209 protein-coding genes, 1 tRNA gene and 1 pseudogene (2 of these 211 running past the window's edge) are annotated in these 230,686 nt (G+C 37.6%); 115 read left to right on the top strand and 96 right to left on the bottom strand.

Annotated features, from left to right (window positions below):
* A protein-coding gene (locus CRO54_RS10190; protein WP_097131597.1) for a mechanosensitive ion channel family protein crosses the window boundary here: on the bottom strand, positions 1 to 667 show its beginning. Its footprint begins 1,133 nt before the window's first position; only the first 667 of its 1,800 coding nucleotides appear in the window; its start codon is at positions 665 to 667; its stop codon lies beyond the left edge, outside the window.
* A 276-nt stretch (positions 668 to 943) separates the two neighbouring features.
* On the opposite strand from CRO54_RS10190, the gene CRO54_RS10185 reads away from it, so the two are divergent.
* The 9 genes from CRO54_RS10185 (at position 944) to CRO54_RS10145 (ending at position 6,828) form a co-directional block, all read left to right on the top strand.
* The gene (locus tag CRO54_RS10185; protein WP_097131595.1) at positions 944 to 1,453 is read left to right on the top strand and encodes a hypothetical protein; all 510 of its coding nucleotides are present in this window, start codon (positions 944 to 946) and stop codon (positions 1,451 to 1,453) included.
* Positions 1,454 to 1,634: 181 nt separating this feature from the next.
* Complete coding sequence (locus CRO54_RS10180) at positions 1,635 to 2,279, top strand: DNA alkylation repair protein (RefSeq protein WP_097132333.1); 645 nt, start codon at positions 1,635 to 1,637, stop codon at positions 2,277 to 2,279.
* Between the two features lie 56 nt (positions 2,280 to 2,335).
* Positions 2,336 to 3,343 carry a hypothetical protein gene (locus CRO54_RS10175; protein ID WP_097131593.1) on the top strand — a complete coding sequence of 336 codons (1,008 nt, stop codon included), beginning with the start codon at positions 2,336 to 2,338 and terminating at the stop codon, positions 3,341 to 3,343.
* A 38-nt stretch (positions 3,344 to 3,381) separates the two neighbouring features.
* On the top strand, positions 3,382 to 4,077 hold the full coding sequence (locus tag CRO54_RS10170; protein ID WP_097131591.1) for a hypothetical protein: 696 nt from the start codon (positions 3,382 to 3,384) through the stop codon (positions 4,075 to 4,077).
* A 55-nt stretch (positions 4,078 to 4,132) separates the two neighbouring features.
* The gene (locus tag CRO54_RS10165) at positions 4,133 to 4,405 is read left to right on the top strand and encodes a hypothetical protein (RefSeq protein ID WP_138765800.1); all 273 of its coding nucleotides are present in this window, start codon (positions 4,133 to 4,135) and stop codon (positions 4,403 to 4,405) included.
* Positions 4,406 to 4,459: 54 nt separating this feature from the next.
* The gene (locus CRO54_RS10160; protein ID WP_097131588.1) at positions 4,460 to 5,002 is read left to right on the top strand and encodes a GrpB family protein; all 543 of its coding nucleotides are present in this window, start codon (positions 4,460 to 4,462) and stop codon (positions 5,000 to 5,002) included.
* A 183-nt stretch (positions 5,003 to 5,185) separates the two neighbouring features.
* Positions 5,186 to 5,725 carry a hypothetical protein gene (locus CRO54_RS10155; RefSeq protein WP_097131587.1) on the top strand — a complete coding sequence of 180 codons (540 nt, stop codon included), beginning with the start codon at positions 5,186 to 5,188 and terminating at the stop codon, positions 5,723 to 5,725.
* 23 nt (positions 5,726 to 5,748) lie between these two features.
* Entirely contained in the window at positions 5,749 to 6,192 is a 444-nt protein-coding gene (locus CRO54_RS10150; RefSeq protein ID WP_097131585.1) for a DinB family protein, read from the top strand.
* Positions 6,193 to 6,438: 246 nt separating this feature from the next.
* Positions 6,439 to 6,828 (top strand): response regulator, encoded by a 390-nt coding sequence (locus CRO54_RS10145; RefSeq protein ID WP_097131583.1) that lies wholly within the window; start codon positions 6,439 to 6,441, stop codon positions 6,826 to 6,828.
* A 19-nt stretch (positions 6,829 to 6,847) separates the two neighbouring features.
* Here CRO54_RS10145 and CRO54_RS10140 read toward each other — a convergent pair whose 3' ends face one another.
* Entirely contained in the window at positions 6,848 to 7,294 is a 447-nt protein-coding gene (locus CRO54_RS10140) for a GNAT family N-acetyltransferase (RefSeq protein WP_097131581.1), read from the bottom strand.
* Positions 7,295 to 7,484: 190 nt separating this feature from the next.
* Here CRO54_RS10140 and CRO54_RS10135 point away from each other — a divergent pair, with 190 nt between their 5' ends.
* The 3 genes from CRO54_RS10135 (at position 7,485) to CRO54_RS10125 (ending at position 8,885) form a co-directional block, all read left to right on the top strand.
* A complete protein-coding gene (locus tag CRO54_RS10135; protein WP_138765797.1) occupies positions 7,485 to 7,664 on the top strand; it encodes a hypothetical protein in 180 nt (59 codons plus the stop codon).
* Between the two features lie 62 nt (positions 7,665 to 7,726).
* On the top strand, positions 7,727 to 8,602 hold the full coding sequence (locus CRO54_RS10130; protein ID WP_097131577.1) for a tetratricopeptide repeat protein: 876 nt from the start codon (positions 7,727 to 7,729) through the stop codon (positions 8,600 to 8,602).
* A 1-nt stretch (position 8,603) separates the two neighbouring features.
* Positions 8,604 to 8,885, top strand: a complete 282-nt coding sequence (locus CRO54_RS10125) for a hypothetical protein (protein WP_097131575.1) — start codon at positions 8,604 to 8,606, stop codon at positions 8,883 to 8,885.
* Positions 8,886 to 9,960: 1,075 nt separating this feature from the next.
* Here CRO54_RS10125 and gap read toward each other — a convergent pair.
* From gap to pfkA, 3 genes are all read right to left on the bottom strand, one after another.
* Positions 9,961 to 10,959 carry a type I glyceraldehyde-3-phosphate dehydrogenase gene (gene gap, locus CRO54_RS10120; RefSeq protein ID WP_097131573.1) on the bottom strand — a complete coding sequence of 333 codons (999 nt, stop codon included), beginning with the start codon at positions 10,957 to 10,959 and terminating at the stop codon, positions 9,961 to 9,963.
* A 129-nt stretch (positions 10,960 to 11,088) separates the two neighbouring features.
* Positions 11,089 to 11,931, bottom strand: coding sequence for a hypothetical protein (locus tag CRO54_RS10115; RefSeq protein ID WP_097131571.1), 843 nt, complete (start codon positions 11,929 to 11,931; stop codon positions 11,089 to 11,091).
* A 13-nt stretch (positions 11,932 to 11,944) separates the two neighbouring features.
* Entirely contained in the window at positions 11,945 to 12,934 is a 990-nt protein-coding gene (gene pfkA, locus CRO54_RS10110; protein WP_097131569.1) for a 6-phosphofructokinase, read from the bottom strand.
* Positions 12,935 to 13,056: 122 nt separating this feature from the next.
* Here pfkA and CRO54_RS10105 point away from each other — a divergent pair, with 122 nt between their 5' ends.
* Entirely contained in the window at positions 13,057 to 13,746 is a 690-nt protein-coding gene (locus tag CRO54_RS10105; protein ID WP_097131567.1) for an NUDIX hydrolase, read from the top strand.
* A gap of 427 nt (positions 13,747 to 14,173) precedes the next feature.
* Here the strand turns inward: CRO54_RS10105 and CRO54_RS10100 are convergent, their stop codons facing one another.
* Positions 14,174 to 17,110, bottom strand: coding sequence for a M16 family metallopeptidase (locus tag CRO54_RS10100; RefSeq protein WP_097132332.1), 2,937 nt, complete (start codon positions 17,108 to 17,110; stop codon positions 14,174 to 14,176).
* 200 nt (positions 17,111 to 17,310) lie between these two features.
* Between CRO54_RS10100 and surE the strand changes: the two genes are divergently transcribed.
* From surE to CRO54_RS10080, 4 genes are all read left to right on the top strand, one after another.
* Positions 17,311 to 18,129, top strand: a complete 819-nt coding sequence (surE, locus tag CRO54_RS10095; RefSeq protein WP_097132331.1) for a 5'/3'-nucleotidase SurE — start codon at positions 17,311 to 17,313, stop codon at positions 18,127 to 18,129.
* Entirely contained in the window at positions 18,130 to 18,411 is a 282-nt protein-coding gene (locus tag CRO54_RS10090; protein WP_097131565.1) for a stationary phase survival protein SurE, read from the top strand. It begins immediately after the preceding gene.
* A 94-nt stretch (positions 18,412 to 18,505) separates the two neighbouring features.
* Positions 18,506 to 19,609 (top strand): lipid-A-disaccharide synthase, encoded by a 1,104-nt coding sequence (lpxB, locus tag CRO54_RS10085; protein ID WP_097131563.1) that lies wholly within the window; start codon positions 18,506 to 18,508, stop codon positions 19,607 to 19,609.
* Between the two features lie 202 nt (positions 19,610 to 19,811).
* Positions 19,812 to 19,885 (top strand) — tRNA-Ala (locus CRO54_RS10080).
* Between the two features lie 220 nt (positions 19,886 to 20,105).
* Here the strand turns inward: CRO54_RS10080 and CRO54_RS10075 are convergent.
* Positions 20,106 to 20,855 carry a DeoR/GlpR family DNA-binding transcription regulator gene (locus CRO54_RS10075; protein WP_097131561.1) on the bottom strand — a complete coding sequence of 250 codons (750 nt, stop codon included), beginning with the start codon at positions 20,853 to 20,855 and terminating at the stop codon, positions 20,106 to 20,108.
* Positions 20,856 to 21,264: 409 nt separating this feature from the next.
* On the opposite strand from CRO54_RS10075, the gene CRO54_RS10070 reads away from it, so the two are divergent.
* The 12 genes from CRO54_RS10070 to CRO54_RS10015 all read left to right on the top strand — a co-directional run bounded on the left by CRO54_RS10070 (position 21,265) and on the right by CRO54_RS10015 (position 40,003).
* Positions 21,265 to 24,375 (top strand): SusC/RagA family TonB-linked outer membrane protein, encoded by a 3,111-nt coding sequence (locus CRO54_RS10070; protein ID WP_240775077.1) that lies wholly within the window; start codon positions 21,265 to 21,267, stop codon positions 24,373 to 24,375.
* Between the two features lie 8 nt (positions 24,376 to 24,383).
* Positions 24,384 to 26,189, top strand: coding sequence for a RagB/SusD family nutrient uptake outer membrane protein (locus tag CRO54_RS10065; protein WP_097131560.1), 1,806 nt, complete (start codon positions 24,384 to 24,386; stop codon positions 26,187 to 26,189).
* A gap of 26 nt (positions 26,190 to 26,215) precedes the next feature.
* On the top strand, positions 26,216 to 27,415 hold the full coding sequence (locus CRO54_RS10060) for a BT_3987 domain-containing protein (RefSeq protein WP_171047872.1): 1,200 nt from the start codon (positions 26,216 to 26,218) through the stop codon (positions 27,413 to 27,415).
* 1 nt (position 27,416) lies between these two features.
* Complete coding sequence (locus CRO54_RS10055) at positions 27,417 to 28,511, top strand: family 43 glycosylhydrolase (protein WP_240775075.1); 1,095 nt, start codon at positions 27,417 to 27,419, stop codon at positions 28,509 to 28,511.
* Between the two features lie 37 nt (positions 28,512 to 28,548).
* Positions 28,549 to 29,367 (top strand): N-acetylmuramic acid 6-phosphate etherase, encoded by an 819-nt coding sequence (locus CRO54_RS10050; RefSeq protein ID WP_097131555.1) that lies wholly within the window; start codon positions 28,549 to 28,551, stop codon positions 29,365 to 29,367.
* Positions 29,360 to 31,225 carry a beta-N-acetylhexosaminidase gene (locus tag CRO54_RS10045; RefSeq protein WP_171047871.1) on the top strand — a complete coding sequence of 622 codons (1,866 nt, stop codon included), beginning with the start codon at positions 29,360 to 29,362 and terminating at the stop codon, positions 31,223 to 31,225. Before CRO54_RS10050 ends, CRO54_RS10045 begins: the two co-directional genes overlap by 8 nt.
* 15 nt (positions 31,226 to 31,240) lie before the next feature.
* On the top strand, positions 31,241 to 32,995 hold the full coding sequence (locus tag CRO54_RS10040) for a hypothetical protein (RefSeq protein ID WP_097131553.1): 1,755 nt from the start codon (positions 31,241 to 31,243) through the stop codon (positions 32,993 to 32,995).
* A 4-nt stretch (positions 32,996 to 32,999) separates the two neighbouring features.
* Positions 33,000 to 34,262, top strand: coding sequence for a sugar MFS transporter (locus CRO54_RS10035; protein ID WP_097131551.1), 1,263 nt, complete (start codon positions 33,000 to 33,002; stop codon positions 34,260 to 34,262).
* Positions 34,263 to 34,368: 106 nt separating this feature from the next.
* Complete coding sequence (locus tag CRO54_RS10030; RefSeq protein WP_240775073.1) at positions 34,369 to 36,606, top strand: alpha-N-acetylglucosaminidase; 2,238 nt, start codon at positions 34,369 to 34,371, stop codon at positions 36,604 to 36,606.
* Positions 36,607 to 36,622: 16 nt separating this feature from the next.
* Positions 36,623 to 37,738, top strand: a complete 1,116-nt coding sequence (locus CRO54_RS10025) for a glycoside hydrolase family 43 protein (RefSeq protein ID WP_097132327.1) — start codon at positions 36,623 to 36,625, stop codon at positions 37,736 to 37,738.
* Between the two features lie 10 nt (positions 37,739 to 37,748).
* Positions 37,749 to 38,831 (top strand): cellulase family glycosylhydrolase, encoded by a 1,083-nt coding sequence (locus CRO54_RS10020; RefSeq protein ID WP_171047870.1) that lies wholly within the window; start codon positions 37,749 to 37,751, stop codon positions 38,829 to 38,831.
* Positions 38,832 to 38,875: 44 nt separating this feature from the next.
* On the top strand, positions 38,876 to 40,003 hold the full coding sequence (locus CRO54_RS10015) for an aldose epimerase family protein (RefSeq protein ID WP_097131547.1): 1,128 nt from the start codon (positions 38,876 to 38,878) through the stop codon (positions 40,001 to 40,003).
* A 207-nt stretch (positions 40,004 to 40,210) separates the two neighbouring features.
* Here CRO54_RS10015 and CRO54_RS21590 read toward each other — a convergent pair whose 3' ends face one another.
* The 4 genes from CRO54_RS21590 to CRO54_RS10000 form a co-directional block, all read right to left on the bottom strand.
* On the bottom strand, positions 40,211 to 40,606 hold the full coding sequence (locus CRO54_RS21590) for an SDR family NAD(P)-dependent oxidoreductase (RefSeq protein WP_262710527.1): 396 nt from the start codon (positions 40,604 to 40,606) through the stop codon (positions 40,211 to 40,213).
* Positions 40,600 to 40,935, bottom strand: coding sequence for an SDR family NAD(P)-dependent oxidoreductase (locus CRO54_RS21585; protein ID WP_262710526.1), 336 nt, complete (start codon positions 40,933 to 40,935; stop codon positions 40,600 to 40,602). The genes CRO54_RS21590 and CRO54_RS21585 overlap by 7 nt, the downstream gene beginning before the upstream one ends.
* A 137-nt stretch (positions 40,936 to 41,072) precedes the next feature.
* Positions 41,073 to 41,513, bottom strand: coding sequence for a nuclear transport factor 2 family protein (locus CRO54_RS10005; protein WP_097131545.1), 441 nt, complete (start codon positions 41,511 to 41,513; stop codon positions 41,073 to 41,075).
* 36 nt (positions 41,514 to 41,549) lie between these two features.
* Positions 41,550 to 41,927 carry a DoxX family protein gene (locus CRO54_RS10000; RefSeq protein WP_097131543.1) on the bottom strand — a complete coding sequence of 126 codons (378 nt, stop codon included), beginning with the start codon at positions 41,925 to 41,927 and terminating at the stop codon, positions 41,550 to 41,552.
* Positions 41,928 to 42,035: 108 nt separating this feature from the next.
* Here CRO54_RS10000 and CRO54_RS09995 point away from each other — a divergent pair, with 108 nt between their 5' ends.
* The 9 genes and pseudogenes from CRO54_RS09995 (at position 42,036) to CRO54_RS09955 (ending at position 55,519) form a co-directional block, all read left to right on the top strand.
* Positions 42,036 to 42,440, top strand: coding sequence for a winged helix-turn-helix transcriptional regulator (locus tag CRO54_RS09995; RefSeq protein WP_097131541.1), 405 nt, complete (start codon positions 42,036 to 42,038; stop codon positions 42,438 to 42,440).
* 409 nt (positions 42,441 to 42,849) lie between these two features.
* Positions 42,850 to 43,563: pseudogene (locus CRO54_RS09990) on the top strand (cytochrome-c peroxidase); the annotation flags it as partial.
* Positions 43,564 to 43,824: 261 nt separating this feature from the next.
* The gene (locus CRO54_RS09985; protein WP_097131537.1) at positions 43,825 to 44,409 is read left to right on the top strand and encodes an RNA polymerase sigma factor; all 585 of its coding nucleotides are present in this window, start codon (positions 43,825 to 43,827) and stop codon (positions 44,407 to 44,409) included.
* A 68-nt stretch (positions 44,410 to 44,477) separates the two neighbouring features.
* Complete coding sequence (locus CRO54_RS09980) at positions 44,478 to 45,464, top strand: FecR family protein (RefSeq protein WP_097131535.1); 987 nt, start codon at positions 44,478 to 44,480, stop codon at positions 45,462 to 45,464.
* A 195-nt stretch (positions 45,465 to 45,659) separates the two neighbouring features.
* Positions 45,660 to 49,001, top strand: a complete 3,342-nt coding sequence (locus tag CRO54_RS09975) for a SusC/RagA family TonB-linked outer membrane protein (protein ID WP_171047869.1) — start codon at positions 45,660 to 45,662, stop codon at positions 48,999 to 49,001.
* Between the two features lie 11 nt (positions 49,002 to 49,012).
* Entirely contained in the window at positions 49,013 to 50,425 is a 1,413-nt protein-coding gene (locus CRO54_RS09970; RefSeq protein ID WP_097131530.1) for a RagB/SusD family nutrient uptake outer membrane protein, read from the top strand.
* Positions 50,426 to 50,511: 86 nt separating this feature from the next.
* The gene (locus tag CRO54_RS09965) at positions 50,512 to 53,085 is read left to right on the top strand and encodes a zinc-dependent metalloprotease (RefSeq protein WP_097131528.1); all 2,574 of its coding nucleotides are present in this window, start codon (positions 50,512 to 50,514) and stop codon (positions 53,083 to 53,085) included.
* A 10-nt stretch (positions 53,086 to 53,095) separates the two neighbouring features.
* Positions 53,096 to 54,205: a TlpA disulfide reductase family protein gene (locus tag CRO54_RS09960; protein ID WP_097131526.1), complete on the top strand. Its 1,110-nt coding sequence runs from the start codon at positions 53,096 to 53,098 to the stop codon at positions 54,203 to 54,205.
* A gap of 72 nt (positions 54,206 to 54,277) precedes the next feature.
* Complete coding sequence (locus CRO54_RS09955; protein WP_097131524.1) at positions 54,278 to 55,519, top strand: amidohydrolase family protein; 1,242 nt, start codon at positions 54,278 to 54,280, stop codon at positions 55,517 to 55,519.
* Between the two features lie 12 nt (positions 55,520 to 55,531).
* Here CRO54_RS09955 and CRO54_RS09950 read toward each other — a convergent pair whose 3' ends face one another.
* A complete protein-coding gene (locus CRO54_RS09950; RefSeq protein ID WP_097131522.1) occupies positions 55,532 to 55,885 on the bottom strand; it encodes a winged helix-turn-helix transcriptional regulator in 354 nt (117 codons plus the stop codon).
* A gap of 97 nt (positions 55,886 to 55,982) precedes the next feature.
* Between CRO54_RS09950 and CRO54_RS09945 the strand changes: the two genes are divergently transcribed.
* Positions 55,983 to 56,513 carry an NAD(P)H-dependent oxidoreductase gene (locus tag CRO54_RS09945; protein WP_097131520.1) on the top strand — a complete coding sequence of 177 codons (531 nt, stop codon included), beginning with the start codon at positions 55,983 to 55,985 and terminating at the stop codon, positions 56,511 to 56,513.
* Positions 56,514 to 56,604: 91 nt separating this feature from the next.
* Here CRO54_RS09945 and CRO54_RS09940 read toward each other — a convergent pair whose 3' ends face one another.
* The 5 genes from CRO54_RS09940 to CRO54_RS09920 all read right to left on the bottom strand — a co-directional run bounded on the left by CRO54_RS09940 (position 56,605) and on the right by CRO54_RS09920 (position 62,798).
* Positions 56,605 to 57,660 carry a fatty acid desaturase gene (locus CRO54_RS09940; RefSeq protein WP_097131518.1) on the bottom strand — a complete coding sequence of 352 codons (1,056 nt, stop codon included), beginning with the start codon at positions 57,658 to 57,660 and terminating at the stop codon, positions 56,605 to 56,607.
* Between the two features lie 246 nt (positions 57,661 to 57,906).
* Positions 57,907 to 59,223 carry an adenosylhomocysteinase gene (ahcY, locus tag CRO54_RS09935; RefSeq protein WP_097131516.1) on the bottom strand — a complete coding sequence of 439 codons (1,317 nt, stop codon included), beginning with the start codon at positions 59,221 to 59,223 and terminating at the stop codon, positions 57,907 to 57,909.
* A gap of 197 nt (positions 59,224 to 59,420) precedes the next feature.
* On the bottom strand, positions 59,421 to 61,052 hold the full coding sequence (locus CRO54_RS09930; RefSeq protein WP_097131514.1) for an ABC-F family ATP-binding cassette domain-containing protein: 1,632 nt from the start codon (positions 61,050 to 61,052) through the stop codon (positions 59,421 to 59,423).
* A gap of 126 nt (positions 61,053 to 61,178) precedes the next feature.
* A complete protein-coding gene (locus CRO54_RS09925; protein ID WP_097131512.1) occupies positions 61,179 to 61,994 on the bottom strand; it encodes a hypothetical protein in 816 nt (271 codons plus the stop codon).
* Positions 61,995 to 62,024: 30 nt separating this feature from the next.
* Entirely contained in the window at positions 62,025 to 62,798 is a 774-nt protein-coding gene (locus CRO54_RS09920) for a 3-keto-disaccharide hydrolase (protein ID WP_097131510.1), read from the bottom strand.
* Positions 62,799 to 62,972: 174 nt separating this feature from the next.
* Between CRO54_RS09920 and CRO54_RS09915 the strand changes: the two genes are divergently transcribed.
* The 5 genes from CRO54_RS09915 to CRO54_RS09895 all read left to right on the top strand — a co-directional run bounded on the left by CRO54_RS09915 (position 62,973) and on the right by CRO54_RS09895 (position 68,306).
* On the top strand, positions 62,973 to 64,607 hold the full coding sequence (locus CRO54_RS09915) for a glycoside hydrolase family 32 protein (RefSeq protein WP_097131508.1): 1,635 nt from the start codon (positions 62,973 to 62,975) through the stop codon (positions 64,605 to 64,607).
* Positions 64,608 to 64,747: 140 nt separating this feature from the next.
* A complete protein-coding gene (locus CRO54_RS09910; RefSeq protein ID WP_097131506.1) occupies positions 64,748 to 66,670 on the top strand; it encodes a tetratricopeptide repeat-containing sensor histidine kinase in 1,923 nt (640 codons plus the stop codon).
* Positions 66,671 to 66,681: 11 nt separating this feature from the next.
* Complete coding sequence (locus tag CRO54_RS09905) at positions 66,682 to 67,428, top strand: LytR/AlgR family response regulator transcription factor (protein ID WP_097131504.1); 747 nt, start codon at positions 66,682 to 66,684, stop codon at positions 67,426 to 67,428.
* Between the two features lie 57 nt (positions 67,429 to 67,485).
* The gene (locus tag CRO54_RS09900) at positions 67,486 to 67,836 is read left to right on the top strand and encodes a DUF2752 domain-containing protein (RefSeq protein ID WP_097131502.1); all 351 of its coding nucleotides are present in this window, start codon (positions 67,486 to 67,488) and stop codon (positions 67,834 to 67,836) included.
* A 5-nt stretch (positions 67,837 to 67,841) separates the two neighbouring features.
* The gene (locus CRO54_RS09895; protein WP_205943967.1) at positions 67,842 to 68,306 is read left to right on the top strand and encodes a CCC motif membrane protein; all 465 of its coding nucleotides are present in this window, start codon (positions 67,842 to 67,844) and stop codon (positions 68,304 to 68,306) included.
* A gap of 49 nt (positions 68,307 to 68,355) precedes the next feature.
* On the opposite strand, the gene CRO54_RS09890 is transcribed toward CRO54_RS09895, so the two are convergent.
* Together CRO54_RS09890 and CRO54_RS21580 are read right to left on the bottom strand one after the other, a co-directional pair.
* Positions 68,356 to 68,751, bottom strand: a complete 396-nt coding sequence (locus CRO54_RS09890) for a bactofilin family protein (RefSeq protein ID WP_097131501.1) — start codon at positions 68,749 to 68,751, stop codon at positions 68,356 to 68,358.
* Between the two features lies 1 nt (position 68,752).
* On the bottom strand, positions 68,753 to 69,637 hold the full coding sequence (locus CRO54_RS21580) for a M23 family metallopeptidase (protein WP_276329156.1): 885 nt from the start codon (positions 69,635 to 69,637) through the stop codon (positions 68,753 to 68,755).
* Positions 69,638 to 69,755: 118 nt separating this feature from the next.
* Between CRO54_RS21580 and CRO54_RS09880 the strand changes: the two genes are divergently transcribed.
* On the top strand, positions 69,756 to 70,166 hold the full coding sequence (locus CRO54_RS09880) for a BrxA/BrxB family bacilliredoxin (RefSeq protein ID WP_097131496.1): 411 nt from the start codon (positions 69,756 to 69,758) through the stop codon (positions 70,164 to 70,166).
* Between the two features lie 407 nt (positions 70,167 to 70,573).
* On the opposite strand, the gene CRO54_RS09875 is transcribed toward CRO54_RS09880, so the two are convergent.
* The 9 genes from CRO54_RS09875 to folP all read right to left on the bottom strand — a co-directional run bounded on the left by CRO54_RS09875 (position 70,574) and on the right by folP (position 81,718).
* Complete coding sequence (locus tag CRO54_RS09875) at positions 70,574 to 71,746, bottom strand: aminotransferase class V-fold PLP-dependent enzyme (RefSeq protein WP_097131494.1); 1,173 nt, start codon at positions 71,744 to 71,746, stop codon at positions 70,574 to 70,576.
* Between the two features lie 628 nt (positions 71,747 to 72,374).
* The gene (locus CRO54_RS09870) at positions 72,375 to 73,790 is read right to left on the bottom strand and encodes a TolC family protein (RefSeq protein ID WP_097131492.1); all 1,416 of its coding nucleotides are present in this window, start codon (positions 73,788 to 73,790) and stop codon (positions 72,375 to 72,377) included.
* A gap of 5 nt (positions 73,791 to 73,795) precedes the next feature.
* The gene (locus tag CRO54_RS09865) at positions 73,796 to 75,157 is read right to left on the bottom strand and encodes an HlyD family secretion protein (protein WP_097131490.1); all 1,362 of its coding nucleotides are present in this window, start codon (positions 75,155 to 75,157) and stop codon (positions 73,796 to 73,798) included.
* Positions 75,150 to 76,154, bottom strand: coding sequence for an ABC transporter transmembrane domain-containing protein (locus CRO54_RS09860; RefSeq protein WP_097131488.1), 1,005 nt, complete (start codon positions 76,152 to 76,154; stop codon positions 75,150 to 75,152). The genes CRO54_RS09865 and CRO54_RS09860 overlap by 8 nt, the downstream gene beginning before the upstream one ends.
* A 63-nt stretch (positions 76,155 to 76,217) precedes the next feature.
* The gene (locus tag CRO54_RS09855) at positions 76,218 to 76,553 is read right to left on the bottom strand and encodes a hypothetical protein (RefSeq protein WP_097131486.1); all 336 of its coding nucleotides are present in this window, start codon (positions 76,551 to 76,553) and stop codon (positions 76,218 to 76,220) included.
* A gap of 240 nt (positions 76,554 to 76,793) precedes the next feature.
* Positions 76,794 to 79,292, bottom strand: coding sequence for a YfhO family protein (locus CRO54_RS09850; RefSeq protein ID WP_097131484.1), 2,499 nt, complete (start codon positions 79,290 to 79,292; stop codon positions 76,794 to 76,796).
* Positions 79,293 to 79,519: 227 nt separating this feature from the next.
* Complete coding sequence (gene cdaA / locus CRO54_RS09845; protein ID WP_097131482.1) at positions 79,520 to 80,311, bottom strand: diadenylate cyclase CdaA; 792 nt, start codon at positions 80,309 to 80,311, stop codon at positions 79,520 to 79,522.
* A gap of 73 nt (positions 80,312 to 80,384) precedes the next feature.
* The gene (locus CRO54_RS21715; protein ID WP_420812683.1) at positions 80,385 to 80,630 is read right to left on the bottom strand and encodes a four helix bundle protein; all 246 of its coding nucleotides are present in this window, start codon (positions 80,628 to 80,630) and stop codon (positions 80,385 to 80,387) included.
* A 233-nt stretch (positions 80,631 to 80,863) separates the two neighbouring features.
* Complete coding sequence (folP, locus tag CRO54_RS09835; protein WP_097131480.1) at positions 80,864 to 81,718, bottom strand: dihydropteroate synthase; 855 nt, start codon at positions 81,716 to 81,718, stop codon at positions 80,864 to 80,866.
* Between the two features lie 60 nt (positions 81,719 to 81,778).
* Between folP and CRO54_RS09830 the strand changes: the two genes are divergently transcribed.
* The 6 genes from CRO54_RS09830 to CRO54_RS09805 all read left to right on the top strand — a co-directional run bounded on the left by CRO54_RS09830 (position 81,779) and on the right by CRO54_RS09805 (position 86,391).
* Complete coding sequence (locus CRO54_RS09830) at positions 81,779 to 82,321, top strand: DUF1599 domain-containing protein (protein WP_097131478.1); 543 nt, start codon at positions 81,779 to 81,781, stop codon at positions 82,319 to 82,321.
* Positions 82,322 to 82,346: 25 nt separating this feature from the next.
* The gene (locus CRO54_RS09825) at positions 82,347 to 83,093 is read left to right on the top strand and encodes a phytanoyl-CoA dioxygenase family protein (RefSeq protein ID WP_097131475.1); all 747 of its coding nucleotides are present in this window, start codon (positions 82,347 to 82,349) and stop codon (positions 83,091 to 83,093) included.
* Positions 83,094 to 83,103: 10 nt separating this feature from the next.
* The gene (locus CRO54_RS09820; protein ID WP_097131473.1) at positions 83,104 to 84,255 is read left to right on the top strand and encodes a BT_3928 family protein; all 1,152 of its coding nucleotides are present in this window, start codon (positions 83,104 to 83,106) and stop codon (positions 84,253 to 84,255) included.
* Positions 84,256 to 85,311 carry an ABC transporter permease gene (locus CRO54_RS09815; protein ID WP_097131470.1) on the top strand — a complete coding sequence of 352 codons (1,056 nt, stop codon included), beginning with the start codon at positions 84,256 to 84,258 and terminating at the stop codon, positions 85,309 to 85,311.
* Between the two features lie 135 nt (positions 85,312 to 85,446).
* A complete protein-coding gene (locus tag CRO54_RS09810; protein WP_097131468.1) occupies positions 85,447 to 85,809 on the top strand; it encodes a four helix bundle protein in 363 nt (120 codons plus the stop codon).
* A gap of 78 nt (positions 85,810 to 85,887) precedes the next feature.
* Entirely contained in the window at positions 85,888 to 86,391 is a 504-nt protein-coding gene (locus tag CRO54_RS09805; RefSeq protein WP_097131466.1) for a shikimate kinase, read from the top strand.
* 132 nt (positions 86,392 to 86,523) lie between these two features.
* Here CRO54_RS09805 and CRO54_RS09800 read toward each other — a convergent pair whose 3' ends face one another.
* On the bottom strand, positions 86,524 to 86,919 hold the full coding sequence (locus CRO54_RS09800) for an acyl-CoA thioesterase (RefSeq protein ID WP_097131463.1): 396 nt from the start codon (positions 86,917 to 86,919) through the stop codon (positions 86,524 to 86,526).
* Positions 86,920 to 87,046: 127 nt separating this feature from the next.
* Positions 87,047 to 87,898 carry a BadF/BadG/BcrA/BcrD ATPase family protein gene (locus CRO54_RS09795; RefSeq protein WP_097131461.1) on the bottom strand — a complete coding sequence of 284 codons (852 nt, stop codon included), beginning with the start codon at positions 87,896 to 87,898 and terminating at the stop codon, positions 87,047 to 87,049.
* 420 nt (positions 87,899 to 88,318) lie between these two features.
* On the opposite strand from CRO54_RS09795, the gene CRO54_RS09790 reads away from it, so the two are divergent.
* On the top strand, positions 88,319 to 89,347 hold the full coding sequence (locus CRO54_RS09790; protein ID WP_097131459.1) for a threonine aldolase family protein: 1,029 nt from the start codon (positions 88,319 to 88,321) through the stop codon (positions 89,345 to 89,347).
* A 215-nt stretch (positions 89,348 to 89,562) separates the two neighbouring features.
* Here CRO54_RS09790 and CRO54_RS09785 read toward each other — a convergent pair whose 3' ends face one another.
* Positions 89,563 to 90,003, bottom strand: coding sequence for a DUF2721 domain-containing protein (locus tag CRO54_RS09785; RefSeq protein WP_097131457.1), 441 nt, complete (start codon positions 90,001 to 90,003; stop codon positions 89,563 to 89,565).
* Between the two features lie 329 nt (positions 90,004 to 90,332).
* Between CRO54_RS09785 and accC the strand changes: the two genes are divergently transcribed.
* From accC to CRO54_RS09770, 3 genes are all read left to right on the top strand, one after another.
* The gene (gene accC / locus CRO54_RS09780; protein WP_097131455.1) at positions 90,333 to 91,820 is read left to right on the top strand and encodes an acetyl-CoA carboxylase biotin carboxylase subunit; all 1,488 of its coding nucleotides are present in this window, start codon (positions 90,333 to 90,335) and stop codon (positions 91,818 to 91,820) included.
* 173 nt (positions 91,821 to 91,993) lie between these two features.
* Complete coding sequence (locus CRO54_RS09775; protein ID WP_097131453.1) at positions 91,994 to 92,581, top strand: riboflavin synthase; 588 nt, start codon at positions 91,994 to 91,996, stop codon at positions 92,579 to 92,581.
* 190 nt (positions 92,582 to 92,771) lie between these two features.
* Entirely contained in the window at positions 92,772 to 93,233 is a 462-nt protein-coding gene (locus CRO54_RS09770; RefSeq protein WP_097131452.1) for a DUF4268 domain-containing protein, read from the top strand.
* 122 nt (positions 93,234 to 93,355) lie between these two features.
* Here the strand turns inward: CRO54_RS09770 and CRO54_RS09765 are convergent, their stop codons facing one another.
* Positions 93,356 to 94,489: a tetratricopeptide repeat protein gene (locus tag CRO54_RS09765; RefSeq protein ID WP_097131450.1), complete on the bottom strand. Its 1,134-nt coding sequence runs from the start codon at positions 94,487 to 94,489 to the stop codon at positions 93,356 to 93,358.
* 115 nt (positions 94,490 to 94,604) lie between these two features.
* On the opposite strand from CRO54_RS09765, the gene CRO54_RS09760 reads away from it, so the two are divergent.
* A complete protein-coding gene (locus CRO54_RS09760) occupies positions 94,605 to 94,904 on the top strand; it encodes a hypothetical protein (RefSeq protein ID WP_097131447.1) in 300 nt (99 codons plus the stop codon).
* A 116-nt stretch (positions 94,905 to 95,020) separates the two neighbouring features.
* Here the strand turns inward: CRO54_RS09760 and CRO54_RS09755 are convergent, their stop codons facing one another.
* Positions 95,021 to 96,784, bottom strand: a complete 1,764-nt coding sequence (locus tag CRO54_RS09755; protein WP_097131445.1) for a sensor histidine kinase — start codon at positions 96,782 to 96,784, stop codon at positions 95,021 to 95,023.
* A gap of 182 nt (positions 96,785 to 96,966) precedes the next feature.
* On the opposite strand from CRO54_RS09755, the gene dnaE reads away from it, so the two are divergent.
* The 3 genes from dnaE (at position 96,967) to CRO54_RS09740 (ending at position 103,202) form a co-directional block, all read left to right on the top strand.
* On the top strand, positions 96,967 to 101,397 hold the full coding sequence (gene dnaE / locus CRO54_RS09750; RefSeq protein WP_097131443.1) for a DNA polymerase III subunit alpha: 4,431 nt from the start codon (positions 96,967 to 96,969) through the stop codon (positions 101,395 to 101,397).
* A gap of 157 nt (positions 101,398 to 101,554) precedes the next feature.
* Positions 101,555 to 101,872, top strand: a complete 318-nt coding sequence (gene trxA / locus CRO54_RS09745) for a thioredoxin (protein ID WP_097131441.1) — start codon at positions 101,555 to 101,557, stop codon at positions 101,870 to 101,872.
* 409 nt (positions 101,873 to 102,281) lie between these two features.
* The gene (locus CRO54_RS09740; RefSeq protein WP_097131439.1) at positions 102,282 to 103,202 is read left to right on the top strand and encodes a DUF58 domain-containing protein; all 921 of its coding nucleotides are present in this window, start codon (positions 102,282 to 102,284) and stop codon (positions 103,200 to 103,202) included.
* A 170-nt stretch (positions 103,203 to 103,372) separates the two neighbouring features.
* On the opposite strand, the gene CRO54_RS09735 is transcribed toward CRO54_RS09740, so the two are convergent.
* The 7 genes from CRO54_RS09735 to CRO54_RS09705 all read right to left on the bottom strand — a co-directional run bounded on the left by CRO54_RS09735 (position 103,373) and on the right by CRO54_RS09705 (position 108,812).
* Positions 103,373 to 103,654 (bottom strand): GNAT family N-acetyltransferase, encoded by a 282-nt coding sequence (locus CRO54_RS09735; protein WP_097131438.1) that lies wholly within the window; start codon positions 103,652 to 103,654, stop codon positions 103,373 to 103,375.
* Positions 103,655 to 103,758: 104 nt separating this feature from the next.
* Complete coding sequence (locus CRO54_RS09730) at positions 103,759 to 104,976, bottom strand: aspartate aminotransferase family protein (protein ID WP_476704027.1); 1,218 nt, start codon at positions 104,974 to 104,976, stop codon at positions 103,759 to 103,761.
* A gap of 84 nt (positions 104,977 to 105,060) precedes the next feature.
* Positions 105,061 to 105,519 carry a periplasmic heavy metal sensor gene (locus CRO54_RS09725; RefSeq protein ID WP_097131433.1) on the bottom strand — a complete coding sequence of 153 codons (459 nt, stop codon included), beginning with the start codon at positions 105,517 to 105,519 and terminating at the stop codon, positions 105,061 to 105,063.
* A gap of 36 nt (positions 105,520 to 105,555) precedes the next feature.
* A complete protein-coding gene (locus CRO54_RS09720; RefSeq protein ID WP_097131430.1) occupies positions 105,556 to 106,170 on the bottom strand; it encodes a hypothetical protein in 615 nt (204 codons plus the stop codon).
* Positions 106,171 to 106,209: 39 nt separating this feature from the next.
* Positions 106,210 to 106,761, bottom strand: coding sequence for an RNA polymerase sigma factor (locus CRO54_RS09715; RefSeq protein WP_097131428.1), 552 nt, complete (start codon positions 106,759 to 106,761; stop codon positions 106,210 to 106,212).
* 98 nt (positions 106,762 to 106,859) lie between these two features.
* Positions 106,860 to 107,816 (bottom strand): transketolase family protein, encoded by a 957-nt coding sequence (locus tag CRO54_RS09710; protein ID WP_097131426.1) that lies wholly within the window; start codon positions 107,814 to 107,816, stop codon positions 106,860 to 106,862.
* A 150-nt stretch (positions 107,817 to 107,966) separates the two neighbouring features.
* Positions 107,967 to 108,812, bottom strand: a complete 846-nt coding sequence (locus CRO54_RS09705; RefSeq protein ID WP_097131424.1) for a transketolase — start codon at positions 108,810 to 108,812, stop codon at positions 107,967 to 107,969.
* A gap of 226 nt (positions 108,813 to 109,038) precedes the next feature.
* Here CRO54_RS09705 and CRO54_RS09700 point away from each other — a divergent pair, with 226 nt between their 5' ends.
* The 4 genes from CRO54_RS09700 to CRO54_RS09685 are packed head-to-tail and all read left to right on the top strand — an operon-like array spanning position 109,039 to position 114,507.
* On the top strand, positions 109,039 to 110,349 hold the full coding sequence (locus CRO54_RS09700) for a collagen-like domain-containing protein (RefSeq protein WP_097131422.1): 1,311 nt from the start codon (positions 109,039 to 109,041) through the stop codon (positions 110,347 to 110,349).
* Positions 110,349 to 111,539, top strand: a complete 1,191-nt coding sequence (locus CRO54_RS09695; RefSeq protein WP_097131420.1) for a T9SS type B sorting domain-containing protein — start codon at positions 110,349 to 110,351, stop codon at positions 111,537 to 111,539. Before CRO54_RS09700 ends, CRO54_RS09695 begins: the two co-directional genes overlap by 1 nt.
* A gap of 4 nt (positions 111,540 to 111,543) precedes the next feature.
* Positions 111,544 to 112,521: a PorP/SprF family type IX secretion system membrane protein gene (locus tag CRO54_RS09690; RefSeq protein WP_097132324.1), complete on the top strand. Its 978-nt coding sequence runs from the start codon at positions 111,544 to 111,546 to the stop codon at positions 112,519 to 112,521.
* Between the two features lie 12 nt (positions 112,522 to 112,533).
* On the top strand, positions 112,534 to 114,507 hold the full coding sequence (locus CRO54_RS09685) for an OmpA family protein (protein WP_097131418.1): 1,974 nt from the start codon (positions 112,534 to 112,536) through the stop codon (positions 114,505 to 114,507).
* A gap of 124 nt (positions 114,508 to 114,631) precedes the next feature.
* On the opposite strand, the gene bcp is transcribed toward CRO54_RS09685, so the two are convergent.
* The 4 genes from bcp to CRO54_RS09665 form a co-directional block, all read right to left on the bottom strand.
* Positions 114,632 to 115,093 carry a thioredoxin-dependent thiol peroxidase gene (bcp, locus tag CRO54_RS09680; protein ID WP_097131416.1) on the bottom strand — a complete coding sequence of 154 codons (462 nt, stop codon included), beginning with the start codon at positions 115,091 to 115,093 and terminating at the stop codon, positions 114,632 to 114,634.
* A 79-nt stretch (positions 115,094 to 115,172) separates the two neighbouring features.
* Positions 115,173 to 116,900: a M23 family metallopeptidase gene (locus CRO54_RS09675; RefSeq protein WP_097131413.1), complete on the bottom strand. Its 1,728-nt coding sequence runs from the start codon at positions 116,898 to 116,900 to the stop codon at positions 115,173 to 115,175.
* Between the two features lie 6 nt (positions 116,901 to 116,906).
* On the bottom strand, positions 116,907 to 117,518 hold the full coding sequence (locus tag CRO54_RS09670; protein ID WP_097131411.1) for a fumarylacetoacetate hydrolase family protein: 612 nt from the start codon (positions 117,516 to 117,518) through the stop codon (positions 116,907 to 116,909).
* Between the two features lie 96 nt (positions 117,519 to 117,614).
* The gene (locus tag CRO54_RS09665; RefSeq protein ID WP_240775072.1) at positions 117,615 to 118,070 is read right to left on the bottom strand and encodes a T9SS type A sorting domain-containing protein; all 456 of its coding nucleotides are present in this window, start codon (positions 118,068 to 118,070) and stop codon (positions 117,615 to 117,617) included.
* 251 nt (positions 118,071 to 118,321) lie between these two features.
* Between CRO54_RS09665 and CRO54_RS09660 the strand changes: the two genes are divergently transcribed.
* Positions 118,322 to 120,292 (top strand): KUP/HAK/KT family potassium transporter, encoded by a 1,971-nt coding sequence (locus CRO54_RS09660; protein WP_097131409.1) that lies wholly within the window; start codon positions 118,322 to 118,324, stop codon positions 120,290 to 120,292.
* A 233-nt stretch (positions 120,293 to 120,525) separates the two neighbouring features.
* On the opposite strand, the gene CRO54_RS09655 is transcribed toward CRO54_RS09660, so the two are convergent.
* Together CRO54_RS09655 and yihA are read right to left on the bottom strand one after the other, a co-directional pair.
* Complete coding sequence (locus CRO54_RS09655; protein ID WP_097131407.1) at positions 120,526 to 121,383, bottom strand: UbiA-like polyprenyltransferase; 858 nt, start codon at positions 121,381 to 121,383, stop codon at positions 120,526 to 120,528.
* Positions 121,384 to 121,416: 33 nt separating this feature from the next.
* Positions 121,417 to 122,064, bottom strand: a complete 648-nt coding sequence (yihA, locus tag CRO54_RS09650; RefSeq protein WP_097131405.1) for a ribosome biogenesis GTP-binding protein YihA/YsxC — start codon at positions 122,062 to 122,064, stop codon at positions 121,417 to 121,419.
* Between the two features lie 119 nt (positions 122,065 to 122,183).
* Between yihA and ubiE the strand changes: the two genes are divergently transcribed.
* The 15 genes from ubiE (at position 122,184) to CRO54_RS09575 (ending at position 136,381) form a co-directional block, all read left to right on the top strand.
* On the top strand, positions 122,184 to 122,912 hold the full coding sequence (gene ubiE / locus CRO54_RS09645; protein WP_097131403.1) for a bifunctional demethylmenaquinone methyltransferase/2-methoxy-6-polyprenyl-1,4-benzoquinol methylase UbiE: 729 nt from the start codon (positions 122,184 to 122,186) through the stop codon (positions 122,910 to 122,912).
* Positions 122,909 to 123,670, top strand: a complete 762-nt coding sequence (gene porT, locus CRO54_RS09640; protein WP_097131401.1) for a type IX secretion/gliding motility protein PorT/SprT — start codon at positions 122,909 to 122,911, stop codon at positions 123,668 to 123,670. Before ubiE ends, porT begins: the two co-directional genes overlap by 4 nt.
* A gap of 49 nt (positions 123,671 to 123,719) precedes the next feature.
* Positions 123,720 to 124,478, top strand: coding sequence for an SDR family NAD(P)-dependent oxidoreductase (locus tag CRO54_RS09635; protein WP_097131399.1), 759 nt, complete (start codon positions 123,720 to 123,722; stop codon positions 124,476 to 124,478).
* An 83-nt stretch (positions 124,479 to 124,561) separates the two neighbouring features.
* Positions 124,562 to 125,008 (top strand): GatB/YqeY domain-containing protein, encoded by a 447-nt coding sequence (locus CRO54_RS09630; RefSeq protein ID WP_097131396.1) that lies wholly within the window; start codon positions 124,562 to 124,564, stop codon positions 125,006 to 125,008.
* Between the two features lie 198 nt (positions 125,009 to 125,206).
* A complete protein-coding gene (locus CRO54_RS09625; RefSeq protein ID WP_097131394.1) occupies positions 125,207 to 125,971 on the top strand; it encodes an alpha/beta fold hydrolase in 765 nt (254 codons plus the stop codon).
* A gap of 4 nt (positions 125,972 to 125,975) precedes the next feature.
* Positions 125,976 to 126,638 (top strand): CBS domain-containing protein, encoded by a 663-nt coding sequence (locus CRO54_RS09620; RefSeq protein WP_097131392.1) that lies wholly within the window; start codon positions 125,976 to 125,978, stop codon positions 126,636 to 126,638.
* 7 nt (positions 126,639 to 126,645) lie between these two features.
* Positions 126,646 to 127,527 (top strand): NAD kinase, encoded by an 882-nt coding sequence (locus tag CRO54_RS09615; RefSeq protein ID WP_097131390.1) that lies wholly within the window; start codon positions 126,646 to 126,648, stop codon positions 127,525 to 127,527.
* 1 nt (position 127,528) lies between these two features.
* Positions 127,529 to 128,329 carry a type IX secretion system protein PorG gene (gene porG, locus CRO54_RS09610; RefSeq protein ID WP_097131387.1) on the top strand — a complete coding sequence of 267 codons (801 nt, stop codon included), beginning with the start codon at positions 127,529 to 127,531 and terminating at the stop codon, positions 128,327 to 128,329.
* 25 nt (positions 128,330 to 128,354) lie between these two features.
* Complete coding sequence (locus CRO54_RS09605) at positions 128,355 to 129,095, top strand: isoprenyl transferase (RefSeq protein WP_097131385.1); 741 nt, start codon at positions 128,355 to 128,357, stop codon at positions 129,093 to 129,095.
* Between the two features lie 63 nt (positions 129,096 to 129,158).
* On the top strand, positions 129,159 to 131,702 hold the full coding sequence (bamA, locus tag CRO54_RS09600; RefSeq protein WP_097131383.1) for an outer membrane protein assembly factor BamA: 2,544 nt from the start codon (positions 129,159 to 129,161) through the stop codon (positions 131,700 to 131,702).
* 47 nt (positions 131,703 to 131,749) lie between these two features.
* The gene (locus tag CRO54_RS09595) at positions 131,750 to 132,280 is read left to right on the top strand and encodes an OmpH/Skp family outer membrane protein (RefSeq protein WP_097131381.1); all 531 of its coding nucleotides are present in this window, start codon (positions 131,750 to 131,752) and stop codon (positions 132,278 to 132,280) included.
* A 100-nt stretch (positions 132,281 to 132,380) separates the two neighbouring features.
* Positions 132,381 to 132,968 carry an OmpH/Skp family outer membrane protein gene (locus CRO54_RS09590; RefSeq protein WP_097131380.1) on the top strand — a complete coding sequence of 196 codons (588 nt, stop codon included), beginning with the start codon at positions 132,381 to 132,383 and terminating at the stop codon, positions 132,966 to 132,968.
* 54 nt (positions 132,969 to 133,022) lie between these two features.
* Entirely contained in the window at positions 133,023 to 133,853 is an 831-nt protein-coding gene (gene murI, locus CRO54_RS09585; protein ID WP_097131378.1) for a glutamate racemase, read from the top strand.
* 2 nt (positions 133,854 to 133,855) lie between these two features.
* The gene (locus CRO54_RS09580; RefSeq protein WP_097131376.1) at positions 133,856 to 134,311 is read left to right on the top strand and encodes a hypothetical protein; all 456 of its coding nucleotides are present in this window, start codon (positions 133,856 to 133,858) and stop codon (positions 134,309 to 134,311) included.
* 168 nt (positions 134,312 to 134,479) lie between these two features.
* Positions 134,480 to 136,381, top strand: coding sequence for an amidophosphoribosyltransferase (locus tag CRO54_RS09575; protein ID WP_097131374.1), 1,902 nt, complete (start codon positions 134,480 to 134,482; stop codon positions 136,379 to 136,381).
* Positions 136,382 to 136,504: 123 nt separating this feature from the next.
* On the opposite strand, the gene CRO54_RS09570 is transcribed toward CRO54_RS09575, so the two are convergent.
* On the bottom strand, positions 136,505 to 136,966 hold the full coding sequence (locus CRO54_RS09570) for a type I restriction enzyme HsdR N-terminal domain-containing protein (RefSeq protein WP_097131372.1): 462 nt from the start codon (positions 136,964 to 136,966) through the stop codon (positions 136,505 to 136,507).
* A gap of 95 nt (positions 136,967 to 137,061) precedes the next feature.
* On the opposite strand from CRO54_RS09570, the gene holA reads away from it, so the two are divergent.
* Both holA and CRO54_RS09560 read left to right on the top strand, forming a co-directional pair.
* Positions 137,062 to 138,081 carry a DNA polymerase III subunit delta gene (gene holA / locus CRO54_RS09565; protein WP_097131370.1) on the top strand — a complete coding sequence of 340 codons (1,020 nt, stop codon included), beginning with the start codon at positions 137,062 to 137,064 and terminating at the stop codon, positions 138,079 to 138,081.
* Positions 138,082 to 138,203: 122 nt separating this feature from the next.
* Positions 138,204 to 140,759, top strand: a complete 2,556-nt coding sequence (locus CRO54_RS09560; RefSeq protein WP_097131368.1) for a zinc-dependent metalloprotease — start codon at positions 138,204 to 138,206, stop codon at positions 140,757 to 140,759.
* 61 nt (positions 140,760 to 140,820) lie between these two features.
* Here the strand turns inward: CRO54_RS09560 and CRO54_RS09555 are convergent, their stop codons facing one another.
* From CRO54_RS09555 to CRO54_RS09525, 7 genes are all read right to left on the bottom strand, one after another.
* On the bottom strand, positions 140,821 to 141,837 hold the full coding sequence (locus CRO54_RS09555) for an acyltransferase (protein ID WP_097131366.1): 1,017 nt from the start codon (positions 141,835 to 141,837) through the stop codon (positions 140,821 to 140,823).
* Between the two features lie 107 nt (positions 141,838 to 141,944).
* Complete coding sequence (locus tag CRO54_RS09550) at positions 141,945 to 143,219, bottom strand: hypothetical protein (RefSeq protein WP_097131364.1); 1,275 nt, start codon at positions 143,217 to 143,219, stop codon at positions 141,945 to 141,947.
* Between the two features lie 4 nt (positions 143,220 to 143,223).
* Positions 143,224 to 144,225 (bottom strand): STELLO glycosyltransferase family protein, encoded by a 1,002-nt coding sequence (locus CRO54_RS09545; protein ID WP_097131362.1) that lies wholly within the window; start codon positions 144,223 to 144,225, stop codon positions 143,224 to 143,226.
* Positions 144,226 to 144,249: 24 nt separating this feature from the next.
* Positions 144,250 to 144,978: a glycosyltransferase family 2 protein gene (locus tag CRO54_RS09540; RefSeq protein ID WP_205943966.1), complete on the bottom strand. Its 729-nt coding sequence runs from the start codon at positions 144,976 to 144,978 to the stop codon at positions 144,250 to 144,252.
* 290 nt (positions 144,979 to 145,268) lie between these two features.
* Complete coding sequence (gene murA / locus CRO54_RS09535) at positions 145,269 to 146,594, bottom strand: UDP-N-acetylglucosamine 1-carboxyvinyltransferase (protein WP_097131360.1); 1,326 nt, start codon at positions 146,592 to 146,594, stop codon at positions 145,269 to 145,271.
* Positions 146,595 to 146,622: 28 nt separating this feature from the next.
* Positions 146,623 to 147,306 (bottom strand): DUF4290 domain-containing protein, encoded by a 684-nt coding sequence (locus tag CRO54_RS09530; RefSeq protein WP_097131357.1) that lies wholly within the window; start codon positions 147,304 to 147,306, stop codon positions 146,623 to 146,625.
* 729 nt (positions 147,307 to 148,035) lie between these two features.
* Positions 148,036 to 150,324, bottom strand: a complete 2,289-nt coding sequence (locus CRO54_RS09525; RefSeq protein ID WP_097131355.1) for an ATP-dependent helicase — start codon at positions 150,322 to 150,324, stop codon at positions 148,036 to 148,038.
* Positions 150,325 to 150,517: 193 nt separating this feature from the next.
* Between CRO54_RS09525 and CRO54_RS09520 the strand changes: the two genes are divergently transcribed.
* On the top strand, positions 150,518 to 150,841 hold the full coding sequence (locus CRO54_RS09520; RefSeq protein ID WP_097131353.1) for a DUF493 domain-containing protein: 324 nt from the start codon (positions 150,518 to 150,520) through the stop codon (positions 150,839 to 150,841).
* Positions 150,842 to 150,930: 89 nt separating this feature from the next.
* Here CRO54_RS09520 and CRO54_RS09515 read toward each other — a convergent pair whose 3' ends face one another.
* From CRO54_RS09515 to CRO54_RS09480, 8 genes are all read right to left on the bottom strand, one after another.
* Positions 150,931 to 151,569 carry an alpha/beta fold hydrolase gene (locus CRO54_RS09515; protein ID WP_097131351.1) on the bottom strand — a complete coding sequence of 213 codons (639 nt, stop codon included), beginning with the start codon at positions 151,567 to 151,569 and terminating at the stop codon, positions 150,931 to 150,933.
* Between the two features lie 258 nt (positions 151,570 to 151,827).
* Positions 151,828 to 152,241 carry an SRPBCC family protein gene (locus CRO54_RS09510; RefSeq protein ID WP_097131349.1) on the bottom strand — a complete coding sequence of 138 codons (414 nt, stop codon included), beginning with the start codon at positions 152,239 to 152,241 and terminating at the stop codon, positions 151,828 to 151,830.
* 50 nt (positions 152,242 to 152,291) lie between these two features.
* The gene (locus CRO54_RS09505) at positions 152,292 to 153,806 is read right to left on the bottom strand and encodes a PH domain-containing protein (protein WP_097131348.1); all 1,515 of its coding nucleotides are present in this window, start codon (positions 153,804 to 153,806) and stop codon (positions 152,292 to 152,294) included.
* Entirely contained in the window at positions 153,806 to 154,333 is a 528-nt protein-coding gene (locus CRO54_RS09500; protein ID WP_097131347.1) for a PH domain-containing protein, read from the bottom strand. Before CRO54_RS09500 ends, CRO54_RS09505 begins: the two co-directional genes overlap by 1 nt.
* A 4-nt stretch (positions 154,334 to 154,337) precedes the next feature.
* Positions 154,338 to 155,633, bottom strand: coding sequence for a DUF2268 domain-containing putative Zn-dependent protease (locus CRO54_RS09495; RefSeq protein ID WP_097131345.1), 1,296 nt, complete (start codon positions 155,631 to 155,633; stop codon positions 154,338 to 154,340).
* A 502-nt stretch (positions 155,634 to 156,135) separates the two neighbouring features.
* Complete coding sequence (gene hscA, locus CRO54_RS09490; protein WP_097131344.1) at positions 156,136 to 157,995, bottom strand: Fe-S protein assembly chaperone HscA; 1,860 nt, start codon at positions 157,993 to 157,995, stop codon at positions 156,136 to 156,138.
* 74 nt (positions 157,996 to 158,069) lie between these two features.
* Entirely contained in the window at positions 158,070 to 158,417 is a 348-nt protein-coding gene (locus CRO54_RS09485) for a hypothetical protein (protein ID WP_097131341.1), read from the bottom strand.
* A 36-nt stretch (positions 158,418 to 158,453) separates the two neighbouring features.
* Positions 158,454 to 159,677 carry a glycosyltransferase gene (locus tag CRO54_RS09480; protein ID WP_097131339.1) on the bottom strand — a complete coding sequence of 408 codons (1,224 nt, stop codon included), beginning with the start codon at positions 159,675 to 159,677 and terminating at the stop codon, positions 158,454 to 158,456.
* Between the two features lie 176 nt (positions 159,678 to 159,853).
* Here CRO54_RS09480 and CRO54_RS09475 point away from each other — a divergent pair, with 176 nt between their 5' ends.
* Positions 159,854 to 160,435 (top strand): MiaE family protein, encoded by a 582-nt coding sequence (locus CRO54_RS09475; protein ID WP_097131337.1) that lies wholly within the window; start codon positions 159,854 to 159,856, stop codon positions 160,433 to 160,435.
* A 57-nt stretch (positions 160,436 to 160,492) separates the two neighbouring features.
* Here CRO54_RS09475 and CRO54_RS09470 read toward each other — a convergent pair whose 3' ends face one another.
* Both CRO54_RS09470 and CRO54_RS09465 read right to left on the bottom strand, forming a co-directional pair.
* Positions 160,493 to 161,569, bottom strand: coding sequence for a DUF3810 domain-containing protein (locus CRO54_RS09470; RefSeq protein ID WP_097131335.1), 1,077 nt, complete (start codon positions 161,567 to 161,569; stop codon positions 160,493 to 160,495).
* Complete coding sequence (locus CRO54_RS09465; protein ID WP_097131333.1) at positions 161,569 to 162,903, bottom strand: dihydroorotase; 1,335 nt, start codon at positions 162,901 to 162,903, stop codon at positions 161,569 to 161,571. Before CRO54_RS09465 ends, CRO54_RS09470 begins: the two co-directional genes overlap by 1 nt.
* A 311-nt stretch (positions 162,904 to 163,214) precedes the next feature.
* Between CRO54_RS09465 and CRO54_RS09460 the strand changes: the two genes are divergently transcribed.
* Genes CRO54_RS09460 through CRO54_RS09435 form a run of 6 tightly spaced genes read left to right on the top strand, consistent with a single transcriptional unit; the run spans position 163,215 to position 168,643 of the window.
* Positions 163,215 to 164,528 carry a DEAD/DEAH box helicase gene (locus CRO54_RS09460; RefSeq protein ID WP_097131331.1) on the top strand — a complete coding sequence of 438 codons (1,314 nt, stop codon included), beginning with the start codon at positions 163,215 to 163,217 and terminating at the stop codon, positions 164,526 to 164,528.
* Position 164,529: 1 nt separating this feature from the next.
* Entirely contained in the window at positions 164,530 to 164,811 is a 282-nt protein-coding gene (locus tag CRO54_RS09455) for a hypothetical protein (RefSeq protein ID WP_138765794.1), read from the top strand.
* Between the two features lie 32 nt (positions 164,812 to 164,843).
* Positions 164,844 to 165,179, top strand: coding sequence for a gliding motility protein GldC (gldC, locus tag CRO54_RS09450; protein WP_097131327.1), 336 nt, complete (start codon positions 164,844 to 164,846; stop codon positions 165,177 to 165,179).
* A 17-nt stretch (positions 165,180 to 165,196) separates the two neighbouring features.
* Complete coding sequence (locus tag CRO54_RS09445; RefSeq protein WP_097131325.1) at positions 165,197 to 167,047, top strand: response regulator; 1,851 nt, start codon at positions 165,197 to 165,199, stop codon at positions 167,045 to 167,047.
* Between the two features lie 19 nt (positions 167,048 to 167,066).
* Positions 167,067 to 167,471 carry a hypothetical protein gene (locus tag CRO54_RS09440; RefSeq protein WP_097131323.1) on the top strand — a complete coding sequence of 135 codons (405 nt, stop codon included), beginning with the start codon at positions 167,067 to 167,069 and terminating at the stop codon, positions 167,469 to 167,471.
* Complete coding sequence (locus CRO54_RS09435; protein WP_097131321.1) at positions 167,471 to 168,643, top strand: sialidase family protein; 1,173 nt, start codon at positions 167,471 to 167,473, stop codon at positions 168,641 to 168,643. Before CRO54_RS09440 ends, CRO54_RS09435 begins: the two co-directional genes overlap by 1 nt.
* Here CRO54_RS09435 and CRO54_RS09430 read toward each other — a convergent pair.
* The 15 genes from CRO54_RS09430 to CRO54_RS09360 form a co-directional block, all read right to left on the bottom strand.
* Positions 168,640 to 169,206, bottom strand: coding sequence for a Maf family nucleotide pyrophosphatase (locus tag CRO54_RS09430; RefSeq protein ID WP_097131319.1), 567 nt, complete (start codon positions 169,204 to 169,206; stop codon positions 168,640 to 168,642). The two genes, CRO54_RS09435 and CRO54_RS09430, sit on opposite strands and share 4 nt — an antisense overlap.
* Before the next feature lie 151 nt (positions 169,207 to 169,357).
* Positions 169,358 to 169,762, bottom strand: coding sequence for a hypothetical protein (locus CRO54_RS09425; RefSeq protein ID WP_097131316.1), 405 nt, complete (start codon positions 169,760 to 169,762; stop codon positions 169,358 to 169,360).
* A gap of 241 nt (positions 169,763 to 170,003) precedes the next feature.
* Positions 170,004 to 170,528, bottom strand: coding sequence for a KdsC family phosphatase (locus tag CRO54_RS09420; RefSeq protein WP_097131314.1), 525 nt, complete (start codon positions 170,526 to 170,528; stop codon positions 170,004 to 170,006).
* Between the two features lie 71 nt (positions 170,529 to 170,599).
* Positions 170,600 to 170,842, bottom strand: coding sequence for a Fe-S cluster assembly protein IscX (gene iscX / locus CRO54_RS09415; RefSeq protein ID WP_097131312.1), 243 nt, complete (start codon positions 170,840 to 170,842; stop codon positions 170,600 to 170,602).
* A gap of 88 nt (positions 170,843 to 170,930) precedes the next feature.
* On the bottom strand, positions 170,931 to 171,263 hold the full coding sequence (locus CRO54_RS09410; RefSeq protein WP_097131310.1) for a 2Fe-2S iron-sulfur cluster-binding protein: 333 nt from the start codon (positions 171,261 to 171,263) through the stop codon (positions 170,931 to 170,933).
* Positions 171,264 to 171,308: 45 nt separating this feature from the next.
* Entirely contained in the window at positions 171,309 to 172,067 is a 759-nt protein-coding gene (locus CRO54_RS09405; RefSeq protein WP_097131308.1) for a Rossmann-like and DUF2520 domain-containing protein, read from the bottom strand.
* The gene (locus CRO54_RS09400) at positions 172,067 to 174,535 is read right to left on the bottom strand and encodes a heme lyase CcmF/NrfE family subunit (protein WP_097131306.1); all 2,469 of its coding nucleotides are present in this window, start codon (positions 174,533 to 174,535) and stop codon (positions 172,067 to 172,069) included. The genes CRO54_RS09405 and CRO54_RS09400 overlap by 1 nt, the downstream gene beginning before the upstream one ends.
* Positions 174,535 to 174,990 carry a cytochrome c maturation protein CcmE domain-containing protein gene (locus tag CRO54_RS09395; protein ID WP_097131304.1) on the bottom strand — a complete coding sequence of 152 codons (456 nt, stop codon included), beginning with the start codon at positions 174,988 to 174,990 and terminating at the stop codon, positions 174,535 to 174,537. Before CRO54_RS09395 ends, CRO54_RS09400 begins: the two co-directional genes overlap by 1 nt.
* Before the next feature lie 155 nt (positions 174,991 to 175,145).
* Positions 175,146 to 176,567 (bottom strand): Glu/Leu/Phe/Val family dehydrogenase, encoded by a 1,422-nt coding sequence (locus CRO54_RS09390; RefSeq protein WP_097131302.1) that lies wholly within the window; start codon positions 176,565 to 176,567, stop codon positions 175,146 to 175,148.
* A 139-nt stretch (positions 176,568 to 176,706) separates the two neighbouring features.
* The gene (locus tag CRO54_RS09385) at positions 176,707 to 176,925 is read right to left on the bottom strand and encodes a CcmD family protein (RefSeq protein WP_097131300.1); all 219 of its coding nucleotides are present in this window, start codon (positions 176,923 to 176,925) and stop codon (positions 176,707 to 176,709) included.
* Positions 176,926 to 176,930: 5 nt separating this feature from the next.
* A complete protein-coding gene (gene ccsA, locus CRO54_RS09380; RefSeq protein WP_097131298.1) occupies positions 176,931 to 177,587 on the bottom strand; it encodes a cytochrome c biogenesis protein CcsA in 657 nt (218 codons plus the stop codon).
* A gap of 102 nt (positions 177,588 to 177,689) precedes the next feature.
* Entirely contained in the window at positions 177,690 to 178,352 is a 663-nt protein-coding gene (locus tag CRO54_RS09375; protein ID WP_097131296.1) for a heme exporter protein CcmB, read from the bottom strand.
* Positions 178,353 to 178,479: 127 nt separating this feature from the next.
* A complete protein-coding gene (locus tag CRO54_RS09370; RefSeq protein ID WP_097131294.1) occupies positions 178,480 to 179,202 on the bottom strand; it encodes a ZIP family metal transporter in 723 nt (240 codons plus the stop codon).
* Between the two features lie 57 nt (positions 179,203 to 179,259).
* Positions 179,260 to 179,847: a phosphatase PAP2 family protein gene (locus tag CRO54_RS09365; protein WP_338065626.1), complete on the bottom strand. Its 588-nt coding sequence runs from the start codon at positions 179,845 to 179,847 to the stop codon at positions 179,260 to 179,262.
* Positions 179,847 to 180,578, bottom strand: a complete 732-nt coding sequence (locus CRO54_RS09360) for a class I SAM-dependent methyltransferase (protein ID WP_097131290.1) — start codon at positions 180,576 to 180,578, stop codon at positions 179,847 to 179,849. Before CRO54_RS09360 ends, CRO54_RS09365 begins: the two co-directional genes overlap by 1 nt.
* Before the next feature lie 390 nt (positions 180,579 to 180,968).
* Between CRO54_RS09360 and glmM the strand changes: the two genes are divergently transcribed.
* From glmM to CRO54_RS09340, 4 genes are all read left to right on the top strand, one after another.
* A complete protein-coding gene (gene glmM, locus CRO54_RS09355) occupies positions 180,969 to 182,357 on the top strand; it encodes a phosphoglucosamine mutase (RefSeq protein WP_097132321.1) in 1,389 nt (462 codons plus the stop codon).
* Between the two features lie 89 nt (positions 182,358 to 182,446).
* On the top strand, positions 182,447 to 183,595 hold the full coding sequence (locus tag CRO54_RS09350) for a cysteine desulfurase family protein (RefSeq protein WP_097131288.1): 1,149 nt from the start codon (positions 182,447 to 182,449) through the stop codon (positions 183,593 to 183,595).
* 633 nt (positions 183,596 to 184,228) lie between these two features.
* Positions 184,229 to 184,531 (top strand): DUF485 domain-containing protein, encoded by a 303-nt coding sequence (locus CRO54_RS09345; RefSeq protein ID WP_097131286.1) that lies wholly within the window; start codon positions 184,229 to 184,231, stop codon positions 184,529 to 184,531.
* Entirely contained in the window at positions 184,521 to 186,434 is a 1,914-nt protein-coding gene (locus CRO54_RS09340; RefSeq protein WP_097131284.1) for a solute symporter family protein, read from the top strand. Before CRO54_RS09345 ends, CRO54_RS09340 begins: the two co-directional genes overlap by 11 nt.
* Before the next feature lie 112 nt (positions 186,435 to 186,546).
* Here CRO54_RS09340 and CRO54_RS09335 read toward each other — a convergent pair whose 3' ends face one another.
* The gene (locus CRO54_RS09335; protein WP_097131282.1) at positions 186,547 to 187,098 is read right to left on the bottom strand and encodes a DNA-3-methyladenine glycosylase I; all 552 of its coding nucleotides are present in this window, start codon (positions 187,096 to 187,098) and stop codon (positions 186,547 to 186,549) included.
* A 204-nt stretch (positions 187,099 to 187,302) separates the two neighbouring features.
* Entirely contained in the window at positions 187,303 to 187,959 is a 657-nt protein-coding gene (locus CRO54_RS09330; protein WP_097131280.1) for an oxidoreductase, read from the bottom strand.
* Between the two features lie 137 nt (positions 187,960 to 188,096).
* Between CRO54_RS09330 and CRO54_RS09325 the strand changes: the two genes are divergently transcribed.
* The 3 genes from CRO54_RS09325 to CRO54_RS09315 all read left to right on the top strand — a co-directional run bounded on the left by CRO54_RS09325 (position 188,097) and on the right by CRO54_RS09315 (position 190,903).
* Positions 188,097 to 188,306: a hypothetical protein gene (locus CRO54_RS09325; protein WP_097131278.1), complete on the top strand. Its 210-nt coding sequence runs from the start codon at positions 188,097 to 188,099 to the stop codon at positions 188,304 to 188,306.
* A gap of 270 nt (positions 188,307 to 188,576) precedes the next feature.
* Positions 188,577 to 189,899, top strand: a complete 1,323-nt coding sequence (locus CRO54_RS09320) for a cytochrome ubiquinol oxidase subunit I (RefSeq protein WP_097131276.1) — start codon at positions 188,577 to 188,579, stop codon at positions 189,897 to 189,899.
* A complete protein-coding gene (locus tag CRO54_RS09315) occupies positions 189,899 to 190,903 on the top strand; it encodes a cytochrome d ubiquinol oxidase subunit II (RefSeq protein WP_097131274.1) in 1,005 nt (334 codons plus the stop codon). Before CRO54_RS09320 ends, CRO54_RS09315 begins: the two co-directional genes overlap by 1 nt.
* Positions 190,904 to 191,170: 267 nt before the next feature.
* On the opposite strand, the gene CRO54_RS09310 is transcribed toward CRO54_RS09315, so the two are convergent.
* The 9 genes from CRO54_RS09310 to tgt form a co-directional block, all read right to left on the bottom strand.
* Positions 191,171 to 192,718 (bottom strand): M20/M25/M40 family metallo-hydrolase, encoded by a 1,548-nt coding sequence (locus CRO54_RS09310; protein WP_097131273.1) that lies wholly within the window; start codon positions 192,716 to 192,718, stop codon positions 191,171 to 191,173.
* Positions 192,719 to 192,799: 81 nt separating this feature from the next.
* On the bottom strand, positions 192,800 to 193,255 hold the full coding sequence (locus CRO54_RS09305) for a YciI family protein (protein ID WP_097131271.1): 456 nt from the start codon (positions 193,253 to 193,255) through the stop codon (positions 192,800 to 192,802).
* A gap of 12 nt (positions 193,256 to 193,267) precedes the next feature.
* Positions 193,268 to 193,717, bottom strand: coding sequence for a nuclear transport factor 2 family protein (locus CRO54_RS09300; RefSeq protein WP_097131269.1), 450 nt, complete (start codon positions 193,715 to 193,717; stop codon positions 193,268 to 193,270).
* Between the two features lie 63 nt (positions 193,718 to 193,780).
* Complete coding sequence (locus CRO54_RS09295; RefSeq protein ID WP_097131267.1) at positions 193,781 to 194,548, bottom strand: NADase-type glycan-binding domain-containing protein; 768 nt, start codon at positions 194,546 to 194,548, stop codon at positions 193,781 to 193,783.
* A gap of 127 nt (positions 194,549 to 194,675) precedes the next feature.
* Positions 194,676 to 194,960, bottom strand: a complete 285-nt coding sequence (locus tag CRO54_RS09290) for a LapA family protein (protein WP_097131265.1) — start codon at positions 194,958 to 194,960, stop codon at positions 194,676 to 194,678.
* Positions 194,961 to 194,980: 20 nt separating this feature from the next.
* Positions 194,981 to 197,755, bottom strand: coding sequence for a hypothetical protein (locus CRO54_RS09285; protein ID WP_240775070.1), 2,775 nt, complete (start codon positions 197,753 to 197,755; stop codon positions 194,981 to 194,983).
* A 1,129-nt stretch (positions 197,756 to 198,884) separates the two neighbouring features.
* The gene (locus CRO54_RS09275; RefSeq protein WP_097131258.1) at positions 198,885 to 199,373 is read right to left on the bottom strand and encodes an SRPBCC family protein; all 489 of its coding nucleotides are present in this window, start codon (positions 199,371 to 199,373) and stop codon (positions 198,885 to 198,887) included.
* A 314-nt stretch (positions 199,374 to 199,687) separates the two neighbouring features.
* Positions 199,688 to 200,791, bottom strand: coding sequence for an LptF/LptG family permease (locus CRO54_RS09270; protein WP_097131256.1), 1,104 nt, complete (start codon positions 200,789 to 200,791; stop codon positions 199,688 to 199,690).
* A complete protein-coding gene (tgt, locus tag CRO54_RS09265; protein WP_097131254.1) occupies positions 200,792 to 201,922 on the bottom strand; it encodes a tRNA guanosine(34) transglycosylase Tgt in 1,131 nt (376 codons plus the stop codon).
* A gap of 400 nt (positions 201,923 to 202,322) precedes the next feature.
* Between tgt and CRO54_RS09260 the strand changes: the two genes are divergently transcribed.
* Both CRO54_RS09260 and rsmG read left to right on the top strand, forming a co-directional pair.
* On the top strand, positions 202,323 to 203,444 hold the full coding sequence (locus CRO54_RS09260; protein ID WP_240775069.1) for a glycosyltransferase: 1,122 nt from the start codon (positions 202,323 to 202,325) through the stop codon (positions 203,442 to 203,444).
* A gap of 107 nt (positions 203,445 to 203,551) precedes the next feature.
* Positions 203,552 to 204,181, top strand: a complete 630-nt coding sequence (gene rsmG, locus CRO54_RS09255; protein ID WP_097131251.1) for a 16S rRNA (guanine(527)-N(7))-methyltransferase RsmG — start codon at positions 203,552 to 203,554, stop codon at positions 204,179 to 204,181.
* Positions 204,182 to 204,188: 7 nt separating this feature from the next.
* On the opposite strand, the gene CRO54_RS09250 is transcribed toward rsmG, so the two are convergent.
* Together CRO54_RS09250 and CRO54_RS09245 are read right to left on the bottom strand one after the other, a co-directional pair.
* Complete coding sequence (locus CRO54_RS09250) at positions 204,189 to 205,961, bottom strand: M56 family metallopeptidase (RefSeq protein WP_097131249.1); 1,773 nt, start codon at positions 205,959 to 205,961, stop codon at positions 204,189 to 204,191.
* Complete coding sequence (locus tag CRO54_RS09245) at positions 205,961 to 206,329, bottom strand: BlaI/MecI/CopY family transcriptional regulator (protein ID WP_097131247.1); 369 nt, start codon at positions 206,327 to 206,329, stop codon at positions 205,961 to 205,963. The genes CRO54_RS09250 and CRO54_RS09245 overlap by 1 nt, the downstream gene beginning before the upstream one ends.
* Before the next feature lie 108 nt (positions 206,330 to 206,437).
* Between CRO54_RS09245 and dprA the strand changes: the two genes are divergently transcribed.
* Positions 206,438 to 207,532, top strand: coding sequence for a DNA-processing protein DprA (dprA, locus tag CRO54_RS09240; RefSeq protein ID WP_097131245.1), 1,095 nt, complete (start codon positions 206,438 to 206,440; stop codon positions 207,530 to 207,532).
* Positions 207,533 to 207,835: 303 nt separating this feature from the next.
* Positions 207,836 to 209,197 carry a pyridoxal-phosphate dependent enzyme gene (locus tag CRO54_RS09235; RefSeq protein WP_097131243.1) on the top strand — a complete coding sequence of 454 codons (1,362 nt, stop codon included), beginning with the start codon at positions 207,836 to 207,838 and terminating at the stop codon, positions 209,195 to 209,197.
* A 345-nt stretch (positions 209,198 to 209,542) separates the two neighbouring features.
* Here CRO54_RS09235 and CRO54_RS09230 read toward each other — a convergent pair whose 3' ends face one another.
* Complete coding sequence (locus tag CRO54_RS09230) at positions 209,543 to 210,232, bottom strand: hypothetical protein (RefSeq protein ID WP_244904287.1); 690 nt, start codon at positions 210,230 to 210,232, stop codon at positions 209,543 to 209,545.
* A 197-nt stretch (positions 210,233 to 210,429) separates the two neighbouring features.
* On the opposite strand from CRO54_RS09230, the gene CRO54_RS09225 reads away from it, so the two are divergent.
* From CRO54_RS09225 to CRO54_RS09200, 6 genes are all read left to right on the top strand, one after another.
* Positions 210,430 to 212,058 (top strand): acyl-CoA carboxylase subunit beta, encoded by a 1,629-nt coding sequence (locus CRO54_RS09225; RefSeq protein ID WP_097131239.1) that lies wholly within the window; start codon positions 210,430 to 210,432, stop codon positions 212,056 to 212,058.
* Between the two features lie 4 nt (positions 212,059 to 212,062).
* Positions 212,063 to 212,674 (top strand): toxin-antitoxin system YwqK family antitoxin, encoded by a 612-nt coding sequence (locus CRO54_RS09220; protein ID WP_097131237.1) that lies wholly within the window; start codon positions 212,063 to 212,065, stop codon positions 212,672 to 212,674.
* Between the two features lie 52 nt (positions 212,675 to 212,726).
* The gene (locus CRO54_RS09215; RefSeq protein ID WP_097131235.1) at positions 212,727 to 213,884 is read left to right on the top strand and encodes a dipeptidase; all 1,158 of its coding nucleotides are present in this window, start codon (positions 212,727 to 212,729) and stop codon (positions 213,882 to 213,884) included.
* Positions 213,885 to 214,197: 313 nt separating this feature from the next.
* Positions 214,198 to 215,154, top strand: a complete 957-nt coding sequence (gene trxB / locus CRO54_RS09210; protein WP_097131232.1) for a thioredoxin-disulfide reductase — start codon at positions 214,198 to 214,200, stop codon at positions 215,152 to 215,154.
* Positions 215,155 to 215,333: 179 nt separating this feature from the next.
* Positions 215,334 to 217,253 carry a family 20 glycosylhydrolase gene (locus CRO54_RS09205; RefSeq protein ID WP_097131230.1) on the top strand — a complete coding sequence of 640 codons (1,920 nt, stop codon included), beginning with the start codon at positions 215,334 to 215,336 and terminating at the stop codon, positions 217,251 to 217,253.
* Between the two features lie 54 nt (positions 217,254 to 217,307).
* Entirely contained in the window at positions 217,308 to 217,913 is a 606-nt protein-coding gene (locus CRO54_RS09200; RefSeq protein WP_097131228.1) for a hypothetical protein, read from the top strand.
* A 409-nt stretch (positions 217,914 to 218,322) separates the two neighbouring features.
* On the opposite strand, the gene CRO54_RS09195 is transcribed toward CRO54_RS09200, so the two are convergent.
* Genes CRO54_RS09195 through CRO54_RS09185 form a run of 3 tightly spaced genes read right to left on the bottom strand, consistent with a single transcriptional unit; the run spans position 218,323 to position 219,974 of the window.
* Positions 218,323 to 218,862: a DUF922 domain-containing protein gene (locus CRO54_RS09195; RefSeq protein WP_097131226.1), complete on the bottom strand. Its 540-nt coding sequence runs from the start codon at positions 218,860 to 218,862 to the stop codon at positions 218,323 to 218,325.
* Between the two features lie 31 nt (positions 218,863 to 218,893).
* Positions 218,894 to 219,490, bottom strand: coding sequence for a hypothetical protein (locus tag CRO54_RS09190; protein ID WP_097131224.1), 597 nt, complete (start codon positions 219,488 to 219,490; stop codon positions 218,894 to 218,896).
* Positions 219,477 to 219,974, bottom strand: a complete 498-nt coding sequence (locus CRO54_RS09185; RefSeq protein WP_097131222.1) for an RNA polymerase sigma factor — start codon at positions 219,972 to 219,974, stop codon at positions 219,477 to 219,479. The genes CRO54_RS09190 and CRO54_RS09185 overlap by 14 nt, the downstream gene beginning before the upstream one ends.
* Positions 219,975 to 220,276: 302 nt before the next feature.
* Between CRO54_RS09185 and CRO54_RS09180 the strand changes: the two genes are divergently transcribed.
* The 9 genes from CRO54_RS09180 to CRO54_RS09140 form a co-directional block, all read left to right on the top strand.
* A complete protein-coding gene (locus tag CRO54_RS09180; RefSeq protein ID WP_097131220.1) occupies positions 220,277 to 221,698 on the top strand; it encodes a dicarboxylate/amino acid:cation symporter in 1,422 nt (473 codons plus the stop codon).
* Between the two features lie 5 nt (positions 221,699 to 221,703).
* Positions 221,704 to 222,210, top strand: a complete 507-nt coding sequence (locus CRO54_RS09175; protein ID WP_097131219.1) for a hypothetical protein — start codon at positions 221,704 to 221,706, stop codon at positions 222,208 to 222,210.
* Positions 222,211 to 222,714, top strand: a complete 504-nt coding sequence (locus CRO54_RS09170) for a hypothetical protein (RefSeq protein WP_097131216.1) — start codon at positions 222,211 to 222,213, stop codon at positions 222,712 to 222,714.
* A 471-nt stretch (positions 222,715 to 223,185) separates the two neighbouring features.
* Positions 223,186 to 224,064 carry a heparin lyase I family protein gene (locus tag CRO54_RS09165; protein ID WP_097131214.1) on the top strand — a complete coding sequence of 293 codons (879 nt, stop codon included), beginning with the start codon at positions 223,186 to 223,188 and terminating at the stop codon, positions 224,062 to 224,064.
* A gap of 18 nt (positions 224,065 to 224,082) precedes the next feature.
* The gene (locus CRO54_RS09160; RefSeq protein ID WP_097131212.1) at positions 224,083 to 224,937 is read left to right on the top strand and encodes a hypothetical protein; all 855 of its coding nucleotides are present in this window, start codon (positions 224,083 to 224,085) and stop codon (positions 224,935 to 224,937) included.
* Between the two features lie 62 nt (positions 224,938 to 224,999).
* A complete protein-coding gene (locus CRO54_RS09155; RefSeq protein ID WP_097131210.1) occupies positions 225,000 to 227,552 on the top strand; it encodes a beta strand repeat-containing protein in 2,553 nt (850 codons plus the stop codon).
* A gap of 76 nt (positions 227,553 to 227,628) precedes the next feature.
* Complete coding sequence (locus CRO54_RS09150; protein ID WP_097131208.1) at positions 227,629 to 229,578, top strand: sialate O-acetylesterase; 1,950 nt, start codon at positions 227,629 to 227,631, stop codon at positions 229,576 to 229,578.
* Positions 229,579 to 229,670: 92 nt separating this feature from the next.
* A complete protein-coding gene (locus tag CRO54_RS09145) occupies positions 229,671 to 230,414 on the top strand; it encodes a FadR/GntR family transcriptional regulator (RefSeq protein WP_097131206.1) in 744 nt (247 codons plus the stop codon).
* Positions 230,415 to 230,468: 54 nt separating this feature from the next.
* Positions 230,469 to 230,686 carry the 5' portion of a heparinase II/III domain-containing protein gene (locus tag CRO54_RS09140; protein WP_097131204.1) on the top strand. The gene runs 1,915 nt beyond the window's last position, so only the first 218 of its 2,133 coding nucleotides appear in the window; the start codon lies at positions 230,469 to 230,471; its stop codon lies beyond the right edge, outside the window.

Genomic DNA, 230,686 nt, shown 5'->3' with positions numbered 1-230,686 from the left:
TAAGCGCTACCAGGGCAATGCGTTTAAGGAGATTGCTCAAGCTATGTGCATTTCGTTCATCAAGGATTGATTTTTTAATCTTTTGTAGGTACTCGTTAGCCAGTTGTTGATTGCTTTTGCCAAACCATAGCGCATCAAGGTTGCCAATGCTCACAATTACTTCCGATTTTTTATAGAGCACATCGTAACTCCCTTCGTTTTCTGCGATGCTTAATGAATCCGGACGGAAGAAAGGGTCGTTGTAAAGTTTTTCTATCTTATTGGCGATGGCTGCTGAGCGGTCTTTGGCATTGAAAGAGCCAGTTCTGGTGTAGATGTAAAATAGGGTGTCGTGATTAAGAAAAACGGGATAGCCCTTTGCCGTCTTTTTTAACTGAATTAACTTCTGCTGTTGGGCAATGTTGCGCAACGAGTCGGCTACAGCGAGCTGGCGAAGCTTATCCTCTAGTTCAATGGTTTTCTTTGTGTTGCCTGTAGCGGAAGCTAATTCTTTTTTTAACTGTTGCTTCACTAGCGAGTCGATACGCTGTTGCTGTTGGTCTTTGAGCAATAAAGCTTCTGAAAGTGTGGTGCTATCTTGCTTAGCTGTGGTGGTATTGCTTTGCGCCGAGGCCGTGAAAGTATAAAGTGGGAATAAGAATAGGAATAATAATCTTAAGAAGGGCATAGGCTTAATTATGATGGTGGCTAATCCAAAGATAACAATTTTGAAGTTTTGATGTTTGTGTGCAGTGTGAAAACACTACGGATGTATCTTGGGCTATCGCTTTCATGGATAAACGACACTCATCCCTCGGTTTGGCATGGCGCCAAAATGAAAATGGATCATTAGAAGGATCTTTATGCGATTGCTGCGGGCGAAATATCTTTCGCCCCTAAATGAATAACCCTCCAAACAATTTCGCTATTTCTTTTATTCTATCATTAGATAAAAGCGAATATTATGGAAAATAAGGAACAAGATCATACGAAAGCGAAAAGCAATACGGAACACCCAAAACCATCAGATGAGGTGCAGTTGACTATAGAAACGGTGACACCTGACACCGTGAGGACCGTTCCTGAAACTGTGGTAGACAGTGAGGAAGTGGAAGGAAAAACTGATGAGGCAAACCAAAACGATGAAGCTAAAAAGTCTGCGGCTAAGGTGGAAGAGCAGCCAGCGGTAGACGATGAAGAGGTAAAAGAGGAGCAGGATAAGGAGGAGGAAGAAGAGGAAGTAGCATCTGAAAATAAGGACAAAGAGAGCGTTAATGAGATCGTTGATGAGAGCGCTGATGAGAACGTTGATGAGAGCGCCGATGAGGATGCTAATAAGGAAAAAAAGACAGCCGATGACCTTGAAGAGGAAGTGGAAGATGAAGAAGCTAGCGGTGCCGATACTGAAACTGACGCAAACGATAAGCAGGCGGGTGACGATGAACGTGATAAAATAGAGACCGTTGCGCCTTAGTAGGAGACGTACGAATGATGAGATTTGGAGGGAGTGTTTTTAGGAGACGCTCCTTTTTGCTTGGTCTTTGATTTGCAAAATCAAAAAGGATGTACTAGTTTAGAATGGATTGGCCTCAGCTTTTGCTATGGCTTTTCGTAAGGTTTTAGAATTGGTCGTAAGTAATTTTTTATTTTTTAGCATGAATTTATCAACAAAGGCGGCGGGTGTTTTAGCGAAAGTTAGTGGTAGGGATACCAAGCTCGGCGATGTAAGGAAAATTGCCAATGAAATTAAGAAAGATCATGAATTGGCGATGGAACTTTGGCTTACGGGAAAGTATCTTGCCCGGCAGCTGGCTATTTTGATTATGGATAAAAAGCTGCTTTCGCAAGCTCTAATCGACTTACTTGATAGCGATATGAGACAGCATGATGAAGCCGAAAGATTGCAGTTGGTGGAGTGGCTGATGGCGAACCAGCTTTCAAAGGATAAAAAGACAATTGCATTAATGGAAAGTTGGGAGCATAGTAGATCTTCATTGCAGAGACGAATTTTTTGGTATTACCAAGCTCGGCTGAGATGGGTAGGCCAAACACCGCCTCCAAATACGGAAGAATTGCTTTCGAAAATTGAAAATCAAATTGAACACGAAGAGCCAGAGGTGCAATGGGCAATGAATTTTTTAGCCGCTCAAATTGGTATCTTTCAAAAAGAATATCGTAACAGATGTGAAAAGTTGGGAGAGCGAACAGGGCTTTATAAAGATGAAATAGTCGCAAAAAACTGTACGCCCAACTATTTGCCTAAATTTATAGCGATACAGGTTGCCAAATTGAATAAATAATTAACGATAGAAATGGCTCAGTTAAAATCAAGCCTGTAATTCCTTAAACCAATCAAATGAATTTTAACGCTAAGCATTATCACATCAACGGACTTGACATTGAATGGGGAAAACCCTTGAATGAAGTACGGCCACTGCTGAAAGATATGGAGGAGTTGAAGCCTTACGGTGGGTGGCCAAACAGGCGGGGTAAATGTAGTAGTATTTTCGGTTTGGGCGCAACTGAGTTTGAGCTGAGGGCACCTTTGGAAGACCGACCTGTAATGCAGGTGATTTATCAACTGGCACCCTTAGCGTCAGCAACTGCTGGGCAATTGCACTTGCCTTATTTGGAGCAACTGGTTAAAGTGCTGGGGAAACCCTTTAAAACCGAAGATCTTTACTCGCAGGTAGATTTTAATAAAGGCTATGCGGCTGGATCTGTAGTTTTTAGTGCTAAATGGGAGTTTGCTGGTATTCGAATTAGTCTTTCGGTTTATGGTGGCACTCGTTATGATGAAGATAGGGAAAGTGCTGCGGGTATTTTTATCAATTGGATTGACGAGGTAAAGGCTGCACAACCTTTTAGGGAACAGGCCTTGCTCTTTGAAAAAACAATGGCAGCGCAGCTCGATAGCACCGTAGTGGTACAGAAGTTTAAATTAGCCATTCCACAGCGAGCTTATCGGATGTTGGATTATGAGTTGAAAGATCCCTATTTAGCAGAAAAAAACCAAGAGTTAAGGGAAGCTCAGTTGGCGCTATACAAAAAGGAACTGTATCCTAGTCCGGCCATGATAAGTTCTCAGTTACAAGCGGATGAAATAGGCTATTACCCCATGCCAGACGGAAGAAAAATATTGGTTTGCAATCAATGGGACGCGGTGTTATTGGATCTCGACCAAGCAAATGAAATGACTTATTGGGACATTTTACCCGCCAGAGGCTCGGGTTTTAGAGAATTGCTTTTAAAAGAATTGAGGGTAGAAGATAGCCGAAGTAGTTTAGTGCTGCTAGATTTGATGGAGCAAATTGAAACGGATACCAAGCAGCAAATTCAAAAAGAACAAGCGCTTGATGACTGAGCATTAACAACAATGATACTTCGATATAAAATCTATTCATGAGTACTTTACAGAAAATACAGCAACTTTATCAATTGCCTGAGGAAGCCAATTTTGGTTTTTCGGCAGATGAAATTGCTGCACTAGAAAAAAGCTTAGGCTTGGCTTTGCCTGTAGCGCTTAAACATTATTACCTTAATTTAGGGAAAAACGAAAGCATCAATACTTCACATAACCAACTTTTAAAACCAGCAACAGAAGTCGGGTTTTCTGAAGACAGGTATTTGATGATTTTTGAGGAAAACCAGGGCGTGGTTTCGTGGGGTATCAAAGAAGAAGATTTAGCGCAAGAGAATCCGCCAGTTTGGGGGAATTATGGAACAGAGGAAGAGCCAGATTGGTATGTAGAGGCAAGCACTACCGAAAACTTCTTTTTACTCATGGCCGTTTACAATGGCACCTTTGGCGGCCTAAAGTATAATGCCAACTTTTTTGGAGAGGTAGATCCGCAAACGGTGAAACGTATTGAGAACACATGGACGCTGGTGCCCGAAATTTCCTATGAAAAACAGCAGGTATATGCCGATGATTTTAAGGAGGTGATTAGTGTTTGCTTTGATGATGATCAGCGTTGCAGCGCTATATTTATCGGTACTAGTGATCAACAGCGTTTTGACGAGACCTTAGATTTGATTGCTGTGGATTGGTCTTATACCTCTTATGAGGATGAAGATGAGGAATGGGAGGAAGATTAATAACAGCTGTAGGAATGTTTATGATTAAGAGATGGTAGTAAAGTGTGAAAAATGTTTGCCCATTGAAGGACTTGAAATCCCTGATTTTACAAGCGCCGAAAAAAGTAGTTTATATAGTATGAAAAATCAATCGAGTATTCATTCCACAAAATTTATAATAGATAATTTTAACCTCAATCATCAGCAGGCTAAATACATTGTAACTCATATTAATCATTATGGAAAATGTAATAGCTGTACTTTTGATAAACTCGATGAAGAATATATCAAGTGTCCTAAGTGCGGGGCTTTAAATTTTAATTGGCCAACAAATGAAATCGGTGGCTAACTGTTTTTGATGGTGCTGAATCAGATTATTTGCGCATTATTTTAGAAAAATACCATGTTAATCGAAAAGTATACTTCAAACTGGGTTCAATATTTTAAAGATATCAAAGGTGAAATTGCGAAAGGACTACATGGAATAGCTTATACCATACAACATGTGGGGAGTACCGCAGTGCCAAATCTGGATGCAAAGCCAATCATAGACATCGATATCGTATATACTGAACCTATAGACTTTGCTTCCATTAAAGCAGGTTTAGCAGCCCTTGGCTATTTCCATAATGGCAACCAAGGGATTGAAGAACGTGAAGTATTTAAAAGAAATGGAACATATTTCAATGAAATTTTAGATCGTATCACGCATCACCTTTACGTATGCCCCGCTCACAGCAAGGCATTAGAAAGACATATGTTATCCCGAGATTTTTTAAGAAAAAATGATTGGGCCAGATTGCAATATCAACAAATGAAATACGAATTGGCAGAAAAGTCGCATCAGGATAGAAAAAGATATGCAGCACTGAAAGAATTAGAGGTGAATGGCTTTATCGATTCAATCATTGCAAAGGAGAAAAACCAAGGTTCTTCCACATCTTGATTAAATAAGATTTGATGGCTATAATGTTTAGCTCAAAATAATTAATCGCTGGGATTTCTTCCCCGAATTTCACAATAAAAACCTGTTGAAACATTGTAACACTATTGTGCATAAAAAAGGTGTATCTTCTTGTGGCATAGGTTTTGTATTTTGCAGTTATATTTACCTTTTGAAAATTATTTGATGTTGAGGGGCAAGACACTAAAAGACATATATGCTACTTTTCTAACTGAAGATGGAAATCCTTTTGAGCATAAAAACATATTAGATACCATCAAAACTGGTGGTAAAAGCTATCAAGCTGAAATTTTGCAATTGTTAGAGACAGCCATAGCAGATAAGAATATCAACAAATTGAGATTCTGCTTAGCGGCCTCTTTTCGAGACGGTTTAGATAAAAATTATTCGAACAGTTTTTACCAATTGATTTTGGCTACTTGGCACGAGGAACATAAAAATTTAATAGATGCCGTTTGTAGGTTAAAAGACGAAAGATTTTGTGAAGCACTCTTGGAAATAGCCTTGAATAAGTTTCCTTACAGAAAATTTGATGACGGGGAAGAAATTATGCTAAAGAAGTGCGTACATTCGTTAAAAGCAATTGCCACCGAAAAAGCAGATCTATTATTGGAGCAATTGTTGGCTACCGGTAATTCTAATGTAGAGCAAGCACTGGAAGAATACGACCACAGCAATCCCTGTGCGGATGTTTACGGAGCCTAAATCAAATTATTACCTACAGAGAATTGGTTACAGCAGCAATTGAGAGGCTAGCGTATTTGGTGGATATAGTGCCAGATTTGCTAGCAAAATTTAGTGAAGAAGAATTATCGATGAGACCTTTGCCCAATAAATGGAGCAAAAAGGAAGTGATAGGGCATTTGATAGATAGTGCAACCAACAACCATCAGCGATTTATACGTGGCCAGTTTGAATTGGAGCCTTCTATTGCGTACCAACAAGACCAATGGAACGAGTTTAACCATTATGGCGAAATAGCTGGTGGGCATGTCATTGCTTTCTGGAAAATTTATCATCAACATTTGTTAGAAGTTATTAAACGCATACCTTCAGAAAACTTAAGCAAGCAGGTGAGCGTTGGCGATAACTTACATTCTTTAGCATTTTTGGTGGTAGATTACGTGGCACATTTAGAGCATCATTTAAAGCAAATTGTAGCTTATGAGTAGCTGCTCGGAGTGAATTTAACCCATTTTGTGTACGTAAAAGCCCGTATAAGTGCTTTACATACGTAAAATGTCACAAAGTAGCATAAATCCTTTTATTGCCTAAATAATTTCTACCTTTAGGTAAGTGATGTAGATGCTAGCTACCTCTTTAAGTCTCTTCACTAGCTTACTCTTCAAAATGGTTTTGGAGTTTCAATTCTCTTACAGCTGGCTTAAATGATGCCTCGCTAGCTCAACTCCACCAACATGAAGAAAATACTAATCGTAGATGATTACGAAGATATCCATGATATATTAACATTTGTGCTCCAAGATGAGCAAATAGAAGTAAAATGCCTTACCAGTGCTGCATTATTGCCAGCCTATTTGCAAGAATGGCAACCCGATTTGCTAATGCTTGATGTTCGCTTAGGCGATGCTGATGGGCGACATATCTGCAATGAGCTGAAAGCAGACCCACTTTATTGCCATGTGAAGGTAGTACTAATGTCGGCCATGGCCGATGGCTGGCGTGACTTGGCCTGCCATGCCGATGCAAAGATTGACAAGCCTTTCGAGATTGATGACGTTAGAGCGATTATCCTAAAGTTACTGAACCTAAAAGCTGAGTTGCATCCCTCGGAGGTGAAGGCTTAAAAGCAACTGGGGTTTTTAGCTAACTCAATAGCATTTCGATATGTGGAATGCCATCTTCATCGTAAGGATTGCCTAAAGCTTCGAAGCCCAGCGAACCATAAAATTTTACCAGGTGATATTGTGCGCTGATTCTAATGGGAGCTTGGCCAAAACTTTCGTGACAGGCCTTTATGGATTGTTGCATCAATACCTTTCCTAAGCCCAAGCTACGGTAAGCTTTGGCAGTAATTACTCGTCCTATGGATACATCTGCGTAGGAAATGCCTTTAGGCAGCAGTCGGGTATAAACCGCAATGTTGTTGCCCTCGTAACCCACTAAGTGCAGGCCTTTTTGATCTTTCTCGTCTAAATCTAAATAGGGGCAGTTTTGCTCTACTATAAATACTTCGTTCCTTAGTTTAAGGATTTGATAAAGTTCGTCTACAGATAGTTCCTGAAAAGGCTTGATGATAAATTGAAGTTGCATTTTTGTTTGGTATTATGCTGCAAAGGTAGCTTCTTGTTTAATGCGGTGAAATGCTATTTTATCATTTATTAATGCATGGGTTGCATTAATTGGTGTTTGAATTTAACTATATTAGTTTAAGCATTTCTTGGACGGGGTTACCTTTTGTGTATATACCGATTAATATAGAAAATAACAGCTAGTGAAAGCTATGAAAGAAATCAACGCCGCTTTAATTGCATGTATTACCTTCTTTTCGGGCTTCTGTGCTTCTTTCTTCTTCATGGGTTCTGAGGAAAGCTTAAATCAAGTGATGAGCGAGTATTACACCTCATTCAATACCAATGTTGGAGGTGTCAATTTAAAGTTTGATTTTAGAGTAAACGTTTAATTTAAATGACATCTAAGCAATTAACAGTCCTCTCGTTTGTACTAATTCTATTATGTACTTTCATGCCTAAGGTTAATGCATGTCTAAACGGTGAACACTTTGAGTTGACAAATGGAACAACTTGGTATGCAGACAGGGATTATGAGGTTCCCGAAGGTCATGTGTTTCCTGAGCGTGAAAGCCTTTTGTCGATGCTGCATGACATGGATAGTCTATATAAAGCTACAAAGGATATAGGCTATCTGTCTGATAAAGGACTTCTGTTGATAGCACTTGGTAGGTATCAGCAAGCGATTACACTCTATCTTGAAATTGAAGTTATGAAGCCTAATCGCTACTCCACAGCTTCTAATTTAGGTACTGTTTACGAATTGATCGGTCAGAACATAAAGGCTCTTGAATGGATAAAGAAGTCGATTGAAATAGACCCTGAGTCGCATCATCAATCTGAATGGATACATGTTAAAATCCTTGAAGCGAAGATTAAAGGGGACGAGCAATATACAACTCATAGTTTGTTAGGACTTGACTTTGGGAATGGTAAGCTCCCTATATCTAAAATGAATAAAAAGGAGTTGGAGACCTTGCACTACTCGCTTTATTATCAATTGAACGAACGTATGTCATTCGTTAAGCCTAAGGATAGGATGGTAGCCCAGCTACTATTTGATCTAGGCAGTGTTTCCATGTTGCTCCATCGGAACAAGGCTGCTTCTGAAGTATACAAACAGGCTAAGCGATATGGGTGTTCACATCCCGATTTAGATTTTAAAATTAAAGAGTCCAGACGTTTGTATTTAAAAGAGGTTAAATCCTTCAGTAAGGCAAAAGTGGTAAGAGATGAATCAAACAGGTTGCTATTCTATGGGCTTGTCATAGGACTTACTGCTATTGGCGGAAGTGTTGTTTACTGGCGAAGAACTAAGAGTAGACGCTAATATGAAGAAATACATAACAGTAGTAGGTAAGCAGGTGTTAATCTTTACCGCCTACTTTATGTTTGCAAACCTATTTCTTCTCAATAGGCAAGGTGGTGCTGACATCTTATTCGTTGCCTTAACTATGCTTTGCCTAATCATTCACTTTGTGGTCGTGCTTATAATGTTTGTAAGAAGTAAGGATGCAGTGCTATCAGTTGGATTGAATAAAGTGTTGACGGTATTGTTACTAAGTGTGTTGTTTTTATTGTTTGTGGATAGTTACTTAAGTATATTAAGGTGATGGAAATAAGAATAATATGGAACAAAAAGAATTCTTTATCCTCGCCGAGGTGTAAAAAGCTACAAACCACATTTTAAAGCGCAAGAGCGTCCCCAAATCACAACTTCTAAGCAAGTAAATCAAGTTTTGCTTAATCATTCGAATAACGAATTCGAGAAAATAAATAATAAACAGGTTAATGATATGACGTTGAAGGAATTAACCTTTTAGCGAGAAATAGTGGTGTGTAGCTTTAAGAGAGCTAAAAGAGTGTAAAAAAGGCTATAAAAAAGAAAAGAGATATCGCATCCACGCATATCTCTCTTTCTAACCAAATATAAACCTGTATGAACGGGTTGCTCTTTATTCCCTAATGGGACTTTTATCTTTTTCAGTGGTTGAACTTAATCAACACTACAAATGTAAGTATTATTTTTCTTAGTGTAAATAATACACTAAGAAAATTTTATTTTGTATCCTGTTATGACAATTCTATGACTATATGTTGCGTCTACATGCAAAATTCGCATTGTATCGTGTAAAATTTTGTCATTTCTTCAGCTTTGCTCCGCAAAAACTATCATATTAACGCAAAACTACTAAACAGATTGTAAAGTTGTAAACCAATTTTGTTAAATAATTGTGAATTTAACTTTTATTAACATTATCTCTATTACTCTGGCTTGAACAAGAAGTAGCAACCTGAGCGCTAGCGAAAGCATGACGACCTGTAAAAACAATAAATTATAGGTATAAAGTTCAAGGCTGCCGATGTAAAGTCCGTATAAAATGCATCTTTTCTTGAATAAAGCTGCCAATATCCCGATAGCGCAAGAAAGAGGTATTTCCAGCTCACGGTTCTTAGCTCATGCTGTTCTCTTGATTAGCGTTGCATAACTTAAGTTTTTACTACGGATATTTCGGTGCTTATTTCAGCATCCGCTCGTAAGGCTCTTTTAGCAACTTTTGTAATCGAACTCATGCTAATAATTAAAAATCCTTTGTGCGCTTGGTGTCTTTTGTGGTTAATGTAACTTAAGTGCATAAAAAAAGCAGTACTTCTCAGTACTGCCTTCTATTTTTGGTTGGGATAAGCTTAAATGTGTTTAGCTACTTCTTGAGCTAAATCGATGATTTTGTTTGAATAACCCCACTCGTTATCGTACCAAGAAACAACTTTCACGAAGTTATCGCTCAATGAGATACCAGCTTTAGCATCAAAGATTGAAGTACGAGCATCACCTAAGAAATCTGAAGAAACAACTTCGTCTTCAGTATAACCAAGAACGCCTTTCAATTCACCTTCCGAAGCTTCTTTCATTGCAGCTTTGATATCTTCGTAAGAAGCACCTTTTTCTAAGCGAACAACTAAATCTACTACAGAAACGTCAGCCACAGGAACACGGAATGACATACCAGTTAATTTACCTTTTAAAGAAGGTAATACTAAACCTACCGCTTTAGCTGCACCAGTAGAAGAAGGGATGATATTAGAGAAGCCACCACGGCCACCTCTCCAGTCTTTAGCCGAAGGACCATCAACTGTTTTTTGAGTAGCAGTTACTGCGTGTACTGTAGTCATTAAACCTTCTAAGATGCCATATTTATCGTGTAATACCTTAGCAATTGGTGCTAAACAGTTAGTAGTACATGAAGCGTTAGAAACGATGTTTTGATCTGCTTTTAATTCTTTGTGGTTAACACCCATTACGAAAGTAGGGGTATCGTCTTTTGCAGGAGCAGACATGATTACTTTCTTAGCACCAGCATCGATGTGTTTTTGAGCTGTTTCTTGCGTTAAGAATAAACCTGTAGACTCGATGATTACTTCAGCACCTACAGCATCCCATTTTAAGTTTGCTGGGTCTTTTTCTGCAGTAACACGGATCGTTTTTCCGTTAACAACCAAGTTGCCATCTTTCACTTCTACAGTACCGTCAAACTGACCGTGTGTAGAATCGTATTTCAACATATAAGCCATATAATCTGGCTCTACTAAGTCGTTGATACCAACAACTTCGATATCATTGCGTTTTACAGCGGCTCTAAAGGCTAAACGGCCAATACGGCCAAACCCGTTAATTCCTATTTTCATGTTCTTATTTATTTTTGTGTTAATGGTAATGAAGCTGTCCGAAGTGGACGGTTTCATCTTTTTATTATTTATGATTGTGTAATCTATTATTCTTATTTGTAATCATGAGCTCGCAAGCTCGGTTGTTTTTTAATTTTTGTAATAATTCAATATGTTATGTATTGGCTCTTTGGTGATCGACATGATTTGTACTTCATACTTCTTGGCCGCTTCTCTTAGCTGATCTTGAAAAGCACCGGCTACCGAACCAACAAAGTGAATTTCTTCGCCAGGATGTTTTTCTAAAGTAGGGAGGATGTAGGTATTGAAATATTTGTCGAAACCTTGAGCTACCAATTGCTGTATAAATTTGTGGTCTCTGTTTTCTATATAGAAATCTAGAAACGAAGCAAGGTAAGTTTGTACCTGTGGTTTTCTGTAAACACGTTCTAAAATAGTAGGACGGTCTAAATGATACTGGTTATCCATCTTGGCTTTTAAATCTGCTGGGATTTTTTCTTCCAAGAAATTCTTCAGTAGTATTTTACCGAAGTAATTGGCAGAACCTTCATCTGCTAAGATATAGCCTAAGCCATAATTGTTAGCTTCTGGTTTCTTGCCATTGTAGTACGCACAGTTTGCACCGCTTCCTAAAATGCCTACAATACCTGTTTTATCATGGCAAGCGGCAATTGCAGCACCGTAAACATCATCTCTTACCTTTATTTTGCTGTTCACAAAAAACGCTTCGAGTGTGTTGGCAAGTTCATCTTGCTTGTCTTTAGCAGAGGCACCTGCGGCGAAAACATAAATTTTCTTGATGTTTTCCGCATTGTGTATCAATGTAATGTTTTTACCTAATACCTGACGTATCTGCTTGGCATCATTGAAACATGGGTTTACGCTCGCTGTATGCGTTTCTATCATTGTAGTGCCGTCTTGCCAAATTTTCCAGCAAGCATTCTTTGAACCGCTATATAATACTGCAATCATCTTCGCCTTTTTTTTATATAGATAAAACGTGTGTCATCTCCAGTAAATCGTCTTCCAGCTTATAATTGCTTAATCCGCTTAGTGCTTCGCTTAATGACGTTAGGCCTATTTCATTTCCCTTTAAGCCTACCATTTTCATGGATTCGCCATTAATAAGGGCATTGGTTGCTGCAAATCCTAAACGACTGCCTAAAATCCTATCGAAACCACTAGGGCTACCACCACGTTGTAAGTGACCTAAGATGGTTACTTTGGTGTCGTAATGGGTGAATTTACGTTTAACTGCTTTGGCAATATCGTAAGCACCACCATATTTATTACCTTCAGAAACGATGACAATACTGGAAGATTTCTTGGTAGAAGCACCAGATTTTAGTTTCGTAATCAATTCTTTTAGAGAAGTTTCTCTTTCAGGTAAAAGTACTGCTTCGGCACCGCTAGCAATGGCGCTACGTAAGGCAATACAGCCCGAGTCGCGGCCCATTACTTCGATAAAGAACAACCTATCGTGTGAATCGGCTGTGTCTCTAATCTTGTCTATGGCTTCTATTACGGTATTGATGGCTGTATCATAACCTAAAGTAAAGTCGGATCCGTAAAGGTCGTTATCGATTGTACCGGGTACACCGATCACGTTGATGCCGAACTTTTCGCCGAATCTTTTTGCTCCGGTAAAGGTGCCGTCACCTCCAATTACTACTAAACCGTCAATCTCTTTTTCCTGTAAATGTTTAAAAGCGATTTCCATTCCAGCATCCTCTTTAAACTCCAGACATCTGGCTGTTTTAAGGATGGTTCCGCCCATATGTAAAATATTACTTACAGAGCGGGCATTCATTGGAATAATGTTGTTGTTGATTAAACCTTGGTAGCCTTGTACCACACCGAACATGTTTCTTCCATGATAGATTCCAGTGCGCACAACAGCTCTAATGCAGGCATTCATGCCTGGTGCATCGCCTCCTGAGGTCAATACTGCTATGTTCTTGATATTTGGTTTCATTCTGATTATACGAATATAACGTGTATTTTTTACACTAAGTAATTTTTTTTCAAAAAATTTATGAATTAACGAAATAAGTGTCTTTATTTTGTTTCAAATTTTAAACTTTTAAAACCACAGTTTTGACAGAAAATACCCCCGCTTTCGATTTTGCAGTCTCTATAGATTGTGTGCTTTTCGGTTTTGATGGTGCAGAGTTGAAAATCTTGCTCATTGAGAGAAATGAAGAACCCTTTAAAGATTGGTGGGCTTTGCCCGGCAACTTGGTGGGTAAAGATGAGAGTGTTGATCAATCGGCACAACGTATCTTGAAAGAACTTACAGGATTAAGCGATATCTACATGGAGCAATATTATGCTTTCGGTGATGTGGATCGACATCCGCAAGGTAGGGTAATCTCTGTAGCCTATTATGCAATGTTGCGTTTAGGTGGCGATAAGCCGTTGAAGCCTTTAACCAGTTATGCTAAAAAAGCGCAATGGGTAAACGTAGCCAATTTGCCCAAATTAGGGTTTGACCACCAGCATATTTTAAATAAAGGCTTAGAAAAAATTAAACGCAGAATTAAACACCTGCCTTTGGCTTTTGAGCTGTTGCCAGAAAAATTTACATTGACTCAAGTACAAAGTGTTTATGAATTGATTTTAGGTAAAAAACTAGATAAACGTAATTTCAGGAAGAAGATTTTAAGCTTTAAGGTACTAAAAGAATTGGAAGAAAAACAGCGTGGTGTGTCTTTCAGGGCTGCAACGCTTTATAAGTTCGATAAACGCAAGTACAACAAGCTTTTTGGAAAAGAGATTTCTTTTTAGTTAGTTGTCAGGAATCAGGGGTTAGTTGTCAGACATTTCTGATGCATCAATTCTGAATAATTGTATAGAAGGCTGGGTTTGAATATCCAGCCTGTTTTTTTGGGAAACTTTAGGTGATGTTATAGAAGAGCCGGATTGCAAATCTGGGGATAAGGAGTTCGACATTACAGATGTCGAACAGCGGAGTATAGCAGGCTGGGTTTGAATATCCGGCCTAATTTTTTGGGGGGATTTTAGGTGATGTTATAGAAGAGCCGGATTGCAAATCCGGAGATAGGGAGTTCGACATTACAAATGTCGAACAGCGAGAAGCAAAACAACTGTCGAACGGCGGGAGGAACGATATACTTTGAAGAATTCCGAAGTCGATTAAACAAAAAAAGTCCCGATTTTGTCGGGACTTTTGTATTCATATTTTTAACAGTGCTTAGTAACCGAAAATCTCTTCTAAAGTAAGGGTTTTAACGGTACCAAATTTAGCCATGTCTTCTTGTTTTACTTTTTTGTCAGAAGCAACAATTAGATAAGTGTATGGCTTGTTAGCTATTTTTTGTTGGTGGAAAGTATTGATGTTGTCGAAAGTGATAGGTTTAATTTCTTTGTACCTATCTGTTCTCGAATCGTAAGTATAACCTAGTTTTTTATCAGCAAAATAGTAACCGAAAATAGCATCTTTCAATACTCTATCCGATTCGTAATTGCTCAATAAATTGGTTTTAGCACCTTCAAATGTTTTCTCGCTTTTAGGCAATACATTCAAAAGCTCGTTCATACCAGCTACGGCATCATTCATTTTATCTGCTTGGCTACCTACATAAGCTACCATACTGTATTGTTTATCAGCTCTATCTGGCGATGCATAAGTTGCAAAAGTGGAATAAGCTAGAGCTTTAGATTCTCTGATAGTTTGGAAAACCACAGAACCCATACCGCCACCGAAGTAGTTGTTAAATACCTCAATAGTTGCGCCATCTGCTTTGTTGTACAAGCCTGTATTTCTTAACCAACGGATTTCCGACTGTACCATATCATAGTTGGCAAAGTAAACTTTGTTTGAATCTTGTACAGTGTAAGAATATACTTTGGCTGGGGCAGCTGGCGTAAATTCTTTCGGTAAAGCGTGTGCTTTTTGAATGTTCGCTGTAAATGCAGCTAAATCTTGAGGGCCGTAGTATGTCACTACATGCTCGTAGTTGTTTAAGTTCTTAAGCGTGTAGATTAAATCTTCTGCTTTAATGTTCTTCACCTCATCATTGCTTAGAACATTGTTAAAAGGATTTAACTTGCCGTATTGTGCGTAAGAAGTTAAGCCGTTCATAATGGCACTCTTATTTAACTTAGCATTTTCTCTAGATTTAAAAATGGTGTTCTTTAATTCTCCAAGTGCTTTTTCGTTCACTTTTACGTTACCGAAAATATGTTCAACTAAGGCCACTGCTTTATCAAAGTTTTCTTGCAAACCACTAATGTTAATGGTAGTAGTTTCTGTACCTACGTTTAAGCTATAAGTACAAGCGATGTTATAGAATTGCTTGCTTAACTCTTCGGCAGTATATTTATCGGTACTTAAAAACGGCAGGTATGAAGCTGCGTATTGCAATAATTTGTAGTTATTTGACCCAATGTTGAAACGGTAGCTCATTCTAAAGATTGAGTTGTCCGTGTTTTTGATGCTTAATACTTCTGCAATGCCAGATTTACCAAAAGTAATGTCTTTTTGGTAATCTAAAAACTTAGGTGCAATTGGTTTTACAGGTGCTTCTAAAACATCCTTAACAAACGGAGAAGTTAATCCAGCGTTAGCATTAATAGGAGTGATCGTTGGTTTTTCAACTTTGATGGTGTTTTTATCTTCACCTTTGTGCTTGTAGCCAATTACGTAATTATCTTTAAAGTAAGTTTTGGCGAAAGCAACGACTTGTGCTTTGGTGATTTTTGCAGTTTCGCTAATGTCGGCTAAACTGATATTCCATTTGGTTCCACGGTGTAAAATAAACTGGTTAGAGAAAATCTCGGCTCTGTTTCCGTTGCTATCGAAAGCTTGTAGAAAGCTTAATTTTTGGTTTGCTACAATTGCTTTTAACAGTTCATCATCAAATTTTCCGTCTTTTAACGCTTGAATTTGCTCTAACAAAAGTTTGGCAACTTCATCTAAACTCTGACCTTGTTTTGGCTGTGCCGATAAGTTGAAAACACCGTAATCTTTCATTTGCTGATAAGTGGCATTAGCTCTCAATACTTTTTGAGCCTTATTCAAATTAATATCAAACAAACCTGCTTTACCATTGGTTAAAATGCTCTTGATCAGTGAAAGCATTAAACTTTCTTTGCTGTTCTCTGCAAAACCACGATAGTAAATTTCTAATACTTCTGCACTTGGTCCGTATACATCAACTTTTTGTACTTGGGTTAATGCTTTTTCAGGTGCTGGATTGTAAAGTGCCAAAGGTTTTGATACCATGTAACCAAAAGCTTTGTCTACTTTCTTGATCATTTCATCTGGATTTAAATCTCCAGCTAAAATCAAAGCCATGTTGTTTGGTACGTAGTATTTATTGTAGTAGTTTCTAATTTCAACTAAAGAAGGGTTTTTTAAATGCTCGATGGTACCAATGGTAGTTTGTTGTCCGTAGTTGTGTGTAGGGAACAATTTAGCCATCATCTCTTCGTCCAATTTCCAGCTGTCGTTATCTAAACCTCTGTTTTTCTCTTCGTAAACTGCTTCTAACTCTGTATGGAAAATACGGAAGATAGGATTACGGAAACGCTCAGCTTGGATAGCTAAGAATTTATCGGTTGCGTTTGAAGGGAAATCCTCGTTATAAACCGTTTCTTCGTACCAAGTATGGGCGTTGGTAGAGTTGCCGCCAATGCCTTGCATCATTTTATCGTATTCGTTAGCGATAGAAAAGTTAGATGCTTCGCCAGAAACCTTATCGATTTCTTTGTAGATTTCTTTACGTTGTGCTGGGTCGGTAGTTTTGTTGTACTTTTCGTAAAGGGCATCAATTTTAGCCAATAATGGCTTTTCTTTTGCCCAATCTGCAGTACCGAATTTGTCTGTTCCCTTAAATAAAAGGTGCTCTAAATAGTGAGCTAAACCTGTTGCGTTTTTAGGGTCGGTATTACTGCCCGCTCTAACGCTCATGCGGTATTCGATTTTTGGTTCTTTGTAGTTTGGCGATAAAATTACCGTTAAGCCATTTTTTAAAGTGTAGAAACGTGTTTTAGAAGGGTCGTTAGTTACATATTTGTAAGTGTAACCGCCCGAAGTAGCTGTTTTCCACTGGTAGGTACCAGTTTGAGCTACTAGATTTGAACCTACAAAAAGCAGGCAGGCAAATAGTACTAGTTTTATTTTCATGTTGAAATAAGTTATCATCCAAACTTAGATAAATTACTTTTTATGTGCAATATAATTACGCTGTGCAGATAAAAAATTGGAGTTGGGGCTATTCGCATAAAATCTCGTATTTTTGACCATATGAAACCGTAGTGGCTTCTCCTAGGTTATAAATCGCTTAGACCAAAATAGTTTCATTACACAGAACAATGAATAACAAGATGAAAAAACCTTCAATATTAGTAGTTAACGACGATGGTATTACCGCAACAGGCATTAAAGCACTGATTGAGGTGATGAGTGAAATTGGAAATGTGACGGTTGTTGCGCCAGATGGACCGCAATCGGGTATGGGACACGCCATTACTATTGGAAAGCCTTTACGTTTTGATAAGGTTGATTTGTATCCGCCAATTGAAATGTATAAATGCTCTGGAACACCTGTTGATTGTGTGAAATTAGCAGTGAACAAAGTTTTTAAAGGTAAGAAGCCAGATTTATGTGTTTCGGGAATTAACCACGGACTGAACAATTCTATTAATGTGATTTACTCAGGAACGATGTCGGCTGCGGTTGAGGGAGCGATTGAAAAAATTCCATCTATCGGCTTTTCTATGGACGATTTTGCACAAGATGCTGATTTTTCGAATTGCAAGAAATACATCAAGCAAATTACGGAACAAGTTTTAGCGAATGGACTACCAGAAGGAACCTTGTTGAACGTGAATTTTCCGAAGGGCGATCAAATTAAAGGGATTAAAATTTGTAGACAGGCGAATGCGAAATGGGCGGAGGATTTTGATGAGCGTCAAGACCCATACCGTAGACCATATTACTGGTTGACAGGAGTTTTTGAAAACTATGATAAAGGCGAAGACACCGATGTTTGGGCTTTAGACCACGGTTACGCTTCGGTAGTGCCAGTACAATTTGATTTAACAGCGCACCATGCTATTCAAATTCTAAATACTTGGGATTTTAATGGTGAAGGTAGCCAACCTAAAAAAGCAGCAAGTGCCGATGGCACCAATTTAGGATAGATGGCTAAGCTCTTTACTTCGATAAAAAACCATGTGTTGATAGGTTTAGGAATAGGCTTAGGCAGTCCGTTGGTATTGGGTACAATTGCTTGGTATTTGATGCACTATACTTTGGTTTTTAAAAAAGCAGATTTATTGCTGATTGGTTGCGTTGCTGTTAATTTGATTTGGGTAAACTACTTTAACAAAATCAATAAAGAAAATATTGTAAGAGGAATTGTGAGCGCTACATTTTTGTGTGCCTTTGCTTTCTTTTTTTATAAAATTTCTCAAGAAGTGTAGCTGGGTTAACTGTTTTAACTGGTTAATCGGTTAACTGAAACCAGAAAACTGCCAACTGTTTACTGATACCTGACCCCTAATTCCTTAAGAAAAAATGAAATATTATTTAATAGCAGGAGAGGCCTCTGGCGATTTGCATGGCGCTAATTTGATGAAGGCGCTTAAAGTTGAAGATACCAATGCTGAATTCAGGTACTTTGGTGGCGATAAAATGCAAACAGAGGGCGGAGAGTTGGTGAAGCATTATGCGGATATGGCATTTATGGGGTTCACCGAAGTACTGCTTAATCTGCGAACAATTCTCAGAAACTTAAAAACTTGCAAAGCGGATTTATTGGCTTATCAACCAGATGTGTTGGTACTGATAGATTTTCCGGGGTTTAATTTGAAAATTGCTGAATTTGCCAAAGCGAATGGTATCAAAGTTTGTTATTACATTTCCCCTAAAGTTTGGGCATGGAACCAAAAACGTGTGCTCAAGATTAAAAGGATAGTAGACCACATGTTCTGTATTTTGCCTTTTGAAGTGGTTTTTTATAAAGACTGGGGAATGGAGGTAGATTACGTGGGTAACCCTTTGTTAGATGAGATTTCCTTGTTTAAACCTAATGAAGGATTTAAGGCACAGCATCAATTGACCGAAAAGCCAATTATTGCACTTTTACCTGGAAGCAGAAAACAGGAGATAGAAAGATTATTGCCAGCAATGCTCAGCGTAATGAAGGATTTTAAAGATCATGAGTTTGTTATTGCTGCTGCGCCAACATTCGATGCCCAATATTACCATCAGTTTATTGGAGATAAAAAAGCAACGTTAGTTTTTAACCAAACTTACGATTTGTTATATAATGCACAGGCTGCAATCGTAGCTTCTGGTACTGCAACGTTGGAAACGGCTCTCTTTAAGGTGCCACAAGTAGTGGTTTATAAGGGCGGTACTATTTCTATCGCAATAGCTAGGCTTTTAGTTAAAATCCGTTTCATCTCTTTGGTTAATCTTATTGTAGATAGAAAAATTGTGACGGAGTTAATTCAAGAGGATTGTTCCACGGAAAAGATAACATCAGAATTAAAAGCTATTGTAGTTGGAGAAGACAGAAACAAAATGCTGGATGACTATGGGGATTTGCATCAATTGATGGGCGAAGCCGGAGCTTCGGAAAAAACTGCAAAGCTGATCACGAAATATCTGGCTTAATTGCAAAATACCTAGAACTAGGTATTGCAATCGGCTCAAATGAACAATATTTTTGGAGTAATTTAGGTTAAGTTAAATAAGAAGAATGTAACGTCATTCGCTAGCTTAACTATGTTATTGTGTTTGGGAGGGCTGGATAGTCTTCCCTTTTTTTATTTAATTAGTTGCGGTATTCGGTAAAATATTTACATTTGCCAATCATGGGGGATTAGCTCATTTGGCTAGAGCGCTTCGCTGGCAGTGAAGAGGTGATCGGTTCGAATCCGATATTCTCCACAAATACCTGTAACGTATCTGATAATCATCTATTTAGTAGATTATCAGATGCCTACTCAGCCAAATTCGAAAAACCTCGAAGTTAGGCCAGAAACGGCAGTGGCAAATCCGGCATTCTCCACGAAAACCTGTAATAATCAACTATTTTGTGGTTTGTTAGGTGTTAACTTAAAATGTGTCGCCTATTGTAGAATATGCTCTCCAATCTAGAAGTCTGGCTTTATAGTAGTATTAAATTATCATTTCTGTAGTTGGTTAATAAGGGGCTGTCATTAGGTAGTTCCGTAATCAAGTAGTTTATCTGGTTTGGCCCACAAATTCTTATTCTTTGTGCACTATTTAGTTTTTCCGAAATACTTAATACTGCAGTTTTTTTTGAAGATCTGATGATCGCCTTTTTTACCTGAACCACATCCCAATCCATATCTGTAAGTCCTTCCTCAGAAGAGAAAGCATTTGCCCCTAATAGGCAAAGATCTACTTTGATATCAACCAACTGATTAATTACACTGGCGCCAACATGAACATTTGCATTTTTATTCAATTTACCGCCTATGGTAATAACTTCAAGGTTGCTATGTTCGGATAAAGTAATGGATACCTGTGGGCTAATGGTAAAAAAAGTAACCCGCAAATTTTCGGGGATCATCCTTGCTAATTCCAATATGGTTGTTCCGCCCTCGGTGAGGATGACCATTTCATTCCTGATAAGCTTTAATGTTTTTTCTGCTATCTTCTTTTTCTCGTTTAAACCATAAACTTCATTTTGAGCATTAAATGGCGAAACAAACGACTTACTCGCAGCCCCCCCATGTACCTTTAACAGCATGCCTGTTTCTGCAAGTTCTTTAAGGTCACGTCTTACAGTGTCATCCGAAATATTTAATAAACTGCTCAAATCAGTAGATAAAACCTTATTGTGTAGATTTATTTCTCTCATGATTAATTTATGTCTTTCTTCTTTTCGCATGTTGAATTTTGTTAGATGATAAGAATATCCAAATATAACAATTGCTTTTTATTTTGCGGTTTTAAGGCTTTGTAATCCTTACTATAGTCAATTTTGCGCTTTTAATAAGGTTTTTGGACTTATGTTGGTAGTTTTTTGCATTTTTAATGCGGTTTTTGTGTTTTGTATTTGAGTTTTTGTTTTTTGAATAAAAGAATGCGTTTTTAAACTAAATGCTTGTTGATTAGTGTTTTTAACTGAAAAATTATTTTTTTTTCAAAAAAGTTTGGATGCTATTTTATTGCGTTTATATTTGTATTGTAAAACGCATAAAAAACGCAAAATTATTCATTCACGCATTTAGTGTGATTTAAATGGATTTGGAATTGCATGTTTGCGTTTTTAAACAAATAACCAAACGATAAACTATATGCACAGAATTCTACAACTATTTTTTTTGCTGTTGCTCATTGCAGAAGCAAGAGCAGGTTACCATCCTTCTCTTTCAGCTAATGAAAAGACATCGATAATGTCCTACCAAGCTGGGGAGGGTTTTATTCAGCAACTAAACCAGCGAGAAGTTAAAGGTAAAGTTGTTGATGAAAAAAATCTTCCGATGCCAGGCGTCTCGGTAAAGGTCAAAGGTAGTAAGGTGGGTACAATCACTAATTCCAATGGAGAATTTTCTCTGACAACTAAAAATGAAGCTGACTCTATACAATTTAACTTTATTGGTTACAAGTCCAAAACGATTGTTGCAGTTGGAAAAGACTTTATAACTGTGCAGCTTTTGCCAGACGATGGAAAGAACCTGAACGAAGTGGCCGTTGTTGGTTATGGAACTCAGAAGAAAATATCTGTTACCGCATCGTTATCTACAATTTCGGTAAAGGAATTGGAGCGTGTGTCAACGCCTTCATTAACAAATGCTATTGCAGGTAAGTTGCCTGGGATTATCACCAGGCAGGCTAGTGGTGAACCCGGCGGTGATGCTGCCCAGTTGTATATCAGGGGTTTATCTACTTTTGGTAGCAATGGGCCTTTGGTGCTTATAGATGGAGTAGAACGCGATATGAACGTAATTAATGCCCAAGAAATTGAAAGTTTCACTATTCTGAAAGATGCTTCGGCAACAGCAATTTATGGGGTTCGTGGTGCTAATGGCGTAATACTGATTAATACGCGGCGAGGTGAGTTGGGTAAGCCATCGGTAACATATCGCTCTGAAGCGGCCACATTAAAGGCTTTGCGATTGCCAGAATATATCAATGGTGGTCAGTATGCATCATTAATGAATGAAGCATTGGTAAATGCAAAACAGTCGCCTCGATGGAGCGACCAAGAAATAAAGAAATTTTATGATGGCTCTGATCCCTATCTATATCCAAATTCAAATTGGACTGAAGCTGTCTTGAAAGAGAATACTTGGCAAACCATTCAAAATTTAAGTGTAACAGGCGGTACAGAAATCATAAAATACTATACAAACGTAGGCTTTACGCTACAAGACGGATTGTATAAGCAAGATGACGCAAATAAGTTTAATACCAATGCCAATATCAAGCGTTACAATTTTAGGAGCAATATTGATCTTAACCTTTCTAAAAGTTTGACAATGAACCTAAGCTTGGGCGGTATCATCCAAAATGGGAATTATCCTGGGTTTGGTGCGGGAGATATATTTCAATCTTTAAAGGTAGTATCACCTATTGCATTCCCGGTAACCAATCCTGATGGTAGCCCCGGAGGCGCACAAACCTATATTGGTTGGAATCCTTGGGGAAGATCTACCCAGTCTGGATACCTCACCCAAGATAGAAGCACTTTACAAGGAACTTTTGGAGCAACTTGGGACCTTTCCTCTTTAATTACAAAAGGTTTGTCCGTAAGGGGGTTGTTTTCTTACGATCGAGTTGCGCAAACTAATAATGGAAGAGCTAAACAATTTGAAGTAAAGAGATATCTGGGCAAAGACCCGATTTCTGGCCAAGATTTATACAGCGCTTCTTTTAGAGAGGAACAGCCTTTGGCTTACTCGTATTCAAATGCTGCTGATAGGGCAATATATAATGAAATGCAAGTGAATTATAGCCGCAGTTTTGGTAAGCATGATGTTTCTTCGATGTTATTATTTAATCAACGCGATTATGTAAGTCTCACCGCAAGTTCTTCGATTCTGAATATTCCCTATCGTAGACAGGGGCTTGCTGGACGTACAACCTATGGTTTCGGTAACCGTTATTTTGCTGAAATTAATTTTGGTTATAATGGATCTGAAAATTTTCCAGCCGGAAAAAGGTATGGTTTCTTTCCTTCTTTTTCAGCTGGCTGGGTAGTATCTAACGAGCGTTTTTGGAAAGTACCTGTGATTTCTAATTTAAAATTCAGGGCCTCACATGGTAGAGTTGGTAACGACCAAATAAATCAGCGGTTTTTATTCCTAAGTACCATTAAAACTCAGGGTCAGTCTTATGCCTTTGGCCCTGGGCAGGAAGTGCTATATGGTATGGAGGAAAATGCGATAGGGAATGAAAATGTGACATGGGAAACGGCGCAGAAAAGCAATATTGGTATGGACCTCGGTTTGTTCAACAACCAGTTAACACTCCAAGTAGATGTTTTTAGTGAGAAGCGCCAAGATATTTTACTTCAAAGAAATACGGTTCCTGCCGTAGCTGGATTTTTCCCTTGGTCAATTCCTTACGCCAACCTTGGAAAAGTTAACAACAAAGGGATTGATGCTTTGTTGGAAGTTAAGCATACAACCACTGGTGGTTTATTCTATGCCTTTAGAAGCAATTTTACCTTCGCTAGAAATAAGGTGATCGAAAATGATGAAGCTGCTAAAAGATATCCTTATCTAAGCGGAAAAGGTTTGCGATTAGGCCAATCTTTCGCATTTGTAGCTGATGGATTTTTTCAGAGTGAGGAAGACATAGCAACAAGTCCGTTGCAAACTTTTTCTAAAGTTCGTGTCGGCGACGTGAAATATAAAGATATCAATGGCGATGGTATGATCGACTCGTTCGACCAAATCCCGGTAGGCAACCCAAGGTTGCCGGAAATGTCATTTGGTTTTGGAGGCACAATATCTTATAAAGGTTTTGATGCGAGTGTTTATTTTACCGGAGCAGCCAATACCAGTGTTTTCTTAACGGGATTTTCGATGTGGCCATTTTATGATGGACTGGGAGTTAACAACGTGTTAACTGAATACTACAATAACAGATGGACGCCATCGAATACTAATGCCCGTTATCCAGCAATTGATGTAGGCAATAATCCAAATAACTACGTCAACTCCACCCTGTGGATGCGAAATGGGAATTACTTGAGATTGAGGAATGCTGAAATTGGCTACACGTTGCCAAAAAATGTGGCAAACAGAATTGGCATCAGTAATCTCCGAGTTTTTGTAAATGGTGTTAACCTGGTTACTTGGGACCATATCAAAATCATAGATCCCGAATCCAATGATGGTACTGGCGGCTATCCATTGCAAAAATCTTTGAATGCTGGTTTACAGATTAATTTTAAATAGAACTGAACATGAAAAAACTAAAATATATCATCTGTAGCTTACTTATAATACAGTTAGGTCTAATTAGTGGTTGCCAAAAAGATTTTTTGGATAAACAGCCTGATGAAGATATCACCATTGAAGAGGCATTTAAGCAGCGCAAATATGCCGAAGCTTTCTTGGTTGATATTTATGCTGGTCTCCCTAATGAAATATACTTTACAGATTTGGCTGATGTAAATCCATTCATTGTGGCTTCAGACGAAATGAATATTCCTTGGCCAGAGAAATTTCCAAAACTGATGAATAAGGGTGCATGGAATTCTTTTAACGTTGCTGGGCAGATTTACAAGAACATGTACGAGGGGATTAGAAAGTCTAATATATTTTTAGAACATATCAACATCACACCTCTATCCGCAGAGTTTACGCAAACCACAAAAGATCGATGGATTGGTGAGGCTGTCTTTCTTCGTGCATTCTATCACTTCCAATTAATGAGGATTTATGGACCTGTGCCGATTATGGATTATAGTGCAGGAGTTGGTGATGATTTCAGTAAAATTCGCCGTAAGCCTTTAGATTTATGTGTGAAGTTTGTTGTAGATGAATGCAACAGGGCAGTGGCGTTGCTGCCGATGAATGTTGTAGAAAATCGTGATTTGGGAAGACCAAGTGCGGCTGCGGCATTGGCACTTAAAGCTAGGGTGCTACTGTACAATGCCAGTCCTTTATGGAATGGCAACCCCGAATACAAATCGTTTGCCGACAATCAGGGAACCAAATTATTCTCCCAACAATATGATGAAAATAAGTGGGCCCTTGCAGCGCAGGCAGCCGAAGATTGTATAGCCAAATGCGAGGCAGCAGGTTATCATCTGTTTAAGGACTATGCAGACCCTGTAAAAAATTACCAACAATTATTTATAGAGAACAATAACCCTGAAGTATTATTTGCCAGAAACTCGGGAAGAGACGCCTGGATGGAAAAATGTGCGTTCCCTGGTAGTTTAGGAGGTTGGAATGGATGGAACCCGACCCAGGGACAGATAGACGCTTACGAAATGGATAATGGCATTGCTCCAATTACAGGTTACAATACAGATGATTCGCCTATCATAAATTCTGCATCGGGTTACCAAGAAGCTGGTTATGCCGTTGGCAATGAACCTACTGGCAGATGGCTAGATGGTACAAGAAATATGTATGTTGGCCGTGACCCTCGTTTTTATGCAACCATTAATTTCAACGGTGCATTTTTTATAGACAGGAGAGTGCAGTTTTGGCAAACAGGGGCAGACGGTAGAGGTAATGCTGGCCGCGATTACAATACTACAGGCTATCTACTTAAAAAATTTATCGACCCAGGAGTAAGTCTCACACAACAACGTTACTCACTTAAAACATGGATATTTTTTCGCCTGGGTGAAATGTACCTGAATTACGCAGAGGCATTAAATGAAGCTCAAGGTCCACTAAACGGTGTCTATACAGCAATGAATGCAATTCGAAACAGGGCTGGTATGCCCTCGTTGCCCACTACTTTAACTAAAGAAACTATGCGTGCACGTATTAGAAATGAACGAAGGGTTGAATTGGCCTTTGAAACTCATCGATATTTTGATTGCCACAGGTGGAAAATTGCCGAACAGACCGATAGAGCCAAGGTTTACGGTATGAATATTTCTGCAGGTACCAACCTAAAGGATGATAATTTCTATCAGCGTAAGGTAATAGAAACTAGGGTTTTTCAAACTCCAAAACATTATTTGTTTCCCATTCCGCAAGATGAGATTGATAAAAATGCAAGTATGGTACAAAACCCAGGATGGTAATTGAATTATATATTAAAAAACAAATCATGAAAAAGATATTACAGATTTCATCCTACATTATCTGTGTGTTGCTAGCAGGATGCAGTAAAAAGGTTGATGTTGATTTAAACATTCAGGGTGCCGAGAATTATTCAAACCTTTATATGCCCCAGGCGGTTGCTAATCCAATAGTTAACAGCATAAGTATAACCCCTTCGGTTTACACGCTAAATTACAGTGCCTACCTTGGTGGAAGCTTAGACAACAAGAACAATATCAATATAAAATTTGGGGTTAACGAAGCATTGGTAAATGAATTTAACCTAAAGAATGGTACAAGTTATCAACCAATGCCCGCTGGCAGCTATACGCTGGTTAATCCAGAAGCAAGAATAAAAGAGGGAAGCAAGAATACGGGCGTTCTAAGTCTGACCATTAAAACCCAGGGCTTTATCCAGCCATTCCAATCTTATTTACTTCCGGTTAGCATTACAGAAGCAGATGCCAAAGTGAACTCTAGCTTAAATACCACTTATTTCCTTATTACCGGCTCTTATGCCCCTGGCGAAGTGCCTCGTGATAAAGCCTATGCTTTTGGCGCTAACGCAGGTGTTACATTTTTCGATTTTAATGGAGATATCATCGGTAAAAGTCCAAATGGTGCATTATTGCTTTACCCTGCCAATACTGACGGCACATTTAGTGCGCCACGCCAAATTGGAGTAGGGTGGAATATATTTAATGCCGTTTTTTACTACGGAGGCGATCGTTTAATTGCAAGGTTTGCTGCTGGTGGGGGCGATATTGCACAGTACGTTATTGATAAAAATGGCAATTTCGGAGCGAGCAAAACCATAGGCTATGGTTGGGGAATTTTTACAAAGATCATCCCTTATAAAGGTGCATTGCTTGGAATTGATGGTGCGGGAAATATGGCGATGTACCCACTGGATGCTGCTGGTAATTTTGATTTCGGTAGAATCAAAACCATTGGTAGTGGATGGGGAGTTTTTACGCAAGTTATACCATATGAAAATTCGTTATTAGCCATTGAGGCTAATGGTGATATGTACCAGTTTCCCTTAGCTGAAGATGGTACGTTTGGAAATAAGCTCAAAGTAGGCAGCGGCTGGGACATGTACACAACGGTATTTTCGGCAGGTAAAGATCTACTTGCCTTAGATGCGGCAGGTGATCTTTGGAGATATAAATTTAATCCAATTGGTTTTTGGCCATTAAAAAAATAAAATGACAATTAAGCAATTTCAAGCTTTACGGAAAAGTGTGATACACTATGTCTTCCTATTCCTCATGTTCTCAGCTTGTAGCAAAAGTAACGAACCTGACAAAAAGGAGGAGGAGAAACCATTGCCAACTCAGCCCGTACAGTTTAACAACCCAGTTTTTGAACCTGTATTAGCCGACCCGTCTATCATTAAAGCGGCAGATGGATGGTTTTACGGATATGGAACGGAAGATAATTGGGGCGATGGGCAGGGCAATAGGTTAGTTCCGGTAATCAGGTCTTTAGATTTGATTAAATGGACGGTAATGGGAAACGCCTTTACCACAAAGCCACAATGGAAGACAGATGGTGGTATTTGGGCACCAGATGTAGTGTTTATCGACAACAAATACTACCTCTACTATTCCTATTCAGTTTGGGGAGATACAAATCCAGGAATAGGAGTGGCTATAGCGAATAGTCCTGCAGGGCCATTTGTAGATAAAGGTAAGCTGTTCCTTAGCAATGAAGTGGGTGTACCGAATACCATCGACCCTTTTTACTTAGCTGATGCTGACAAAAAATATCTCTTTTTTGGTAGCTTCAGCACCGCTTTAAATCAAGGAACTTATGCTTTAGAGTTAGCGGACGATGGCTTTTCGATAAAGAATTTAGCCAACAAGGTGAAAATTGCAGCGGGAGATTTTGAGGCCGTAATGATCCATAAAAGAAAGAATTATTATTATTTCTTCGGCTCTAAGGGAAGTTGTTGTAATGGTTCGGCTAGTACCTATCAGGTACGAGTTGCACGTTCTACGTCTTTATTAGGTCCATACTTGGATAAAGATGGACGTAACATCGTAGAAAGGGGCAATGGAACACTGCTTATTTCTGGTAGCGATAAATATGCCGGACCAGGACATAACTCAAGAATTATAGCAGATAAAAATGGAGTCGATTGGCTTTTATATCATGCTATTCTAAAATCAAATCCCATTGTACCAGGTGGTGCTAGTCGCCGCACCTTAATGCTCGATAAAATTAACTGGGTTGGCGATTGGCCAGTTATCGAAAATGAAATTCCAGGTGATATCCTTCGAAAAGGACCTGAATTCTAAAATCTATAAATATACTTTGACAATTAAAATAACACATATGACACGAATTACAGAACAGCCATCCTTGTATGACCATTTAGAAACCAAGTCGGTAGAAGAATTGACAAGGTACATTAACCAAGAAGATGCTAAAGTGGCCAAAGTTATAGAAGGACAACTTCCAAGTATAAACAAGCTAATTTCAGCTATAGTTGATAAATTGAACGCTGGGGGAAGAATGTTTTACCTTGGGGCCGGTAGCGGTGGTCGTTTATCAGTATTAGATGTAATTGAACTTCCAACCACCTATGGTCTGCCTGAAGGCATTTATAATTCAGTTCTTGCCGGTGGTATCGACCGAATGGCTGATGCGTTAGAAGAAAAAGAAGATGAGCTTGAAGAAGGATGGAATGCCTTGGTAGAGGCAGGAATAAATGCTAACGACATCGTGGTTGGTATTTCGGCCAGTGGAACTACTCCATTTGTGTTAGAAGGTCTCAAAAAATGTAGGTCATTGAATATCACCACAGGATGTATTGTAAGCAATCCTTCTTCACCTATCGCCGAGCATGCAGATTATCCAGTTGAGGTGATTACAGGTCCAGAATTTATTACAGGAAGCACAAGAATGAAATGCGGAACAGCGCAGAAAATGTTATTCGATATGATCTCTACTACAGTTATGATCAGAATTGGACGAATTGAAGGTAATAACATGGTGAATGTAAAACTCATCAACGACAAAATTCTGGATCGCGGGGTTAAAATGTTGATGCAAAAAGCTGAAATAGAAAATTACGACGAAGCGAAATCAATCTTATTGGAGCATGGTAGTGTGAAGGAAGCCATGGAAAGTATAATGAAAAAACATGTTTAATTTATTCAAATACCATATTTTGAAGTACCTACTCATTTGTTTGCTACTCTGTACGGTTACTGCGTACTCACAGAATAACCCAGCCGATTTAGGCATTATACCAGCCCCAGAAAGTGTTACGTTGAAGAAAGGTAATTTTGTAATCGGTGCAAATACACAACTTGTTTATTCAAACGAGCAATCCAAAAAAACAGCGCTTATTTTAAGAGATTATCTTTTAAAAAGCTATGGTTTAAAGTTGCCTGTAGTTAAAGAACTTCAGAATAAACAAGCTTCCGTAATTGCTTTCCGTTATAATAAACAAACAGAAAAGGAAGCTTATCAATTGAACTCGGAGGCAGGGCTTGTGCAGATAATCGGAGAAGAAGCTGGGCTATTTTACGGGCTACAAACCTTAATGCAGTTAATTAAGGTAGATGGGCAGAAGTTACAAGTGCCAGGTGTATTGATTAGCGATAAGCCGAGGTATGCCTATCGTGGTATTATGCAAGATGTTGGCTACCATATCTATCCAGTATCCTTTATTAAAAGCCAGATAGAAATGCTGGCCAAATACAAGATGAATGTGTATCACTGGCACCTTACAGAAGATCACGGATGGCGTATAGAAATTAAAAAGTATCCTAAGCTAACCAGTGTAGGTGCCTATAGGGCCAGCTCACAGATCAGTCATTACGTAGATTCTTTGAGTGGACAGGATCATCTTCCTTACGGTGGATTTTATACTCAAGAAGAAATAAAAGAAGTTGTAGCCTTTGCAGCAGAAAGGCAAGTGACGGTAATTCCAGAAATTGAACTGCCAGGACATTCCGTTGCAGCATTAGCCTCTTATCCTGAATTGGCGTGTGGGGATAATCCAGGGCCGTTTAAGGTAGCCGAAAACTGGGGAATATATGACGATGTTTATTGTGCAGGAAAAGAAAATACATTCAGCTTCTTAGAAGATGTGCTAACGGAAGTAATGGCATTGTTCCCCTCGCCATATATTCACATTGGTGGAGATGAATGCCCTAAAAAACGTTGGCAGGCCTGTAAATATTGCCAGAAGCGGATTAAGGACCAAAACCTTAAAAATGAAGATGAACTACAGAGTTACTTTGTAAAAAGGATTGAAAAATTTGTAAATGCCAAAGGCAGGAAAATTATTGGTTGGGATGAAATTTTAGAAGGGGGGCTTGCTCCAAATGCAACAGTAATGGCTTGGCGCAGTATTGAAGAAGGCATTAAAGCTGCACAGCAGAACCACGATGTAGTGATGTCGCCAATGTCTCATGTTTATTTTGACTTCATTCAAGGTAAACGAGCACTCGAACCCTTGGCCATTGCTTGGGGCTATAATAACTTGGAAAAGGTTTATGCTTATGATCCAACACCAAAAACCTTGTCGCAAGCACAGCAAAAACACATTGTTGGTGTAGAGGCAGCAATATGGACAGAACACATGGATACCTATCGCAAAGTAGAATATATGCTCTATCCCCGTTTAATGGCGCTGGCAGAAATTGCTTGGACAAATCCTTCACAGAAAGATTCAATCAGCTTTTTTGAACATCGTTTGCCCAAACATTTACTTCAATTAGATCAAACAGATAAAATATATCGCGTTCCAGGTCCTATTGGTGTGGCTGATACTACTTTAAAAGGTTCAGTATTTAAAATCAAACTCAAAGTACCTGTAGAAGGAGCGAAGATCTACTACAATTTCGAAGGACAAGATGCAAGAGAGACAGATTATCTGTATGAAAAGCCAATTGATATTATACTTCATCCGGGTGAAAAAAGAGAAATGAAATCTGTAGTAATAACTCCGTCTGGGAAGCGCAGTGTAACTACAACTACCTTATTTGTACATCCATAATATCATCATAGGCACATGAAATTTCAATATCAGCTCATTTTAATCCTGATGTTCTTTGTTGGTCTTGTCAATAGCCCGATCAAAGGGCAGGACGTTTATCTCGCCGGAACGGCGACAGCAAGCATAGAACCTAAATTTCATCCTTTCTCTCTTGCTCTTGCTGGCTATGGTTATCCAAGAGGAGGACGTTTTAGTCTAGAATGGATAAGGACTGATGTGAATTTTAAAAGCTTAATTTCATCTTCAAAGCAACTGCAGAAATGGAGAAAACTTGCTCCGAATGGCATTGCTTTTACCAAAGTAAAACGAACGATATACGCTGTAGACCAAAATGGTAACATAAATTCTGCTGTAGTAGGCGGAAAATCACCATTATGGAAACTACATTCCAAATTGGAAGGTGTAATCAGCTTAACTAATTATAAGGGAAGATTACTTGTGCTAACCGCAAATGATGAAATCTTCCGCTATAACTTGGACAATAACAATGCAACTTGGATAAAAATTGCAAAATTTAACGGATTAACCTATGATGTTCATTTAAAAGCCATTACCGTTGTTAAAGATAAACTATATGGGGTAGACGCTAATAATGTAGTTTTTGAGGGGCAACAAAGAATGGATGGCACACTTGCTGTGAGTGCTGTAGCCATTTCTGCGGGACAAGAAACGGTGGTTATTGTTGGTGCCGATGTTTGTGGCTTTAATCAAGATTTTATTGCTAAAGTAAAACAGGAAATCTATAAGAAGCATCAAATCCTGCCATCAGCAATATTAATTAATGCCTCACATACCCACTTCGCACCATCAACGCAAGACTGGACTACTTGGGGTACACATCAACTTCCTGATTCTGCTTACTTAAACAACGTACTTAAGCCAGCCTTAATTAGCGTAATTAACAGCGCAATGAAAAATAGAAAACCTTCCATGCTTTCTTTTGGTAGAGGCAAAACGGCCATCGGTAAAAATAGAAGTCTCGAAGGTGCTGCGGCTACTTATGATAACGATGTAGATGTACTTAACATTGAACGCAACAAAGATAAACAAAAAACAGCGCTGTTTTTAACTGGATGTCATCCAGTATTTAAAAATGATGGCACTGAAGGATTTACCTTGAGTGCTAATTATCCTGCAGTTACCAGAAACCTGCTTAAACAGGAAGCGGTATTGGATGAAGCCATGTTTATTCAAGGTTGTGGTGGAGACATCAATCCAGTAAGTTCAGACTATAAGCAAACTGGAGCTGATTTAGCTGCCGATGTGAAGGGTGTGTTGAAAGAACCCATGCAACAGTTAAAGGGTAAAATTAGCTTCTACTTAGATTCTATCAATTTTGCTGTTAACAAATGGAGCGATGAGCGTATTCTCGCTTTTAGAAAAACTAACGATAATGGTAAAGGCAATGTGGAGGATGAAAAAAATGTACGTTGGGCAGATTTAATGCTAAAGCGTAGCAAAACTAACACAATGCCGGCAAGTATGCCCGTATATATCCAAACAATCAATATCGGCAATTGGAAACTGATAGGTCTTTCTAGGGAAGTTGTAACAGATTACAGTATTGGGATTAAACAATTATGGCCAGGGAAATTGGTCAGCGTAGCAGGATACAGTAACGATGTATCGAGCTATTTGCCTACTTCAAAACACATAAAATCAGGTACCTATGAAGGTTATGGTTCTTTCTTTTGGTATGGGCAGCCTTCTGTATTTCCTCAAGATGTTTACGAAAAGATCATAAGTACAATAAAGTCTCAAAATCATTAAAAATATGGCTGCCAAACCCGGTTTAAATCCCTTAATTATTATAGGGGTATTGTTTTTTGTTTTTGGTTTTGTAACCTGGCTAAGCGCTGTGCTGATCCCTTATTTACAATTGGCATGTGAGCTCAATAATTTTCAATCTTACTTAGTTGCATTTGCTTTTTACATCTCGTATTTTTTAATGGGCATCCCATCAGGCCGATTATTGAAAAAAACTGGTTTTAAAAATGGGCTATCTATTGGTTTGGTCTTGGTTGCAGCAGGATCTTTGCTGTTTATTCCAGCAGCTTTAGCCAGATATTATCCCTTATTCTTATTAGGTTTATTTGTACAGGGGGCAGGGCTTACCGTTTTGCAAACAGCCTCAAATCCTTATGTAGCCATACTTGGTCCAAAAGAAAGTGCGGCAAGGAGAATAAGTTTTATGGGTATATGTAATGGCATTGCAGGAGCCTTGGCACCAGTAATTCTTGGCGCAGTGATCTTAACCGATGCTGATGCCGTAAAGAACAAGTTAACCTCGTTAAACCCTTCTCAAAAAGTGGTAGAATTAGATGCTTTGGCAGCTAAAGTGATAGTGCCTTACCTAGTAATTACTTTAATTTTAGCAGTGTTAGCTATTGCTATTCGTTTTTCATCGCTTCCTGAAGTTAATGAAGAAATAGAGGAAGATGGCGACGTAACCGAGTATCAAACTAAAACTTCTATTCTTCAATTTCCGCATTTACTGCTAGGTGTGCTCATACTGTTCCTTTACACAGGTGTTGAAGTTATTGCAGGAAATAGTATCATAGGTTACGGGGCATTTCAAGGAGTTCCAATTACGGTTGCTAAATTCTTTACTTCATTCACCTTAATTAGTATGTTAGCCGGTTATCTTATCGGCATAGTTTGCATTCCAAGGTTTTTTAGTCAACAAACTGCACTCAAAATATCAGCAGTGCTTGGAATATTGTTTGCCGTCATCGCCATTTTTACGAGTGGTATCATATCGGTAGTATTTGTTGCCTTGCTCGGATTGGCCAATTCTTTAATGTGGCCCTCTATTTGGCCATTGGCCATTGCGGGATTGGGCAGATTTACCAAGGTAGGATCTTCTTTACTAGTGATGGCCATTTCCGGCGCAGCGTTAATTCCATTATTGTATGGCTACCTTACTGATCATTTCAATCCTCAACAAGCCTATTGGATTGTAATTCCATGCTATTTAGCTATAGGTTATTATGCCATAGCGGGACACAAACTTGGTAAACAAAAGGTAAATAAATGACTCCCAAAAGTAATCAAGCAGAGTCTCAACCTAACTCATTTCCAAACTTGTCGATTATCATATCAATCTTGAAAATATTTATACCTGAAACACACTAAAATAAAATATGAAACATACACACAAATTATGGCTTTATTGTATAGGGATGCTATTGCTCTGTGCAACTAGTACTGCTGCAAATCAGGAAAGTAAAATTATAACTGAAAGTTTAAATAAAGAAGCTAGTTATGCTTTAGTCAAACGTGTCATTCCCAAATTTCATGATCGTTTTGTAATTGAATTTATCGCAAAAGATAATGATAAAGACGTTTTTGAATTAGAAAGTAAAAATGGGAAAATCATTCTAAGAGGAAACCATGGGGTTTCCGTTGCAAGTGCATTAAACTATTATCTGAAAAATTATGCACATTGTGATATCAGTTGGAATGGAAATAACCTGAATTTGCTGAAAGAGCTACCAGTAGTCCCCGCAAAGTTACATCAGGCTACACCTTACAAATACAGGCATTATTTTAACTACTGCACTTTCAATTATACTGCCGCTTGGTGGGACTGGGAACGTTGGCAACAGGAAATAGATTTTATGGCTTTGAATGGGATCAATATGCCATTGGCGATGACCGGCCAGAATGCGCTTTGGTACCGTGTTTATAAAGATATGGGCTTTACCTATAAAGATATGGATGCCTTTTTCTCCGGACCAGCTTACTTTATGTGGTTCTGGGCTGGAAACTTAGATGGTTGGGGCGGACCATTGCCCAAATCTTGGATGGATAGCCATGAAGAACTTCAAAAGAAAATTTTGGCTCGCGAACGTGAACTGGGGATGACACCAATTCTTCCTGCATTTACAGGACATGTTCCTCCTGCATTTAAAGACCGTTTCCCGCAAGCAAAACTGCAAAAAACAAATTGGGAGGGGAGGTTCGCAGATACCTATATCCTAGACCCAAAAGACCCAATGTTTCAAGAAATAGGACGTAAGTTTATTGAAGAACAAACAAAGACCTTTGGAACAGACCATTTGTATGGTGCAGATACTTTTAATGAAATGTATCCTCCTAGTAAAGACCCTGCTTATTTAGCCGAATCTAGCAATGCCGTTTATAAATCGATGGCAGCAGCCGATCCTGAGGCAGTATGGATAATGCAAGGTTGGACTTTTTGGGATAAAAGAGATTTCTGGAAACCGGAACAACTAAAAAGCTATTTAAATGCCGTACCAACAGATAAATTGATTGTTTTAGACTTATGGAGCGAAGTGCAGCCTATCTGGGACAAAACTGAAGCCTACTACGGCAAACAATGGATATGGTGCATGCTGCATAATTTCGGCGGTAAAATCAACATGTTTGGCGATATGGATAAAATATCGATAGCACCTTCAGCAACCTTTCATGATCCTAAAGCAGGTAACATGATTGGAATAGGGGTTGTGCCAGAAGGTATTGAACAAAATCCGGCTATATATGCACTAATGTTGGATCATGTATGGAGAGATCAGGTTATTGATGCTGATGACTGGGTTAAAGATTACATATTGCGCCGATATGGGAAAAAGGATGTCAACGTGGAAAAGGCTTGGAATATATTACATTATACCGTGTACACTGCCGATGGTGGACATGAAAGTATAGTGACCGGTAGGCCAACTTTTAAAAAGAGCACCGATTGGACCGATACCGAAATGCCTTATAAATTAATAGATCTGGTTCCAGCTTGGGATCATCTGATTAAGGCATCGCCAAATTTTAAAGATGTTGATGGATTTCAGTATGATCTGGTTGATTTAAGCCGTCAAATTATGGCCGATTATGCCAGTATTTTACAACAAGATATTGCTATAGCCTATCAAAATAAAAACATGAAGGCATTCCAGTTGAAAAGCAGTCAATTTTTGGAATTGATCAAAGACATGGATAAACTCTTAGCCACCAGAAAAGATTTTTTGTTGGGCAAGTGGTTAAATGATGCTAAAAGATGGGGCACCAACGATGCGGAAAAAGCATTGTATGAAAAAAATGCAAGAAATCTGATTACGCTTTGGGGAGACAAAGATGCTTCATTACATGAGTATGCCAATAAACAATGGTCTGGTTTACTAAATGGTTTTTATTTACCAAGATGGCAACAATTTTTTAAAGAAGTAACCTCAAAGATGAGCCGTAACCAGAAATTTAATGAAGATACTTTTAATGAAAAGATTAAAGTATGGGAATGGAACTGGGTGAATGGAAAAGAACTGTATAGTGAAACGCCAAAAGGAGATCCCGTAACTGTTTCAAAAATGATGTACCAGAAATATGCAATGGTCATTAAAGCAGCATCCAAAAAACAAAAATAGAATTGAACATTACCAGATGAAAATAAGCCAACATGTAGCAAAAAAAACGACCAAACGCCTGTTATGGTGTTTGGTCTTCTTTACCATCTATGGTTTCAGTACCAGTACCGCTCAAATTAGAACTAAGTCAGCAACATTTACAAATCCTATTGGTAATGGGGCAGATCCATGGGTAATCCACCATAATGGTTACTATTATGTTTGCCAGAGTAATGGCAATATTGATAGTAAAGGGATATCTGTTCGCAAATCGAAAAGATTAAGCCAATTAGGAAAACCTGTCACGGTTTGGGAAACGCCATCTAAAGGGTGGAACAGTAGCCAAGTTTGGGCACCTGAACTGCATTATTTCAATAACAAATGGTATATTTATTATGCAGCTGGTGAAGCTGGGCCGCCTTATATTCATCAACGGTCTGGTGTGCTCGAATCTGTAACTGATGATCCACAAGGAGAATATATAGACAAAGGGATCTTAAATACAGGTGTAGATAAACAGGATGAAACAGGAACCATTTGGGCAATTGACGTAACTATTGGTACTATTGGTGGAAAACTCTATGCCGTATGGTCTGGTTGGGAAAAGAATGCAACCACTGATAAAACTTCCCAACATCTTTATATTGCCGAAATGAGTAACCCTTGGACAATTAGTTCCACTCGGGTGAAAATATCAAGTCCAGACCAATCTTGGGAAAAAGGCGGGGAGTTAGACCTAAACGAAGGCCCACAATTTCTAATGAGAAACAATCAGGTCTTTATCATTTATTCAACTAGAGAATCATGGATGCCAGAATACCGACTAGGGCAGCTGAAATTAAAGGATACTTCTAAATCCCCACTTGATGTTACAAATTGGGAAAAGAGCGGTCCCGTTTTTCAGGGTACATCAGCGGTGCTAGGGACAGGACATGCTAGTTTTACCCAATCTCCAGATGGTAAAGAATGGTGGATATTTTACCATGCCAAGAAAAGTACAACTCCTGGATGGGCAAGGGATCTACGGTTGCAGCAATTTACTTGGAGGGCAGATGGAAGCCCTGATTTTGGTAGTCCAATTCCTGCAGGTGTTCCAATAAAAGTTCCTTCGGGAGAGCGGAAGAGTAATATCAGTAGAACTAAGAACCGATAACCTAAATATGATGAACTTCAAAAAGACTATACTACTCCTTTTAATTCTTATTGGAATAAGAGAGGGTAACGCACAACAATTAAAAACTGATATTAGCTATGGTAAGAAGTGGACAGCCGCACAGGCCAATACATGGTATGCACAACAGCAATGGATAGTTGGTGCCAACTTTCTTCCCTCCACAGCCATAAATCAGTTGGAAATGTGGCAGACAGATACGTTTGATCCCAAAACTATAGAAAAGGAGTTGGGATGGGCTTCAAAAATTGGCATGAATACCATGCGAGTATACCTGCATAGTTTAGCGTGGAAAGAAGATCCCGAAGGTTTTAAAAAACGGATGGATGAATATTTGAAAATAGCGGATAAACAAAGGATAAAAACCATATTTGTTTTCTTTGATGATTGCTGGAATAAAGAAGGAAAACCAGGAAAACAACCTACTCCAAAGGCTGGTATCCACAATTCTGGCTGGGTACAAGATCCAGGGCAACCGATGTCAAGTGATCCGAAGTTTTTTCCTGAACTAGAAAAATATGTGAAGGACGTGTTAGTCCGTTTTGGCAAGGATAAACGCATTTTACTATGGGATCTTTACAATGAGCCGGGTAACTCTGACAAGGGAAATGAATCGCTTCCGCTTCTAAAACATATATTTTCTTGGGCGAGGGCTGTAAACCCAGAGCAGCCTATTAGCTCAGGAATTTGGAAATGGGATTTGGAAGAACTGAATGCCTTTCAGATCGAAAACTCTGACGTGATTACTTATCATGATTATGAAGAACCGGCATGGCATTTAAGGGTAATTCAAATGCTAAAAACACACGGACGACCCTTGATATGCACGGAATATATGGCAAGAACTCGTAACAGTAGATTTTCTAATATCTTACCTATGCTCAAAAAGGAAAATGTAGCAGCAATAAACTGGGGCCTGGTTGCTGGAAAATCCAATACAATTTATGTCTGGGACACTCCAATACCTACAGGAAAGCAACCCATAGAATGGTTTCATGATATTTTTAAAGCAGATGGAACGCCGTACCGTCAAGATGAAGTTGATCTCATTAAAGATTTAACCTCAATAGAGTAAAACGATATAATGCGCAAAAGTTCATTTGAAAAAAATCATACGCTATGAAAAAAATAATGTTTTTTACACTTTTAATAAGTCTCTTTTCTTGTTCTGAAAATGAAGATAAGCCTACATTATTGGAAGAAAAGGCTTTTTATGCCGAAGTAGATGGTAAAAAAGTGAGTCTGTATACTTTGGAATCAAAAACTGGATTGGTTTTACAAGTGACCAATTTTGGTCTTCGAGTTGTGTCGCTGTGGGCTCCAGATAAAAATGGAAAGTTTGATGATGTTACCGTAGGTTACGAAAATATTGATAGGTACATCAACAATTCTGGAGAGCGTTTTCTAGGCCCAATAGTTGGTCGCTACGCTAATAGAATAGCCAAAGGAAAATTTAGCTTAGACGGAAAAACCTACCAATTGCCTATCAATAATAATGGCCAGGCACTGCATGGTGGTTTAAAAGGCTTGGATATGGTAGTTTGGAATGTAGATAGCCTGAGCAAAAACACTATTTATTTTTCTTACCTATCGCCAAGTGGCGAAGAAGGTTTTCCTGGAAACTTGAAAATAAAAGTACAGTATAGTCTAACGGATGATAATGAATTTAAAATTAACTACCAGGCCACCACAGATGCGCCTACAGTAGTAAATTTGTCTAGCCATACCTTTTTCAATTTAAAAGGTGAAGCCAAAGGAACAATTACAGATCATTTATTGACGATTTACGGCAGCCATATTACTCCAGTAGATAGTGTTTTAATTCCTACTGGAGAAATTGCTCCTGTAGCTAATACCCCTTTTGATTTTAGAACATCAAAAGCAATCGGTGAGCATATTGATCAAAAAGATCAGCAACTTAAAAATGGTTTAGGTTACGACCATAATTGGGTGTTGGATAAAAAAGGTACAGATAGTATTCAACTTGCTGCTGAAGTTTTTGAGCCTGTAAGCGGTAGGTTAATGCAAATTTACACTGACCAACCTGGTTTACAGTTTTACAGCGGTAATTTCTTCGATGGGAAAACCAAAGGTAAGTATGGTAAAGCAATTAAACATAGAGAGGCCGTAGCATTAGAGACGCAGAAATTTCCCGATAGTCCCAATCATCCTAATTTTCCATCTACAAGGTTAAATCCAGGGCAAGTTTATACCCAAACTTGTATCTATAAATTTTCGGTTAGATAGAAATAATAAAGAAAAAAGTATGCTTAGGTTGATTTATCTACTTATGGAATGGAATTGTAGAATATTCCAAAACTGACCCCTGCTTAACAGCTCATTTTTTAAAAGTTAAAGCGATAACCTCCGATTATAATTAGCAAAAATGGTAACGCAGTAAGAAAGTTTTTTGTCCTTTTTTAAATACCGATTATCTAAATATATTGTTTTATGCTAAATGTATACACCCGACACTTCTATAAATTGACCAGTAATGGTGGAGGCATCATCAGAAACTAAAAATACAACTGTATTTCCAATATCTTCAGGTGTAGCCATTCGTCCAAGACTACATCTTTTAATCGTCCCTTTGATCACGTCTGAATCGACGTCAATTCCCAATTTCGCAACACCTTCGGTAACTACACCGTCAGGCTGGATTGAGTTTACTCTTATATTCTTCGGGCCTAGTTCTTGCGAAAGAGAAATAGTAATAGAATCTACAGCTCCTTTGGATGCTCCATAAACTGTAGAATAAGGGTCTGGTCTTTTACTTGCATACGAACCGATATTAATGATGCTACCACCGTTATCACCAAAGGTTTTTACAGCCTCATTTGAGGTTAACAAAGTACATTAATGTCAAAAACTCGTCTGTATGAATCTTCTGTAAATCCATCTAGTGGTGCGAACTCATAAATGCCAGCATTATTGATCAAAGAATCCAACTTGCCAAATGTTTGAACAGTTTCTTTGAACAAACGTTGTACATCTTCTTTTTTCGCTATATCAGCTTGTATCGCTGTAGCAAAGCCACCTTGTTTTGTGATCTCAGCTACCACTGTATCTGCTCCATCTTTACTTGAAGCATAGTTGACCACCACTTTTGCAATACCCGCTCCAATGCCTTTTGATGCTCCGGTTACTATTACTACCTTGTTTTCTAATTGATTACTCATTCTATTTAAATTTTTATTAAGGAAAACTTAATGCTTTCAGGTTCAGTAAAAATACCCGTACCAAAGCAAGTCGTATCCATTTTGTGTGTGTACTAGTTATCTTGAGAAAATTTTGTAAACTCTGTAATTAACTACAGTTAAGGGTTAAATGACCTTGTTTCTACCAATACAAAATGTGCAACCCGGTCTTTTATCAGCCATTTCCCATTTTGAAATACATAAGTATCATCATATTTTACACTATAATCTGAAATCAGGTCTTTCCCCTCCGCCTCTCTGATCATTTTAATTTGTGTAAAGGATACGCCCGATGCGCTATCACCCGCCAATTGTACCGTATGTTGTCCATTCAATGTAAAGTAAGTCTTTACTTGTGAAGAGTGTAGGTTAAAGTCTCTTTCCATGTCTGCCCTTCCTGATACATCAGCCACCAATACTTCATTCATATAGACTTTGTAGGTTAAGTCTGCGGTGAATAAGTCCATTTGTTGGGATATCTTTTTCTCATCTCCCAAATAAGCATAGTTATCAACTAGGTTTCTGAGTTCTTCTCTGGTTTTTAAAATTTCCAATGTCATTTTTTTATTGATTTAAATTAATAATACTTTAATGAATTATATTGATTCTGAAGTGCCGAGAAACAAAGAACGATCTCGCAAACAAGCTGTTATCCATACTAAGGTCAATGGAATCGCAGGATTAAGCATCGATCCGCCGTGTGATAATTCGGTTGCCATAGCACCCGCCAAATAGCAGCTGGTTAAAATAAATCCAATGCGCATTGTTTTTGGGAATGCATATAATGAGATAAATGCTATTTCCATCAAGCCAAGTGTCGTAGCCGAATTGGGTAGATTGAATTTGGCTAGGCCTTCCACTGACCAAGGAAGTTGGATTGCTTTCATCAGTCCGCTTAAACCAATCATGAGTATGACCAAAATAGTCAATCCGTTAGTAATGATTTTTTTTGTATTTAGATTTTTCAATTCCATAATTTTATTGATTTGAATTGTGCTTAATTATTATTGCACAAAAATATATTACATTTGCTTACTATTTGTTAGTGGTTACCTAAAGGTTACCAAGTAATTAAAAATAATATGTCAGATTTAGGAGAAAATCAAGTTGAAAATAATGCATTCACGGAGGAATGCCATACGGTATTAAATGCAGTGAGCGATGCATTGTATGCTATCGGAGGAAAATGGAAACTGATGATCATTATTGCAATGGCAAGAGGCAACAAAAGATTTACTGAAATACAAAGACAAGTAACAGGGATCTCAGCAAGAGTACTTTCTAGTGAATTAAAAGAATTGGAAATGAATGGATTTATCGTCAAGAAAGTTGAGAATGGTTATCCAGTTACAATCGAATATGAATTACTAGCATATAGTGAAACTTTGGAAGAAGTAGTAGGAGCTATGACTAAATGGGGAATGCAACACCGTGCAAAGATCAAAAGTGAACGTTCCTCGAAAGTACTAAATAATGAATTGGGATAATTTTTGCTCTATAAGACCAGGATTGGAGGTAATAGCGTTTTATTAATTATAACAAAGACCTGTATTTTTGGAATTATCCTTCTAATATATATATTCCTGGGAAGATAATGTTTTAGGGTAAGTTATAACTCCTCGAGGACGAATTATTTTATGAACTTCACACTGTTAAATTCGTAATTGTTCAGTTAGTAAATGAAGCTACCAAACTCAGCCATTAGGCACAAAGATTTTTATAAAGTCTAACAGTAAAAAAGGTTAAAAAAGCAATTATTTTGAATAAAATTGCCAATAATTATAAAATTTTATTTTTTGATAATAATGTGATTGCCACAAAATAGATTTAAAATGCCTATTTAAAGCAGTTTAGACTGCTTTTTTTGTTTATCTTTAATTTAAATACCTTTGGGATGGCCGTGCCGCGTCTTTGGAAGAACAGACCAAAGGGTCTCTCGCCAATCCGAAAGAAATGAACGCAGATTTGAGTAAACTTCCAGCCAAGTTACATCATATTCCAGCTTACCAACCTTTTTTTAAAGAGGCAATTGCCACGGAGCAACCTAGCTTAGATCAATTGGTTCATGCCATTGCCACTTTCCAACGTAGAATCAAAACTTCACGTAGTAATTTCGATAGATTTGTACGGGGAGATACAGCAGCATTAAATGATCAACAGATGTTAGGCTTGCATCTTTATCGAACCAAAGCAAGATGTATCAACTGCCATAGTGGACCATTGTTCTCGGACCAGAATTTTCATAACATCGGTTTTACACTTTATGGAGAAGCAAAGGAAGATTTGGGAAGATATGCGGTTACTAAGCAGGCGGAAGATGTGGGTAAGTTTAAAACGCCGTCGCTGCGTAATACTACCCGCACTGGACCTTGTTTGCATAACGGGATGTTTCAAGATTTACGTGGTCTAGTTAATACTTACAATAACGGTATGCCACATCCAAAACGAAAAGCAAATCAGTTGCAAGATCAGTTGTTCCCCGAGACTTCGACACATCTTAAGCCTTTGGCGCTTTCTGTAGCGGAAAGAGATGCATTAATCGCATTTTTGGAATCTATCAGTACGTTGCCTTACCCTGTTAATAGACCTAGTCTTCCAGGTTTAGATTAGATTTTTATGGCAACTTAGTTTTTAATATGAGCATTTGAGTAAGTGAAATAATTTCTTAAAAGCCTTTAAATACTTATTTATAGACTTTTTTTATTTTTAATCTTTTCCGAGAAAAAATATTTAGAGGTGATGTTTTTTTTAAAAAATTGATTTAGGTTTGACAACATTAATAGGCCTTGATTTGCTTTTTGTGTAACATTCATGATGGTTTTTAGCTATAAATTCATTTCTTTGTATTAAGCATTAGCTACTTTAACCTAAATGACTGATTTTACCGACGAAGATTTATTAGCATTGTTGAAAAACGATGATGAGAAGGCCTTTGGTTTGCTCTATGATCGGTATTGGGAACGAATGATTGCCAAATCTTATGCTGCATTAGGCTCTCATGTCGATGCAGAAGAAATAGTTCAGGATACTTTCATCAATCTTTGGAAAAAACGTCATAACCTTGAAATTAAATACAGCTTTAAAACTTATATCTCTGCTGTAGTTAAATATGAGATTTACGCCAAAATAGCTGGACTGAAAAAGAGGAAAGATCAGGCAGGAGTAGAAGCGGATAATATTGATCTTATAGATGATTCTACCCAGCAATGGTTAGAGTTTGATGAGCTAAGAAACTACATTGAAACGGCTATGAATGTATTGCCAGAGAAATGCAGATTGGTTTTTAGTCTCAGCAGATTTGATGAGTTAAGCAATGAGGAAATAGCACAATCACTAAATCTCTCCAAAAAAACGGTGGAAGCACATATCACCAAAGCGCTAAAAACTTTAAGAGACAATATGGGAAATATTAGCAGTTACAATGCTTTTCTCATCCTATTCCTTTTAAAAAAATAAAAATATTTCATTTCCACTAAGGGTAGTGAGTTAAATATGTACGCTATGTAGTAAAGCGCTACATAGAAATGAATAACCACATACCAAACAATATACAGGAACTAATAGCAAAAGCACTAAAGGGACAAATTTCTGAAGAGGAAAATGAACTTCTAGAACTTTGGTATAACCAAGCATTACCAGATCAGGTTGAATGGAAAGGTGCTGAGAAAAATGCTCCTGAGCTAAAGCATAAAATTTTTAATCAAATTACTTCTCAAATTCAGGTCAATAGACCTACAGTTAAGTTGCTACTTTATAAGTATGTTTTATTCAGAGTAGCAGCTAGTGTTGTCTTGGTAGCAGGTTTGGCTTACTATTTTGGGAATAAGAAAGATGTGGTTGATGAGCAATTGGTTTCTACCCAAGAAAATGGTGTAAAGAAAATTATCCTACCAGATAGCAGTATTGTTTGGTTAAAAGGAAAATCAACATTACTTTATCCTGAGCATTTTACAGATAGTATTAGGGTTGTCGAATTGAATGGCGAAGCACTCTTTGAAGTCGCTAAAGATAAAGATCATCCATTTATAATTAAGACAGGTAATTATTCTACCAGAGTATTAGGGACAAGCTTTAACCTAAATACAAGAAATAAGAACTACAACTTGATTGTGCTTACGGGGAAAGTTCAGGTAAATGAATTAGATCCTGTAAACAATACCAATAAAGTTTTGGCAGTTGTGACGCCTAACCAACGTTTCGATCGTTTAGAACAATCTAAAGGAGAGATAAGTGCTCCTGAGGAAGTAGAGAAAATCACGGTAACCAAGGGTACTGAATATCCTATGTATTTCATGCATACTCCATTCAGTGAAATTATGGATAGGATAGAGCGTAAATTCAATATGAAGTTTGCAAAGGCAGATTACAGCAGTTATGCTACTTGCAATATCAATGCAGATTTAACTGATCAATCATTAAAAAATTCATTAGAGATTTTGGCTGCTGCAATGGGAGCTCAATATAAAATAGAAAATCAAACAATTATGATAGAAGGAGGCGGATGCAGATAGTGTAAAAATAAAAACAGGAGTGCTACCAACACCCCTGTATAAACGGTCATAGAATCAATAGTTTCAATTAACCCATAAACCATACAAATGTATAAGAAAATCTTTACATGGCATTGCTATGCTGTGAAAGATATGCGATCTACCATAAAAGCATGTCTTATAAGCAGCAACACTAAACAACTACTAACTAAACTTATGCGTATTTCCTTTGCATACATGCTAATCTTGTCCCTTAGTTTAGGGACGTGTTTTGCCGTAAAAGTAAATGCGCAGGAAGCCTTAAAAGCAAAAGTAGCGGGAGTTTTTAAGGATGCTTCTCTAGAGCAGGTTTTACAGCAACTCGGCAAAAGTGCCAAAGTAAAATTTGTGTATAGTGATGCGATCATTAGCGCTAAACCAAGCGTAAGTACCAGCTTCAATAATATTTCCCTAGCTGATGCTTTAAATAGCATTTTGGAAAGCCGAAATATTCGCTACGAGGTATTTAACGAACAGTTCATCGTATTAAAGCCCAAGATAGAAACCAAACAAACAGAAAAAAAAGAAGAGGAACGCATTACATCATTTCGCGGAGCTTACTACCATTTAGTTTCGGGAACGGTAAAAGATGAATTAGGTAAGCCAATTCCAGGAGTTTCGGTTAGGGTGAAAGACAGTACTGCCGTAGCTACTACAGGCACTACTGGCTATTTTGCAATGAGTGTAGCAAATAAAAATTCTACTTTGATTTTTAGCTATATCGGTTATAAGACCAGGCAACTACCCGCCGATAAGGATATGCAGGTGTCATTGGAGCCAGACCCATCCAAATTAGATGAAGTAGTGGTGATGGGGTATGGAACAACTACTAGGAGAACAAGTACAGGTTCGCAGTCCGGCATTAGTGCTAAAGAGATCGAAAAGCAACCTGTAACTAACTTATTGCAAGCTATGCAGGGCAGAATGCCCGGTGTTGCTATCACCCAAACCAACGGTATGCCTGGTGCAGCTATTAACGTGCAAATTAGAGGTGCAAACTCAATCGGTAAAACTAATAGACCATTATATATTGTAGATGATGTTCCATATTTATCGGAGTCGATTAACTTGGCTGCCTCTGCAGCTGGTAGCTCGGGCTTGCCGTCTGCCGAAGGACAAACCAGTCCTCTAAATACCATTAATCCAGCAGATATTGAAAGTATTGAAGTTTTAAAAGACGCCGATGCAACTTCAATTTATGGTTCTAGAGCTGCAAATGGTGTGGTTTTAATTACCACTAAAAAAGGAAAATCTGGCAAAACTAAAGTAGGCATCAACGCTTCTACAGGAGCGTCAGTAGTGGCGCATTTTGTAGATATGCTACAAACAGACCAGTATTTAGCATTACGTAGAAAAGGTTATGCCAACAGCACTACAAACCCAGTTGCGCCATCTATCACTACTGCGCCAGATTTATTGGTGTGGAGCCAAACGGATAATACAGATTGGCAAAGAGAAATTTTAGGCGGTACAGCAAGAACTCACGACATCAATGCAAATGTATCTGGTGGCGATGCTCGTACCAATTTTTACGTAAGCGGAACTTACCATAAAGAAGGTAACGTATATCCTGGGGATCAAGGTTATCAGCGTGGCGGTGTAAACTTAAATCTTAACCACAGTTCTTTGAATCAAAGGTTTACTTTGGGCATATCGGCAATTTACTCTACTGATAGAAATGATGTTTCTACCACAGATTTAGCAACTTATGCTTATAACTTGCCGCCAAATTATCCGCTTTACAATCCAAATGGTACTTTATATTGGTACGCTGGTTTAAACAATCCACTAGGATTTTTAAATCAAACTAATGATAACAGAACTAGTAATTTGTTATCTAATCTGAATTTGAAATACAATATTTTAAAAGGCTTAGATTTTAAAACTACGTTAGGTTACAGCAAAACAGACGCTAAACAAATCGTAATTAGACCGTTAACATCTATGAACACGGCTTATGCTGTACCTACGTCTGGGTCGGCTAGTTACGCTTACACCTACACTAATACTTTTATTGTTGAACCTCAACTTACTTATACGCGTAAAGCTTGGATAGGTAATTTAAATTTTTTGGCTGGTGGAACTTATCAATACAGAAAATCTGAGCAACCGTACTATTCAAATGCTACAGGTTTTTCTTCTGATGATTTCTTGAGAAACCTTTCGGCCGCAACAACTGTATCTACAAGTGCTTCTTCTAAGGAGTTTAAATACGCCTCTTTATTTGCTAGAGCTAACTACAATATCGAGAACAAGTATATCCTAAATCTTAATTTTAGAAGAGACGGTTCTTCTAGGTTTGGACCAAACAAAAAATTTGGAAATTTCGGTTCGGTAGGTGCTGCTTGGATATTTTCGGAAGAAAAATTCCTTAAAAACAAAGCTTCTTGGTTCAGTTTTGGTAAACTACGTGGAAGTTACGGTACAGTAGGTAGCGATGAGATTGGCGACTACGCCTACTTAGCCACTTATTCAACTTCTACCGCAGTTTATAATGGTATGTCGAGTTTAAATCCATCAAGAATTGCTAACGCAGATTATCGTTGGGAAGAAACTAAAAAGTTAGAGGCAGGTTTAGAATTAGGCTTCTTTAAAGACAGGTTATCATTGGTAGCTTCTTACTACCGTAATAGGACTGGAAATCAGCTGATTAATTATCTGTTAAGTCCGCAAACTGGATTTACGGGTTACCAAAGTAACCTTCCGGCAACGGTACAAAACTCTGGTGTTGAATTAAGTTTAATCACTCAGAACATTAAAAAAGCACATTTTTCTTGGAACACTACATTTAATATAAGTAAAAATGAAAACAAATTACTATCGTTCCCTAACATAGAAAAAACTTCTTATTATACGACTTATTTGGTGGGTAGACCCATTAGTTTTATCACAGCTTATAAGTTTACAGGTATAGATCCTGTTACTAATTTGCCAGCATTTGCTGATTTAAATGGTACAGGCGGTACAGCTACTCCAACAACTGGCTTGTCTGAAATTGGTAGGGGCGACCGTTATGTAGTGGCAAGTGCTTACCCTAAGTTTTTTGGAGGAATTAGCAATACTTTTAGTTACAAAGGGTTAACTTTTGATTTTACTTTCCAATTTGTTAAACAGACAGGAAGAAGTTTGGCAGGATCATCATTTTATCCGCCAGGCTACATGTACAACGCAGCTGCCAGTGTAGTAAATAGCTATTTGGCTTTAGGTTCTCAAGATTATTTAGTTACCGCAGGCACAGCAGGTACTAATGGTAGGCCAGCTTATTTCGGCTACAGTAACTGGACTGGCTCTGATGCAAACATTGTTGATGCCTCTTTTATCAGATTAAAAAATGTGAATTTATCTTACAATCTGCCATCAACATGGTTGCAGAAAGTAAATGTGCAGAATGTAAGAATTTTTACGCAAGCACAAAATCTATTCACCATTACTGGTTACGAAGGCTTCGATCCTGAGTCGCAAGGTGTAGCTACACCGCCATTACGTACGGTGGTAGCAGGTTTACAATTTACTTTTTAACATTTTGAGACATGAGAAAATCAATCCATAAAATATTATTAAGCGGTGCGCTATTTATTACTTTAGTTTTATCCGCTTGCGAAAAAATGGTGGAGATTGATCCACCTTTAAATGAAGTAACTATCTCTGTAGTATTTGCTTCCGATAAATTAGCAGGAAATGCTTTAGCTGGCATGTATACTGGTTTATCAACCATTACTACACAAACCACTGGACTAGCCGTAAACACCTCGTTACAAGCTGATGATCTGATGTATATTGGAGCAAATGCTACTTACAAAGAAACTTTCGAAAATGCTTATAACACTGCAAGTAGTATACAAACTTCTGTTTTTTCGGAGCTTTACCAAATCATTTATAGGGCTAATGCCATTATAGAAGGATTAGCTGAAAGTTCTGGAGCTTCAGCGCAAGTAAAAAAACAATACACTGCCGAAGCGAAAGTGGTAAGGGCTTATTGTTACTTTAACTTAGTAAATAATTTTGGAGGCGTACCTTTGGTTACAACTACAGATGTTACTGTTTCTGCTTTGTTGCCAAAGGTTGAAGAAGCAAAAATATATGAGCAAATTGTAAAGGATTTAACCGAAGCAAAAGCCGATTTGTTAGCAGATTACAGTGCCTCTGGAGGTACAAGATTGGGCGTAAATAAATTTGTTGCTGCTGCTTTGTTGGCAAGAGTAAGTTTATTTACAAGAGATTATCCTGCTGCTGAGAGTAATGCTTCGGAAGTAATAGCGGCAACAAATCTTTACAGCATCATACCTACAGCAAACATGGCGACGGGTGTTTGGACAAAAAATAATCTGGAAAGTATTTGGCAAATGTCATCGCCGTTGGCAGTTAATAATCAGTACACGGTAGAGGCTGGCACTTTTTTGCCAGCGCCTACAGCAACAGCTCAGTTTGAAATTAGACCAGCATTTTTAAGTTTATTTACAAGTACAGACAAACGTCGCCAACGATGGATGACTACTTACAACGTTGCAGGAGTTCCGGTTGTAGTGCCATACAAGTATAAATATACTACCAATGCACTCGCTGTTGCTGCAGGAGTGGTAGAATCGCCAACCGTTTTACGCTTAGCAGAGCAATATCTAATCAGAGCAGAGGCGAGAGCCAGAATTGGAACCAACTTAACTGGCGCACAAGCTGATTTAAATGTAATTAGAGACAGAGCAGAAACTGCAGCAAGTACCTCACTAAACGGACCTACTTTAGTTACTGAAATTATTGAGGAGCTTAGAAAAGAGTTTTTCTGTGAACAGGCACATCGTTGGTATACTTTAAAAAGAATTGGGCAGGCAGATGTAATACTTGGGGCATTAAAGTCAAGCTACGTGCCAGAGGCAAAACTACTTCCAATTCCAAATAGCGCAATAAGTGCTAATCCAAACTTAAAACAAAATCCTGGTTATCAATAACTAAAAACCTCAAGACATCCTTATCAAAAATTACTTATACCTAGTATGAGATAGGGATGTCTTTATCTAAAAATAAAACACATCAAATGAACTTAGAATTCAAAATTCAAAAATCTACAAAGCTACTTTTAGTAGTAGGTTGTATGTTGCTGGCCAATTTAAGTGCCTGTAGCATTTTTAAAAAGAGTAAGAAAAAAACTGCGCCGGCAGCTACAACGGCTGCTGCTAAACCAAAAGCAGACAGTACTAAAACAGCAATTAAACCTTACGCAGAAATAATTACCAAAAAAGCAATTACGCAAAAAGGCTTATTTACGGTACACAAAATTGCTGATAAATATTTCTTCGAGATAGAAAACAGACTGCTTAAAAAAGATATTTTAGCGGTAACCCGTTTAAGTAAATCTACACCAGGCGCTGGAAATTATGGAGGTGAGCAGTTAGGCGCAAGAGTAATTTATTGGGAAAAAGGTCCTGCAAACAAGTTGTTTTTGAAAGTGTCATCATCAATGAGTTTGGTTGATAGTACTGATATGATTGCTAAAGCAGTTGCGAGTTCTAATATCGATCCTATTTTTGCAGCTTTCCCCATCAAAGCGTTTGGAAAAGATTCTGCAAGTATTGTGATTGATGTTACTGATTTTCTGATCAGTGAAAATCCATTAACAGCTTTCGAAGCTTCTGCAAAAAGATCGTACAATTTGGCTGCTCAAATGGCAGATCGTTCTTACATCGAAAGTGTAAAAAGTTTCCCTATCAATACAGAAATTAGAAGTATTCGTACATACACAGCAACGCCACCAACAGGCCCAGGTTCGCCAACCTTGTTAGCCGCTAGAGAAGCTGGCGTGGTTACTTTGGGTATTAACTGCTCTTTTGTTGGTTTGCCAGAAAAGCCAATGCGTAAGCGTATTTACGATCCTCGTGTGGGTTTCTTCGCTAGTGCGATGTATAAATACAGCGATGAACAACAAAAAGTAAAAACCGATGCTTATGTACACAGATGGAGATTAGAACCGAAAGAAGAAGACATAGAAAAATTTAAAAGAGGTGAACTGGTAGAGCCGAAGAAACAAATTGTATACTATATAGATCCGGCAACGCCGAAAAAGTGGAGACCTTTTCTAATTGCTGGTGTTAACGATTGGCAAAAGGCTTTTGAGCAAGCAGGTTTCAAAAATGCTATTGTTGGTAAAGAGTGGCCAGAAGCTGATACTACGATGAGTTTAGAGGATGCTCGTTTCTCGGTAATTCGTTATTTCGCATCGCCGCAACAAAATGCTTACGGCCCAAACATCGCCGATCCTAGAAGTGGAGAAATTATAGAAAGCCATATTGGTTGGTATCACAATGTGATGAGCTTATTACGCCGTTGGTACATGATACAAGCTGGTGCGGTAGATAAAAGAGCACGTAGCTACAAGTTTGATGATGAGTTAATGGGACAGTTAATCCGTTTCGTATCTTCTCACGAAATTGGCCACACGCTAGGTTTACGCCACAATATGGGCGCCAGTAGTGCTACGCCAGTAGAGAAATTGAGAGATAAAAAATGGGTAGAAGCTAATGGTCACACTTCTTCCATCATGGATTATGCTCGTTTCAACTACGTTGCGCAACCAGAAGATAACATCGGCGATGCCGGAATTTTTCCACGCATTAACGATTACGACAAATGGGCTATCCAATGGGGATATAAGCCAGTATTAGATCAGCCTGATGCTGCAGCAGAAAAGAAAATTTTAGATAAATGGGTAATCGATAGCTTAAAAAACAGACGATTATGGTTTGGTGGCGAGGGCAAAGACCACGACCCACGTTCGCAATCTGAAGATTTAGGCGACGATGCCATTAAAGCAAGTTTGTACGGTATTAAAAACTTAAAAAGAATTGTACCGCAATTAAACAACTGGACCAAGGAAGAAGGCGAAGGTTATGGCAACTTGAGAGAGATTTACAAAGAAGCAGTAGATCAGTACAGCCGTTATGCATACCATGTGTTAAAATATTTAGGTGGTGTAATGGTTACCGAAAGAAGCTCAGATCAGCCAGGCGCAGTTTACCAAGCAGTAAGTTTGGCCAAACAGAAAGAAGCCATCAAGTTTTATAATGAGCAGGTATTTACTACCCCAACTTGGTTAATCAATAAAAATATTTTAAATAAAATTGATCCAGGATTTAGTTTCAATGCCGTACAAATGGTGCAGCAAGGTATTATTGCTTCTGTAACTTCTCAAAGCAGATTGTACAGAATGATGGTGAACCAACGCGATAACGGCAAGGGTTCTTACTCGCCTCGTGAGTGGTTAAACGACTTAAAATCGGGCATTTTTACTGAGCTAAAAACTGGAAAACCTACAGATGAATATCGTAGAGCATTACAGAAAATGTACGTAGGTAGTATCATCACCATGTATAACAAACGTTTTGCATTGCAAGGTTCTACGGATAATATCCTGGCATCGGTTACGCCAACAGACGTATTGCTATATTCTAACGTAAAAGCACTTGCTTTCGCTCATTTGAAAGATTTACGTGCTGATATTGGAAAAGGTGCTAAATCAGCAAAAGATGAAGACTCAAAAATCCATTTCCAATACTTAAAGCAAATGCTAGATAAGATTGTAAATGAAAGCCCAATTCCTGGTTTAAATTATTAAAATCATTACCATGAAAAAGTTTAACCCTACATCTTTAAAAATAGCATATGCCAGTTTAGCAACAGTGTTGATGCTTGGTACATTGGCATTTAAATATGGAGGTGGTGTTATTACAGGAAAATTAGAAGGCAAAGACGGTACAGCTATCAAAATCTTATATCGTTATAACGGAAAGGATATTATAGATTCTACCAGTTTAAAAGGCAATCAGTTTTCCTTAAAAATAGCATTGCCCGAAAATGTACTTTGCACACTCAGCAATTCGGCAAATCAGCAGATTAAAATTTTCATTGCAGAAAACACAACGATAAATGTTACTGGGAGTGTAGCACAATTTCATGCTTTGAAAATAGATGATGCAAGTGAGAATATTCTTTTCGAAAGTTTTAAAGCAAAATCTCACCAGTTATCTGGAGATTACAGAAAAGCTTTAGATGCAAGCGGTGCTGATAGAAAAGACAAAAATAATCCTCATTACGTGAAATACCAGAGTAGGCTAGACAGCTTAACGCTTAATTTTGTGAAGAACAACAGCGAATCTACTGCGGCGTCTTTAGCGATGATAGATACTTATTTAGGAGATGCAGAGAGAAAAAGAGCTGCTACTGCCTACAAGTTATTATCGGCAAAAGCAAAAAATGGTGTTTACGCAAAGCGGATTAAGCAATTTATCGACACGGAAATTGCCATTAAAAAAGGAAACTTAGCGCCTAATTTCGTTTTAAATGATTTCGCGAAAAAGCCTGTAAGCTTAAAAGATTATAGAGGTCGTTTTGTTTTTCTAGATTTTTGGGCAAGCTGGTGTCCGCCATGTAGAGCAGAACATCCGCTGTTAAAACAGTTGCAAAGCAAATACGGAAAAGATATTGAGTTTGTAAGTGTATCAATGGATGCTTCGGAAACTGCTTGGAAGCTTGCGGTAAGAGTCGATCAACTCACTTGGACACAGCTCAATGATCCGAGATCTACCAACGGAGAAGTGGCAGATAGTTATGGCTTTAAAGCACTTCCATTTAATTGTATTATTGATCCCGAAGGGGAAATTGTGGCAACCAAACTAAGAGGGCATGACCTTGAAGGTTTCCTGTCAGAATTGTTCAACAAACCTAAAGGCAAATAAAGGTAGTTTAGTTAATAATTAGAAAACGCAGTTGGTGGATGCCACTGCGTTTTTCTTTTAATCATCAAAAAAATGAAGAAAATAATTTTAATATTGACTGCTTTTTTGTCAATAGCTGTGTCGAAATCAATGGCTGAAGTGACGGTTAACGATACCATATTGGTATTGAAAAATGTAAATGTTTTAGATGTAGCAAAAGGCAAATTCATCAAGAGAAAAAGCTTAACCATTATGGATGGTAAAATTGCAGCGATAGGAAACAGTTTTAAAACAGATCAACCAATTAAAACCATAGATTTTAAAGGAGCTTTTTTAATGCCTGGTTTGATAGATGTGCACGTCCATGTAACCAGCAATTTTAAAAATAATATAGAAAATACTTATAGCCATCTGAACTATTTCTTGAAACACGGAATTACTTCGGTAAGAGATGCTGGAGGTGATGGAGATGCTTTGCTCAAAGCAAGTACAGCAATTAATGCGGGAGAAAAAAGTGGTCCAGATGTTTACTATTCTTCCTTTATGGCGGGAGATTGGTATTATAATAGAGGACAAAATATCAGAAAAGAACCCTACACCGCTTGGCAACAAAGGCTAATGCCAGGTGACGATTTAGATAAAGCCATGATTTGGGCGAAAAGTGTAGGCGTAACAGGTGTTAAATTATATCATTCTTTCGATGCGCAGTTTTTACCTTTGGTAACAAGTGCTGCAAAACGTAATGGTTTAAAGGTTTGGGGACATACCATGTTGTATCCAGCGTCGCCAGTAGACGTTGTGAAATCAGGGATGGAAGTGCTTTCTCACGTATCGATGTTAGAAACATTAAGAAAACCAGATACGCTTTTTAACCGACGTACCACAACCAATACTTATAGAGATAGTGTTGTGGCGGGCATAGATATTACCGAATTTTGTAACGAGATGAAAAAGCATAATGCAATTTTAGACGCAACACTCTGTGTTTCTGTAGATAGAGATCCTTGGGTACTGAAATTATTGAAGAGAGTTCATCAACAAGGTGTGAAAATTGCTACAGGTACCGATCAGATCGTAGATTTAAAAAGTCCATATCCTCGTTTATTGGATGAATTAAATTATTTCGTTAACGATTGTGGTTTTACCAACGCTGAAGCTATTCGCTCTGCTACTTTAATTGCTGCTGAAGTAATTGGACAAGAAAAGAATATTGGTTCTGTAGAAATAGGGAAGAGAGCTAATCTAATCGTATTAAAAGAAAACCCATTGAAGGATATAGCGGCACTTAAAGATATTGAAGTAGTAATTAAAGCGGGTAAACTGCAGACAAATTAACTTTTTTGCGCATTACAGTTCTTTGTGCCGCTCGCCCCATTTTTCCAGTTGTTTGATAATAGGGCCAAGTTCGTACCCAATGGCTGTGAGTTCGTATTCTACACGTGGTGGCACTTCAGCGTACACAGTTCTTTTTACAATTTTGTTTTCTTCCAGTTTGCGAAGTTGTAGGGTGAGCATTCGTTCGGTAATTGTTGGCAGTAATTTTTTAAGCTCTCCAAACCTAAGTTTGCCATTTAATAACCACGAGCAGATAACTAATGACCACTGCCCTCCAATAATGTTGGCCGCGTAAACCTCTGGACATTCTTCCATTAAGGCTTGTTTGTTTGCGAAGTTAGTTGAGCTTTCTTTGATTTTGGACATTACTTACACTTTTTATAGTACCCTACATTGAGCTGCTAAGCTACTAAAATAACAGTAAGCTGCTTAGCTTTGCATTGTAAAACAAAGATAAGAACAGATGAAAACTTTGATAATCGTAACACATCCTGATATAGCAACTTCGGTAATAAACAAAAGATGGGTAGCCGAGCTGGAGAAATATCCAGAGTTGTACAAGGTCCATCAGCTACATAAAGTTTATCCAGATGGAGTAATTGATGTAAAGGCCGAACAGAAACTGATTGAGCAGCATGATAAAATCATATTTCAATTTCCGTATTATTGGTTCAGTTGCCCAGGCTTATTAAAAACATGGATGGATGAGGTTTTACTGCATGGTTGGGCCTATGGTAGTAAAAGTGGCTACAAGATGGCTGGAAAGAAAGTAGCGCTTGCAATTTCCGCTGGAGTAGATAAAGAAGATTTTCAGCATGGAGCTAAATACAAATATACTTTGGAAGAATTGCTGAGACCTTTTGAGCTAAGTTTTGAATATATAAAAGTAGATTATAGACCATACTTTGCTTATTACGGGATGGAGTTTAATACCTCTGCAGAATGGGTGGAAAAAAGTGTGCCCTTGTATTTGGATTTTTTAAAAGCGCTTTAGTTAACAGATTTAAATGTCTTGAAATTCCCAATTAAAAAAGCAGGCCGTCAAATATCTTTGGAGGCCTGCTTTTTTAAGGGTCTACTAGAAATTAAGTTAACTTTTCAGCAATATTAGCCTGTTTTTCACAAACTACAGGTGAGTAATGCTTGGCGTAGAATTGTTTCTTGAAGCATTTGTATTGCTTTACCGCTCCAAAAGTGTGCATCATTTTAATATAGTACCAAGCCAAATCAATTTGATGTGGTTTAAAACCGCTTCTTGCGCTTTTAGGGTACAGGTGGTGATTATTGTGCCATTCGCCAGCTACAAAACCTGGCCATAATTGGTTAATTGAATTGTCTTTTAGGTTGTAGTCGGTACCTTCTTTTTTTCTGTCTTCGCCTTTTCCGTGACCTTCGTAGTTAAAAGTACGTACACCAATTCCCCAAAAACCAGCAGCGCCAAATAAAGTACACGCTAAGGCATGTCCACCAATTAAATAAAATGCAGCGTACCAAAATGCCCAGTTTAATAACCAAGATAAAATGGCACCTTTTGGGTTAACATACGAGCCCCATTTCTGGTATTGCGCATACGTATTTGACTTTACGCCAGTATGTTCCATCAGTTGCTGTACACGTTTAAATTCAGCTTCACTTAGGTCTTTTGCTATTGGCTGATGATTTACATCCGCCAGAAAACAATACAAAAACCCAGCTTGCGCATTATAAGGATCTCCAGGTTTATCTGATAACGAATGGTGAACGTGGTGAGAAATGACATAAATTTCCTCTGGAATAACGTTAATGGTTAAGTTCTGTGTGAAGAAACGCCAAAATTTATTTCGGAAAGTATAAGCTCCATGAGTGCAATACCGATGATGCCAAATGGTTCCGTGTGTACCCATAATAATCATACTGTAAACAAAGGCAGCTAAAACTGTCCACCATTCTATGTAGTAAATTAAGAAGACGAAGAAAAATGGGATTAGGCATAAGATTTTAACCCAGCTTAATAAGGGCAGCCAGTTTTTTTTATCTCGAAAAATGTTTAGTCTGCTAAAGAATTCTCCTAAAATTTGAGCTGCTGTAGGCTTAATCAGATTATCGTTTTGGTCCTTCCATCCATAGGCAGGCGGTTGCAAAACCTTCTCAAAGAAATGCATTGTTTAGTTTGTGGTTTTAGTATGTCGTTGGTTTTAAATTCGCTTTGAATTTGTCTGTAAGGTATACATTTTTTTGGAATAATAATTTTATTATCAATCGCTTAAATTCTGCATAACCTAACACGGCATAAACGCAAAAAGGATGTACAAATTGCACATCCTTTTCTGTTTATTTAAAGACTATAAATTAGCTTTAAGCTTTAAGCCTTCTACTTTAAGCTCTGAGCTTTCTGCTTTAAGCTTAAACTAGTATCTGTAAGCTTCTGGCTTAAATGGACCTTCTACCGCTACACCAATGTATTCTGCTTGGTGAGGATCAAGAATATCTAACTCTACACCGATTTTTTCTAAGTGTAAACGAGCTACTTTTTCGTCTAAATGCTTAGGTAAAACGTAAACTTTGTTTTCGTAAGCATCTCTGTTAGTCCAAAGTTCTAACTGAGCTAAAGTTTGATTAGTGAAAGAGTTACTCATTACAAAAGATGGGTGACCAGTTGCACAACCTAAGTTTACCAAACGACCTTCAGCCAAGATAATTACATCTTTACCGTCGATAGTATATTTATCTACTTGAGGTTTGATTTCCACTTTAGTGTTGCCATAGTTTTGGTTTAACCAAGCCATGTCAATCTCGTTATCGAAGTGACCGATGTTACAAACGATAGCTTTATCTTTCATCGTTTTGAAGTGCTCGCCACGAACGATGTCACGGTTACCTGTAGTAGTTACCACGATATCAGCTTCTTTCACAGCTGTAGCAAATTTCTTCACTTCGTAACCTTCCATTGCAGCTTGTAAAGCACAAATTGGGTCAATTTCAGTCACGATTACACGTACACCTTGTGAGCTTAATGAAGCCGCAGAACCTTTACCTACATCACCATAACCACAAACAACAGCCACTTTACCAGCCATCATTACGTCGGTAGCACGACGAATTGCGTCTACTAAAGATTCACGACATCCGTATTTGTTATCGAATTTAGATTTAGTTACTGAATCGTTAACGTTGATTGCAGGTAAGTGCAATGTGCCGTTTTTCATACGCTCGTATAAACGGTGAACACCGGTAGTCGTTTCTTCTGATAAACCTTTGATTGCAGCGATTAACTCAGGATATTTATCAAATACCATGTTGGTTAAATCACCACCATCATCTAAAATCATGTTCAAAGGCTGACGATCTGGACCGAAGTGTAAAGTTTGTTCGATACACCAGTCAAATTCTTCTTCGTTTAAGCCTTTCCAAGCATAAACCTGAATACCAGCAGCAGCAATTGCAGCAGCAGCGTGATCTTGTGTAGAGAAAATATTGCATGAAGACCAGGTAACTTCTGCACCTAGTTCTACTAAAGTCTCGATTAAAACTGCGGTTTGGATGGTCATGTGTAAACATCCTGCAATTCTAGCGCCTTTTAGGGGTTGTGTTGGACCGAATTCTTTTCTTAATGACATTAAGCCTGGCATTTCTGCTTCTGCTAATTCGATCTCTTTGCGGCCCCATTCCGCCAGTGAAATGTCCTTAACTTTGTAAGGTACGTAAGTTGTCTCTACTGATGACATATGATTTTGTTTTAATTTGAGCTGCAAAGTTACGGGATAGCTTTGTGAATATCAATTTAATAAATGGTGCTTTACAAATTGGTGATGGTAGGCTTGATTACCCACCATTACAGTAAGAAGGAGATAAGGCACATAGATACATAGGAAGAAAGTCTTAGCTTTAATACCTATGTGTCTTTGTGGTTATTTAAAGGTAGTTACTTTTCAATTTCCTTCAAACTATCCATTTTCTTGTATTCCAAGAAACCTTTAATGTCTGTGAAATGCTCACGAACGCGTTTATTGCCAAATTCAAATACCTTATTCGCTAATCCATCTAAGAAATCCCTATCGTGAGAAACCAAGATCAAAGTGCCGTCAAAATCTTGTAAAGCTTCCTTAATGATATCCTTGGTTTTCATGTCCAAGTGGTTGGTAGGCTCATCGAGGATCAATACGTTTACTGGCTCTAGTAAAAGTTTGATCATGGCTAGACGGGTTTTTTCCCCACCAGATAATACTTTTACCTTTTTAGTGGTATCATCGCCGCTAAACATAAATGCACCTAGCAAATCTTTGATTTTTACCCTTACATCGCCAACCGCAATTTGGTCTATGGTATCGAATACGGTAATACTTTCGTCTAGTAAGGATGCTTGATTTTGAGCGAAGTAGCCAATTTTAGCGCCGTGTCCTACCTTTAAGCCACCCTCAAAATCAATCTCACCCATAATGGCTTTGATCATGGTCGATTTACCTTCGCCATTTTTACCAACGAAAGCTACTTTTTCACCTCTTTCAATCGTCATCGAAGCTTTTTCAAATACCACATGGTCGCCGTAGGTTTTGGTTAATTCTTCAACCATTACCGGGTATTGACCAGAACGCGGAGAAGGAGGGAATTTTAAGCGCAAAGCTGAAGTATCTACTTCGTCTATTTCTATAACTTCAAGCTTCTCTAGCATCTTTACTCGAGATTGTACCTGTAACGTTTTAGAATAGGTGCCTCTAAATCTGTCGATGAATTCTTGGTTGTCGGCAATGAAACGTTGTTGCTCTTCGTAAGCTTTTAACTGGTGTTGACGACGCTCTTGACGCAACTGCAAATAGTGGGTATACTTCGCCTTGTAATCGTAGATACGCCCCATGGTTACCTCTATGGTACGGTTAGTGATGTTGTCTACAAAGGCACGGTCGTGGGAAATTACAATTACCGCTTTGGCCGAAGTCACCAAAAATTCCTCTAACCACTGAATACTCTCGATATCCATGTGGTTGGTTGGCTCATCCAGTAATATCAGATCAGGTTTTTTAAGGAGGATTTTAGCTAGTTCTATACGCATTCTCCATCCGCCAGAAAACTCTGAGGTTGGACGGGTAAAGTCGCTACGCAAGAAACCCAAGCCTTTTAAAACTTTTTCTACTTCCGCATCGTAATTGGTTTCTTCAATAGAATAGAATTTCTCACTTAATTCTGATACACGTTCGATTACTTTCATGTAATCGTCACTCTCATAATCAGTACGGGTTTCTAGTTGCTTGTTAAGCTCTTCTAGTTCATCACGCATCTGATAAACTTCTTCAAAAGCTTTAGAAGTTTCTTCGAATACCGTTAAGTTGTCTTGCGTTAATAAATGCTGCGGTAAGTAAGCAATTACAGCATCTTTAGGTCCAGAAATATTGCCACTGGTAGGTTGTCCTGCGCCAGCTATAATTTTCAACAAAGTTGATTTTCCTGCACCGTTTTTGCCCATCAGGGCTATTTTGTCGTTTTCATTGATAGAGAAAGAAACATCACTGAAAAGGGTTGTCCCTCCAAAAGAGACAGAAACATTATTTACGTTGATCACGAGTTGTATTGATTAAATATCGGCGCAAAGATAAGGGTATCTCTGAGGTAATAAGAAATAATGTTCAATAGGGATAAGAAATCTAAGTTTCTCTATTTTAATATGATTTTCAATAGACTGTTATTTCTAACTCTTGCTTAGAATTTTTAAATATCTCATTTGATATGAATTCAATACTCTGCTAATATCGCTAATTGAAATATTATATTTCTGAAGATAGTTGGAGCGACTAATTTCGTGTGCCGTAGTTTTTGAATAGAGCTTTTTAAGTTCTCTCAAATGAGCTTTTACCAATTTCTTTATGTAACGGTGATGAAGTCCAATAACATCTTCCTGATAAGAGTCATAAATTTTTTCAAAGTTGAAAACTTCAGGAAGGTTATTAGTATATTCTAAAGCCTTCTCTAACTTTGGACGTTCTCTTTGATCTCTTTGTGTATCATTTGCAATATTATTATCAAGTTTGGATTGTAAATAGGAGACGAAAGCAGATTTGTTCATAGCTTGGAAAATACTTGTATTTTCTAATTTAGTCAGTAATGGGAAAGTGTCTTTATGAACGATGAAGTTGCGTAAATATCTGAAAAAGGTATAAGTATCCTTGCTGTTAGAATTGTCATGATAATTCCTACTTATAAGATGGTCTTGATATGAAAAACCTGAGTTAATTACATTGTATATATCCTTTACTAGTTTTCTTTGTTTTCTCCATCTATCTGTATCTTTTGATATAAATAAATTTACAGAATTCAAATTCTTAAAATGTAGCTTGGCAGATCGATTGTTTTCTAAAAAGATTAGGTAAGACATACGGCTATCCCATATTTGAAGCCAAATTTTAAACTCTGCCGAACTTTCAATCTGAAGTGCGGCATTTCTAAGTTCGTCAGCTTCGTCAAAGTTCCTATTTAAGGCGTAAAATTCTTGTGTATTGATCTTCATAAGTTGCTACGATAAATTTTACCGAATCATTTACAACTCCCTAATCCAGATATTTCTAAAACTAATCGGTTCGCTCGGGTCACCGTGATCTTGTAGTTTAATAGGGCAGGCGCCGTGTGCTTTTTGGTAAGATGCTTTACCAATATACTGTGTTGGTCCATCTAGGGCAATGTTATTTTGAACTAATACACCATTAAAGAAAACGGTAACTCTTGCTGGAGATTTCAACGAACCATCAGTATTGAAAACTGGAGCGGTCCAAGCTACATCATAGGTTTGCCATTCGCCAGGTTTTTTATTCACGGTTGCTAATGGGATAAACTGTTTGTAAATACTACCTGCCTGTCCGTTTACATAAGTGTCGTTATTGTAGTTGTCTAAAATCTGTAATTCGTAGCCCTCATCGCCGCCGCCAGTTGAAGCCAAAAACAAACCACTATTTCCTCTGCCTTGTCCTTTGCCTGTGATATTTGCAGGAATTTTCCATTCTAAATGTAGTTGATAATTGAGAAATGACTTCTTGGTTTCGATATTTCCTGTTCCTTTTTTAACGGTGAAAGCACCGTTGGCAACTGTCCAAGCGGCAGGTTTGGTTTTGTCTTTTACCGAAACCCACTGGTCTAAATTTTTGCCATCAAAGAGAACTAGCGCATCAGAGGGTGCATCAGCAAATGTTTTTCCAGCCGTAACTTTTGGTGGCACTGGTTTATAAAACTCCGTATCTTCTGGTTTTTGTGCCATCGCTGTCGTTATGGTTAAAATAGAGAAAGAAAGTGCTACTGCTAAATTTTTAATTGCTGCCATTTGATGTATTTGGTTAAACGTTCCTTGCAATTTACTTCTCAAAAAGTAATTAAACAAGCAGAATTTGTAATGCTTTTATTATTTTCGAGGAATTAGTAAACGATTTCTTACGGAGGCTTCGCGGGCATTACTCAAAAGAATCGGGATCAATAACATTCTTACAATTAACCAAAAATGAATCCGAAATTATTATTTACGGTTGCCGTACTCTTTGTGAGTCAAATCTCGTTTGCAGCCGACATTAGCATTAAAATCACAAAAAAGTATTTGAACCTACCTGTTTCCCAAAAGCAAGACAGGGGAACAATGAAATTTGAAGTAGGAGGGAAACAAGAGCGATCTTTCAAAATTAGATTGTCGGGAACACCAGAGTATTGGGTGTTCTGCGACGTATCTGCACTAAAAGGAAAAACCATTAAAATTAACTATAGCGGCGACGGCACAGGCTTGGAAAAAATCAGCCAAAATGATGAAATAGTTGGCCAAGATTCTATTTATAAAGAAAAAAATAGACCTCAATTTCATTTCACAAGTAGAAGAGGTTGGATAAACGATCCTAACGGGATGATTTATTTTGAGGGGGAATACCATTTGTTTTATCAGCATAATCCTTATGAGCGTGAGTGGGAGAACATGACTTGGGGCCATGCCGTAAGTAAGGATATGATCCATTGGGAAGAACTTCCAAGTGCACTATTGCCAGATGAATTGGGAACCATGTTTTCTGGTTCAACCGTAATAGATTATAACAATACAGCTGGTTATAATAAAGGTAAAACCCCTGCAATGTTGGCTTTTTACACCGCATTTACAGAAAATAAGCAAATCCAATGTATGGCTTATAGCTTAGATAAAGGTCGCACTTGGACAAAATATAATCAAAACCCATTGATTGATTCGAAAGAAAAATGGAACAGTGTAGATACCAGAGACCCACGTGTGTTTTGGTACAAGCCGGGCAACCATTGGGTAATGGTTTTGAACGAGCGTGACGGTCATTCTATCTACAATTCTAAAAACTTAAAAGATTGGACCTTTGAAAGCCATACCACTGGTTTTTGGGAGTGTCCGGATTTATTTGAACTGCCTATTGATGGCGACAAAAACAAAACTAAATGGGTAATGTTAGGTGCTTCAAACACCTACATGATTGGTTCTTTCGATGGTAAGAAATTTACGCCAGAAGCTGGAAAATACATGAACGTAAAAGGTACCTTATATGCGGCACAAACTTTTACCAATATACCTGAAGCCGATGGCAGAAGAATACAGATGGGTTGGGGAAGGGTTAACCATCCAGAAATGCCCTTTAATGGAATGATGTTGCTGCCAACAGAGCTGACTTTGAGAACCACTAAAGATGGCGTGAGAATGTTTAGCGAACCCATTAAAGAAGCTGGCCAACTTTTTGAGAAGGTGAATGAATGGAGTAGTTTAACTTCTGGCACAGCAAATGATAAGCTAAAGGAGTATAAGGGCGCTGATCAGCTAAGGATAAAAACAACCATCAAATTGTCGCATGCTACTAGTGCTGGTTTAAATCTTTTTGGGCAGCGTATTTTAGATTATGATATGAATTGGAACACGGTTAATGGCACATTTTATTCGCCAGAAGAGATGACCAGTATGGAAATTACGGCAGACATCTATATCGATAGAACTTCTATTGAAGTGTTTGTAGATAAAGGTGCATTTTCCTATTCGATGGAGAGAAAACCAAACAAGCAGAATAACGAAGGCCTACATTTTTGGGGCAACAACATAGAGGTTAAAAACCTGGAAGTTTACAACGTGAAATCTATTTGGTAGTTTGTAGTGTATTTTCAAATAAATATTTGACAGTTGCGAATATGGATTGAAAGGTGGCGAATATTTGATAGCCTTCTTCATTCACATTTTCTGTCTCTATATTTAAAGCATATTTCAATAAATCTGATAAGACGTCATTAATGAATAGTAGCGTAAGAAATGTATTTGTAATCTTTTTCCTTGTTTTGGGTATGCTATTCATAAGTTCATGCGGTAACAATGAAAATAGTTTAGCCAAAGAAGAAAACAAAGCTGCAATTTCGATACAAAAAGACTACTTAACGCTTATTATTTCTTTTGATACACTTTCTTCGGTTAAAGTGAGAACTATCATCCGTAGGGAAGATAGTCTATTGTCTTTACAGGCTAATCGAGAGGCAAATCCTTACTATCACTATTTTAAAGGTAGAAAATATAATAGCGAGAAAAAGCGAGACAGTGCTATACTGGAGTTTGAAAAAATAAAAAGCAAAAATCCTTTAGACGAAATTGAATTATTAAAAGAATATCAGCTGTTAGACTTGGCTTTGGGTAACGGCTCAATGGTAGAATCAGTTTTGATGAAGCGCATATTTACTGCAATTGAAACTTCCGAGCGCTTAAAAAGTAGATTAACTTATCGTTTTTATGATTTATTGGCTAGGGCTTACTATCAAAACCACAATGATAAAAAATCATTGGCCTATGCAGCTTTGTATTTCGAAAATCATCCCTTTAATCAGCATGCGGTAATTAAGCAGCGATATTTTGATATTTCCTTTTTGTTGGCTACCCGCTTGGGCGATTTTAAGAAAATGGGCTATTACAATTCTCAGGCTCGAATTTTAGCGAGAAAGTTAAACGATAGTTTAGCTATTGCCCGTACTTACGACAATGAGGCCCAAATTTACAGTGCGCAAAATTTACATGCCAAGGCCCTGATTTGTAGTAAAATCTACTTCAACTATCTTAAGAAGACCAATAACCTAAACGATGTTGCGTACAATAATTTAGCAACGGCTTTTAACCTGAACAAACAGCCAGATTCTGCTATACGTTATTATAAAGAAGGTATTGCCTTAGAAGACAAAGACCCATCTGGTAAACAGAAAAAAGTACATTTTATGGGCTTGGTAGATTCTTATAAAATGAAAGGCGATTACGTCAAAGCCTTGGAAGCGCAAGCGGTAGCCCACGCCATAGAGCTTCGGAATTTTAAAGCCATTGAAGCAGATAAAGTGGCGGAGATGAATGAGAAGTATGAAGCAGAAAAAAAAGATCAAAATATAGAGCAGCTAAAAAGTAGAAATCAGTTAAACGAAACCGTTATTAAGCAGCAACGTTGGACGATATTTCTATCATTTTTAGTGTTTTTAGGTGTGATTTCTCTTTTTTACATCATCTATCGTCAACAGCGTTTAAGAGCGAGAAACAGCTTATTGAAATCTGAAAATCAACAATTGAACATGGAGCAAAAACTGCTGCAAGCTCAATTAAATCCTCATTTTATCTTTAATGCTATCGCTAACCTTCAAGGTTTAATTGCCTCTGGACATACCAGTGAATCGGTTCGTTACCTGAAATCTTTTTCTGGATTGTTGCGTGGTATTTTAGAGCAGAACAGAAAAGATTTTATAGAAATTGAGGAAGAAGTTACCTCCTTAAATAATTACATTCAGCTACAGCAAATGCGCTATGCAGGTGCTTTCGACTACAAAATTACGGTAGATAGTGAATTAGATGTAAACGAAATGCTTATTCCGCCAATGCTCATTCAGCCTTTTGTAGAAAATGCCATAGAGCATGGCTTTAGGAACCTTAGTTACAAAGGTTTTCTGAGAATTGACTTCAAAATTGATGGAGATTGTTTAATTATCGAGGTGGATGATAACGGTAGCGGATTGACTAAAAAGGCTGATGATAAGCAAAAAAAACAATCTCTGGCACAAATTATTTTAAAAGAGCGATTTGATTTGTTGTTTACCTCTAGGGGTTTAAAAGCAAAATTTAACGTTACAGATAAAAAGGGATTAAATGGAAGTGGGGTATTGGTTGATATTGCCTTGCCTATAATTAATGACTAAATAAGATAGCGATGAAACTTTATATTTTAGAAGACGAAGTACTGATTTTACAGCATATTTTACAGATCGTAAATAAAATTGATTATTTAGAAGTGGTGGGTTCTGCTGCCGAAATTGCAGTTGCTGCAAAAGAAATTCCGGCGGTAAAACCAGATATTATTTTAGCAGATATTCGTTTGAAAGACGGAGACAGCTTCCATTTGTTCCACGAAATTGGGATTGCCGATTTTCAGGTGATTTTTCTTACCGCTTATGACCAATATGCTATTCAGGCACTCAACTTGGGGGCGTTTGGCTACCTGCTAAAACCTATTGACGAGGTATCACTCACCGCATTGCTGAATAAATGTTTTCACCATAGCGAGCAAGAAAAATTTGAACAGCAACAGCTAGCAGTTTCTAGAGAACATTATTTAGCCCAAGGTTTGGGAGCGAGCAAGCGTATCGCCCTAAAAAGTGTAGAATATATCGAAATCGTAAATATTGATGACATTATGTTTTGCAAAAGTGATAGGGGTTATACTTCATTTTATTTAAATGACGGAAGAGAAATTGTGGTTTCAAAAGGCTTGAAGGATTACGAAAGCTTGCTTACGCCGTTTGGATTTTTAAGATGCCATCAATCTTTTTTGGTTAATTTTAAGTACGTGAAGAAGTATTATCGCGAAGGTTATTTACAGATGGAAAACAAAGAAAACATATTGGTGAGCAGCAGAAAGAAAGAAGAGGTAATCAAGTATTTAGAGAACATTGCCTAAGGGAGCATTTCAACAAAGTTTTGTACATCAGTAGTAGAATGTATATTTTAGCTTCTCATGAAAAATGCAGCACTGCTTTTAATCTCAACTTCCACAAAAAGCGAAGGCTTTATTCATTGGCTAGAACATCATTTACTTGCTTGTCCGTTTAAAAAATTAACAGGTTTAGATTGCCCAGGTTGTGGTCTACAACGCTCTATCATTGCACTTTTAAAAGGCGATGTTGTTGCTTCTTTCAAGTTCTATCCACCAACTTTAGCCATTATCTCACTGACGATTTTTATGCTATTGCACTTAAAATTCGATTTTAAAAATGGAGCTCTGATAATTAAGGCAATGTATATTTTCATTACCGCAGTGATAATAATTAATTATATTTATAAAGTTTATCATCAACAATTATTCTAAAAAAAATGTCAGAAGAACTAGAAGGACAAGCGTCTCCAAACCCACAGCCAAATCAACCGTCACAACAGCCCTTTAATCAAGGGAATCCGTACCAGCCACAAGGTCAAGGTGCAGGTTTTGGATTTGGCGGCATGCAACAAGCTTTGCCAAATGCAACAGCGGTATTGGTATTGGGTATTTTATCGATCATTACATGTTGCTGTTTTTACGGCTTAATCAGTCTTGTTTTGGGTATCATTGCCCTTGTTTTGAGCAAAAAGGATATCGCATTGTACCTTTCTAACGTAGGAATGTACACCGAAGGTTCTTATAAAAATCTAAAAGCAGGTAGGGTGTGTGCTATCATCGGATTAGTATTTAGTGCAATTATCATTATCGCTTGTATCATATTTATTGCCACTTTTGGTTTCGATATGTTGAGAGATCAAGAAGCAATGAAAGAGTGGATCATGCAAATGCAAAATCAATAAAAAACTATTCAATCACAGCAAAGCCCCGAAATTTTCGGGGCTTTGCTGTTTATACTGTTGCTAAAACTTTGTCTTCAGTTTTGATGATTTGCTTCATCTCTAGCTTGCCGTTGTACTGGGCACCTAATTCTATTTCTAAAGTTTCGGTTTTGATATCGCCATCAACTATTCCGGTTTTCTTGATTTCGAGCTGTAAAGCTTGTACATTGCCCGTTACCGAACCATAAATAATTGCCGACTGGGTTTTTACATCGCCGATGATGATCCCTTTATCTCCTAAAATCAAACCACCTTCTGTAGTTACATTTCCGGTTACTTTTCCATCAATTCTAATGATAGAGTTCCCTTTTATTTCGCCATTCACTTCGTAGCCATAACCAATTAAAGTGCTAATTTCCTGCTGATTTAAACTAAGTGATTTCGCTTCTTTCTTCTTTTTAAACATGTTACTCTAGCGTTATGTATGATTTGGGATTCAAGATTTTACCGTTTTTGTGTACTTCATAATGTAAATGTGGACCAGTAGACCTTCCCGTAGAACCTATTTTCCCAATGGCGTCACCAGCAGCAACTCTTTGGCCTTGTTTAACCGATATTTTAGAAAGGTGACCATAGTAAGTTTCGAAACCATTGCCATGGTCAATAATCACTACGTTTCCATATCCGCCTTTGCGGCTCGCAAATTTGACCCTGCCATTGGCGGTAGTTTTCACGAGCTCGCCGTGATTCCCTTTAATGTCCAAACCTTTGTGACGTTCAATGCTTTCTCCGGTAAAAGGGTTTTCTCTGTGTCCAAAATTGGAAGTGATGCGGCCTTTGTGAGGATATCCCATGGGCGTAAAACCTACCAAGCGAATCATTCTCTTCAAGTATTCTTCATAGAAACTACCCATTTCCACGGTAGAGCCTAGCTCATCATCCATTTCGCCGCCTTGACTTTTGGGCATGGGTTTTAAACCCCTTGCCTTTAAATATTTGTTGATTGTTTTCAGCTTGTCGTCTATGGATAGATAGTGTTTTTTGATAGCTGAAGTATCTAATTGTACCACTTCCGATTTTTGTTTTTCTAAGAGCATTGCCAATTTTTGATTGGCAAGCTGTATTTCTGCCTTGCTTTTTACTAAGTGCATAATCACACCTAAAAACAAACCTATTAAAGCCAATAGGCCAGCAGCAAATTTTTTCCAGTGCTTAATGTAGTAGGTTTTGATTTGAAAAGGCCTGCTATAATCTTGATTTTGATTAAGAAATATGACGGTTGTTTTATCCTTCCGTTGATACATGTTTACTCCTAATTTGTTTAGCTTGGTAAGCAAATATATGATTTTCAATAAAATATGTAGAATGGTTATAATATCATCCTATTGTTAAAACTAGGTTTAATAACGTCAAAAAGTAGAAAACCTATACAAATTGCTTATTTTTGCATCCACATTTTAAAAATTAGATATGTATCCAGAATATTTAGTAGAGCCAATGCGTGCCGAGTTAACCAACGTTGGTTTTGATGAGTTGAAAACCGTAGAAGAGGTTGATGCTGCCATTAAAGGCGAAGGAACCGTGTTTGTAGTGGTAAATTCTGTTTGTGGCTGTGCTGCTGCAAATGCTCGTCCGGCTGCGAAGTTGGCTGCTGCTAACGCTAAGCACCCAGATAAATTAGTAACCGTTTTTGCTGGTATGGAAAAAGACGCGGTAGACAGAGCTAGGTCTTACATGATGCCTTTCCCTCCATCTTCACCATCAATGGCATTGTTTAAAGATGGTAAATTAGTTCACATCATTGAGCGTCACCAGATTGAAGGTCGTCCTGCGCAAATGATTGCTGAGAACTTAATCGGTGCATTTGAGCAATATTGCTAATTGGATTAAGGATAAAAAACAAGTAAAAAGGACAGAGGTTTAAGGCTTCTGTCCTTTTTTTGTTTTAGCTGGGATTGGAGATTGACGGCCGGAATGGCGCACTACAGTTCTTTTAATGAGAGGGATTTTTAAAAGCGCCGAAACGCCCCGCCCGTTGGGCACCCCTCTGGAAGAGGGGAATGGCGACATATTTTCCTCCGATTTATCGGAGGGTGGTCTAAGACGGGCGGTGTATTTAAAATACTTAGAAACTGTTTAAATGTCGATGAAGATAAACACTCAGGCGGGTGGAGACACCCGCCTGTAGCTCATAGCTAAAGTTTGGTGTCCTCACCAAACTCAACCTTTAAAATATTCTTTCCATTTTAAGAGATTATTCAACTAATTGATGTAATTATTCAGGCCTATCAAACCTCTCTTAACAACTTTCCTACCTTTTCTATTTCCTCCAAAGTGTTAAAATAATGTGGAGAAAAGCGAATTGCCCAATCCACATTTTTCTTGGTGAAATCTATTAAAGCACTTCCTTTAAAACTCACAGAATGATAAACTTGATTGTTGGAAAGTAGGTTTTGTAATTCTGTTAGCGCTAATTTGTGGTGATTAAAAGTCACAATGCTGCCTAATCTGTTTCCTTGGTCTAATACTTTAATGCTGGAATTTTCTGCTAGTAGCTTTCTAAGCTCGCTACTCAATTGTTCATTATAGTTTTGGATGTTCGCCAAGCCAATTTCGTTTGCATAGCGGATAGCTTCTGTAAACCCAATCATAGCAGCATAAGATTGTTCGAAAAACTCAAACGCTTTTGCAGTATGGGTGGGTTGGTAATCCTCGAAAGAAGTCCAATTAGCTCCTTTCATATCTATAAACAAAGGCTTAAGGTTTTGCGCCAAAGCGTTGTCAGAAATATATAAAAAGCCTGTTCCTCGAGGTCCTCTCAAAAACTTTCTTCCAGTTGCTGTTAAAAAATCACAGCCAATTTGCTGTACATCAACTACCAATTGCCCAACCGATTGGCAAGCATCTATTAAATACAAAATATGATGTGCCTTGCACAGTCGGCCAACCGCTTCTACATCTTGTATTAATCCCGAATTGGTAGGGATGTGAGTTACCGCCACCAATTTAGGTTGATGCTTTTTAATCAAACTTTCTAAATCTTCTAAGTCAATTTCGTGATTGGCAAGGTTTTTAGTTCGATAAACTTCTACATTAAACCTCTTTTTGAGGGAAATAAAAGCGATATGATTGGAAATATAATCGTCGTCGGTGGTAATAATACAATCACCACTTTTAAATGGAATGCTCGATAAAACCTTTGCGTAGGCATCGGTATTGCTATTGGCAAAAGCAATGTTTTCCGCTCTGCAGTTGAGCATTCTTGCCACTTCTACATAAAACTGATTTACCTGCTCGGTTTGCTGATTAGCAATAAAATAACCTCCAAATTGTTCTTCTTCTTTTAAATAATTGATGGTTTTTTCTACTACTGTTTTAGGCATCAATGATGAACCAGCACTATTTAAGAAAATTTTATCGGCACAGCCCAGTGTGTCTTTTCTAATCTGATTGATATCCATATTTAAAAAGCTATGTTGCAAAATAGTTAAAAGCGAATAATAGCTTGTTAGTTTGGGTTTAGAAAATTAGTTTTCTACATCCAATTGACGATGAGATTTTTTTTCGCCTCATTGGCGGCTGGGCCTATTTCTTTTTTTCATTTGAAGTTGATTTCTTTCAGTGGTATTCAAGAGTACTTCGCAGTTCTCTTGAAAGAAAAGAACCAAAAGTTCAAGGCTGCATAGCCTAGCTCGCTTCAGCTCAATCAAACTTTGATAGCACAAAATGAGCCGTTTCACTTCTCCATTTTGCTTGGTAGTTGGTTATCTAACAGCAATGCTGACGTTTGATTGGCTTTCGCATTGCTATGCTAAGAGGCCGATTCCGTACTTGGGAATGGTTCTGAGGATTAACGGTCGTACTTGGCGAAGAACAGTGGTTTTTATCAAAGCAAGTTTGCATTGAGCCAAAAAATAACCTGATGCAGTGTGAAAGCCAGCCTATGAAACCCTGTATTGTGTAAAATAAACCTGAACGAAGCGGAAAGCCCACAGGCAAGCGCAGCGAAGACGAGGACTTGCAGCAAAGTGCAGGGCTTTCTGTAAATTTGAACACTGTATTTGCTTTTCTAAATCAATTATAATTGGATCACATCCTCGTTCCAGCTTTATAATACAGTTCGGCTAGTTTCTTTTCATAACCGATAATCATTTCCTCACGTTTAATTTTCATATCAATGAGTTTAGATTCGCGGGTGTTGATAAGGAACAAGGTGCTTTCTCCCAAGCTAAACTTAGCATTTTCCCCTCTTAAAAGCATTTCCTGATTAGCTATGCTTTTTACCTGCACAGCCAATTGCTGACTATAAGCATCCAAGTGATTGTAGCTGGCAATGACCGAATTCTGGATTTCTCGGTTAGTTTGCTGGATATCGTACTGCAATTCCAGCTGCTTAATTTTTACCTCTTTCAACTTTCCTCGTTCTGCTCTCAGAAATAATGGAAAAACGAACTCTAAACCCAATTTGTAGTTACCCATATTAAAATCGTAATGAGTGGGGATATTGCTGTTAAAATCTCTTCTCATCGATAGGAGCGAGGCACCAACATTCAATTTGGGTTTTAATAATTCGGCTCGGTACGAACGTTCTATGGCTAGCTGTTCATCCTTCGTTTGCAGCTTAATTAAGTCAGGATGTAGACTATTTGCATGGCTTAGTAAAGTGTCTAGCAATTGCTGTTTCGGTCTTTCTTTCAGCTCTGCTTCTTGTGCGGGACGAGCGGTTTCGGGCAGTTCTAAAGGTTGAGCTTGATTGTTCCACAAATGATTGGAAAGCGTAAGACGAGCATTCATCAAGTCTACTTTCATTTTTTCGAATTGGATTAATCGATCTTGCACTGTAATTGCCGCTTCTACAGAATCAATGCTGGCTTTATCGCCTAAAACAGTTTGCTGCGCAATGGCCTTGAAACGAGTTTGAGCAAGTTGAACCCCTTCGTTAATCAACAAAAATTGCTTGTAAGCGAAATGCCAATCCCAATAATCTTTCACAATAGCAAACCAAGTGGTATTGATGTGTTTTACACGCTCAGCTTCGGCATATTTAACCATCACTTTGGCCTGTCTTAAGGTGTTACGTCTCGAATCAATCAGTAAACCTTGTCCCAACGGAATACTGATGCCGATACCAGTTAAACCTGCCGTAGAAGTATGTGTTTCGGGGTTAGTGTAATCGCCGACATTTCTATCATAGCCCAGTTTTAAATCTGCGCCAGCTAACCACAATGGCACTTTTAATTCGCTTGCCCAACGGTTATAATATTCCGAGTTGCCGAATACCTTTCTATCAAATCCAGCTTTTAAAGCAGGGTCGAAGTAGCCTAAAGATTGCATTACATTTGCCCTAGCAGCTTCGCTCAATAAAGCAGCCTGCTTCATAATTGGGTGATTTTGGAAAACAATTTCCTGCAAATCTTCGATTGAAAAGACATTGGTGGTATCTTTTTGTGCGTAGCTGATTTTGGCAACGAACAAACAGAAAACGAGTAAGCATAGTTGTTTCATGATTCCTATTTTTCTTTACCTGCCTCTTCTTTTGGTGCTCTCTCTAAACTTGGTGGAAACCCATTTAATTGTCGCCATATTTCGTACCATACTGGCACCGAATTAAGGATTACCCTACCGTAAACTCCCGAACCTTGACGGAGCTGGATTGGCCAAGGTTCATCGTCTGCTGGTGTTGGTTGCATTTGTTTGATCAACACCCTATAAGTGCCGTTAGCACTTGCCATTCTGTCTATCGAAAATACTCTGCCGGCAAAAGTACCTACGGCAACCGAAGGCCATCCTGAGAATTGAACTGAAGGCCATCCTTCGAACTGTAGTCGTACCTCACTGCGATCGTGTATCAAAGGAACATCCATTGCGTTTACGTAAATTTCTGCCGCAACCAGTGGGTTTTTAGGTTGTAAGGTAGCTACAGATTCACCTTCTTTGATGTTTTCGCCGATACCAGCTTTCATCGTTTTGATGACATAACCATCTTGCGGAGCCCTAACCACATACAAGCCCTGCCTAAAATCGATGTTGGCAATTTCGTTGCGGAGCTTGGCAATATCACCCTGTGCCGAAGCTTGTCCCGATAAAGCAGAACCCATATCTGATTGTGCTTTAGCTAACGATTCCTGATATTTCGCCCGAATGTTATCTAGTTCAATTTGTGCATTGAGCAAGGTTTGCTTGGCGATGGTCAGCTTGTTTTCTTGCGCAATGAGCTTAGCATTGTCATTTTGAAAGTTCATTCTACGGGTTTCGATATCCGTTAGGGAGAACAAGCCATCTTTGTAACCTTGTTCGTAGCGTTCTAATCTGTCCTGACTTACTTTGTAAAACTGCTTCACCGCAACTAAATCGGCACTATCGCTTTTAACATAATTTCGGCTTTGCTTTACTTTGTTTTCAGCAGCAATCAGTTGGAAATTCAATCCACGGTTAAGAGCCTGTATTTGGGTGCTAGTCGCACGCATTTTTTGTTTAGCGGCCTCCTCGCTGCCTTTTTTAGCATTTAACTGCTCTTGCAGACGCAGCGAAAGCTCTGGGTCAAAATACGATTGGGTAATCTCTGAAATTACTAAAATGGTATCTCCCTTTTTCACTGCTTGTCCTTCACTCACGTACCAACGTTCTATGCGTCCGCCAATTTGGTTTTGTACTGTTTGCGGCCGGTCTTGAGGGCTTAAGGCTGTAACCGTACCTTTTCCTGGAATGGTTTGTCGCCAAGGAAGAAATAGAATGATGAAGAAAAGAAGGAACATGATAAGTATAATGCGCTTTAATAGCAGCATTTTACTGATTGGAATTAGTGAGGCATTAGAATGTTCTGCCAAGTTTTCCCAATGTTGCTGGTGGTTTACTTCGCGACGATTAGCCATGTTTAACCTCCTCTCCGTCAAAAAGGTCTAAGTCGGTCACCACAGCTAGTTTTTCTGCACTGGTAATCATGTCAAAGATGGTATTCATACTGGTCATGATTTTTTCAACGGCATAGCTAATTTGCACCACAATTACCTCTGCAGCTACAAATTGTCCGAAAGTCATTTGGCGTTCAATTACGAAATATGAACCCATCAACAACAGTGCGCCCATCAATACCGCTCTAATAAGAATGGAGCTGGCAAACAGTTTACGTAGCACTTTGAAATGGCTGGTTCTAGATTTTAAGTAGTTGGAGGTAATTTCATCAGTCGTTTTCATGGCCTCTTGCATCTTGGCTTTGTCGCCCCTAAAATCGTCTAAGTTGGCGGCAATCTCCTCCAAATAAGCCACTACTTCGAATTTATAGGTAGATTCCTTGATACTGGTTTTTACTGCTTCTTTAAAGTAAAGTCCGATGATAAAAGGTAGTACCAAGACGATAAAGATGCCGAAGGCCAAATAAACGGGATGGTAGAATGATAATAAAATAGCGCTAAAGACAATAAGTATGGCAGCGGCGATGATTTCTACTACGAGTTTGGTCAATCCTTTTTGTATCGTTAGAATTCCGAAAAAGCGATTAATAAGTTCAGGTGGATATTCGCCTTCCAATTCAGTCTTTTTTATTCTGGGCAGCCTGTAGGCAAATTCTAACGAAGTGCGTGCAAATATTTTCTGCTCTACCAATTCTACCAAGGTTAATTGGCCAATTAATAAAAGGCCACCTAAAATAATTCCCGCCAGTACAACACCAATTAAGATGTAGGTAGAGCTATACATGGAACCATTGCTGAGTAAATTAAAAATGGCTGTAGTACCCAAGGGCAGTGTCAAGCCAATTAAACCAATTAAGATGGCGTAAAAAAGGATATAATTGATAGATGAACGTTCAAAATGCAAAATTGCGACTAAGCGTTTCCAAGGTCTTAGTGGCGCATCATGTTTATGATTCATGAAATAGTAAGTAAATGTAACTAATAAGTGAATTCTAAGCTTGTACGATACAAGTTGAAGGCATTAAGCTAGTTCGGGAGGCTCACTTAAAATGGCGATGAGCGGTTCGGTGATGATGGCCAATAAGTATACACGGTTGTGTGCTTCGTTAATGATGGGTTCTTTCGAATAAGGTTGATTTGGGTTAGGAGATGAAATGTCCCAAGTCTTTTTTATCGTTCTTCCTGATTTATCTTCTTTTGCACCTTTCTCATCTTCCGAGGGCTGTTGCTCTTCCAGCTCGCAAACAATGTTAGACCATTTACAGCCAAAAAAGCTATTTGCTTTCAGGAAAAAACCTAAAAACAAAAACGAGCTAAGGAAGTAAATTGTAAATCTGTGTCTAAAAAAGGCAATCATTCACCTGCAAATATATGATCGATAGGTTAACTGAAAGCGTATTTGGAAGTGTTGGGGCTTGAAAGTGTGGTATTTTACAAAAACGTGAATCGTAGATTAAAACCCCATTAGAAAAATTGTTTTACGACTGATTCTTGTTTAAAAAGGAGAAGGACTGATGTGCTATATGATCAATCCTTTCCATAAAAAAAAGCCCTCCGATAAAATCGTAGGGCTTGTATTGATGCACTGTTTTTGAAATTACGCAGCTTTCTTTTTTCTAGTTTCACTGTAGCCAGCAAAACCTAAGCAAAGTACCAAAAGAATGGTTCCTGCTAATGAAATTTTTTCACCTGTGTAATAAGACTTAGGCTCAAATTTGAATTCAACTTTGTGGTTACCAGCTTCTAATTGAGCAGCACGTAAAACGTAATCAGCTCTGAAATAAGGTTTTTGTACGCCATCTACATACATGTTCCAACCTTTGTCGTAGTAAATCTCTGAAAATACTGCAATTACATCACGTGGTGCGCTGTAGCTATATTCTAAGTGGTCTGGATGATATTTTTCTAATTTAATAAATGCAGAAGGATCTGCACCTAAACGAGTTGTATCTAATAATTTTTTGTATTGCTCATCAACAATGGCTTCTTGTTTAGGGTCGAAACTATTGATCGCTTTCATTTCCTCATCGGAATTTTTTACGAACTGAACGCTTTTCACAATCCAAGCATTACCTAAAGCGGTAGCATTTCTGCTCATTTTGTAAGAACCATTTTGAGGGTCTTGGGTAATGAAATATCTCGTATTCAACATATCCAATACATCTTGGTTTACGCTTTTCGAGAACTGGTTTTGGATAAGTTCATCATATCTCTTCAACTTAGCTGCATGGTAACCGCCCACAGTTTTATGGAAGTTAGAAGTGCTGGCATCGTTAAAAGTATTAATGCTTTGATCGTAAACACGGAAGTTAGGGTCTTTATCGCTTGCAATGAAAGTATCTACATCTCTAGGCTGGAAATAATTAGCCAAAGTAGTTTTACTTTCGAAATTCTTGTTGTTTAAATATTTGCGGTCTACTTGCCACATATCAATTAATACAGCAAGTGCTAACAAACCGAAAGCTAGTTGGGTATTTAATTTTTTGGTAAGGAAAGCCCAAACAATGGCATAGCCGATAACAACGAAAAGAAATGCTCTAAAGGCATCGGAACGGGCAATAGCTGCACGGTCTTGTACCAAAGCATTGGTTAGTTTTTGCGCAGCAGCAGCGTTGTTTTGCAAAGCCTGAGTTAAAGCTTGTACAATTTCTGCATGGTTGTTGGTTTTGAAACTAAAAAGCAAGGTAGGAGCTAAGGCTACGATTAAGGCAAAACCACCTGTAATGCCTGCTGACCAGGTCAGTTTCTTAACTAATTGTTTCTGTTCGATATTACCTTCTTGTGCTTCTTTTAAAGCTAAGAATGCCAAAACTGGAACCATTAAGCCAACTACTGCTAAAATGGATTCTACTGCTCTGAATTTATTGTAAAGAGGGAAGTAATCATAAAATAAATCGGATATTAATGGAAAGTTTTTACCGAAAGAAAGCAACATGAAGAGTACGGTTGTTGCTAAAATCCACCATTTGATTCTATTGCGAACTATAAATAAGCCGAAGATATACAAGAAACATACAATGGCACCAAAGTAATAGCCACCAGATGTACCAGGTTTTTCGCCCCAGTATTCTTGCATGTTGAAACCTTGCGCTAACTGTTGGATAACTTGATTGGTTTGGCCTGGGTCTCCACCAGAAAAATCTGCTGAAACAGCTTTATATAAATTGCTTTCTGGTTTTACTAGTTCATCAATTCCGGTAGCGCCACCATATAAATTAGGGATTAAGAAAGTAAAACTTTCGCCCACTCCTTGACTCCACGCATAAGCATAATCTTTAGTCATGCCTGCTTTTTCCTTGGTGCCCGCTTCTGTTGAAGTTAAATTAGATTTACCACGATTGGTTTCTGCAGCATATTCAGAAGTTGTCCATAATAAGCTGGCGTTAATCATAACGGCAATAACTACCGCACCAGTTAAAAATCCAATTGCTTTACCAAATGCAGGAAGTGTTTTGTTTTTATATGCTTGATATAATTCCATTCCCACTAAAATTAGTAGTGAAAGGAATAGATAATAAGTCATTTGAACGTGGTTAGCTCTAATCTCTAAAGCTAAAAATAGTGCGGTTAAACTTGCACCAAGCAAATATCTGCCTCGTAAAGTCATTAAAATACCTGCAATAATTGGAGCGAAAAAGCCGATGGCCAAAGCTTTGTTGCTATGACCTGTGGCAATTAATACAAAATTGTAAGTGGTAAACGCAAATGCGATGGCACCTGCCGCTGCCAGCCAAGGATTTACCTTTAAAGTAATAAACAAAAAATAGGCGCCAACTAACAATAATAACACCGTGCCTACTGGATTTGGGAGTGCTTTTGTAATTAGGGCGATACCATAAGTGGCACCATTGTAAGCATATTGTACCCAAATTTGATAAGCGGGCATCCCGCCAAACATTTGGTTTGTCCAAAGTGGTCCTTTTCCATCCTTGTCTTTGTATTCCATGATTTCTTTTTGCATGGCTTTAGACTGGATGACATCGCTTTGCGCCGGTGCTTTACCTTGCAAAACTGGACTGAAATACACGAAACAGATAACAACGAAAGCTGCTAGAATGGCAAGATGGATGCCGTTTTTATTGAACCAATTATTCATATTCATTTTTAACTCAGCCCAAAAATAGAAATTTGAAGCAGATTAAGAAGAAAAAGTTTGTGAAGCCTCTATGTACAATCCGTTTCATCTTCCGTCATCCTCGCGTATGCGGGGGATATTGAAGCGATAGAAGTTACGATTCCTTATCGAGTACGGAATGACTACTATAGGCTAGTCAGTGCGACTTTGTGAAATTTCAACCTTCCAACCTTATAAGATTTAAGCGATTAAAAATCCTTATTCAGCAACTTTTCAAGTTCTCCGAAAGAAACGTTCATACGCACACGACCTTGTTTGGCGTAGGCAATTTCTCCGGTTTCTTCAGAAATGATCACAGCCACCGCATCTGTAGATTCGGAAACACCGATACCTGCTCTGTGCCTCAATCCAAATTGTGCAGGTAATTTGTCGTTGTCGGTTAAAGGAAGGATGCAGCTGGCACTTTTAATTTTATTCTCCGAAATTACCACAGCACCATCATGCAATGGGCTATGTTTTTGGAAGATGCTTTCCAGCAGTCGCTTAGATATTTTACTGTCAATCATTTCGCAACTGTTCGTGAAATATTCATCATCGTAATACTTTACAAACACCATTAATGCACCAGTACGAGATTTTTTCATGCTTTTACAAGCGTCGATAATTGGCTTAATGCGTAGTAAATTATCTTGCTCTGCACTTTTATTACCGAATAAATATCCCCACCAAGCTTTGTTCTTCTGCAAGAAAGTGTTCTTTCCGATATGTAGTAAGAAGCGTCTAATTTCTGGCTGAAAAATAATTACCAGCGCTAAAATTCCTACACTCATGAATTTGTTGATGATCGCTTCCAGTAATTCCATGTGAAGACCTTTCACAACGTAATATACCAGTACAATGATGATCATCCCCAACACCAGGTTTACGGCAAGCGTGTTGCGAATTAAACTGTAGATGTAGTAGATTAAAATGGCAACTAGGGCAACATCAATGGCATCAATCCATGTAATATTTAGAAAATCGAAATCAAGGCTCTTCATTGGTGTACAAGATAGACAATATAGTTTAATTGTTTAAATTGGTGATTTGGTTAATTGTTAACTAAATAATTGTTTAGTTGTTCTTAAGTATCGAGTTTTTCAACGCATTCAATTTATTAGCGATTTCATCTAACTTCAATCTAAAATATTCGTATTCTTCCGCAGTAATAAATTCTAAATCAAATGCGCCAATAATGTGGTTAACAGTTTCAATTGCACTTGAATAAGAAATAGTTATGAAATGAGCTTTGTCTTTAGTTGTGACTCTAGCAGAGCCCTCCGCTAAACAATCTGCAATACTGCTTGCGGAACGTTTGATTTGACTAGTTAAGCTAAATAATTCTTCTTTCGGATTTTTTTTTGTGAGCAGATAAATTCCTTTCTAAATGATCTCGCTTTTTGCCAAGTTTCTAGTTTTTCAAAAGAGTAGGTATGCATTTTAAATATTGGTTAATTGTTCGAACTGTTGATTTGGTTAATTGTTTGTATCTGCAATTTAACAAATAGGCGATTAACCAGTTCATCAGTTAACTGATTTAAACAATTAACCAGTTAACCAACCACACGATTAATTAATTCCACACACTCTACCGCTTCCTTTACATCATGCACCCGTAAAATGTTAGCCCCTTTAAGCAGCGCAGTAGTATTCAGTACGCTAGTGCCATTCAATGCTTCTTCAGTTTTAATATTCAGGACTTTAGTGATCATCGATTTTCTAGAGAAACCCACTAATAAAGGCATCTCGAAGAAATTAAGCAATTGCATATTCCTCAACAGCTCGTAGTTGTGGTCTAGGGTTTTGGCAAAGCCGAAGCCTGGGTCTAAGATGATATCTTTAACGCCCAAATTGTTTAAGGTTTTGATTTTCTCACTGAAATAACTGAAAACTTCGGTGGTTACATTTTCGTAACTTGGGTTTTCTTGCATATTTTGTGGCGTACCTTTCATGTGCATCATGATATAAGGCACTTGTAGTTTTGCTACGGTTTCGAACATTTTTTCGTCCAAATTTCCAGCGGCAATATCGTTGATGATATGTGCACCAGCATGGATACTTTCTTCGGCCACTTTTGCCCTAAAAGTATCTACCGAAATTAATGTTTCTGGAAAAGATTGGTTAATAGCTTGAACTATCGGAACCAAGCGTTCAATCTCTTCTGTTTCACTAACATCTGTTGCGCCAGGACGGGAAGAATAAGCGCCAACATCGATAAACTTTGCACCAGCTTCAATGAACTTTTCAGTGTTTCTCAAAGCTTCATCAACAGAGCTTACACGGCTTTTGTTGTAGAACGAATCTGGAGTAATATTTAAGATCGCCATTACCGAAGGTTTACTGATGTCAATAAGTTTGCCTTTGCAGTTTAGCGTATGTTTTCGGTTTAAAAATGTATCTTTAGCCATCAGTTAACAAAAAACAAAAATAGCCGTTTTATTGGCTAAATATTAAATATTTTAATTGTTTTGGCAGCAAATACTTCTTTAGAATACGATCAGGTGATAGCGGTTTGCAAATCACTTTTTATTAAGAAAACAAAAGATTACGGTACAGCTTGGCGCATTTTACGCCCAGCTTCTATTACCGACCAAATCTTTATCAAAGCGCAGCGCATTAGAACTTTAGAAGAAAAAAAGGTTTCCAAAGTAGGGGAAGGCGTTACTTCTGAATACATCGGAATTATCAACTATTGTGTAATGGCGATTTTGCAATTGGAGTTGGGAGAGGATGAGCCAAATGAGTTAGCTGTTGATGTTACAGAAGCTTATTACGATGAACGTGTACAAGAAACCAAAGACTTGATGATGGATAAAAACCATGATTACGGTGAGGCTTGGCGTGATATGCGTATCAGTTCGTTAACGGATTTAATCTTGATGAAAATTTTGAGAGTTAAACAGATTGAAGATAATGACGGACAAACTGTAGCATCAGAAGGTATCAAAGCCAATTATCAAGATATGTTGAACTATGCAGTTTTTGCATTGATTAAGTTGGGAGTGGCTTAAAGAGTTTAAACTTAAAAGTAAAAAATTGGAGGTCGAAAGTTCAAATTCCTTAAAGCAAAGCCATTTTTCAACTACGAAATTAGAGTTGGAAGAAAGCGGATTTTCGATAGTAAACGATATTTATACTCCAAAGGAAATAGAGCAAATTTTGGCTGTAATAGCAGCAGCAAATAGCGACAAAGCAACGTTCAGAAAATCGGAGGATTTATTTGCCATCAGGCAATTTTTAAAGGAAGTTCCAGAAATTGAAAGTTTGATTTTTAACGATAATTTGAAAGACTTACTTGTGGATGTTTTCAATAACAATGCTTTTGTAGTTAAGAGCATTTACTTTGATAAGCCTGAAAAATCGAATTGGTACGTGGCTTATCATCAAGATTTGACTATTTCTGTTGATAAAAAAGTAGAGTTGGAAGGTTTCGGACCTTGGACAGTGAAGCAAGAACAATTTGCGGTTCAACCTCCATTAGCTATTCTGAAGAGGGATTTTACCATCAGAATTCACTTGGATAATACCAGCATAAATAATGGTGCACTAAAAGTGATTCCAAAATCTCATCTGAAAGGAATTTATAGACCTGAAACGATAGACTGGAATGTAGAAAAAGAGGCTGTTTGTGAAGTGCAAAAAGGTGGTGTGATGTTGATGAAACCTTTGATCCTACACAGTTCAAACAGAACAACTAATGGACAAAAGAGAAGAGTAATACATATAGAATTTTCTGATGTTGAATTGCCTGAAGCTATTCAATGGTCGGAAAGATTAAACTAGAGATTTGATGATGAAAAAAGCACTTTTTCAGTTTTCCAAATGGTTTGTAGGTATCCTGTTCATATTTTCGGGATTAATTAAGGCGAATGACCCGCTAGGTTTTGGCTACAAACTACAAGAGTATTTCGAAGTTTTCCATATCAGTTTCTTAAACGGCTGGGCAACTGGAATTGCTGTGCTGCTTTGTGTACTCGAAATTGTATTTGGTGCACTTTTATTGTTAGGGATTTTCAGAAATTTCGTAGTGAAAGGATTGTTGGCAACCATCATCTTCTTTACTTTTTTAACCTTCGTTTCTGCAGCCTTTAAGGTGGTTACCTCTTGCGGTTGTTTTGGAGATGCTATTCCGCTAACCCCTTGGCAATCGTTTAGTAAGGATGTAGTGTTGCTACTGCTGATTGTTTATATTTACATCAATAGAACGCTCATTAAACCAATTACGGAAAAGCCAGCGGTACAAAGTAGTTTGTTTGCAGCGGTATTTGCAGCATCATTGCTGTTTGGTACCTTCACGTATAATTTTTTGCCCATCATCGATTTTCTTCCCTACAAAGTGGGTTCTAATATTCCGGAGAACATGAAAATTCCGGAAGGAGCACCAGTTGATGAATACCTCATCATGTACGACCTAAAAAACAAAAAAACTGGTGAAACTCAAACCATGAGTGATAAAGATTACATGAGCAAAGAGGTTTGGAAAGATGAAAATTGGGAAGTGATAGGCTCGCCATCTCGTGAACTCGTAAAAAAGGGCTACGACGTGAAAATCAAAGATTTGATGATTACCGATGCTTCGGGAACAGATTATACCAAAGAAATTGTAGAAAATCCTTACTATAGTTTGGTGGTGGTGGCTTACAACCTCAGCGAAACTAACGAAAATGCTATTGCAGAAGCTAATGCTTTAGCACTCAATGCTGCTGAACAGTTTAATATTCGTACTGTATTGTTGACTTCCAACTCTGCCCAAGACGCGGAAAAGTTTAGCAAGAAAATGAAGTTATTCATGGAAGTTTTTTATGCTGATGCTGTACCTTTAAAAAGTATGGTTAGGGCTAATCCAGGCGTTTTGCTGCTTAAAAACGGTACTATCGTGAATAAGTGGCATTATCATTCGCTGCCTTCGTTTGAGGAGTTCACAGAAAAATATTTCGCTAAGTAAATGGGAATCTACGCACTTAGAAAGTTGTTATATGGATTAGCTGTGATGGCTGGTGTAGTTGCGGTAGTTTTTGTGCTGTTTAACATTTTACCTGGCGACCCCGCAAGAATGACCATGGGACAACGTTCTGATGTACAATCTTTAGAAGCCGTACGTAAGGAGTTTGGCTTGGATAAATCTAAACCTGTACAGTTTTTCCTGTATGTGAACGATTTGTCGCCCATTAGTGTTCACGAAAATACGCCAGAAAACCAAGAGAAATACAGCTACGTTAAGTTGTTTAAGATAGGAGCTGATGCATGGGTATTAAAAAAACCTTATTTGCGTCGTTCATACCAAACTAAACGAGATGTAACTACTATTTTATCCGAAACCGTACCTAATACTTTTGTTTTAGCATTAACTGCAATGATTTTTGCAACCATTATCGGTGTATTTTTAGGCGTGCTTTCTGCTGTTTACAGAGGTACTTGGATTGACAAAGCGGCTAATATGTTTGCGATCTTGGGTATATCGGCACCTGCTTTTTTCGCAGGAATTATCATTGCTTGGTTCTTCGGATTTGTATTGTCAGATTACACAGGACTAAATATGAGTGGCAGTTTATTTAGCTACGACCCATTTGAAGGCGAAGTAATGACTTTGAGAAATCTATGGTTACCGATGATTACTTTAGGGCTTCGTCCGCTAGCGATTATTGTGCAACTAACCCGTAGTGCCATGTTGGATGTGCTATCTCAAGATTACATTCGTACAGCAAGGGCTAAAGGCTTATCTCGTAAAACGATTATCTATAAACACGCTTTAAAGAATGCTTTAAATCCAGTGATTACTGCTATTTCTGGATGGTTTGCTTCTCTATTGGCAGGTTCATTCTTTGTAGAATATATTTTTGGTTACAACGGATTAGGACGTACCACGGTTTATGCTTTAGAAATGTCTGATTTTCCAGTAGTAATGGGCTCAATATTGTTTATCGCCTTTGTTTTTGTGGTGGTAAATATCTTGGTAGATTTGCTTTATGCTTGGATTGACCCAAGAGTGAAGTTAGCTTAAGAGTATGGTTAATCGATTATTTGTTTAAACTGGTTAACTGATGATTTGCAGGGTGCTTAATTGTATTAATTGCTAATTTGTTAAATTGCATAGGTAAACAGTTATCCAAATAAACAGTTTAAACAAATAACCTATATGCATATCTACTCTTTTGAAAAACTAGAAACTTGGCAAAAGGCCAGAGTATTTAGAAAAGAAATTTATCTCCTCACAAAGAAGTTTCCTAAAGAAGAATTATTTGGACTAACTAGTCAGTTGAAACGTTCGGCAAGTAGTATTGGAGATTGTTTAGCGGAAGGCTCAGCTAGAATTACTACCAAAGACAAAGCGCATTTTATTACGATGTCGTATGCGAGTTCAATTGAAACGGTAAATCATATTATAGGTGCATTTGATTTAGAATTCATTACCGAGGAAGAATACGAATATTTTAGATTAAAGCTGGACGAAATAGCAAACAAGCTAAATGCTTTGAAAAAAGCTGTTTTGAAAAGTTAAACCTTTTGCGTATAATCATTAAATTGCGTATCGTAACGACGATTAACCAGTTAACCAATTCAAACAATTAATCTAAACATGATAGTTTTCCTAGTAGGATTTATGGGTTGCGGTAAAAGCACCAAAGCAAAACAATTAGCTAATTTATTGGAATGCCCAGTAATTGATATTGATGCGGTTATTGTAGAGCAGCAGGAGATGAGTATCGCTGATTATTTTGCTGCCAATGGCGAAGGAGCTTTCCGTCAGTTGGAGAATGAAATGCTTAAATCTTTCGATTATCCTGAAACTTGTGTGGTAGCTACAGGTGGTGGTTTGCCCTGCTTTTTAGATAATATGGAATGGATGAATGAAAACGGCGTCACTGTTTATTTGGAAATGACACCGCCACAATTGGTATCGCGTTTACATAACCGAGAAAAACGTCCTTTGATAAAAGGTATGGACGATGAACAGCTGCTAGCGTTCATTATTGATAAATTGGAGGAAAGAAACGTATTTTATCGACAATCGAAAGTGGTTATTAATTCCTTTGATTTAGATGCGAAAGCGTTGTTGGAGGAATTGGAGACTTTAACCTAGTTCTCTTTGTAATGCGTCATTACCGTGAAAACGGGAATCGTAAAGCGAAATTTATATGTCAATTTCTTAACGCATTACGATTGCCAGTCGAGCTGGCAATGACGAAAGTTCTAAAGGAATACTGGTGTTGAACTAACCCATATTCTCCAACTTCTCATCCATCTTCCTGATTTTGCTTTTACCATGAGGAATAGGTTCACTACGTTCATTCACATTTACGAAAACCATTTTATCAATAGTTAAAATTGCCTTTTTTGTAATCTTATTCCTTACCTCACACTTTAGCGTAATAGATGTTCTTCCAAACTCAGACGCAGTCATTCCCATTTCTACAATGTCTCCCAGTTTTCCTGATGATACAAAGTTGATTTCGGAAATCAGTTTGGTAACTACCCTTGGCGCTTCTAATTGGCACATGGCATAAATTGCAGCTTCTTCGTCAATCCATTTTAACAAGCTGCCTCCAAAAAGGCTACCATTTGGGTTTAAGTCTTCGGGCTTAATCCATTTACGGGTGTGGAAATTCATCGTTTTTACTATTTCCAGCTAATATAAGAAATTGGCTTTAGTCTCAATAGGGGAGAGGAAATGTTTATCACAAAAAAAAGTCCCAACTTAATGTCGGGACTTTGGTATGCTTAAATCCTTTTACGGATTATCTTTTGCTCAAGTGGTATTCTACTAAATCATCTATTGGAGAACGGATGATTTTTCCAACGCCCATTTCATATTTATCAGCAACTACGCTTAATCTATCTCTAAAACTGTAACCAACCGAACCTACAACGTTTAACAAATGTTTGTTATAGTTAGGGTAGTGTTTTACCAATTTCTCGAAGAAAGCAGTAAATGCAGTATCTACTACATCTTCAGCATATTCTTGGTAAGTAGTTTTGAAATCATACAAAAACTTACTGAAACTTGCACAGAAACGGTTTGGTAATGGTTTATTGTAGATGTTGTCGAAAATATCTTCGTTGCTTAATCCGTAGATGTTGAAGAAGCTTTCGCTTAATCCTTTCGGCATAAAGCCTTTCATGTAATCGGCCAATAAACGTTTGCCAATAAAGCTACCGCTACCTTCGTCGCCCAAGAAATAACCTAGCGAATCGATGTTTAAGGTAATGCCTTCGCCATCGTATAAGCAAGTATTGGTTCCTGTGCCTAAGATAGCAGCAAAGCCAGGCTCGTCACCCAAAAGTGCACGACAAGAAGCTAACAAATCATGGTCTACATTGATTTTAGCATTTACAAAAACTTTTTGCATCGCATCTGATACAATTTTTTTGTTGCCATCTGTAGAACAACCTGCGCCATAGTAGTAAACTTCTTCCAGTTTAGATGCGTCTAAGCTGTCAGGCAAAGTGGTTCTTAATGAGTTTTCAATGTAATCTTGCTTTGCAAAATAAGGGTTGTAACCCTCGGTGTTAAAATGGATTTTCCTTCCGGCTTCGTTGATTAAGCACCAGTTGGTTTTAGTAGATCCACCATCTGCAATAAGTATCATTTTTTTGGTTTGTTAAGTTGTATAATTTGTAAAAAAGTTTAGCAATATATCAGCCTTTATTGGAAATAAAAAATTAATATTAAGTTTTTTATTAGTTAATGTTAAGGCTGTTCAAACGTTTGATTGCGAATAACTGAAGCGGTTTTTTAATAAAGTGTATTTTTTACACTATTAAAGGCCGTTTTTTTATTTTAAAGCGGTAGATAAATCAAAATAAAGCAGTGGAAAAATAATTGAGAATTAAAATGTAATTTTTTCATTAAAAAGATTTTTACCATCTTGAATATGCCATATTTGCTTTCTAAATGATTGACTTAATAGTTCATTAGTTCATCGGTTTGTTTTAGAAAAAATTGGAACTGCCCTTGAAGAATTATTAAACTGAAAGCTATTAACTATCAACCATAAAACCATCAACGAATGGAACAAAAAATTGACTTTAGAAGTGATACCGTAACCAAGCCTACAGCAGGAATGCTAGATGCGATGATGAACGCTAAGGTTGGCGATGATGTGTATGGGGAAGATGAAACTGTACATTCCCTCGAAACAAAGTTGGCAAGCATGTTCCATATGGAGGCGGGTTTGTTCTGTCCTTCGGGAACGATGACTAACCAAATCGCTATTAAGTGCTTTACGCAGCCGCTAGATGAAGTCATTTGTGACCAAACTGCACATGTTTATCGTTATGAGGGTGGTGGTATTGCTTATAATTCGATGGCTTCGGTGAGGTTGCTTTATGGCGAAAGAGGAATTTTAACGCCCGAGTTAATAGAGCCAGAAATTAACGAAGACAACATACACTATCCGAAAACAAGCTTGGTAGTGCTAGAAAATACCGTAAACAAAGGTGGAGGCAAATGCTACAGCTTAGACCAGATAGAAGCCGTACATAATCTTTGTGCAATTAAAGGCTTGAAGCTTCATTTGGATGGCGCTAGGCTTTTTAATGCTTTAGTGGCTACGGGTGATAAAGCGGCTCCTTACGGCCATTTTTTTGATGGAATTTCTATTTGCCTGTCGAAGGGCTTAGGAGCGCCTGTGGGTTCGGTATTATTGGGTTCTACAGCTATGATTAACCAAGCTCGTAGGTTGAGGAAAGTGTTGGGCGGTGGAATGCGACAAGCGGGTTTCTTGGCTGCTGCGGGTATCTATGCATTAGATCATCATGTAGATAGATTGGCTGAAGATCATCAGCATGCTAAAGCTTTAGCACATGCATTAGCGCAAGCAAATTACGTAGAAAGTGTAATGCCAGCCGAAACTAATATTGTCTTGTTTGATGTTGTTAGCAGGTATAAGGCAGAAGAGCTAGTAAGAGCCTTGGATAAAAAAGGAATTTTATGTAACACTACTTCTGCAAAGACTATCCGTTTGGTGACACATTTAGATGTTTCGTCGGCTATGATAGACCAGACTATTGAGGTAATTGGGAAGTTAGAGATTTAGTGTTTCGCTCTTTGCCGCGAAGGCATCTTCTTTTCCATTGATGAAAAGAAGCAAAAATCTAGGCTGCCTATTTTTCTATTAAAGTTCTTGCTGAGGCGAACTTCTGCTGTCCGAAAAATAGGAGGCCGAATTTAGGTTATTAATGGTCTTTGCTTAGGCTGGAGTTGATTCTCATGCCGGTAAAGCGTTGGCAACTTTTTGCTTTTAACTTAAATCTAGTGCTCAAACTTCTTCTTAATTTTTGAAACAATAGAATCATCCTCAATTCCTTCTATAGAACTTAATTCAAGTTCCAGCGCTTTGGTACTTAACTGTATTTCTAGCAGGGAAATCAATAAAGAAACCATAAAGAAAAATAAGCTTAAGCCGAAGAATATTTCCGCAGTAACTTCTTTACCTAAATAGATGAAAAGCATGCAGAACAAACAACAAGCAAAGCTCAGCACGCCAAAAGCCTGCATATTTTTAATCAACCTTAGTCGATAGCGCAAATTCTGGATTTGTTTATGTAATCCTGTGTTTTTATCGGTTTGTTCGTATTTAGATTTTAAACTTCTCACTAAACTAGCTAAAGCCAAAAAACGATTGGTGTATGCCAACATAATTAAGCTAATGGCGGGAAAGAAAAGGGCAGGTACGTTTAAACTTAGTTGCATTTTTTTAGGGGTCAGGTATTAGTAGTCAGGTACTAGGTATCAGTGTTCAGTGTTCAGTGTTCAGTCCGAAAGTCCGAAAGTCCGAAAGTCCGAAAGTCCGAAAGTCCGAAAGTCCGAAAGTCCGAAAGTCCGAAAAAATTAGGTAGTAAGTTAAGAAAAATCGAAAACAATAAAACAATTTATCAATAAAGCAATTTTCCTTAATCCTTAATCCTTAATCCTTAATCCTTAATCCTTAATCCTTAATCCTTAATCTTTAATCCTTAATCCAAAAATTTGTCATTTCGCAATAAAATCTACATCTTGTAAACGGTAACCAAGTATCAGATATGAATAAAATATTGATTGCAAATCGTGGTGAGATTGCCTTACGTATTATGCGTTCGGCAAAAGAAATGGGTATTAAAACGGTAGCTGTGTTTTCCGAAGCAGATAGAAATGCGCTACATGTTCGTTATGCCGACGAAGCAGTTTTTATCGGACCTGCACCATCCAATCAATCATATTTGGTTGGCAGCAAAATTATCGAAGCTTGTCAACTAACAGGGGCGGAAGCCATTCATCCAGGGTATGGTTTCTTGTCCGAAAATCCCGCTTTTGCGCAAGAAGTAAAAAATTCAGGTTTGATTTTGATAGGGCCAACTCCCGAAGCGATGGAGATTATGGGGAATAAACTTTCGGCAAAGGCAGCAGCGTTGAAATACAATATACCAATGGTGCCAGGAACGGAAGAAGCCATTACCAATGTAGAAGAAGCTAAAAGTAGAGCGGTAGAAGTAGGTTTTCCAATCCTCATTAAAGCAGCGGCCGGCGGCGGTGGCAAGGGAATGCGTATCGTAGAAAAAGTAGAAGATTTCGAAGAACAGATGCAGTTGGCAGTAAGTGAAGCCACTTCGGCATTTGGCGACGGTTCTGTGTTTATCGAACGTTATGTCACCTCTCCTCGTCACATCGAAATACAGGTTTTGGGCGACACTCACGGCAATATCGTTCACCTTTTCGAAAGAGAATGCTCAGTTCAGCGTCGACACCAGAAAGTGGTAGAAGAAGCGCCATCATCGGTACTTACTCCAGAAATTCGCGAGAAAATGGGTAAGTGTGCAGTAGATGTTGCTCGCTCAGTGGGCTATGTAGGTGCTGGTACGGTCGAGTTTATTCTAGATGAAAATCTCGATTTCTTCTTCCTCGAAATGAATACCCGCTTACAGGTAGAACATCCCGTTACGGAGATGATTACTGGTTTAGATTTAGTAAAAGAACAAATCAAAATAGCTCGTGGCGAGGCGTTAAGCTACAAACAGGAAGATTTGAAAATTAGCGGTCATGCCATGGAATTACGTGTGTATGCCGAAGACCCTTTGAATAATTTCCTGCCAGATATAGGTACCTTGCAAACCTATCAAACTCCAAAAGGTTATGGTGTACGTGTAGATGATGGTTTTGAGCAAGGCATGGAAATCCCTATTTATTACGACCCGATGATTGCCAAACTCATCACCTACGGTAAAGACCGTACTGAGGCGATTGAAAGGATGATTAGAGCTATAGAAGAATATGACATTACGGGCATACAAACTACCTTGAACTTTGGTAAATTTGTAATGCAGCATCCAGCCTTTGTTTCTGGCAATTTCGATACGCATTTTGTAGGTAAATATTTCAATACCGAAAGCCTAAAAAATGAGGATGAACAGGAAGCCATGATTGCGGCAATCGCAGCTGTTTTGTTATTGCAAGAGCAAAAAACAACTGCACAACAATCAGCTTCAGTGGCAACGCAAAAAAGCAACTGGGTGCAGAATAGACGAGATTATTAAGGCAAAAATTAAAATTCAAAATTAAAAACTGTACGCATGCTGCATTTTTAACTTTTTACTTTTTTTTAAAAACTTATATGGGTTTAGGTAATAAGTTTTAGGTAATACGTTTTAAGTTTTAAGGCGTTTGCAAACAACTTTTTACTTTTGCCTTTTTACTTTTAACTTATCCAATGTTTACAGGAATAATTGAAACTTTAGGCACTGTCCAAAATATACAAAAAGAAGGCGATAACATTCATTTTACCATCGCATCAACTATCAGCAACGAGCTAAAAATAGACCAAAGCGTAGCGCACAATGGCGTTTGCTTAACGGTAGTTAAACTCGATGAACACACACACACGGTAACCGCTATCGACGAAACTTTGCAAAAAACCAATTTAGGACATTTAGTAGTTGGAGCAAAGGTGAATTTAGAACGTTGCATGCAAATGAATGCCCGTTTAGATGGACATATTGTACAAGGTCATGTTGACCAAACGGCCACCTGCGTTTTGGTAAATGAGCTAGACGGCAGTTGGGAATACAGATTTAAATACGATGCTTCCAAAGGTAATGTAACCGTAGAAAAAGGTTCTGCTTGTGTTAACGGGATCAGTTTAACTGTGGTAAATTCTGCAGATGATGGGTTTTCGGTTTTCATCATTCCCTACACTCATGAGCATACCAATTTGCAGGATGTAAAAGTTGGAGATACCGTTAATCTGGAATTCGATATCATTGGTAAATACGTAGCTAGGCTAATGGGAAGGAATTAATTTTGGAAAAGAACGGAACTGTTTTTTTGGCAACTGCAGCCCCGCTTTTCACTTTAGTCCCGATAAAATCGGGAGCTTCCCGCTCCAATCGGGTTTAATTAACCGAGCACAGTGCTGCTATTAACTATTTCCCAGTCATTGCTTTCTAAAGAATTAATCATTAAACATTAACAATTCTTCATTAAAACAGATGTTTAGCAAAGAAGAAGCCGCAAGGTTACGACAACAATTTTGGATTAGCTTTGGCCAGTATATGAAGCCAATTCTTGGTGCCGAAGGTTTGCCTGTAAATTGGGTAAACTACAAAACTGGCGTTAAAAATATTTTCTTCCGAATGGACGCAGAAAAAAAGCAGGCTAATATTGCTATCGAAATTGCACATCCAGATGAAGGTATTCGTGAGTTGTTTTTCGAGCAATTCCAAGAATTTAAGTTAATGCTGGAAAATACGCTTAATGAGCAATGGGATTGGATTCCCTCTGTTACCAATAGCTATGATAAACAAGTAGCCAGAATAGAAATGGTGCTGCCAAATGTCAGTGTCTATAATCAGCAGCAATGGCCAGATATCATCACATTTCTAAAACCACGAATCATCGCTTTAGATGAATTTTGGACTGATGTAAAACCAGTTTTTGAAGATTTGAAGTAGCTTTTAGGTGGTTGCTAGTCGGGATTTGCAATCCCGATTTCATTAACTATGGATTTGTAATCCATTCTTGGATAATTAAACAACTATTCAATATTATCACACTAGTTAAAAGCTCATTATAGTTACTTCTTCAATTCGGCCAATTTAACCTTTACATAATCTATCTGCGGTTGGTCATCGGCTTCTAAATCCTTACTTTTTAAGAACAAACTGTAATAATTTATTGCAGCTTTAGGTTGCTTCAATTTCAAATCATACAATAACCCTAAGCGATAATAGATGTTCTTGTTAGTATTGTAGCTCAATCCTTTTTTATAGGCACTAGCAGCTAAATTCAATTGTTGTTTTTCATCATAAATGCCACCTAATAAATTATAATAGGCAGATATATTTGGGGAAATGCTCTCGTCAATAGTAAGCATGGCGTACTTTACGGCCTTTTCATAATTCTTCATTTCTCTAAAACACAGCGAGATATAATAAAAAACACTTTCGCTTTGCATCGACATCCGTTCTAACATTTGAAAGAGGCCAAGCGCTTTCTTATAGTTTTTTAGGAAGAAATATGCTTTCCCAACATCCAAAACAACGTTTCCATCTGCACCACTTTTCAAAAGTTTTTCTCCTGTAATAATTACCTCATTATATTTTTTCAGTTGATTAGCCATTGGGAGCAGCGCCTGCTGTAAAATCATGTTACTGGTATCAGCCGCAATGGCAATTTTGAGTACATCATAGGCTGGTTGGTACCGCTTTTGGTCACGGTAAACAAGAGCTAGGTCAAAGGCTACATCAGCCTCTGTAGAATTAAGTTTGTTTGCTTTTTGAAGATGTTTTAATTTCAATTCAACGCTATCAGTATAGTCTGCCAAGCGCTTGTAAGCATTAAAATTTGTACTGTCTAAAATGATGATCTGCTGCAGGTAATCACCTGCAACCCTTTTATTTCCTCTTCTAGAGTTAATATTCGCCAAGCTAAAAAGTATTGGAATTTGTTTTGGTTGTAATTCATTAATTTTTTGGTAGCCCTTTTCTGCATCTACTAATTTGCCTGCCATCATATTACAGTAAGCAATTTGTGTTAAGGCCTTGATATCGCTCGTTTCGGCTGGATAAATTGTACTCAAATAGTTTGCTGCTTCAGCATAACGTTGGGTTTGGTAGAACTCCAAAAGCTTTTCTTTGTCTAAATTATCTTGAGCAAAACAAAGTTTGTTGGTGATTAAAAAAAGCAAAAAGATCAATAGAGTTTTCATATAACTAAATTATTAGTTATATGTTTTGAATCCAAATATTTTATCAATAAAATCAAACAAACTTCGATAACGTTGGTTGTAAGAGTAAGTTTATCAATTAATAAAAACATATTTTATGGAAACTTTAAAGAAATTCGAACTAATGGAGAAGATAGTGAGAGAGCTCGAAGATTTGCAGCATTCACAACAAGCTATCATACAAAAAATAGGAAAAATTGAAGTAGATAATATCGAACTTGGTGATAAAAAACTAGAGCAAGATTTACCTGATATGCACCAAAGGGTAGCAGATAATTTGGATTCTATTGTTGTAATTTTGGATTATTTCGCTAACAAAACCGAAAAATTCGGTAATAAAAATAATGTAGATGATTTAAAGGAACAACAAGCCATTAACGACGTTATCGGCAAATAATCATCTTTATAAGAAATAGAAAGCTATTTTGCTATGCAGAGGAGCGGGAATTCGAGACGGTTTAAACTGTGGAAGTATTCTTTGTTTTGCTCAGTATAACAAGATAGCTTTTTTGTTTAAGCATGAGTGGGAACAGTAACGCAGAAAGTAGTACCTATCCCTAACTCACTGCTTACACTAATATCACCGCCATTCCGGCTCATAAAATCTTTACAAATCATTAATCCCAAGCCAGTTCCTTTCTCATTTTTGGTACCTCTAGACGATATGTTTTCCTCTTTGAATAACTTTTCGATGGTAGCTTTTGAAATGCCGATACCACTATCTTTAATGCAAACCTTAATCATCCCGTCTTTTTGGTAAGCTGCGGTAATCAGAATTTCACAGCCTTCGTTACAAAATTTGATGGCATTGTTTAGCAGGTTCCTAATTACAATTTGGAACATCAACAAATCAGCGTAAGCAATTTCGTTTGGAAAAACATCATGCAATATCTTCACCTTTTTAAGCGAAGCAGAGGGCAGGTGATAATTGATTTCGTTCATGATAATGTTTCGTACATTGAAAAATTCCTTCTTAACTCCAAAACCTTGCAGCTGACTTCTAGACCAGTGTAATATGTTTTCCAGCAAATCTGTGGTATACACAATATCCTTGCTAAGTATCGGAGATAGCGCTTTAAATTCTTCGTCGCTTATTTGGTTGTACGAAACCATTTTTAACACTTCTGATAGGTTAACCAACGGTCCTCTTAAATCGTGGGCAATAATCGAGAAAATGCGGTCTTTCAGCTGATTTACTTTTTCAAGTTCTAAAGCTTGCTCTTTCGCAATAAGGGCATCCTTTTTGGCTGATGTTAGATCTTGCAGTTTAATTATGGTAAAGGCATCATTTATCCTATTTTCGTGAAGGACTAAAATCTCTGCCTCGAAATAAACAGTCTCCTCTTTAACAGTGGTCTGCAGTTCCATTTTACAGTTCGTTCCAGCTTCTATTTTTTTAATTAATTCTGGATGCTTAGGAAAAATGGTTTCAATACTTAGGCCTACAACTTTTTCTTTTTCTGGAATACTTATGAACTGAAGTAAAGCCGAATTATAATCGATAATACGATGCCTGTCATCCAATACTAAAAAACCGTCACTCATTAGCTCCATTGCTTTTTCACGGGCAATAGGTATGATGTCGAATAGCCTAAATCGGTAAATACCTAAGAAAACAAGAAAGGTGGTGAAGATAAAAGCAAAAGGAGTGACATCTATAAATCCTAAAGGTCTAATGCCTAATAAATAGCTCATATTGGCTATCCACGGAATAATTGCCCCTATGATGATGCTGTAATTCTGTTTTTTGTAGATACGGTCTGAGGTTCTGAATTTATTGAGGATTAAATAACAACCACATGCCAAAAGCAAATAGAAATATCCTGTAAAGATGTGATACCAAGTGCCAGGGTAAATCTTTGCCATAGGAAAAGCACCTTCATAAAACATCTGAACATCTTTATAATGTAAGTGATGTAAGGGATTTGTCCATACCATTACCAACGTAGTAATTGGCGCAATGAGAATTAGCGTAAGGTTAAGCGGTTTTTTGTACCAACAATCTTTATTGCAAAAACTAAGACAAAACAAAAACCAGTTTAGCGGTAACGTGGCAATGCCGATGTATTCTATATTGATGAAAATCAGGGCTTGGTCAAGCGTTTTACTGGAAAGTTCTAAGCCATAGGCGATAGACCAAATGGCGTTAGAGCCCATCATTAAACCGAACCAACGTACCACGGCGGTGCCTCTTCTGTAAATGTAGATTGCCATGATAGCTGTCAGCATTCCGAAGAATAGGAGCACTAATGCGTAGCCATTAAGGGTGAAATCCATTTTTACAATTAGGTTTAGAGCATTTTGAAGTAAAAGTAAGCAATTTTCTCTTTATGTAAGAGAATTGAAATGTTAATGGAAGTACCTTAAAACCTTAAATATTAGCGACTACGCATGTTGATAATTTGGTGACCAAATCCGCTTAATTTTTCGTTAATTTTGGTATCCCTATTTTCTCCTTTATGTACTTAATTTTCGATACAGAAACCACAGGTTTGCCACGTAATTTCAATGCTCCAATTACCGATACGGATAACTGGCCGCGTTGTATTCAAATTGCTTGGCAACTGCATGACGAGCTAGGTAATTTGGTAGAACATCAGGATTATTTGGTAAAACCTGAAGGATTTAATATTCCCTATGATGCGGAACGTATTCATGGTATTTCTACGGAATTAGCCGAAGAGCAAGGGATTGCTTTGGCAGATGTGTTGGTGAAGTTTAACGAAGCGTTGGGGAAAGCTAAGTTTGTGGTTGGACAGAACATCAAGTTCGATATTAACATTATGGGCTGTGAGCTTCATCGTTTCGGTGTAGAAAGTCCATTAGCTGATATGCCGGTATTGGATACCTGTACAGAAATCACAGCTGATTTGTTGAAAATACCAGGTGGTAGAGGAGGTAAGTTTAAACTGCCTACACTAACCGAATTGCACCAGTATTTATTTGGTGTGCCATTTGGCGAAGCACATAACGCAACCGCCGATGTGGAAGCCACTACACGTTGTTTTTTGGAGCTGATTAAGAAGCAAGTTTTCACGAAAGAAGAACTTCAAGTTGATACCGATTACTTCTTGCGCTTTAAGGAAGCCAATCCGTTTGCAATTGAATCTGTTGGCATACAGCATATCAACTTAAAAGCTGCTTCTGATGAAATTAGAAAGAGAAAAAGCGCTGATACTGGTGGCGTTTCTAAACAGACCCTAGCACAAAACAAAGCGGCGTTGGCAGATGCTGCCTTTGTGCATTTGCATAACCATACACAGTTTTCTGTATTGCAAAGTACCATTAGCATACCAGCACTGGTAAAAGCTGCGGTAGAAAGAGGTATGCCGGCAGTGGCGTTAACCGACCATGCCAACATGATGGGTGCTTTCCACTTTGTGAACAATGTGCTTAACCACAACAAAGGCGCTGAGGCAAAAAACAAAGAGGCGCTAGAAAAAGGAGAAACACCTACAGCGCAGATTCTAAAACCTATTATTGGTGTAGAATTTTTCGTATGTGATAATCATACCGATAAAACGAGAAAAGATGATGGTTATCAGGTGGTGTTCTTGGCGAAGAACAAGCAGGGTTATCATAACTTGGCAAAAATGTCTTCTATCGCTTATACTAAAGGATTTTATTATGTACCAAGGATAGATAGGGCGGTTGTTGAGCAATACAAAGAAAACCTGATTGTTTTAACGGGTAATATGTATGGCGAGGTTCCAAGCAAGATTTTAAATATTGGCGAAAAACAAGCCGAAGAAGCTTTGCTTTGGTGGAAAGAACAATTTGGTGACGATTTTTATATAGAACTGATGCGCCACGGTCAAGAAAATGAAGACCGTGTGAATGAGGTGCTCGTTAAAATGGCAACCCAACATCAGGTTAAAATGGTGGCTACCAATAACACCTATTACGTAAATAAAAAGGATGCACATGCCCACGATATTTTGTTGTGTGTAAAAGATGCCGAGAAACTAGCTACGCCAATTGGCCGTGGTAGAGGTTTTAGGTATGGTATGCCTAACCACGAATATTATTTCAAGTCGGCAGACGAGATGAAAGCCTTGTTTACCGATGTGCCAGACGCAATTATCAATATTCAGGAAATTATCGATAAAATCGAAATCTATAAATTGGCGAGAGAAGTGCTCTTACCTAAATTCGATATTCCGGAAGAGTTTGTGGTTGCAGAAGATGTAGAAGATGGTGGTAAACGAGGAGAGAATAAATTTCTTCGTCACCTAACCTATGTTGGGGCGCAGAAACGTTACGGAGAACTTACGGATGATATTACCGAGCGTTTAGATTTTGAGCTACAAACCATTGAAAAAACGGGGTATCCAGGTTACTTCTTAATTGTGCAAGATTTTATTGCCGAAGCTAGAAATAGAGATGTTTCCGTTGGTCCAGGTCGTGGTTCGGCAGCAGGTTCGGCAGTAGCTTATTGTTTGGGAATTACCAATATCGACCCAATTAAATACGACCTCCTTTTTGAGCGTTTCCTTAATCCAGACCGTGTTTCCATGCCCGATATCGATATCGATTTTGATGACGAGGGACGTGGTCGTGTAATGGATTACGTAATCAACAAATACGGTTCTAGTCAGGTGGCTCAAATTATCACCTACGGTACCATGGCAGCCAAATCTTCTATTAGAGATACGGCTAGGGTACTAGATTTGCCTCTTTTCGAAGCAGATAAAGTTGCCAAGTTAGTGCCTAACATGAAGCTGGCAAAAATCTTCAACTTGGAAGAAAAAGCTTTGAAAGAAGCTTTGCGGCCCGACGAGTTTGAGAACGTAAACTTACTTAAGGGGCTAGCTGCAGGTAAGGATTTGGCAGCCGAAACTTTACAACAGGCTATCGTTTTAGAAGGTTCGGTGCGTAATACAGGTATCCACGCCTGTGGAGTAATCATTACGCCAGACGATATCACCAATTTCGTACCTGTATCCATCGCTAAAGACAGTAATTTGTACGTAACCCAGTTCGATAACTCGGTAGTAGAAAGTGCAGGTCTATTAAAAATGGACTTCTTGGGGTTAAAAACATTAACCCTAATTAAGGATACGGTAAAACTGGTTAAAAAACGTCACGGTATCGAACTTAATCCTGATAATTTCCCAATAGATGACGTAGCTACTTACGAGCTTTTCCAACGAGGTGAAACTGTCGGTATTTTCCAGTATGAGAGTCCTGGAATGCAGAAATACATGAAGGAGTTGAAGCCTACCGTATTTGGGGATTTAATTGCGATGAATGCACTTTACCGTCCAGGTCCTATGGAGTATATTCCGAGTTTCGTTCGTCGTAAACACGGAACGGAGCCCATTACCTACGATTTAGATGCTTGTGAGGAATATTTGAAGGAAACTTACGGTATTACCGTTTATCAAGAACAGGTGATGCTTTTGTCGCAGAAATTGGCAGGTTTTACCAAAGGCGAGGCCGACGTTCTGCGTAAAGCAATGGGTAAAAAGCAGAAAGATGTACTAGATAAAATGAAGCCTAAATTTGTAAAACAGGCTTCTGAAAAAGGACATGCTGCGGCAACTTTAGAGAAAATCTGGAAAGACTGGGAAGCATTTGCATCCTACGCTTTCAACAAATCCCACTCTACTTGTTACGCTTGGATTGCTTATCAAACTGCTTATTTGAAAGCACATTATCCGGCAGAGTATATGGCTGCGGTACTTTCCAATAACATGAGTGACATCAAACAAGTGGCATTCTTTATGGAAGAATGTCGACAAATGGGCGTACCGGTATTAGGTCCAGATGTGAACGAATCTGAAATGAAATTCTCTGTAAATCCTAAAGGCGAGGTTCGCTTTGGTTTATCTGCGGTGAAGGGAGTGGGAGAAAAAGCGGTAGAAAGTATCATCGAGGAAAGGATAGAAAATGGTAATTATCCTTCTGTATTTGAGTTTGCTAAACGCTCCAACACTCGTATCGTTAACAAGAAAGCTTACGAGAGTTTTGTATATGGTGGCGCTTTCGATGCCTTTGGTTACCACAGAGCGCAGTATTTCTTCATCGGCGCCAACGATAAATTGAATGGTATAGAAAAGTTAATTAAGTATGCCAACGATTTTCAGAATAACCAAAACTCATCGCAATCTTCGCTTTTTGGAGGCTCTAAGGCAGATTTGATTTTGGAACCAACGTTTCCGGTAGCTCCAGAATGGGGGTTGATTGACAGGCTGAAATACGAAAAAGATGCGATAGGAATTTTCCTTTCGGGACATCCGTTAGATGATTATCGTTTTGAATTGGATAGGTATTGCCCTTATAAAGTGAAACACATCACCACCATCAATAAAATACGAACTGGCGATACCAATGAGGAAGTTTTAGCAGAGTTTGAGACCCTGAAAAATAGAGAATTGGTAGTTGGAGGTTTGGTAGCAATGGCTTCGCAACGTATTACAAAAACAGGTAAACCTTTCGGCATTTTCTCATTTGAAGATTATGATGATAGCTGTGAAATTGCCTTGTTTGGTGATGATTTCTTGAAATTTAAGCAGTTTTTAACTGAAGGATATTTCTTGCAGATACGTGGTAAATTAGGATTGCGTTTTGGTAAGGAGGGAGATTGGGAGTTTAAGATTACGAGCATAGATTTGCTTTCTGGTCTGCGTGATAAATTGACCAAGTCGCTTACTTTACTATTCCCGATAGAAGCTGTTACCAACGATTTTATGCAGCAAATCCAAGAGATTTTGGACGAAAACAAAGAAAATGCAGAAGCGCAAAACTGTAAGCTCAATTTTGAGGTTTATGATATGGAAAAAGGGTTAAAACTGGAGTTGCCTTCTAAAAATCAACGTATTAATCCTAACAACCAGTTTTTGAATAAAATAAGGGAAATAAATTTTGTAGATTACAGGTTGAATTAGGGATTAGGTATTAATGGTTAGGTATCAGTAATTATTTAAAATACCCAATGAACCAGTAAGCTAGTGAACCAATGAACAAAAGAATGTCAAATTGACACAAGACTTTTGATGGCACTACAATTGATAATATATTTGTATACATAAATAAAATTTAGATATGGCTTTAGAAATAACAGATGCTAACTTCGAGGAATTAGTATTAAAATCAGATAAACCTGTTTTGGTAGATTTTTGGGCAGAGTGGTGCGGTCCTTGCCGTATGGTTGGTCCAGTAGTAGAAGAAATTGCCAAAGAATATGATGGTAAAGCTTTAGTTGGCAAGGTAAACGTTGACAACAACCCGCAAATTTCTATGCAGTTTGGTATCCGCAATATCCCAGCTTTGTTATACTTCAAAAACGGTGAAGTAGTAGATAAACAAATTGGTGCAGTGCCTAAATCAGTATTAGCTGGTAAATTAGACGGTCAATTATAAGAGTAGGTTTTTACTTATCTCAAATAAAATATATCCGATGTACTTAATTATTGTATGTCGGATTTTTTTTAAAGCAATTTCTGTAGTTCTTGGTTTAATTTAGCCCCGCTTTCATTTCAATCTTTTTGTGTGTGCAACTGGGAAAGACTTCGTAAGTTTTTAAAACTTACGAAGTCTGAATATTATTGCAGCAAAAAGGATTTTCACTCAATCGGGTTTGGTTTACTACCGCTTATGCTTAAACCCGATAACAGCGGATACCGGCCTTGTGGTGAAGGCCTGAAGGCGTATGAGCGAATAGCGGGGTTAATGTAGATGGTAGTAGGTCTTAACTTTTCAAAATATCATCTTTAACCAACATTTATTCGTTTCTATAAGCTAATCGAAATCTTTTCGTTACTTTTAAAATATGCAAGTATCGCAAAAGCCCGACGAAATTAGATTTGAAAGTAGCTTAGAACTGTTAGCCAAACAAGTGGTAGAAGGTTTCATTACCGGTTTGCATAAAAGTCCGTTTCATGGATTTTCTGTAGAATTTGCCGAGCACAGGCTTTACAATACTGGCGATAGCGTTAAAAGTATAGATTGGAAGTTGTTTGCCAAAACGGATAAGCTTTTCAGCAAGCGTTATGAAGAAGAAACAAATTTGAGATGTCAGTTTGTGATTGATGTTTCCTCTTCGATGTATTTTCCTAACGATAATTACAACAAACTTACATTTTCTGTACAAAGTACTGCAGCATTAATTTATCTGCTCAAGCGTCAGCGAGATGCGTTTGGTTTAAGTTTGTTTACCGACCAACTCAAACTAAATACACCTGCAAAATCTACAAGCGTGCATCAGAAATTCTTGTTCGCCAAGTTAGAAGAAATGCTGGTTGCTTCTCAATTAAATGTTCAAACAGACTTGTCTTCTGCCTTGCATCAAATTGCAGATTTAATTCATAAACGCTCTTTGGTGGTTGTATTTAGCGATATGCTACAAACTGCAAATAGTAATGATAGGTTAGATCAAATATTCTCCGCTTTGCAGCATCTCAAGTTTAATAAACACGAGGTCATTGTTTTCAACGTCACAGACAAAACAAAAGAACTAGATTTCAATTTTGAAAACAGGCCTTACGAATTTGTGGATATGGAAACGGGAACGGTGTTGAAAGCCCACACATCAAAGGTGAAAGATGCTTATCTACAGCAGATGAATGAGTATAGAAAAAACCTTGCATTAAAATGCGCACAGTATAAGATCGATATGGTTGATGCCGATATCAATGCCGGTTTCAACCACATATTGGAGGCTTATCTGATTAAAAGGCAGAAAATGAGTTAAAGTCTCTCTGGCATTTATTTTTCGTCATTCCCGCGTTGGCAGGAACCACGAAGTGCTCAGCGAAGCTAATCTTAAAGCAATATGTATATTGATCGTTTTTAAAGCATTACGATTCCGACTTAATTTCGGAATGCCAAAGGTATTAAAGCAACTTAGAAGAATTATAGCGACTAAAATAATACGTCTGCTAGCTCAGCATTCTTATCAAATACAGACTTCGCAAAAGGACATAAAGGCATAATTTTCAAGTTGTTTGCTCTTGCATATTCCACGGCTTTCATCACCAATTGTAAACCAACACCTTTGCCCTTAAAAACTGGGTTAACCTCGGTATGATCTATGATGAATTTAGTGCTGCCAGCCCAATTATAGGTCATTAAACCTGCTTCTTTACCATCTTCCATGGCTTTGAAAAAGCCTCTTCTTTCGTCGTTTTCTTGAATAATTTCCATATGGGGTCTTTTATCTTCATTAAACTTCACTTCTTAATGTTTTCAAAATAATTAAACATTAAGGAATTAAGAAGTATTAAGTGAATTGTGTTTAGATAGAGTGATTAATCAGCGGTTTTAATTATTTTATCAATATTCTTTGTGATGATAGCACAAGCCTTTTTAATTTCTTCTTCTGTAATAGTCAACGGTGGAGCAATACGCATGGCATCGCTGCAATGCAAAAACCAATCGCTGATGATACCATCTTCAATACAGGCGTCGATAATGGCTTTATTAGTTTCAAAACTATCGAAACCTACGGCAAGCATTAATCCTTTTCCTCTAATTTCGGTTATTGCTGGATGTTGTAATAGCTGTTTGAAAAGTTCTCCTTTTGCTTCTACGTCAGCAACAATGTTTTCATCTAATAGCGTATTTAAGGTTGCTAAACCAGCAGCGCAACAAACTGGATGCCCTCCAAAAGTAGTCATGTGCCCTAAAATTGGGTTATAAGAAAGTACAGACATGATTTCTAAAGAGCTGATAAAAGCACCAATTGGCATTCCACCACCAATTCCTTTTGCCAATAATAGAATGTCAGGAACTACATCGTAATGTTCAAAAGCAAACATTTTTCCTGTCCTACCAAAACCAGATTGGATCTCGTCGAACACCAACAAAGTACCAGTTTCTGTACATTTTGCTCTCAAAGCTTCCATGTAATTTTGGTCAGCTACTCTGATGCCAGCTTCGCCTTGTACAGGTTCGATAAAAACTGCCGCAGTTTCAGTAGTGATTTTGTTTAAATCGGCGATGTCGTTATGGTTGATGAAATTAACGTGAGGTAAAAATGGTCCATAGCCAGCAGAATAGAAATCACTTTCCATTAAACTTTCTGCACCCTGCGTACTGCCGTGATAAGCATTTCTACAAGCGATAAAGCCTTTTCTGCCCGTGTACCGTTTGGCTAGCTTCATAGCTCCCTCTACAGCTTCTGCTCCAGAGTTCACAAAATAGGTGCTGTTAAGGTTGCTTGGTAAAACCGAAGCTAAAGCTGTGGCAAAATTCACCTGCGGACTTTGAACAAACTCGCCATAAACCATTAAGTGCATATAGGTTTCGGCTTGTTTTTGTACAGCAGCAACTACATTTGGATGGCAGTGACCTACGTTGCTTACACCAATTCCGGCAATTAAATCAATGTATTCTTTGCCTTCAACATCATAAATGTGAACTCCTTTAGCTTTCACAAATTCGAGTAGTAGGGGAGTGGTAGACGTTTGAGCGTTATGTTTTAAAAAGAGTTGTCGTTGGGTAAGCATAGCGCAAAAATAGCTCATTTGAGCTTTAGTTTTTTGAAAATGATGTCAAATAAAAAAGTCCCGATTTAATTTCGGGACTTTTCTCAAATTATCATTGTGTGTCTAATTTGCTGGAGGTGTCGTCGGCATTGCGGCTCTATATTGCTGTAAAATTTCTTTTTTGAAAGCTTCTTGCGCTCTGTAGAATTTTCCTACTGTTTTTATGGGCAAATTAGATTTGAATTTGTTGTAGTATTTACGTTCGATGTTCAAATCACGTTGTCTAAAATTGAAATCGTTTAAGATTAAAGTTTGGATTTCTTCATCATCCAAATCTTCAATTTCTTTTAACTTTCTAAAGCTGATCATTTTTTGAAAGCGTTCTTTTCTTAGGGTAGATTGCTCTCTCACATAATCATTATAAATCGGCCAGAAAATCTTTGCGTCTTCGGCAGACAAATCTAATTTTGTTGTTAACCAAGCAACTTTTTTGGCTTCCATTTTTTCGCCACCACCACGTGGGCCCTGCGCTATCGCTAAGCAAGGAACAAATATCAATAGTGCAAAAACAAGGTGTTTCATTTGTGTTATTTTTAATTGTGATGAACTAGCATCATTTTATAAGTTATTAGATAAATCGCTTGTAGAAAAATTATCTAAGATGTAGTTTTCCATTTCTGTGTCGGTAAAACTGGCAGTTTTAACATTTTGAGCTTCTTGCATGTATTCCATAATCACACTTTCATCAATATCATAAAGCATTTGCTCTTTCGCCAATTCTGTTTTACGCAATTGTTTGCTTTGATAGTGTTCATTGGCAAACCAACCGGTAGTAGATGCGATGACTAGGCAAGCAGCTACTGCATATTTAAATAATGGCTGGTTCCAAAGTCTAACTATCTTTTTCTTTTCGGTAGTTTGGGCCGCAATGTTTTGTTGTAGCTTTTCAAAATAACCATTTGGCACAGCAAAACCTTCTTGATTACCATCTTTGAATTGTTCTAAAGCAATTCTCGAAGTAATTTGGTTTTCTAGTGTTTCAAAATAATTTTCAGGAATATGGAAGCCTCCTTGCTCGTTCCGTTCTAAGGAACTAATAAATACAGACTGATTAATCCTCTCGTTGAGTTCCTCGAAATAATTAGAAGGAACTGTAAAAGGGTTGGATTTTTTCAGCTTTGCTAGTTGTGGCGCTTCGTTTTCCCATTCCATATTTTCGGCCATTTTACTCATTTGTATTTATTGATGTTTTTTTATGCAAAAGGTTTAATATCAATCTTCATTTAATAGAATTGTTTCTATTTTTTTGACAGCAATATGAAAGGAAGCTTTCAAAGCACCCACTGAGGTGCCTAAAACTTCAGAGATTTCTTCGTACTTCATATCGTCAAAATATTTCATGTTGAAGATAATACGCTGCTTCTCTGGCAGTGTTAAAACAGCTTCTTGTAGCTTACGCTGAATTTTGTCACCATCAAAGTAAGAGGATGAAGAAAGAGTTTCCGCTAATTCAGAATTCACTTCATCTAAAGAAATATTGTTGCGGTTTTTCTTTTTATTGAGGAAAGTGATGGATTCATTGGTTGCAATTCTGTAAATCCAAGTATAGAGCTGCGAATCGCTGCGGAAGTTGTGCAAATTTTTCCAAACCTTAACAAAGGTTTCTTGTACTAAATCATCAGCATCATCGTGATCAATTACTAACCTACGGATGTGCCAATAAATTTTCTGTTGATATTTTTGTAAAAGCAAGTTGAAGGCTTCATTCTGTGTTTTTTCAACACTAAATTTGGAAAGTATTTCGCTGTCTTCAACTTGCTTCATTTATTAATGCTATATTGTTTGTAAACCACAAAGACTCAAAGAACACAAAGTTTGTAATTTAATTCTTGGTGTGCTTGGTGCCTTTGTGGTAAATATCCTCAACCTTTTCTAGCTATCACTTTCTGTGCAGCAGCTACAATATCAGATGGGTCTAATTTGTATTTCGTCATTAATTGATCTGGAGTTGCACTTTCGCCAAAACTATCATCAACAGCAACGAACTCTTGTGGAGCTAAATAAGTAGTTGTTAAGAAACGAGAAACACTCTCTCCTAAGCCACCAAACTTGTTATGCTCTTCGCAAGTTACAATACATCCAGTTTTTTGTACCGACTTTAAGATAGCTTCTTCGTCCAAAGGTTTAATCGTGTGAATATTTATAATTTCTGCATCGATACCTAATTTCTCTAACTCTTCACCGGCTTGGATAGCTCTCCAAACCATGTGACCAGTTGCAACGATGGTTACATCTTTACCTTCGTTCACCATCCATGCTTTACCAATCTCAAATTTTTGGTCTTCTGGTGTAAATACAGGAATTACGGGACGACCGAAACGTAAGTAAACAGGACCTTCGTAATCCATAATGGCCAAAGTTGCTGCTTTAGTTTGGTTGTAGTCGCAAGGGTTAATCACTACCATTCCTGGTAACATTTTCATTAAGCCTATATCTTCTAAAATTTGGTGAGTTGCACCATCTTCGCCTAAAGTTAAACCGGCGTGTGAAGCACAAATTTTAACGTTTTTGCCAGAATAAGCAATAGACTGACGAATTTGATCATAAACTCTTCCAGTTGAGAAATTTGCGAAAGTTCCTGTGAAAGGGATTTTACCGCCAATAGTTAAGCCGGCAGCAATCCCCATCATGTTTGCTTCTGCAATTCCAATTTGAAAGAAACGCTCAGGAAAATCCTTAATGAAAGCATCCATCTTTAAAGAACCAACTAAGTCAGCACAAAGTGCAACTACGTTTTCGTTTCTTTTACCTGCTTCATGCAAGCCAGCTCCAAAACCAGAGCGAGTATCTTTTTTATCTGTGTAAGTGTATTTTTTCATTTTTTGTTGAGATATGAGATGTGAGATGTGAGATGTGAGATTGGGATTATCCCAATTTATGTCTCTTATTACTCAGATCTATCTATTGTTTAATTTGATACGAGATTGAATGTGAATTCTCAAGTCTCATATCTAATGTCTCCAATCTAATTAATAGTCCCCAGCTGTTTCTTTAATTTGACCTAATGCGCTTTCTAATTGTGCGTCATTTGGAGCAGAACCATGCCATTTGTGAGTTCCTACCATGAAATCTACACCGTAACCCATCTGAGTGCTCATTAGGTTTAAGATAGGTTTGCCTTTGCCAGTTAAAGATTTTGCGTAATGTAATGCTTTTACGATTCCATCCATATCGTTGCCATCTGAGTTAATTACATGCCAGCCAAAAGCTTCAAATTTAGCTTGTAGGTTTTCTAATGATAGTACTTTTTCTGTTGGTCCATCAATTTGTTGACCGTTATAATCGATTGTAGCAATAACGTTGTCAACTTTGTTGTGAGGGGCAAACATAAAAGCTTCCCAGTTTTGGCCTTCCTGTAATTCGCCGTCACCTAATAAAGCGTATACCAAAGAGTGGTCGCCATTTATTTTTTTAGCTAAGGCAGCACCGATAGCTACCGAAAGTCCTTGTCCCAATGAACCTGATGCAATACGTATTCCTGGCAAATGCTCGTGAGTGGTTGGGTGCCCTTGTAATCTAGAATCTAATTTTCTGAAAGTACTCAGCTCGCTAACTTCGAAATAACCTGCTCTAGCTAATACACTATACCAAACTGGAGAGATGTGTCCGTTGGATAAAAAGAACAGGTCTTCGTTTTTACCATCCATGTCAAATTCTGGATTATGGTTCATTACCTCGAAATATAATGCAGTAAAGAAATCTGCACAACCTAACGAAGCTCCTGGATGTCCAGATTGTACCGCATGTACCATTCTAAGGATATCTCTTCTTACTTGCGAAGCGATATCTTCTAGTTCACTGATTGTATGTTTCATTAAAAAAATATAATTATATGTAATGTAACAAAGTTAATCTAAATATCGGTTTGTGAGCTATCTATGTCAGCTTTTTATCACTTCTGGCTATAATCGCAACTTCTAGTTTTCCACATTTATTGTGTTTTGTATAAAATAAATGTTGATAAGTTTGATTTATTGAAAAATATACTCTTATTTTGAGTAAGTAATTACCCAAAAATTACCAAGACAAACGCTTGTATTTATGAGAATCTTTACTTTTTTAACACTCTTGATTTTTGCTTCCCAAGCTTATGCGCAAAATGGCGCTATTGGTATAGGTACAGAAAATCCTAACTCGAAATCAATTCTAGAGATTTATTCTACAGAAAAGGGATTGTTGATACCACGTTTGACAGATGCACAAAGAGATGTCTTGCAAACTTCGGGGACTACAAATGAAAGCATTAACGGTTTATTGGTTTACAATACCACCACGAACAAATTCAACGTTTGGAACGTGAATAAGTGGGAAGAACTTTCTACAGGTGCCGGTATTGTTGGGCCAGCAGGTCCGGCAGGTGCGCAGTGGTACAATGGAACGCTTAGTCCGCCGAGCAGTGGAAATGAACCTGCAGGGGTTAGGGAAGGAGATCTTTACCTAAATAATAATACCGGAGGTGTTTATAAAAAACAATCTAATGGTACGTGGCTTTCAATAGCTAATCTAACAACTGGCATCGTCGGTCCCGTAGGCCCTCAGGGTGTTGCTGGTTCCCAAGGTGTTAAAGGTGACCAAGGAGATGTTGGTGCTGCTGGTCCGCAAGGGGCAGTAGGCTTGCCCGGTCCCACTGGTTCAACAGGTCCAGTAGGTCCGCAGGGAGCGTTGGGTCCTCAAGGTGCTGATGGGCCTGCTGGTCCTCAGGGTATCAAAGGGGATCAAGGGGATGTAGGTCCGCAGGGTCCGATCGGATTGACCGGCCCCGCTGGTCCGATAGGTCCAACGGGAATTCAAGGTCCAGCTGGTGAAAAAGGAGATGTAGGCGCAACTGGCCCTCAAGGATTACGAGGTTTACAAGGTGAAGCAGGTGAGCAAGGTCCTGCAGGGCAGCAAGGCCCGTCGGGAAGTACTGCGGGTTGGCTAAGAACAGGAAATGGTAATGGAAGGCAGGGAGGAACAACTGTGCCAGGTGTTAATAACGACTTTCTGGGTACTACTGATGAGGTAGAGCTTGTTATTGCCGCAAACAGAACAGAAGCGATAAGAATTGGTACTGATGGAAGAGTGAAGATTGGCGTAGCTGGTTCTTATGTGGCTTCCATTTCAAAAGTTTCATTAGTTGCAGATTTGCCTTCTATCGCACCTAAAGCATCTTTAAAAAGAGAGTTTGCTTTAGCAGGTGTTACCACAACTGCAAGTGTAGCTGTTTCATCGAATATCGAATTGCCTGATGGCTTAATTATAGCATACGCAAGAGTAATTTCTGCAGGAACAGTTGAGGTGAAATTTATTAACGTAGGTGATAATCCAATAGACCTGCCATCTACTACTTTTCATATCAGCGCTGTAAATTAATGAGAACTAGGCAAGCATATCTCGTTTTTGTTGCCGTATTATTAATTTTCGGCAATACTGAAATATTTGCTCAGATTTCTAATTCTGGAGTAAAGCTTTTTCTAGATAGAAATGCGGTGTTGTATGTTCAGGGTAACTACAAACATGACGCTGGTGAGGTTTTAAATAATGGAACTATTACGGTTTTAGGTGATTGGAAATCGAATGACAAAGTTTTTCAAGACGCTTCTGTTGGTACCGTGGTCATGAACTCGGTGGCCAGTAACCTTTCTGGTACGGCAACCTTCCCAAATTTGGTTTTTAAAGGAAACGGCACTTATCAATTAAATGGTAAATTTGATGCAAGATTATCGCTTGATATAGACGATTCGATTATTCTGCTGTTTTTACCAGAGGGTCTTAGGTTGTTAAACTCTAATCCGCTTTCTTTGACAAGAAAAGAAGGGTATATCAGCTCTTTAAGTATTGATGCCTCTTTTGTTAGGTTTATGGATAACGATGAAGATTATCTCTATCCAATGGGAGTCAGTGATTTGAGAAGATTTGTAGTGCTGAAGCCAAAAGATGCGAATACCAACCAAATGGCGGTTTCTTTTATTGCTAAAGACCCTAATTCCGAAGGTTTCAGTAGATTGAGTAAAACGAAATCTGTAGGTGAAATAAATGATGCTTACTATCATAAAATAAAACGCATGGGTGGCACTAGCCCCTTTGATGTTACCTTTTTAATGCCCAGCTCAGAAAAATTTACAGGCTTGGCTGCTTGGGTCAGAAACATACACTGGGATAGAATGATTTCTACGAATACGGTGAAAAGTGGTTCGGGAGCTGCATATATGGCACAAGCAATGCTTCATAAAAACGCAAATCTGCCTTTAGGTAGCGAAGTTCCATTTGCATTAGCACAAATTACAAATGCCAGTCCCTTGGAATTTTATAATGCTTTTTCTCCCGATGGTGATGGAAGAAACGATACTTGGGAGATTAAAAATATCGATGCTTTTCCTGATAACGACCTGAAGATTTTTGATAGGTCTGGAAATTTAGTGTATAGGATGAATAGCTACAACTCTACTAAATATTGGGATGGTAAAAACGTTTCTTCAGGAACGTACATTTATATTCTACGTGTGAAAATAGATGGTAAAGACGAGCATTTCAAAGGTTCAATTACAATGGTTAAAAATTAAAGAGATGAAGAAAATTCTACTCCAGCTTTTGATTGTTGTTAGTCCTCTTTTGGCAAAATCGCAAAATGAAATCACCTATAGCCAATATATGTTCAATAATTTGTTGGTTAATCCCGCTTATGCTGGTTATAAGGAAGATATCAATGTAAATTTATTAAGCCGAAACCAATGGGTGGGTATAAAAGGTGCGCCAACTACTCAATCTTTGTTGGTTGATGGGGCCTTTTTTCGGAATAAGAACGTAGGCTTAGGTTTAACGGTTTTAAATGATAGAATAAATATACAGGGGCAAACTTCAATAATGGCCAATTATGCTTATCGTTTGCCAGTTGGTGAAGAAGGTAGGTTAAGTTTCGGTATTGGCGTAGGTGCCGTGCAGTTCTCTATTAATAGTGATAAAGCAGTAATCGCAGACCCTTCGGATATCAACTTTGTGGGAAATTACAGCTACATCTCTCCCGATGCCAAATTGGGTATTCATTATAGTGATAATGTTTTTTACGCCGGTTTGTCAGCAAATAATCTTCTTACAACTACGTTGAATAAAAATAATCAGCGTGCTTCTTTCGTAATTTTACCTCCTGTCCACATGTTCTTAACAGTTGGTGCATTAATAAATGTTAATGAAAGTGTGAAAATGAAACCTTCTTTAATGTTGCGTGATGACCCCCAAAACATGGGTAATTTCGATATAAACGCATCTTTTTTGTTTAAAGATGTACTTTGGTTAGGAGGGTCTTATAGGATGGGTGTGGATATGTGGAAAAAAACTAACAATTTAAATCCAACTTTTCAACAAAATTCGCTTGTTGGATTAGTTGAGGTTTTTGTTGCAAAACAGTTTAGAATTGGATATGCTTACGACTACAGTTTGTCGGATTTAAATTCATATTCGTCCGGAAGCCATGAGATATCATTGGGCTACACATTCGGGAATAAAAACTACAGAAACAATACTTTAACTACTCCGCGGTATTTCTAACGCAGAGTTTTTATGGCATTTAAAAAGTTTTTCAGAGTTTTAGCACTTTTCCTAATCATTTATCTGGTACCATCAGTACTCTTCTCTGACGACATCAAAGAAGCAGATAAACTCTACAAACAGCTGGATTATAAATACGCCTTGGAGATTTATGAGAAAATCATGAAGGACAACCCAAGCAAGGAAGTAGCCCAAAAAATTGCTCACTGCTATAGATTTATCAACAATACGGAAGCTGCAGAGGCTTGGTACAAAAAAACTTTAACTTACCCAGAGGCAAATCCAGATAATTATAAGTTTTTGGCTGATGCTTTAAAGCAAAATGGAAAATTTGATGAAGCTGGCACTAATTATAAGATTTGGGGAGAGAAAAATACAGCCTATGCAAGTGAAGCTACTAAACAAGCTAATATTTGTATGGTTGCCAAAACTTGGACGGAAAATCCTGATGTTGGTGCTTTAGTTCAAAACGAGATTGGCTTAAATTCGGAAAACTCTGACTTTAGTCCTGTTAAGTTTGGTAGCGATATGTTGCTCATTTCTGATAGATGGCAAAAAGATAAAAAGGGAGAGGAAACCTATGGCTGGACTGGTAATCCCTACCTTAAAATATACAGCGCAAATTCTTCTAAACAAGTTAGTATTCTAAAAGGAAGTATTAATAAAGGTTTTCATAGTGGTCCGGTAGCGATTTATCCAAGTTTGGATACACTTATTTTTACTAGAGCGGTTTTGCCTAATAAAAAAGCAAAAGTTGGCGAAGTTGGTAAGCAGTACTTGTTAATGGCCGTTAAAAAAGACGGCGAGTGGATTGCCAAAGATAAGCTTCCTTTTAATTCTGAAGGACAGTTTTCTGTTCAACATCCAGCGCTTTCTCCTGATGGAAAAGTATTGTACTTCGCATCTGATATGCCAGGAGGCTTAGGAGGCATGGATTTGTATTTCAGTGAGAAGCTGCCAAATGGAAGTTGGACACAGCCGCAAAACTGTGGTAGTCAGATTAACACTTCCCAAGATGATGTTTTTCCTTCTGTAAGGGCCGATGGCAAATTTTATTTCGCTTCTAAAGGACATATTGGAATGGGTGGTTTAGATATTTTCTCTTCCGTAGGTGAAAAAAATAAATTTGCTGAAGTAGAAAACTTAAGGGCTCCTTTAAATTCTCCAAAGGATGATTTTGGAGTGATGTTTAATGTTGATAACAAAACCGGCTATCTTTCTAGTAATAGAGGTGGCGGTGTAGGGTTGGATGATATTTACAGCTTCAAAACAGGAATTAAGGCCGATCCAAAACCTCAAGAACAATTATTTGTGGTTAACGGATTGGTTTTAGAAAAAGGAACCAACTTGCCGATATCAGGTTTGGAGGTTTTGCTAATCAATAAAAATACTGGTGCCGAAACCAAGGTGCTTTCTGATAAGGATGGTAAGTTCAGCTTTAATTTAGAGAAAGAAACAGATTACACTGTGAAGGGAAATCCTTTACAATATTTTACTAGCCAATCTGGCGAAATATCTACCAAAGGTTCAAGCCAATCTACCATCTATGATATTAAGTTTGATTTGGAACGCTCTAAGGATGTATTTACTGTAAAGCTGAACAACATTTTCTATGATTTCAATAAATGGAACATTAGAAAAGATGCGTATGGTGATTTAAATAAGGTTAATGCTTTTATGGCTAATATGAGCAATGTGCGCATGGAATTGGTTGCGCATACCGATGCTAGAGGAACTGCCGATTACAATCAACAGCTTTCTGAAAAAAGAGCGAATAGTGCACTAGATTATTTAGTGAAACAAGGTGTGTCTCCAGATAGATTGGAAGCAATTGGAAAAGGGGAAAGCGAATTGTTGAATCAATGTAGTGATGGAGTGAAATGTACCGAGGCACAACATCAGTTGAATAGACGTACCGAGTTTAAGATTGTGAAAGTAACTCCGGTAATGGCGATGACTAAAGTTCAGAAAAAACAACTAAATTAATAACACACAATAATGATCTAAATCCTTCCTGATGAATTCGGGGAGGATTTTTGTTTTTAGAGATAGTAAAACTTACGAAGTCTTGAAGGCTTCGTAAGTTTCTTGATTTGAGTTAGAAAATGTGTTATTTAAGTAGCTCTAGTACCTGTGCGGTAGAGTTTTTAGTGTCTACTTTTTTGATGATATGGGCAATGTTACCTTCTTCATCTATCACAAATGTAGTTCTGTTGGTGCCCATGTATTTTTTGCCGTACATGTTTTTTTCTCCCCATACGCCGTAAGCTTCTACAATTTGTTGATCAGTATCTGCTAACAACGTAAAAGGTAGGCTATGCTTAGCTATAAACTTTTGGTGCGATTTTTCATCGTCTACGCTAACACCTAGCACTTCAATCCCTTGAGCTTTTAACCCTTGATAATTATCTCTGAAATCGCAAGCTTCTGCTGTACATCCTGGTGTGTTATCTTTTGGATAAAAAAACAAAACCACTTTTTTGCCAAGAAATTGGTCTAAAGTAACGATGTTTCCATCTTGGTCTTTTGCTGAAAATGCGGGTGCTTTGCTGCCTTCTTGTAATGTGCTCATTTTGGTTAACTGTTTAAAAAGTATAATCGGTTAACTGTACAAATCGACTAACTCGTTTTACGATTAATCGATTAAACAATTATCTATAAAATTCTATTGCGTATCTTTTGGTATTATCTTTCATATCGACAACAAGTAACTCGAAAGTATGTTTACCTTTTGCAGTTCTTTCATCGAAATTATGCCATAAGCTAGCAGTTTTAGTGTCGAATTCCATCAATACCCATTTGCCATCAATATAGCCGTTAAAGCTCTTAATACCCGACAAACCATCGCTAATTCTAAAACTCATTTTACTAACACCCGCCATGTTTTTGCCATTGGCGATATTTACAGGAACAATATTTGGCGCAACTGTATCTATCGCAATAAAAAAGCTACCGAAGTTACGTGGTTTTGTTTTTACCCAGCCGTTATCAAAACTTCCACCTTGTGATGAACGGTTGCTGTTCACTATTAAAGCTTTGTTTTGATGTTTAATGACAGTACTATCAGCCTTTATCCAAAGTTCAAAGCCGGTATGTAAAGGCGTAAAATTATTATGGATGTGGTGAATTTCTGAAAATGCGTTCTGCTGAGGTTTAGCAGTTTTCTTGTAAAGGAAATTAAAGTCGTTGTATAAAGTTCCCTTCGGTAAAATTACTTTTACAGCCTCAGTACTAAACTCATTTTGTTTATTGTAGGCAAAGCTAGTTCCTACAGGTGGCTCAGGCGTATTAATCACTGCTTTTGCATCGGCAAACACATTAAAGGCTAAGGTGCTTTTGTTTCCTCTAGCATCGCTAATGGTGTATTTAACGGTGTGGGTTTTTCCATCGTTGAACGTAATTCGGCCACTATTAACAAGGTTGAAATAGATTTGTAAAGGATTGCCTGGGTCTACAAAGCTTTTTTGGATGCTTTGCTTGGTGCGCAGGTAGGTTGGGTAATCGATGTGAGAATTAATGGCTTTGCTATTATCGAAAGTAAATCTTTCCAATGCGGAAGTGTAAACGGTATTGCCATCCACGGCTAATTCAATAGAGTAAGCACCATTATTGCCCGAAGCACCGTTATGTCTGTCGTTTACCACAATTCCAAAACCAACCTCGCCACTTAAATTTATCGTGTTCACTTGGTTGAGTTTGTAGCTTCCTTTTCCACCTGCCACTTGAAAATATTGCTTGGGAGTAAATTCGTTGAAAGGTTTTCCGTTCAATCGGTAAACATACATGGCGGCAATGTTAGGAGGGATGTTGTCGGGAATGCTGATGCCTAACAATTGCGGATTGATGGTCGCTTCAGTTTTGCTATCGCGAATTTCGAAGTGCAAATGCGGACCACCAGAACTTCCCGTATTACCAGTATAGGCAATTACTTCTCCCTTTCTCACTGGAATAAGATCAGCAGATGGAAATTCATCAATCTCATACGAAGTTTTCTTGTACTGAATATTTTTTACAATCTGCGCTATCTTAGGATTGAACCTCGATAAATGTCCGTAAACTGTAGTGTAACCGTTGAGATGGTTGATGTATAATGCTAATCCGAAGCCACTATTTTGCACTCTTAAACGAGAAATGAATCCATCAGCAGGTGCGTAAACAGGGTAGCCTATACGCTGATTGGTTCTAAAATCTATGCCCGAATGGAAGTGGTTTGCTCTTAACTCACCAAAAGAACCCGCCAAAGCAGGAGGTTCAATATCTAGCGGTGAGCGGAAATCCGTTAGTGGATAACTATGGTTGCTATAAGTTTGTTGCGCTGTTAGAGGATTTGAAAAGAAAAGTAAAAGTACGAGTGAAATGTAGGTAATGTAATTGCGCATCAAATTTTATTTTATTTCGAAATTAAGTAGTTGTTTATCTTCTAGCCAAGCTTCTAATCTATCGCCAGCATTTACCTTGCCAACGCCTTCTGGAGTACCCGTAAAAATTAAATCGCCTTTTTTTAAAGTAATGTACTGCGATACAAAGGAGATTATCTTTTCAAACGAAAATAGCAGATTGGCAGTATGACCATTTTGCTTGCTTTCCCCATTTTTCTTTAACTCAAACTTGATATCATACATGTCTTTGTAATCGCTTTTTGGTAAGAAATTGCTAATTACGGCCGAGTTGTCAAATGCTTTTGCCAATTCCCAAGGCAAGCCTTTTTCTTTGTGCTCTGCTTGGATGTCTCTTGCAGTAAAATCAACTCCTAAGCCAATTTCTTCGTAATAGTTAGAAGCAAATTTCTCTGCAATATGTTTGCCTTCTTTACAAATTTTAAGCACAACTTCTAATTCGTAGTGTACATCATTAGAAAAATCAGGGATGTAGAAAGGTTTGTTGTCTTTTAAAACAGCGGTATCTGGCTTTAAAAATATGATAGGTTTTGTAGGTATCGCATTATTTAATTCTGCGGCGTGTGCAGCGTAGTTTCTGCCAATTGCAATGATTTTCATGAAGCAAAAATAAGGTTTATTTTGATTAACTGTTGATGGGTTAATCGGTTAATTGATTAGATAACGCTGAAACAATTAAACAGTTTTACGACTAAGCTAGAGTACAGATATTTTCCTGATTACAGGTTCTCCACCAGCTACAATGCGCAGGAAATAGATACCGGCATTGAGTTTCGCGGGTACGCTATAGGTTTTAGTATGTTCGCCAAGTTGTATTCGCTCGTTGGCAAGTGTTACCACTTCATTTCCAAGTAAATCCGTGATTTTAATAGAAAGGCTAGTTTCTTTTTCTAAGCGGAGATTAATATTGATTTGCTCGACAACTGGATTTGGATAGATTTTAAGCACCGTTAAAGTTCTCTCGTTTTTTTCTTTAGCGGCAGGTTTGGTATGTGTATCCGAGGTCGAATAGATATTATAACTTGGCTTGTAAGATTGAACACTACCTTTGATTACAGGAATTCTGCTAATGGCTTTAGCTTTCGGCCTAGCAGAAAATTTAGTAGTATCAGCTTTTTGTGCGAAAACTGAAATGCATATTAGCGACAACATAACCGTAAGGCATGCTACATTGCTGCGGAGCGCTATCTTTATGCTGTTTATTCTCATCTAAATGTTCCACAAAAATATAAATAATTAAACAATAAAATCAAACAAAAAGCGATGCGCCCATATTATTTAACAATATTTAACAGCGTAGAAATTAAAAGCGTAATTGATACACTATCAAATAAAAACAGCTTTTAATTAGAAATAGATTTTTATCATGAATATTTATGTAGTTTTGCTTAAAATTTTTTTACGTGTCGAGTCATAAAAATGTTAATGCCCTTACTGCCGGAGGGTTGTTAGTAACGCTAGGTATTGTGTTTGGTGATATAGGTACATCACCGCTTTATACATTAAAAGCTATTTTTAAAATTGCTTTAGGAGAACACAAAGGGTCAACACCACAAACAATAGACGAAGCGCTGGTTTTAGGTGCGCTTTCGTGTATCATCTGGACCCTAACTCTACAAACTACCATCAAATATGTAATTGTAACCCTTAGGGCTGATAATAAAGGCGAAGGAGGAATTTTTTCTCTTTATTCTTTAGTGCGTAAAAAGGCAAAATGGCTGGTTATTCCCGCAATTATTGGGGGAGCAGCACTACTCGCCGATGGAATGATTACACCAAGTATTACCGTTACATCTGCTATAGAAGGTCTACAGTTAAAGTTTCCTACGCTAGAAGTGTTCCCGATTGTAATTACGATTATTGCGGTGCTTTTTATCATTCAGCAATTTGGTACTAACCTCGTAGGTAAATTATTTGGTCCAATTATGTTGCTGTGGTTTATTGCTTTGGGTGCAATGGGCTTTATGAATATCATTCACAGCCCGTTTATATTAAAAGCTTTAAATCCTTACTACGCTATAAATCTGCTGGCCACTAATTCTGAAGCCTTTTTGATTTTAGGTGGCGTATTTCTGTGTACTACAGGAGCTGAAGCACTTTATTCTGATTTAGGACACTGCGGTAAAAGAAACATCCGTGTGAGCTGGATTTTCGTAAAAACTATGCTTATCCTTAATTACTTAGGTCAAGGTGCGTGGATTCTTACACACGTAGATAAAGATCTAAGAGCGATTAATCCTTTCTTCGAATTGGTGCCAAGTAATATGGTGCTGTATTTAGTTGGTTTGGCTACGATGGCAGCTGTTGTTGCTTCACAAGCGATGATTTCGGGAGCTTTTACGCTTATTTCGGAAGCAGTGAGGTTAAATCTTTGGCCAAAAGTACGTATTAACTATCCAAGCGTTCAGAAAGGACAGTTGTATGTGCCGTCAATTAACTGGATTCTTTGTATAGGCTGTATCATCATCGTCCTGATATTTAAAAAGTCGGATAATATGGAGGGTGCCTACGGATTGGCAATTAACCTTACCTTTTTAATGACCACAATCTTGATCATCGTGTTCATGCTGCGCAAGAAATTCCCAACTTATTTGGTTGTCATTTTTGGAGTGGTTTATGGCGTTATCGAGTTATTCTTTTTGGCAGGTAATATGTATAAATTCACACATGGTGGATGGTTTGCATTGCTAATTAGCATGGCGCTGCTAAGTGTAATGTGGACTTGGTATGCTTCTCGTAAAATCAAAAATAGGTTTGTTAAATACGTAGAGATAGAAGATTATTACGATATCATCAAAGAGTTAAGTGGAGATATATCGGTACCTAAATTTTCTTCGCAATTGGTTTATTTAACAAGTGCAAATTTTAAAACGGAAATTGAATCTAAGATTATCTATTCCATCATTCAAAAGGAGCCTAAACGTGCCGATGTATATTGGTTGGTTCACGTAGATGTAATGGATGAGCCTTATACGATGGATTATAAAGTAGAGTTCTTGATTCCAGGGAAATTGATTAGAATTGACTTTAAGCTAGGTTTTAGGATCGAACAACGTATCAATCTACTTTATAGAAAAGTTGTAGAAGAGTTAGTGAAAAACGGAGAGGTAGATATTACCAGCCAATATACTTCGCTAAATAAGCATAAAATTACTGGAGATTTCAGGTTTGTGTTGTTAGAGAAACATTTGAGTAAATTCACTAATTTGAGTTTCTATGAGCAAACTATTATGGATTATTACTTTATACTTAAACGTTTGAGCTTATCTGAAGTGACCAGTTTCGGTTTAGATTCTAGCTATGTTGATGTAGAAAAGGTGCCTCTGATTTTTGTAAGTCCAGATGATATTGAACTGAACAGGTTACCGGTATAAAAGTAGTCAGAGGTCAGTAGTCAGCGATCAGTTAGGGGCTAGGGATTAGGAGTTAGGAATTAGTTTGCATGTTAAAAGTTAGTCAATGATCTTCTTGAAATCTGCGGTTTAAATCTGCGGAATCAGCGGGAAGAACTTGAAACCTTTTGTTACACTCACTGGCCTAATGAAGTACAGGCTTTGCACCTAATATATCAGCCATCAACCATTAACAACTAACCATTAAAAAAGAACTATCTGCTCCTCAAATAAGCATCAACCAAAAAGCAAATAGCAAAAACTACCGAAGCATAGCCATTGGTAGTTGCAAAAGCTCTATCTACTTTACTGATATCATTTGGCTTTACTAATCGATGTTGATAAATCAGCATGGCACAGAAAAATATTACACCGCCATAATAAGGCCAGCCAAAATCCATAAAATAAATTGGCGTAATCACGCAGGCTGCTGAAAGAATATGTAGAAATGAGGATAAGCGTAAAGCATTTTTCCTACCTAAAGCAGAGGGAATAGAGTGTAGCTTTTCTGAACGGTCAAACTCTTCATCCTGTAACGCATAAATGATGTCGAAACCACTTACCCAAAACAGAACGGCGAACGAATAAAGCACAGGAACAATGTTGAATTGTCCCGTTACGGCAATATAAGCGCCTATAGGGGCAAGTCCCAGTCCAAGCCCTAAAACTAAATGGCAAAGTGCCGTAAAACGTTTAGTGTAGCTGTAAAAAAGTACTACAAAAATCGCAATAGGCGAGAGGTAAAAACAAAGCGAATTAATAAAGAAAGTAGTTGCAATAAACAATGCACAGTTAACAATCACGAAAGTTAAAGCTTCATTAGCTGAAATTTTACCCGACGGAATATCTCTCGTTACAGTTCTCGGATTTTTAGCATCGATGTCTCTATCTAAATACCTGTTAAAAGCCATCGCTGCGTTACGAGCAAATACCATACAAAGCACTACCGCCAAAAGTAAATACCAGTTAAAAGGATTTGTAGTAGTTGTTACACCTAAGAAAAATCCGATAAAGGCAAAAGGCATTGCAAATATAGAGTGCGCAAATAAAACGAGCGAAAAATACTTTTTCATTTGATATAGAGGGTGTGAACTTTAAACAGATCGTTACTTTTCTGGGTTGCTTGCAGCGTAAAATTTAGGGTCGATAACAGGTTTCAAAAAATCTGCATTTACTTCTTGGATAAACTGTAAAACATCTTCCTTTCCTTGTGCGTTTTCTGCCGAAGTAACAAAAAACGAAGGTAATTCCTCAAACCAGCCTAATAAAGTTTTGTTAAACTTAGCTACATTTTGGTCTGTTTTAGGCCCCGATTGTTTATCAGCCTTCGTATAAATCAGTGCGAATGGGATTTGACATTCTCCCAACCATGAGCAAAATTCTAAATCAATTTTTTGAGGTTCTAATCTGCTGTCAATCAAAACAAATACACACTGTAAGTTTTCTCTCTTAGTGATGTAGGCTCTAATGAACTTTTCCCATTTTTCCCTGCTGCTTTTCGATACTCGAGCGTATCCATAACCAGGTAAATCCACGATGTACCATTTTTCGTTAATTAAAAAGTGATTAATCAACTGGGTTTTTCCTGGCTTTTGCGAAGTTTTGGCTAGTCCCTGTTGGTTGACTAACATGTTGATTAGCGAAGACTTGCCTACATTAGAACGCCCAATGAAAGCATATTCTGGCATGTCGGGTAGTGGCAAAGCCGATACTTTGGTATTGCTAACTACGAAGGTTGCAGATTTAATAATCATGTTGCAAAGATAAGGTTAATTGTGAGAATCGTTTAATCGATTAAACGATTGGCAAATACAATTAACCAGTTTTTACAGTTAACCTATTAACCAAAATAACGCTATCTTTGCATCAAATTATGAATCCACAAATCACTCCGTATTCTGGCACCGAAACTAAAAAAGAGCAGGTGGCAAGCATGTTCAATAATATTTCGGGCACTTACGATTTCCTTAATCACTTTTTATCCTTAGGTATCGATATCATTTGGCGTAAAAAGGCAATTAAGGAACTTTTGTCTTCTCGTCCGCAAAAAATATTGGATGTTGCTACAGGAACTGGAGATTTTGCATTCGAATCCATTAAAATATTAAATCCCGAACAGATTATAGGGGTCGATATTTCTGAAGGGATGTTAGAAGTTGCCAAGAAAAAAATTGCGGAGCGAAATTTAGGTCATGTATTTTCGGTAGAAAAAGGAGACTCAGAAGGTTTGCATTTCGAAGACAATACTTTTGATGCCATTACCGTAGCTTTCGGTGTGCGTAATTACGAAAACCTAGAAAAAGGCTTGACGGATATGTTTAGGGTGCTTAAGCCTGGTGGTAAAGTGGTGATTTTGGAGTTTTCTAAACCTCGTGTGTTTCCAATAAAGCAATTATACCATTTCTACTTTAGATATGCAACGCCATTTTTTGGAGGCTTGTTTTCTAAGGATAAAAAAGCTTATGCGTATTTAGAAGAATCTGTGCAAGCATTCCCAGATGGTAAAAATTTCACAGCACTGATGGAAAAAGTTGGCTATCAAAATACCAAACACCGTTCTTTAACGTTTGGAATTAGTGCCATCTACACCGGTATTAAATGAAAAAAAAGCTACTGATCCTCTTATTTTCTGTAATTTTCTTACATGCCAAAGCTCAAAACTGGGGTGGTGGTATTGATCAGGAGAATTTTAATTGGGGGTTTGGTTTTCAATACATTGCGTCAGAATATAAGATCATTAGGACAGCTAATTGGCAAGAACCAGTTCCAGATCCTAATCCTAATGGAGGACCAGCATCACCACGGTTAAATTCTATTTCGTCTCCACTTTCTGCTGGCTTTGGAATAGGTTTCGTACTGAATTACAAGCTTAATAAAAACCTCGACCTAAGAAGTACACCCTCTATCATATTTAACGACAGGCTTGTAAACTATGAGTATGACTTAACTGGTTATAATAGCAATTTTGTGGGCAATTTTCCTGATGGTAAAAAGCAACAAAAGGTTTCTCCTGTGATGGTGGATTTGCCATTGAGTATAAAGTTAAAATCAGAGCGTAGAAAAGATTTTAGGGCTTATGTGCTGTTAGGCGCAAAATATTCTACTGATTTGGGAGGGAATAAAAAGCCAAAGGATGAAGGTGCAATAGCGATTGAACGTTTGTTGAAAAGCAAAAAAAGTTACGCCTCTTATGAAGCTGGTTTAGGTTTTGATCTTTACTTCGAATATTTTAAAATGTCTCCGGAAATAAAAGTAAGCCACTCTTTTGGTAACGTGATTAGAAGAGAAGGACATCCTTACGACACCCCAATCGATAAAGCTATTTTACGAAATTTTACTTTCAGTTTGTTTTTCGAGTAATTCGCTTTTAAGAAAAAGCATAACTTTGTGCCAAACGCAAGAACAACAAATGGCCAAAATCGCATTAATTACAGGAGCAACTTCAGGTATTGGAGCCGCTTGTGCTGCTACTTTTGCAGCTCAGGGTTACGATTTAATTTTAATAGCTAGAAGAGAAAATCTATTAATTTCTCAAGCAGAAGAACTTACTTCAAAGTATAACGTACAGGTGAAGAAAATTCAGGCCGATGTAAGAGATAAAGAGAACATCAACTATGTTTTAGACATTCTACCCGCCGAGTGGAAAAAAGTAGATGTTTTGGTGAATAATGCAGGTTTGAGCCAAGGCTTAGATCCCATAGATAAGGGAGATACTGACGATTGGGATAGAATGATTGATACCAACGTTAAAGGCTTGCTTTATGTTACCAAAGTTGTTTCTAGCTGGATGGTAGAGCGAAAGCAAGGACATATCATTAATATCGGCTCAATTGCTGGTAAGGAAGTTTACCCTAATGGAAATGTTTATTGTGCTACCAAACATGCCGTAGATGCTTTAAATAAAGGTATGCGTGTAGACCTTCTGCCACACGGTATTAAGGTTACAGCAATTAATCCAGGTATGGTAGAAACGGAATTTTCGCTGGTTCGTTTTAAAGGCGATGAAAATAGAGCCAAGAAAGTTTATGACGGTTTAGAACCATTGATGGCGCAAGATATTGCGGATGCGATTTGGTACGCAGCTAGTAGGCCAGCTCATGTAAACATCAACGACATGTTAATCATGCCTACTGCACAAGCTACTGGAACCATTGTAAAAAGAGATTAACTACACAGTTACGTGTTACAAGTTGTGAGTTTCCAGTTTGGATGCATAGCCCGTAACACGCAACTTGATAACCCATAACAATCATGATATCAACAACAATAGATCAAGAAATTAAACAAGCCATGTTGGCTAAAGACCAAGTTAAATTAAGAGGATTGAGAGCGATAAAAGCTGCAATTTTATTAGCAAAAACAGAAAAAGGTCAGGGAGAGGAGCTTAACGAAGATGCTGAAATAAAAATTTTACAAAAGCTAGTTAAGCAACGTAAAGAATCGGCTGATATTTACGAAAGTCAAGGTAGGGAAGATTTGCGCCAGGTAGAACAAGAAGAAATTGACGTGATTGCTCAGTTTTTGCCAAAACAATTGGAAAGGGCAGAAATTGAAGCTATTATCGAAAAGATTATTGGTGAAACTGGTGCTAGCTCTGTTAAAGAAATGGGTAAAGTAATGGGTTTGGCTAACAAAGAATTAGCAGGTAAGGCCGAAGGGAAGTTAATTGGTGAGATTGTAAAAAGTAAGTTGGGATAATCATTTCTTTACTGGCATATCAAAGAGTCTTTATAAAAAATGTGATTTAATTTCATATTAATTGCATTTACTCTATTAACTTAGTGGCATATACCAAACCGCCATGATTAGCAGATCAAGGTAAAACAATTAATCATGGTAGCTTCACCACCATTGAAAACAAATTTAAAAAGGTGAAAAACATACATAATAATATTTATGAATTACGAAGTAATTGAACAGGAGGGGTTTAAGTTTATAGAGGCTGGCGAAGGAGAACCTATAGTTTTACTTCACGGGTTAATGGGAGAATTAAGTAACTGGGAATATGCTTTAAATGAGTTTAAAGGTAAATATCGAGTTATAGTTCCCATTTTGCCTATTTATGATCTTCCTATACTAACATTAGGTGTTAAAAGCCTCTCTAAATACTTGCATCGTTTTCTAAAGTTTAAAAAGCTTAACCAAGTAGTGCTAGTTGGCAATTCGTTAGGAGGGCATGTTGGTTTGGTGTTTACTGTTGCGCATCAAGAATTTGTAAAAGCTTTGGTGCTTACCGGAAGTTCTGGTTTGTATGAAAATGCTTTTGGAGGTTCTTTCCCTAAAAGAGAGAGTTATGACTTTATTAAAGAAAAAGTTGAATTTACCTTTTTTGATCCCGCAACAGCTACCAAAGAACTGGTTGATGAAGTATTTGCAACAGTTAACGACCGTTCAAAGGTGATTCGTATTTTAGCTTTAGCAAAATCAGCAATTAGACATAACATGGCTAAGGAACTGAAAAAAATCACCATTCCAGTATCCTTAATTTGGGGCAGACAAGATAAAATTACACCTCCAGATGTGGCTAAAGAATTCCATGAATTATTGCCAAATTCGGAATTAAATTGGGTGGATAACTGTGGTCACGCACCAATGATGGAGCAGCCAGAAGTATTTAATAACTATCTAGATAAGTTTTTGGACAGAATTTTGCTTAAGTAAAATAATGACAGCAGTAGAACTCATATCGAACACCATACCACCTTTGCGTACTTCCGACACAGTTCGTAAGGCGCTAGACCGTATGAATGAGTTTAAGCTGTACCATTTACCTATTGTAAACGAAACACAATATTTGGGGCTTGTTTCTGAAGAAGAACTAATGGAAGCTAGAGATTTGGAAATCGCCATTGGTGCTTTGCCGCTAGCCCTCCTTAATTCATTTACTTTTGAAAATGCTCATATTTATGAAGTAATTCGCTTGTTCAGTCAATTGCAGTTATCGGTAGTACCGGTTCTAGATCAACAAAAAAACTATCTGGGACTTATTTCTATTAATAATTTGCTGAATTTTACTGTTGATCTTTACTCTGTAAACGAACCTGGAGGTATTATTGTACTTTCCATTAGCAACAGAAACAATTCGCTGGCGCACATGTCGCAAATTGTAGAGGCAGATAATGCGCAAATACTTTCTTCTTATATTAACTCGTTTCAAGATTCTACGAAATTAGAAGTAACCTTAAAAATTAATAAAACTGAGCTTTCTGGTATTGTAGCTTCTTTTGAACGTTACGACTATGAAGTGAAAGCTGTATTCAATAACAGCAGTCAGGATGACAGTTCTATGGATAGATTTAATTCTTTCATGAACTATTTAAACGTATAATTCCCCAATGAAAATAGCCCTTTACGGTAGAGATTTTAATGATAGCGTACTGCCTTTTGTTCAAGAAGTGTTTGATGCCTTGGCTGCAAACCAGATAGAGGTTACAGTTTATCAAAAGTTTTTCGAGTTTGTAAAGGATAAATTAAACCTTCCATCACCAATTGCCACTTTTTCTGGGCATGCTGAGCTGTTAAACAATGCAGATATCCTATTAAGCTTAGGTGGCGACGGTACTTTGTTAGATACACTTGCATTGGTAAGGGATTCTCAAATTCCCGTAATTGGGATAAATTTTGGTCGTTTAGGCTTTCTTGCAAGTATTAACAAGGCGGAAATAAATGATGCGATAAAAGCACTTGTAAATGGAGAGTATTCTATTGATAAGCGTAGTTTATTGAGTTTAGAATCTAAAGCTGGATTGTTCGGAGATGAAAACTTTGCACTAAACGATATCACGATACACAGAAGAGATGATTCTGCGATGATGATCATTTATGCTTATATGAATGGCGAATTCGTAAACTCTTACTGGGCAGACGGATTAATTATCGCTACACCAACGGGTTCTACTGCCTATTCTTTAAGTTGCGGTGGGCCAATTATTTTACCAAGTGCGCAAAATTTTGTGATTACCCCCGTAGCTCCACATAACTTAAATGTAAGGCCTATTATTGTACCCGATGATGTAGAACTTACTTTTGAAGTAGAAGCACGCAGTACTAAATTCTTACTCACTTGCGATTCTAGAACCGAAACTGTGGATCGTAGTGTGAAAATCAGCATCAATAAAGCAAAATTTAATATAAATCTTATCCGCCTTAACAATGAAACGTTTCTAACTACGTTAAGGAATAAATTGCTTTGGGGTATTGATACCCGTAATTATTAGGATGTTTTATAAAAGAACGCTGTTAGCCATTGTTTTAAGTTCATTTTTTGCTGGTACGTCTAGCGCTCAGGTATGGGAGCTAGGTGCACAGGTAGGAGGTGCAGGCTACATGGGCGATTTAAATCCTACAAATCCGTTAAAGATTAGCGGACTTTCTTTTGGAGGTTTTGTGAAAGCTAATTTCGACCCGAATTGGGCGTTATCTTTTAATTACAATAACGGTACTATTAAGGCAGATGATGCCAACTCCTCTAATGAACAGTTCAGACAGCGAAATTTGAGCTTTAGCAATAAATTGCATGAGTTGAGTTTGCTGGTAGATTTTAACTTTTTCGACTATTTTTCGGGAGGTGGATCCTCTAGATTTTCTCCATACCTGTATACAGGAATAGGTGCTGTGTTTTTTAATCCTAAAACAAAATATCAGGGAAAGGAATATGAATTATCGTATTATCAAACTGAAGGCGAGAGTTATAAGAAAACTGCACTAAGTATTCCTTATGGTTTTGGCTTGAAGTATAATTTTAAGTCTAACTGGACTTTAATGAGTAGTATCGGCTATAGAAATGCCTATACTAAATACCTGGACGACGTACACGGAAGTTACATCGACCCTGCAAAATTCTCTACAGAACCATCTGTGCGTTCAATGCAAGAGATATTAAGTGATAGATCTAACGAAGTATTAGGTTACAACATTGGTGGTAAAGGAGTTCAAAGAGGAGATTTTAGAAAAAGAGATACTTATATGTTTGTAGGTATTGGCATAACTTATACCTTTGTGAGCCAAAAGTGTTTTTAACACTTGAAGGCCTCAAAAACAGTACATGGATTTTAAAGATCAAATAGATATTAATCGCTTACCAGAGCATATTGCCATTATCATGGACGGTAATGGGCGTTGGGCAAAAAATCAAGGGAAGTTCAGGGTTTTTGGCCACGAGAGTGGTGTGCTTTCTGTAAAGGATATTGTAGAGGGCTGTGTAGAGATTGGTATAAAATATCTTACTGTTTATGCCTTTTCTACCGAAAACTGGAACCGACCGATAGAAGAAGTGAATGCTTTAATGGAATTGTTGATTTCTACCATTAACCAAGAAGCAGAAACCCTTAATAAAAATAACATCAAGCTAAATGCCATAGGTGATTTAAAATCGCTTCCGCAAAAATGTATTGATGATTTAGCCAATGCAATGGATAAGACTAAGGCAAATACGAAATGTACCTTGACCTTAGCATTGAGCTACAGTGCAAAATGGGAGCTTGTAGAGGCTGCAAAAAAATTGGCAACACAAGTACAGGAAGGAAAAATCAATATTGAAGAAATTGATGAACAGCTGTTTGCCGCTCAGTTAACAACTGTAAACATACCCGACCCAGAGTTGATGATACGCACCAGTGGTGAACACCGTATCAGCAATTATCTTTTATGGCAAATGGCCTACACAGAATTGTATTTTACCGAAACACTATGGCCAGATTTCAGGAGAGAGCATCTTTACGAGGCAATAGTAGATTATCAAAAACGCGAACGTCGCTTTGGAAAAATTAGTGAGCAATTGAACTAATTTTTCTTTTAACAAAATTTAACATGAGTTTAAATTAACTTAGCAACGTTTTTTAGATTGTAAATGAGAAGAATATACCAACTAGTATTTCTGCTTTTGATAGGTTTTCCGTCACTAGCTCAAATTCGTAACCAACAAACACAAGCTACTCCTTCCTTAAAAGTAAATGGCCTAAATTTAGACTATTTCACACCAAGAGAATATATTATTGGAGGTACTACCTTAACTGGCGCAAAATATCTTGATAAAGATGTAATTGTTGTGCTTTCTAAGCTAACTACAGGCGAGTCTATTATGCTGCCTGGAGAAGGTACAGCCAACGCTATTAAAAACTTATGGGCGCAAGGCTTATTTGACGACATCAAGTTAAATGTTTCTAGAATAAATGGTGATACTGTTTATTTTGATATTGAAGTTGTAGAGCTTCCTCGTTTAAGCGGTTTTGAATTTACTGGTATCAGTAAGTCGCAAAAAACCGATATACAGGAAAAGCTGGGAGATAAAGCAGGGAAATCTATCATTAACGATAACTTGTATAACACCACAAGATCTACCATTACAAAATATCTTTATGAAAAGGGATTTTTCTATACTAAGGTAGATTATGTTTCTAAACCAGATCCTAACCAAGAAAATAGTGTAATTCTTCAGGTTAATGTAGATAAGGGCAGAAGGGTTAAAGTTCAGAGAATCGAATTTGAAGGAAACAAAGAATTTAAATCTTCGAAACTTAGAAAGTATTTGAAAAAAACTAAGCAAAGAGCTTTTTATAAGGTTTTTGGTAGCGGTAAATTCAATAAAGAAAAATACGAAGAAGACAAATTAGCTTTTGTGGCTAAGTTGCATGAAAAAGGTTATCGTGATGCTTCCATCATCAGCGATAGCGTTTATAAAAACAACGATAAAACAGTTGGTATAAAAATCAACATGTATGAAGGACCGAAATATTATTTTGGAAAGATTACATGGGTTGGTAATGCAAAATACAATACTGAATTTTTAGAAAAGGTTTTCGGTATCGAAAAGGGAGAAGTATTTAGCGAAGAAAAACTAGAGAAAAAACTTAGAGGTAGCGCCAATGGTGACGATGTTTCTAGTATTTACTTGAACGATGGTTACCTTACTTTTAACGTAGATCCAGTACAAACTAAGATTTACAATGATACTGTAGACGTAGAAATGCGTATCTACGAAGGTCCGAAATACACCATCAATAAAGTGAGCGTTTTAGGAAATACCATTACAAATGATAGAGTTGTATTGAGGGAAATCCGTACAAAACCGGGAGATTACTTCTCTAAGGAATTATTGATCAGAAGTGTACGTGAAATTGGTCAGCTAGGTAATTTTGACGAATCTAAAACGAATCCAGTTCCTAAACCAAACCCGTCAGATGGTACAGTAGATATCGTATACCACGTAGAAGAAAAGCCTTCAGATCAAATTGAATTATCAGGTGGTTTTGGTGGTGGCCGTGTAATCGGTACGTTAGGTTTAACTTTTAACAACTTCTCATTAAAGAATTTATTTAAAGGCGAAGCTTACAGACCATTGCCAAAAGGTGATGGGCAAAGGTTAAGTTTACGTGGACAAACAAACGGTAAATTTTACCAATCATACAGTTTCTCATTTTCTGAACCTTGGTTTGGCGGTAAGAAACCAGTAAGTTTTGGTGTAAGCGCATTTACTTCGTTGCAATCTAATGGTTTAGCAAAAAGCAATGCTAATTACTATGGTATTCGTTTAAATGGTGTTTCGTTTAGCTTAGGTAGAAAATTAAAATGGCCAGATAACTGGTTCTCTTTGGTACACTCTATCAACTTAAACCAATACGTTTTAAATAACTATCCTGGTTATTTGTTTAGCACTGGTGAATCTTACAACTTAAACATCACCCAAGAAATTTCTAGAGATTCGAGAAATCATAACATTTTCCCAACAGGTGGAGCTTACTTAAGATTTACAGTACAAGCAACACCTCCATACTCATTGTTTAACAACATTAACTATAACACCGCATCTGATAAGCAACGTTATAAATTTACAGAATACCATAAGTGGAAATTTGAAGCGCAATGGTTTGAAACTGTAGTTGGTAAATTGGTTTTCAAAGGACAAGCACAATTCGGTTTCTTAGGCTCGTATAACAGTGCCGTTGGTCAATCCGCATTTGAGCGTTTCAAATTAGGTGGTGATGGTATGCAAGGTTTCGATTTCTTACAAGGTTCAGAAATCATCGCTATGCGTGGTTATTCAAATAACTCAGTAATTCCTGTAGGTGCTAACCCTAATATTGCACAAAGTTCTGGTAGCCCTATATTTACAAAATATGTGATGGAGTTAAGATATCCGGTAATTAATTCGCAGCAAGCTACTGCCTTTATGACAGTTTTTGGTGAGGCAGGTAACACATGGGATAAGTTCCGCGACTTTAATCCTTTTAACGTTAGAAGGTCTGTGGGTGTTGGTGCAAAGATATTTTTACCGATATTTGGATTACTTGGCATAGATTATGGTTATGGATTTGATAACATTCCAGGTGTGCCTGATGCAAACAAAGGACAATTCCACTTTAGTATTGCACAACAAATGGGAGGTTTTAACTAATAACACACAATTAAAAGCTTAATTAAAGCGTTAAGAAACCGTTTGATATGAAAAAAATATTTTTAGCTAGCTTTTTACTTCTAATGGCATTAGGAGCATCAGCACAGAAAATGGCCTATGTGGATACAGAATATATTTTGAAACACATTCCAGATTATAAATCATCGTTAACTCAGGTAGAAGGTTTATCTAAGCAATACCAAAAAGAAGTTGATGATGTTTTTAAAGATGTAGAGGCAATGTACAAGGCTTATCAGGCAGATCAAGTATTACTAACTGATGATATGCGTAGACGTAGAGAGAATGACATTATCGAGAAGGAGAAAAAAGCGAAAGAATTGCAGCGCCAAAAATTCGGTCCAGAGGGAGATTTATTTCAAACACGTACCAAATTATTAAAGCCAATTCAAGAAAAAGTTTCTTCAACCATTGCAGAAGTTGCAAAAAACAAATACATTGACTTCGTATTTGATAAAAGCAGCGAAAGTACAATGATGATTTATGCTAGCGCTACCTATGATATTAGCAACGACATCATTATAAAGCTAGGTTTTAAGCCAGGTACTCTAGTAAAATAACACACAGAATAGAAAACAAACATTAGGAATATTAAAAAATGAAAACATCCTAGATTTATCTAGATAGCTTCATTACCATTAAAACAAATTATAAACATAAATGAAAAAGTTAATTAAAGGATTATTTGTAGCTGCAGGATTACTTTTAACTACTCACGTTGTGAGTGCACAACAAAAATTTGGTCATTTAAATTCTGACGAAATTTTCGCATCTCTACCAGAAGCTAAAACTGTTTCTGCTACTATTGAAAACTTAGCAAAGGCAAAACAAGCTGAGATTGATAAAATGATTACTGAGTACCAAAACAAATTAAAAGCAGCTCAAGATAAAGAGAGAACACTTAGCGAAGCGAATAAAGAGCAAGTTCTAAAAGAATTACAAACTGCTCAAACTGAGTTGACAGATTTGCAAAAAAGAATTGAAGATGCTCGTAACAAAGCTAGAACAGACGTTGAAACTAAACAAGGTGAACTTTTCCCTCCGTTGCAACAAAAAGTAGCAACTGCAATCAATGCTATTTCAAAAGATAAAGGTTTGTCTTACGTTTTTGATACAGCTGCTTCACAAGGTTTTAACAATTTGGTTTATTTTGATGGTGGCGAAGATATTACTGCTGCAGTAAAAACTAAATTAGGTATTTCGGCAACTGCTGCTAAACCAGCTGCAACTCCTGCTAAAAAACCATAATTTTAAATTATAGAAATTTATTAGCGGAATTAGAAAAACTAATTCCGCTTTTTTATGCTCATGAATTCTCCAAAAAATGCAATAGGTATCTTTGATTCTGGCTTTGGCGGTTTAACCGTTTTTAAAGCCATAGCAGAAAAATTGCCCAATTACAATTATATCTATTTAGGCGATAATGCTCGTTCGCCTTATGGTGATCATTCTTTTGCAACTGTTTATCAATATACGTTAGAATGTGTAGAGTGGCTTTTTAAACAAGGTTGTTCGCTGGTAATTTTGGCTTGTAATACAGCTTCTGCAAAGGCATTACGTAATATCCAGCAATTAGATTTACCAAATAAGTATCCCAATCATAGGGTTTTGGGCGTAATTAGACCTACGGCCGAAATTATTGGAGAAATGAGTAGTAATAAATCTATTGGCGTACTAGGTACCAGAGGAACAGTTAAATCTGAATCTTATTTGATAGAGATCAACAAGTTTTTTCCGGATGTGAAAGTTTATCAACAAAGTTGCCCAATGTGGGTGCCGTTAATAGAAAATGGAGAACACGAAAGTGATGGTGCTGATTATTTTGTAAAGGAATATCTTGATGCACTGTTACAACAATCTGGAGAGATTGATACCATCTTACTGGCATGTACGCATTATCCTTTGTTAGTTCCGAAAATTGAAAAATATCTTCATCCAGGCGTAGAGCTCGTTACGCAAGGCGACATTGTTGCGACGAGTTTGGCTGATTATTTGGATAGACACCAGGAGATAGAAAACATACTTTCGAAAGATGGACTTCAGGCATTTTTTACTTCTGGAGATACTGACGCCTTTGATGCTCACGCATCTGTGTTTTTAGGTACAGCTCTAGCATCTAAACCTATGAAATAGAAATGGTAAATGCGGCGATACTCTTTGATAAAGAAAATCAGCGGCACGAGATAGAACTTATAAAAAGTTGGCAGCTAAACTGTCATGTAGCTTATATTGGTTTTGATATTAAAGCTAATGAACAAAAAATTGAGTTCTCACTAATTGAAGAAACTACACTTTTTGTAATCTTGATTGGAGAAAGTACAAGATTTTTAAGCAATAGCTTTAATGATACTGTGAAGTCAATTATCGAATCTACAAAAGCAATATTGTGCCTAAATTTAAATGGTTTTGTTGCGCTCGATGAAATCCACTGCCCTAGGTTGTTGTGGGATTGCGGAGCTATACACATGCCTTTGGCCGGAAAGGAAGATTTTATCTATTTAATTAATACAGTTAAATCTGATGCAAGAGTTGAGCAAAGAACAGGTTCATTTCATATCAGAAAACATCCACGTCCATATGATATGGATTGATTTTACTGTCGATGTTTGTCGTTAGAGTGTTAAAATTACATTCCGGTAAGTGCTAAAAAGCTAATTAACAGCACATTTATAGAAAAGTAAGATTTTTACAATAAAACTTACATTTTGTGTTAGGTTGTGGTCAATTAAAGCGGTAAATTTGCGGCTCAATCACAATCAATGAGCGAACAAATCAAACACGAATGCGGGATAGCCTTTATCCGCTTGTTAAAACCTCTCTCATACTACCAAGAAAAATACGGTACTGCACTTTACGGCCTTAACAAATTGTATTTGTTGATGGAAAAGCAGCACAATCGCGGTCAGGATGGAGCTGGTATTGCAACCATTAAATTAGATATGAAACCAGGTAGCAGATACATTAGTCGCTACCGTTCGATGGCACAAAATGCCGTTGCAGACATTTTTGGTTACGTACAAAGCAAATTTGTTAGCATACAGGAAGAAACTCCTGAACTAATGAAGGATACCGAGTTCTTGAAACAAAATGTGAGCTTTATTGGTGAGGTATTGCTAGGACATCTTCGTTATGGTACACACGGTAAGAACAGTATCGAAAATTGCCACCCATTTTTGCGTCAAAACAACTGGATGACAAGAAACTTGGTAATTGCCGGTAACTTTAACATGACCAACGTAGACGAATTGTTAGAGCAATTATACGAACTTGGTCAGCATCCTAAAGAAAAAGCAGACACGGTAACTGTATTGGAGAAGATCGGTCATTTCTTGGATGATGAAAATCAAACTTTATTTGATGAGTACAAGAAAGAGGGTTTGACTAATGTTGAGATTACTCACAAGATTTCTGAAGGCTTAAACGTAGCGAAAATATTGAAGCGTTCTGCTAAAGACTGGGATGGTGGTTACACGATGTCTGGTATTGTTGGTAACGGTGATGCCTTCGTGATGAGAGATCCAGCAGGTATTCGTCCGGCATTTTACTACGCTGATGATGAGATTGTGGTTGCTGCATCTGAGCGTCCAGCTATTCAAACTGCATTTAAAGTGCAAATTAATAGTGTTAAGGAAATTAAGCCAGGTCACGCATTAATTATTAAAAAAGACGGTACCGTAACAGAAGAAATGTTCCGTGAACCTTTGGAGAAAAAATCATGTTCTTTTGAGCGTATTTATTTTTCTAGAGGAAGCGATGCCGATATTTATAAAGAACGTAAGAAATTAGGCGAGTTGCTATGTCCTCAAGTATTGAGTGCAGTAAATAACGACTTGAAAAACACAGTATTCTCATTTATTCCTAATACTGCGGAGGTTTCTTTTTACGGAATGGTAGATGGCTTGCACAAATACATTACCGATGTGCAGAAGGAAACTTTGTTGAAACGTAAGGAAGTTTTAGATGACACCGCTTTAGATGAGTTGTTGTCGATGAGGCCACGTGTGGAGAAACTCGCTATTAAGGATGTGAAGCTACGTACTTTCATTACCGCAGATGCGGATAGGGGAGAAATGGTAGCTCACGTTTATGATACTACTTATGGCGTAATCAAAAACCATACAGACACTTTGGTTGCCGTAGATGATTCGATTGTAAGAGGTACTACTTTGAAACAAAGTATCATCAAGATTATTGATAGGTTACATCCTAAAAAAATTATCATTGTTTCTTCTGCACCACAAATCAGATATCCAGATTGTTATGGTATCGATATGTCTAAAATGGGACAGTTTGTTGCTTTTGATGCAGCTATTCAGTTATTGAAAGAAAGAGGACAGGAGCAAATCATTGAAGATGTTTATCAGAAATGTAAAGCTTCGTTAGAATTACCTAAAGAAGAAATTATCAATTACGTGAAAGAGATTTATTTGCCTTTCACTCCTCAAGAAATTTCTGATCAGATTGCCAAAATTATTACGCCGCCAGATACGGTAGCAGAAGTTGAGGTGATTTATCAAACTTTAGAAAATCTTCATTTGGCTTGTCCAGATCATACAGGAGATTGGTATTTCTCTGGAGATTATCCAACATCAGGTGGTAACAAAGTGGTAAATAAAGCTTTTGTAAACTGGAAAGAAGGAAATAACCAAAGAGCTTATTAGTAAGTAAAAAGGCAAAAGTAAAAATTAAAAAGGTCGTCATTTCGATCGAGGGGAGAAATCTAGCAAGGTTTCTCCCTTTTTTATCTCTTGCGATTGCAATGACGGCTTATTGAAAGGTGTCTGCTAAACTAATAAACTGTAAACTGGCAATTCTTCTACAAAAGCAAAGCCTTTATTTTCATGATCTATTTGTGCATAGTAATGATTTAATCCGTTGGTAATCACTATCCATTTCGCTTTATAAACAGAATTATATCGTGCCGCTTGATCAAAGGTAGCCTGAGTTATAGCTACAGATGGAGCTTTACATTCTACTACCACCAACTTTTCCCCGTTATTGGTATAAACTAAGATGTCGCTTCTTTTTTTTGTCTGATTTAAGTTTAATCCACCTTCAATTTGCATTAAGGTAACTGGGAACTGTTTTTCTTTAATCAGGTATTTGATAAAATGCTGACGAACCCATTCTTCGGGTGTAAGCACCAGATGTTTTTTCCTAGCTTCGTCAAAAATGTAGTGTAAGCCATCCCTTTGGGTAATTTTAAATGGATAGAAAGGAAGGTTAAGTGGAGTAGGGTTGAACATTAGCCAAAAGTAGAAAGCTAAAAGCGAAAAGCCAAAAATTACTCACAATAACCTACAAATCTAAAATCGTAAATCTAAAATCGTAATTTTGAACTATGAGTGCTGAGGATATCATCAAGGATTTAAAAGCTAGAAAATTTAAGCCAGTTTACCTATTACAAGGAGAGGAACCATATTATATTGATCAAATTGTTGATTACATGGAAAAAAGTGTATTGTCTGATGGTGAAAAAGGTTTTAATCAGACGGTTTTGTATGGTAAAGATACTGACATGGCTACCGTTATGAATGCGGCTAAGCGTTATCCGATGATGTCTGAATATCAGTTGATTATTGTAAAAGAAGCACAAGATCTGAAGTGGGGGAATGAAGGTGCAAGTAAAGAAGCGGAGTTTGTGCTTGCTTATTTTGAAAAGCCTCTCCCAAGTACCATCTTGGTATTAGCTTACAAGTATGCTAATTTCGATAAGCGTAAGAAAATTTACAAGGCGATTAACAGTAAGGGCTTAGTTTTTCAAAGTGATCCGGTACGTGATTATAAATTAATGCCTTGGATTGAAGAACATATTAAAAGCAAAGGCTACAAAATAGATCCGCAGGCAGCTGCCTTGATGGCTGAATATTTAGGCACTGACCTTTCAAAAATTGCGAATGAAGTAGAAAAACTTTGCTTAAACATCGATAAGTCTACGACGATACAGTCTGACCATATCCAGAAGAATATTGGTATTAGTAAAGAATACAACGTTTTTGAGCTGCAAAAAGCGCTGGCTACTCGAAATGTGTTAAAGAGTAATCAAATCATCAATTATTTTGCAGGAAATCCAAAGGCAAATCCGATGATTATGGTGATGGCTAATTTAAATTCCTACTTCTCTAAAATATTGAAGTATCATTATTTGCCTAATAAAAATGATGCAGCTAGAGAATTGGGAGTAAGCCCTTATTTTATTAAAGATTATGAAACGGCAGCCAGAACTTTTAGTGCTGGAAAAACTTTCGATATTATCTCCTTACTTCGTGAGTATGATTTGAAAAGTAAAGGCTTAGAAAGCTCTGGTAATATCTCAGACGGCGATTTATTGAAAGAGTTGGTATTTAAAATATTGCATTAAATCTAGCAATCTATAATCAATCTAAATTTCTTCATGATGTAACTAAGAAGTTATATCCAATGACGAAGATTTCGTAGTACTACACCTATTTTTACTTCACAATTAACTTATTCAACAAATTGATGAAGAAAAATCTATTTACACTGTTAGTGGTTGCTGGAGCGGTAACATTTGCACACGCCCAACGACCAACACAAGGTGGTACGGCTCCATCTGATAGCACTCGTAGAGCATCTAGTGCTTTGGGCGCTGCGGCTGCTGCTAAACCTAAGCCTTATGATCAAGTAATTACCAATAAAGCTCAAACTAGACTGGGTTTAGTAATCTCGCACAAAATTGAAGACAAATTTTTCTTCGAAATTGCAGATTCTGTACTAAACAGGGATATTTTGGTGGTAAGCAGAATTTCAAAAGCATCGGCTACGCTTAGAGACAATCAAGTTTATGCTGGCGATCAAATTGGCTCATCTGTAATGCGATTTGAGAAAGGACCAAATAACAAGTTGTTCATTCGTAAAATCAGTTTTAGAGCGTATAGTCCAGATTCTACCTCGTCAATGTACAAAAGCGTACAAAATTCTACTGTACAAAATATCGCTGCATCATTTAATGTTGCTGCTTATGCTAAAGATAACAAAGGGGTTGTTGTTGATGCTACAGATTTCATCAATAGTGATAACGATGTGTTTTATTTTTCTTCTCCAGCAGCGAAAACTAGATTTCGTTTAGGTGCTCAATTAGCAGACAGAAGTTTTATCAATACTATTAAAACTTTCCCAACCAATACAGAGATTAACGTTACCAAAACTTACAGCATGAGTGCCGCACCTACAACTGGTGCTGGCGGCGGCGGTATGATGGGTGGTGGCGGAGCTGCTGGTTCTATCACGGTAGAGCTTAACACTTCTTTAGTTGCGTTACCTAAAGTGCCAATGAAGGCTCGTTATTTTGATCCACGTGTAGGTTATTTTGCAGTTGGTTACACCGATTTTGATGCAAACCCACAAGGTGTTAAAGATTTGGAATTGGTAAAACGTTGGAGATTAGAGCCAAAACCACAAGATATGGCTAAGTATAAGCGTGGTGAATTGGTAGAACCAGCTAAACCAATTATTTTCTATATCGATCCAGCTACGCCTAAAAAATGGGTGCCATATTTAATTGCTGGTGTTAACGATTGGCAAAAGGCATTCGAAAAAGCAGGTTTCAAGAATGCGGTTATCGGCAAAATGGCACCAACTAAAGCGCAAGATTCTACTTGGAGCTTAGATGATGCTCGTAACTCGGCGATCGTTTATAAACCATCTGAAATTCCTAACGCAAGTGGACCGAGTATTTCTGATCCACGTACTGGCGAGATTATGGAAAGTCACATCAATTGGTACCACAACGTAATGAAGTTGGTGCGTGATTGGTATTTCATCCAAACTGCGGCGGTTGATAAAAGAGCTCGTACGGTAAACTTTAGTGATGAATTAATGGGCGATTTAATTCGTTTCGTATCTTCTCACGAAGTTGGCCACACTTTAGGTTTACGTCATAACCACGGTTCGAGTTCAACGGTGCCTACAGAAAACTTGCGTAACAAAAAATGGGTAGAAGAAAATGGTCATACGCCATCTATCATGGATTATGCTCGTTTCAACTACGTTGCACAACCAGAAGATAATATCTCTAAAGTTGGCTTATACCCTCGTATTGGCGATTATGATAAATGGGCTATTGACTGGGGATACAGATATTTTCCAGATAGCAAAACAGTTGCTTCTGATATGAAAATATTAGATAAAATGACTGTAGAGGCTGCTAAAAATAGACGTTTATGGTTTGGTACCGAGACTAACCCAGATGATCCACACTCGCAAAGTGAAGACTTGAGTGATAACGCTATGAAAGCTAGTGAATATGGTATCAAAAACTTGAAAGTAATTTTATCGAACTTGAAAACTTGGACTAAACAACCAGGTGAAAACTATGATGAGTTAGGTAACATGTATGGTCAATTAACCACTCAATTAGGTCGTTACGTTGGTCACGTAAGTAAAAATATTGGCGGTATCTACGAAAATCCTAAAACTGTAGATCAAGCAGGTTTAATTTACGAACGTACGCCAGCGGCAACTCAAAAAGAAGCAGTTAATTGGTTAAATGCACAGGTATTTACTACACCAAAATGGTTATTAGACCAGTCTATCCTAGATAATATCAACGAAAGTCCTTTGGTAGTCGTTTCTAAATTGCAAAATGCTGCGTTAACTCGTGTAATTTCTACCAGAGTATTGGGTAATTTAATTGCTGCAGAAGCTGCAGATGGTGCTACCGCTTATAAGATAGCTGACTTATTCAAAGATTTAAATGCGTCGATTTTTACGGAGTTAAAAGGTGGCGCAGCTATCGACGTATATCGTAGAAATTTGCAAAAAGCTTACGTAGATAGATTAATTGCCATCATCAATCCTCCTGCTGCTCCAACGGTTGCTGCTGCTGCTTTTGGTAGAGGTGGTGCTGCACCAAGTGGCTTATCTGCTAGTCAAACGGATGCAGTTTCAGTAGTAAAAGGACAATTAAGAGAGCTTGATAAAGCGATTAAAGCTAGTTCGCATGCAGATACCCTAAGTAAATATCACTTAGAAGATTTGTCTGATCGTATTGAAAAAGCTTTGGATAGCAAAAAATAAGCGAAAGACTTAGGTTTAAATTTTTTAGAATCCTCCGGTAATTTATCGGGGGATTTTTTTATCAGGTTACGAATGGCCTGATTCTCTTATTTACGGCCAATAACCTAATCAGAAGATACGAAATCAAGTAAGTAATGATGGAAACTGCCATGATAAACGTGAAAAGTAACAAGGGCGAATTGGTATCTATTTTCACTGGAGAAATAACTCGATGTATATAGTGTAAAACAATTACATGAGCTAAGTAAATTCCATAACTGTGACTGTCTAGACTCGCTAAAGTAGCATTTGTCTTTTGTAATAAACTCTTTCCCAGAAGAAAAATACCAATAGCCATTAAGCAAACATTTGGTGATAGGTAATTATAATAGGTGATGTTTAGCTTATTTTCTGTAATGGAAAGGTAACTTGTTGACACCAGCGTTAGGGTAACTCCCAAAGCGAATAACATGAGGTATAAAGTATTTTTAGCTTTTGTGGTTGCTACATATTTATCTAAATAGTAACCTAACACTAAATAACCCAAATATTTGCTGAAATATAAGACCTCAATGCTAGGTATGTACTTAGCAACATCAGTATTAATAAAAAGGGTTATTGACCATAAAAGTAGAAAATACTGGATTTCTTGTTTTGTACTATTTTGCGCCCATTTTCTGATAATTGGAATAAACAGATACACACCCAATATCATATAAATGTACCATAGGTGGTAATAAGTGCCTTTAAATAACTTACTGACAAGTATTTGAAACAGTTGTGAAACAGAGAGTTTTTGGAAATAACCAGCGTAGCTAAAAATAAAATACACAACGCTCCAGAAGAGAAAGGGTACAAAAACTCGTTTTATACGCTTGCTTAAAAAGCTATTCAGCTGTTCACTTCGGTCTAATAAAACTGCCCCCGATATCATTACAAAAACAGGAACTCCAAAGCGAAGCATAGAATCCAAGAAGTTAGTTAATTGCCAAGAAGCAAAGCTGATTTTATTGAACTGCAATACAAATGGAGCTGTAACGTGAAGTAAGATTACGGCAAAAGTGGCTATGTTTCTTAAATTACTAATGTAGTTCTTCAACTTCTATGTATAACTGTCAGCCGAAATTAAGGATAATTTCTTCAACTATTCTATGCGTAGAGCCGCATTGCTATTTGAAATTTTATAGATGATAGAAATTGTAGCTATTAAATGGACAAAATTGTAGTAAATACATTGAATATAGATTTTAGTAGCATAACAATGAAACTTGAATTTACTACTGAATTTAAGTTCCATGAAAATCCGGGAAAACCGATAATCAAGCAAAGTAATAGCACGATTTTGCTATTTAAATATTTGCTTAAGAATGTATTTATTTTCTCGCTTGCAGAAAATGCTAATTTTGGAAGGATGGTTAACAGCTTTTCTTGTGGGATTATCAAAATTAGAGCAAAAGATGAAGTAGCCCAAAAAAAGACCCAACGACCGTAATCACAACCTAATATAAACAACGGACTAACCGCTAAAAATTGAAAAAGAAGGGTTGCCGAAACAATAGATTTATCGAATTTCCTTTTTGGAGTGTAGTTGAGTAACCTAAAATTTAGAGTAGAAGTATTGGTAAGTACATAGTATATTGCTACTAAGGTTAGGAACCAAGCCAAAGGAATATAGATACCACTTTCAAAGGCTACTAGATTTTTTAAAGTATAGCGTAAGCCATGTATTGTTGTCCATGAAATACCATCCACTGCGGTTGGTGGTTCGTTTACCACATAAGTGTCAAAGGGAAAGCTAATTAGTTTCCACGAATCCCAGATTTTGTCTGCTACTAATTTTGAACCTTTAAAGTAGATCACACAAAGAAATACCAAAATACTAGGAACGAGTTTGTATATGGAAGTTAAAATGGTTTTGAAATATCCGTTTGGTTGCTTTAATTCTTCTTTGCATAACAGCAAACATAAAATAGGCAAGCAGAAAAAGCCGATAGATTCGTGAATTAATAAAGCTATACTTAAAAAGAGGTTGTAAAAAATTAAGCTGATGTTGGATTTTTTGTCTGCCCAGTAAATAGCTGCAATGAATAGCAAAACCAATATCACATCTTTTCTTACCCAAAAATTATTAATAATGGGATTCCCTAAAAAGAAAACAAAAGGCAAGAAAACTAACGGATAGCCTTGTTTTATTATTGATCTAACGAAAAACGTGGCTAAAGCGATATAGGCAAGAATGCAAGTAGAAATGATGATGGAGTAAGGACTTATTCCCGTAGTGTTATAAATAGATAATAAGATTTCTCCAAGTAAACCTCGCCTTACAAAGCCACCTTGGTAATTGATTAAAAACTCGGTTATGCCCCAGCTATCTTTGGTATAGCCAGTAAGAATATGCTTGATAAAACGGTTGAGAAGGATGACAACAAAAGCAAAAAAGCTGATGTTGATTAGTATATTTTTTGAAAGAAAGCGCTGCATACCCTTAATTTTTTGCTGTGATGTCTATCAGCCAAGCATCTAGCAAAGTTAACTCTTTAGCATCTATCAATCCTAATTCTATCAATTTGGTGTAGCATAACACCATATTTTCGGAAATGTGATTGGCTCCCTCTTTCAAGTTGAGCTCACTTAAGCTGTTAATGATTTCAAGATTGTTGCTGTATCCGGAAATCTCCTCTTGAAAATCTATCATTAAATTGTGCTCATTTCTTTCTTGGCGCACGGTACTTTGGTGAAACAGTATTGGCCAGTTACAGGTCCAAGCAATTCTTTGAGCTACAAACGAACGCCAAATATCAGTCATCCTGAAGCTACAATAAGATGGTAAATACATCAATGGAAAAGCTTCCCTAAACCAAGTAGTATTTTGGCTATTGAAGGGGCATACTGACTTATTTCCTAACGCAATGGCATTATGCTTATCAAATTTTAGCGGTAATGGCAAGGTTAGCCTGTAAATTGCATCCACATCGGGGTTGTCGTCTGCTAAACCTTGTTGTATAGGGCAACTGATGGATTTGAGATTTTCTAACACAGGTAAGTTTTTTTGAATCTCTTCCAGCGCAAAACCTCGTGGCCAAATGTGGGTATTTGTGAAGTATTTGTATACATTAACCCAATTCTTATCACTTAAAAAATGTGCATTTTGTTCTTTCTTTCTTGTTAACCAAAAATCATCCTGTGGAACATTATCGTCATCAGTTTCGATAATGGTTTCTGCTCCAGCTGCATTTGCAATTAGATAACCAATATTTTTCCGAGCATAGTGCTTAAGTGGTAAAAGTTCAGCTAACTGAAAATCTAAGGTTTGTTGTTTTTCTACCGAATAAAAATCACAGCCTGCTAAATCAAAAGTTGGAGGACTTTTAGTGTCGCCAATTACGATAAATGGAATATCTCTTTTAACGGTTTCTTCTGCAAAAGTCCTCAAAACTGGATGCTGGTCGTTGGCAATTGAGGTAATGATAAGGTAGGTGCTTTTCATATGTAGAAAGTATTCAAAATGCTATTAAACAGCTTTAGACTTAAACTTTAATCGAAGTACAAAATAATGAAATAATACGTCGATAGAATTACGAATAGCTTTTTTTGAAATACTAGGCGAGGGCGCTCGGTAATGAATTGGAATTTCTGCGTAGCGACTTTTCCTTAATAAATAACGTAACTCTGTTTGATAGAAATGTGCCTTGGATAATAAGCCGTGTTCCACAAATCTTTCTACAATGTTGGCATGAAAACCTTGATAGCCCGAAGTCATATCGTACATACTAGTGCCTAACAATACATTTGAAAGTATAGTGCCAAATTTGGATAGAAACGCCCTTCGCCAGTTAGATTCTGCCATGGAACCGCCGTTAATAAAACGACTACCAAAAGCACACTCATTGCCCTCGTTAAGCACTCTTAAAAACATGGGCAATGCTCTTGGGTCGTGAGACAAGCCTGCATCCATTTCAATGATAATTTCGTGTTTATGTTTTAAAGCTTCTTTATAGCCAGCAAGGTAGGCATCTACTACGTTTCTGTTTTCAGGAACCCAAACAGTAGCAAACCTGTCATCTGCGGCAGATAGCTGTTTGCACAATTGCAATGTATTATCTTTTGACGCATTATCGACGATAAGATAGACTTTTCCATGCTTAAGTAAATCTAAAACTTCGATTAGGGAAGAAGTAAATGCATGAAAGTCTTTTTCCTCATTGGCCATTGGCGTTACCACCGCAAAATTAAATGTCATGAGTGTACGTAATTCTTCAAGTATAGGTTGATGTAACTATTTAGGCTCTAAAGTATTAAATTCTTTTGTTTTTTTGGTTGTTTAGTACTTTTTAGCTTAACCTTTTGCTGTTTAACAAGTATTTTGGCAGATTTTAGGTTTGAATGTTTAGCACAAGATTTTGTTAATCAAACCTGATTGAAGGCGGCAGCGCCTGAGCATAGCGAGGGACTAAAGCCAAAAAGCAGGACTAACGCTGTGATACGTATTTGTCCTGCTTTTCTAATAACTTAAACCTACAATTGTAAATTCTAATGGCTTGGTCCAGCGCCATCGATACGCTTAATTTGCGCACCCAAAGCACGTAAACGAGTATCGATATCTTGGTAACCACGCTCAATTTGCTCGATGTTGTAGATGGTCGATTTGCCTTCAGCAGAAAGCGCAGCGATTAACAACGAAACTCCAGCTCTAATGTCTGGTGAAGTCATGCTGATACCACGTAACTGGTACTTTTTGTCGATACCATTCACGGTAGCACGGTGCGGGTCACAAAGAATGATTTGCGCACCCATGTCAATCAATTTATCAACGAAAAATAAACGACTTTCAAACATTTTTTGGTGTATCAAAACCGAACCTCTAGCTTGCGAAGCCACTACCAACACGATACTCAATAAATCTGGCGTAAAACCAGGCCAAGGCGAATCTGCGATGGTTAGGATAGAGCCGTCGATAAAAGTATCGATTACATAATGTTTTTGAGAAGGAATGTAAATGTCATCGCCACGACGCTCTAGTTTGATACCCAGTTTTTTGAAAACTTCTGGAATAACACCTAACTCGTCATATTGTACGTTTTTTATGGTGATTTCAGACTCTGTCATAGCTGCTAAACCGATAAAAGAACCAATTTCAATCATGTCTGGCAACATTCTGTGTTCAGTACCACCTAATTTTTTAACGCCTTCAATAGTAAGTAAGTTAGAACCAATACCACTAATTTTTGCACCCATACGGTTCAACATCTTACATAATTGTTGTAAGTAAGGCTCGCAAGCTGCGTTATAAATAGTCGTAGTTCCTTTAGCTAAAACTGCTGCCATCACAATGTTTGCTGTTCCTGTAACCGAAGCTTCGTCTAACAACATGTAACAGCCTTGTAGGTTGGTCGCATCTACGTTGAAGAACTCTTTCTTTTGGTCGTAAACAAATTTTGCTCCTAATTTCTCGAAGCCTAAAAAGTGCGTGTCTAAACGACGACGACCAATTTTGTCTCCTCCTGGTTTAGGAATTGCCGCTTTACCGAAACGAGCCAACAACGGCCCTACAATCATGATAGAACCACGTAAACCACCTCCTTTTGCTTTAAAAACATCAGAAGAGAAAAAATCTAGGTTAATGTTTTTTGCTTCAAAAGTGTAAGTATCTTTGCTTAAACGCTCAACCGTTACGCCTAAATCTCCTAAAAGTTCAATCAGTTTGTTTACATCTTTAATATCAGGAATATTGCTGATGGTAATTTTTTCTTCCGTTAGTAAAACGGCCGATAATATCTGTAAAGCTTCGTTTTTGGCACCTTGAGGGATAATTTCGCCCTTTAGCTTTTTGCCGCCTATAATTTCAAATGCATTCATTCTATTTTGGTTTTGCCTTTAAAAAAGGTTAATGTCTTTGTTTATTGTTATTATTATTACGCTGACGGTTGTTATTGTTGTTGTTATTTTGGCGGTTTTTGTTGTTGTTATTATTGTTTTGGCGACCGCGATTGTTGTTGTTCTGCCTGTTGTTTTGGTTTCTAAACTCTACCTTTTGTAGGTTTACATTATCTTCTAAAACTAAAGCACCGCCCGAAAGTTCTCTCAAGTTTTTGATAATCACTTCATCTGCAACATTGTCCTTATTCCACTGCACGTAGGCCATTTTCATAAAGTTAGCAATACCTTGCACCATACCAGCTTTACGTTCCGGATTTTCTTCAGCAATGGCGTTTTCAATTAGTTTTTCTACCGTTCTGCCGTAATGCTTGTATTTGATACGCTGCTGTGGATAACCAATATGTTCTGGTTTAAATTCTTTGCTCTCTGGCGTAGGTTTAGGATATGGGCTATCTACATCAATCTGATAGTTAGAAATGATGTGCAAATGGTCCCAAAGTTTATGTTTAAAATCTGCCACATCACGTAAATGTGGGTTTAAAAAGCCCATTAAATCAATAACGGCTTGTGCATATTTATTGCGTTCTTCTTTAGTTGGTAACGTAATAATATACTTTACCATATTTTGGACATTACGTCCATATTCAGCCAAAATTAATTCGCTTCTGGTGGTATTATAATCGAAATTCATTCTTTTTTATGCTAAGTATAATTAAACATTAAGAATTTAAGGTTTTTCTTAATATTTCTTGATGTTTAAAATACAAGATGTAAAATTAATTGTTCAAGGTTACTTCAAGGTTGCCAAAATATAATTTTTGAAAATCAATGCCTGCTTTTCATGGCAAATTAGTCCTGCTGTACGCTATTATTTTTTTGTGTTTATGTTATTGCTCTTTTTTGTCATGCTGAGTTTATCGAAGCGCCTGCAATTAACACAAAATCCTTCTCCCGATACTTCGGGACCAGGATGACACCACACAAAAATATTTCCGCTCCCATCAGGTTTAATTAACAATGGTTTACCTAAAAACAGCAAAACGCAAAATTGAAATGACCAAAAGGTAAAACTATCTCAAACCACTATGAAATAACCGAAACAGAAGTTATAGACTAAGGGAAAACCCTAAACTTCCAAAGATGTTTTCAATTATGAAATTCACCGGAGTGGTTTGTTGTTACAAATATAGAAAAGTTTTAAGTAATAAGTTTAGGTAGTAGGTTATAAGTAATAAGTTTTAAGTTTTTGCAAAGTCTTTAACTCGTTCGTCATTTCGAGCGTAGCCGAGAAATCTTTAAAGTTGCCTTTTCATACTAATTCAAAGATTTCTCCTATCGTCGAAATGACGGGGTGGTGAAAGCATCTCGCTGAAAAACTAAACAGCTAAAAATCCAAATACCCAAACATCCAAAAAATAAACTACTTCACAATCCTCAACTTAGCAAACTTCAATAACAACTGTTTATTGCCTAAGCCTTGGAAAAATACAGTGGCTTTTACATCTGGTAACCTTCCTTCTAGCTGAACAATTTTGCCGAAACCAAATTTTTCGTGTTCTACATCCATGCCCATTTGAAACTCGTTTGCAGCACTTGGGGTAAAACCAGCTGTTGGTATGTGGGCTTTGGGTAGGATAGAAGTGGTAGGTTTTGGTTTAAATGCGGTTTGCTGTGAAGCCGGTTTCTGTTGCATTTCTCTCTGCTGACTCCAAGTTTTACGTTCGGTGTCAAATCCGCCGCTGCTAAAACTAGGTTTAGCTTGTTTAATGGCATCTAGCTCTAGATATTTAGGGCTAATCTCATTGATGAAACGACTAGGCTCACATGAAGTTAAAGTGCCCCAACGATAGCGTGAAGTAGCGTAGGTTAAAGTTAATTTTTTCTCAGCTCTGGTAATAGCAACGTAGAACAAACGACGCTCTTCCTCCAGATCAGTTCTTGAGGTTAACGACATTTGCGATGGAAACAGATTTTCTTCCAAACCAACTACAAAAACGTTTTTAAACTCCAAACCTTTAGCCGAGTGTATGGTCATTAACGAAACTGTATCTGCATCTTTGTCCTTATCTTTATCATCGTTAGTTAACAAAGCTACGTCTTGCATAAAAATAGCCAGGCTACGGTCCTCAATGTCTTCACGTTCAGCAAACTCCTTCACACCATTCAATAACTCTTGAATATTTTCGTAACGAGCTCTACCTTCAACGCTATCATCGCTATGCAATTCCTTTAAAATTCCAGCATGTTGCGCAATGTATAAAGCAGTTTCGTAGGCATCTAATTTGTTAGCTTCTGCCGCAAATGCTTTAATCATCATGGCAAAATCGTTCAATTGGTTAGGTATACGTCCACCTAAGTATTGGTGAGGATTGCAAATTACTTCCCACATGGTAATACCGTGTTCGTTTGCTGCTACCGATACTTTATCTAAAGTGGTGTCGCCTAAACCACGACGAGGATAATTAATGACACGTTTCAGTGCTTCTTCATCTGCCGGATTAAACGTTAAACGGAAGTAAGCAATCAAATCCTTAATCTCTTTACGTTGATAGAAAGAAAGTCCACCATATATTTTGTAAGGAACATTCAGTTTACGCAAAGCTTCCTCCATTGCCCTACTTTGTGCATTGGTACGGTACAAAATAGCGAAATCGGTGTAGTTTAATCCATTTCCAGTACGTTCCTGTGCAATGGCTTCGGCTACTAATTTACCTTCTTCGTTATCTGTGAAAGCTCTTGAAATCTTGATTTTATCGCCCTGCTCATTAGCCGAGAATACATTTTTCTCTAACTGATTTTTGTTATTGGCGATGATGCTGTTGGCAACTTCGACAATGTTCTGCGTAGAACGATAGTTTTGCTCCAACTTGTAAACCTTCAAATCGGGATAATCGCGTTCGACATTTAAGATATTTTGAATATTAGCTCCACGGAAAGCGTAAATACTTTGCGCATCATCGCCAACTACACATAAGTTTTCATGCGCTGCAGCCAATTTTTTTACAATAGTATACTGCGAATGGTTCGTATCCTGATACTCATCCACCATGATGTATTTAAACTTATGTTGGTACTTGTTAAGTACCTCTGGATGTTTTCTAAGTAGTACGTTGGTTTTGAATAACAAATCGTCGAAATCCATTGCGCCGGCTTTGTAACAACGCTTGGCGTAGGTCTCGTAAATTTTTCCTAATTCAGGTCTTTTATTCCCAATATCTTCTGCTAGTAAAGCAGGGTTGTTGATGTATTCTGCAACAGAAATAAGATTGTTTTTCGCTTGGGAAATACGGTTATAGACAATGTTAGCCGCATAAAGCTTATCGTCTAACTGCATTTCTTTAAGGATAGTTCGGATTAAGCTTTTACAATCGTCGGTATCATAAATAGTGAAATTGCTAGGATAGCCAATTTTTTCTGCTTCTACACGTAAGATTTTGGCGAACACCGAGTGGAAAGTTCCCATCCAAATGCTTTTAGCTTCGCTACCCACCACTTTTTCGATACGCTCACGCATCTCCTTACTGGCTTTGTTGGTAAAGGTTAATACCAAAATGTTGAACGGGTCAACACCTTTTTGTATCAAATGCGCCACGCGATAGGTAATTACCCTTGTTTTTCCAGAGCCTGCACCCGCTACAATCATCACCGGTCCGTCTGTATTCTCAACTGCTGCTCTTTGTTGTGGGTTTAATCCTGCTAAATAATCCAAATCTTCTCTTTTTTAAAGGTTCAAAAATAGTAAATTGTAAGGGGAATTACTGAATTTGTTGAAAGGTTTGGTTAACAGGTTGAATTGGTTAATCGGTTAACTGGGGTGAGACTGAAAATTGACAACTGGTAACTGTCTCCTGCCAAAATAGCATCCTTACTCAATTAGGAATAAAATTTGATAACGACTAGTTATGGAAGAAAATAATTTAAACCACGATTTGGGTTTTAATGATATCCCAGAGGGAAACAACGAAGATACCTATGCTAATTTCAAGCAGAAATTAGAAAGCGTACAAACTTTCCCTGGATTATATGCTTTTAAGTTTATTTTAACGGGAGGTACAGAAAAATTGACTGAATTAAGAGAAGTACTACCTGAGGAAGAGTTTATTGAAACGCCATCTAAAACAGGTAAATACATTTCTGTTACTGTTAAAAAATGGATGCAAGATGCAGATGCAGTTGTGGATATCTATAAAAAAGTAGGTGAGATTAAAGGGATCATGATGCTGTAATTATTGCCTCACCAGTTGGGGCGAAAAATTTTTCGCCCGTACATAGATTATGGAGATTATAGGGTAATGCCACTTATCGGAATAAGATTTTAAATAATCTTGTGCAAAGCTTCGCTGACTTGCTTTGCTTTATCCAGCACCATTAAATGCCCACCGTCTTGAATAGCGATTACTTCGCCAGATTTGCGAACTGGAAGAAGTTTATCTTTAGTGCCGTGAATATGAAATAAGTTAGCGTGTAATTCCGAGTTGCTCCACTTGACAATGCAGTTGATTGCCCACTTAAGAAAGTCAATATCAGTATCTGCCAAAACACGCTGAAATAAATCTTTATCATTTTTTCTAATTACACCGAATAGCCACCTGTTTAGAAAATGGTCTTTTTTAAGAATGGAATAGGGAATAAGCCGATGTAAATTAGTTTTACCAGCTAAGCGGTAAATTAATGGAATTTCTTGCCGAGTTTTTAGTGATGAAATAAGAATTAACTTTTGAACAGGGATGATTTTGGTAAGTTCGGCAGCAACAATTCCGCCAAAAGATAAACCGATAAGAATTGGATTTTCGTGCTTAATTTGTTCGCTTATCCTTTTAGTATAGTTAGTTAGCGATTCGCTTGTTAAAGGCTTAATCCAATTGATAAAAGTAACATCCCAGTCTTTAAAATCTAGGTATTTAAAAACTCTCTCGTCTGCACCAAGGCCACTCAGGATGTATATTTTTTTCAATGAGAATAGATTTTAATGGGGTTGTCATTGCGAGCTTTGCGAAGCAATCTTACAAAATTGTTAACAAATCGCTTTGAGATTGCTTCGTGCCTCGCAATGACGAGTAATGGTTGTAAAAGCTCGATGTTTGCTTCGTCTTGCCGTCATTTCGAACGCAGAGAGAAATCTAGCACAATGATGTCATACAAAGTTGTTAGATTTAACTTCGTTGTTTTTCAATTCTCTTCGTTGCACTCATCGAAATGACGGAGAATAAGCTTAATTACTACTTTCTACTAACTTCTTGAAATTATCCAAAATAGCTTGCCAGCCGCCACGTTGCATTTCAATTGGGTTTTGGTTTTCGGCTTCGAAAGTTTCCGTTACTTCTACTATATCGCTATTAGCTTCAAAAATTATTTCTACTTTTCTGCCGTCTGCAATGGTGTAAGAAATGTATTTTTTTTCTTGAATAACATCATAAGTACCTTCAAAATCGAAGCTGAAACTGCCATCTTTTGCTGCCATGGTGTACGAAAATTTTCCACCTACTGTTAAGTCATTAGTAGCTGCGGGCGTGTGCCAATCTGGTGAGGCATTATTCCATTGCTTAATAAATTCTGGCTCCGTAAAATATTTCCATACTTTTTCGATAGGAGCATTGATAGTTGTTTTAATTGTGATTTTTTCCATAGTGTTCTATCTGTTGGGGCGAAACATTTTTCGCCCGTACTTTTTTTATGTTACATCCAATCCTTCTGCCCACTTTCCACCTGATAAAGCCACCAATTTACGAGTGCCTTAATTTCTGTGTAATTGCCATAGCTAAACGAAATATTGCCAGCAGCAGTATGCAAAATCACGTGGCCAATATCTAAAGACTTATGCCAAGGAAATTGGGATGTGCTAATCGATTGAATTTTATGTGGTTCAATAATTTCCTGCGAGATGTCCCAAATTCCACTTTGTTTAATGATAAAATCTTCCGAAACTGTAATGCGTTGCCTAGTATATGAAATGTATATCATCAACGAAGCAATTAAAGCATAGGCAATGGCTACGGGATAAAATGGTTTTGTTTCTGGTAGATATTGATAAAAAACAAGGTATACTACTAATGGCAACAATACGCTGAATAAAATAGGCAAGTTCATAAAACGGAAGTTAGGTTTATAGCTAGTCCCATCTTGCGGAAGCTTGCTCAAAATCATCCTTAAAACCTCATCTTTCTCTAATGGACTGCAACCTGGAACTTCCATATTGTTGCTTTTGACTTCCTTTTCGGATTGTTGTTGACCGGCATGAGCTTGCTTCAACGCCATGTTAAACAAACCTATTTTCTTCTGGAAATAATTTTGACTGTACTCGGTAATCTGCACCTTATTTGGATGCAATAGTGTGTTTTTCTTCGCTAAAAGTCCAGAAGAGATTAGCAGTGATTTTTGATGTTTGCTCATCTGAAAATCGAAGTATTTTACAAAAGTTCTTATCACGTTAGTGGCAAGAAGAATAAAAATAATCGCTGCCAGTAATACACCAACCGAAATAATGGTGACGCCACTTTTGAAAAATTGTTCTACTTGTCCGTGGTCATTATCGAAAGCTCTTAACAGTTCTTTAATATTATGAAAAACAGCATAACCAAAACCCAGCAATAAAAGGATACTTTGTCCGTAGTTGCTGGTTAACCCAATTTTTAGCAAAGTGCCGGCGCTGATTTTAATAAATGGCGTTTCCTTTTGCAGGTTTTGCGGCGTTACTAATTCTTCGCCTTTCTCTTCAGAAATTGTTTCCCTTTCGCCGTTTAACAAATGTTCTTTTAGTGCAAAAGCGATGGGACCACTAATGGCGCTAATACTTACTTCCTTACTATCAGAACCGGCAGTATCTATTTGCAAGCTGTAAACACCAATCAATTTCTGTAAAAAGCCTTGATTGATATTTACTTGTTGTATTTTTTCTATTGGAATGGTCAAGTTTTTCCTGCCAAATACACCTTTATCGATTACAAATTCTTGTTTAACTGGATCAAGGTAAAAGCTGAACTTCAAGAAATAGAAGTAAGCATAAATTAATGAAATTACGAGTACAGCGGCAATACCAATACTATAGTATAATAACCAAGTTTTGTTAGATTTGATAATAACAAAAGCTAACGGAATAAACATAGCTCTTATAACTCGCTGAAGTGCATAGGCAGCCGTAATGATAATTCCAGAGGCCGATTGTCGTTGGGGTTGGCTAAAATCTACCGTCATTATTCGCTTTCTGTTTCTGAATTAACCACTAGACGTTGCACCAAGGCTTCCTTTAATGCTTTGGCTTGCTCAATTGGAATTCCCGCAATGCGGATTTCGCCACTTGAGCCACCTGCGGTATAAATTTGAAGTGTGCCTAAATCAAACATCCTCGATAAAACACCTTCACTTAATGATACGTGCTGTATGCGATTTAGCGGCACAATGATGGTAGTTTCTGCAATAACGCCACTTTTATAGAGTATGTCTTTCTCTCTTAGGGCGAAACCTCTGCGTTTAAAACTAGCACGGAATAGCAAAAATAGAAATGCTGCAAAAGCCACAAAAATTCCTGCGAAAATTGACCAGTTGGATTGCACTTCGTCATCGATGAGAAATAATGCGCTCAAACCAGCACCAATAATAAAAAGGAAAATAATCAAATTGATGATGATAATCCGCCAATATTTTGGAGCTGGTGCAGTTAAAATAGTTTCCTCGTATTTGGGTAATTGCTGTAGGTCTATGGTTTCGTTGGTGAATTGCATGATTTTATTCTGCTGTTTTAAAGTTGATTAAATAGGCTTTTAAAGGAATGCCATTTTCGTTCCTAAATCTTTCGGTAACTACACTTTGGTAATTTCTGTTGGGCTCAAGTTTCACTTCATAACTGAAAGATTTTTTATCTTCCGAAAAACCGATTACTCGTTGTACCATCAGCACATTTTTTTCGCCAGTTGGCCCATAATCAAAACCTCTAGCATTGGTATTCATTGGTTGCGAGAAATGCAAGGTGATTGTTTTAGTGCTTGTATTTACGTTCTGACTGTTGTTCTCAAATTCTTTAATGCCGATTACTTCTGGTCTAGATTTTTCAAAAGCTTCCTTGTAAACCGCTAAAGGCTGCTCAAAATATTTAGACTTTTCTACAAAAGCAATCAAATCTTCTTCCTTATTGTAGTCTAGCTCTATCATTTCTTTTACTGCGGCCTTTTTGTCTTTCGAAAGATTATAGAAGTTTTCGCAAATGGCATAACCAACGTAGTAACCTAAATCACGCATTTTAAATTGATTATTAGGACTATTATACAGCCAATTTGCTACAGAGCTAGAAAACATTTCTTTTTCAAAAGCGGCTTTAATCTTTGCATCGTTTGCTTTTCCAAAAGCCATTTGAGGGTTAGGAGAGGATACTTTCAATGCTTTTTCTGCCAACAATTCTGCTACGCCTTCTAGTACAACTTGCGTTAAAAGTGTGTTGCCAATGGTGGTTTTTTGCTGCGTATGTACATATTCATGCACGTTGGTGAAAACCATTCCGTCTATTGGACGAGTTTTGAAAAAGCTTACCAAATGAGGGAAATCTTTCTGTAGTTCTTCGGTGTTAGTTTGATCATCAGCCATCGAAATTTCTGCACCAATTAAAACTTTATCTTCGAGTGTTGTTCCGCCAGTTCTTAAAGCGCCAATACTGAAGTAGATTTTAGCTGGTTTCAATGGATATAATTTATTAAGGGACGCTATAGCCGATTCAATTTTTTGAGCGTAATCTGCTACTTTTAAAGTATTTGCTCTAACCGACGACCAATAATTTGGATAACGATTGATTGCATTTATAAAGCCCTGAGGTGTATAATTCCTAACTTCCATCAAAGCTTTTAAACCCGGAGTGCCTTTGTTGATGTAGGAATTTTGAATGATCGAGAGTTGCGTTGCACTATCTTTTGTAGCTTTAATTTGGTCATAAGCTTCCCAAAAATTCTTGATATCTGTAGTGATGATGTTTTTTTGCTGAGCAAAAGCGACACTAGAAAATAGTGCGAGTGTTAAAATAAAAGCCTTCTTCATAAAGTAAATCTATGAAGAAGGCTTTCAATATCCTAAAAAAAGTAACTGGTTTGCAGTTTAATTGGATTTATAATTTAAATACGAGGCTCTAGTTGAGGTGTGTTCGAAATGTTGTTAAAATGTATTTTTAGCTCACCGCCGCTGGGCTCTTACTTTTTGACCGCAAAAAGTAACAAAACCGTAGCGTAGCGAAGCTCATCAGCTTTGCTGATAAACTCTCGGTTGCCTATTTTTCTTTTAAAGAAAGTGCTTTGGCTTTCGGGTGCAAACCGAAAAATAGGAGACCTAACATAGCTGAACGAGGAGATTGTAGGGCTAGCGCTAACAAAAAACTCAACTTCGTATTCCAACTTGCGTTAGGTTGCCAGCCCAATTTTCGACACCCACCGAATAATTTGAGGACTACAATTCCCCTCTTTTAGAGGGGTGCCCAACGGGCGGGGTGTTCTATTTAAAAAGACGCTGTGTGAATATTATTCTAACATTGATGAAGCTTCCTGTATTATTCATCTATCTTTTTACCTTTCATTGCCTGACCAATTGCCGTATCCATCACTCTTTCTGCAAATGGACGAGTGAACTCATTCAATTCATCCGTTTTCTTAAGGATGATATCTTTGTCGCCACTGCCCAAAGCTTCTTTCAAGCTATCGATGTGTTTTTGTGTGTCAGTAACTTCGGTTTTTGTAAGTAAATCTTTGTGTTTTTCTATAAATCGCTCTGCGGTGTAAACCAATTGCTCGCCTTCGCTGCGTGCCTCAATCAGCATGCGTTGCTCCACATCACTTTTAGCATTGGTAATACTGTCAATTAACATTTTCTCTACCGTATCATCACTTAAGCCATAACTTGGTTTAACCTCAATTTCTTGTTTCACACCCGAACGTAACTCAATGGCTTGAACCGTTAAAATACCATCCGCATTTAGTAAGAAGTTGATATCCACCTTCGGTAAACCTGCAGGCATCGCTGGAATGCCTTTCAAATCAAATTCTGCCAGTTTACGGTTTTCTTTTACCAAATCGCGTTCGCCTTGATAAACCGAAATTTTCATGTTCACCTGTCCGTCTACCGAGGTGGTGTATTGGCGACCAGCCTTAGTTGGTACTTTGCTGTTACGAGCGATAATTACATCCATTAGGCCACCCATGGTTTCGATGCCAAGTGACAATGGCGTAACATCCAGTAATAAAATATCCGAACGGTTACCCGCTAAAATATCAGCTTGTACGGCCGCACCTAAAGCCACCACTTCATCAGGGTTGATGTTATCTTGAGGGGTTTTTCCGAAGAATTCGCTCACCGCTTTTTTAACGTAAGGTGTACGGGTAGAACCACCCACTAAAACCACTTCGTCAATATCAGCAATGCTTAACTCTGCATCTTTTAAAGCCGATTTACAAGCTTCGATGGTTTCTTGTACTTTAGCAGCAATTAAACTTTCGAAGGTTTCTTTATCTAAAGTGCACCAAATTTCTCCCAATTTTTCGTTGTAGAGGTTTTGAGTTGTTAATGCTTTTTTAGCAGCTTCGGCTTGTAAACGTAAGCTTTGTGTTAGTACATTGTCTTTGGCTACTGATGCAGCATCTAGCTGATTTTTTTCTATCCAATAGTTGAAGATGGCACGGTCAAAATCATCGCCACCTAAGAACGTATTGCCGTTGGTGCTTAATACTTCGAAAATACCATTTTGAATTTGTAGGATAGAAACATCGAAAGTACCCCCACCTAAATCATAAACTGCAATGGTTTTCTGCTGCGATGGATCTAAACCTAAACCATAGGCCAAACTCGCTGCGGTAGGTTCGTTAACAATACGCAATACATCCAATCCGGCAAGTTTACCAGCATCTCTAGTCGCTTGTCGCTGACTATCATTGAAATACGCAGGAACCGTAATTACCGCTCTGTTCACTGGAGTTTTTAACGCATGTTCCGCTCTAGCTTTCAGTTCTTTTAAAATCTCCGCCGAAAGCTCAATTGGAGTGTAAAATCTGTCGCCAGCTTTAATTTTTACCAATGCATCGCTATCGTCATCAATTACTTTGTAGCTAAAAATATCGCTGTGTTCCGCAACATCTTTGTACGAACGGCCTAGCAATCGTTTTACAGAGAAAATGGTATTGGAAGGGTCGGTAGTTAAGTAAGCTTTAGCTTCGTTACCCACTTCTGCATCGCCATGTTCATTAAAGTGCACCACCGATGGAACCAAAACGCCTTTTCCTGCATCATTAATTACCTGTGGTTGTTGCTCTGGATTGATAAAAGCGACCAAACTGTTGGTAGTACCTAAATCAATTCCTACAATAATTTCTTCTTTTTGTAATGAACCTGTCGCCAGATTGATGGATATTTTTGCCATGGGGCAAAGTTACAAGAATGTTGTAAGGTTTTGGGGATGGAATGTTTGAATGTTGTAAAAAAGGTTGATCGTTTTTAATTGCCAGTTTCACTTTCCACAATTCGATATTCTCCAAATGTACCATCCCATTTTTCTTTATAAGTAGAGAATTCGACATGTTCAATTATTCCAGCGGTAACATCGATGACATAACTCAAACCTTCTTTTAATGCGGGTATTTCTATTTTTTCGCCATTACTGAACAAAGCATTAATCATTTCTGGTTCTTCGCTGAAATCAACGTAGGCGAAATTTACGTAAAAGCTGAAACCAGAAACTCCTCTTTTTGAAACTTTAAGATGAGATAAGTGAGATTTTAAGGAAGGATATTTTTGGACTAAACCATTCAGTAATGTTGTTTCTAATTCATTTAATTCTTCCATATATTAATGCCTAAGTAATTGAATTTGTAAATATAATTATGCTTTCTTGTTCTTTTCCTCAATCCAAAGCGACATGTATTTAGTGCTTTGTAAGGTTTGATGCTTTAATATTTCTCCGAAGAAATTCTGTTGCTGATGTCCGTTTAGGTTTTCTTCAATAGCAATAATTCTTTCTAAAAAAGGTGCTTCAAACTTATTTTTAGAATATAATTCGTTAATAATTTTAATTCCATTTTGTTGCGCTTGCTTCCACTGGATTTCATTTTGATAAAATGCCAACGTTTCATCAACGAAAGCTTCTAAATTATTATTTATGACACCAGCCCAGTCCAATCCGTTTGCCATTCCTTCGGCACCAACTACACTACTGGCAATTGGTGTTCCCGTTTGCATAGCATCTATAAATTTGCCTTTTACACCTGCACCAAATAGGAGCGGAGCCAATAAAATTCGGTATTGAGCGATAATTTCTCTGGCATTTTCGGCCCTGCCATGAACAAAAAACTTCTCTCTAGTATTTTGCAATTGTGTTACTTTTTCTGTAGCGTAAGCCCCATAAATATGTAATGAAGCTTCTGGAAGTTTTTTTCTTAACAAAGGCCAAACACTAGTTTTGAGGTATTGTAAAGTCTGCCAATTTGGTTCATGAAGGTAATTGCCGATGAAAACAAAATCTTTTCTTTCTTCAAAAGTTTTCCAATGTTCAATAGTAGTAATTTCTTGTTCTAAAAATGGCAGATAGTAAAGTATCTGGTTGCTGATATTGAATGTTTGCAGCAAATCCATTTCCACCTGCGAAATAATTAAGGATAAATCGCAACGTAAGATAGATGCCAGTTCTCGTTTGGTAACGTCATTATATAAATCTAATCCGGTGCTATGTTTAATGGACTGCTGCCTAGCGTGACGCAGGAAATGCAAATCCTCAGTATCCAAAATTCGCATCGCATTCGGACACTCTTGCTGTACTCGCCAACCATATTGTTCCTCAATCATAAACCTATCGAAAACTACGATATTTGGGTTGAGGTTTGCTAGCCATTCGTTAAAAGAACTGTCATTGAGTTTTATTTCATGCTCAATAACGCCAATAGCTGTTAATTCGAAACTGAAATCACTTTTAGACGCAGCAGATGCAAAATGAACTTCATCGCCGTTGGCTAAAAAAAGTTGTACCAATTGTATGATACGAGTGCCTGCTGCCGATGAAGTAGGTTCTGGCCAAACTAATCCAATAAATAAAACTTTTCTTGACGCCATGTTCTGCAAAATTGCATTTATTCCGTTGAACTACAAAAGACTTAACCACGAAGCCACAAAGAACACGAAGATTTTCTTTCTTGCAAAGAATCGACTTTCTAAATTAAAGACTTCGTTTTTCTTAGTGTTCTTTGTGGTTAATATAATATCACGATATATTCTTAATTTTGCGGCTTATGCTAGGACTGAAACTACTTACCGACCCTCGTTGGGCGAATATTGCCGAAGGAAATTTGGAAGAAATATTAACCGATCACGCTTGGTGCGAGCAAAAAGCGGCTAGTAATGCCATCACTTTAATTACGCAAAACTCCGAACATCAGGATTTGGTTGATGAATTGACGGCAATTGCTTTAGAGGAATTGGAGCATTTTCAGATGGTTATTAATATCATCAAAGAGCGTGGTTATACTTTAGGTCGTGAGCGTAAAGACGATTATGTTGGTCGTTTAGTGAAGTTTAGCAAAAAAGATGGAAGCAGAAATCAAGCTTTTATAGATAGGTTGTTGTTTGCGGCAATGATTGAAGCTCGTAGTTGCGAACGTTTCAGAGTATTATCACAAAATATCAAGGATGAAGAGCTAGCTAAATTCTACCACGAATTGATGGTTTCTGAGGCAACACATTATACTACCTTCTTAAATTTCGCTCGTAAATACACCGTTGACGTTGATGTAGATAAGCGCTGGAAGGAATGGCTAGAGTTTGAAGGAAACCTAATACAAAGCTACGGAAATAAGGAAGCGATACACGGATAAGATGTTCACAGTTGGCAATTATCAGTTGGCACTATTTGCAGCTGGAACTGGAAACTGTCAATTGAGAACTGCCAACTCTTTTTTATGATAATTCACCAGCCAAAGCACAATATCTTGATAGCTTTTAATGCCTTTATGTTGATTGTTCAGCTTTAAGATTTTATCAAAGGTTTTGCCCATGTAAACAGACATGGCGCCATTGTATTGAGCCCAAAATTCCCTCTCTATCTTGAAATTATCCATTATCGAAGCCGGAATTTTAGTAATGATGTTATTATAGTCTTCTGGATATTTCATTCTAATTTCAAACATCACATACCTAAACATATTGTAATACGCCGAATATTGAAATCGACTATTACTGCTGTGAACTGCCGCTAGGTAACCTACTAAATTAGCTTCATCTTCTTTAGCAACACCTAATTGGTGCGCAATTTCATGGCAAGTAACAAAAGGCAAAACGAAACTAGGTAATCCGTGGTTAATATTTGCTTCTCCAGAAAGTGGATTGTAATAGCCTTCAATTCCCATTTTGCTAGTTAACCAAGAACTCAATACGGGCTTAACCGCCATATATTTGTATCTGAAGAATGGTTGGTTCTGCGCTAACTGATTAAAGGATGTGGCAGCAATATCCTCAAGTTCTTGTGGTGTATAACTAAGTATCGCAGTGTCTATGTCTTTATCCAAAGAATCTAACTTTTGTAAAAGGAACTCATTTAATTTTAATAACTGTTCTTTCTTGTAAGGCTTATCACTAATTTGAAGTTGTTCGTTAATTCTTGGTCTAGAATAGTTTAAACCCCAAAGTAATTTGAAGGAGATGTAGATAATGAGAATGAAATTCAAAGATTTTAGGCCGAAAACATAGTAGTCTGTTTTTGTTTTTCTTTGTTTACTAATGAAAACAAGAACGCTTCGCAGCACGTAAATGATTAAGAGTGCATACAGGAAATCGCCAATGGCAAATGGGAAAAATGAAGCAATACATCGCTGTATAACTGATGTAATAGTATAGAGCAATCGGCTGTAATAAGTTTCAACGGCGTCGGGAAAGAAGCCGAAAGAGAAAATTAGCACCGCAATACCGACGTATATAAAGAGGGCGTTAAGTTTTTTGCCTTCTTTCTTCATTACCTATTAAAAGTTAACCTTTTACCTGTTTCATTGGTCATGAATTTACCTTTCTGGTAAGCTAAATTTCCAGATACAAAAGTGTGGGTAATGCTTGCTTGGAAAGTTTCTCCATCAAATGGCGACCATCCGCATTTATACAAGGTATTTAATTTGGTCACTTTAAAAGTATCATTTAAATCTACCAATACTAAATCTGCCCAATAGCCTTCTCTCACAAAACCACGCTCGCTCAAATTAAAGCAGGTAGCTACGTTATGAGACGCCTTTTCTACAATTTTTTCCAAGGAAATTTTTCCCTGTAAGTGCATTTCCAATAGAGCAGGTAAAGCATGTTGCACTAAAGGTCCACCAGAAGGAGCTTGTGCATAAGCTTGGTTTTTTTCTTCTAAAGTATGAGGCGCATGGTCTGTAGCAATCACATCGATGTGATTGTCTAGTAAACCTTGCAAAATTCCTGCTTGATCTGCTGCGGTTTTCACAGCGGGGTTCCATTTAATGAAATTTCCTTTCGTAGCATAGTCTGCGTCGTTAAACCAAAGGTGATGTACGCAAGCTTCAGCGGTAATTCGTTTATCGGCCAAAGCCAAAGTATTGTCAAATAGAGCTACTTCTTTTGCCGTAGAAATATGAAGGATGTGTAAACGCGTATCGTATCTCTTAGCCAGTTCAACAGCTAAAGACGAAGATTTGTAACAAGCCTCCGCACTTCTAATTAGCGGGTGCATCTCGATAGTCAAATCATCGCCGTACTTTTCTTTGTAAGTAGCCAAATTATGACGGATTGTGGCTTCGTCTTCACAATGCGTAGCCACCAACATTGGTGCTTTGCTGAAAATATTTTCTAACGTTTTCTCGTTATCCACCAACATGTTTCCTGTAGACGAACCCATGAAAACCTTGATGCCACATACATTTTTCGCATCCGTTTTCAGTACTTCTTCAATGTTATCGTTACTGGCGCCCATGTAAAATGAATAGTTAGCTAATGAGGTAAGCTGAGCGATAGCATATTTATCAGCCAGTAAATCTTGAGTTAAAGTGTTGGGAACGGTATTGGGCATTTCCATAAATGAAGTGATACCGCCAGCAACAGCTGCCATACTTTCCGAAAATATATCTGCTTTATGTGTTAAGCCAGGTTCACGAAAATGAACTTGGTCATCAATCATTCCGGGTAAAAGATGTAGGCCTTCAGCATTAATCTCTAAGTCTGCTGTAGCATCAATTGTTGGAGCAATTTTTTCAATTCTTCCGTTTTTTATTAATAAATCTGAAGTGAAAATTCGCCCTTCATTTACAATATTAGCTGCTTTTATCAAGATTGTACTCATGCTGGTAAAGTTAGTAATTAGTATTGAGATATGAAGTTTGTACGTAGGAAAGTCTAGAAGTTAGAAAGTCCGGAAGTCTGGAAGTTGATCGTTTGGAAGGGAAGTTCGGAAGTGTTCGGTGAAGACCTTTGTTAATTAAACCTGACTTAGCGAGATGCCGATTTTATAGGCAGAAGCGAGGGCAGGGCTAAAATTGCTGAAAAGCTGTGACATACATTTTCATAAAATGATACTGGTTTGTGGCGTGTCATCTTATGGAATTCGGGTTGTAAACTTCGGACTTACAACTAATAAATCGTAAATTTGCGGCTATGCCAAAAAAATTCGAAGAGTTTAAACTCAACAGACAAATACTGAACGCCATAGAAGAAGCTGGTTTCACCGAAGCTACGCCCATACAAGAGAAAGCGATTGGTCCGGTATTGTCAGGACAAGATTTGTTCGGTATTGCCCAAACGGGTACTGGAAAAACAGCGGCTTATGTGCTGCCTATGCTCATGAAGCTTAAATTTGCACAGGGTGAAAATCCAAGAGCTTTAGTTTTAGTGCCTACCAGAGAACTGGCTTTGCAAATAGAAGAACAGGTAAAACTTTTCTCTAAATACACCGATTTAAGAACCATCGTGATTTTTGGAGGTCTAGGTCCTAAAACTCAGAAAGAGCAAATAGCCAAAGGTGTAGATATTTTGGTGGCTACACCTGGTCGCTTTTTAGATTTGTATTTAGCTGGCGATATTAATACACGTAGCTTACAATTTTTGGTGTTAGACGAGGCAGATAAAATGATGGATATGGGCTTCATCGGTTCTATCCATAGAATTCTGGAAGTAGTTCCTCGCAAGCGTCAAAACTTGCTTTTTTCTGCTACAATGAGCGATTTGGTTCATAAAATTGCTGGAGATTTCCTGAAGAATCCACTCACGGTTGAAGTTGCTGCACAAGCTACTCCCGCAAAAACGGTGACGCAGTTGATGTATGCAGTGCCTAACTTCAAAACAAAAATTAACCTGCTACAGAGCTTATTGAAAAACGTCGATGAATTTAAGAAACTGATTATTTTCTGTAAGACGAAAACTGTAGCAGATAATATCAACAGCTTTATTACGCGAAGATTAGGTGAAGAAGCAGTGAGGGTAATACACGCCAATAAAGGACAAAATACCCGAATCAATTCTATCAATAGTTTTAAGGAAGGTAGTATTAGGGTTTTGGTGGCAACCGATGTGGCCTCTAGGGGTATTGATGTTAGCGAAGTAAGCCATGTAATTAACTTCGATGTGCCAATCATTATAGAGGATTACGTACACAGAATTGGTAGAACAGGCAGAGCTTTTAATGAAGGAACGGCTATTACGTTTTACAATGAAGCCGAGCGTTATTACATCGATAAAATCGAAAAGTTGATTAGACAGCAAATTCCAGAACATCAACTTCCAGCCGAGGTTTTTATAGAAGAAACCCCATATGAGGAAAAACAATCTATAGCAAGGGAAATTGATGCCCAAAAGAGGAAAGATAATCCCGATTTTAAAGGAGCTTTCCATGAAAAGAAAAAGCAGTATCCTGTTGTAAACAAAAAAAATACAAAAGGAAACTATAAATCCAAACCTAAATCTCGTAGATAAATTGAAAATAAAATTAACTCCGCTAAACATTGTATCTGCTTTTAGCGTAATGGTAGTTGTAGGTTTAATCATCAACAAAAATTGGTTACTTGCACCAGCTAATCATGAGTTTAAAGGACTTTTTATTGCACTGGGTTTGTTGGTGTTTTTTGTGTCGTTTCTTTGCGATCAAATATTTAGAAAATTTATCCCCACTTTGGCAAGACTTTGGCTAATGCAGCTCATGGTTATAGTATTCGCTGTAATTTTTGTCTTGGTATTAAAGATAAGTGTGTTTGGATAATACGTTAGTTACAATAAGACAAAATTATAAAGATGAAAAAAGCGGAAATAAAAATTACAGTAGAGCTAGACGAAAAGAATGTGCCTGAAAATATTCTTTGGGAATCATCAGATTCTGAGAATAAAGACCAAATGGCGGCAAAATCTATGATGTTAGCACTTTGGGACCATAATTATAAAAATTCGATGAGAATAGATTTATGGACTAAAGATATGCCAGTTGATGAGATGAAACGTTTCTTTTACGAAACACTACAAACCATGGGAGATAGCTTTTTAAGAGCTACCGGAGAACAAAATATAGTAGAAGATTTGAGAGATTATTGTGCACACTTTGCAGATAAAATGGGTATTAATACTAAAGGATAGCCAATTTTGATTTTTTTATGAGCATACCTGCGTCAAAACAAATTTTTATCAATTTTATCGTTAAGCTATTGCTGATATTAGCAATAATTGGCGGTGGCGCAGCTTTGCTAATTTATAATAAAGATAATACCGATTATTTTAAACAAAAGCAACAGCATGTAGCTAATTTGATAGAGCTAAATGACGTGCTACAGAAAACCGGACATGCTTATCTAGGATTCATCAAGGCGGATACTAATCTGCGGGATAGCCTAAAGGTTTATCTCAAGGATTTGGCTAAGAAGAAAAATATATTAGAAAGCTATTCTGGCGAGAACGAAGTTTATAAGAGTGATGCATTAGCAATAAAAAGTAGTTTAGATAGCGAAGAAAAATTCTATAATTTTCAGCTATCCGCATTTTTAAAGTTGGGTGCTTCATTTACTGAAACTCAAACAGCTATTGGGGACGAGATTGGCCTTACTCAACCCTTACTCATCCAGTTAATCAAACTAGAACGTGATGATCTTAAAGTAAGAATCCAGCAAAACGATATTTTTTATGAGCGTTTGGGTTACGCTGTAGTTGGTGTGGCTAGCTTGGTGTTGCTTATGGTTGTTGTTTTTTACAGACGCTCTCAAAAAAGCCTCGAAGAGCAGTTGTTGCACGATAAGGAAATTTATAATGCCAAGTTAAATGCACAGGCTGCAAACAATGCAAAGACTGAGTATTTAGGAATGATTAGTCATGAAATTAGAACGCCAATGAACGGTGTTTTAGGAATGGCTAACCTTTTAATGCAGGGCTCGTTAAGTACCGAACAGAGAGAATATACTAAAACCATACATGACAGCGCAGAATCTTTGTTGCGTATTGTAAATGATATTTTAGATTTTTCGAAAATTGAAGTCGGGAAAGTACATTTAGAGAAGACTTCTGTAGATATTCGCGATTTAATTGCAGAGGCTTTTGCTCATCTTCAAAAGTCTAAACCAGGCTTGTCAATTGACTTTACTGTAGATAAGAATGTACCTAACGCTATTTACGGTGATCCAAAGCGTTTAAAACAGGTACTGCTTAATTTTCTAAGTAATGCAGTAAAGTTTACCGAAAAAGGTAGTGTGGTTTTAGAATGTACCATCATCGATAAAATGGAAAATGAAGACCTCCGCCTAGGTTTTGTAGTTAAAGATACTGGAATTGGTATTGCCGAAGATAGGGTCAAATCATTGTTTAAGCCCTTTGTGCAAATGGATCATTCTACTATGCGCAAGTACGGAGGTACTGGTTTGGGCTTAAATATTGCCTATAACCTAATTACCATGATGGGTGGAAAAGTGAAAGTAAAAAGTGAGGTGGGCAAGGGTTCTGCTTTTACCTTCTTTATTACTACTCAAGAGGCCTTCGAAACACAGTCTCCTAAGGTAATTAAGGAACAGCCTAAATTGATATTAGATAATGAATTGTGTGCCAATTATCCATTTAAAATATTGGTGGTAGATGATAACGACATTAACCTAATGCTAATCACAAAAACACTCAGCAAGTTAGGTTACGATTGTAAAAAAGCTTCTAATGGTCAGCTTGCAGTGGATATGGTAAGGAAAGAGCATTTTGATCTCATTTTTATGGACATGCAAATGCCTATTATGGACGGCACCGTAGCCACTACCGAAATTAGAAAGCATTATCGTGTATACGAATTTCCTGTTGTGGTGGCGCTTACCGCAAATACATTGGGCGATGGGAAAGATAAATGCCTAGAAGCTGGCATGCAAGATTTTATTGCAAAGCCTTTTAAACCAGCCGAAATAGAGGAAGTTATCCGGAAATGGGCGCCAAAAATTATCGACTACAAAAGCAAACATCAATCTAATTTATTAAGTTAGCAGCTTAAAATAGATTAGCATGTTAATTGTAAATAAGCCGTTGGCTATTATTGGACTCATCTTAGTATTTGTGGCAGGTTTTTGTCCTATCCTACAAGTTAAAATTATTTTCGAATGGATTAACTGGGGTTTGTATAAAACAGACGTTCGTTTATTCTTAATCACCTACTCTTTTATTGCCATAACAGCACTTTGTTATTTTATTAGACAGCTCAAAGCTTTTAGATTGCTAACCAGAGTAATGTTTGTATGGGTTTTGTTAATGGCTGCTGCGGTTTATTTTAAATCTACTCATTACTTTGGGATGAAATTAGCCGATAATTTGTTGGGTAAAGCTATTCACTTCCAATGGGGATGGATTGTCTTGGTGAGTGGTGCTCTTTTACTGCTGTTTAGTGTGAAAAAGCAAAGGCTAGAAGTTTAATGAGATTCGCTAAATATGGTTTGCTGATTGCTTTGTTCGTACTGAAGTCATGTTTATCGTATGCGCAAGAATCCAATCCTCCATTTAGCATTTTAGCCAATTTATTTGATACCACTCAGGTCAGTACTTTAGGTTTGCCCTTTGCTAGAGGCATAGAGACATCAACCGTGTTTAAGCCCGGCGAACAAGATTATAAATACAACCATGGCGTAGTTTTATTTCCGTTTAAGGATGAATTATATGCGCAATGGCAAAGCTCGCTAAAAGACGAGGATGCCATAGAAACTCGCGTCATGTACAGCAAAAGTAAGGATGGTAAAACTTGGACTAAGCCAGAGGTTTTGGTGGCTTCAAATAAGGGTGGCTTAATCACAAACGGAGGGTGGTGGAGTAAAGGAAATACGCTAATTGCCTATGTTAGTAAATGGATGGTAGAGGATAAAGAACCGAAACAAGGCATTACTTTGTACATAGAAAGTACTGATGGTATCAATTGGTCTTCTCCAAAACCTGTGCTTGGAAAAGACGGTAAGCCTGTGCTGGGAATTATAGAACAAGATTTACGTACGTTGCCTAATGGACGTATACTAACTGTATTCCATGAACAACCAGGATTAATTGCCAAGCCTTATTTTACTGATAATTCCAATGGGGTAGAAGGATGGACTAGAAGCGAAATGCAAAACCTTCCTCATAAAAGTGGGATGAGCAGGGAGCTGGAACCGAGTTGGTATCATCGCCCAGATGGCAAAGTGGTAATGGTTTTTAGAGACCAAAACAATAGTTACAAGAAATTGGCAGCCATAAGTAACAATAATGCTTTGAGTTTTTCAACTCCAGTGTTAACTAACTTTCCAGATTCTAGGGCAAAACAAAGTGCTGGTAATTTACCTAATGGGATAGCTTTTCAGGTGAGTAATCCGTCTGGTAACAAAACCCGTATCCCATTGGTGCTAACGTTAAGCAAGGATGGAATGTTGTTTGATAAAGCTTTTTTACTACGCAGTGGAGACAAAGATTTACAGCCTTTAAGATACGAAGGGAAATATAAGCGTATTGGCTATAGTTATCCAAAATCTGTTGTTTGGAAAGAATATTTGTACGTTTCTTATGCGACTAATAAAGAAGACGTAGAAGTTACCCGAGTTCCTCTAAAGAATTTGAACTACTAGATTTTCAATAAATATTGATAAAGCTTTTCGGTTGGTAAACCCATTACATTCGTGTAAGAACCATTTAGTTTTTCTACTACAGTTAGGCCAAACCAATCTTGTACGCCGTAGCTACCAGCTTTATCAAATGGTTGGTAATGATCAATATAGTAGTTAATCTCCTCGGTATTTAAAACGCGACAGAAGACTTCTGTTTGGTCATAGAATGACACTATTTTCCCATTATAATTGATGCTTACGCCTGTATAAACTTCGTGCTGATTGCCAGATAGTTTTCCAAGCATTTCTTGGGCTTCCATATGGTTTTGTGGTTTGCCTAATATTTCTCCGTTAATAGCTACAATAGTATCTGCGGTAATAATAATTTCATCAGGGTTAGCAACGAATGCTTTAGCCTTTTTCTCCGCAATATACACCGCAATTTCTGGAGCACTTAAAGTTTCAGGATAACTCTCATCTACGTCTTTTAGCTCCACAGAAAACTTCAATCCCATTAAGGTTAAAAGTTCTTGTCGTCTTGGAGATTTTGAAGCGAGTATAATTGGTGCGGTAAGCTTTAGCATGTTTTGGTATTTTAAATTACAGCATTAAAAGAGAATTATACGTAATCTATCTTAATTGCTTGTTGTTTTTTTTATTTGGAATACTTTTATAATTCTTCAAAAATAACAAAAGCGGCAAATAGCCGCTTTGTTTTATCATTTAATTCGTTAATTAATTTCCACCTTGTCGCTCCTTCATTCTTTTTTCCATTTCTGCTCTTTGCTCATCAAGCATTGCTTTATAGGTTTTCTTTTGGTCTTCAGTTAAAACTGCGGTAATTTTAGTTTCAAGTTCAGCTCTTTGTTTCTGCATTTTCTCCATCATCGCTTGTCTATCTCCAATGCTTTCCTCACGTAATTTCTTTTGAGCATCAGCTTGGTCGGTAAAAATTGCAGTTAACTTTGTTTTCTGATCATCAGATAATTTCAATTTTTCATCCAATTGTTTAACCCTAGCTTCTGGGTTCATACCCATACGTCCACCTAGGCCGCCAGCTGGTCTGCCTTGACCGGGTTGTGCTTGAGCAAATGCTATCATGCTAAATAATAGCCCGCAAATCATCATTAATTTTTTCATCTTTTAAGTTTTGATTGTGATGAAATGAAGCTATGCCAATAAATTGGAATGGTTTCATCCCCAATGTTTTTTAAGTTTCTTCTTTGAGTAAAAGAAACTGCATAAGTTTAATGGATGAAAAAGAATTATTTGTTAAATAATGTTAATGGTAGGGGACAGGGGCAAATTGTCAGAGATCAGTTTGGGATTTAATGTTCAGTTAAACAGTTAAAGCGAATAAACAGTTCACCAAATTTAACATTTACTTGCTTGCTTCGGCTGCAGATGGGGTGTCGCCGTTCCAGTTGTACTGAACTTTCAGTACTTTTTCTATCACATCTCTAGCAGCAGCGTCGCCACCATTTTTTGGGGAAATGTAATGGGCAATTGCTTTAATTTCTTCTACCGCATCGGCAGGGCAGGTGGCAATACCTACCAATTTCATCACTTCAGCATCAGGAATGTCATCGCCCATATATAGTACCTGATAAGGACTGATTCCTTTTCGTTGGATGTAATTGTTGAAGACTTCTACTTTATCATCTACACCTAAAAAAACATCAGCTATGCCTAAGCCTTCGAAACGCTTGCTCAAAGCAATTCCTCTACCACCAGATATGATACAAACATGGTAACCTTTTTTAGCCGCTAATTGTAGCGCATAACCATCTTTAATGTTGAAAGAGCGTAATAATTCACCACTTTCGGTTGCAATAACCGTTCCGTTGGTAAGTACGCCGTCCACATCAAAAATAAAGGTGGTGATGTTTTTAAGGTTTTGAAGCATGTTAGTTGTGGGTTACGGGTTGGGTTACGGGTTTTATAGATTCGACTTTTAATACGTAACTCTTAACTCGATTACTGATTATCTCTCCACTCGTAAACCCAAGCAGATTGAATTTGTTCTAAATGACCTTCGGTGCATTGCTCTCTTGTACCGGCAAAGTTTGGTAATTCTAACACCCATTCAATCAATTCGGTAAACCTAATTCTGTAGATTTTTGCCTCGTTAAAATCATCACCAAATTTCTCATAAAGCTCTAAAGCAATATCTTCAATGTCATTCCACTGAATCGGTAAGGCAAATTTATCGTTGTTCATTTTTGTAAAGTTGAAATGTTTTAATTTGATTAACTGTTTTTGGATTAATCGGTTAACTGATACCTGACCACTGTTAACTGGAAATTGTTTAGTGTCCTAAAAACCCTGATTGGTCTGGTACGGTAATTTCAATATCGCCATCTAAAACTACGCACTGACACGCTAATCTTGAAGTGATTTTTGGTCTAACCGCACGGTCAACAAAGTCTTCTTCCTTTTCAGAGATTTCCTGAATGTTGTCCATTCCTTTGGTTACGTAGATGTGGCAAGTGCTACATCCGCAAACGCCACCACAGTTATGTTGTAACTTAATGCCATTATCCAATACTACATCTAAAACATCTTCACCAGCGGCAATAGGTAGCTCGATAGGCTCTTTTCCTTCTTCTTCGAAATTTATCTTTAGTTTGAAAATACTCATAATTCAGTGCAAAAGTAAGCAGCTAAAACTAAAAAACAGTATGATTTACCCTTTTTTAATCTGCTCGCTTAGTAATTTATATATTGTTAACCATTCGGGATGTTCTTGAAGCATTCCTTCATGTTTTTTTAAGGTCTGCTCATCATTTCTTACCGCTGGACCAGTTTGTACTTCCATAGGTAGCGCAGTTTGTATTTTGTTGGCAGTTTCGATAATCAAAGGTTTAATGATATCGAAATCCAAATGATTTTGTGCTAATAACTGTTGTGCAACGCCATAAAGGTAGTTAGGAAAATTACAGGCAAACACAGCTGCCAAATGCAAGGTCTTTCTTTGCTCGCTATCTACTTCGTAAACACTTTTACTGATCAGCTTAGCCAGTTGTTTCAGCGAATCAAGATTACTCGTATCATTTGCCTCTAAACAAAGTGGAACATTGCCGAAATCTAACTCTTTATGTTTGGAGAAAGTTTGCAGCGGATAGAACACACCATAGTTTTTGTGATTTGACAATACATCTATAGTAACAGCTCCAGAAGTATGGGCAATTAATCCGCTATAGTTCACTAATTGTGAAGCCACTGTTGCAATGGCATCGTCTTTCACCGAGATCAGTACAGCGTCACTATCATCAGTATTAATTTGAGAAAGCTTGGTAACGGCAATAGCATCAACTTTGTTGGCTAACATTTGAGCGTTTTCTAAGTTGTACGACCAAATATTGAGCAATGTTACATTCGCATTCCTCAGCGCTTTGGCTATGTGTGTAGCTACATTTCCCGAACCTATGATAGATACTCGCATTAATCTGTTTTCAGTTCTTTTTTTCTTCTGATGATAGAAATCAAGAAACCAATGACCATTACGATAGTACCAATCCAATATAAGTTGATATATGGGAATTCGATAGACTTAAATACTAACCAGTCTTTAGCTTGTTGAGGTTTCTCAAAAATCTGGAGCTCAAATTTATTCTCTTCAGGGATAATTTTAGTAAATCTAACTCTAAAACCTAGTTCGTCAATTTTACGGGCAAAATCAAAAGTATTATTGCCTTTAATTAAGAATAGCGGTTCTACGTTATAAATTTTGCCACTCACGTTGATTTCTAAAGGTAAACTTACTGCTAAGTCTTCTTTTTCTATCTTTAAATCTCTAACAATAGGTTTATTGTTTAATGATTTTACCGTTAGGATACCACTGCTAGTATGAACTGTATCACCAACTTTTAGCGCAACAATACGAGGAGCTTTATAGTTCTCTTCTTCTGTGTGCCCTTCGTGGTCAGCGTGTTCTTCTTTTTTCTGTGCAGCGCTGGTAATGTGGGTGTAAATATCTTTGAATAAGTAATGTTTAGTATCTGGAGAAGCAATTAAACCCATTTTTCCATTTTCTTGGATACTCGGGTTAAGTGTAAAATCTTCCTTTACCTTGCCATTTTCTTCGTCAATTACTCTAAAGTTCAACTTGTAATAAGTATTTGGCTGAATGGTAGTGTCGCTGATATAAGTAACGGTGTACTTGCCCATTTTCTTAGGCTCGTTCTTATATAACATGATGTTTTCGCCAGGCTTAGCTGCTTTTTCAAAATCCTTAACAGGAATATAGTTGGTTGCGTTAATAGAAATTGGATTGCTTGTAGCTGCGGCAACTAAGGCGCCAATTAACAAGATGGCAAAGCCGATGTGTGCAGTTGCCGAACCAGCTAGTTTGCTTCCTCGTTTAGTAAATACACCAGTAAGTAACCTAGCATTAGCAATTACTGCAAAAATACAACTGAACGTAAGGATAATGTACATTAGGTTACTGTAAATACCAGTTACCCATACTAATCCACCAGTGATAACTAAGGCAAAAACAATAGAGGAAATTAAACTACTGTAGAATTTCTTAGGGTCGGTGCGTTTATACTTCAAAAATTGAGAGAACCCTGAAATTAATGCAATTAACACCGCAAAAGGAGCTTGCCATTGGTTGTAAAATCTTACTGCGTCTTTAATAGGTGCATAATTAGTTCCGAAAGCTGCATTAAATACTGGAACTGACGTAGCGAAGATGATATGGATACAAGAAACAGTAACTACTAAAGCACCAATGAACATCCAGAACTCACGAGAGTAGGTTTCTTCATCTTTGTGCGTAATTGGCAATTCTTTCCATCTATAGGCAACACAGAAAATGGAAATAGCTAAAAACACTCCAATGTAGATAACCAATTGCCAGAACATTCCTAAATCGGTGAATGAGTGAACCGAAGTTTCTCCTAAAATTCCACTTCTGGTTAAGAAAGAAGCGTATAATACTAAAATGAAACTTACTAAAATCAAAGCCATTGCTGTGAAATAAGCATGGCCGGTATTTTTATAGGCAATAATTACGTGTAAACCACCAATTAAAGTTAACCAAGGAATAATAGAAGCGTTTTCTACGGGGTCCCAAGCCCAGAAACCACCAAAGTTAAGTGCTTCGTAAGCCCAGAATGAGCCCATTACAATACCTGCACCTAAAATCATGATAGCAAAAGACACCCAAGGCAATACAGGTTTAACCCAATCTTTATAACGTCTTTGCCATAAAGCAGCGATGCCATAAGCAAAAGGAACAATCATACTCGCAAAGCCTAAGAATAACGTTGGCGGGTGTATCACCATCCAGTAGTTTTGTAACAAAGGGTTTAAACCACGACCATCAGTAATGAAGCTTAGATAGTTTTTGAAGTTTTCAGGGTCGGCAAAAATAGGAGCCATGTCCTTCAAGTTTACCGCATCTCTTAGTAAGATAAAAGGAGATGAACCAACACGAGCACCAAAAATTTCTACTCCCAATAACATTGAGGTCAAAAATACTTGTGAAAGTGCTACAATGGTCATTACGCCATTTTCCCAAGATTTAGCTTTCCAGATTAGAATAACACCTAACAAAGATTGCCAAAACGCCCACAACCAGAAACTACCTTCTTGTCCTTCCCAAAAAGCGGAAACGATGTAGTAAACTGGTAATTCTTTAGATGAGTGAGAATAAACGTAATTATATTCGTTGTAATGATTTAAGATAAGGTAGAACAGGGTAGCACCAATTCCAATAATGCTGATCACATTAACCCCAAAACCAATTCTTCCCAATTTAGTCCAAGAACGGTCTTCTAAGTTTTTATTTTTAGTAGCAAAAAAATACGCGATGGTAGAAAGTAGTGATGCGCCAAACGAAAGTACGATGAAAAATTGGCCTAACTTGCCCGGAAGGAGGTTCTCTCCAATAAACTGAATATCCATTAAGATTTAGATTCTTTTGTGCTTTTAAGACTCTCTTTAACGCCCTCTTTGATTTCTTTAACTGTTCCGTCTTGGTTTACTTCAACCATATTATCATTGTATTTAGAAGGACATTTCATTAGAATTTTAGAAGCATAGAAGGTATTGTTCTCCATTTTGCCAATCAGCACCAATTTCTCAGACCGTTCAAAATCTTGAGGTTTAGAGCCATTAAGAACTACTTTATTGACTGTGCCAGACTCGTCTTTCATGAAGAAAGCAAAATGGTTTGGATCTTTTACCGCATCATAATACATGCCTTGGCTTTTCTCCCAGTAGCCCATTACATGTTCTTCTCTTTGCGATTCGGTAGCTTCTTTAAAGTTTGAGTAAGAATCGGTATCAGCATTTAAGCTAACTAAAAATCCAATGCAGATTGCAATTGTGATTAAACCGATGATGGCACTTTTTCTCATTTGGTGTGATTTTGAAATACAGCAAACAAAGATAGAAAAACAAAAGAAGGTCAGCTATTTCGGGGCCTTTCTAAAGCATAACGTGACAATCAATTGATAAACAAAAAAGCCCCGTAACATATAAATTACGGGGCTTTGTTTTATTTAGAATCAGTCTAAGGCCAAACGCCTAAGTTCATGTATGAAACGGCAATTTTATCAATTGAATTCACGAAAGCTGCTGTTCTTAAAGTTTTAACTTCTGGCTTGTTGATTAAAGTTTCTCTGATTTCACGGTAAGAATGAATCATAGTATCTTCTAAACCTGAATTTACTAACTCTAATTCTGATGCACCTTTAACAATCATTAAACGGTTCTCAGCTGGAATGGTCTTTCCTGTTAAGCTCTCTAATGTGTTAATTAAGTTTGCATTTGAGTTTTCTGCATAGCGATTTTCCATACGGCCAAAAGCTACGTGTGAAAGGTTTTTCAACCACTCGAAATAAGAAACAGTTACACCACCAGCGTTGCAATACATATCTGGAATAATGATACCACCCATTTCTGTGAAAATTTCTTCAGCTTCTGGAGTACATGGTCCGTTTGCGCCTTCAGCAATCACTTTAGCTTTAATGTTACGGATGTTATCTACAGTAATTTGGTTCTCTAATGCTGCGGGTACCAAGATATCACAATCCTGCTCTAAACCTTCAGCAGAGTTTTTGAAGCCAGTTGCACCTGCGAAACCTAGCAGAGAGCCAGTGCTTTTACGGTGAGCAAAAACATCATCGATATCAAATCCATTAGCATTGTAAATTGCTCCTTCATATTCGCAGATACCTACAACGGTAGCACCGAATTCAATTAAGAATTTAGCTGAGTGATAACCTACGTTACCCAAACCTTGTACAATAACTCTCTTGCCTTCTAAGCCAGCAGTAAGGCCTAATTTTTTCATGTCATCAGCGTGGCTAACACACTCGCGAACTGCGTAGGCTACGCCACGACCAGTTGCTTCTTTACGACCACGGATACCGTGTAAGGCGATAGGCTTACCGGTAACACAACCTAATGCATCTAAAGAACCTGGGTTCATGGTCATATAGGTGTCTGCAATCCAGCTCATTTCGCGTTCTCCAGAACCGTAATCAGGAGCGGGAACGTCGATACCAGGACCGATAAAATTTTTCTTAATTAACTCTGTTGTGTAACGACGAGTGATGGTTTCTAACTCGGCAACAGTATAGTTTTTTGGATTGATGCAGATACCGCCTTTAGCACCGCCGAACGGTACATTTACGATAGCACATTTATATGTCATTAGCGCTGCAAGAGCCATCACTTCGTCTTCGTTTACCATATCGCTGTAACGAATACCACCCTTGGTAGGGCTCATGTGGTGCGAGTGCTCTACACGCCATGCGTCAATTACTTCAAAGCCGTTTCCTCTACGAATTGGAAATTGAAAACGGTATACACTGTTACATGCTTTAATTTGTGCCAACAAACCCTCAGGGTGTGAAGTGAACTTTGCGGCACTGTCGAAGTTTTTACACACATCGGTAAAAAAACTTGTTTCATTTGCTGTACTAGCCATTTTTTAAATTTTTTGGTTTTATGCTTTTACGGCTGCAAAATTGCAGTAAAATAAACCATTCTTGCAAGAATATTTTTCTTAGTGTATGGTAAACACTATAACGTTTCGGTTCAAAAAAATGTTTGTACAGTGTTTAAAATTAGTTTTTGGGATCAGATTTTTTTTCTAACAATTTTAAACGTTTATCTAACAAGAAAAGATAAATCAATAAACCAAATAAAATAATGACGATACAAATCACTACAATGTAAATTTTCCCATCTTCACGCAGTCGGTCTGCCATCTCAATATCGTTGTTTTGAGCTAATAAATTAAGTGAAGAGAAAAGTAAAATAAGTATAGTTAAAAGCTTCTTCATTGTTGTTAAAGTTGTTTGTTTTCTAAAATTTTTGTTCTGAAACGAAGTGTGTAAACCCAGTAGCCCACCAATATCCAACCTAAGCAAGCAGGGTAGAATACCATACGCATTCTGCTATCTAAATCGTAGCTGTTAAAACCTGGATTTCCGCCATTACCAGGGTGTAAAGAGTCTTGTAGGCGGGGTAGTACAAAAAGTAATACCACCATCATTGGAAATGCAAAAATATTGTAAATGGCAGCAATTTTAGCTCGTTTCTGTTCTTCGTCTATCGCGTTGCGTAACACAAAGTAGGCAAAGTATAAAAGTAAAGAGATGGCAGCAAAGTTCTGTTTAGGGTCGAAACTCCAAAACTGTCCCCATGTAAATTTTGCCCAAACGGCTCCAGTTACAATGCCTAAAATCCCGAAAATGATCCCTGCATTTGCACTTTCTACCGCTCTAATATCATCAGCTTCACTTTGTGTGCTTAGAGACCTTACACTATACCAAACAGAAATGGTGAAAAGTACAACCATGGCAAACCACATGGGTACGTGGAAATATAGGTTCCTGATTGTTTCGTTTAGGATAGCTAATCTGGGTACTTCTAATAGCAAACCCGCAATTGAGGTATAGATTACTAAAACAGCGGCTAATATCTTCCACCAAATTCTGTGCATAAGTATTTAAATTTTGAATGATTAAGTTTTGAATGATTGAATAGTGACAGACGTGTGCCTTAACATTTACTCATTCAAAATTCTCTCATTTAATCATTTGTTTTAATCTCGCCAAAGGTAAGGAAATAACAATAAAGCTACCGTCATTACGATTACATTTATCACAGCCAAAAGTCCTATTTCGTCTAAACTTACCGACCTATCTAAGCCATCCATCGCATTTTTAGCAAATTTTATTAATACAATGAGTACAGGGATGATGATAGGAAAGCTTAAAATGGCCATTAGCATACCACCATTTCCAGTTTTTGAGGCAATAGCGGATACCATCGTGAAAATGGTAGAAAAGCTTAGGCTCCCAAGCACTGCCGCAATAAAATACATCAATATATCAGCTCCTTCTGGAAAATCGAATACTAGGGAATAGAATAGCAGAGCGATGACTGTTAATACAATCATCAATAAGCTGTTATAAAGCGTTTTGGCAATAATCAGTGCCGCTGGACTTACTAATGTGTATATATATAACTGTCGGCCTTTGCTTTCCTGAAGGAAACTTTTTGCAATCGCATTAATAGAAGCAAATAACATGATAATCCAAAAAAGTGCATTCCATGTAAGCTTGTCAATAATTTGAAAAGACATGTAGCATACAAAAACAGTAGAAACTACGTAAAGTAAAACACCATTTAATGCGTATTTGGAACGCCATTCTAAAATGATTTCCTTTTTGATTAGATGTTTTACCTGTTGAGCTAGTTGCATTTGCGCAAAGATACAATGATTTACGAGTTTGGATTTACGATTTTAGATTTTTGACAGACTTACGGTAGAAGGCAAATCTATATGTTTGGTATTGAAATCGTAATTCGTACATCTAAAATCGTCAAATCTAATGGCTGTGCCCCGAGAAAAAACCTATAAGAGCAATACCGATACCCAATAATACTGCCAGCATTTTCCGTTTGTTGATTTTATGGTCGGCGCTAGATTCGAACAATATAGTTGTAGATATGTGTAAGAAGATACCAATTACAATGCCCATGATCTTGTTGAAGTAAGCTTCTATCCCTCCCAAGGAGCCATTACTTAGGCCTAAACTTACCCAGTAGCCCAATGGTGCCATTATTGCAAATAAAATTAAATAGAATACAATTGGGCCTTTTTTGATGTGATTTTGAACCAAAATGCTCGCCAATGCAAAAGCAGCAGGAATATGGTGTAAGGCAATACCGAAGATAAATTCGTTATGATGGTCTTTAGCCAAGGGCATACCTTCTAAAAAAGCATGCAAACATAAGCTAATCATAATGCCGTACGGAAATGCATGGGTATGAGAATGTTTGTGGATATGTCCATGTTCCACCCCTTCCGAAAATTGCTCAAGGAAAATCTGCAGTAGGAAGCCAATAAGGATGTAAATGCCAATCTCGTGGCTATCTGAACCATGGTAAGCATCAGGGATTAGGTGTAAAACTGTGATTGCGAAAAGATAAGCACCACTAAAAGACAGAATGAGTTTTAATAGCTGCGATTTATCGTTTTTAACCAAGAAGATAGTCAATCCACCTAAAAAGGCAGAAAAAAATAAAATCGAAAACTTCCAGATTTCCATTAGTTGATATGATTAATATAGTGTCACCTCTATGCTATAGCTTAAACTTGCTAAGATTTAGGTGGTTTCTACAATTGTACGTTTTAAGAACCTTTTTTCCGTATATCTATAAATAGCCGTGGTGAGCATTCCTAGCGATATTCCCAAAATCATCCCACAAAAAACGTCGATAGGGTAGTGTACGCCAACATAAACTTGCGCAAAACTGATAGCTGCTGCCCAGATAATCCCGATAGGTAAAATTGATTTCCATTTACGATAGAAAACTCCTATTAAAAATACAGCAATGCCGAAATGATTGGTTGCATGCGATGAAGGAAAGCTTTTTCCACTTCCACAAGGTACACGATGGATAATTTGGTCTGCCAGAAGTACTTCGTTACAAGGTCTTATTCTGCCCACATTTGGTTTGATGATTTTTGATGAGATACCATCTCCCAAAGCAAAAGTTAAAAGTACACCGCCAATAATATATAGACCAGCTTTTTTATATTGTCTGATACAAAAAATCACTATAAATAAGTACAGGGGCGACCAAAAGAAACGGTTGCGCAACAAAGGCATAATCCAGTCAAAAAAATCGTTGCTTAATCCACGATGTATTTTCAGGAATAGTTCGGTATCAAACTGTAAAAGTTCTTGCATCATGCTTTCTTGCAAACTAGAATTAAGCGGTCAGATTTCAACTCATCAAATTCTTCTAAATGGTAGTTGCCAAATTTCTCTACGATTTGCAAACCACTTTTTTCAAGCATGATTTCAAAATCCTCAAGTAAAAAAGCTTGCACTCTCTCTTCAAAAGCATAATCCTTTAGGCGATGCTCAAAGTTGATGTGTTTGATGATTTTGCCTTCAGATACGAATTTAGAAAGGTGAAACTCGATACCATCAATAGTTTTAATCTCTTGACTGGTTAAGTTTTTGATAATTTTTTGCGTATTGAAATAGTCAATTACAAATGTTCCATCACCTTTCATGCTCTTCCTAAATGCTTTTAAGGCATTCACGTGGTCTTTCTCTGTCTCGAAATAGCCGAAGCTAGTGAAAAGATTTAGCGCAAGGTCAAAATAGTTGATGTAGGACAACTTGCGCATATCATGTACATAAAAATGCAAGTTCTTTTGCTCAAACTGTTGTGCAAATTTAATGTTCTGCTCAGATAGGTCTATGCCAGTAACATCATAACCTTTTTTGTTCAGGTAAATAGAGTGTCTACCTCTGCCACAAGCAATATCAATGATTTTACTATCGGCCTTTGGTTTCAAATGAGCCAATAGATTATCAATTAGCAATTCTGCTTCTTCATCATTTCGGTTGCCATAAAGAATGTGGTAGTATGGCGAATTAAACCAATATTGAAACCATTTGCGCTGCATTTTTACTTGATTTTAAGTCGGCAAATATAGCGTTTATGCAATAATGTTGCAAAAAGTTATATCATGTAAATATAATTAAAAAGTATCATTGGTTTATAGAAAGCAACTTTTAACTTTTAGGTTGAATTACTTTGGTTTAGTGTAGGCATAAAATGGATTTAACTTAGAAAGAACACAAACGTTTGTATTGTTTTTTTGATTAAGCCATTAGTTGCTAGCGTCTTTTGTTCTTTATGCTCTATTAAATCAAATCTATTTTGTTTTAATGCACAGTAATAGAAATAAAAATAAGCACAAACGTTTGTAGTAAGTCAAATATACCTCGTAAATAGTCGATATATGTTTAGCGCACCGCTAATTTTTCTTAATTTTGGACAAAAAATATTCAACTTGACTTTAATTAAATCTATCTCTGGTATTAGGGGTACTATTGGCGGCAAGGCTGGCGATGGTTTAACTCCAATTGATGTTGTAAAATTTACGGCGGCTTTTGGTTCTTGGGTAATCAGCAAAGCTGAACATAAACGAATAGTAATTGGCCGTGATGCTCGTATTTCGGGCGAAATGGTGAATAACTTGGTAATAGGTACGCTACAAGGTTTAGGTATCGAAGTTATTGACCTTGGTCTTTCTACTACGCCTACCGTAGAAATTGCAGTTCCTTTAGAGCAAGCCGCAGGCGGAATTATACTTACTGCAAGTCATAACCCGAAGCAATGGAACGCCCTAAAACTTTTAAACGCCAAAGGTGAATTCATTAGTGATACTGATGGTAAAGAGGTTTTAGAGATAGCCGAAAATTCAGATTTCAGCTTTGCTGAGGTTGATGAACTTGGACAAGTTAGAAAAGATGATACGTACATTCAAAAACATATTGATGCGATTTTAGCACTGCCTTTGGTAGATGTTGAAGCCATTAAAAAAGCAAATTTCAAAGTAGCTATTGACTGTGTAAATTCTACAGGTGGTATTTTTCTCCCACCTTTGTTGAAAGCGCTAGGTATAGAAACTGTTTACGAGCTTTACTGTGAGCCAAACGGACAATTTCCTCATAATCCAGAACCACTTCCTGAAAACTTGACGGAGATTGCAAAGGTTGTTCAGCAAAAAAATGCTGATTTAGGTATTGTAGTAGACCCAGATGTAGACAGATTGGCTTTAGTTAACGAAGATGGCTCTATGTTTGGTGAGGAATATACTTTGGTTGCTGTGGCTGATTACGTATTGAAAAATACGCCAGGTAATACAGTTTCGAATCTTTCTTCTACAAGAGCATTAAGAGATGTAACAGAAAAAGCTGGGCAGCAATATAACGCTGCGGCAGTAGGAGAGGTAAACGTAGTTAACCAAATGAAGGCTACCAATGCGATCATTGGTGGAGAAGGTAACGGTGGTATCATCTATCCAGAATCACATTATGGTAGAGATGCTTTAGTTGGTATTGCTTTGTTTTTATCACATTTAGCTAAATTTGGAAAGCCTATTTCGGTATTGAGAGCAAGTTATCCATCTTATCATATTTCAAAAAATAAGATTACACTTACGCCTGATATGGATATAGATGCCTTGTTGAAAAAGGTAGAAGAAAAGTATCAAAAACAGCCATATAGCACCATTGATGGGTTGAAAATTGAATTTGATAAAGAATGGGTACATTTGCGTAGGTCAAACACTGAACCTATTATCCGTATTTACAGCGAAGCAGAGAATGAAACTACAGCCGAAAACTTGGCACAGAAAATCATCTCTGATATTAAGGAGATATTGCAGATAAGCTAAGGGGTTAATTGTTGGAATCGGTAAATTGTTTAACTGACAACTGTCTACTGATACCTGACCACTGAATAAAAACTAACACACTTATAAAAATGAAACGAGTTTATTTAGACAATGCCGCTACCACACCGCTCGATCCGGTTGTAGTTGCAGAGATGACCAATGTAATGACGAATTACTTTGGAAATCCATCTGCAATACATGCCTTGGGACGTGAGGTGAGAACTTTGGTAGAGAAAGCACGTAAAACGGTGGCTACGCTGTTAAATGCATCGCCTTCCGAAATTTTCTTTACTTCTGGTGGTACAGAGGCTGATAATACAGCTATCCGTTGTGGAATTGCTGCTTATGGTATTAAGCATGCTATCACTTCTAAAATTGAGCATCATGCAGTAGAGCATACCTTAAATATGTTGCTTAAAGACGGTGTTATCGATAAATTAAGTTTTGTTAATATAGATGAAAAAGGTAACGTTGATTATGCGCATTTAGAAGAATTGTTGCAAAACAACGACCGTACTTTTGTTTCCTTAATGCATGCCAATAACGAGTTAGGTACGTTAACCGATATGCAAAAAGTAGGCGATTTGTGTGAAAAATACAATGCGATTTATCACGCAGATACCGTGCAAACTATGGGGCATTATACGCATGATGTTCGTCAGTTGAAGGCGCATTTCATTGTTTGTGCTGCACATAAATTGCACGGGCCAAAAGGTGTAGGTTTCTTGTATGTGAATAATAGTATCAAGATTCCACCAATGATTTATGGTGGTGCCCAAGAGCGTAATATGCGTGGCGGTACCGAAAATGTGTACGGAATTGTGGGCTTGGCAAAAGCTTTAGAAATTGCCTATACAGAAATGGAGGCGCATCAAAAACATGTACAAGAACTGAAAGATTACATGAAAGCACAGCTAATTGCCGAAGTTCCAGGTATAGCTTTTAACGGCGAAACTGATGCTGATAAGAGTTTGTACACAGTATTGAACGTTTCTTTTCCAGAAATGGATATGGCAGATATGTTGTTGTTCAATTTAGATATCAATGGTATTTGTGCATCTGGTGGCAGTGCCTGTTCATCGGGTTCAAACATTGGCTCACATGTGCTAAACGGTATTAAAGCTGATCCAAATCGCCCTGCGGTACGTTTTTCATTCAGTAAATACACTACTAAAGAAGAAATAGATTATACACTTGAAAAAGTGAAGATGGTGGTTAAGCAAAATGCTTTAGCTTAATCATCTTCAACTCGTTCGAAAGAGAGAAATCGCTAGGTTTCTCTCTTTTGTTTTTTAACTCTTTTGAAGAGTAAGTTCCTGTATTCTTATCTTCCTGCAGTCCTGCTTTCCGCTATAATCTTTTTGCTCGCTCTGCCTTTCATCGTTGTCCTGCTGAGTTTATCGAAGCATCTACACAATAGCAAGTATCCTTCGACAAGCTCAGGATGACACGGGCAAAAAGTATTTCCGCTGCAATCAGGTCTAATTAACGAAATTCAATCCTTCGAAGCCAAATTGCCCTACACAATTTTTAAATAATTTTTGGCTAAAGCCCTTTTCTTATTGCCAATCCGCACCATAAATGGGACGGCAATGAATTAGTATAAAGAAATTCATTGCCGTTCGGCTTTAGCCAGCAGATTATTTTAAAGTACAGTAGAAATTCATTGCCGTTCGGCTTTAGCCAACGGAATATCAAGGTTAGAATATGGCTTTAGCCAAAATCGATGTTTTTAAAAATTGATTTCCTTGTTTATCGCCAAAACATTAACTAAACTTGGTTTTTTTTATTAGTATTGTATTTAAACCCATTGTTGATTGTCAACATAAAAACAAATTAACCATTATAAATCTTTCGAACCCCTTTTAGTTATGCATGTAAACAGCACAACCGAGGAAAAGGAAATCGTAACACGACAAAAGTCGAAACTAGGTGTACGATTATTTTTCGTTTACTTAATCTGCTATGCAGGTTTCGTTGCACTCGGCGTTTTTAATTACGAACTCCTATCCACAACCGTATTTTCTGGTTTAAACCTAGCCGTAGTTTATGGCATAGGATTAATTGTATTTGCCGTTATTATGGGCATTATCTACAATTATTACTGCACTAAATACGAAGATGATGCTGAAAGAGCTGATAAGCTAACGAAGGAGGATACCAATGATTTATGATATTTCAATTACCGCGTTAATCTTCTTTTGCATTTTCGTTGGACTAGTACTGGGACTATCGTTCTATTTCGGACGTAAAAAAAGTGATTCCTCTTCATACTATGCTGCCGGAGGACAAATTCATTGGGCGGTTAACGGTATTGCCTTCGCTGGCGACTACCTTTCTGCCGCATCCTTCCTAGGTATTTGCGGAATGATAGCCATTGCTGGTTTCGATGGCTTTTTATACGCCATTGGATTTTTAGCAGGTTGGATTGTGGCCCTGTTTTTAATTGCCGAGCCATTCAAAAGATTAGGGAAATACACCTTTACAGATGCTTTAAATGCTAAATTCAACTCTAGAGCCATCACGCTATCTGCATCAATAAGCACGTTAATCATTTCTGTATTCTACCTTATTCCACAAATGGTAGGAGCAGGTGATTTGGTAATGCCTTTATTGGGCTTGCCTCACTGGGTGGGCGTAATCTTAGTTGGTGCCATTGTAATTGCTATTGTAGCAAGCGCAGGTATGGCTTCCACTACTTATGTGCAGTTTTTAAAAGGTGGTTTGTTGATTGTTCTTTCGGTAATATTAACAGGGTATATCCTTAAAAATGGACTATCATTATCGCCAGGTGGAAAAGAAAATCCTTACCATAAATTTATAGAGCTAACTCCGAAGATAGAAGGTGATAAAGTAACTGCTGTAACTAATTGGAACTTGGAAAGCCAACAGGTTGTGGGTGGGAAAACCTTTGTCAAATTAAACCAAAATGGTGTAGATAGGTGGTTTTATTTAACTGAAAAGGATGGTAAGCAAACGCTAAAAGAAACGCTAACCATTGTACAAAAAGCAAATGGAGAGAAACTATATAATGGAGAAACGAAAGACAAAAGGAAGTTTTACCAAGTTGGTCATTTAAGCAAAATCATTGTTAATGGTAAAGAAGTAGAAAAAACGGGTGCTGTTGGACCGTTCGAATTTCTTTCTACCATTAAAGAAAGTGAAGTAGTACGCTTTTTACACGCTAAAATAACAGATGGTACCGACCAAGTTTCGCTGTACTATCCTGAAATTACCTCAGGTACTAAATTCATGTTGCCAGGTTTAAAATATAAAATCGGTACAGATGCTAGTTTGTGGAGTAAATTAGACTTTGTGTCGCTGATGCTAGCTTTGTTCTTGGGAACAGCGGCATTACCACATATCCTTATTCGCTACTATACGGTAAAAACACCTCGTGATGCTCGTAAATCTACTATTTTGGCTATTGCGGCTATTGGAGGTTTCTACATTCTTACTTTGTTTATCGGTCTTGGGGCAGGTGTAAATGGAGTAATGGATGTAGAATCTAGTAATATGGCAGCTCCTTTATTAGCGAAGGCTTTTGGAGCAGTATTATTCTCCATTATTTCCGCCGTAGCTTTCGCAACCGTATTAGGTACGGTAGCAGGGCTAATCGTGGCTTCTTCGGGTGCCATCGCTCACGATTTTATCGATATTTATTTGAAGAAAAACCTAAGCGACGACAATAAAGTAAAAGTAGGCAAGATAGCAGCAGTAATAGTGGGTGTATTCGCCATTTTATTGGGTATGGCATTTAAAGGGATCAATGTTTCTTTCCTAGTAGGTTGGGCATTTGCTATTGCCGCATCAGCTAATTTGCCAGCAATCCTATTTTTGTTATTCTGGAAAAGAACTTCTTCAACGGGTATTTCCGCATCAATTGTGGTGGGCATTGTATCATCGTTAGCTATTATTTTAACTTCTCCAACTATGTGGGATAAATATGGTTTAGGTGCTGAAAATTCAATGCACCAGTTGGAAAATCCAGCCTTGATTTCCTTTCCGCTAGCAGTGTTAACGGTTTATGTGTTTTCGATACTTTATCCGAAAAAAGATGTTAAGGTAGATAGCTGATGTTCTTCGTCATTTTGACGAAGTATGAGGAGAAATCTAACGAATAGAATTTTGCAATTTGCTAGATTTCTCTCTGCGTTCGAAATGACGACTAACTTTATTCCTTTGCAGATTACTGACCAACCCACTTCGGATTGCTCTTCAAAACCTTTGCATGGACAGCGCAAGAAGTATCATGAGCGCCTTGTAAATAACCGATGCTCATTAAAAACTCGCCAACAATTTCGCCACCGGTAAACTTGAAAGTCTTCTTAAATAGCTTAATCCATTCTGCTTTGGTTTTTGGATGATGATGTTCCAGCCATTTCTCGAAACTGCCAAATTCCTGCTGTAATTGAAGGATGGTTTTGGCATTTTCTATCGCGGCGTTAACCTTTAACTTATTGCGGATAATTCCAGCATCTTGTAATAGACGTTCTCGATCAGATTCGGTGAAATTAGCTACCTTATTCACATCGAAATTGGCATAAGCATTTCTAAAACCATCTTCCTTTTTTAAAATGGTTTCCCAGCTTAAGCCTGCTTGGTTAATTTCTAAAATCAATCTGCCAAATAGCTCATTATCATCATTGATAGGAAAGCCATAATGGTTGTCGTGATAGTTTTTATGTAAAGCCTTACGTTCTTCAGGCTGCATATTGGGAATTGCACTACAATAACTCATATTAGTATAGGTGTTTATTTCCTGGTAAAAATAAGCATCCCACTGACAACCCTATGGCAGTTGTAAAATTTTTATTCTCTTTTTTGTCTAAACACCCCACCCGTTGGGCACCCCTCTAAGAGAGGGGAATTTTGCGTTATGATATTCCCCTCTCCTAGAGGGGTGGTCGAAGACCGGGGTGTTTAATTAATTATAGAAAACATGCTATTTGACAAGTTCCTTCATTTCCTCCCAATGATAAACTTTAGCTTTCTCTACAGGTTGTTGTGCGGCTTTAATCATCGCCTTCGCAATATTTTCGGCAGTAATTCCTTTGTATTTATTCAATTTGCCAACCAATAACAGATTTGCTATGGAGAATATTTTAATGAATATCCTTTCTAGGGGTCTGCTTTCTTCCCTGTTGCCCATAATCATCGATGGACGGAAAATATGGGTATGGTCAAAGTCAACTGCAATAACATCTCTTTCTGCCTCGCCCTTTGTTTTGGTATAAAAGATGGACGAATTGGCATTGGCACCTACTGCTGATACCAACATCACTGAAGTAGCTCCATTTGCTTTGGTCAATTGAGCTGCCAGTACGGGGTAATCGTGGTCTATTTGGTAGTATTCTTTTTGATTGGGGGTTTTCTTTTTTGTAGTGCCCAAAGAGATAAAAACATCATCGCCAAATAAATATGCCGCGTTTTGAGCTAGACTATGATAATCGGCAATAACTATGTTTAGTTTAGGGTGTTGAACGTTCAGCGGCTTTCTAACCACAATAGTCACCTCACTATAAATATCGCTTTGCAATAAATCTCTTAACAAATATCCGCCTATAAAACCACTGGCGCCAAAAAGGATTGCTTTCTTCATTTTTTGAAATTGATGTATGTTGTTACAAACAAACTTAAAACGGAGATTGTTAGATAACCGTACCAAAACTTAAAGATCATGGAACCATCCCAATTCATTGGGATAGCTTCATTACCGTTAAATAAAAATTATAAATTATGGAAAATAAAGATAAGAATAACAAAGAGAAAGAAGTTAGAAACGACCTGATTGATATTGATGATACGAAGCCAACGAGGAAAGAAGAAAACATTGAATCTACTTCGTCATCCACCATCACTACTAATTTTACTAAAAATCATCCTCGTAAGCACGAACCTCTTGGAGGCGGCCACGAGCCAGGAACCACGCCTGGAACAGGTGTTTAATAGAAAATAATTGTTTGAATTTAAACCACGGCTATAGTCGTGGTTTTTTGTTTAGCGATGTTTAACAATAATGTAAATAGGCGGGGATGAATTAGCTTTCCAGAACATGATAGCTTGTTTTATTTTTTCTAATAGAAAATAAATCTATTTACAGGAGATTAGTTTAATTTATAAACGTTCTATATTTCAAATATTTATGTTAGCCGAGGGTACGGTCTTAGTACTTAAGATGTGAAGGCTTATATTTGTTCAGTCCCAATCCCCTAATATATGGATGATTTTTTAGCCGCCCGTTCACAGATGGCCCTTTCATTGGGCTTCCACATTATTTACGCTTGTATTGGTATGGTAATGCCATTTTTTATGGCTGTTTCGCATTACAAGTGGTTAAAAACCAATAACGAAGTTTATAAGCATATCACGAAGGCTTGGAGTAAAGGCGTTGCCATTTTCTTCGCCACTGGAGCAGTTTCTGGTACTATGCTGTCTTTCGAACTGGGTTTGTTATGGCCCAAATTTATGGAGCATGCGGGTCCAATTTTCGGAATGCCTTTTTCATTGGAGGGTACAGCATTTTTTATCGAAGCCATTGCTTTAGGATTTTTTCTTTATGGGTGGGAAAAACTCAATAAATGGTTCCATTGGTTTACTGGAGTGGTAGTTGGAGTAAGTGGCTTGGCATCAGGAATTTTGGTAGTTGCTGCCAACGCTTGGATGAACAGTCCGGCCGGTTTTGATTATGTAAATGGCGAATACACCAATATAGACCCAATTAAAGCGATGTTTAATGATGCCTGGTTTACGCAAGCTTTGCACATGTGTTTAGCGGCGTTTACTGCAACGGGTTTTGCTGTAGCTGGCGTTCATGCGTTAATGCTGTTGAAAAAGCAACACAACGATTTTCATTACAAATCATTTAAGATAGCGGCTACTTTTGCTACTATCTGTGCACTATTGCAACCTATTAGTGGCGATATTTCTGCGAAAGATGTAGCTCAGCGCCAGCCAGCCAAGCTTGCGGCTATGGAAGCTTTGTACAAAACAGAAAAACCTGCGCCGTTAATTATTGGCGGCATTGTAGACGAAAAAAATAAAACGGTAAGTAATTATATAGAACTCCCAGGAGCCCTGAGTTTTTTAGCGCATGGTGATTTTAATGCCGAAGTAAAAGGCTTAGATCAAATTCCGGAAGACGAACATCCACCAGTAGCGATAACCCATTACGCTTTTCAAATTATGGTAGGTTTGGGCTCGGTAATGATGCTCATCTCGATCATTTACTTCTTCATTTTATGGAGAAAGAAAACGATACTTACCAGTAAATGGCTATTAAAGCTCTTCGTTTTTGCAATCCCTTTAGGTTACATAGCTTTAGAAGCAGGTTGGGTAGTAACCGAAGTCGGTCGCCAACCTTGGATCATCAATGGTATTATGCGAACTATTGATGCGGTAACCCCAATGCCGGGTATAGCTTGGTCATTCTATCTGTTTTCGGCTATTTATTTCTCATTGAGCTTAATCGTTATCTTTTTGCTGTATCGACAAATTAAAATGGTTCCAGTGCTTTACAAATCCTCAAATATCGATCAATAATGGAACAAATAGTCATTGCTTTTTTATGTTTAGCAATTCTGCTTTATTTCTTGTTAGGCGGTGCCGATTTTGGAGCCGGAATTATTGAGCTGTTTACTTCAACGAAGAACAGAAGCCGCACTCGTAAAACGATGTATCATGCTATCGGGCCTGTTTGGGAGGCTAATCACATGTGGCTCATTATTGCCATTGTGATTTTGTTTGTCGCTTTTCCGCGTATTTACACTACCATGTCGGTGCATTTACACATTCCTTTGGCCGTCATGTTAATTGGAATTATTGCGAGAGGAACTGCTTTTGTTTTTAGACATTACGATGCTGTTAAAGACGATATGCAATGGTTGTATAACCGTATTTTTAGGTATTCGAGCTTTCTTACTGCTTTGTTTTTAGGGATTATTGCTGGAAGTGTCTTGTCGGGAAAGGTAGATCCAGACGCCACCAACTTTGCTGATGCCTATATTTTTAGTTGGTTCAATTGGTTTTCTATTTCTGTTGGTTTGTTTACTACAGCTTTGTGTGGTTTCTTGGCCGCTATTTATTTAATAGGAGAGTGTAAAACGGAAGAAGATCAAAAGCGCTTCATTAAAAAAGCAAAGTATATGAATTTCGCTGCGGTAGTTTTTGGCGCAATGGTGTTCTTTAGTGCTGCTATGGAAGATGTTCCTTTGATGAACTGGGTAGTTTACAACAAAGTTGGATTAATGGCCGTGATTTTGGCAAGTCTGTCGCTGGTATTGCTTTGGTATTTGTTGCTAAAAGGCAGAACGCAGATTTTAAGGATATTGGCTGGTTTTCAGGTAACGATGATTTTGGTTGCCATCAGCTATGCTCATTTTCCCAATTTTATTCGTTTAAAAGGAGGTGGTGTAATTTCGCTTTACAATACAATTGGCCCAGAGAAAACGGTACAAAGCTTAGGCTGGGCTTTAGTTTTGGGAAGTTTTCTAATTTTGCCTTTCTTAGGTTATCTGTTTTATAAGTTTCAACAGAAGGAAGAGTGATTCTTGTTTTAAACACCTAAGCTACCTTAGCTCACGTTAGCTTTTGGATTTGAACCATTAAGAGATGAAGGTCCGTGAAGACTTAATTCTTCTTAAATTCTTAATGTTTAATTTTTTCTTTTATTAGCCACATAGCCTTAGTTAACTCTTCGTTTATATGTGGTTAATTAGGTTTTACTTTTTTGAGAAAGTAAAGGTTTGTAAATGAAAAACCACCTAAGAAAACTAAAATGAACTAAGATATCTTAGGTGGTATAAAAAACAAAATTAATCTACACCGCCCTTACGGATTGCTTTTTTCTGTTCCGGCCAAGTTACTTTCTGTCCGGTTCTTGGGTTAATCTGTAATTCTGCTCTTTCTGTAGTGAATTTCTCAGGGTCTTCACAAGCCATGTAAACCATAATTGCAGCTAAAATGGCATTGTTTCTAATCTCTTCAAAAACCATTTTGTCGTAGCTATCACGATTGGTATGCCAAGTGTAAGTGCCATAATCCCAGCTGGTGGAACTTAATGAGAAGCCCGGTGCGCCAACAGCTACAAATGAAGCAAAATCTGAACCTCCAGCTCCGGGAATACCAGGAAATGAAGTCTTGATTTGATTTTTGATGGTATCGGGAACTTTAGCTAACCAACGAGTTAAAAACTTTTCTGAGTTAGAGAAGCCCTGTCCGGCAAGATTTACCACACGGCCTGTTCCATTGTCTTGGTTAAATAAAGCTTGTAGGTTCTTTACAATTTCGGGATGGTCTTCCACAAAAGCCCTCGAGCCATTTAAACCTTGTTCTTCGCTACCCCAATGCCCTACTAAAATGGTACGCTTAGGGTTTGGATAGAATTTTTTCAAAATGCGCATAGTTTCCATCATTAAGATGGTTCCAGAGCCATTATCTGTAGCGCCAGCAGAAGCATCCCAAGAATCTAAGTGAGCTGATAGCATTACATATTCGTTGGGTTTCTGTTTACTTTTCAATTCAGCAAGGGTATTGAAGGTTGGCACTAAACCTAATTCTTTAGATTCTGAAGTAACATTTAACACAGGTTTTGAACCATGTTTTGCTAAACGGAACACCAATCCGTAATCTTCTACAGATAAATTGATGGTAGGGATTTTCTTGGTATTGGCGCCGAAAACTTTATCAACCCCAAAACCTTGCGACCAGTTATTGATAACTATCGCCGCTGCACCTGCGTTTTCTAGAGCTAAGGCTAAGTCTTTTGCCTTCAAGCCTGTTTTGGCTAAATTGTCGTTGAAGCTTTTTAAGGCAGCAGCTTTCTCTTTTTTGTATTTTTCAAATAGGTCTTTCGTGGCAAACTCTTCCCAGTTTTTATCTGGACGACCAGAAATTTGATTGTGAGCTATCAAAACCAATTTACCTTTTACCGCAGGTAACCACTTTTGGAAGGACACAGAATCTGTAATGCTTTCTGGTAAAATAATCGCTTCTGCATTAATAGCTTTGCCATTGGTAGATGGGCTCCAAGCCAATTGTGTAGCTTCCAGTGTTCTTAACCGTGGGCTAACCAAATCTACATGAGTAACTCCACGTTCCCAGCCACGCCATTGTCCCCATTGCTCATTTTTAGCGCTAATGCCCCAATCTGCATATTTCTTAACTACCCAGTCATTAGCTTGTTTCATTTGTTGCGTGCCTACCAAACGAGGGCCAACAACATCTAGTAATTCGTGGGCTAGTTTCTCTAATTGAGAGTTTTCATTAGCCTCTTTGATGATATTGTCTACTACTTTGTCTTGTGCGAAAACAAAAGACGAAGTAAATAACAATAAGCTTGGTAAAAGTAGTTTTCTTTTCATTTTAGGTTATTCTATTTAATAGAATTCTAAATTAACTATTAAGTCAGTTGATAACCTTTTGTTAATAGAAATGTTGCACTCTTAATGACTGCTTTTTTGCACTTTATCGTGGTAAGGTAGGTATTCTGGCAAAGCTGCAGAACCATACCAATTGAAAATTTCGGCATCTAGTAGTTTAGCGCTTACTGCGGGGTCGGTAGCCAGCCAACTTTTTGCTTCTTCTAATGATTTGGTGTTGAGGATGAAAATGCCACGATATTGTTTTTCATTTTTTGCCAAAGGTCCAGCAACTACCAATTTATTTTCTCTGGCTAGTTTCTCGATATTGGCCATATGTCCTTTGAAAAGGCTGTCGGTTTGTGCTTTGGTTGCCGTGGTATTCAGCCCAGTTTTAAGAATCACTAACACGTACATTTTCATGCCGTAGTTGTCTGCTCCTAATTTTTTGGCTAGTGCTTCATCGTACTTTGGTTTTTCTTGTGCTTGACAGATAAGTCCAAAACCGAGCATCAATATAAAAGAGAATAAATTTTTCATTTTAAGGATTTTTTAATGCTGTTTAACATCGTTATACTGCCAAAGCACATTAATGATCTTCCAAGAACCATTTAATTTAACAAGGTGCATATAGTCTATCCATTCGTCGGCGATGAGCTTTACCGAGGCTGTTCGTTCTGATATATCTAGAAATTTAACTTCTTTTTTTGGGTTGATAGGGAATTTATCACCTTTGGTATTGTAGCTTTCAGCAAGCAAAACCATCGATTCTGTAGAAGTTTCCCTTACGTAATCTTTGCCAGTAGCTTTGTCTTTCCAAAAAGTACGTTTAACCATTCTTGGATGTAAGGCACGTTCCATTTGTGCGGCATTTGGTTTGTGCTGTGATTCGATGTAGTCTAGTGCCGCCTGCTTAATGGCTAAAGAGTCTCGTTTTGATTGCGCTAGCGCAGTGAGCTGTAGGAATGATAATAATGTAAAAATAGCTAGTAGATGTTTCATTTGATGGTCTTAATTTGATATTAAAATTAAGAAATGTTTTTGAATGAAGCACTTTAAGCAATATCAATGAACATCAATTCCATCGAAATAGATTTCAGTGATGGCGGTGTCGTCAAATTTCTGCCCTTTATAAACATCAGTGATTTCGAACTTAAGCTTCCATCTCGGTTTTAATTGAAGGGCTTTGTAATTTGCTCTATTTCCATTTCCAATAGGTTGCTTCAAGGTGAAGATTTGCTCCCGACGCGTATCCTGTAGATTGAGTAAGGCTAAAGGCTTTCCATCTAAGTATACCTTTAGTTGTTTTACTCTTGAGTTTTCGTTCCAAGCCTTTGCCGACTTTACATAGCCATTTACCACAATGATTTTCGTAATTCTTGGATTCTCTGGAGGGAAATCGTAAGTAAGATCTTCGCCGATACCATAACCTGGAACGCCTTCTACCCAAGCGGTTTGGTAGCTAAGGTCATTTGCGTTTTTGGCAACATAGTTAACGCTGCCTTGTTTGCTCAAAGTAGACGATGCTGCTGCTGTCTCTAACCCACCGCCACAATACCAACTGCACCCAGGAACTAAAATATCCCAGTAATTCTCATCTTCGGAGCAGTTTTTCAGCTGTTCTTTTTCGCTTTTAGAAAGTTTTTCTTCGCCACCTTTTGCTACTTGCGCCCACAAAATTTCGCACTGTTTTAAGCGTTTGTTGAAAATGGCTTCTCCTTCTGGACTTTTGTCAATCAATATCCCTAAAGTAGGATTCAGTACAATTATTTTTTCTGTAGGAGCATAAATGGCGACAAAGCAGATGATTGCCGAGAGGATGAAAAGTTTCATAGCAAGGAATTTTAACTGTACCAAACCTGATTGAAGGCGGCAACGCCCGAAGTGTAACGAGGGATTAAAGCCGAAAAGCAGGGCTATCGTAACCGATGGATTACTGCCGCTGCTTTTCTAAATATTTTTAGCTAATGTACTCTCTGTCCTCGTCGCTTAATGTGTTTTTAGGTTTTGTGTCGATATCATCTTTTTCGATTTCGTCGTTGTAACTGCTATAGGTTTTGCGTGGTCTACCAGCAATAAAGCCTAGAATGAAACCTATCAAAATACAAATCCCAATAACTACTAGTTTGGATACCTCTACTGGTTGTCCAATGATGAAATTGAACTCTACAGCATCGTTATTTACGGTTAAGAATAACGTTAATAAGGCTGTTAGGGCTATAATGGTGATGCTTTTTCCCGACATGGTGTTTCTGTTTTAGATGATTAAAAGTAGTAATTAAACAACAATTCGAAGATAGGGTTTTGATTGTAGTTTTTGTTAACGAAGATTAAGCGGGCGCCTACATCGGCAACAGGCTGGTAGCGCAACAAGTTCATGTCACTTCTAAGCTCTAATCCGAATGTTTTGGGTTGTGTTAGATTGGTTTCGTGGCCAATATTTTCGTAATGACTGAAAAAGCTTGCTCTCACATTTCTCACGTAAGCAAAAGGCCCAATTTCGAGGTCTGGAAACAACATTGGAAAGCGGTAATTGAGTAGCAGCGTGTTTTTAAGTAAGCTTTTTGCGGCAATTTGGTTGTAACCGTAGACAATTGGAATGTCGTTCACTGTTCTAAAAGTTCCGTTGTTTTGTTGATAGTTGAAGCTTGCTAAAAAGGTGTGGTTTTTAGCTAGGCCAGGGAAATAGAGGTAGCTCTCCATTGCGAAAAGTTTTCCGGTAAGACGGTTCTCAAAAGGCAGGTGTTGGTATTTGATTTCGAAAGCTTGTGCCCATTTTGGAGCAATATCTCGTTCTGCTCTTCTAATTTGATGGTTGAAACCAAAACGGTAGGTGATCGGGAATTCGATTGTGTTTGCTAATCGCGATGCATCTACTGCATTGAAATGACGGTTGACGTGATAGGTGCCGACTTCGCCAATTAAACTGAAATTGTGGTTAAACGAATTAAAACTTAACGGTACAGAGGTAGTTAAGGCAATGTAGTCTTCCCTAAAATCGGCTCGGTGTATAGCGTTTTGAAAACGGTAGTATGCCAAACGAGGCCGATTACGGTAGCTGAGGTTGATGATAGGGTATAGTGCTTTGTATCTTAATCCAGCGCTGTATTCTACTCTGCGTAGCGAACTTTCGTAAGTAACGCCAGCGTAAACGCTAGTGGTGTTCAGTAGGTCGTCAGATTTGAGCTGTAGCCCAACTCGCTCTACGGCATCGTCTGCAGTTGGACTAATGCTATGGAAATTGAACATGTGTTTCAACGGGCTATACGGTTTGGAGCTGAAGGTGCTGTCTGGGACGTTGGCAAATACATAATCTTCATTTTTGGTTTCCTGTCCGTAGTAAACAAAACTGTTTTCTTGCACTTGTGTTGGAGCTACAGCTATTCTTGCTGCTTCATGTCCCCTTAATTTGTAGTCATTAAATAGCATTGTTTTTCCATTGTCACTAAAGCTTGCATTAAAAGCGCCGTATTTAGAGGCTGTTAGAGCGCTTATCTTTTTTGAGGCGGGGTCTATTTCATAAATGTTGTCGATGCCGCTGTAATGGGCGTTAAAAGCTATTCTGTCATTAAAGAATACGGGTCTGCTTAGTTGTTGTCTTGTGTTTTTGATTAAAATTTCAGTTTTCTCGTTGTTTTTTAACCAAAGGGATTTTCCTTCTTCGCTTACGCTAATCCAAGTAAGCTGACTGCCGTCTTGACTGAAAGCGGGTGTTTGCAATTGAAAATTTTCTGGATTAGCGAGGCTGTCGGTAATTTTTCCGGTTTCAATATCTAGCATTACCAAGTTGTGATGGTTGCTCAAGTCAATTTGTACTGCCACCAACTTTTTGCCATCTCCAGAAATGCTTGGTGCAAATAATCTGGTTTTGTGCGTGAGCTGTTTTTTCTTGCCAGTTCCAAAATCGTAAATGCAAATCACATTATAACTTCGTTGTTTGTATCTCGGGTCTTCCCGTCTTTCTTCCCAAACAATTTTGCTGTTGCCGTAACTATGCCAAGGTTGTTCTTGGTAGCCAATCTTAAACAAGGTCTTTTCTTTTTTGGTTGGAGAGATAGTTACAAAACCTGGCGCTTCGCTCTTACTTTGTTTAATCACCAAGATGCTTTCATCAGCCAGTTGGGTTGGCAAATAATAGTGCGTGGCATAGCTAGGATTTTTATTCAAACTTTCGTAATCAATCGACTTGTTTTGCTTGTCTTGTTTGGCCCAGTCTAGCTTCAGGTTTTTTAAAGTTTGGAGGTAGTAATTTTTTGTGTTTTTGCCTGTGAATTTTTTCAAACTTTGAGAAAAAGGGTAGAGTCTTAGCGGTCTTTTATTAATGTCAGAAAGTAGCTGATTTCCGATGTCGATTCCATGCTGTTTTTGTAGCTGAGAATTCATCAGGTATCCGAGCTGGTAATAACCAGGGGTAATGTCTTTTTCTGACCCAAAATATGCCTTCGAATAAGGGAAGTTTTTGCCTTCTAAAATTGAAGTTCTAAAAGGCATAATCCAGTTCGGTTGTCTACCTCTTCCAGAGTAAGTCAAAGCAGTCTCTGTACTCACTGCATCTCCCTCCAAAAACCAAAGTGGCATGCTTACTCCAATATAGCCAAAATAGATCTCTTCCGGGAAGGGAAATCCCTTCTTTCCTGTAACCTTGTTGAACTGCGCAACATGCCTTAGTTCGTGTACTGCAAGGTTGTTTAACCAGTCTTGGCTATCGAACTGTTGAGGCGAGATAGTGTAGAATTGTGATTTTTTAGGTGCTAGCTGAACAAAGCCATTTGAGGTGGTTCCTTGGTTTTGGAGTAGGATAGGGATGATGGTTTTACTTTCCTTTAGGCTGCTGCCAACGGTAGGGTAGATGTGGGCAAAGGTATTTGCCATTCGTTGAGCATCTTTTTCGAGTAATGCTGGATAGATGATTTTAAAACCGCTGTGCTCAATTTGTCGCCATTTTACACTAAGCGGGGTTTGACTTTCATCGAAAAATTGTGAAAAACTACTCGAAAAAGTAAAACTTAATATGATTGATGCTAAAACTTTGATTTTCAATTTTATGATTCTTTATAATTTGATGTATAAGTTTGCTTGCTAATTTTTTTAGTTTTTTGGTTTTGTGGTTGTGTTGTTTTTTATTAATTTTATGTTTATATAATTTTTATAAACAATTGATAATTAATTTTTTATTTATTCTTTGTGTTTTTGTTGTTTAGGTCTTTATTTGTTGTTTTTAGTGGTGTTATTTGCTGGTTTTTATAGAAATTGATTTCTCTAATATAGGATAAAATATTGATAAATTTTATACACCATTTTGTGTGTTTTTTTCTGCTTCAAAATTATCTTCTTTTGCGAAATGTATACGTTTTTCCAAAAAATCAAACAGGATTTTTGCTCAGGTTTTTAAACATTTTTATAAAAATGGACAAGAAAATTTACGCTATAACGAACGTTACTTCACAACTTTATATCAAATGTCAAACTCTTTAATTAGCTTTTTCTTTTGTAGTTTTTTAGTTGGTTAGTGTATTTTAATTTTTATTTTAATCTTGTTTTTTTGTGATGATTTTGAATTGATAGTGTGTTTTTTTTAGGATTAAATTTTAACTGATTTTATTGCTTTTAGTATTGGTATAGTTTCAATTTTTTGCAGCTATTGTGTGGGTAGATAAATTAAATTTTAGTAGGTTTTTGCACCTTTTTACTCATGTGTTATCGCAGTTTTTTTTTGTTTTATTGGGTATAGTTGTAGAGAAATTATACAGTTTTTTACTTTGATTGGTAGGTTTGTTAACCGATATTGAGGCTGTTCTGTAGCTCGGTTTTTAATATGTTTTTTAGCTTTTTTGAAGTGTGAATAACGCTGATTTTTTGATGTTTTTTACGGTGGTAGTTTTGTTTTTTAACCGTGTTTTTTTTGTCGCTTTTCGGAGTAGTTTTAACATCTTTTAGTTGCCGAAATAAGTGGCGTTTTTGCGCTATTTTTCTCTAGTTTTAGTAAGCGTTTTTTACCTTTTGAGCTTGTCTTTTTGGATGAGTTTTTTGATCTTTTTTTAAATGGCTTTTTGATTTTTGAAACCGATGCGAAACGTAAATAATTGCCGCTGATTTAGCTTTTTTTGATTTAGCTAACGCTGGTTTTTGACCCTGTTTTTGGTCGAAATATTGATGGGTGAAAGCGAGATTATAGATAGTTTTTTTCTGCCAGAACAGTCTTCCATTTTTCTGTTTCTGCGTAGCTTTTGATGACTTGGTTTCGCTCCATTAGGAAGTTTTTTAGGTAGCTGGTCAGCACTAAAAAATTGAATAATTTACCTAAAATTCCGTAAGGCGAGCTGAACTCGAACGTATCTTTCATGACTACTTTTCCATTAATTTCCTGAAATTCATGAAGGTGAAATATCGATTTAAAGATGCCTTTGCTTTGCTCGTCTACAAAAGAATGAGGTCTATTGTATGCCGTTATTTTAGAAGTTAAATGCTGTCTAAAGCCAAAATGTGTTGCTTCCCAAGTAACCGTTTCATTTAAATTTATCAACCCAGAGGTAACGCCACTAATAGCTTTTTCATTAGTTTTTGAGGTCGATATACGATGTAGATCAATACTTCTCGATAAATCGAAGCAAATTTCAATAGGAGCGTCTATTTCAATGCTAATTTCAATTTTAGGCATATTGCTGCGTTTAAATCGACTTCTTGGGCTGTTCTAGAACAATATAACTGAAAGATGTCACAATAATAAGGATAAAAAAATAGTGTTTGTTTGGTTCTTGTTCGTACCATGTTCGGTCATCGTTTGGCAAAATGGCCGTTTTACCGAACAACAACCAAACAAAGGGCTAACAAAGTCCTTAAATTATTTTGACGAACGGGAGCATTTATCGGTTAAGAAACGTCCTTGTGCAAAGCCACGTAATCAATTTCGATAAAGTGGGCCTAAGAAAATGCAGGGATGGGGTAATTGTAGTATTAAATAGAAATTAGCCGTTATTTAGGCGCCTTACGCAGTAAATAAAGTCCTAACAGCCCAAATATGACCACTGGCAATAAATTGGCTAATAAAGGAGGTACTCCACCCTTGGTAGAGAACATTTTGGCGAACTGGTTTAATACAATGAAGAGAAAGCTCAATACAATGCCAATTCCTAGCGGTAAGCCTACGCCTCCACGTACTTTTCTTGAAGAAAGCGCTACTCCAATTAATGTAAGTACAAAAGCCGATAGAGGCTGTACATAGCGCTTGTATTGCTCAAAAAGCAAATCATTCATTACACCAGAGCCTCTAATTTTTTCCTTTTTAATTTTATCCGAAAGCTCTTTGCTGGTCATGCTTTCCACCACATTATCGTAAACCGAAAAATCGTCTGGTTTCATGTCTAGAATGGTATCTTTCGTATTCGTATTTCCATAAACCATGCTTTCTTTAAGGTCTTTGATGGTTCTGGTGGTATAATTAGTGAGTTTCCAAACGCGTTTTAAAGAATCATAGCTGATTTGTTCTGCAATGAGTTTCTTCTCTAGAACATCCCCTTTAAAGCGGTCTAAAGCAAATTTATATCCTATGTTGCTACGGTTGTCGAAATTGTCGATAAAGATGTAGGTGTTCTCATCTATCTTCATGTGTATGTTCGACTTGGTATAGGGGTCGTTTTTCTTAATTACTTGGTTTTCAAAGCTGTTTTTGATTTTGTTCGTGTAAGGAAGTAAAAAAAGATTCGAAGCTAGATTAATAGAGAAGATAATAAAGGCTGAAATGAAATAAGGTCTTAAAAAGCGATTGAAGCTTACACCACCACTTAAAATAGGTACAATTTCAGTTTGGTCTGCCATTTTTGCTGTAAAGAAAATTACTGCAATAAAATTCATTAGTGGCGACAACATGTTTACGTAGAATGGGATAGAGCCAGCATAATATTGAGTTAGAATCTCCCATGCCGTCATGTCATTTCCCAAGAAATCGTCAAGCTTTTCTGAAAGGTCGAAAATTACAATAACAACCACAAAAACGGCTAAAGTGTACACAAAAGTGCCCAAGTACTTGCCGATAATGTAGGCGTCAATGATTTTTGAACGTCGCTTGAATAAATCCATTTAGAGTTTTGTCCCTAAGATAGTAACCATTTTGTTTTTCCATTCATAAAACTCACCAGCAATGATTTTTTCGCGGGCTTCGTTAACCAACCACAGATAGAAATGTAGGTTGTGCAGCGTTGCAATTTGCGAGCCCAAAATCTCTTTACTGTGCATTAAATGACGTAAATAAGCCTTCGAATAAACTTGGTCGGCTAATAAATCACTATCTGCATCGATTGGAGAAAAGTCGTTAGCCCATTTCTTGTTCGTAATGTTAATCATCCCATTTCTGGTGAAAAGCATTCCATTTCTAGCATTGCGGGTAGGCATTACACAATCAAACATATCTACTCCTAACGCAATATTCTCTAAAATATTCACTGGAGTGCCTACGCCCATTAAGTAACGTGGTTTTTCGTAAGGTAAAATATCGCAAACCACTTCGGTCATGGCGTACATTTCTTCAGCAGGTTCACCAACAGAAAGGCCGCCAATAGCATTTCCCTCACGACCCATTGAAGCAATAAATTCAGCCGATTTTACCCTTAAATCTTTATATACAGAACCTTGTACAATAGGGAATAGTGTTTGGTCGTAACCATATTTAGGCTCCGTAGTATCAAAACGTTCGCAGCATCGCTTTAACCAACGATGAGTCATGTTAATCGAATTCGCAGCGTATTTGTAGTCGCAAGGGTAAGGAGTACACTCATCAAACGCCATAATAATATCCGCACCGATGGTACGTTGAATATCCATGGCATATTCTGGGGTAAACAAATGTTTAGAGCCATCAATATGCGAGCGGAAAGTAACGCCTTCTTCCTTAATTTTTCTAACCTTGCTTAAAGAATAAACTTGGTAGCCGCCACTATCGGTTAAAATAGGTCTATCCCAGCCTATAAATTTATGTAAACCGCCAGCTGGTTCTAAAATATCCAATCCTGGGCGGAGATATAGGTGGTAAGTATTGCCCAAGATAATTTGAGCTTTGATATCTTCCTTTAATTCTTTTTGATGTACCGCTTTAACTGTTCCAGCGGTGCCTACAGGCATGAAAATGGGAGTTTGTATATCGCCATGAGCAGTGCTAATTACACCTGCCCTAGCTTTTGAATTTGGGTCTTTTGCCTGTAAATCGAATTTCATGTGTGTGTTTTCGCTTCAAAAATCCGTCAAAAGTACGATTAATTGTGCTAGGGTTGAAATATTGCAAGGTTGAAATGTTAAAGATTGATTTCTTTTTGGAAAGCAGAGTTTGAGTTCATATTGATGTAAGTCCCGCTATTCATTTCAAGTCCGCACTCACTGCGTTCGCTTGCGGTCTTTCCATTGCTATCGGGTTTGGTTTGCAGGTACTGTGCATAGGTTTAAGTTTTATAAGCCAGGTTGTAGCGGCAGCCCCGAGGTAGGAGGGCTATAGCTGAAAGCGGGACTATCGTATCCAAGAAGCACTTATACTGCTTTTTTAACCAATTTCTAAAAAACCAAAAAACTAAACAACCAACAAAACCAAAATAACTACCTTTGCTAGCTTTTAGACACCATCGTGGAATTTAACATACTCGAAATCTGCTTACTTACAGCGCTCGCTATCTGCTTTTTTATACACCTTTACTATGTACTTGGGGTTCATTTGAAATTGGCTAAATACCGTATTGGTGAATTACCGGCCAGTAGCAGTCAACCGATTAGCGTAATTGTTTGCGCCCGTAACGAAATCGAAAACCTTCAGAAATATCTTCCAAGCCTTTTTGAACAAGATTATCCAAATTTTGAAGTCGTGGTGGTAAATGACCGCTCTTGGGATGGTACTGCCGATTTGCTGGAGGAATTGGAGAAGAAATACCAGAACCTTAAAGTTGTTCATGTAAAAGAAGGTGAGAAGTTTATTGCTGGTAAGAAATTCGCGGTGACCATGGGTATCAAAGCGGCTAAGCACGAGTGGTTGGTTTTTACGGATGCCGACTGTGAACCTGCTTCGGTGAATTGGTTGAGAGGGATGCAAAAGCCTGCGGATAACGAGGTGCAAATTTTGCTGGGCTACTCCCCATATTTTAAAAAGAGAAGTTTATTGAATGCCCTAATCCGTTTTGAAACGTTTTTTACAGCGGTTAACTATTTGTCGTTTGCGTTAAAAGGTATGCCGTACATGGGTGTAGGTAGGAACATGGCTTACCAAAAATCGTTGTTTTTTAAGAGCAAGGGTTTTGCGGCACACATGCATATTCCTTCTGGAGACGATGATTTGTTTGTAAATGCCAATGCAACACCGAGTAATACCGTTATCCAAATTCATAGAGATACACACGTTTGGAGCGAACCTAAACGTTCTTTCCTAACTTATCTACGCCAAAAGAAAAGACATGTTGGTGCAGGAAACTTCTATAAACCAAAGCATAAATTTATTTTATCTGCACAAATAGCCATACAGTTTTTGTTTTATGCGTTGGTGATTACATTGGCTTGCTTTCCGCATACCCATTTTATTGCTGTAGGTGTTTTCTTGGTGAGCTTAATTGTAAGATGTTTCGTTTATCCAAAATTGCTAAAGCGATTAAATTATGGCGGATTGAGATGGTGGTTTCCAATTCTGGACATCGTTTTAATGGCTTTTTTAGTGTTTAATGCCATTTTATCTATCTTCGTTAAGAAGGTGCAGTGGAAATAAAGGAATTTACGATTTTAGATTTACGAGTTACGACTAAGCTTTGATGCCGCTATCTGCTAACTAAAAACTGTCGACTGAAAACTGAAAATTACTTTTAACTTTGCCCTATGGTAAAACCCGATATCATTTTCAAGTATTTTAAGGATTTAACTCCTACACAAGTTGAGCAATTTGAGCAGCTTTTTGATTTGTACAGTTTGTGGAATTCGCAAATCAATGTAATTTCTAGAAAAGATATCGAGGAATTGTACGAACGTCATATTCTTCACTCGTTAGGAGTAGCCAAGTTTTGTACATTTAAACCGGGAGAAAAAGTATTAGACGTTGGTACTGGAGGTGGTTTCCCCGGTATTCCATTGGCTATATTGTTTCCTGAGACAGAATTCCATTTGGTGGATTCTATAGGGAAAAAGATAAAGGTGGTTACCGAAGTTGCAGCTGCATTGGGGTTAAAGAATGTAAAAGCATCTCATAGTAGGGCAGAGCAAATTACCGATAAATACAATTTTGTGGTATCAAGGGCGGTAACGCGTTTGGGCGATTTTTATCCTTGGGTAAGAGGTAAGTTTGCCAAAGAAAATATCAATGCCATTAGAAACGGTATTCTTTATCTAAAAGGTGGAGATTTAACCGAGGAAATTAAAGAATCAAAACTGAAAGCAGAATTGTATCCGCTTTCAGCTTATTTTGAAGAAGATTTCTTTGAGACTAAATATGTAGTTTATATTCCGCAGTAGTTTTCGACTAACAACGGTCGTCTTTATTCTCTTCTACTTTAGGTTTGTATAAGGTCCAAGCTTTATTAAAAACGTTGTTCGTTCTTTCTAAAGCCGACTTTGCCGTGGTTACCTCTTTAGTGCTGTTGTTTGTCTTTTTTATTGCTCCTGTTTTATTTAAAGTATCTTTTGGCGTTATTTTTAAGACTTCAACCTTTTGTGTTGGAGTTTTTTCTGAGCTCTTATAGCCCTTAACAATTACTTCCTTAGTTGCTTTCTGGTCTATTTTAATGCCTTTTACTTTTTGAGTGGGAACTACTCCAATTTCTTGAACGTTTTTCTTTTTGTTCAATGAAAGCTGAGCTACCTCAATCTCCTTTTTTAGTATTTCCATGTTGTCCTTTTCGGTTTTTTTGTGACCTTTAACAACTACATCTTTCTGGTTGGGTCCTGGTACGACTTCAATCTCTAGCACTTTTTCTTCTTTTAAATCGATACTTGCGGTTTTCTCATCAGGTTTTACCACTGGTGGCGGTAGTTTTTTAAGTTTTTTAACCGCTGGGGGTGCCTCTATTGCTGGAGGAGGTGGAAGTTTTGCATTTACTTTTCTTGGAGGCGTCGGTGGTGCTACCGTTGGCGGAGGTAATGTCATTACTACATTATTCCCTATAATTTCGATAGCACCATTGCTTCCGACTTTATTACCATATTTCTTTATCGCTTCGCTACTGCTTAAATATCTTACCTCATCTGCTTCGGCACTACCATAGTATTTGTTCTTGTCTGCTACAACTTTTCCATTGATGATAATGGCTCGTTTCTCTAAAGAAATGAAGTTTTTTTTGTCATCATATCTAAATTCTGGATAGTGTGTTTTCTTTTTCTGCTGTGTTTTTTCTTCTTTTAGCCCTTTTTTTGCAGGAAATACATCATAACCATAGGTTTTGCTGAAGCTTAAGGTAGATGCGCAAAGCAACCCAATTCCTAGCGGAACAGCTAGCAAATATTTGAGCCTTGCCCAATTTGCCGTTTTTTCTTTGTTTAACATGTTGATTCTACTTTTTAATATTGATTGATTGAAAAATTGATTGACTAATGAAGGTGAATATGATGCCATCGAGTTTTCGATTAAAAACATGGCGTATTCATGCTTGGAAATTGTAGCAGTGGTACTCGCATCAGCGATATACTCGTGCAACAAGGTTAAATCCTTTTTGATTAAATAGACGATAGGATTGAACCAACAACAGATTTTAAGGAATTCCAACAATACGATATCCCAAGTATGCTTTTGTTGGATATGGATGATTTCGTGCTTCAATACAGCGTTGTTTTTTGCCATATTGGGATGAATGAATAAAACATTAAAGAAAGAAAAAGCGGTATGTTCTGTGCTCAATTCTACCAGGGTGTAGCCGCTTAATTCTCTTTTCCTACCTTTAATATAGATGCTAATAATTCTATAGATCGCTCTGATAAATCTTACACTGAGCAACAACGCAAATAACAAGTAGCCATAAAAAATATAATCCTCTAGCGTTAGAATAGGAGCTTGAGCAGTTTTTGTGAGTTCTACGGTCTCGATAGGTAAATCGTAAGCAATTGCGTTGGCTTCTACCATAGTCTGAGGTTTCAAAAAGCCAAGTTGTACCAATGGCGTAGTAAATGCTACCACAATGCTTAGTATTAGAAAATAGCGATTACTATTATAGAAAGTGCTGTTTTGCAATAACACCTTGTACATAAGGTAAAAAGCAGTCAAGTACAGGTTTGCTTCCAAAAGATAATAGAGCCAATTCATCACTTTTTGTTTTTAAGTTGTTCTGCAATTGCAATAATTTCATCTAACTGAGAGATGTCCATTTTTTTCTCATTTACGAGAAAGGAGACTAAGCTTTCGTAGCTGTTTTCAAAGTAGTTGGTCATCACCTTGTCGAAAGCAAAATGCTTATACTGTTCTTCGCTAATGGTGGGGAAGTAGATGTGTGTATTACCGATAGCCTTATGGTCTAAAAATCCCTTTCCTTCCAATACTCTAATTACTGTAGATACCGTATTGTAGGCTGGTTTTGGAGGTTCCATTTTATCTATTACGTCCTTTACAATGGCTTCTTTCAATTCCCATAGTATTAGCATAATCTGTTCTTCGGCTTTTGTTAATTCTCTCATAATGAATTATCTTGTTGTTTATATAAAGTTAAAACTATAAAAATAGTTTACAAACTATTTTTATAGTTTTATTTGTAATTACTTGTATTTAAGGTTTTTATTTTACCTATGAATAAGAAACATCAAATTGCGCTCACGCTAATTAATGGCGTTGGAACGCTCATTGCCAAGAAATTGCTGCATCATTTTGGTACTGCCGAAAGGGTATTTGAGGCAAACGTTAAAGAATTGCTACAAATAGAAGGAGTAGGAAAGAAGACTGCTGAAGCGATTGTCAATACCAATGCTCTGGAGTTGGCAGAAAATGAGCTTGCTTTTTTAGAGAAACATCAAATACAGGTACTGTTTTATGATGATGACGAATACCCTAGAAGGTTGAGAAACTGTTATGATGCGCCTTTGTTGCTTTACTATAAAGGTAGTGTAGATTTAAATAAAGCTAGAGTAGTTAGCATTGTGGGCACTCGTAATGCTACCACTTATGGCAAAATGTTGTGTAAGAAGTTAATTGAAGTGTTGAAGCCTTATGATGTGCTAATTACTAGCGGCTTGGCACATGGAGTAGATGCTGCGGCGCACAAAGAAAGTGTACTGGCAGATGTGCCTACCGTTGGTGTTTTGGGACATGGGTTAGATAGGATTTATCCAGCAGCTCATCGAGAATTGGCAGCTAAAATGTTGAAGAATGGTGGTTTGCTGACAGAGTTTTTACCAGGTACTAATCCAGATCGAGAGAACTTTCCAAAACGAAATAGAATTATAGCAGGCATGGCCGATGTAACGATAGTGGTAGAGGCGTCTATCAAAGGTGGAGCCCTCATTACTGCTGAAATCGCCAATTCTTACAATAGAGATGTTTATGCTTTTCCAGGTAGGGTAAATGATGAGTTTTCGGAGGGTTGCAACTTTCTCATTAAAACAAATCGAGCAGGATTGATCAATCATCCTCAAGACTTAATTTACTACTTGGGCTGGGATGAGGAGTCGCCGAAGAAAAAGCAAGCCGTACAAGTGCAGTTGCCATTAGATTTGAGTAGAGAAGAACGAACGGTTTGTGAAGCACTGCTAAATGCTGCACTAGCTGTTGACGAAATTTTCGTAAGTACCAATATTGCCCAAAGTAAATTAGCCATTATTCTCCTAACCTTAGAAATGAAGGGGATCATTATAGCCTTACCAGGGAAGTTGTTCAAGTTGGCTTAGTAGCCACAGTACTTGTACTTCGTCATTCACGTGAAAACGGGAATCTTAAAGCGACTAGCTGACTTGTTTATTGTATTACGATTCCCGCCTACTCGGGAATGACGGTATTGGAAGAGGTAGTGCAATGACGTAAAAAACTGTGCATCTTTGGCTAATCTATACATCACACCAAATTTATAGCATATTTAGTATATCATTTTTGTAGATTATAAAACTAAATTTTGTTTATGTCTATCTGATGAAATTTAATTTTAAATAAATATTAATCACAAAATACTTGTTGCTGTTCGCTATTTTTGTAGCATGTGGTATAACAATATATTAGAAACCATAGGCAACACGCCGTTGGTAAAACTGAATAACATCGTAAAAGATATTCCGGCTACTGTTTTAGCAAAAGTTGAAACTACCAATCCTGGTAATTCTATCAAAGACCGTATGGCAATCAAAATGATAGAAGATGCGGAGAAAAGTGGTAAGCTAAAACCAGGAGGAACCATTATCGAAGGAACATCTGGTAATACAGGAATGGGCTTGGCTATGGCGGCTATTATTAAAGGTTACAAATGTATTTTTACCACAACTGATAAACAATCGAAAGAAAAGGTAGATGCTTTGCGTGCTTTTGGTGCAGAAGTTATCGTTTGCCCAACTAACGTAGACCCAGAAGATCCTCGTTCTTATTATTCGGTATCTTCTCGTCTAGAACGTGAAGTGCCTAATTCTTGGAAACCTAATCAATACGATAATTTAAGTAACTCTCAAGCGCACTACGAGCAAACAGGACCTGAGATTTGGGAACAAACTGAAGGTAAGATTACGCACTTAGTTGTGGGTGTGGGAACAGGTGGTACTATTTCTGGTACTGGGAAATATCTAAAAGAGAAAAATCCTAATATTAAAGTTTGGGGTATTGATACTTACGGTTCTGTTTTCAAAAAATATAAAGAAACTGGAATTTTCGATAAGAATGAGATTTATCCTTACATCACCGAAGGTATTGGGGAAGATTTCTTGCCTGCTAACGTGAACTTCGATATCATCGATTTATTTGAGAAGGTAACTGATAAAGATGCTGCCTTGGCTACTAGAGAAATTTGTCGTCAGGAAGGGATTTTTGTTGGAAATTCTGCAGGTTCTGCAGTAGCTGGTTTGCTGCAATTGAAAGATAAATTAAAGCCAGAAGACGTAGTTGTAGTGATTTTCCATGACCATGGTAGTCGTTACATGGGCAAAATGTATAATGAAGACTGGTTGCGTGAACGTGGTTTCTTAAAAGATGAGAAATTAACTGCCCGTACTATTCTTTCTAAAAAAGATACTGGAGAAATTGTAACTATCGATTGTGAGAAATCAGTTTCTGAGGCTTTTAATACCATGAGTACTTTGAATATTTCTCAAATTCCGGTTACCCAAAAAGGAATGTTGGTAGGTAAATTAGAGGAAAGCGATATTTTGGCTGCCTTGCTAGAGAATCCAAGCGTGAAATCAGCAAAAGTAGAAGCTATTATGGGCGCTACGTTCCCATTTGTAGATTTGAATACTTCAATTGATCGATTATCATCTTTGATCAATAAAGACAACAGTGCGGTATTGGTAGAACTGGAAGATGGCAAGTTTGATATTATTACCCAGTATGATATTATCAATGCGATAAAAGGATAATTTTAAGTTAAAAGTGTAAAGTAAAAAGTTAAAAGATTGGTGTTAGTGCCAATCTTTTTTTGTTTGGTGCCTTTGTAGATTTAGATTTTGGGTTTAATAATGATTTTTGCGTCATTTCGACCGTAGTGGAGAAATCTTTGGATTGATTAGTTATTAAATAACCAAAAGATTTAGCTTCGCTGTTTTTCAATTCTCGACTTTGCTTCGTTTCGCTCGAAATGACGTTAGGTCTAACAATAGACTTACGAAGTTTCTAAACGGTGAAGCCCTCAACTTTGCCTTACCATAAAATAACTAACTAAAGTTAAACTTCGTAAGTCTTAACGCCGTAAGTCTTATAGTTGGTTATAAATAATTATCCTTGGTCACTTCCCAAGTCCAAGGTTTTTTAAAATCGTTTAATGTTCTTGTACTGCCGAAAACCAAAATATCTTCATCAGTGTCGTTTGCGATGTTTCTTTTAAAGATGCTACCAACTACAGTTTTGATAGTACGGTCTACAAAATCATACTGTTTATCTACCATTTCTCCGCTATCTTTATGGTAGTAAACATTATTTGCCGTTACTAAATTCCACTGTTTCTGTAAGTACTCAAACTCGTAATTCAATTTCCAGCGCCAATCATTTCCTCCTTCAAAAGATAAGGTGAGCTTGCCACTATCAATTCGTAGTCCTTTCAAAGGGTCTCCCATTTTACCGCCTTCCTCAGAACGTAAAACGAAATCATTATTTTGTACTGCTAAACGATATCTATTGTTGGTATCCTTAAAGTAAATCGCTAAAATTCGAGGCTTCTGAGTCTCAGTAATCAGCTCAATTTCATAGTTTCCATACGCTCTGTCTTCATTTACGGCAGTGTTGTGTTCTAATATCAAAACTAGGTCTTTTTGATTGTCTTTATTTAAATCACCCTGTACAGAATCTATCACTTTCCAATTTTTAGGAATAGATTGAATTGGTTTGGTTGTTTGTGTAATTAACCTTGGGAAATTGAATTTTTGCGCAAAACTGAAGTTTGCAACTGAAAGTAACATAAAAAATATCAGCCATCTCATACGATTACAACGCTTAAAATACTATTTTAGCATAATTAGCATAAAGCTTAAAAAACCACATAGAAACATAGCTGTTATGTAGTAAATAAGTAATATAGACACCTAGCGGTCTTTTTTTCCTATGTTTCTATGTGGTTTAGTTTTATACTTGAAAAACCAAAATATAATCAACCTATATGGATTTGACCTTTAATAAGAATGAAGACTACAATAAGCAGCAAGTTTACGAGCTAAAGACCAAGTTGAAGAAAGTTTACTTGGGTGGCGGCGAGAAAAGTGCAGCTAAACAAAAAGAAAAAGGTAAACTGCTGGCGAGGGAGCGAATTGCTTATTTATTAGATAAGGATAGGCCTGCCATTGAAGTTGGGGCATTTGCGGCCGAGGGAATGTATGAAGCGGAAGGTGGCTGCCCTAGTGCGGGCGTGGTAGTGAAGATTGGCTATGTTTCTGGAAGGCAATGTGTAGTAGTTGCTAATGATGCTACCGTAAAAGCTGGTGCCTGGTTTCCAATGACTGCTAAAAAGAACCTTAGAGCACAAGAAATAGCAATGGAAAACCGTTTGCCAATTATTTATTTGGTAGACAGTGCGGGTGTTTATTTGCCTATGCAAGATGAGATTTTTCCTGACAAGGAGCATTTCGGACGTATTTTTAGAAATAACGCCATCATGTCTTCGGAAGGCATTGTACAGATTTCGGCGATTATGGGTTCTTGTGTTGCTGGTGGGGCCTACTTGCCTATCATGAGCGACGAGGCGATGATTGTAGATGGTACAGGTTCGGTTTTTTTAGCAGGTTCTTACTTGGTTAAATCGGCCATAGGAGAAGATATTGACAATGAAACTTTGGGCGGTGCCACAACGCACTGCGAAATTTCTGGCGTTACGGACTACAAACATCCTAACGACCAAGCGTGTTTAGATAGCATCCGCAACATCATGAGCATGTTGGGAGCGCCTCAAAATGCTGGCTTTGATAGAATTAAATCGGCTTTGCCTAAATTAAATGAAGAGGATATTTACGGAATTTTGCCTGATAACCGTGAAAAACCTTTTGATATGAAGGAAATTATTTTGCGCTTGGTAGATAATTCTGAATTTGAAGAGTATAAGGAACTTTACGGGCAAAGCTTAATCTGTGGATTAGCTCGTATCGACGGTTGGGCAGTGGGTATTGTGGCCAATCAACGTAAAGTGGTGAAGTCTAAAAAGGGAGAAATGCAATTTGGGGGCGTAATTTACTCAGATAGCGCAGATAAGGCTAGTCGTTTTATCATGAACTGTAACCAAAAGAAGATCCCTCTGGTGTTTCTGCAAGATGTAACTGGATTTATGGTGGGTAGCAGATCGGAGCAGGGTGGTATTATAAAGGATGGAGCAAAAATGGTAAATGCGGTTTCTAATTCTGTGGTGCCTAAATTTACCATCGTGGTGGGTAATTCTTACGGGGCTGGTAACTACGCTATGTGTGGTAAAGCTTACGATCCGAGGTTGATTTATGCTTGGCCAAGTTCTAAAATTGCTGTAATGGGCGGTGCGCAAGCAGCAAAAGTATTGTTACAAATTCAAGAAAGTGCGCTAAAAGGTAAGGGTGAAACGTTAGCAGAAGAAAAGCGTGATGAATTGTTGAAAGAGGTTACAGATAAATACAATTCACAAACTACTCCTTATTATGCAGCATCGCGTTTATGGGTTGATGGTGTGATTGATCCTTTAGAAACTAGAAAAGTAATTTCTATGGGTATTGAAGCGGCTAATCAAGCTCCGATACAAAAGGCCTTTAATGTTGGAATAATTCAAACCTAATGATATGTTAAGATATAGATTGCTGATACTTTTATTGTTTGCTGTTTCCTTAGAGTCCTTTTCGCAGGCTACGCCCATTTATTTTAATGGAAATAGGATAACTACGGATAAAGATAATGCAACTTCTTATGGGGTATATGGCAAACTTAGTGGCGAGAATTTATGGGTGTTAAAACGTTATGATTTAGATGATAATTTGATGTTTTCTGGAGCTTATAAAGATGAACAGTTGGTTAAACCTCACGGAAAGTTCATCTTTTACGGCAGTATTTTCGATTACAATTATCAGAACTTCACCAATTTTAAAAACTCAGCTACGGATAGGTACATTACACAGCAAGGCGAGTATGTGGATGGTCTAGAGCAAGGTAAATGGACAGATTATTTTCCCGATGGCAGAATTATGGGTTACCGCAGTTTTGTGAATGGAAAATTGGAAGGTGAAACTGCATTCTTCAATTATAAAGGTAGACGCATGATGGTGGGAGAATTTAAAGAAGGATTGAAGGTTGGAACTTGGTATGATTTGAAAAGAAAGGTGAAGGAAGTTTTCGAGAATGATAAGTTGATCAGTACTACCAAACTCAAAAGAGCAGAAATCTTAGAAATAGAATAGATAAAATGCAGCGAGCAGTCTTTACCTCATCATAAGCGAACTATCATCATACATGCGAAACTCATTAATATTCATCGTTTTTATATTGCTTTCATGCCAAGTGGCAGCTCAAGATGCTGGTAAAATACATCAGAAAGCTATCATGGTAGATACGCATGGTGATATTTTGTATAATCAAATCCAATCAGGAATAGACATTGGCAAATTGCAAACTACCGGAAACTTTGATTTGGTACGAGCAAAGCAAGGAGGGTTAGATGCGCAAATTTTTTCTATTTGGTGTGATGAAAAGGGTGGTTTCGATTTAGCTAATCGTCAGATAGATTCGTTATATGCTTTAATCAAAAGATATCCTTCTCAAATTGCTTTAGTAAGCGATGCTCGACAACTTGAAAATGCGGTAAAGCAAAATAAATTGGCAGCCCTCATAGGTGTTGAGGGTGGGCATATGATAGAAAGCGACCTTGGTAAATTGGAAGCATTGGCCAAAAGAGGGATGATTTATCTCACCTTAACTTGGAACAACAGTACGCCTTGGGCAAGTTCTGCCGCCGAAGAAACCAAGGGGAAAATAACAAAGCCTGGACTAAATGATTTTGGTAAATCTGTGGTTAAAAAGCTGAACGATTTAGGCGTTCTGGTAGATTTATCGCATGTTGGCGAACAAACTTTTTATGATGCAATTCAAGCTTCTTCTAAACCAATATTGGTATCGCATAGTTGTGCTTATGCTATTAATCCAGTGCCGAGAAATCTTAAAGATGAACAGATCAAAGCGGTTGGTAAAAACGGTGGTGTAATTTCAATTAATTTCTACAGTGGGTTTTTAGATGCTACGTATGCTCAAAAGCAACAAGCTTTTTTAACCAAATATAAGGATGAATTAAAAATGCTGAGCGATAAATATGGTCGTTCAAAAGCCATAGATACATTAATTTTTAATCATCTACGGGAAGCCGAAGCTATTAAGCCCAATATTGAAAAGGTAGTAGACCACATCAATCATGTAGTAAAGTTAATAGGTATAGACCATGTAGGCATTGGTGCCGATTTTGATGGTGCCGAGTCCTTTCCTCAAGGAATGAATAGCGTGGCGGATTTTCCTAAAGTAACTGAAGCGCTTTTAAAAAGAGGTTACAGCGAGGCTGATATCCAGAAAATTCTAGGTGGTAACTTTGTGAAGTTGCTAAAAGCGAATAAGGGAAAGTAAAGCGGTGGTAAATTGGTTAACTGTTTAAATCGGTTAACTGACAGATTGCTAATTGTTCAAATTTAATCAGTATTTAGGCAACCGCATAGTAAAACAATTAACCAGTTAACAAATTCATCGGTTAACCTAACCAGTATACGTTACTGTCTTTCCGATTTGCAAACTAAAAGCTTTCGGACAGTTAATTTCCCAAACTGATACCCGATTCCTAACCCCTGATCCCTAGCATAAATTATCTCCACAATTTCATCTTTCTCCACAAGTGTTGCGCTTTATGCGTTAAAGATTAAATTTGCATCACAAAATACACACGATGTCGCAACAAGAAGAATTAGAACATGTAGAGTGCCTCATTATCGGATCGGGGCCAGCAGGTTACACAGCTGCTATTTATGCAGCTAGAGCAGATTTAAAACCTGTTTTATATACTGGTATGGAAATGGGTGGTCAATTAACCCAAACCACAGACGTAGATAACTTCCCTGGTTATCCTAACGGGATTATGGGACCTGAAATGATGGAGGACTTTAAAAACCAAGCTGAACGTTTTGGTACGCAAATTCGCTTTGGATATGTAAGTTCTGTAGATTTTTCTTCGTTGCCACACAAAGTAACGGTTGACGAAACTAAAACCATTTTAGCCGATACCGTAATTATTGCCACTGGCGCTAAAGCCAAATGGTTAGGTTTACCAAGTGAGCAACAATACAATGGTTTTGGTGTTTCTGCCTGTGCAGTTTGTGATGGTTTTTTCTTCAAAGGACAAACCGTAGCTATTGTTGGTGCTGGAGATACCGCTGCCGAGGAAGCAACTTACCTAGCGAAACTTTGTAAGAAAGTATATATGTTAGTGCGTAGAGACGAATTCCGTGCTTCAAAAGCAATGGTTCACCGCGTGTTAAATACCGAAAACATTGAAGTGCTATATAATACCCAAACCACTGAAGTTATCGGTAACGGTAAAAATGTTACTGGTGTAAATGTTTTCAACCATCAAACAGAAGAAGCGACTACTTTAGACGTAGAGGGTTTCTTTGTGGCCATTGGACATAAACCAAACACTGATATTTTCAAAGGGTGGTTAGATATGGATGATACTGGTTATCTACAGACCATTCCAGGTACTTCTAAAACAAATGTTGAAGGTGTATTTGCTTGTGGCGACGTTCAAGATAGTTACTACAGACAAGCGATTACTGCAGCAGGATCTGGTTGTATGGCTGCGCTTGATGCAGAGCGTTTTTTAGCTGCAAAAGCTGATACTAAATAGCACTTAAGCGAATTTTTTTAAGCTGAAATAATATGAAAACCTTTCTAAACTTTTAGGAAGGTTTTTTTATGCTTTGATATTTTTCTTTTAGCTAAGTTTTAATTTTTATCTTGTACACTGCTAAGGGGTTGTAAATCTTTAGTCTCATTAAAAACCAAATTGAACCTAAACCAAAATTGATGAAAAAGTTAATTCTAACTACTGTTTCTGCTTTTTTTATGCTAAGCGCTAATGCCCAAACAGATGTTAACATGGGTATCATTCCTGCGCCAGTTTCTGTGGTGAAAAATGCGGGAGAATTTACTTTAGATAAAAGTGTTTTAATTCTAGCTTCCAGTAGTAATTCTCAAATCACCAACATGTTGCGAGAGTTTTTACAAGCTAAAGGCATCACCGTTAAGGTTTCTTCTTTGAAAACACCAACTACAGCCACTCAGAAAGTAATTATTTTAGGTGTTGAAACGGAAAAACTAGATAAAGAAGCTTATAAAATTGTAATTAAAGATAATCGAGTAAGATTAATCGGAGCACAAGCTGGACTTTTTTATGCGTTACAATCGTTCATGCAATTGTTTCCTAGTGAAAAGGTAAATGGTGTATATGCAATTCAAAACGTAGAAATTAACGATTATCCTCGTTTTAGTTATCGTGGTCTGCACCTAGATGTTGGTCGTCATTTTTTCCCTATTTCATTCATCAAAAAATACATTGATGTAATGGCTGCTTACAAATTAAATAATTTCCATTGGCACTTAACCGAAGACCAAGGCTGGAGAATTGAAATCAAGAAATATCCTAAACTTACAGAGGTTGGCGGAAGTAGAAATGGAACTATTATCGGCGTTTATCCTGGTACTGGAGGTACAGATAACGAAGTTTATAAAGGTTATTATACTCAGGCGGAAGCGAAGGAAATTGTAGCTTATGCTGCGGCCAGATATATCAATGTTATTCCAGAGATAGAACTGCCTGGGCATGGTTCGGCTGCTATTGCTGCTTATCCAGAGCTGAGTGCTTTTCCAGAAAGAGATACTTTTATTGGTAAAGATTGGCCTTGGTCTGGTCCAAGAACAGGTAAACAGGTGCAGCAGACTTGGGGTGTTTTTGATGATATTTTTGTGCCATCAGAAAATACCTTTAAGTTTTTGGAGAACGTGTTGGATGAAGTCATCGCTATTTTTCCTTCTAAATACATCCACATTGGTGGAGATGAAGCTCCTAAAAATTACTGGAAAGAATCGGCATTTTGCCAGCAACTGATTAAGGAAAAGGGTTTGAAAGATGAACATGGCCTACAAAGTTATTTTATTCAAAGAATTGAAAAATACCTGAATAACAAAGGTCGTTCAATTATTGGATGGGATGAAATTCTGGAAGGTGGATTGGCGCCTAATGCTACCGTAATGAGTTGGAGAGGAGAACAAGGGGGTATTGAGGCTGCCCAACAAAAACACGATGTGTTGATGACTCCGAGTACCGATGGACTGTATTTCGACTATAAACAATCGTTAGCAGAAGATGAACCATTGACTATTGGTAGAAATGGGAAAGGTTACGCTAATTACGCAAAAGTTTATAGTTATGATCCGGTACCAAAGGTATTAACCGAAGAGCAAAAGAAATACATTAAAGGCGTACAAGCAAACTTATGGACCGAATACATAGAAACTCCAGCTAAGGTAGAGTACATGATATTTCCAAGGGTTTATGCTTTATCAGAAATAGCATGGACCCCATTGGCTAAAAAAGATTTGAAGAACTTCAGCGACGAACGTTTGCCTTTACATTTATCGAAGTTGGATAAAATGGGAACCAACTTTTGGGTGCCAACAGCAGTGGGACAACCAGAAAAAGAAGTAACAGGTGAGAATCATGTGGTTACCTTGCAAGTTCCAGTAACTGGTGCAAAGATTTTTTATACTTTGGATGGATTCCGTCCATCGGAAAATGCTGCAGAATATATATCAGCTTTAAATATTAACGTGCCTCAAGGTAAGAAAAAGATTTTAAAGACAATTGTAATTACGCCTAGCGGAAAGCGTAGCGTAGTAGCAGAAACCATCTTTAATAATGGATTTGTAGATGTTAAAGTGAAATAGCTCTTTGCATAAGATGCATAAAACATATAAATTGGCATTTTAAATTTAGATTCCATGATTTTGAAAGATTTATTAAAATCTGTATTCGCAGTTGTAGCGGTTTCGGTAATGATTTCTGCTTGTAACGATAGCGAAAAACCAGTACAAACGCAGCAAAAAGTAGTAGAAACAAAGCAACCAAATCCTTTTCCTTTTTATAAAAGTATAGAGATCAAACCTGGTTATTATTTCGAGGTAGTGAGCTGGGGCAAAGGCGTGGATAGCGTAGGTGGTTTTTTGATACTGATGTCTGACTCGACGAAGAACAATTATAAAACACTTTCTGTACAAAGAGAAGGCATTATCACTGATGCTTGGAATATGGATTTAGATAATGACGGTAATCCAGAGATTTATGTGCAAACATTGGTTCGAAAAAATGTGGCAGATGTAAATGTATACGAGTTCAATAGCGATTTTAATAAAATTAGTTTTCCTGGAATCAGCAGTTTAAAAGGCTATAAAGGGGATGATAAGTTTTTTGTTAAAAATGGCGATTTGTTTAGGTCTGTACCTATTGTTCAAACAGAGAATGGTAAGATGACTACTTTGGTTAAAACTTTAAAATATCGTTTATCAGGTAACAGTTTTTCTTCTTCTGAGGTTAAACCTGGGGAATAGCTAACTTATATTGCTTTTGATTTAAGGTGTATGATGATATATGGTTTATTTACGCCATAAATTGCCATGAATGTATTGTCGATATTTTTTTCTTTAAGTATTGTTTGGAATGAGCCAAAATAGTATTTAAGATTTATTTTAAAGCTCGCCGCCGCTGGGCTCTTACTTTTTGACCGCAAAAAGTAACAAAAACTCTCGGTTGCCTATTTTTCTTTCAAAGGAAATGCTTTTGCTTATTTGTGCTACCCGAAAAATAGGAGACCGAAAATTAGCTAAACGGAGGTTTGAAGGGCTATCGCTAGCAAGTGTCCTATTTTGATCCCAAATCAGTTTATTTTAATAAAAGTTAATGTTTTCCATTTAAAATGGAATATGATTTTCGTTTTAAATGGAAGATATTGTTTAACGGCTATAGGTCTTTTAGTTCGCTTTCGAAAAAATCATTCCATTTTTGTTGTGCTTCCAAATCGGAGCCATGCTTGGTTTCTACGTCATAACGTTTTTGCATATCGTTATAAAACTTGCTGATATCTTTTGCTGTTTTCTCTACCAGTCGTTTATAGTTTTGAACGGTATAACCTTGGTTTTTCAAGATGTATTCACCCTTTTTTAATAAAAAAAAGTTGATGTAAACATGTCCTTGCTCGTGATTTAGTAATTGCTTACTAGCACTTTTATTCCTTATTCGTTCTCTTTTTACCCACGATTTATTGGCATCAACTCCTCCAAGAAAATTAAAATCTAGTTGAAGAGTATTGCCCCGTATGGTTGAACGATAGCCGTACTGCCAGATGGTGCTGGTTACCGCCGCAAAATTTGAGTTGGGGTCTGGATTCCCTCTAAAATGAGTATCCCAATCTATAGTTTCTGGATAAATGCGTTCGTGCGGCGCAAAAGAAGAGGCCAGCAATACAACAGCGAATAAAATAGCGTTCTTTATCGGTTTCATCTAATTTTACAAGAACGAAAGTTATGCCAAATTATTCTATCTCTTTAAATTGATTGCTGATGCGTTCAAATTTTTCAATCAATAAGGCAATTCTTTCTTTATCTCGTTTAATTACTGCTTTTCTAACCAAAGTAGAACAGAAAATCATCCATCCAAAACTAATACCAATTAATAAAAGCTGTACCCAAAGTTCAAGGTGGCTTAATATCTCTACAAAGAAAAATATCATTCCCAAAGAGAGTGCGATGGTGTAAAACCAGTACAAGCGATTATACAAGCTATGTCTACTCAATTGGTAGGCCTTTAAACTTGCAATAAATTCAGTTGGGTTTATAGTGAAATCGCTTTTTGTAAGAATTTGATGATTTTTATATAAAATAATAGTGTATACACCTATTGCGATGATAATAATGCTGATACCAGCGTGTGTAGTCCATGATTGAAAATCGAATAACCATAAGGCCGCCATTAGAAAAAATGAGAATCCCATTCCTAATATATTCAATAATGATTTTGTACGTATGTTGTTTACGTCTTTCTTGGCCTGTTTTAGCATTTCATCAGCAGATATCCTTACATCAACTGTATGCTTAGCCCATAATGCCTCTATGTGATCAAATTCTTGCATGTTGATTGTATATTTCGGTAAGTTTCTGTTTAATGCGATGAATTCTAACTCTTAAATTGCCTTCGCTAATTCCTGAGATTTCTGCAATTTCGTTATAAGGTAATTCATCAAGTACCATTGTGATGATTAGACGGTCGTTTTCTTCTAGTTTCGAGATAGATTTATATAAAAGTGCAATCTGTTCGTTTTTTTCAGAATATTCTTCAATCTTATTCTCTATGATATTGTCTGTAAGCTCATCTTTTGCCTGCCTCTTTTCAGAACGTAGGTAAGTTAAACAGGTGTTTACAGCAATTCTGTAGATCCAAGTAGATATTAAGGATTTGTTTCTGAACTTATCTAGATTTTGCCAAACCTTTAAAAATGTTTCCTGCAAAAGATCGTTCGCAGAGTCAGCGTCACCAGTGTAACCATAACACAGGTGAAATATCTTCTTTGAGTTTTTATCGAAAATTTCCTTAAAAAGCTGATCTTTTCGGTCCATTTAATGTTTTTGTATGTCTATTAGAATAGTGCAACATCAAATTGTTACACCAAAAACGCTGGCTAAAATAATAAATGTTTGTGTGGTAAAGGCAAATATTTAATTTTGTCGGTCTAGTAATATCCACCATGCCACTTGTTGGTGTTGTGAGATAGCATTAGAAAGTATAAACCCAAATAACCAAATAGACTAATGTGCTTTTTGAAATAAAAAGACACAACAAATAAATAAGCTAATGAAGCATTACAGTTTTTATTAAAAAATAGAATAGCTTCGTTACCGCTGAAACAAAAAACAAACTAATGAAAAAAAACAAAATAGGTTTAATTACCTTAATCTGTGTTACCATTGCCTTAATCATTACTTTATTAAAAGAGTTTAATATAGCGCCCATTGCAGAAGAAGTAATGATAGGAGCAAGATGGGGCTTGGCAGTGGTTTTGGTGGCCTATGCGTTAACTAAGAGAAATTTAACTACGTGGATATTGGTAGCAATGCTTCTGGGTGTGTTTGTTGGAGTCGATTTTCCGAGTGTTGCCGCTGCCTTACATCCCTTAAGTAAAGGCTTTATTAAGTTGGTTAAAACTATTGTAGGCCCAATTCTTTTTGGTACGTTAGTTTATGGAATAGCCGGACACTCCGATTTGAAACAGGTTGGTCGTATGGCATGGAAATCAATGTTGTATTTCTTCTGTGCAACCTCATGCGCTATTTTTATTGGTTTGGCGGTAATTAACATTACACAAGCTGGTGTAGGCGTAGATCTCCAAAAGATGCCACAGCAACAACTTCCAACAGCTAAAGTGGTTGATACAGAATTAGAGGCTTTACCAACAAATGTACATGGTGTATATAAATTCGCTCACTTCTTTTATGAGCTATTTCCAGAAAATGTAGTGAAGTCGATGTACGAAAACAAAGTACTTCAAATTGTAGTGTTTTCTGTGCTTTTTGGTATTGGTTTGGCCATGGTAGAAGAGAAGAAACGGAAGCCTTTGGTTGATTTTGCCGAAAGCTTATCAGAGGTGATGTTCAAATTCACCAATCTCATTATGTATTTTGCGCCAATTGGCGTAGGTGCTGCAATGGCTTATACCGTTGGTCATTTAGGTGTAGATATATTAAAGAATTTATTCATGCTTTTAGGTTCTTTGTATATTGCGCTCATTGTATTTGTTCTGGTAGTATTTGTGCCAATTATGTTGGTGTTGAAGATATCGATTAAGAAATTTATACAGGCAGTAAAAGAACCAGTTTCCATTGCATTTGCTACCACAAGTTCAGATGCGGCTTTGCCAAAAGCGATTAGCAATATGGAGAAATTTGGTGTGCCACGTAAAATTGTTTCGTTTGTAATACCAACAGGATATAGCTTTAATTTAGATGGTACATCGTTGTACCTATCTTTAGCGTCTATCTTTGTAGCGCAAGCTGCCGGGATGCATTTAGGTATTGGGCAACAGTTGGCCATTGCATTTACATTGATGATTACCTCAAAAGGTGTGGCTGCGGTACCAAGAGCTTCGCTAATTGTGTTAATTGCAACTGCAGAGCAATTTGGATTGCCGGTGTTTATTATTGCTGCCATTTTAGGTATCGATGAATTAATGGATATGGCTCGTACATCGGTAAATGTAATAGGTAATTGTTTGGCAACCGTTGTGGTAGCTAAATGGGAAGGGGAGTTTGATGAAGAAGCATCAAAGAATTTTATAGCTGATTAAAAATAATGACTTCAAGAGGTAAAAAGATTTTTCTTGCGTTAACCGTAATTGTACCATTTTTAATTTATAGCATAGTTTATTATGCGCCAATCATTAGAAATGCACCATTTCAGGAAAAAGATTTCGTTTCGCTAGAATATAAATGGGGGACAGGAACTCAGCTAGAAAATAGTTATAATTCTGCTACCGGCGAATTCAAATACGTAAATAAAAACGATTCGTTGATCAACAGAAACATCAAGCTCACTACTAGAGATGTCAAATATTTAGATAGTATAGCCGATGTGCAGGGTTTTTGGAATCTTCCGGATGTGGTTGCGAACGGTGAAGAAGATCTGAAGGATGCGAAAAAACTGCGTTACTTCATCAAGTTCAATTATAAAAAGAAATCTAAGGAAGTAACTTATTTTCCAAGCTTCAGTGGCAATCAAAAAATGAAAGGTGCAGTAAGTAAAATGCAAAAAGAAATTGAACTTACATTAATTGATAAGGAAGCTAATTTAACTAAATAGATGAAGCCGAAAGTAACAAGGGTACTAAATATTGTAGCTGTACTATTTATTGTAGTTGCTGGTGGTTATTTTGTGATGAAGATGAGAAGTGGGGGTAAACGAGCTTCATCTTTTGTAAGCCTAACCTATAAATGGGGTGTGGGTGATACTTTGCAAAATAGTTACGATTCTAAAACTGGCGAATATCAATTTATCGACCAGCGTGACCAATTAATTAAAGAGAAATTTAAAATACGCACCAATAACGTCATTTTTCTACATAGTAAAATCAACGAAGGAGATTTGTTGGCCATTCCTGATACCGTAGCAAATGCTCAAGCAAATTTGAAAGACCCGAAGGTGTTACGTTATGAGTTTAAGTTTGTTTACGATGATACTACTAAAAACGTAATTTATCTAACTAATTACGATAAGGACCCAATAATCAGAAGTAGAGCTGGTGGTTTGCAAAAAGTAGTTCAACAAATCATTACCGAGGCCGAAGAGCGTTTTTCTAGCAGATAATAAGTTTTTTTTGAAAAGCGTAATCACTGCGACTATCTTCTGATTTCCCAATTTTTCATAACAATTTTTACGGAACAGGCTTCATGCCCTGAGTTTTATTATAGAAGCTGCTAAAACGGCCATACAAGCGGATGCTGAGATAAATTCAGCATGACGAAGCTTAAACCTAACGTCACCCTTAATTTATTTCAGTGTCAGGCACATAAGCGATATGTTTATTTCTGAAAATCAATAAGTTGATTGTCGAACTCAGGTTCATGAGTTTTAGATTTACGAAGTCTGAAATTCCTGCAATGAGTGTTTCCATTATACTTGGGCTTAGTTCTTAAAAACTACTACAAGTTCCACCCAGACTGCTTTCGTAACATTTCTGAAATCTCTGATGTTAAAATTTTCTAAAAAATTTGGATGGTAACTTTATTTGTATAAATTTGGTCAACCAAATATTGGTCAACCAAATAAATCTTCTGTATGAATAAGCAAAACCTGCTTTATATCTTATGCGTCTGCTTTTTCGGATGCGCTTGCAGCAAGCAAAAAACTGTCCATGTAGAAAAGGAAGTTTTAGCAGCGACTGGTAATCAAACGAGCAATACAGATGGTACCACTTTGAGTGCTAACGGTACAACAGAAACTTATCAATTAATCAATAATGTATTTGGCGGCAATGGGGATGTGGTAGAAGCACCAGATTGCAGTCACCTGGGTTTTGGTAAACATATTACCCAAGTGTTCGATACAGATTTGAAACGTCAGGTTTTTGCATTTCATATTCATGTAACTCCAGACAATGATAAATGTGAGGATTCTGACAGACAGCGCAACGAAATTAAAACCTACGATAAATCTCCTGAAAGTTTGAAAGCTAGTAAAGATGAAAAAGTGCTTTACAAATGGAAGTTCAAATTAGACGCTAATTTTAAACCTTCAAGCGATTTCACTCATATCCATCAATTAAAGCCTATAGATGGTGATAACCAACTGCCGATTATTACGCTAACTCCACGTTATAGAGCCGCTGGTGATGTAATGCAGGTAATCCATACGGGAGAGACCGATGCTTCTTCGTTAAAATATATTGTTCAAGTGCCTCTAGCAGATTTTAAAGGACAATGGGTAGAGGTTATTGAGAGAGCTACATTTTCTTTCGATGGTAAGTACGAAATACAGATCAACAGAATTAGTGACGGTAAACTTTTGGTGAAACAAGCTTTTACCAATATCGAGATGTGGCGTAAAAATACCACTAGCTGCCGCCCTAAATGGGGCATTTACAGGAGAACACTACAACCAGAGGTGTTGCGAGATGAAACCCTTTGGTTTAACGACTTTAATATCACAGAATACTAATCTTTAATTTATAAAACCATGAAGAAGAATTTTTTTGCGCTCTCTAAACTATCAATTATTACGGTTACGCTTTCGGCATTAATCTTCTCAACCAATGTTGCTTTGGCTCAGCAAGCCCCAGTTCTGGTAATTAACTACGATTTTGGAGATAAAGAGGCTTCATTCAATCCGAACCCAGGTGCTTCTTCTACTTCTTTTCTGCCAAAAGTAACCGCAAGTAAAGGTGTTAAAGTAAGGGTGCGTACAGCGTCTGATGGTACTGGTGCAATTAACTTGGTGAAAAGTGGTGCTGGTTTTATCAAAGGTGCTGGTTTGGAAGTGATAGCAGGAACAACTACCAGTAAATTCTCTATCTACAACTTGGCGATAGAAGGTTTGGTTAAAACTAGTTTTAATATCAAGATAGATGCTGCAGCCGCTGGTCAGTGGGTGTTTGCTAACGGTGCTTCTGATAATTCTGATGATTTGTTCCAAGGTAACAGCGGTATCAAAGAAACTTCTACTGAGGTGTTCGCTGGGTTGAGATGGAATTTGTCGGCAGCTGAGCAGATTAATTTTTATAGTCGTAATGGCGCTAAATGGGCTGCTGTAAAAGGCGTATCATTTGTTAAAAATACAGATTATTTAATTGAAGTGTACAGTAACAATGGTGCCGAAGCAAAAAAATACACTAAAGAAGGTGAGCAAACTTTAAATGTAGGTACTTATCATGTTTGGGTAAACGGTAAACGTGTGGCTGGAGAGTTTGTATCTGGAGGTTTGGAGGTAGGTAAAAGCCTGAATGGCTTCATCATTTATGGTGTTACTCCGAAAGGGAATGATACCATGGCGAAAGCTTGGTTAGATAACCTAGAAATTAACGGGAACTTATAAAAACGAATCAATTGGAGGGCTCAATCGGTCCTCCTTAACCTATAACCAAATATTTAATCCGTATGAAAAGAATTTTACTTTTAATGATTTTATGCTGCTTTACAGCAGTTAGTTTTGCGCAGACCTTAGTTGATGGCGATTATAGAACAGCAAAAATTTCAGGAAACTGGAGTGATGCTGATATGTGGGAACGACGTAGTGGTGGAACTTGGGCTATAACAGCTACTTCGCCAACGGCAAATAATAATGTTTATGTGCAAAACGGACACACTGTTACTGTTGATGTAGCGAATGTCTATTGCAAAGATTTACAGCTGAATACGGCTGGAAGCTTGGTGATTGGAACCAATGTTGCTAATGTTAGTGGCAAAATAAGGGCTTTTACCAATGCTGCGGTTACAGGTAGTGCAGATGGTAATTATTCTACCAGTACTGCAACGCTTGTGAGTTCAATGATTGTAACGAATGGAGTTGGAGTACTTAAATTTGTGGGAGGAACCAGAACGATAGCTGCTGCGGGGGAGTGGAATAGTGCTACTACAAGTAATGCAGTAGAATTTGCATTAGATGTAAATGCTACTGGAACGATAGTTCCAGGCGTTAAATTTAGGCCTATTGTAATTTCAAGTGGAACGATAGTAACAGATGGTTTGTTTTCCGCAGGAAGTGGAGACTTCACCATAAAAAGCGGGGCAGTATTCAGGTCTACCAGATCGGGTAGTGTAATATGGAATAGTTCTACTACAAAAATTGCTACATTGACAATTGAATCGGGGGCAACGATGGAACTTTCAGGCGGTAGTCCTACAATTGATGCAACTACTATAATTAATAATGGAACTATTACATATAATTCTTCATCTTCTCAAAACTTGATTACCAGGAGTTCGACGAACACAGATGCATCGGCTTTATTTGAAAACTACTATGATTTGAAATTCTCGAATGCAGGAACAAGACAGTTGCCAGCTTTTAATATCAAAGTAGCTCATGGTCTGTACACCGATGGAACAACTGCTATAAGTAATACTACAAACTCTACGAAAATTACGATGGCAAATAATTCTACCATCTATAGAAGTAGTACAGGAAACATTTCAAGTACAGCTATAGAATTTGGATCGTCTAGTAGTGATGTCGTAAATATTTCAATTGGCGCTGTACTTTCAGTAGGTGGAGAAATGGTTTCGTCTCCCGCACCTGGTACGATTGGAGATTTAACAATTTTAAACACTGGTACCTACACAGTAGGTAGCAGCAGAGCTGTTAATAATCTAATTAATAATGGGATACTAATATTGAGCCCATCTACCTCTATGACATTTACTGTTAATGGGAATGTTTCAGGTATTGGTACTATTTCGGGGCATGGTAGTGCTAGCTTAACTTTAGCGGGGGCAAATTCGGGAGACGCAGGTATGCTAAAGTTTACTACTGGACAAGAGCAGTTAAATAATTTAACTATTAGTAGGTCTGGTACAGGTGCTTCTGTTACTTTACAGTCATCTCTTACTTTAAATGGAAACTTAAATTTAACGAGTGGTTTAGTTAATATTCAGCCTGGACAAAGACTGACGGTGTCAAGTATCAATAGTATTAGTGGCTCTCCTTTTTCTTCTTCTAAATATATCAATACACAAAGTTCGGGAGGTATTGTAGGAAAATTTGTAATTACAGATTTGGCAGCTTCTAGGTTAATTCCATTGGGATATAACGGAAACTATCTTCCAGTAACCTTAAACCCAACTGCAAGCTCTACTTTCGATATCAACGTTTTTGCTGGTGCAACTACGGATGCCACACCAAATGGCACTGCTTTAACAGCAGCACAAAAATCAAAAATGGTAGATGCTACCTGGAATATCCAACGTACATCTGGTACTGGAAATGTAGATGTTACTTTAGGTTGGGACAGTACATTAGAAGGAGTTGATTTTGCCAATTTTACTGATGCTCAAATTGGTGTATCGGCTTACACTGTTGGTGCTTATACGGCTTTTACTGGTTCTGGTAACGCTACTGCTAATACGGCAACATTTACTACTACCACACTTTCGCCATTTGTAGTAGGAGAGGCAAATACCACTTTACCTTTAACCTTAATCAGTTTTATGCCTAAACAGATTTTAAATAGCGTGAAATTAGATTGGAAAACCACAGATGAAGTAAACTTGAAAAACTATGTATTACAGCATAAAGTTGGTAACGATTTTCAAGACATCTATACCGTGTCAGCAAATAATAAACTTGGTACTTTTAACTATACTTACACACATTTAAATCCAGCAGCTGGTGTAAATTATTACCGTTTGGTAGGTGTAGATTTAGATGGTTCTACTCATGAAAGCGAGATTAAATCGATAAGGGTAACCTTAGGTAGCGAAGTTGCTGTTTATCCAAATCCGGTAAGCCAAAGAAACATCACTGTTTCTGGTGTGGTAAAGGGAGATGTCATTAAAATTTTAAATATCCAAGGACAAATAATTGCTACGAAAATCACCAATGGAAATCAAGTAGAAGAAATAGATGTTCAAAATATCCAAGCAGGTACCTACATCTTATCAATTGAAAACGCTGGTAAAATTACAAGTACTAAAAAGGTAATTAAAATATAACATTTGTTTTAAGTTATGGTTTGCGAGTTACGTGTAAAGCTCACAACTTGCAACCTGTAACCCGTAACTAGATAAAATGAACAAACACTCAAAATTATTATTAGCACTAGGTTTACTTTTAGCCTTCTCAGCAGATGTTTTCGCTAAGGTGAGGCTTCCTCAAATTTTTGGAAGTAATATGGTTTTGCAGCGTGATAAGCCGATCACTTTGTGGGGTTGGGCTGATGTAGGAGAGAAAGTGAACGTAAATTTTAGAGGAAGCGATTATAAAGCCGAGACTAATGCGCAAGGTAAATGGCAGCTAGAAATGAAAGCCGGTCCAGCTGGTGGTCCATATACCTTGAAGATCAACGAGCTTAACTTAGAGAATATACTTTTGGGTGATGTTTTTCTTTGCAGTGGGCAAAGTAACATGGCGTTTTTATTGATGAAAGCAGATGGCGGAGAAAAGGATATTGAGAATTCGGCTAATCAGAATATTAGAGTTTTCAATGTTAATAGAGATATTGAATTTCAGCCATTGGACGATTTAACCAAGAAAACGCTGTGGCAAGTTTCCGCTCCAAAAGCAGTCGATAAGTTTTCGGCAGTAGCTTATTACATGGGCCGTAAATTGCAAAAAGAACTCAATGTACCTATTGGATTAATCAGCAGTGCTTATGGCGGTACGGTGATAGAAGGTTTCATCGGTGCGCCCTCGTTGGATACCATTCAAAGGTTAAAGCCGGTACTTAAGCAAATCGGTGGTAAAAACCAAAAACAGTACATCGCTGCCAAAGTAGCAGAGTTAGAAAAAATACACGGCAAGCTAAATCAGAACACCAATACCGATGTGCTTTGGGATACCGTTAATCCAACTATTCCAACTTATTCAAAAGCTTGGGCAACCATGAAATTACCAACCTTATGGGAAAAAGCCGGTTTGCCAAACGTTGATGGTGTAATTTGGTTCTATAAGGAATTAAACCTAAGTAGCGCCGATATCCAAAAAGATGCGTTCTTAAGTCTGGGTAGAATTGCCGACCAAAGTGTCGTATTCTTTAACGATGTGAAATTGGGCTCGTCACCAGATAGTCGGGATTTAATTAGAGAATTTACCATTTCAAAAGATTTGCTTAAAGTTGGAGTAAATAAAATTACAGTCCGCGTAGCTAACAAAGGTAGAAATGGCGGTATTTGGGGGCCGCAAAGCAAAATGCTTTTTAAGTCTGGCGTCGATAATAGAATTGCTATTGATGGAGATTGGGCTTATAAAATGCAAGAGATTAGTATTGCCGTACATCCAAACGATGTTTCTTCATCGATTTACAATGCAATGATTAGCCCGTTAAAAAGTTTGCAGTACAAAGCGGTAATTTGGTATCAGGGAGAAAGTAATGCCAACTGGGCAGATGAATACGAAGGTTTTTTGAAAAACTTAATTAAGGATTGGAGAACGAATTTTAATCAGCCTCAATTACCTTTTGTGATTGTACAATTGCCTAATTATAAGAAAATGCCAATTGAACCAGAAGTAAATTCAACTTGGGCGCTGTTAAGAGAAGGACAGGAAAAAGCTACTCGCCAGGCTAATGTAGGTTTGGTAAATATCATTGATTTGGGTTTGGCAAATGATATTCATCCAACCAATAAATTTCCCGTAGGTGAGCGTGTAGCGGCAAAAGTAGAACAATTGGTTTACGGAAAAAAAGTAGCTGCCGATGGACCAGTTTTTAAATCAATAAAGATTCAAGGTGCAAAAGCTATCATTTCATTTGACTATGCGGATGGCTTAACTGCAAATAAAAATGCAAAGCGTTCTAATTTCATCATCGCTGGTAAGGACAGGAAATTTGTATGGGCACAAGCTAAAGTGGTTGGTAATACAGTAGAGGTTTGGAGCGATGAGTTGAAAGAACCAATTGCTGTACGTTATGCTTGGGCAGATAATCCAGGGGATAATTATCTTTCAAACGCTGCGGGCTTACCTATGAGAGCTTTTAGGAGTGATAATTGGAAAGTTGATTTGGAAGTAATTCCAAGATAATTTGATTTAATTTGAAATAAATTTTAAATACCCAATTGAATGCTTATTTTTGGTAAACCAATTAATTGGTCGACCAAATAGAAAATTAACGAATGAAGTCACTAATAGAAAATATTACAGCTATACAAGTAGAGTCGCCGGTTGACAAAATAATAGGACAGTTGAAACAACTAATCGTTTCTGGTCAACTAAAGCCTGGAGATAGATTACCAGCAGAACGAGTTCTTTCTGAAAGATTCGGTGTTGGCAGAAGCTACATCCGCGAAGCGATACTTAAATTAGAGTTTTACGGTTTGTTGAGAACCAATCCACAAAGCGGTACTTACGTGGCTGGTTTAAGCATCAACGTGATAGATAATATTATATCAGATATCATCAAGTTTAACAAAGATGATTTTAATGCCTTAATAGAAGCTCGCTATCACTTAGAGTTAAATGCGGTAAAATTAGCTGCGGAACGTAGAACCTGCGAAGATTTGGAAAGCATCAAATCTGCAATGGAAGATTACGAAAACAAGGCTAGTACAGGTGGTGATGCCGTAGAGGAGGATATGGTTTTTCATATCAAAGTAGCTAAAGCAACTAAAAATTCAGTAATAGAATCGATGATTTTGATTTTGGTGCCAGACCTAATTAAGAACATTGTACAAAATAAAATATGTGGAGATAATAGAGCTAAAACAGCGATAGAAGAACACAGAATGATTTATGCCGCTATTGAAGCGCAAGATATGGCTAAAGCCGAAGAGGCAATGGCTAGCCACCTTGATGAGATATGGCAAATTAGTAAAGCAGGTTTTGCTGCACAACATATAATCAACGAAGCAGAAGTATAATTCGAGAAATATAGGGCAACCCTAGCTTAATCAAATCAATATAAATTCAAGCGTATGAACTACTTAAAAAAAGTGGTATTAGTATCTTTTTGTGCCTTTTTTAGCATATCGCTGATGGCTCAAACACACCCAAGCCTAATGCTTACCAAAGCAAACGTGGCGGCTGTGCGTAAAGGAGTAACTACTTATCCACTTTTGCGTCAATCTTATCAAACTGTTAAAAATGCAGCCGATAAAGCATTGGCAGAACCTATAGTAGTGCCAGTGCCTAA

Origin of the sequence: Pedobacter xixiisoli, assembly GCF_900215335.1 — a bacterium.
GTDB classification, from domain to species: Bacteria; Bacteroidota; Bacteroidia; order Sphingobacteriales; family Sphingobacteriaceae; genus Pedobacter; species Pedobacter xixiisoli.
This window is presented reverse-complemented; position numbering and strand designations above follow the sequence as displayed.

Bases quoted from the DNA above. Each gene is read 5' to 3' on its own strand.
- CRO54_RS09520 (WP_097131353.1), top strand. From the start codon at position 150,518: ATGGAAGAAAATAATTTAAACCACGATTTGGGTTTTAATGATATCCCA.
- CRO54_RS09575 (WP_097131374.1), top strand. From the start codon at position 134,480: ATGAGCGAACAAATCAAACACGAATGCGGGATAGCCTTTATCCGCTTG.
- CRO54_RS09580 (WP_097131376.1), top strand. From the start codon at position 133,856: ATGGTAAATGCGGCGATACTCTTTGATAAAGAAAATCAGCGGCACGAG.
- CRO54_RS09275 (WP_097131258.1), bottom strand. From the start codon at position 199,373: ATGCCTAAAATTGAAATTAGCATTGAAATAGACGCTCCTATTGAAATT.
- CRO54_RS09305 (WP_097131271.1), bottom strand. From the start codon at position 193,255: ATGAAAAATTTATTCTCTTTTATATTGATGCTCGGTTTTGGACTTATC.
- CRO54_RS09500 (WP_097131347.1), bottom strand. From the start codon at position 154,333: ATGCAATTCACCAACGAAACCATAGACCTACAGCAATTACCCAAATAC.
- CRO54_RS09425 (WP_097131316.1), bottom strand. From the start codon at position 169,762: ATGAAAAAATTAATGATGATTTGCGGGCTATTATTTAGCATGATAGCA.
- CRO54_RS09665 (WP_240775072.1), bottom strand. From the start codon at position 118,070: ATGTTGTCGCTAATATGCATTTCAGTTTTCGCACAAAAAGCTGATACT.
- CRO54_RS10025 (WP_097132327.1), top strand. From the start codon at position 36,623: ATGAAAATAAGCCAACATGTAGCAAAAAAAACGACCAAACGCCTGTTA.
- CRO54_RS09200 (WP_097131228.1), top strand. From the start codon at position 217,308: ATGATTTTGAAAGATTTATTAAAATCTGTATTCGCAGTTGTAGCGGTT.
- tgt (WP_097131254.1), bottom strand. From the start codon at position 201,922: ATGAAATTCGATTTACAGGCAAAAGACCCAAATTCAAAAGCTAGGGCA.
- CRO54_RS09540 (WP_205943966.1), bottom strand. From the start codon at position 144,978: ATGACATTTAATTTTGCGGTGGTAACGCCAATGGCCAATGAGGAAAAA.
- CRO54_RS09940 (WP_097131518.1), bottom strand. From the start codon at position 57,660: ATGCATTTCTTTGAGAAGGTTTTGCAACCGCCTGCCTATGGATGGAAG.
- CRO54_RS09950 (WP_097131522.1), bottom strand. From the start codon at position 55,885: ATGTCCAAAATCAAAGAAAGCTCAACTAACTTCGCAAACAAACAAGCC.
- CRO54_RS09480 (WP_097131339.1), bottom strand. From the start codon at position 159,677: ATGGCGTCAAGAAAAGTTTTATTTATTGGATTAGTTTGGCCAGAACCT.
- CRO54_RS10060 (WP_171047872.1), top strand. From the start codon at position 26,216: ATGAAAAAGATATTACAGATTTCATCCTACATTATCTGTGTGTTGCTA.
- CRO54_RS09590 (WP_097131380.1), top strand. From the start codon at position 132,381: ATGAAAAAGTTAATTAAAGGATTATTTGTAGCTGCAGGATTACTTTTA.
- CRO54_RS10020 (WP_171047870.1), top strand. From the start codon at position 37,749: ATGAACTTCAAAAAGACTATACTACTCCTTTTAATTCTTATTGGAATA.
- murI (WP_097131378.1), top strand. From the start codon at position 133,023: ATGCTCATGAATTCTCCAAAAAATGCAATAGGTATCTTTGATTCTGGC.
- CRO54_RS10185 (WP_097131595.1), top strand. From the start codon at position 944: ATGGAAAATAAGGAACAAGATCATACGAAAGCGAAAAGCAATACGGAA.
- CRO54_RS10050 (WP_097131555.1), top strand. From the start codon at position 28,549: ATGACACGAATTACAGAACAGCCATCCTTGTATGACCATTTAGAAACC.
- CRO54_RS10170 (WP_097131591.1), top strand. From the start codon at position 3,382: ATGAGTACTTTACAGAAAATACAGCAACTTTATCAATTGCCTGAGGAA.
- CRO54_RS09995 (WP_097131541.1), top strand. From the start codon at position 42,036: ATGTCAGATTTAGGAGAAAATCAAGTTGAAAATAATGCATTCACGGAG.
- CRO54_RS10075 (WP_097131561.1), bottom strand. From the start codon at position 20,855: ATGCGAAAAGAAGAAAGACATAAATTAATCATGAGAGAAATAAATCTA.
- CRO54_RS09655 (WP_097131407.1), bottom strand. From the start codon at position 121,383: ATGAAAAAGTATTTTTCGCTCGTTTTATTTGCGCACTCTATATTTGCA.
- CRO54_RS09955 (WP_097131524.1), top strand. From the start codon at position 54,278: ATGAAGAAAATAATTTTAATATTGACTGCTTTTTTGTCAATAGCTGTG.
- porT (WP_097131401.1), top strand. From the start codon at position 122,909: ATGAAAAAAAAGCTACTGATCCTCTTATTTTCTGTAATTTTCTTACAT.
- CRO54_RS09945 (WP_097131520.1), top strand. From the start codon at position 55,983: ATGAAAACTTTGATAATCGTAACACATCCTGATATAGCAACTTCGGTA.
- CRO54_RS09685 (WP_097131418.1), top strand. From the start codon at position 112,534: ATGGCATTTAAAAAGTTTTTCAGAGTTTTAGCACTTTTCCTAATCATT.
- CRO54_RS10015 (WP_097131547.1), top strand. From the start codon at position 38,876: ATGAAAAAAATAATGTTTTTTACACTTTTAATAAGTCTCTTTTCTTGT.
- porG (WP_097131387.1), top strand. From the start codon at position 127,529: ATGTTTTATAAAAGAACGCTGTTAGCCATTGTTTTAAGTTCATTTTTT.
- CRO54_RS09855 (WP_097131486.1), bottom strand. From the start codon at position 76,553: ATGATTGCCTTTTTTAGACACAGATTTACAATTTACTTCCTTAGCTCG.
- CRO54_RS09630 (WP_097131396.1), top strand. From the start codon at position 124,562: ATGATATCAACAACAATAGATCAAGAAATTAAACAAGCCATGTTGGCT.
- CRO54_RS09205 (WP_097131230.1), top strand. From the start codon at position 215,334: ATGAAAAAGTTAATTCTAACTACTGTTTCTGCTTTTTTTATGCTAAGC.
- CRO54_RS09755 (WP_097131445.1), bottom strand. From the start codon at position 96,784: ATGGATTTCACCCTTAATGGCTACGCATTAGTGCTCCTATTCTTCGGA.
- surE (WP_097132331.1), top strand. From the start codon at position 17,311: ATGAAAAAACCTTCAATATTAGTAGTTAACGACGATGGTATTACCGCA.
- CRO54_RS09345 (WP_097131286.1), top strand. From the start codon at position 184,229: ATGCATGTAAACAGCACAACCGAGGAAAAGGAAATCGTAACACGACAA.
- ahcY (WP_097131516.1), bottom strand. From the start codon at position 59,223: ATGTCATCAGTAGAGACAACTTACGTACCTTACAAAGTTAAGGACATT.
- CRO54_RS09890 (WP_097131501.1), bottom strand. From the start codon at position 68,751: ATGTTTAAAAAGAAGAAAGAAGCGAAATCACTTAGTTTAAATCAGCAG.
- CRO54_RS09300 (WP_097131269.1), bottom strand. From the start codon at position 193,717: ATGAAACATCTACTAGCTATTTTTACATTATTATCATTCCTACAGCTC.
- CRO54_RS09155 (WP_097131210.1), top strand. From the start codon at position 225,000: ATGAAAAGAATTTTACTTTTAATGATTTTATGCTGCTTTACAGCAGTT.
- CRO54_RS09185 (WP_097131222.1), bottom strand. From the start codon at position 219,974: ATGGACCGAAAAGATCAGCTTTTTAAGGAAATTTTCGATAAAAACTCA.
- CRO54_RS09735 (WP_097131438.1), bottom strand. From the start codon at position 103,654: ATGGAAATTATTCAAGAAAACGACGAAAGAAGAGGCTTTTTCAAAGCC.
- CRO54_RS09440 (WP_097131323.1), top strand. From the start codon at position 167,067: ATGTTAATTGTAAATAAGCCGTTGGCTATTATTGGACTCATCTTAGTA.
- CRO54_RS09710 (WP_097131426.1), bottom strand. From the start codon at position 107,816: ATGAAAAAATACACTTACACAGATAAAAAAGATACTCGCTCTGGTTTT.
- CRO54_RS09190 (WP_097131224.1), bottom strand. From the start codon at position 219,490: ATGCAAGAATTTGATCACATAGAGGCATTATGGGCTAAGCATACAGTT.
- CRO54_RS09605 (WP_097131385.1), top strand. From the start codon at position 128,355: ATGGATTTTAAAGATCAAATAGATATTAATCGCTTACCAGAGCATATT.
- CRO54_RS09475 (WP_097131337.1), top strand. From the start codon at position 159,854: ATGCTAGGACTGAAACTACTTACCGACCCTCGTTGGGCGAATATTGCC.
- CRO54_RS09360 (WP_097131290.1), bottom strand. From the start codon at position 180,578: ATGCAGCGCAAATGGTTTCAATATTGGTTTAATTCGCCATACTACCAC.
- yihA (WP_097131405.1), bottom strand. From the start codon at position 122,064: ATGATTATTAAATCTGCAACCTTCGTAGTTAGCAATACCAAAGTATCG.
- CRO54_RS09865 (WP_097131490.1), bottom strand. From the start codon at position 75,157: ATGGCTAATCGTCGCGAAGTAAACCACCAGCAACATTGGGAAAACTTG.
- CRO54_RS09595 (WP_097131381.1), top strand. From the start codon at position 131,750: ATGAAAAAAATATTTTTAGCTAGCTTTTTACTTCTAATGGCATTAGGA.
- CRO54_RS10005 (WP_097131545.1), bottom strand. From the start codon at position 41,513: ATGACATTGGAAATTTTAAAAACCAGAGAAGAACTCAGAAACCTAGTT.
- CRO54_RS09625 (WP_097131394.1), top strand. From the start codon at position 125,207: ATGAATTACGAAGTAATTGAACAGGAGGGGTTTAAGTTTATAGAGGCT.
- CRO54_RS09690 (WP_097132324.1), top strand. From the start codon at position 111,544: ATGAAGAAAATTCTACTCCAGCTTTTGATTGTTGTTAGTCCTCTTTTG.
- CRO54_RS10055 (WP_240775075.1), top strand. From the start codon at position 27,417: ATGACAATTAAGCAATTTCAAGCTTTACGGAAAAGTGTGATACACTAT.
- cdaA (WP_097131482.1), bottom strand. From the start codon at position 80,311: ATGAAGAGCCTTGATTTCGATTTTCTAAATATTACATGGATTGATGCC.
- CRO54_RS09985 (WP_097131537.1), top strand. From the start codon at position 43,825: ATGACTGATTTTACCGACGAAGATTTATTAGCATTGTTGAAAAACGAT.
- CRO54_RS09460 (WP_097131331.1), top strand. From the start codon at position 163,215: ATGCCAAAAAAATTCGAAGAGTTTAAACTCAACAGACAAATACTGAAC.
- CRO54_RS09325 (WP_097131278.1), top strand. From the start codon at position 188,097: ATGGAAAATAAAGATAAGAATAACAAAGAGAAAGAAGTTAGAAACGAC.
- CRO54_RS09530 (WP_097131357.1), bottom strand. From the start codon at position 147,306: ATGAATTTCGATTATAATACCACCAGAAGCGAATTAATTTTGGCTGAA.
- CRO54_RS09765 (WP_097131450.1), bottom strand. From the start codon at position 94,489: ATGAAAACTCTATTGATCTTTTTGCTTTTTTTAATCACCAACAAACTT.
- CRO54_RS09330 (WP_097131280.1), bottom strand. From the start codon at position 187,959: ATGAAGAAAGCAATCCTTTTTGGCGCCAGTGGTTTTATAGGCGGATAT.
- CRO54_RS09395 (WP_097131304.1), bottom strand. From the start codon at position 174,990: ATGAGAAAAAGTGCCATCATCGGTTTAATCACAATTGCAATCTGCATT.
- CRO54_RS10035 (WP_097131551.1), top strand. From the start codon at position 33,000: ATGGCTGCCAAACCCGGTTTAAATCCCTTAATTATTATAGGGGTATTG.
- CRO54_RS09180 (WP_097131220.1), top strand. From the start codon at position 220,277: ATGAAAAAAAACAAAATAGGTTTAATTACCTTAATCTGTGTTACCATT.
- CRO54_RS09350 (WP_097131288.1), top strand. From the start codon at position 182,447: ATGAAACGAGTTTATTTAGACAATGCCGCTACCACACCGCTCGATCCG.
- CRO54_RS09860 (WP_097131488.1), bottom strand. From the start codon at position 76,154: ATGAATCATAAACATGATGCGCCACTAAGACCTTGGAAACGCTTAGTC.
- CRO54_RS09970 (WP_097131530.1), top strand. From the start codon at position 49,013: ATGAGAAAATCAATCCATAAAATATTATTAAGCGGTGCGCTATTTATT.
- CRO54_RS09800 (WP_097131463.1), bottom strand. From the start codon at position 86,919: ATGAATTTCCACACCCGTAAATGGATTAAGCCCGAAGACTTAAACCCA.
- CRO54_RS10045 (WP_171047871.1), top strand. From the start codon at position 29,360: ATGTTTAATTTATTCAAATACCATATTTTGAAGTACCTACTCATTTGT.
- CRO54_RS09815 (WP_097131470.1), top strand. From the start codon at position 84,256: ATGGGAATCTACGCACTTAGAAAGTTGTTATATGGATTAGCTGTGATG.
- CRO54_RS10180 (WP_097132333.1), top strand. From the start codon at position 1,635: ATGAATTTATCAACAAAGGCGGCGGGTGTTTTAGCGAAAGTTAGTGGT.
- CRO54_RS10040 (WP_097131553.1), top strand. From the start codon at position 31,241: ATGAAATTTCAATATCAGCTCATTTTAATCCTGATGTTCTTTGTTGGT.
- CRO54_RS09895 (WP_205943967.1), top strand. From the start codon at position 67,842: ATGTCAGAAGAACTAGAAGGACAAGCGTCTCCAAACCCACAGCCAAAT.
- CRO54_RS09905 (WP_097131504.1), top strand. From the start codon at position 66,682: ATGAAACTTTATATTTTAGAAGACGAAGTACTGATTTTACAGCATATT.
- CRO54_RS09635 (WP_097131399.1), top strand. From the start codon at position 123,720: ATGGCCAAAATCGCATTAATTACAGGAGCAACTTCAGGTATTGGAGCC.
- CRO54_RS09390 (WP_097131302.1), bottom strand. From the start codon at position 176,567: ATGGCTAGTACAGCAAATGAAACAAGTTTTTTTACCGATGTGTGTAAA.
- CRO54_RS10130 (WP_097131577.1), top strand. From the start codon at position 7,727: ATGCCTAAGGTTAATGCATGTCTAAACGGTGAACACTTTGAGTTGACA.
- CRO54_RS09405 (WP_097131308.1), bottom strand. From the start codon at position 172,067: ATGCGAGTATCTATCATAGGTTCGGGAAATGTAGCTACACACATAGCC.
- CRO54_RS09720 (WP_097131430.1), bottom strand. From the start codon at position 106,170: ATGAGTAAAATGGCCGAAAATATGGAATGGGAAAACGAAGCGCCACAA.
- CRO54_RS09435 (WP_097131321.1), top strand. From the start codon at position 167,471: ATGAGATTCGCTAAATATGGTTTGCTGATTGCTTTGTTCGTACTGAAG.
- CRO54_RS09495 (WP_097131345.1), bottom strand. From the start codon at position 155,633: ATGAAGAAGGCTTTTATTTTAACACTCGCACTATTTTCTAGTGTCGCT.
- CRO54_RS09545 (WP_097131362.1), bottom strand. From the start codon at position 144,225: ATGAAAAGCACCTACCTTATCATTACCTCAATTGCCAACGACCAGCAT.
- CRO54_RS09165 (WP_097131214.1), top strand. From the start codon at position 223,186: ATGAATAAGCAAAACCTGCTTTATATCTTATGCGTCTGCTTTTTCGGA.
- lpxB (WP_097131563.1), top strand. From the start codon at position 18,506: ATGAAATATTATTTAATAGCAGGAGAGGCCTCTGGCGATTTGCATGGC.
- CRO54_RS09335 (WP_097131282.1), bottom strand. From the start codon at position 187,098: ATGAGTTATTGTAGTGCAATTCCCAATATGCAGCCTGAAGAACGTAAG.
- CRO54_RS09465 (WP_097131333.1), bottom strand. From the start codon at position 162,903: ATGAGTACAATCTTGATAAAAGCAGCTAATATTGTAAATGAAGGGCGA.
- ccsA (WP_097131298.1), bottom strand. From the start codon at position 177,587: ATGCACAGAATTTGGTGGAAGATATTAGCCGCTGTTTTAGTAATCTAT.
- CRO54_RS09400 (WP_097131306.1), bottom strand. From the start codon at position 174,535: ATGGATATTCAGTTTATTGGAGAGAACCTCCTTCCGGGCAAGTTAGGC.
- accC (WP_097131455.1), top strand. From the start codon at position 90,333: ATGAATAAAATATTGATTGCAAATCGTGGTGAGATTGCCTTACGTATT.
- pfkA (WP_097131569.1), bottom strand. From the start codon at position 12,934: ATGAAACCAAATATCAAGAACATAGCAGTATTGACCTCAGGAGGCGAT.
- CRO54_RS09740 (WP_097131439.1), top strand. From the start codon at position 102,282: ATGCAAGTATCGCAAAAGCCCGACGAAATTAGATTTGAAAGTAGCTTA.
- CRO54_RS09410 (WP_097131310.1), bottom strand. From the start codon at position 171,263: ATGAGTATTTTCAAACTAAAGATAAATTTCGAAGAAGAAGGAAAAGAG.
- CRO54_RS09920 (WP_097131510.1), bottom strand. From the start codon at position 62,798: ATGGCAGCAATTAAAAATTTAGCAGTAGCACTTTCTTTCTCTATTTTA.
- CRO54_RS09900 (WP_097131502.1), top strand. From the start codon at position 67,486: ATGAAAAATGCAGCACTGCTTTTAATCTCAACTTCCACAAAAAGCGAA.
- CRO54_RS09820 (WP_097131473.1), top strand. From the start codon at position 83,104: ATGAAAAAAGCACTTTTTCAGTTTTCCAAATGGTTTGTAGGTATCCTG.
- CRO54_RS09245 (WP_097131247.1), bottom strand. From the start codon at position 206,329: ATGAGAGAATTAACAAAAGCCGAAGAACAGATTATGCTAATACTATGG.
- CRO54_RS09760 (WP_097131447.1), top strand. From the start codon at position 94,605: ATGGAAACTTTAAAGAAATTCGAACTAATGGAGAAGATAGTGAGAGAG.
- CRO54_RS09505 (WP_097131348.1), bottom strand. From the start codon at position 153,806: ATGACGGTAGATTTTAGCCAACCCCAACGACAATCGGCCTCTGGAATT.
- CRO54_RS09550 (WP_097131364.1), bottom strand. From the start codon at position 143,219: ATGCAGCGCTTTCTTTCAAAAAATATACTAATCAACATCAGCTTTTTT.
- CRO54_RS09675 (WP_097131413.1), bottom strand. From the start codon at position 116,900: ATGCGCAATTACATTACCTACATTTCACTCGTACTTTTACTTTTCTTT.
- CRO54_RS10090 (WP_097131565.1), top strand. From the start codon at position 18,130: ATGGCTAAGCTCTTTACTTCGATAAAAAACCATGTGTTGATAGGTTTA.
- CRO54_RS09805 (WP_097131466.1), top strand. From the start codon at position 85,888: ATGATAGTTTTCCTAGTAGGATTTATGGGTTGCGGTAAAAGCACCAAA.
- dnaE (WP_097131443.1), top strand. From the start codon at position 96,967: ATGTACTTAATTTTCGATACAGAAACCACAGGTTTGCCACGTAATTTC.
- CRO54_RS09420 (WP_097131314.1), bottom strand. From the start codon at position 170,528: ATGCTTCAAAACCTTAAAAACATCACCACCTTTATTTTTGATGTGGAC.
- CRO54_RS09220 (WP_097131237.1), top strand. From the start codon at position 212,063: ATGTTAAGATATAGATTGCTGATACTTTTATTGTTTGCTGTTTCCTTA.
- CRO54_RS10155 (WP_097131587.1), top strand. From the start codon at position 5,186: ATGTTGAGGGGCAAGACACTAAAAGACATATATGCTACTTTTCTAACT.
- CRO54_RS09730 (WP_476704027.1), bottom strand. From the start codon at position 104,976: ATGAGCTATTTTTGCGCTATGCTTACCCAACGACAACTCTTTTTAAAA.
- CRO54_RS09795 (WP_097131461.1), bottom strand. From the start codon at position 87,898: ATGATACTTATTGCAGATGGTGGATCTACTAAAACCAACTGGTGCTTA.
- CRO54_RS09695 (WP_097131420.1), top strand. From the start codon at position 110,349: ATGAGAACTAGGCAAGCATATCTCGTTTTTGTTGCCGTATTATTAATT.
- CRO54_RS09470 (WP_097131335.1), bottom strand. From the start codon at position 161,569: ATGAAGAAAGAAGGCAAAAAACTTAACGCCCTCTTTATATACGTCGGT.
- CRO54_RS09385 (WP_097131300.1), bottom strand. From the start codon at position 176,925: ATGAAGAAGCTTTTAACTATACTTATTTTACTTTTCTCTTCACTTAAT.
- CRO54_RS09715 (WP_097131428.1), bottom strand. From the start codon at position 106,761: ATGAAGCAAGTTGAAGACAGCGAAATACTTTCCAAATTTAGTGTTGAA.
- trxA (WP_097131441.1), top strand. From the start codon at position 101,555: ATGGCTTTAGAAATAACAGATGCTAACTTCGAGGAATTAGTATTAAAA.
- hscA (WP_097131344.1), bottom strand. From the start codon at position 157,995: ATGGCAAAAATATCCATCAATCTGGCGACAGGTTCATTACAAAAAGAA.
- CRO54_RS09375 (WP_097131296.1), bottom strand. From the start codon at position 178,352: ATGCAACTAGCTCAACAGGTAAAACATCTAATCAAAAAGGAAATCATT.
- CRO54_RS09965 (WP_097131528.1), top strand. From the start codon at position 50,512: ATGAACTTAGAATTCAAAATTCAAAAATCTACAAAGCTACTTTTAGTA.
- CRO54_RS10160 (WP_097131588.1), top strand. From the start codon at position 4,460: ATGTTAATCGAAAAGTATACTTCAAACTGGGTTCAATATTTTAAAGAT.
- CRO54_RS09560 (WP_097131368.1), top strand. From the start codon at position 138,204: ATGAAGAAAAATCTATTTACACTGTTAGTGGTTGCTGGAGCGGTAACA.
- CRO54_RS09875 (WP_097131494.1), bottom strand. From the start codon at position 71,746: ATGGATATCAATCAGATTAGAAAAGACACACTGGGCTGTGCCGATAAA.
- CRO54_RS09910 (WP_097131506.1), top strand. From the start codon at position 64,748: ATGAATAGTAGCGTAAGAAATGTATTTGTAATCTTTTTCCTTGTTTTG.
- CRO54_RS09510 (WP_097131349.1), bottom strand. From the start codon at position 152,241: ATGGAAAAAATCACAATTAAAACAACTATCAATGCTCCTATCGAAAAA.
- CRO54_RS10135 (WP_138765797.1), top strand. From the start codon at position 7,485: ATGAAAGAAATCAACGCCGCTTTAATTGCATGTATTACCTTCTTTTCG.
- CRO54_RS09235 (WP_097131243.1), top strand. From the start codon at position 207,836: ATGTGGTATAACAATATATTAGAAACCATAGGCAACACGCCGTTGGTA.
- CRO54_RS09960 (WP_097131526.1), top strand. From the start codon at position 53,096: ATGAAAAAGTTTAACCCTACATCTTTAAAAATAGCATATGCCAGTTTA.
- CRO54_RS09925 (WP_097131512.1), bottom strand. From the start codon at position 61,994: ATGAAGATCAATACACAAGAATTTTACGCCTTAAATAGGAACTTTGAC.
- CRO54_RS09485 (WP_097131341.1), bottom strand. From the start codon at position 158,417: ATGGAAGAATTAAATGAATTAGAAACAACATTACTGAATGGTTTAGTC.
- CRO54_RS09980 (WP_097131535.1), top strand. From the start codon at position 44,478: ATGAATAACCACATACCAAACAATATACAGGAACTAATAGCAAAAGCA.
- CRO54_RS09705 (WP_097131424.1), bottom strand. From the start codon at position 108,812: ATGAAACATACAATCAGTGAACTAGAAGATATCGCTTCGCAAGTAAGA.
- dprA (WP_097131245.1), top strand. From the start codon at position 206,438: ATGAATAAGAAACATCAAATTGCGCTCACGCTAATTAATGGCGTTGGA.
- gldC (WP_097131327.1), top strand. From the start codon at position 164,844: ATGAAAAAAGCGGAAATAAAAATTACAGTAGAGCTAGACGAAAAGAAT.
- CRO54_RS10115 (WP_097131571.1), bottom strand. From the start codon at position 11,931: ATGATTGCAGTATTATATAGCGGTTCAAAGAATGCTTGCTGGAAAATT.
- CRO54_RS09225 (WP_097131239.1), top strand. From the start codon at position 210,430: ATGGATTTGACCTTTAATAAGAATGAAGACTACAATAAGCAGCAAGTT.
- CRO54_RS10030 (WP_240775073.1), top strand. From the start codon at position 34,369: ATGAAACATACACACAAATTATGGCTTTATTGTATAGGGATGCTATTG.
- CRO54_RS09670 (WP_097131411.1), bottom strand. From the start codon at position 117,518: ATGAAAATCATTGCAATTGGCAGAAACTACGCTGCACACGCCGCAGAA.
- bamA (WP_097131383.1), top strand. From the start codon at position 129,159: ATGAGAAGAATATACCAACTAGTATTTCTGCTTTTGATAGGTTTTCCG.
- CRO54_RS09880 (WP_097131496.1), top strand. From the start codon at position 69,756: ATGTATCCAGAATATTTAGTAGAGCCAATGCGTGCCGAGTTAACCAAC.
- CRO54_RS09320 (WP_097131276.1), top strand. From the start codon at position 188,577: ATGGATGATTTTTTAGCCGCCCGTTCACAGATGGCCCTTTCATTGGGC.
- CRO54_RS10140 (WP_097131581.1), bottom strand. From the start codon at position 7,294: ATGCAACTTCAATTTATCATCAAGCCTTTTCAGGAACTATCTGTAGAC.
- murA (WP_097131360.1), bottom strand. From the start codon at position 146,594: ATGAATGCATTTGAAATTATAGGCGGCAAAAAGCTAAAGGGCGAAATT.
- rsmG (WP_097131251.1), top strand. From the start codon at position 203,552: ATGGTAAAACCCGATATCATTTTCAAGTATTTTAAGGATTTAACTCCT.
- CRO54_RS09370 (WP_097131294.1), bottom strand. From the start codon at position 179,202: ATGGAAATCTGGAAGTTTTCGATTTTATTTTTTTCTGCCTTTTTAGGT.
- CRO54_RS09340 (WP_097131284.1), top strand. From the start codon at position 184,521: ATGATTTATGATATTTCAATTACCGCGTTAATCTTCTTTTGCATTTTC.
- gap (WP_097131573.1), bottom strand. From the start codon at position 10,959: ATGAAAATAGGAATTAACGGGTTTGGCCGTATTGGCCGTTTAGCCTTT.
- CRO54_RS09290 (WP_097131265.1), bottom strand. From the start codon at position 194,960: ATGTCGGGAAAAAGCATCACCATTATAGCCCTAACAGCCTTATTAACG.
- CRO54_RS09170 (WP_097131216.1), top strand. From the start codon at position 222,211: ATGAAGCCGAAAGTAACAAGGGTACTAAATATTGTAGCTGTACTATTT.
- CRO54_RS09915 (WP_097131508.1), top strand. From the start codon at position 62,973: ATGAATCCGAAATTATTATTTACGGTTGCCGTACTCTTTGTGAGTCAA.
- CRO54_RS09315 (WP_097131274.1), top strand. From the start codon at position 189,899: ATGGAACAAATAGTCATTGCTTTTTTATGTTTAGCAATTCTGCTTTAT.
- CRO54_RS09870 (WP_097131492.1), bottom strand. From the start codon at position 73,790: ATGAAACAACTATGCTTACTCGTTTTCTGTTTGTTCGTTGCCAAAATC.
- CRO54_RS10125 (WP_097131575.1), top strand. From the start codon at position 8,604: ATGAAGAAATACATAACAGTAGTAGGTAAGCAGGTGTTAATCTTTACC.
- CRO54_RS10175 (WP_097131593.1), top strand. From the start codon at position 2,336: ATGAATTTTAACGCTAAGCATTATCACATCAACGGACTTGACATTGAA.
- CRO54_RS10065 (WP_097131560.1), top strand. From the start codon at position 24,384: ATGAAAAAACTAAAATATATCATCTGTAGCTTACTTATAATACAGTTA.
- iscX (WP_097131312.1), bottom strand. From the start codon at position 170,842: ATGAACAACGATAAATTTGCCTTACCGATTCAGTGGAATGACATTGAA.
- CRO54_RS09295 (WP_097131267.1), bottom strand. From the start codon at position 194,548: ATGAAACTTTTCATCCTCTCGGCAATCATCTGCTTTGTCGCCATTTAT.
- CRO54_RS10100 (WP_097132332.1), bottom strand. From the start codon at position 17,110: ATGAAAATAAAACTAGTACTATTTGCCTGCCTGCTTTTTGTAGGTTCA.
- ubiE (WP_097131403.1), top strand. From the start codon at position 122,184: ATGAATCCACAAATCACTCCGTATTCTGGCACCGAAACTAAAAAAGAG.
- CRO54_RS10000 (WP_097131543.1), bottom strand. From the start codon at position 41,927: ATGGAATTGAAAAATCTAAATACAAAAAAAATCATTACTAACGGATTG.
- bcp (WP_097131416.1), bottom strand. From the start codon at position 115,093: ATGAGCACATTACAAGAAGGCAGCAAAGCACCCGCATTTTCAGCAAAA.
- folP (WP_097131480.1), bottom strand. From the start codon at position 81,718: ATGGCTAAAGATACATTTTTAAACCGAAAACATACGCTAAACTGCAAA.
- CRO54_RS09810 (WP_097131468.1), top strand. From the start codon at position 85,447: ATGCATATCTACTCTTTTGAAAAACTAGAAACTTGGCAAAAGGCCAGA.
- CRO54_RS09790 (WP_097131459.1), top strand. From the start codon at position 88,319: ATGGAACAAAAAATTGACTTTAGAAGTGATACCGTAACCAAGCCTACA.
- holA (WP_097131370.1), top strand. From the start codon at position 137,062: ATGAGTGCTGAGGATATCATCAAGGATTTAAAAGCTAGAAAATTTAAG.
- CRO54_RS09365 (WP_338065626.1), bottom strand. From the start codon at position 179,847: ATGCAAGAACTTTTACAGTTTGATACCGAACTATTCCTGAAAATACAT.
- CRO54_RS09145 (WP_097131206.1), top strand. From the start codon at position 229,671: ATGAAGTCACTAATAGAAAATATTACAGCTATACAAGTAGAGTCGCCG.
- CRO54_RS09215 (WP_097131235.1), top strand. From the start codon at position 212,727: ATGCGAAACTCATTAATATTCATCGTTTTTATATTGCTTTCATGCCAA.
- trxB (WP_097131232.1), top strand. From the start codon at position 214,198: ATGTCGCAACAAGAAGAATTAGAACATGTAGAGTGCCTCATTATCGGA.
- CRO54_RS09195 (WP_097131226.1), bottom strand. From the start codon at position 218,862: ATGAAACCGATAAAGAACGCTATTTTATTCGCTGTTGTATTGCTGGCC.
- CRO54_RS09975 (WP_171047869.1), top strand. From the start codon at position 45,660: ATGCGTATTTCCTTTGCATACATGCTAATCTTGTCCCTTAGTTTAGGG.
- CRO54_RS09700 (WP_097131422.1), top strand. From the start codon at position 109,039: ATGAGAATCTTTACTTTTTTAACACTCTTGATTTTTGCTTCCCAAGCT.
- CRO54_RS09230 (WP_244904287.1), bottom strand. From the start codon at position 210,232: ATGTTACTTTCAGTTGCAAACTTCAGTTTTGCGCAAAAATTCAATTTC.
- CRO54_RS09615 (WP_097131390.1), top strand. From the start codon at position 126,646: ATGAAAATAGCCCTTTACGGTAGAGATTTTAATGATAGCGTACTGCCT.
- CRO54_RS09430 (WP_097131319.1), bottom strand. From the start codon at position 169,206: ATGCTAAAGCTTACCGCACCAATTATACTCGCTTCAAAATCTCCAAGA.
- CRO54_RS09620 (WP_097131392.1), top strand. From the start codon at position 125,976: ATGACAGCAGTAGAACTCATATCGAACACCATACCACCTTTGCGTACT.
- CRO54_RS09310 (WP_097131273.1), bottom strand. From the start codon at position 192,718: ATGAAAAGAAAACTACTTTTACCAAGCTTATTGTTATTTACTTCGTCT.
- CRO54_RS09270 (WP_097131256.1), bottom strand. From the start codon at position 200,791: ATGGATTTATTCAAGCGACGTTCAAAAATCATTGACGCCTACATTATC.
- CRO54_RS09175 (WP_097131219.1), top strand. From the start codon at position 221,704: ATGACTTCAAGAGGTAAAAAGATTTTTCTTGCGTTAACCGTAATTGTA.
- CRO54_RS09160 (WP_097131212.1), top strand. From the start codon at position 224,083: ATGAAGAAGAATTTTTTTGCGCTCTCTAAACTATCAATTATTACGGTT.
- CRO54_RS09445 (WP_097131325.1), top strand. From the start codon at position 165,197: ATGAGCATACCTGCGTCAAAACAAATTTTTATCAATTTTATCGTTAAG.
- CRO54_RS10145 (WP_097131583.1), top strand. From the start codon at position 6,439: ATGAAGAAAATACTAATCGTAGATGATTACGAAGATATCCATGATATA.
- CRO54_RS09785 (WP_097131457.1), bottom strand. From the start codon at position 90,003: ATGCAACTAAGTTTAAACGTACCTGCCCTTTTCTTTCCCGCCATTAGC.
- CRO54_RS09850 (WP_097131484.1), bottom strand. From the start codon at position 79,292: ATGAATAATTGGTTCAATAAAAACGGCATCCATCTTGCCATTCTAGCA.
- CRO54_RS09775 (WP_097131453.1), top strand. From the start codon at position 91,994: ATGTTTACAGGAATAATTGAAACTTTAGGCACTGTCCAAAATATACAA.
- CRO54_RS09770 (WP_097131452.1), top strand. From the start codon at position 92,772: ATGTTTAGCAAAGAAGAAGCCGCAAGGTTACGACAACAATTTTGGATT.
- CRO54_RS10070 (WP_240775077.1), top strand. From the start codon at position 21,265: ATGCACAGAATTCTACAACTATTTTTTTTGCTGTTGCTCATTGCAGAA.
- CRO54_RS09250 (WP_097131249.1), bottom strand. From the start codon at position 205,961: ATGAATTGGCTCTATTATCTTTTGGAAGCAAACCTGTACTTGACTGCT.
- CRO54_RS09725 (WP_097131433.1), bottom strand. From the start codon at position 105,519: ATGAAACACCTTGTTTTTGCACTATTGATATTTGTTCCTTGCTTAGCG.
- CRO54_RS09150 (WP_097131208.1), top strand. From the start codon at position 227,629: ATGAACAAACACTCAAAATTATTATTAGCACTAGGTTTACTTTTAGCC.
- CRO54_RS09570 (WP_097131372.1), bottom strand. From the start codon at position 136,966: ATGTTCAACCCTACTCCACTTAACCTTCCTTTCTATCCATTTAAAATT.
- CRO54_RS21585 (WP_262710526.1), bottom strand. From the start codon at position 40,935: ATGAGTAATCAATTAGAAAACAAGGTAGTAATAGTAACCGGAGCATCA.